The sequence below is a fragment of the Vibrio atypicus genome (assembly GCF_009811315.1).
GTDB classification, from domain to species: domain Bacteria; phylum Pseudomonadota; class Gammaproteobacteria; order Enterobacterales; family Vibrionaceae; genus Vibrio; species Vibrio atypicus.
Genome location: NZ_BLID01000001.1, coordinates 519,044 through 749,729, shown reverse-complemented (window position 1 = coordinate 749,729; position 230,686 = coordinate 519,044). Strand labels below are relative to the sequence as shown.

218 protein-coding genes, 2 pseudogenes and 1 riboswitch (2 of these 221 cut by a window edge) are annotated in these 230,686 nt (G+C 44.3%); of the genes and pseudogenes, 98 read left to right on the top strand and 122 right to left on the bottom strand.

Going from position 1 to position 230,686, the window contains the following annotated elements:
- From GVO60_RS03385 to GVO60_RS03375, 3 genes are all read right to left on the bottom strand, one after another.
- Positions 1–283: the 5' portion of a membrane dipeptidase gene (locus tag GVO60_RS03385; RefSeq protein WP_159651180.1), read on the bottom strand. Its footprint begins 707 nt before the window's first position; only the first 283 of its 990 coding nucleotides appear in the window; it begins with the start codon at positions 281–283; its stop codon lies off the left edge, out of view.
- A 69-nt stretch (positions 284–352) separates the two neighbouring features.
- Positions 353–1,813, bottom strand: coding sequence for an aldehyde dehydrogenase family protein (locus GVO60_RS03380; protein ID WP_159651179.1), 1,461 nt, complete (start codon positions 1,811–1,813; stop codon positions 353–355).
- Between the two features lie 71 nt (positions 1,814–1,884).
- Positions 1,885–2,283 carry a RidA family protein gene (locus tag GVO60_RS03375; RefSeq protein ID WP_159651178.1) on the bottom strand — a complete coding sequence of 133 codons (399 nt, stop codon included), beginning with the start codon at positions 2,281–2,283 and terminating at the stop codon, positions 1,885–1,887.
- 155 nt (positions 2,284–2,438) lie between these two features.
- On the opposite strand from GVO60_RS03375, the gene GVO60_RS03370 reads away from it, so the two are divergent.
- From GVO60_RS03370 to GVO60_RS03330, 9 genes are all read left to right on the top strand, one after another.
- Entirely contained in the window at positions 2,439–3,326 is an 888-nt protein-coding gene (locus tag GVO60_RS03370) for a LysR family transcriptional regulator (protein ID WP_159651177.1), read from the top strand.
- Between the two features lie 65 nt (positions 3,327–3,391).
- Complete coding sequence (locus GVO60_RS03365) at positions 3,392–3,736, top strand: rhodanese-like domain-containing protein (RefSeq protein ID WP_174855859.1); 345 nt, start codon at positions 3,392–3,394, stop codon at positions 3,734–3,736.
- Positions 3,737–3,982: 246 nt separating this feature from the next.
- Positions 3,983–6,130 carry a prolyl oligopeptidase family serine peptidase gene (locus GVO60_RS03360; RefSeq protein WP_159651176.1) on the top strand — a complete coding sequence of 716 codons (2,148 nt, stop codon included), beginning with the start codon at positions 3,983–3,985 and terminating at the stop codon, positions 6,128–6,130.
- Positions 6,131–6,308: 178 nt separating this feature from the next.
- Complete coding sequence (locus GVO60_RS03355) at positions 6,309–7,277, top strand: LysR family transcriptional regulator (protein WP_159651175.1); 969 nt, start codon at positions 6,309–6,311, stop codon at positions 7,275–7,277.
- A 170-nt stretch (positions 7,278–7,447) separates the two neighbouring features.
- Positions 7,448–8,512 (top strand): alanine/ornithine racemase family PLP-dependent enzyme, encoded by a 1,065-nt coding sequence (locus tag GVO60_RS03350; RefSeq protein ID WP_159651174.1) that lies wholly within the window; start codon positions 7,448–7,450, stop codon positions 8,510–8,512.
- Between the two features lie 46 nt (positions 8,513–8,558).
- On the top strand, positions 8,559–9,977 hold the full coding sequence (locus tag GVO60_RS03345; protein WP_159651173.1) for a YfcC family protein: 1,419 nt from the start codon (positions 8,559–8,561) through the stop codon (positions 9,975–9,977).
- Positions 9,978–10,441: 464 nt separating this feature from the next.
- Complete coding sequence (locus GVO60_RS03340) at positions 10,442–12,184, top strand: ABC-F family ATP-binding cassette domain-containing protein (RefSeq protein WP_159651172.1); 1,743 nt, start codon at positions 10,442–10,444, stop codon at positions 12,182–12,184.
- 163 nt (positions 12,185–12,347) lie between these two features.
- Positions 12,348–13,235 (top strand): LysR family transcriptional regulator, encoded by an 888-nt coding sequence (locus GVO60_RS03335; protein WP_159651171.1) that lies wholly within the window; start codon positions 12,348–12,350, stop codon positions 13,233–13,235.
- Between the two features lie 93 nt (positions 13,236–13,328).
- Positions 13,329–14,366, top strand: coding sequence for a linear amide C-N hydrolase (locus GVO60_RS03330; RefSeq protein ID WP_159651170.1), 1,038 nt, complete (start codon positions 13,329–13,331; stop codon positions 14,364–14,366).
- A 64-nt stretch (positions 14,367–14,430) separates the two neighbouring features.
- Here the strand turns inward: GVO60_RS03330 and GVO60_RS03325 are convergent.
- The 3 genes and pseudogenes from GVO60_RS03325 to GVO60_RS03315 all read right to left on the bottom strand — a co-directional run.
- Positions 14,431–15,141: pseudogene (locus tag GVO60_RS03325) on the bottom strand (ATP-binding cassette domain-containing protein); the annotation flags it as partial.
- 628 nt (positions 15,142–15,769) lie between these two features.
- Entirely contained in the window at positions 15,770–15,994 is a 225-nt protein-coding gene (locus tag GVO60_RS03320; protein ID WP_159651169.1) for a helix-turn-helix domain-containing protein, read from the bottom strand.
- A 10-nt stretch (positions 15,995–16,004) separates the two neighbouring features.
- Positions 16,005–16,532: a DUF2975 domain-containing protein gene (locus GVO60_RS03315; protein ID WP_159651168.1), complete on the bottom strand. Its 528-nt coding sequence runs from the start codon at positions 16,530–16,532 to the stop codon at positions 16,005–16,007.
- A 164-nt stretch (positions 16,533–16,696) separates the two neighbouring features.
- Here GVO60_RS03315 and GVO60_RS03310 point away from each other — a divergent pair, with 164 nt between their 5' ends.
- Entirely contained in the window at positions 16,697–17,035 is a 339-nt protein-coding gene (locus GVO60_RS03310) for a hypothetical protein (RefSeq protein WP_159651167.1), read from the top strand.
- 231 nt (positions 17,036–17,266) lie between these two features.
- A complete protein-coding gene (locus tag GVO60_RS03305; protein WP_159651430.1) occupies positions 17,267–17,746 on the top strand; it encodes a Dps family protein in 480 nt (159 codons plus the stop codon).
- 147 nt (positions 17,747–17,893) lie between these two features.
- Here GVO60_RS03305 and GVO60_RS03300 read toward each other — a convergent pair whose 3' ends face one another.
- Positions 17,894–19,510 (bottom strand): NAD(P)/FAD-dependent oxidoreductase, encoded by a 1,617-nt coding sequence (locus GVO60_RS03300; RefSeq protein WP_159651166.1) that lies wholly within the window; start codon positions 19,508–19,510, stop codon positions 17,894–17,896.
- 221 nt (positions 19,511–19,731) lie between these two features.
- Here GVO60_RS03300 and fdxA point away from each other — a divergent pair, with 221 nt between their 5' ends.
- The gene (fdxA, locus tag GVO60_RS03295) at positions 19,732–20,055 is read left to right on the top strand and encodes a ferredoxin FdxA (protein ID WP_005469114.1); all 324 of its coding nucleotides are present in this window, start codon (positions 19,732–19,734) and stop codon (positions 20,053–20,055) included.
- 191 nt (positions 20,056–20,246) lie between these two features.
- Here the strand turns inward: fdxA and GVO60_RS03290 are convergent, their stop codons facing one another.
- Positions 20,247–22,025, bottom strand: a complete 1,779-nt coding sequence (locus tag GVO60_RS03290) for a GGDEF domain-containing phosphodiesterase (RefSeq protein ID WP_159651165.1) — start codon at positions 22,023–22,025, stop codon at positions 20,247–20,249.
- 88 nt (positions 22,026–22,113) lie between these two features.
- Positions 22,114–24,063 (bottom strand): HAMP domain-containing methyl-accepting chemotaxis protein, encoded by a 1,950-nt coding sequence (locus GVO60_RS03285; protein ID WP_159651164.1) that lies wholly within the window; start codon positions 24,061–24,063, stop codon positions 22,114–22,116.
- A 280-nt stretch (positions 24,064–24,343) separates the two neighbouring features.
- Here GVO60_RS03285 and GVO60_RS03280 point away from each other — a divergent pair, with 280 nt between their 5' ends.
- Entirely contained in the window at positions 24,344–25,021 is a 678-nt protein-coding gene (locus GVO60_RS03280; protein WP_159651163.1) for a DUF4386 family protein, read from the top strand.
- Between the two features lie 140 nt (positions 25,022–25,161).
- Here the strand turns inward: GVO60_RS03280 and GVO60_RS03275 are convergent, their stop codons facing one another.
- The 3 genes from GVO60_RS03275 to GVO60_RS03265 form a co-directional block, all read right to left on the bottom strand.
- The gene (locus GVO60_RS03275; protein ID WP_159651162.1) at positions 25,162–25,896 is read right to left on the bottom strand and encodes an RNA methyltransferase; all 735 of its coding nucleotides are present in this window, start codon (positions 25,894–25,896) and stop codon (positions 25,162–25,164) included.
- 94 nt (positions 25,897–25,990) lie between these two features.
- Positions 25,991–27,532 (bottom strand): PAS domain-containing hybrid sensor histidine kinase/response regulator, encoded by a 1,542-nt coding sequence (locus GVO60_RS03270; RefSeq protein WP_159651161.1) that lies wholly within the window; start codon positions 27,530–27,532, stop codon positions 25,991–25,993.
- Between the two features lie 123 nt (positions 27,533–27,655).
- Complete coding sequence (locus tag GVO60_RS03265; protein ID WP_159651160.1) at positions 27,656–28,882, bottom strand: peptidoglycan DD-metalloendopeptidase family protein; 1,227 nt, start codon at positions 28,880–28,882, stop codon at positions 27,656–27,658.
- Between the two features lie 104 nt (positions 28,883–28,986).
- Between GVO60_RS03265 and GVO60_RS03260 the strand changes: the two genes are divergently transcribed.
- A complete protein-coding gene (locus tag GVO60_RS03260; protein WP_159651159.1) occupies positions 28,987–29,859 on the top strand; it encodes an aspartoacylase in 873 nt (290 codons plus the stop codon).
- A 43-nt stretch (positions 29,860–29,902) separates the two neighbouring features.
- Here the strand turns inward: GVO60_RS03260 and GVO60_RS03255 are convergent, their stop codons facing one another.
- The 7 genes from GVO60_RS03255 to GVO60_RS03225 form a co-directional block, all read right to left on the bottom strand.
- Positions 29,903–30,904 (bottom strand): CobW family GTP-binding protein, encoded by a 1,002-nt coding sequence (locus GVO60_RS03255; protein ID WP_159651158.1) that lies wholly within the window; start codon positions 30,902–30,904, stop codon positions 29,903–29,905.
- A gap of 82 nt (positions 30,905–30,986) precedes the next feature.
- Complete coding sequence (locus tag GVO60_RS03250; protein ID WP_159651157.1) at positions 30,987–32,321, bottom strand: dihydroorotase; 1,335 nt, start codon at positions 32,319–32,321, stop codon at positions 30,987–30,989.
- A 61-nt stretch (positions 32,322–32,382) separates the two neighbouring features.
- Entirely contained in the window at positions 32,383–32,838 is a 456-nt protein-coding gene (locus GVO60_RS03245; RefSeq protein ID WP_371862423.1) for a Fur family transcriptional regulator, read from the bottom strand.
- 148 nt (positions 32,839–32,986) lie between these two features.
- Positions 32,987–33,607, bottom strand: coding sequence for a LysE family translocator (locus GVO60_RS03240; protein WP_159651156.1), 621 nt, complete (start codon positions 33,605–33,607; stop codon positions 32,987–32,989).
- Positions 33,608–33,752: 145 nt separating this feature from the next.
- A complete protein-coding gene (locus GVO60_RS03235; protein WP_159651155.1) occupies positions 33,753–33,998 on the bottom strand; it encodes an HP1242/YdcH family protein in 246 nt (81 codons plus the stop codon).
- 135 nt (positions 33,999–34,133) lie between these two features.
- Entirely contained in the window at positions 34,134–34,631 is a 498-nt protein-coding gene (locus GVO60_RS03230) for a GNAT family N-acetyltransferase (RefSeq protein WP_159651154.1), read from the bottom strand.
- Positions 34,632–34,640: 9 nt separating this feature from the next.
- Positions 34,641–35,411 (bottom strand): GNAT family N-acetyltransferase, encoded by a 771-nt coding sequence (locus GVO60_RS03225; protein WP_159651153.1) that lies wholly within the window; start codon positions 35,409–35,411, stop codon positions 34,641–34,643.
- Positions 35,412–35,584: 173 nt separating this feature from the next.
- On the opposite strand from GVO60_RS03225, the gene yegD reads away from it, so the two are divergent.
- A complete protein-coding gene (yegD, locus tag GVO60_RS03220) occupies positions 35,585–36,937 on the top strand; it encodes a molecular chaperone (protein ID WP_159651152.1) in 1,353 nt (450 codons plus the stop codon).
- A 113-nt stretch (positions 36,938–37,050) separates the two neighbouring features.
- Here the strand turns inward: yegD and yidZ are convergent, their stop codons facing one another.
- Both yidZ and GVO60_RS03210 read right to left on the bottom strand, forming a co-directional pair.
- Entirely contained in the window at positions 37,051–38,004 is a 954-nt protein-coding gene (yidZ, locus tag GVO60_RS03215; RefSeq protein ID WP_159651151.1) for an HTH-type transcriptional regulator YidZ, read from the bottom strand.
- A complete protein-coding gene (locus GVO60_RS03210; RefSeq protein ID WP_225874891.1) occupies positions 37,979–39,199 on the bottom strand; it encodes an MFS transporter in 1,221 nt (406 codons plus the stop codon). Before GVO60_RS03210 ends, yidZ begins: the two co-directional genes overlap by 26 nt.
- 184 nt (positions 39,200–39,383) lie before the next feature.
- On the opposite strand from GVO60_RS03210, the gene GVO60_RS03205 reads away from it, so the two are divergent.
- The 5 genes from GVO60_RS03205 (at position 39,384) to GVO60_RS22400 (ending at position 43,884) form a co-directional block, all read left to right on the top strand.
- On the top strand, positions 39,384–40,169 hold the full coding sequence (locus tag GVO60_RS03205) for an HAD-IIB family hydrolase (protein WP_159651149.1): 786 nt from the start codon (positions 39,384–39,386) through the stop codon (positions 40,167–40,169).
- Positions 40,170–40,834: 665 nt separating this feature from the next.
- Positions 40,835–41,044 carry a hypothetical protein gene (locus tag GVO60_RS03200; RefSeq protein WP_159651148.1) on the top strand — a complete coding sequence of 70 codons (210 nt, stop codon included), beginning with the start codon at positions 40,835–40,837 and terminating at the stop codon, positions 41,042–41,044.
- Between the two features lie 38 nt (positions 41,045–41,082).
- Positions 41,083–42,249, top strand: coding sequence for a radical SAM protein (locus GVO60_RS03195; RefSeq protein WP_225874890.1), 1,167 nt, complete (start codon positions 41,083–41,085; stop codon positions 42,247–42,249).
- An 8-nt stretch (positions 42,250–42,257) separates the two neighbouring features.
- Positions 42,258–43,547 carry an aKG-HExxH-type peptide beta-hydroxylase gene (locus GVO60_RS03190; protein WP_159651146.1) on the top strand — a complete coding sequence of 430 codons (1,290 nt, stop codon included), beginning with the start codon at positions 42,258–42,260 and terminating at the stop codon, positions 43,545–43,547.
- A 163-nt stretch (positions 43,548–43,710) separates the two neighbouring features.
- A complete protein-coding gene (locus GVO60_RS22400) occupies positions 43,711–43,884 on the top strand; it encodes a hypothetical protein (protein ID WP_167522324.1) in 174 nt (57 codons plus the stop codon).
- A 121-nt stretch (positions 43,885–44,005) separates the two neighbouring features.
- On the opposite strand, the gene GVO60_RS03185 is transcribed toward GVO60_RS22400, so the two are convergent.
- Positions 44,006–44,194: a hypothetical protein gene (locus tag GVO60_RS03185; protein WP_159651145.1), complete on the bottom strand. Its 189-nt coding sequence runs from the start codon at positions 44,192–44,194 to the stop codon at positions 44,006–44,008.
- A gap of 159 nt (positions 44,195–44,353) precedes the next feature.
- On the opposite strand from GVO60_RS03185, the gene GVO60_RS03180 reads away from it, so the two are divergent.
- Positions 44,354–45,886: a phospholipase D family protein gene (locus GVO60_RS03180; protein ID WP_159651144.1), complete on the top strand. Its 1,533-nt coding sequence runs from the start codon at positions 44,354–44,356 to the stop codon at positions 45,884–45,886.
- 94 nt (positions 45,887–45,980) lie between these two features.
- On the opposite strand, the gene phnE (GVO60_RS03175) is transcribed toward GVO60_RS03180, so the two are convergent.
- The 9 genes from phnE (GVO60_RS03175) to GVO60_RS03135 all read right to left on the bottom strand — a co-directional run bounded on the left by phnE (GVO60_RS03175) (position 45,981) and on the right by GVO60_RS03135 (position 56,877).
- Positions 45,981–46,784, bottom strand: coding sequence for a phosphonate ABC transporter, permease protein PhnE (gene phnE / locus GVO60_RS03175; protein ID WP_159651143.1), 804 nt, complete (start codon positions 46,782–46,784; stop codon positions 45,981–45,983).
- Positions 46,784–47,587, bottom strand: coding sequence for a phosphonate ABC transporter, permease protein PhnE (gene phnE / locus GVO60_RS03170; protein WP_159651142.1), 804 nt, complete (start codon positions 47,585–47,587; stop codon positions 46,784–46,786). Before phnE (GVO60_RS03170) ends, phnE (GVO60_RS03175) begins: the two co-directional genes overlap by 1 nt.
- Positions 47,575–48,360 carry a phosphonate ABC transporter ATP-binding protein gene (phnC, locus tag GVO60_RS03165; RefSeq protein WP_159651141.1) on the bottom strand — a complete coding sequence of 262 codons (786 nt, stop codon included), beginning with the start codon at positions 48,358–48,360 and terminating at the stop codon, positions 47,575–47,577. The genes phnE (GVO60_RS03170) and phnC overlap by 13 nt, the downstream gene beginning before the upstream one ends.
- Positions 48,361–48,471: 111 nt before the next feature.
- The gene (gene phnD, locus GVO60_RS03160) at positions 48,472–49,512 is read right to left on the bottom strand and encodes a phosphate/phosphite/phosphonate ABC transporter substrate-binding protein (RefSeq protein WP_159651140.1); all 1,041 of its coding nucleotides are present in this window, start codon (positions 49,510–49,512) and stop codon (positions 48,472–48,474) included.
- A gap of 242 nt (positions 49,513–49,754) precedes the next feature.
- Positions 49,755–50,966, bottom strand: a complete 1,212-nt coding sequence (locus GVO60_RS03155) for a glycerophosphodiester phosphodiesterase family protein (RefSeq protein WP_159651139.1) — start codon at positions 50,964–50,966, stop codon at positions 49,755–49,757.
- A 198-nt stretch (positions 50,967–51,164) separates the two neighbouring features.
- A complete protein-coding gene (locus GVO60_RS03150; protein ID WP_159651138.1) occupies positions 51,165–52,523 on the bottom strand; it encodes a sigma-54-dependent transcriptional regulator in 1,359 nt (452 codons plus the stop codon).
- Positions 52,520–54,439, bottom strand: a complete 1,920-nt coding sequence (locus GVO60_RS03145) for an ATP-binding protein (RefSeq protein ID WP_167522328.1) — start codon at positions 54,437–54,439, stop codon at positions 52,520–52,522. The genes GVO60_RS03150 and GVO60_RS03145 overlap by 4 nt, the downstream gene beginning before the upstream one ends.
- A gap of 282 nt (positions 54,440–54,721) precedes the next feature.
- Complete coding sequence (locus tag GVO60_RS03140) at positions 54,722–55,510, bottom strand: MBL fold metallo-hydrolase (RefSeq protein WP_159651137.1); 789 nt, start codon at positions 55,508–55,510, stop codon at positions 54,722–54,724.
- Positions 55,511–55,614: 104 nt separating this feature from the next.
- Positions 55,615–56,877 carry an MFS transporter gene (locus tag GVO60_RS03135; protein ID WP_159651136.1) on the bottom strand — a complete coding sequence of 421 codons (1,263 nt, stop codon included), beginning with the start codon at positions 56,875–56,877 and terminating at the stop codon, positions 55,615–55,617.
- Between the two features lie 123 nt (positions 56,878–57,000).
- Here GVO60_RS03135 and GVO60_RS03130 point away from each other — a divergent pair, with 123 nt between their 5' ends.
- The gene (locus GVO60_RS03130; protein ID WP_159651135.1) at positions 57,001–57,765 is read left to right on the top strand and encodes a helix-turn-helix domain-containing protein; all 765 of its coding nucleotides are present in this window, start codon (positions 57,001–57,003) and stop codon (positions 57,763–57,765) included.
- A gap of 23 nt (positions 57,766–57,788) precedes the next feature.
- Here the strand turns inward: GVO60_RS03130 and GVO60_RS03125 are convergent, their stop codons facing one another.
- From GVO60_RS03125 to GVO60_RS03095, 7 genes are all read right to left on the bottom strand, one after another.
- Positions 57,789–58,814 carry a lactonase family protein gene (locus tag GVO60_RS03125; RefSeq protein ID WP_159651134.1) on the bottom strand — a complete coding sequence of 342 codons (1,026 nt, stop codon included), beginning with the start codon at positions 58,812–58,814 and terminating at the stop codon, positions 57,789–57,791.
- A gap of 74 nt (positions 58,815–58,888) precedes the next feature.
- Positions 58,889–61,339 carry a beta-N-acetylhexosaminidase gene (locus tag GVO60_RS03120; protein WP_159651133.1) on the bottom strand — a complete coding sequence of 817 codons (2,451 nt, stop codon included), beginning with the start codon at positions 61,337–61,339 and terminating at the stop codon, positions 58,889–58,891.
- A 35-nt stretch (positions 61,340–61,374) separates the two neighbouring features.
- Positions 61,375–62,004: a bifunctional 4-hydroxy-2-oxoglutarate aldolase/2-dehydro-3-deoxy-phosphogluconate aldolase gene (locus GVO60_RS03115; protein ID WP_159651132.1), complete on the bottom strand. Its 630-nt coding sequence runs from the start codon at positions 62,002–62,004 to the stop codon at positions 61,375–61,377.
- A gap of 23 nt (positions 62,005–62,027) precedes the next feature.
- A complete protein-coding gene (locus tag GVO60_RS03110; RefSeq protein WP_159651131.1) occupies positions 62,028–62,969 on the bottom strand; it encodes a sugar kinase in 942 nt (313 codons plus the stop codon).
- A gap of 78 nt (positions 62,970–63,047) precedes the next feature.
- Positions 63,048–64,568, bottom strand: a complete 1,521-nt coding sequence (locus GVO60_RS03105) for a sodium:solute symporter family protein (RefSeq protein ID WP_159651130.1) — start codon at positions 64,566–64,568, stop codon at positions 63,048–63,050.
- A 212-nt stretch (positions 64,569–64,780) separates the two neighbouring features.
- Positions 64,781–65,173 carry a RidA family protein gene (locus tag GVO60_RS03100; RefSeq protein WP_159651129.1) on the bottom strand — a complete coding sequence of 131 codons (393 nt, stop codon included), beginning with the start codon at positions 65,171–65,173 and terminating at the stop codon, positions 64,781–64,783.
- Positions 65,174–65,239: 66 nt separating this feature from the next.
- Positions 65,240–66,673, bottom strand: a complete 1,434-nt coding sequence (locus tag GVO60_RS03095) for an N-acyl-D-amino-acid deacylase family protein (RefSeq protein ID WP_159651128.1) — start codon at positions 66,671–66,673, stop codon at positions 65,240–65,242.
- A 180-nt stretch (positions 66,674–66,853) separates the two neighbouring features.
- On the opposite strand from GVO60_RS03095, the gene GVO60_RS03090 reads away from it, so the two are divergent.
- Both GVO60_RS03090 and GVO60_RS03085 read left to right on the top strand, forming a co-directional pair.
- Positions 66,854–68,125, top strand: a complete 1,272-nt coding sequence (locus tag GVO60_RS03090; protein WP_159651127.1) for an amino acid deaminase — start codon at positions 66,854–66,856, stop codon at positions 68,123–68,125.
- Between the two features lie 88 nt (positions 68,126–68,213).
- A complete protein-coding gene (locus GVO60_RS03085) occupies positions 68,214–69,077 on the top strand; it encodes a MurR/RpiR family transcriptional regulator (protein WP_159651126.1) in 864 nt (287 codons plus the stop codon).
- Between the two features lie 61 nt (positions 69,078–69,138).
- Here the strand turns inward: GVO60_RS03085 and ulaA are convergent, their stop codons facing one another.
- Genes ulaA through GVO60_RS03070 form a run of 3 tightly spaced genes read right to left on the bottom strand, consistent with a single transcriptional unit; the run spans position 69,139 to position 71,195 of the window.
- Positions 69,139–70,395, bottom strand: a complete 1,257-nt coding sequence (gene ulaA, locus GVO60_RS03080) for a PTS ascorbate transporter subunit IIC (protein WP_159651125.1) — start codon at positions 70,393–70,395, stop codon at positions 69,139–69,141.
- A 9-nt stretch (positions 70,396–70,404) separates the two neighbouring features.
- Positions 70,405–70,692 carry a PTS sugar transporter subunit IIB gene (locus GVO60_RS03075; protein WP_159651124.1) on the bottom strand — a complete coding sequence of 96 codons (288 nt, stop codon included), beginning with the start codon at positions 70,690–70,692 and terminating at the stop codon, positions 70,405–70,407.
- Between the two features lie 59 nt (positions 70,693–70,751).
- Positions 70,752–71,195 carry a PTS sugar transporter subunit IIA gene (locus GVO60_RS03070; protein ID WP_159651123.1) on the bottom strand — a complete coding sequence of 148 codons (444 nt, stop codon included), beginning with the start codon at positions 71,193–71,195 and terminating at the stop codon, positions 70,752–70,754.
- A gap of 248 nt (positions 71,196–71,443) precedes the next feature.
- Here GVO60_RS03070 and GVO60_RS03065 point away from each other — a divergent pair, with 248 nt between their 5' ends.
- Both GVO60_RS03065 and GVO60_RS03060 read left to right on the top strand, forming a co-directional pair.
- Entirely contained in the window at positions 71,444–72,472 is a 1,029-nt protein-coding gene (locus GVO60_RS03065; RefSeq protein ID WP_159651122.1) for a LacI family DNA-binding transcriptional regulator, read from the top strand.
- Between the two features lie 48 nt (positions 72,473–72,520).
- Positions 72,521–73,015 carry a peptidylprolyl isomerase gene (locus GVO60_RS03060; RefSeq protein ID WP_159651121.1) on the top strand — a complete coding sequence of 165 codons (495 nt, stop codon included), beginning with the start codon at positions 72,521–72,523 and terminating at the stop codon, positions 73,013–73,015.
- Positions 73,016–73,058: 43 nt separating this feature from the next.
- Here GVO60_RS03060 and GVO60_RS03055 read toward each other — a convergent pair whose 3' ends face one another.
- The gene (locus GVO60_RS03055; protein ID WP_159651120.1) at positions 73,059–74,729 is read right to left on the bottom strand and encodes an amidohydrolase; all 1,671 of its coding nucleotides are present in this window, start codon (positions 74,727–74,729) and stop codon (positions 73,059–73,061) included.
- 190 nt (positions 74,730–74,919) lie between these two features.
- Between GVO60_RS03055 and GVO60_RS03050 the strand changes: the two genes are divergently transcribed.
- A complete protein-coding gene (locus GVO60_RS03050; RefSeq protein ID WP_159651119.1) occupies positions 74,920–75,312 on the top strand; it encodes an NUDIX hydrolase in 393 nt (130 codons plus the stop codon).
- 391 nt (positions 75,313–75,703) lie between these two features.
- Positions 75,704–77,245, top strand: coding sequence for a purple acid phosphatase family protein (locus tag GVO60_RS03045; protein ID WP_159651118.1), 1,542 nt, complete (start codon positions 75,704–75,706; stop codon positions 77,243–77,245).
- 363 nt (positions 77,246–77,608) lie between these two features.
- On the opposite strand, the gene GVO60_RS03040 is transcribed toward GVO60_RS03045, so the two are convergent.
- From GVO60_RS03040 to GVO60_RS03010, 7 genes are all read right to left on the bottom strand, one after another.
- Positions 77,609–78,448: a DMT family transporter gene (locus GVO60_RS03040; protein WP_159651117.1), complete on the bottom strand. Its 840-nt coding sequence runs from the start codon at positions 78,446–78,448 to the stop codon at positions 77,609–77,611.
- A 161-nt stretch (positions 78,449–78,609) separates the two neighbouring features.
- On the bottom strand, positions 78,610–80,355 hold the full coding sequence (locus GVO60_RS03035; protein WP_159651116.1) for a bifunctional lysophospholipid acyltransferase family protein/GNAT family N-acetyltransferase: 1,746 nt from the start codon (positions 80,353–80,355) through the stop codon (positions 78,610–78,612).
- An 89-nt stretch (positions 80,356–80,444) separates the two neighbouring features.
- Positions 80,445–80,885: a YHS domain-containing (seleno)protein gene (locus GVO60_RS03030; protein WP_159651115.1), complete on the bottom strand. Its 441-nt coding sequence runs from the start codon at positions 80,883–80,885 to the stop codon at positions 80,445–80,447.
- On the bottom strand, positions 80,882–81,628 hold the full coding sequence (locus GVO60_RS03025) for an NRDE family protein (protein WP_159651114.1): 747 nt from the start codon (positions 81,626–81,628) through the stop codon (positions 80,882–80,884). The genes GVO60_RS03030 and GVO60_RS03025 overlap by 4 nt, the downstream gene beginning before the upstream one ends.
- 3 nt (positions 81,629–81,631) lie before the next feature.
- Entirely contained in the window at positions 81,632–82,180 is a 549-nt protein-coding gene (locus GVO60_RS03020; protein ID WP_159651113.1) for a protein kinase family protein, read from the bottom strand.
- A 24-nt stretch (positions 82,181–82,204) separates the two neighbouring features.
- Positions 82,205–83,335 (bottom strand): D-alanine--D-alanine ligase, encoded by a 1,131-nt coding sequence (locus GVO60_RS03015; protein ID WP_159651112.1) that lies wholly within the window; start codon positions 83,333–83,335, stop codon positions 82,205–82,207.
- Positions 83,319–83,921 carry a DedA family protein gene (locus tag GVO60_RS03010; protein WP_159651111.1) on the bottom strand — a complete coding sequence of 201 codons (603 nt, stop codon included), beginning with the start codon at positions 83,919–83,921 and terminating at the stop codon, positions 83,319–83,321. Before GVO60_RS03010 ends, GVO60_RS03015 begins: the two co-directional genes overlap by 17 nt.
- A 193-nt stretch (positions 83,922–84,114) precedes the next feature.
- Between GVO60_RS03010 and GVO60_RS03005 the strand changes: the two genes are divergently transcribed.
- The 5 genes from GVO60_RS03005 to GVO60_RS02985 all read left to right on the top strand — a co-directional run bounded on the left by GVO60_RS03005 (position 84,115) and on the right by GVO60_RS02985 (position 87,300).
- Positions 84,115–85,272, top strand: coding sequence for a winged helix-turn-helix domain-containing protein (locus GVO60_RS03005; protein WP_159651110.1), 1,158 nt, complete (start codon positions 84,115–84,117; stop codon positions 85,270–85,272).
- Positions 85,273–85,352: 80 nt separating this feature from the next.
- Entirely contained in the window at positions 85,353–85,937 is a 585-nt protein-coding gene (locus GVO60_RS03000) for a TetR/AcrR family transcriptional regulator (protein ID WP_159651109.1), read from the top strand.
- A gap of 25 nt (positions 85,938–85,962) precedes the next feature.
- Entirely contained in the window at positions 85,963–86,571 is a 609-nt protein-coding gene (locus tag GVO60_RS02995; protein ID WP_159651108.1) for a 3'-5' exonuclease, read from the top strand.
- Positions 86,572–86,578: 7 nt separating this feature from the next.
- Positions 86,579–87,022 (top strand): GNAT family N-acetyltransferase, encoded by a 444-nt coding sequence (locus GVO60_RS02990; RefSeq protein ID WP_159651107.1) that lies wholly within the window; start codon positions 86,579–86,581, stop codon positions 87,020–87,022.
- Positions 87,023–87,024: 2 nt separating this feature from the next.
- A complete protein-coding gene (locus tag GVO60_RS02985) occupies positions 87,025–87,300 on the top strand; it encodes a nitrogenase-stabilizing/protective protein NifW (RefSeq protein WP_159651106.1) in 276 nt (91 codons plus the stop codon).
- On the opposite strand, the gene GVO60_RS02980 is transcribed toward GVO60_RS02985, so the two are convergent.
- From GVO60_RS02980 to GVO60_RS02905, 16 genes are all read right to left on the bottom strand, one after another.
- Positions 87,297–88,970: a flagellar assembly protein A gene (locus GVO60_RS02980; RefSeq protein ID WP_159651105.1), complete on the bottom strand. Its 1,674-nt coding sequence runs from the start codon at positions 88,968–88,970 to the stop codon at positions 87,297–87,299. The two genes, GVO60_RS02985 and GVO60_RS02980, sit on opposite strands and share 4 nt — an antisense overlap.
- 123 nt (positions 88,971–89,093) lie before the next feature.
- Complete coding sequence (locus tag GVO60_RS02975; protein WP_159651104.1) at positions 89,094–90,791, bottom strand: ATP-binding SpoIIE family protein phosphatase; 1,698 nt, start codon at positions 90,789–90,791, stop codon at positions 89,094–89,096.
- Between the two features lie 16 nt (positions 90,792–90,807).
- A complete protein-coding gene (locus GVO60_RS02970) occupies positions 90,808–91,107 on the bottom strand; it encodes an STAS domain-containing protein (RefSeq protein WP_159651103.1) in 300 nt (99 codons plus the stop codon).
- A 29-nt stretch (positions 91,108–91,136) separates the two neighbouring features.
- Positions 91,137–92,321 (bottom strand): methyl-accepting chemotaxis protein, encoded by a 1,185-nt coding sequence (locus tag GVO60_RS02965; protein ID WP_159651102.1) that lies wholly within the window; start codon positions 92,319–92,321, stop codon positions 91,137–91,139.
- Between the two features lie 28 nt (positions 92,322–92,349).
- Complete coding sequence (locus tag GVO60_RS02960; RefSeq protein WP_159651101.1) at positions 92,350–93,396, bottom strand: protein-glutamate methylesterase/protein-glutamine glutaminase; 1,047 nt, start codon at positions 93,394–93,396, stop codon at positions 92,350–92,352.
- Positions 93,396–94,043 (bottom strand): chemotaxis protein CheD, encoded by a 648-nt coding sequence (locus tag GVO60_RS02955; RefSeq protein ID WP_159651100.1) that lies wholly within the window; start codon positions 94,041–94,043, stop codon positions 93,396–93,398. The genes GVO60_RS02960 and GVO60_RS02955 overlap by 1 nt, the downstream gene beginning before the upstream one ends.
- Before the next feature lie 7 nt (positions 94,044–94,050).
- Positions 94,051–94,908: a CheR family methyltransferase gene (locus GVO60_RS02950; protein ID WP_159651099.1), complete on the bottom strand. Its 858-nt coding sequence runs from the start codon at positions 94,906–94,908 to the stop codon at positions 94,051–94,053.
- Complete coding sequence (gene aer2, locus GVO60_RS02945) at positions 94,893–97,286, bottom strand: aerotaxis transducer Aer2 (protein ID WP_159651098.1); 2,394 nt, start codon at positions 97,284–97,286, stop codon at positions 94,893–94,895. The genes GVO60_RS02950 and aer2 overlap by 16 nt, the downstream gene beginning before the upstream one ends.
- 60 nt (positions 97,287–97,346) lie before the next feature.
- Positions 97,347–97,814, bottom strand: a complete 468-nt coding sequence (locus tag GVO60_RS02940) for a chemotaxis protein CheW (RefSeq protein ID WP_159651097.1) — start codon at positions 97,812–97,814, stop codon at positions 97,347–97,349.
- Positions 97,811–98,368 (bottom strand): chemotaxis protein CheW, encoded by a 558-nt coding sequence (locus tag GVO60_RS02935; RefSeq protein WP_159651096.1) that lies wholly within the window; start codon positions 98,366–98,368, stop codon positions 97,811–97,813. The genes GVO60_RS02940 and GVO60_RS02935 overlap by 4 nt, the downstream gene beginning before the upstream one ends.
- Positions 98,369–98,376: 8 nt before the next feature.
- Complete coding sequence (locus GVO60_RS02930; RefSeq protein ID WP_159651095.1) at positions 98,377–100,431, bottom strand: chemotaxis protein CheA; 2,055 nt, start codon at positions 100,429–100,431, stop codon at positions 98,377–98,379.
- Positions 100,432–100,524: 93 nt separating this feature from the next.
- Positions 100,525–100,884, bottom strand: a complete 360-nt coding sequence (locus tag GVO60_RS02925; RefSeq protein WP_159651094.1) for a response regulator — start codon at positions 100,882–100,884, stop codon at positions 100,525–100,527.
- Positions 100,859–101,170, bottom strand: a complete 312-nt coding sequence (locus GVO60_RS02920) for an STAS domain-containing protein (protein WP_159651093.1) — start codon at positions 101,168–101,170, stop codon at positions 100,859–100,861. Before GVO60_RS02920 ends, GVO60_RS02925 begins: the two co-directional genes overlap by 26 nt.
- 333 nt (positions 101,171–101,503) lie before the next feature.
- Positions 101,504–103,498 (bottom strand): GNAT family N-acetyltransferase, encoded by a 1,995-nt coding sequence (locus GVO60_RS02915; RefSeq protein ID WP_159651092.1) that lies wholly within the window; start codon positions 103,496–103,498, stop codon positions 101,504–101,506.
- An 86-nt stretch (positions 103,499–103,584) separates the two neighbouring features.
- Positions 103,585–104,556 carry a ParB/RepB/Spo0J family partition protein gene (locus GVO60_RS02910; RefSeq protein ID WP_159651091.1) on the bottom strand — a complete coding sequence of 324 codons (972 nt, stop codon included), beginning with the start codon at positions 104,554–104,556 and terminating at the stop codon, positions 103,585–103,587.
- 6 nt (positions 104,557–104,562) lie between these two features.
- Positions 104,563–105,780 carry a ParA family protein gene (locus GVO60_RS02905; RefSeq protein WP_159651090.1) on the bottom strand — a complete coding sequence of 406 codons (1,218 nt, stop codon included), beginning with the start codon at positions 105,778–105,780 and terminating at the stop codon, positions 104,563–104,565.
- A 1,260-nt stretch (positions 105,781–107,040) separates the two neighbouring features.
- Here GVO60_RS02905 and GVO60_RS02900 point away from each other — a divergent pair.
- A complete protein-coding gene (locus tag GVO60_RS02900) occupies positions 107,041–109,011 on the top strand; it encodes a replication initiator protein RctB domain-containing protein (RefSeq protein WP_159651089.1) in 1,971 nt (656 codons plus the stop codon).
- Between the two features lie 393 nt (positions 109,012–109,404).
- Here GVO60_RS02900 and GVO60_RS02895 read toward each other — a convergent pair whose 3' ends face one another.
- Genes GVO60_RS02895 through GVO60_RS02885 form a run of 3 tightly spaced genes read right to left on the bottom strand, consistent with a single transcriptional unit; the run spans position 109,405 to position 111,652 of the window.
- Positions 109,405–109,878, bottom strand: a complete 474-nt coding sequence (locus GVO60_RS02895; protein ID WP_159651088.1) for a transcriptional regulator — start codon at positions 109,876–109,878, stop codon at positions 109,405–109,407.
- Positions 109,875–110,807 carry an ATP-binding cassette domain-containing protein gene (locus tag GVO60_RS02890; RefSeq protein WP_159651087.1) on the bottom strand — a complete coding sequence of 311 codons (933 nt, stop codon included), beginning with the start codon at positions 110,805–110,807 and terminating at the stop codon, positions 109,875–109,877. The genes GVO60_RS02895 and GVO60_RS02890 overlap by 4 nt, the downstream gene beginning before the upstream one ends.
- The gene (locus GVO60_RS02885) at positions 110,804–111,652 is read right to left on the bottom strand and encodes an ABC transporter ATP-binding protein (RefSeq protein WP_159651086.1); all 849 of its coding nucleotides are present in this window, start codon (positions 111,650–111,652) and stop codon (positions 110,804–110,806) included. The genes GVO60_RS02890 and GVO60_RS02885 overlap by 4 nt, the downstream gene beginning before the upstream one ends.
- Positions 111,653–112,027: 375 nt before the next feature.
- On the opposite strand from GVO60_RS02885, the gene GVO60_RS02880 reads away from it, so the two are divergent.
- The 3 genes from GVO60_RS02880 to GVO60_RS02870 all read left to right on the top strand — a co-directional run bounded on the left by GVO60_RS02880 (position 112,028) and on the right by GVO60_RS02870 (position 113,409).
- Positions 112,028–112,225, top strand: coding sequence for a PA3496 family putative envelope integrity protein (locus tag GVO60_RS02880; protein ID WP_159651085.1), 198 nt, complete (start codon positions 112,028–112,030; stop codon positions 112,223–112,225).
- 164 nt (positions 112,226–112,389) lie between these two features.
- Positions 112,390–112,599 carry a DUF3283 family protein gene (locus GVO60_RS02875; protein ID WP_159651084.1) on the top strand — a complete coding sequence of 70 codons (210 nt, stop codon included), beginning with the start codon at positions 112,390–112,392 and terminating at the stop codon, positions 112,597–112,599.
- A gap of 93 nt (positions 112,600–112,692) precedes the next feature.
- On the top strand, positions 112,693–113,409 hold the full coding sequence (locus GVO60_RS02870) for a YebC/PmpR family DNA-binding transcriptional regulator (protein ID WP_159651083.1): 717 nt from the start codon (positions 112,693–112,695) through the stop codon (positions 113,407–113,409).
- A 43-nt stretch (positions 113,410–113,452) separates the two neighbouring features.
- Here GVO60_RS02870 and GVO60_RS02865 read toward each other — a convergent pair whose 3' ends face one another.
- A complete protein-coding gene (locus GVO60_RS02865) occupies positions 113,453–113,689 on the bottom strand; it encodes a DUF2798 domain-containing protein (RefSeq protein WP_159651082.1) in 237 nt (78 codons plus the stop codon).
- A gap of 82 nt (positions 113,690–113,771) precedes the next feature.
- On the opposite strand from GVO60_RS02865, the gene GVO60_RS02860 reads away from it, so the two are divergent.
- From GVO60_RS02860 to GVO60_RS02850, 3 genes are all read left to right on the top strand, one after another.
- Complete coding sequence (locus tag GVO60_RS02860; protein WP_159651081.1) at positions 113,772–114,665, top strand: LysR family transcriptional regulator; 894 nt, start codon at positions 113,772–113,774, stop codon at positions 114,663–114,665.
- Positions 114,666–114,712: 47 nt separating this feature from the next.
- Positions 114,713–115,456, top strand: a complete 744-nt coding sequence (locus tag GVO60_RS02855) for an SDR family oxidoreductase (protein WP_159651080.1) — start codon at positions 114,713–114,715, stop codon at positions 115,454–115,456.
- 244 nt (positions 115,457–115,700) lie between these two features.
- Positions 115,701–116,300, top strand: a complete 600-nt coding sequence (locus GVO60_RS02850; RefSeq protein ID WP_159651079.1) for a Fic/DOC family protein — start codon at positions 115,701–115,703, stop codon at positions 116,298–116,300.
- Here the strand turns inward: GVO60_RS02850 and GVO60_RS02845 are convergent.
- Positions 116,297–116,959, bottom strand: coding sequence for a cupin domain-containing protein (locus GVO60_RS02845; RefSeq protein WP_159651078.1), 663 nt, complete (start codon positions 116,957–116,959; stop codon positions 116,297–116,299). The genes GVO60_RS02850 and GVO60_RS02845 overlap by 4 nt on opposite strands.
- Before the next feature lie 71 nt (positions 116,960–117,030).
- The gene (locus tag GVO60_RS02840; protein WP_159651077.1) at positions 117,031–117,798 is read right to left on the bottom strand and encodes an SDR family NAD(P)-dependent oxidoreductase; all 768 of its coding nucleotides are present in this window, start codon (positions 117,796–117,798) and stop codon (positions 117,031–117,033) included.
- Positions 117,799–117,901: 103 nt separating this feature from the next.
- Between GVO60_RS02840 and GVO60_RS02835 the strand changes: the two genes are divergently transcribed.
- Positions 117,902–118,243, top strand: a complete 342-nt coding sequence (locus GVO60_RS02835; protein ID WP_159651076.1) for a winged helix-turn-helix transcriptional regulator — start codon at positions 117,902–117,904, stop codon at positions 118,241–118,243.
- A 34-nt stretch (positions 118,244–118,277) separates the two neighbouring features.
- Here GVO60_RS02835 and GVO60_RS02830 read toward each other — a convergent pair whose 3' ends face one another.
- From GVO60_RS02830 to GVO60_RS02820, 3 genes are all read right to left on the bottom strand, one after another.
- Positions 118,278–119,525 carry a leucine-rich repeat-containing protein kinase family protein gene (locus GVO60_RS02830; protein ID WP_159651075.1) on the bottom strand — a complete coding sequence of 416 codons (1,248 nt, stop codon included), beginning with the start codon at positions 119,523–119,525 and terminating at the stop codon, positions 118,278–118,280.
- Positions 119,526–119,655: 130 nt separating this feature from the next.
- Positions 119,656–120,027: a hypothetical protein gene (locus tag GVO60_RS02825; protein WP_159651074.1), complete on the bottom strand. Its 372-nt coding sequence runs from the start codon at positions 120,025–120,027 to the stop codon at positions 119,656–119,658.
- A gap of 2 nt (positions 120,028–120,029) precedes the next feature.
- Complete coding sequence (locus GVO60_RS02820; protein ID WP_159651427.1) at positions 120,030–120,344, bottom strand: monooxygenase; 315 nt, start codon at positions 120,342–120,344, stop codon at positions 120,030–120,032.
- A 129-nt stretch (positions 120,345–120,473) separates the two neighbouring features.
- On the opposite strand from GVO60_RS02820, the gene GVO60_RS02815 reads away from it, so the two are divergent.
- Both GVO60_RS02815 and GVO60_RS02810 read left to right on the top strand, forming a co-directional pair.
- Positions 120,474–121,352 carry a LysR family transcriptional regulator gene (locus tag GVO60_RS02815; RefSeq protein WP_159651073.1) on the top strand — a complete coding sequence of 293 codons (879 nt, stop codon included), beginning with the start codon at positions 120,474–120,476 and terminating at the stop codon, positions 121,350–121,352.
- A gap of 182 nt (positions 121,353–121,534) precedes the next feature.
- Complete coding sequence (locus tag GVO60_RS02810; protein WP_159651072.1) at positions 121,535–122,095, top strand: sugar O-acetyltransferase; 561 nt, start codon at positions 121,535–121,537, stop codon at positions 122,093–122,095.
- A 92-nt stretch (positions 122,096–122,187) separates the two neighbouring features.
- On the opposite strand, the gene cysS is transcribed toward GVO60_RS02810, so the two are convergent.
- Positions 122,188–123,558, bottom strand: coding sequence for a cysteine--tRNA ligase (cysS, locus tag GVO60_RS02805; protein ID WP_159651071.1), 1,371 nt, complete (start codon positions 123,556–123,558; stop codon positions 122,188–122,190).
- Positions 123,559–123,936: 378 nt separating this feature from the next.
- Between cysS and GVO60_RS02800 the strand changes: the two genes are divergently transcribed.
- Positions 123,937–125,268, top strand: a complete 1,332-nt coding sequence (locus tag GVO60_RS02800) for an MFS transporter (RefSeq protein ID WP_159651426.1) — start codon at positions 123,937–123,939, stop codon at positions 125,266–125,268.
- A 19-nt stretch (positions 125,269–125,287) separates the two neighbouring features.
- Here GVO60_RS02800 and GVO60_RS02795 read toward each other — a convergent pair whose 3' ends face one another.
- The 3 genes from GVO60_RS02795 to GVO60_RS02785 all read right to left on the bottom strand — a co-directional run bounded on the left by GVO60_RS02795 (position 125,288) and on the right by GVO60_RS02785 (position 127,629).
- Complete coding sequence (locus GVO60_RS02795) at positions 125,288–125,968, bottom strand: DNA alkylation repair protein (RefSeq protein WP_159651070.1); 681 nt, start codon at positions 125,966–125,968, stop codon at positions 125,288–125,290.
- A 63-nt stretch (positions 125,969–126,031) separates the two neighbouring features.
- Positions 126,032–126,589, bottom strand: a complete 558-nt coding sequence (locus tag GVO60_RS02790) for an SOS response-associated peptidase (protein WP_159651069.1) — start codon at positions 126,587–126,589, stop codon at positions 126,032–126,034.
- A gap of 143 nt (positions 126,590–126,732) precedes the next feature.
- On the bottom strand, positions 126,733–127,629 hold the full coding sequence (locus tag GVO60_RS02785; protein WP_159651068.1) for a DMT family transporter: 897 nt from the start codon (positions 127,627–127,629) through the stop codon (positions 126,733–126,735).
- Between the two features lie 119 nt (positions 127,630–127,748).
- On the opposite strand from GVO60_RS02785, the gene GVO60_RS02780 reads away from it, so the two are divergent.
- Positions 127,749–128,231, top strand: coding sequence for a MarR family winged helix-turn-helix transcriptional regulator (locus tag GVO60_RS02780; protein WP_159651067.1), 483 nt, complete (start codon positions 127,749–127,751; stop codon positions 128,229–128,231).
- 81 nt (positions 128,232–128,312) lie between these two features.
- On the opposite strand, the gene GVO60_RS02775 is transcribed toward GVO60_RS02780, so the two are convergent.
- Entirely contained in the window at positions 128,313–128,750 is a 438-nt protein-coding gene (locus GVO60_RS02775) for a GlcG/HbpS family heme-binding protein (protein WP_159651066.1), read from the bottom strand.
- Between the two features lie 58 nt (positions 128,751–128,808).
- Positions 128,809–130,437: a malate synthase A gene (aceB, locus tag GVO60_RS02770; protein ID WP_159651065.1), complete on the bottom strand. Its 1,629-nt coding sequence runs from the start codon at positions 130,435–130,437 to the stop codon at positions 128,809–128,811.
- Between the two features lie 313 nt (positions 130,438–130,750).
- Between aceB and gcl the strand changes: the two genes are divergently transcribed.
- The 6 genes from gcl (at position 130,751) to GVO60_RS02740 (ending at position 138,390) form a co-directional block, all read left to right on the top strand.
- Positions 130,751–132,529 (top strand): glyoxylate carboligase, encoded by a 1,779-nt coding sequence (gcl, locus tag GVO60_RS02765; protein ID WP_159651064.1) that lies wholly within the window; start codon positions 130,751–130,753, stop codon positions 132,527–132,529.
- Between the two features lie 15 nt (positions 132,530–132,544).
- On the top strand, positions 132,545–133,321 hold the full coding sequence (gene hyi, locus GVO60_RS02760; RefSeq protein ID WP_159651063.1) for a hydroxypyruvate isomerase: 777 nt from the start codon (positions 132,545–132,547) through the stop codon (positions 133,319–133,321).
- A gap of 26 nt (positions 133,322–133,347) precedes the next feature.
- Positions 133,348–134,247, top strand: a complete 900-nt coding sequence (locus GVO60_RS02755) for a 2-hydroxy-3-oxopropionate reductase (protein WP_167522323.1) — start codon at positions 133,348–133,350, stop codon at positions 134,245–134,247.
- A gap of 309 nt (positions 134,248–134,556) precedes the next feature.
- A complete protein-coding gene (locus GVO60_RS02750; RefSeq protein ID WP_159651062.1) occupies positions 134,557–135,699 on the top strand; it encodes a sugar diacid recognition domain-containing protein in 1,143 nt (380 codons plus the stop codon).
- 179 nt (positions 135,700–135,878) lie between these two features.
- Positions 135,879–137,231: a GntP family permease gene (locus GVO60_RS02745; RefSeq protein WP_159651061.1), complete on the top strand. Its 1,353-nt coding sequence runs from the start codon at positions 135,879–135,881 to the stop codon at positions 137,229–137,231.
- Between the two features lie 22 nt (positions 137,232–137,253).
- Positions 137,254–138,390, top strand: a complete 1,137-nt coding sequence (locus GVO60_RS02740) for a glycerate kinase (RefSeq protein WP_159651060.1) — start codon at positions 137,254–137,256, stop codon at positions 138,388–138,390.
- A gap of 67 nt (positions 138,391–138,457) precedes the next feature.
- Here GVO60_RS02740 and GVO60_RS02735 read toward each other — a convergent pair whose 3' ends face one another.
- The 5 genes from GVO60_RS02735 to GVO60_RS02715 form a co-directional block, all read right to left on the bottom strand.
- Positions 138,458–138,922: an ASCH domain-containing protein gene (locus GVO60_RS02735; RefSeq protein ID WP_159651059.1), complete on the bottom strand. Its 465-nt coding sequence runs from the start codon at positions 138,920–138,922 to the stop codon at positions 138,458–138,460.
- A 29-nt stretch (positions 138,923–138,951) separates the two neighbouring features.
- Complete coding sequence (locus GVO60_RS02730; RefSeq protein ID WP_159651058.1) at positions 138,952–139,320, bottom strand: VOC family protein; 369 nt, start codon at positions 139,318–139,320, stop codon at positions 138,952–138,954.
- Positions 139,317–139,796 (bottom strand): GNAT family N-acetyltransferase, encoded by a 480-nt coding sequence (locus GVO60_RS02725; RefSeq protein WP_159651057.1) that lies wholly within the window; start codon positions 139,794–139,796, stop codon positions 139,317–139,319. The genes GVO60_RS02730 and GVO60_RS02725 overlap by 4 nt, the downstream gene beginning before the upstream one ends.
- A gap of 102 nt (positions 139,797–139,898) precedes the next feature.
- Positions 139,899–141,746 (bottom strand): M3 family metallopeptidase, encoded by a 1,848-nt coding sequence (locus GVO60_RS02720; RefSeq protein WP_159651056.1) that lies wholly within the window; start codon positions 141,744–141,746, stop codon positions 139,899–139,901.
- A 181-nt stretch (positions 141,747–141,927) separates the two neighbouring features.
- The gene (locus GVO60_RS02715) at positions 141,928–142,779 is read right to left on the bottom strand and encodes an SMP-30/gluconolactonase/LRE family protein (RefSeq protein ID WP_159651055.1); all 852 of its coding nucleotides are present in this window, start codon (positions 142,777–142,779) and stop codon (positions 141,928–141,930) included.
- Between the two features lie 328 nt (positions 142,780–143,107).
- Here GVO60_RS02715 and GVO60_RS02710 point away from each other — a divergent pair, with 328 nt between their 5' ends.
- Positions 143,108–144,286: a lytic polysaccharide monooxygenase gene (locus GVO60_RS02710; RefSeq protein WP_159651054.1), complete on the top strand. Its 1,179-nt coding sequence runs from the start codon at positions 143,108–143,110 to the stop codon at positions 144,284–144,286.
- A 96-nt stretch (positions 144,287–144,382) separates the two neighbouring features.
- On the opposite strand, the gene GVO60_RS02705 is transcribed toward GVO60_RS02710, so the two are convergent.
- Both GVO60_RS02705 and GVO60_RS02700 read right to left on the bottom strand, forming a co-directional pair.
- Entirely contained in the window at positions 144,383–144,844 is a 462-nt protein-coding gene (locus GVO60_RS02705) for a hypothetical protein (protein ID WP_159651053.1), read from the bottom strand.
- An 8-nt stretch (positions 144,845–144,852) separates the two neighbouring features.
- Positions 144,853–146,811 (bottom strand): alkyl/aryl-sulfatase, encoded by a 1,959-nt coding sequence (locus GVO60_RS02700; protein ID WP_159651052.1) that lies wholly within the window; start codon positions 146,809–146,811, stop codon positions 144,853–144,855.
- Positions 146,812–147,167: 356 nt separating this feature from the next.
- On the opposite strand from GVO60_RS02700, the gene GVO60_RS02695 reads away from it, so the two are divergent.
- Positions 147,168–147,782, top strand: a complete 615-nt coding sequence (locus GVO60_RS02695; RefSeq protein WP_159651051.1) for a TetR/AcrR family transcriptional regulator — start codon at positions 147,168–147,170, stop codon at positions 147,780–147,782.
- Between the two features lie 24 nt (positions 147,783–147,806).
- On the opposite strand, the gene GVO60_RS02690 is transcribed toward GVO60_RS02695, so the two are convergent.
- Complete coding sequence (locus GVO60_RS02690; protein ID WP_159651050.1) at positions 147,807–148,439, bottom strand: bifunctional 4-hydroxy-2-oxoglutarate aldolase/2-dehydro-3-deoxy-phosphogluconate aldolase; 633 nt, start codon at positions 148,437–148,439, stop codon at positions 147,807–147,809.
- 210 nt (positions 148,440–148,649) lie between these two features.
- Here GVO60_RS02690 and GVO60_RS02685 point away from each other — a divergent pair, with 210 nt between their 5' ends.
- Complete coding sequence (locus tag GVO60_RS02685) at positions 148,650–149,180, top strand: peroxiredoxin-like family protein (RefSeq protein ID WP_159651049.1); 531 nt, start codon at positions 148,650–148,652, stop codon at positions 149,178–149,180.
- 26 nt (positions 149,181–149,206) lie between these two features.
- Here GVO60_RS02685 and GVO60_RS02680 read toward each other — a convergent pair whose 3' ends face one another.
- Positions 149,207–149,872: an SDR family NAD(P)-dependent oxidoreductase gene (locus GVO60_RS02680; RefSeq protein WP_159651048.1), complete on the bottom strand. Its 666-nt coding sequence runs from the start codon at positions 149,870–149,872 to the stop codon at positions 149,207–149,209.
- A gap of 124 nt (positions 149,873–149,996) precedes the next feature.
- Between GVO60_RS02680 and GVO60_RS02675 the strand changes: the two genes are divergently transcribed.
- The 5 genes from GVO60_RS02675 to GVO60_RS02655 all read left to right on the top strand — a co-directional run bounded on the left by GVO60_RS02675 (position 149,997) and on the right by GVO60_RS02655 (position 154,055).
- Complete coding sequence (locus GVO60_RS02675; RefSeq protein WP_159651047.1) at positions 149,997–151,253, top strand: DEAD/DEAH box helicase; 1,257 nt, start codon at positions 149,997–149,999, stop codon at positions 151,251–151,253.
- A 204-nt stretch (positions 151,254–151,457) separates the two neighbouring features.
- A complete protein-coding gene (locus GVO60_RS02670) occupies positions 151,458–152,036 on the top strand; it encodes a hypothetical protein (protein WP_159651046.1) in 579 nt (192 codons plus the stop codon).
- Between the two features lie 48 nt (positions 152,037–152,084).
- A complete protein-coding gene (locus GVO60_RS02665) occupies positions 152,085–152,663 on the top strand; it encodes a hypothetical protein (protein ID WP_159651045.1) in 579 nt (192 codons plus the stop codon).
- Between the two features lie 132 nt (positions 152,664–152,795).
- Positions 152,796–153,632, top strand: a complete 837-nt coding sequence (locus GVO60_RS02660) for a helix-turn-helix domain-containing protein (protein WP_159651044.1) — start codon at positions 152,796–152,798, stop codon at positions 153,630–153,632.
- A gap of 27 nt (positions 153,633–153,659) precedes the next feature.
- Positions 153,660–154,055: a VOC family protein gene (locus GVO60_RS02655; RefSeq protein WP_159651043.1), complete on the top strand. Its 396-nt coding sequence runs from the start codon at positions 153,660–153,662 to the stop codon at positions 154,053–154,055.
- Positions 154,056–154,137: 82 nt separating this feature from the next.
- Here GVO60_RS02655 and GVO60_RS02650 read toward each other — a convergent pair whose 3' ends face one another.
- Positions 154,138–154,830: an MOSC domain-containing protein gene (locus GVO60_RS02650; protein ID WP_159651042.1), complete on the bottom strand. Its 693-nt coding sequence runs from the start codon at positions 154,828–154,830 to the stop codon at positions 154,138–154,140.
- Between the two features lie 84 nt (positions 154,831–154,914).
- On the opposite strand from GVO60_RS02650, the gene GVO60_RS02645 reads away from it, so the two are divergent.
- Positions 154,915–155,724 (top strand): AraC family transcriptional regulator, encoded by an 810-nt coding sequence (locus tag GVO60_RS02645; protein ID WP_159651041.1) that lies wholly within the window; start codon positions 154,915–154,917, stop codon positions 155,722–155,724.
- 30 nt (positions 155,725–155,754) lie between these two features.
- Here the strand turns inward: GVO60_RS02645 and GVO60_RS02640 are convergent, their stop codons facing one another.
- The gene (locus tag GVO60_RS02640) at positions 155,755–156,237 is read right to left on the bottom strand and encodes an Lrp/AsnC family transcriptional regulator (RefSeq protein ID WP_159651040.1); all 483 of its coding nucleotides are present in this window, start codon (positions 156,235–156,237) and stop codon (positions 155,755–155,757) included.
- Between the two features lie 120 nt (positions 156,238–156,357).
- Here GVO60_RS02640 and GVO60_RS02635 point away from each other — a divergent pair, with 120 nt between their 5' ends.
- Entirely contained in the window at positions 156,358–156,957 is a 600-nt protein-coding gene (locus GVO60_RS02635) for a LysE family translocator (protein WP_159651039.1), read from the top strand.
- A 143-nt stretch (positions 156,958–157,100) separates the two neighbouring features.
- On the opposite strand, the gene GVO60_RS02630 is transcribed toward GVO60_RS02635, so the two are convergent.
- On the bottom strand, positions 157,101–158,186 hold the full coding sequence (locus GVO60_RS02630) for a methyl-accepting chemotaxis protein (RefSeq protein ID WP_159651038.1): 1,086 nt from the start codon (positions 158,184–158,186) through the stop codon (positions 157,101–157,103).
- A 328-nt stretch (positions 158,187–158,514) separates the two neighbouring features.
- Between GVO60_RS02630 and GVO60_RS02625 the strand changes: the two genes are divergently transcribed.
- From GVO60_RS02625 to GVO60_RS02615, 3 genes are all read left to right on the top strand, one after another.
- Positions 158,515–159,900, top strand: coding sequence for a TldD/PmbA family protein (locus GVO60_RS02625; protein ID WP_159651037.1), 1,386 nt, complete (start codon positions 158,515–158,517; stop codon positions 159,898–159,900).
- Positions 159,900–161,243 carry a TldD/PmbA family protein gene (locus GVO60_RS02620; protein ID WP_159651036.1) on the top strand — a complete coding sequence of 448 codons (1,344 nt, stop codon included), beginning with the start codon at positions 159,900–159,902 and terminating at the stop codon, positions 161,241–161,243. Before GVO60_RS02625 ends, GVO60_RS02620 begins: the two co-directional genes overlap by 1 nt.
- Before the next feature lie 163 nt (positions 161,244–161,406).
- Complete coding sequence (locus GVO60_RS02615) at positions 161,407–162,435, top strand: S66 family peptidase (protein ID WP_159651035.1); 1,029 nt, start codon at positions 161,407–161,409, stop codon at positions 162,433–162,435.
- Positions 162,436–162,517: 82 nt separating this feature from the next.
- Here the strand turns inward: GVO60_RS02615 and GVO60_RS02610 are convergent, their stop codons facing one another.
- Positions 162,518–163,303 (bottom strand): substrate-binding periplasmic protein, encoded by a 786-nt coding sequence (locus GVO60_RS02610; RefSeq protein WP_159651034.1) that lies wholly within the window; start codon positions 163,301–163,303, stop codon positions 162,518–162,520.
- A 510-nt stretch (positions 163,304–163,813) separates the two neighbouring features.
- On the opposite strand from GVO60_RS02610, the gene GVO60_RS02605 reads away from it, so the two are divergent.
- Positions 163,814–164,131 carry a hypothetical protein gene (locus tag GVO60_RS02605; RefSeq protein ID WP_225874889.1) on the top strand — a complete coding sequence of 106 codons (318 nt, stop codon included), beginning with the start codon at positions 163,814–163,816 and terminating at the stop codon, positions 164,129–164,131.
- 261 nt (positions 164,132–164,392) lie between these two features.
- Here GVO60_RS02605 and ahpF read toward each other — a convergent pair whose 3' ends face one another.
- The 13 genes from ahpF to GVO60_RS02540 form a co-directional block, all read right to left on the bottom strand.
- Entirely contained in the window at positions 164,393–165,961 is a 1,569-nt protein-coding gene (gene ahpF / locus GVO60_RS02600) for an alkyl hydroperoxide reductase subunit F (RefSeq protein ID WP_159651033.1), read from the bottom strand.
- A gap of 149 nt (positions 165,962–166,110) precedes the next feature.
- Positions 166,111–166,668: an alkyl hydroperoxide reductase subunit C gene (gene ahpC / locus GVO60_RS02595; protein ID WP_005374632.1), complete on the bottom strand. Its 558-nt coding sequence runs from the start codon at positions 166,666–166,668 to the stop codon at positions 166,111–166,113.
- A gap of 222 nt (positions 166,669–166,890) precedes the next feature.
- On the bottom strand, positions 166,891–167,943 hold the full coding sequence (locus tag GVO60_RS02590; protein WP_371862430.1) for an ElyC/SanA/YdcF family protein: 1,053 nt from the start codon (positions 167,941–167,943) through the stop codon (positions 166,891–166,893).
- Between the two features lie 281 nt (positions 167,944–168,224).
- Positions 168,225–169,124 (bottom strand): AraC family transcriptional regulator, encoded by a 900-nt coding sequence (locus GVO60_RS02585; RefSeq protein ID WP_159651031.1) that lies wholly within the window; start codon positions 169,122–169,124, stop codon positions 168,225–168,227.
- Positions 169,125–169,288: 164 nt separating this feature from the next.
- Positions 169,289–169,555 (bottom strand): DUF2999 family protein, encoded by a 267-nt coding sequence (locus GVO60_RS02580; RefSeq protein ID WP_159651030.1) that lies wholly within the window; start codon positions 169,553–169,555, stop codon positions 169,289–169,291.
- Between the two features lie 108 nt (positions 169,556–169,663).
- A complete protein-coding gene (locus tag GVO60_RS02575; protein ID WP_159651029.1) occupies positions 169,664–170,797 on the bottom strand; it encodes a lipocalin-like domain-containing protein in 1,134 nt (377 codons plus the stop codon).
- On the bottom strand, positions 170,797–173,298 hold the full coding sequence (locus GVO60_RS02570; protein ID WP_159651028.1) for an ABC transporter permease: 2,502 nt from the start codon (positions 173,296–173,298) through the stop codon (positions 170,797–170,799). The genes GVO60_RS02575 and GVO60_RS02570 overlap by 1 nt, the downstream gene beginning before the upstream one ends.
- Entirely contained in the window at positions 173,285–173,989 is a 705-nt protein-coding gene (locus GVO60_RS02565; RefSeq protein ID WP_159651027.1) for an ABC transporter ATP-binding protein, read from the bottom strand. Before GVO60_RS02565 ends, GVO60_RS02570 begins: the two co-directional genes overlap by 14 nt.
- Positions 173,990–174,072: 83 nt before the next feature.
- Complete coding sequence (locus GVO60_RS02560; RefSeq protein ID WP_159651026.1) at positions 174,073–174,705, bottom strand: HAD family hydrolase; 633 nt, start codon at positions 174,703–174,705, stop codon at positions 174,073–174,075.
- 37 nt (positions 174,706–174,742) lie between these two features.
- A complete protein-coding gene (locus tag GVO60_RS02555; protein WP_159651025.1) occupies positions 174,743–175,252 on the bottom strand; it encodes a GNAT family N-acetyltransferase in 510 nt (169 codons plus the stop codon).
- 33 nt (positions 175,253–175,285) lie between these two features.
- Positions 175,286–175,723, bottom strand: coding sequence for a GNAT family N-acetyltransferase (locus tag GVO60_RS02550; protein WP_159651024.1), 438 nt, complete (start codon positions 175,721–175,723; stop codon positions 175,286–175,288).
- Positions 175,724–176,135: 412 nt separating this feature from the next.
- Positions 176,136–180,581, bottom strand: coding sequence for an SslE/AcfD family lipoprotein zinc metalloprotease (locus tag GVO60_RS02545; RefSeq protein WP_159651023.1), 4,446 nt, complete (start codon positions 180,579–180,581; stop codon positions 176,136–176,138).
- A gap of 165 nt (positions 180,582–180,746) precedes the next feature.
- The gene (locus GVO60_RS02540; protein WP_159651019.1) at positions 180,747–180,992 is read right to left on the bottom strand and encodes a DUF3297 family protein; all 246 of its coding nucleotides are present in this window, start codon (positions 180,990–180,992) and stop codon (positions 180,747–180,749) included.
- A 908-nt stretch (positions 180,993–181,900) separates the two neighbouring features.
- Here GVO60_RS02540 and GVO60_RS02535 point away from each other — a divergent pair.
- The 5 genes from GVO60_RS02535 to GVO60_RS02515 are packed head-to-tail and all read left to right on the top strand — an operon-like array spanning position 181,901 to position 186,773.
- Positions 181,901–183,076 carry a glycosyltransferase gene (locus GVO60_RS02535; RefSeq protein ID WP_225874888.1) on the top strand — a complete coding sequence of 392 codons (1,176 nt, stop codon included), beginning with the start codon at positions 181,901–181,903 and terminating at the stop codon, positions 183,074–183,076.
- Between the two features lie 8 nt (positions 183,077–183,084).
- Positions 183,085–184,035 carry a glycosyltransferase family 2 protein gene (locus GVO60_RS02530; RefSeq protein WP_159651022.1) on the top strand — a complete coding sequence of 317 codons (951 nt, stop codon included), beginning with the start codon at positions 183,085–183,087 and terminating at the stop codon, positions 184,033–184,035.
- Entirely contained in the window at positions 184,022–184,399 is a 378-nt protein-coding gene (locus GVO60_RS02525; protein WP_159651021.1) for a GtrA family protein, read from the top strand. The genes GVO60_RS02530 and GVO60_RS02525 overlap by 14 nt, the downstream gene beginning before the upstream one ends.
- A gap of 12 nt (positions 184,400–184,411) precedes the next feature.
- On the top strand, positions 184,412–185,131 hold the full coding sequence (locus GVO60_RS02520) for a class I SAM-dependent methyltransferase (RefSeq protein WP_159651422.1): 720 nt from the start codon (positions 184,412–184,414) through the stop codon (positions 185,129–185,131).
- Positions 185,124–186,773, top strand: coding sequence for a glycosyltransferase family 39 protein (locus GVO60_RS02515; RefSeq protein ID WP_159651020.1), 1,650 nt, complete (start codon positions 185,124–185,126; stop codon positions 186,771–186,773). The genes GVO60_RS02520 and GVO60_RS02515 overlap by 8 nt, the downstream gene beginning before the upstream one ends.
- A 474-nt stretch (positions 186,774–187,247) precedes the next feature.
- On the opposite strand, the gene GVO60_RS02510 is transcribed toward GVO60_RS02515, so the two are convergent.
- Positions 187,248–187,493, bottom strand: coding sequence for a DUF3297 family protein (locus GVO60_RS02510; RefSeq protein WP_159651019.1), 246 nt, complete (start codon positions 187,491–187,493; stop codon positions 187,248–187,250).
- 107 nt (positions 187,494–187,600) lie between these two features.
- The gene (locus GVO60_RS02505; RefSeq protein ID WP_159651018.1) at positions 187,601–189,589 is read right to left on the bottom strand and encodes a U32 family peptidase; all 1,989 of its coding nucleotides are present in this window, start codon (positions 189,587–189,589) and stop codon (positions 187,601–187,603) included.
- A 235-nt stretch (positions 189,590–189,824) separates the two neighbouring features.
- On the opposite strand from GVO60_RS02505, the gene GVO60_RS02500 reads away from it, so the two are divergent.
- From GVO60_RS02500 to GVO60_RS02465, 8 genes and pseudogenes are all read left to right on the top strand, one after another.
- A complete protein-coding gene (locus GVO60_RS02500) occupies positions 189,825–190,661 on the top strand; it encodes a LysR family transcriptional regulator (RefSeq protein WP_159651017.1) in 837 nt (278 codons plus the stop codon).
- A gap of 188 nt (positions 190,662–190,849) precedes the next feature.
- The gene (locus GVO60_RS02495; protein WP_225874887.1) at positions 190,850–192,865 is read left to right on the top strand and encodes an alkyl sulfatase dimerization domain-containing protein; all 2,016 of its coding nucleotides are present in this window, start codon (positions 190,850–190,852) and stop codon (positions 192,863–192,865) included.
- Between the two features lie 74 nt (positions 192,866–192,939).
- The gene (locus GVO60_RS02490; RefSeq protein ID WP_159651016.1) at positions 192,940–193,677 is read left to right on the top strand and encodes a hypothetical protein; all 738 of its coding nucleotides are present in this window, start codon (positions 192,940–192,942) and stop codon (positions 193,675–193,677) included.
- A 155-nt stretch (positions 193,678–193,832) separates the two neighbouring features.
- Positions 193,833–194,122, top strand: a pseudogene (locus tag GVO60_RS02485) (putative quinol monooxygenase).
- Positions 194,123–194,157: 35 nt separating this feature from the next.
- Positions 194,158–194,817, top strand: coding sequence for a nitroreductase family protein (locus tag GVO60_RS02480; protein WP_159651015.1), 660 nt, complete (start codon positions 194,158–194,160; stop codon positions 194,815–194,817).
- Positions 194,818–195,168: 351 nt separating this feature from the next.
- Complete coding sequence (locus GVO60_RS02475; RefSeq protein WP_159651014.1) at positions 195,169–195,717, top strand: carboxymuconolactone decarboxylase family protein; 549 nt, start codon at positions 195,169–195,171, stop codon at positions 195,715–195,717.
- A 92-nt stretch (positions 195,718–195,809) separates the two neighbouring features.
- Positions 195,810–196,727, top strand: a complete 918-nt coding sequence (locus GVO60_RS02470; protein ID WP_159651013.1) for a LysR family transcriptional regulator — start codon at positions 195,810–195,812, stop codon at positions 196,725–196,727.
- A 119-nt stretch (positions 196,728–196,846) separates the two neighbouring features.
- Complete coding sequence (locus tag GVO60_RS02465; protein ID WP_159651012.1) at positions 196,847–198,913, top strand: alkyl sulfatase dimerization domain-containing protein; 2,067 nt, start codon at positions 196,847–196,849, stop codon at positions 198,911–198,913.
- Between the two features lie 71 nt (positions 198,914–198,984).
- Here the strand turns inward: GVO60_RS02465 and GVO60_RS02460 are convergent, their stop codons facing one another.
- A complete protein-coding gene (locus GVO60_RS02460) occupies positions 198,985–199,410 on the bottom strand; it encodes a universal stress protein (RefSeq protein WP_159651011.1) in 426 nt (141 codons plus the stop codon).
- A gap of 182 nt (positions 199,411–199,592) precedes the next feature.
- On the opposite strand from GVO60_RS02460, the gene GVO60_RS02455 reads away from it, so the two are divergent.
- The 3 genes from GVO60_RS02455 to GVO60_RS02445 all read left to right on the top strand — a co-directional run bounded on the left by GVO60_RS02455 (position 199,593) and on the right by GVO60_RS02445 (position 202,386).
- Complete coding sequence (locus GVO60_RS02455; protein ID WP_159651010.1) at positions 199,593–200,516, top strand: LysR family transcriptional regulator; 924 nt, start codon at positions 199,593–199,595, stop codon at positions 200,514–200,516.
- Positions 200,517–200,606: 90 nt separating this feature from the next.
- A complete protein-coding gene (locus tag GVO60_RS02450; protein ID WP_159651009.1) occupies positions 200,607–200,918 on the top strand; it encodes a PTS sugar transporter subunit IIB in 312 nt (103 codons plus the stop codon).
- 76 nt (positions 200,919–200,994) lie between these two features.
- On the top strand, positions 200,995–202,386 hold the full coding sequence (locus tag GVO60_RS02445) for a glycoside hydrolase family 1 protein (RefSeq protein ID WP_159651420.1): 1,392 nt from the start codon (positions 200,995–200,997) through the stop codon (positions 202,384–202,386).
- A 22-nt stretch (positions 202,387–202,408) separates the two neighbouring features.
- Here GVO60_RS02445 and GVO60_RS02440 read toward each other — a convergent pair whose 3' ends face one another.
- Together GVO60_RS02440 and GVO60_RS02435 are read right to left on the bottom strand one after the other, a co-directional pair.
- On the bottom strand, positions 202,409–203,014 hold the full coding sequence (locus GVO60_RS02440; RefSeq protein ID WP_159651008.1) for a TetR/AcrR family transcriptional regulator: 606 nt from the start codon (positions 203,012–203,014) through the stop codon (positions 202,409–202,411).
- A gap of 88 nt (positions 203,015–203,102) precedes the next feature.
- Positions 203,103–204,227: an efflux RND transporter periplasmic adaptor subunit gene (locus GVO60_RS02435; protein ID WP_159651007.1), complete on the bottom strand. Its 1,125-nt coding sequence runs from the start codon at positions 204,225–204,227 to the stop codon at positions 203,103–203,105.
- A gap of 276 nt (positions 204,228–204,503) precedes the next feature.
- Here GVO60_RS02435 and GVO60_RS02430 point away from each other — a divergent pair, with 276 nt between their 5' ends.
- From GVO60_RS02430 to GVO60_RS22390, 5 genes are all read left to right on the top strand, one after another.
- A complete protein-coding gene (locus GVO60_RS02430; protein ID WP_162596527.1) occupies positions 204,504–205,229 on the top strand; it encodes an IclR family transcriptional regulator in 726 nt (241 codons plus the stop codon).
- A gap of 4 nt (positions 205,230–205,233) precedes the next feature.
- Complete coding sequence (locus GVO60_RS02425) at positions 205,234–206,070, top strand: arginase family protein (protein WP_159651005.1); 837 nt, start codon at positions 205,234–205,236, stop codon at positions 206,068–206,070.
- 457 nt (positions 206,071–206,527) lie between these two features.
- A complete protein-coding gene (locus GVO60_RS02420; RefSeq protein ID WP_159651004.1) occupies positions 206,528–208,405 on the top strand; it encodes a PhoX family protein in 1,878 nt (625 codons plus the stop codon).
- 164 nt (positions 208,406–208,569) lie between these two features.
- Positions 208,570–210,471, top strand: coding sequence for a penicillin-binding protein 2 (mrdA, locus tag GVO60_RS02415; RefSeq protein WP_159651003.1), 1,902 nt, complete (start codon positions 208,570–208,572; stop codon positions 210,469–210,471).
- A 393-nt stretch (positions 210,472–210,864) separates the two neighbouring features.
- The gene (locus GVO60_RS22390; RefSeq protein WP_167522322.1) at positions 210,865–211,017 is read left to right on the top strand and encodes a hypothetical protein; all 153 of its coding nucleotides are present in this window, start codon (positions 210,865–210,867) and stop codon (positions 211,015–211,017) included.
- Positions 211,018–211,066: 49 nt separating this feature from the next.
- Here GVO60_RS22390 and GVO60_RS02410 read toward each other — a convergent pair whose 3' ends face one another.
- Positions 211,067–211,960 (bottom strand): LysR family transcriptional regulator, encoded by an 894-nt coding sequence (locus GVO60_RS02410; RefSeq protein ID WP_159651002.1) that lies wholly within the window; start codon positions 211,958–211,960, stop codon positions 211,067–211,069.
- Between the two features lie 95 nt (positions 211,961–212,055).
- Positions 212,056–212,886 carry an HDOD domain-containing protein gene (locus tag GVO60_RS02405; protein ID WP_159651001.1) on the bottom strand — a complete coding sequence of 277 codons (831 nt, stop codon included), beginning with the start codon at positions 212,884–212,886 and terminating at the stop codon, positions 212,056–212,058.
- Between the two features lie 156 nt (positions 212,887–213,042).
- Positions 213,043–213,156: riboswitch (TPP riboswitch) on the top strand.
- A 102-nt stretch (positions 213,157–213,258) separates the two neighbouring features.
- Here GVO60_RS02405 and thiD point away from each other — a divergent pair.
- Together thiD and GVO60_RS02395 are read left to right on the top strand one after the other, a co-directional pair.
- The gene (thiD, locus tag GVO60_RS02400) at positions 213,259–214,089 is read left to right on the top strand and encodes a bifunctional hydroxymethylpyrimidine kinase/phosphomethylpyrimidine kinase (protein ID WP_159651000.1); all 831 of its coding nucleotides are present in this window, start codon (positions 213,259–213,261) and stop codon (positions 214,087–214,089) included.
- 160 nt (positions 214,090–214,249) lie between these two features.
- Positions 214,250–214,996 carry a phosphatase PAP2 family protein gene (locus tag GVO60_RS02395; RefSeq protein WP_159650999.1) on the top strand — a complete coding sequence of 249 codons (747 nt, stop codon included), beginning with the start codon at positions 214,250–214,252 and terminating at the stop codon, positions 214,994–214,996.
- 54 nt (positions 214,997–215,050) lie between these two features.
- Here the strand turns inward: GVO60_RS02395 and GVO60_RS02390 are convergent, their stop codons facing one another.
- From GVO60_RS02390 to GVO60_RS02380, 3 genes are all read right to left on the bottom strand, one after another.
- The gene (locus tag GVO60_RS02390) at positions 215,051–215,341 is read right to left on the bottom strand and encodes a hypothetical protein (protein ID WP_159650998.1); all 291 of its coding nucleotides are present in this window, start codon (positions 215,339–215,341) and stop codon (positions 215,051–215,053) included.
- A 238-nt stretch (positions 215,342–215,579) separates the two neighbouring features.
- Positions 215,580–215,849: a DksA/TraR family C4-type zinc finger protein gene (locus GVO60_RS02385; RefSeq protein ID WP_159650997.1), complete on the bottom strand. Its 270-nt coding sequence runs from the start codon at positions 215,847–215,849 to the stop codon at positions 215,580–215,582.
- A 149-nt stretch (positions 215,850–215,998) separates the two neighbouring features.
- A complete protein-coding gene (locus GVO60_RS02380) occupies positions 215,999–217,084 on the bottom strand; it encodes a permease (protein WP_159650996.1) in 1,086 nt (361 codons plus the stop codon).
- A 205-nt stretch (positions 217,085–217,289) separates the two neighbouring features.
- On the opposite strand from GVO60_RS02380, the gene GVO60_RS02375 reads away from it, so the two are divergent.
- From GVO60_RS02375 to GVO60_RS02355, 6 genes are all read left to right on the top strand, one after another.
- Complete coding sequence (locus GVO60_RS02375) at positions 217,290–217,511, top strand: DUF1289 domain-containing protein (RefSeq protein WP_307761762.1); 222 nt, start codon at positions 217,290–217,292, stop codon at positions 217,509–217,511.
- Between the two features lie 108 nt (positions 217,512–217,619).
- Positions 217,620–217,769 (top strand): hypothetical protein, encoded by a 150-nt coding sequence (locus GVO60_RS22385; protein WP_167522321.1) that lies wholly within the window; start codon positions 217,620–217,622, stop codon positions 217,767–217,769.
- Between the two features lie 130 nt (positions 217,770–217,899).
- A complete protein-coding gene (locus tag GVO60_RS02370; RefSeq protein ID WP_159650994.1) occupies positions 217,900–218,193 on the top strand; it encodes an ArsR/SmtB family transcription factor in 294 nt (97 codons plus the stop codon).
- Positions 218,180–218,752 (top strand): RNA polymerase sigma factor SigZ, encoded by a 573-nt coding sequence (gene sigZ / locus GVO60_RS02365; RefSeq protein WP_159650993.1) that lies wholly within the window; start codon positions 218,180–218,182, stop codon positions 218,750–218,752. Before GVO60_RS02370 ends, sigZ begins: the two co-directional genes overlap by 14 nt.
- Before the next feature lie 107 nt (positions 218,753–218,859).
- Positions 218,860–219,549: a glutathione S-transferase family protein gene (locus tag GVO60_RS02360; protein WP_159650992.1), complete on the top strand. Its 690-nt coding sequence runs from the start codon at positions 218,860–218,862 to the stop codon at positions 219,547–219,549.
- A gap of 92 nt (positions 219,550–219,641) precedes the next feature.
- Positions 219,642–220,028, top strand: a complete 387-nt coding sequence (locus tag GVO60_RS02355; protein WP_159650991.1) for an MAPEG family protein — start codon at positions 219,642–219,644, stop codon at positions 220,026–220,028.
- Between the two features lie 47 nt (positions 220,029–220,075).
- Here the strand turns inward: GVO60_RS02355 and GVO60_RS02350 are convergent, their stop codons facing one another.
- The gene (locus GVO60_RS02350; protein WP_159650990.1) at positions 220,076–221,098 is read right to left on the bottom strand and encodes an acyltransferase; all 1,023 of its coding nucleotides are present in this window, start codon (positions 221,096–221,098) and stop codon (positions 220,076–220,078) included.
- Positions 221,099–221,424: 326 nt separating this feature from the next.
- Between GVO60_RS02350 and GVO60_RS02345 the strand changes: the two genes are divergently transcribed.
- The 3 genes from GVO60_RS02345 to GVO60_RS02335 all read left to right on the top strand — a co-directional run bounded on the left by GVO60_RS02345 (position 221,425) and on the right by GVO60_RS02335 (position 224,515).
- Positions 221,425–222,012: a TetR/AcrR family transcriptional regulator gene (locus GVO60_RS02345; RefSeq protein ID WP_159650989.1), complete on the top strand. Its 588-nt coding sequence runs from the start codon at positions 221,425–221,427 to the stop codon at positions 222,010–222,012.
- Between the two features lie 104 nt (positions 222,013–222,116).
- Positions 222,117–222,968, top strand: coding sequence for an alpha/beta hydrolase (locus GVO60_RS02340; protein ID WP_159650988.1), 852 nt, complete (start codon positions 222,117–222,119; stop codon positions 222,966–222,968).
- A 158-nt stretch (positions 222,969–223,126) separates the two neighbouring features.
- Complete coding sequence (locus tag GVO60_RS02335; protein WP_159650987.1) at positions 223,127–224,515, top strand: SLC13 family permease; 1,389 nt, start codon at positions 223,127–223,129, stop codon at positions 224,513–224,515.
- A 96-nt stretch (positions 224,516–224,611) separates the two neighbouring features.
- Here GVO60_RS02335 and speB read toward each other — a convergent pair whose 3' ends face one another.
- Positions 224,612–225,538 carry an agmatinase gene (gene speB / locus GVO60_RS02330; protein ID WP_159650986.1) on the bottom strand — a complete coding sequence of 309 codons (927 nt, stop codon included), beginning with the start codon at positions 225,536–225,538 and terminating at the stop codon, positions 224,612–224,614.
- Positions 225,539–227,449, bottom strand: a complete 1,911-nt coding sequence (speA, locus tag GVO60_RS02325; protein WP_162596526.1) for an arginine decarboxylase — start codon at positions 227,447–227,449, stop codon at positions 225,539–225,541.
- 289 nt (positions 227,450–227,738) lie between these two features.
- Here speA and GVO60_RS02320 point away from each other — a divergent pair, with 289 nt between their 5' ends.
- Positions 227,739–228,260: a DUF2058 domain-containing protein gene (locus tag GVO60_RS02320; RefSeq protein ID WP_159650985.1), complete on the top strand. Its 522-nt coding sequence runs from the start codon at positions 227,739–227,741 to the stop codon at positions 228,258–228,260.
- Between the two features lie 247 nt (positions 228,261–228,507).
- Here GVO60_RS02320 and cspE read toward each other — a convergent pair whose 3' ends face one another.
- The 3 genes from cspE to GVO60_RS02305 all read right to left on the bottom strand — a co-directional run.
- Complete coding sequence (gene cspE / locus GVO60_RS02315) at positions 228,508–228,720, bottom strand: transcription antiterminator/RNA stability regulator CspE (RefSeq protein ID WP_159650984.1); 213 nt, start codon at positions 228,718–228,720, stop codon at positions 228,508–228,510.
- A gap of 296 nt (positions 228,721–229,016) precedes the next feature.
- Positions 229,017–230,240 carry a beta-ketoacyl-ACP synthase gene (locus GVO60_RS02310; protein WP_159650983.1) on the bottom strand — a complete coding sequence of 408 codons (1,224 nt, stop codon included), beginning with the start codon at positions 230,238–230,240 and terminating at the stop codon, positions 229,017–229,019.
- Positions 230,237–230,686, bottom strand: partial view of a 3-ketoacyl-ACP reductase FabG2 gene (locus tag GVO60_RS02305; RefSeq protein ID WP_159650982.1) — the 3' portion only. Its footprint extends 276 nt past the window's final position; only the last 450 of its 726 coding nucleotides appear in the window; the start codon falls outside the window, past its right edge — the gene reads right to left on this strand; its stop codon occupies positions 230,237–230,239. The genes GVO60_RS02310 and GVO60_RS02305 overlap by 4 nt, the downstream gene beginning before the upstream one ends.

Sequence of the window (230,686 nt, the reverse complement as noted above, 5' to 3'; positions counted from 1 at the left end):
CATCAATTGGAGAGCAGTTTTGAGCCCCTAAAAAGACACCCACTTTGCCTTGAACTTTGGCGGTTTCTACATCCGCCATAGAATGGATAGGCATAATGAGATCCGCGTTTTGCTCAAAACGTAAATTCCATTCAGCGAAACGGGTTAAGGTTTCTCGAGCATTTTCGTGATATACGATCGTCGCGTGAACGGCGGTAATGCCGCTGGCTTTTAAGGTCTGAAAATACTCTCTGTCCCAGTTGCAGTACTGCAATCCATCAATCACAATCCGTTGTTGGTACATAACCACTCCTTCATTCAAACTGTCTCTGCTATTGCATGGGTGATGACACACATCGCCACCCCGCGCCCATTAGTAAGGACGTTGATAAGCAGTTTTCACCACGGTATAAAACTCTTTCGCATATTGGCCTTGCTCACGAGGCCCGAAGCTCGACTCTTTACGACCGCCAAATGGAACGTGGTAGTCTGTCCCCGCCGTTGGCAAGTTGACCATGACACAACCCGTTTGTGCTTGCTGTTTGAAGATGGCGCTGTTGCGTAGACTTTGCGTGACAATGCCGCCTGTTAGGCCAAAGCGCGTATCGTTAGCAACCGCAATGGCTTCATCGAGATCGGCAACTCGAATGACGCTTGCCATAGGAGCAAACACCTCTTCTTGGTTCACTTCCCAGCTGTTATCGGTATTCAAAAACAGGGTCGGTGACATGTAATAACCATCATGTTCTAGATTCAGACGCTCACCCCCGAAGGCAAGCTCAGCACCACTTTGACGTGCTTTTTCTATCCACTCGAAGTTCGCGTTCAGTTGGTTGCCATCAACCACTGGCCCCATAAAGATGCCCTCTTCCAATGCATGACCCACTTTAAGTTCACTCATGCGTTTGATCAGAGCTTCAACATAGGCATCATGAATCCCGTCCATGACGACTAGGCGAGAAGAAGCTGTACATTTTTGACCTGCGCCAGAGAAAGAACCGGCTATGGTTGCTTCAACGGCAATTTGAATGTCGGCATCATCGGCGACAACCAACGCGTTTTTACTGCCCATTTCTAGCTGGCAACGAACAAAGTTTGGTGCAGTCGCCGCCGCCACTTTGCGACCCGTATCGACTGAGCCAGTAAAGCTCACGCCATTTACATCGGTTGAATTAATTAGGGTATTACCCACTTGAGAGCCACTGCCCAATACAAGGTTAAAAGTGCCTGCTGGTAAGCCTTGGCGGTGAATAATTTCTGTCAACGCAACGGCACTCGCCGGCGTCAGGTTTGCTGGCTTCCACACAACGCTATTACCAAATGCAAGCGCAGGAGCAATCTTCCAAGCGGCCGTTGCTGTCGGGAAATTCCAAGGGGAAATAATAGCGATAACGCCCACTGCTTCACGAGTCACTTCAACAGAGACACCTGGACGAACTGAAGCGGCGTTATCGCCAATTTGACGCAGCACTTCTGCCGCAAAATATTGAAAGAATTGACCTGCGCGATAGATCTCACCGCGACCTTCTGCAAACGGCTTACCCTCTTCACGAGACAGCAAGGTTCCTAGTTCATCACAGCGCGCAATAAGCTCATCGCCAATCGCTTGCAGCACGGCTTGTTTACGCTCAATTGGGGTATGCTCCCATTCAGGTTGCGCTGTTTTTGCCGCTTGAATCGCTTGCTCAACTTGAGACTGACTCGCCTGGGCAAAATCACCAATATTTTCAGTGATATCCGACGGATTTACATTGGCAATCGTATCGATTCCCGCTTGCCATTCGCCACCGATATAAAGAGATTTTTCAGCTTGAACATTATTCATAAAAGTCATTGCTCGTTCCTTGTTCTTTTCGTGATCGACCTAGCCAATCACTTGTTAATCTGAATATGTGTGCGTCAATGTTATTGAGGTTGATTCGCTGCGGCGTATACCACAAACTCCACCAGCATCTCTTCCCGAGCTAAGCCAGCAACCACCATGGCAGCGCGATTTGGGTACGGTGCTGAAAAATATTCCGCGTAAACTTCGTTAACGGTTTTGAGGTATTCACGATCAGTGACATAAATCAGCACTTGTATGACAGAGTCGAGTGACTCTCCGGCACACTCTAAGGTATGGACAAGGTTGTTAAAGGTTTGGCGCGTCTGTGCTTCAATGCCGCCTTCAACTACAGCGCCAGTTTCATCAATTGGGATTTGAGCCGTATAAAGCGTACCGTTATTCACAATTGCCCATTCAAGCGGTGCTTTAGAAGCAAAAAGAGCAGTTTTTACTGGATGTTTTTGAGTTTGATTATTCACGAGCCTTTCAACCTTTGTAACAACTTTGTTTCAAGATGGTTAAATAGTGCACATTGACTTTCGATAAATCTAACGGTAAATTTTTTTCATTTGATAAGAAAAATTTATCACCCTAACTAAAATGAGGTGAATAAAGGGATTTGGAGAGTGGTCAGATGAGTATTAAGCTTCAACAATTAAAGCATTTTGTGATGGTAGTCGAAGAAGGTGGTTTTCGTGCAGCCTCCCACCGAGCCAATCGCTCTCAAGCTGCGCTATCCACTTCAATCAAAGAGCTAGAAAAAATCCTTGGCCAAGCACTGTTCGAACCGGGTAACAAAACCAAACTTACCCCTTTTGGCGAGATATGCTTACCTAAGATCATTCAGTTCTTAAATATCTATAATGCCTTAGACAACGACTTAAAAGCCGCTGCAGCCGGACAGCAAGGACGAGTACGCATTGCCAGTGTGCCCTCGGTTGCCGCAAAACTCATCCCGAGTGTGTTAGGCGCCTTTTGCGAACAGCACCCTAACGTCGAAGTCAGCTTAATTGATGACAACGCAGCAGGCGTAGAAGCGCGTCTTTTGTCAGGTGAAGTGGACTTGGCGTTAGGTAACCCCTCACACTTAGATGAAGGCGGATTAAACTTCACTCCGCTGCTTTCCGACCCGATTGGCGTCGTGTGTTTAAAAGACAATCCTATCGCTCAGCAACCCAATGGGATTGAGTGGCAAACATTGCTAGAACAACCTTTTATTCGCAACGGAACTTGTACTCTGCTCGACCCAACGCCAGCACGGGCTCTCAGTGAACAAGCCCTCTATTCTGTAGAAAACATTACCTCGCTGTTTTCAGTGCTAGAGCTCGGGATTGGAGTAACAACTTTACCTAAGCTCGCTTTCCCTACCAATGAAACTCGCTTAGTTTGGATTCCTCTTATTGATCCTCCTCTAGAGCGAGAGATCGGCATTTTCACCTTAAATGACCGCTCTATTTCACCGCAGGCTAAAGCCTTTCACGATTTGTGTATTGAGTACTTAAATTACGATGAGCCAATGTGAGTTTTATCGCAGTAGTAAAAATCAAAAACGCTATGCTTAAGCCTCTGTTCAAACAAGGAAGAGTTATGAAAAAATCACTGATTGCTTTGCTTGCCTCTCTCGCGTTCTTATCCTCCCCCCTGCTTGCTTCAGAACGTGCCGATATTGGTTGGGAATGGATAGAACAAGGTGCTATGGTCGTTGATGTTCGAACCCCTCAAGAGTTCGCGGATGGCCATTTAGAAAGCGCCATTAACTACCCACTTTCAGAGCTAGATAAACATTTCGCCAATATAGATAAAGAGACTCAAATCGTTCTCTATTGCCGCAGTGGGAATCGCTCGGGCAAAGCTTTTGATTACTTGCAATTAAAAGGCTTCACCAACCTACATAACGCGGGCGGCTTGGTAGAGATGCAACAAGCTAAATAACCTTAAATGTTTAGTAACCTTATGAATTAAAAGCAACGAGTTACGTAATCATCATAATGCTTATGCCGAATTGCTTCGCCTTTTCTTGTCGATACATTTCGATACGTATTCACCCAACTTATTAGTTATTTTTTCGGCATTTTTCACAGAGTCTAGCGTTCTCAACCAGAGAACTAGGCTCTAACTGGTTAAATGTAGTAGAGTCTCATTCTTATTTATAAATTCACGTAAGCACAAGGAAAGGCTATGTATGTAAAGGCCTTAGTTTTGGCAATCTCCGTCTCTCTCAGTGGGGGAATTCCAACTGCACTTGCAAATGAAACCACGCAACAACAGGTAAAACAGATGACATTAGACTATCCAAACACAAAAAAAGTGGATGTGGTGGACGACTACTTTGGCACCAAAATCAAAGACCCTTACCGTTGGCTTGAAGATGATCGCAGCGAAGAAACAGCGCAATGGGTAACGGAGCAAAACAAAGTCACATTCGATTACTTGTCACAGATTCCTTATCGAGAAAAAATCGAACAGCGACTGACTCAATTAATGGATTACGAGAAAGTCGGCAGCCCATTTAAAGAAGGCAAATACACATACTTCTACAAAAATGATGGCCTACAAAACCAAGATGTTCTTTATCGCCAAATCGGTGACGGCGAGCCAGAAGTATTCTTAGACCCAAACACCTTCAGTGAAGATGGTACCACCTCTTTAGACGGTATTAGCTTTACCAAAGATGGATCTCTGTTTGCTTACAGCATTTCAGAAGGTGGCAGTGACTGGCGTAAAGTGATTGTCATGGATGCAGAAACCAAACAGCGCATCGGCGATACCTTGGTAGATGTAAAATTCAGTGGCATCAGTTGGTTAAACAATGAAGGTTTCTACTACTCAAGCTACGACAAGCCAGAAGGCAGTGAGCTGTCGGCCAAAACAGATCAACACAAACTCTATTTCCATAAGCTCGGCACCAAACAGAGTGACGATACTTTAGTATTTGGTGGATCTGATGCCGAAAAGCATCGTTATGTTTCTGGCTACACCACCGAAGACGGCCGTTTCCTCGTGATTGGCGCGATGGAGTCAACGTCGGGCAACAAACTTTACGTGAAAGACTTATCCAAGCCAGATAGCCAATTGATCACCGTACTGGATAATACAGATTCAGACACTTGGATCATCGATTCGCAAGGCGATACGATCTATCTAGAAACAAACCTTAACGCACCGAACATGCGCGTCGCAAAGGTTAACTTTACCCGCCCTCAACCAGAAAACTGGGTTGATGTCATTGCCGAAACAGAGAACGTACTGAATGTCGCCACGGCCGGTGGCAGCCTGTTCGCGCAATACATGGTGGATGCGACGTCTCAAGTGAAACAGTACGACATGGACGGTAAGTTCATCCGTGATATTGCCCTGCCGGATCTGGGCACGGCGCACGGCTTTAGCGGTAAAGAAGCAGACAAAGAGCTCTACTACACATTCACCAACTACAAAACGCCAGGCACCACTTTCAAGCTTGATATTCAATCAGGCGAGAGCGATGTCTACCGTGAATCTGCAGCGCCCTTTGATTCAGAACAATTTGAATCAAAGCAGGTCTTCTACACCTCCAAAGATGGCACTAAAGTACCAATGATTTTGACCTATAAGAAAGGGACGCCTCTCTATGGTAAAGCGCCGACAATTCTTTATGGTTACGGTGGATTTAACGTCAGCTTAACCCCTGTGTTTAGCCCAAGTCGTGCAGCTTGGCTAGAGCTAGGCGGTATCTTTGCTGTCGCGAACTTACGCGGCGGTGGTGAGTATGGTAAGGAGTGGCACAATGCAGGTACACAAATGCGCAAACAGAACGTATTTGATGACTTCATTGCCGCAGCCGAGTACTTGATAGATAAAGGCTACACCTCATCAGACAAACTGGCGATCAATGGTGGCTCAAACGGCGGCTTACTGGTTGGTGCGGCTATGACTCAGCGTCCTGAACTCTTCCAAGTGGCACTACCTGCTGTTGGTGTACTAGATATGCTGCGTTACCACACCTTCACGGCAGGTGCAGGCTGGGCTTATGATTACGGCACCGCTGAGCAAAACAAAGAGATGTTCGAATACCTAAAGAACTACTCACCCGTACACAACGTAAAAGCAGGCACCGAATACCCAGCGACCATGGTCACCACAGGCGATCACGATGACCGCGTTGTACCTGCTCACTCATACAAATTTGCGGCTGAACTGCAGAAGAAACAAGCGGGCACTCAACCGACTTTAATTCGTATCGAAACCGATGCAGGTCACGGTGCAGGCACACCAACGAGCAAAATCATTGAACAATACGCCGATATCTACAGCTTCACGCTATTTAATATGGGTGTTGAGAAGATCTAACTCTTTGATGCTTAAAATGTAAATCCTCACTAGATAGGCTGTACTAATCCTATCTGGTGAGGGTATTTATAAGCTTGATGGCGGCAGCTTACATTGGCCCAGTGCGTTACCTCTCAGATAATCACTCGATTTTCTTTTACCATCCCTGAAAAGAGTTTCTTTCGAGATCTAAGGCGAAATGCGCAAAATAAATGACTTTGACTTAAAGCTATTGCACCTATTTCTAACCATTGCTGATTCAGGAGGTTTTTCCGCCGCGCAGTTTAAACTCAACATGCATCAGTCAACGATCAGTACAAGGATGAACGATCTAGAAACGCGCTTAGGAATGACGCTGTGTCATAGGGGACGGCGAGGCTTCCGGTTAACGCCAGATGGTATGAAGGTTTACCAACTTAGCAAGCAACTGTTCGACAATATTCATTCCTTTGAAAATCAACTCGATGACATCCGCAAGATTTCTCATGGACACGTCAAGCTCGCGCTCACCGACAATCTCGCCACCAATCCAAAATGTCGCATTCAGCACGCTATTGGTAGTTTTTGTCACGATCATCCCAAAGTTACCCTCGATACCGATATTTGGGATTCGTACAAAATAGAAATGAAGCTACTTGAGGGTGAAATCGACTTGGGAGTCACGTCATCGGAAGTTCAAAAAGATGGTCTCAATTACCGGTTGCTGTTCAACGAGAAACAATGCCTGTATTGCACACCCGAGCACCCTATCTTGAGCATAAAGCATGAAATCACGACTCGCGATCTGATTCGATTTCCCATTGTCGATCGAGGATTACCTCACAAGATCACCCCGTTCAGTGACACAAAAAACCTATCTCACCTTGCGAGTAGCACCAATATGGAAGCCACAGCGCATTTGATTCTCTCTGGCACCTTCGTCGGTTACTTACCCGATCACTATGCAGAAATTTGGGAACTGAGGGGGAAAATGGTCAAGATCAACGCGCCATCACTTGAGTATCTCGCATCGTTTCATCTCACCACCTTAGATTCAAGAGAGCTCTCTCTCGCAGCCACAGAGTTGATGAATAAAATCGCCGTTGTTCATTCATCAGGCCGCGACCCCATCACCGAAAACTCAATTTTAGACTCGGCAAACACAACGCCAATCACTAAGCCACACTAGCCCTAAAGCACAAACGTTAGCAAAGTGCATCCATCCGCTTTGCTAACAAATATGCGCATAATATCTAACATCGAAAACTGGCAAAGTATCTATAAATAACTCGTTATTTATCTTACCCATCAAAAAGCGCCAAATGCATATAAATATCACCATTCATCATAGGTATTTATATGGACCACTATCCATGCATTAATATTCACTTAGATACAATTACCCACAATGCACACAATTTGGTTAGTGCGTGCGAGCGCTTCGGGGTCAAACCTGCGGGCGTTACGAAACTGGCCTGCGCCTACCCAGAGGTTGGGGAGGCAATCCTCGCTGGGGGCATTGGCATCCTCGCAGACTCTAGAATTCAAAACCTGAAGAAGCTGCGCCATCTTGATGGTGAAACTATGCTGCTAAGAATCCCAGCCATTAGCCAAGCAAGAGAAGTGGTGCAGTATGCCGATATCTCGCTCAACTCGGAACTTGAGACTCTTCAAGCTTTAGCCGTTGAAGCGGTCAAACAGCACAAGCTGCATCAAGTCATTATCATGCATGATATGGGAGATCTTCGTGAAGGTTCGTTCTACCAAGAGGAAACCTTACAGCTTGCGCGAGAGGTAATGAAACTCGAAGGCCTCAAACTGGTTGGGCTTGGTACCAACCTAGCCTGCTACGGTGGCGTTGAGCCTTCGGTCGATAACCAAACCCTGCTGATTGCGCTTGCGCAACAAATTGAGTCTGAACACAACATCACACTCAGTTACCTCTCTGGTGCGAGCTCAGCGGGGCTACCTCTTATGCTGCGCGGCGATCTACCCAAAGGTATTAATCAGCTTAGACTTGGCGCTTCTGTGCTAATGGGTATTGGATTAAACGATGACCCTGTTCCTAACACTCGCCAAGACACGTTTGATTTAACGGCTGAAATTGTCGAAATCAAAGTAAAGCCCTCCGTTCCAACAGAGTCGACCGCGTTAGATGCCTTTGGACACAAACCTATTTTCACCGATCGCGGTCTTCGCAAGCGCGCCATTTGCGCCATCGGCAAACAAGATATCGATATCAGCCAAATGACCCCGAAAGATCGAAACATCATTGTGATTGGTGGCAGTAGTGATCACCTCATTCTTGATATCAACGACAGCGATATGCCTTACCACGTGGGCAGCCTAATTGAATTTGAGCTCTCCTACGGCGGCGTATTGCAATGTATGACCTCCGAATACATTACCAAACGATTTATCTAGTACTTCATTGAGCAGTACGAGCACAAACGCTCGTTAAGGACACGCTATGTTCAAAATAAAGAAATTTCCCAATACCTTTACCATTCTTTTCCTGTTGATCACCTTTTTCGCCACCCTCACTTATATATTACCTGCAGGAAAATATACGCGTGAAATGAATGAGAACTTAGGCAGAGAAGTTCCGGTGCCTGGTTCCTACCATGTGATTGAGTCATCTCCTCAAGGTTTCTTTGACACTCTAATGGCACCGATTTCCGGCTTCTATGATCCCGCGTCAGGGCTGATTGGTGCCATTGACGTGAGTTTGTTTGTCCTAATGGTTGGCGGCTTTCTTGGCATCGTGACGCAAACAGGTGCGATCGATACTGGCATCGCACGGATTATGGTGCGCTTAAAGGGCAGAGAAATTTATATGATCCCTATCTTGATGGTGCTGTTTGCGTTGGGCGGAACTTCATATGGCATGGCGGAAGAGTCCCTCGCATTTTACGGTTTATTGATTCCAATTTTTATGACCGCTCGCTTTGACCCAATGGTCGCAGTCGCCGTTATTTTCGTCGGAACTGGGGTGGGAACATTGGGCTCAACCATCAATCCATTTGGGACTGTGATTGCCTCCAATGCGGCGAGCGTCGATTTCATTAGTGGTATCGAGCTAAGATTTGCCATCCTCGCCATTGCCTTAGTAGTTTCAATCGCTTACGTGATGCGGTATGCCAAGAAAGTTCAAAACAACCCAGAACTTTCTTTGCTAGCTAATCTGCGTAAAGAGAATGAAAAACACTTTCTTGGTGATAAAGACCCAAGCGCGCAATTGCCAGAACTGACTGGCTCGCAAAAAGCGGTATTGGTTCTGTTCATTCTCACCTTTGCCATCATGATTTATGGCGTTTCAGCGCTTGGGTGGTGGATGGCTGAGATGGCTACCCTGTTTATCTTTATGGGCATTCTATGTGGCATTGTTGGCCGTTTAGGTGAAGAGAAGCTGATTAACGCGTTCGTTGCTGGTGCGGCAGATTTAATCGGCGTTGCACTGATTGTTGGCGTGGCTCGCGGTATTGTGGTGGTAATGGAAGCGGGTAACATCACTGATACCATTCTTCACTACGCAGAAGGTTTGGTTGCGGGTAAAAGCTCTGTACTGTTTATTAATACCGTTTACGTGATAGAAATGATGCTGTCGTTCATCGTCCCATCGACCTCGGGACTCGCGGTCATGAGCATGCCAATCTTGGCGCCGCTGAGTGATTTTGCTAACACAGGCCGAGAGCTTGTCGTGACTGCGTTTATGAGTGGTATTGGTACAATTCTATTTATCACACCGACCTACGGAGTATTGATGGGCGGCTTGGCGATTGCACGTATTCCTTACATTACTTGGCTTAAGTTCATTGCGCCTCTGGTAGCTTTCTTTGTCGTCCTTAACAGCGTTGTGCTCTCGCTTGGTGTTTCAATGGCAGGCTAATAAGTCAATAGCGCTCCAGTAAAACAGATTTTATGCACTAATGAGATTCGTCGCCAATATGGGAAGGGGGCAGCAATGCCTCCTTTCCATTCATAAACCAAGTATGAATCCACAAGTGATAGACCAATATTTGATCTACAACTCGCTTCTTAAGCTTTTTCAGTTGTCATCAGTGCGCAAATAGAGCCTACTCGCTACAATGCCCGCTATGGACAATCGAAAATGTTCGCATTTTCACAACGAAACCAAGGAGGAACCTATGTCTAAGTGGTGTTTAATCAACCCACGTTTTTATGGTATGACAGCTCGCTCAAGAGTTTTAGATTTCGCGCTGCGATAATCTCGACTTGAGCGAATAATCATCGTCGACTGAAAACGTCAACCCGAGTACCTTCCCTCAAGCTCGAAGAATTATTTGTCAGCCCTGACAAAGGCCTTCTGCGCCCCAAATTCTTGAGAATATTATGAGTACTTTTTTAACCGCACAATCCTTAACACTTAACTACACTTCAACCGCTCTATTTAATGAGCTTACTTTTACCATTAACCGTGGTGACAAAATTGGACTGATCGGCCATAACGGTTGTGGCAAAAGCTCACTGCTAAAATTGCTCGATGGCCAGTTTGAACCAAGTAGTGGCCAAATAGCCAAAGCAAACCACTGTTTAATGCGTTACGTTGAACAGCATATTCCACCAGCTTTACATGACCAATCCGTATTGTCGGCATTAGCGGAATCTTTGCCAGATGATGAAGTTTGGCGCGCAGAGCTGCTACTCGGTGAATTAGGCTTTAACGAAGATGAATGGCAAATGCCTGTCGCCAATTGCAGCGGCGGTCAACAAATGCGCTTACTTCTTGCACGAGCGATTATTCACCAACCTGATCTACTGCTGCTTGATGAACCAAGTAACCACCTAGACCTGCCTTCATTAATGTGGCTAGAGCAATTTCTCTCTGACTGGAAAGGCTCGTTTGTTCTGGTCTCACATGACCAAACCTTGTTGGATCGGGTCACTAACACCACCTGGGTGATGCGTGATCACGCGTTACACCATTTTTCGCTTCCTTGCTCACAAGCGAGAATGGCGTTAAGTGAAAAAGACCAACAAGATAAACAGCGCCATTTGAGCGAGCAGAAAGAAATAGACCGCATTGAGAAAAGCGCTAAACGCCTTGCAACCTGGGGTAAAGTTTACGACAACGAAGACTTAGCTCGGAAAGCAAAAACCATGTTTGCCCGCAAAGAGCGATTGGAAGAGGAGCAAACAGAGCTAACCGATGGCACACCTTGGGCGTTAGAACTCAAAGGTGACGCGCTGCCAGCTAACCGACTTCTCGAAGTGACACCTTTTAGTGTGACGCCGCCTCAAAGCGATCACTACCTGTTTGAGATGGTAGAAAAGCGCGTCAAAAGCGGTGATCGAATCGCCGTACTTGGCAGTAATGGCTGTGGTAAATCAACCTTGCTCAATTTACTTCACCATAGTTACCAAGCTCAAATAGAGGCAGAACTAACGGGAGCTTTGAGCCCAGCGATCACCTTCCATGATCGCTGCCGATTGGGCTACTACGATCAATCGCTCAATCAGCTTAATGACCATGACACTATTCGCGATGCGCTACTCAATTTCGCCGCCATTAGCGAAGAGTACGCCAAGCGCGCCTTGATAAGCGCAGGATTCGAATACGCCAGACATGGGCAAACCGTCTCTTGCTTAAGTGGTGGTGAACGAGCGCGATTGCTGTTTGTTGGTTTAACGTTGGCCCGGTATCACCTTCTGTTCTTAGATGAGCCAACCAACCATTTAGATATGGAAGGTAAAGAAGAGCTGATTGAAACCTTGAATCAGTTTGAAGGGGCTGCGTTATTGGTCAGCCACGATCGCAGCTTAATCGAACAAAGTTGCAATCGATTCTGGTTTATTCAGGATGGTGAGCTTACCGAATATCTCTCTGTTGAAGAGATTTACGATCGTATTGCCGATTCAGCGCCAAAATCAGCAGCTTCAACCTCTGCAGCGAGTTCGCCTTCGAATCCAGTATCTCCAACTGTAGAGGCTGAGTCAGAGGAAAAGCTGCTTGAAAGGTTGTTGGAGTTGGAGAGTTTGCTTGAAGCAGATAGGCAACGTAAACCTAAACACCAAAAGCCAGCCATGCAGCAAGAGTGGCAGCAGCAGATTGAAAAAATAACTGCGCAACTATAACGACAAAAGGCACCGATAATTGGTGCCTTTTTCACCCCTAAATAATGGAAATTGTCGATTCAAGTCATATTTCCGACACATTAAATGAAGAAAACACCATCATAAAAGACACATATGTGAGATAAATTCAATCAACACTAAGTCAAAGATTGAGTATTTGGATATGTTTTCTTACGAACACCTTATCGCTTTTTGCACCACGTACGAACAACAGGGCTACAGCGCAGCAGCGAAAAAGCTCAACAAAGATCGAACTACGATCCGTGACCAAGTTAAGGCTATTGAAGATCTCTATGACGTCACTCTCTTTGAGATCGTTGGTAAGAAAGCCTGCCCGACCAATGCGGCAAAACATATTTACCAACGCTCTAAAGTCATCATTAGTAATACCGAAAAACTCAACGCTTCCTTTGGCAACATATACCGCCAAGATTTACTGCATATTAATGTCTATCACGATATCTCTTTGCCTTTGAACTTGGCTTTAAAAATAGAGCATGCACTCGCACAACATTACCCAGAGCTCACGATTCATTGGCTGCATAGAAACCGGGAAGAAGCCTTTGATTGTCTCGAATCAGACCCTAACAGTATTGCGTTAATGCAGCATAGAAACATGCAAAGCGCCGAGAAAAATATCGCTTACTATTCTCTTGGGTATGGGAAACTTGGGGTCTATTCGGGAAAACGCAGTAAGCTACGTCACCTAGTCAACCTTTCTACAGAAGATCTAAAGCTAGAAAAACAGTACATCAGCGAAAATCATTTCAATACCCTGCCAGAACTCTACGCTATTTCACCGCAGTATCATTTGGTCAGCAACAACGACCTGCTTTTAGAATTGGTTAAACATGACGGGTGGGCCATCATGAGCACTGAACTTTCCACCCCATTGGTACGCAGCGGAGATCTGCACCAACTAAACATTGGAGAGGTAGCCAATCAGTTTACTTTTGGACTGACACTCTACTATTCCCTATCACTAGAAAATGAGCCTGCTCTAACACTCATTAAGAAAATAACAAAAGAGCATTTCTCCACTTTCGACTAGAAAACTGATGGATTTTATCCCGCATACTGTAGTTTTTGGTTTGAAAACTTAATGCCATCATGACCCCGTTCCGAAGCAAATAGGTCCTTAGTCATGAATAAAAAACTTATCTCTACCGTTATCGCTGCTACTTTTTCCATTGGCATTGTCAGTGCTGCTGAAGCCTGTACTCGAATCGTATGGGATACCAAAGATAATGGTACATTCGTCACCCGCACACTTGATTGGTCAGAGCAAACCAATCCACACTTGGTCAATATCCCCAAAAATAGCTCTTACTTAACCCATCTCGATGGTAATAACCAGGTCACTTCACTATTTGATGTTACGGGCCTCACCACCTACGGCAAGATTACTGACGGCATTAATAGCGCAGGGTTAAGTGGCAACGTTCTCTATGATAGAGGAATGGATACCCAAGATTTCAACAACGCTGACGACATTGGCGCATTGCACTATCTACAGCATCTACTTTCGCAGTTCTCAACCGTTGATGAAGCAGTTAAATTTGTCCAAGAAAATCCCGCAAAAACAGAGTTTATTCCGGGAGTACCAATCCGTATTGCATTGCACATTAGCCTACAGGACGTAACTGGGGACTCTGCCATCATCGAGTTCCGTGCTGATGGCGCTAACGTATGGCATGGACCAGAGTATACGGTTATGACCAACCAGCCTGATTATGACCAACACCTTGCCAATGTTGAACGTTCTAAACGAGGTTGGGGACCACAAGAGCAACAATACTCACAAACAAACTTGGGTACTGGGGGGAACGCAAATCCTGAAGACCGCTTTATTCACTCAACATACTATTTGGGGCACCTAACCGAGCCAACGAGCGTAATTAATGGCATGCTCAAGCTCGACTCCATCACTTACAAGATTCCACATGACGCGCCAAATATGCCAATTGACGGAGTCATGGCAGGCTACGCGACAGAATACGCAGTTAACTACCATTTGCAGTCAGGAGAAACCCTTATCCGTTATCAGTGGGGAGATGACTACACGCAACTGCAATACAACATGCAAGAGATCCAAGCCTCAGAGAAAAGCATCAACTTCCCAATTGTACAGACAGGCATGATTGGTGAGATTACCGACAAGATCATCGCATCAGGTCAGTAAGTTTGTAAGACTTGTTAAATAGAAAAAAGGTAGCATTGAATTGCTACCTTTTTTCGGATGACAACTAAGCCGCTTGGGGAGCTTTATAGTTACTTAAAAGCGCATTATAAAACTCGCTGTCATTAAGTACGCCAACTAACTCACCATTCTCAACCAGCAAGATGGGTTGTCCACTACGCTTTTTCAGCTCGATGGCTTCACGCATGCCGATGTCAGGGCTTGTGACCACAATCGAACCTTGTTTGACTTTCTCGATGTCCCCACTTTCGCTATCCCACTCAATCAAGGTAAGATCACCGCCTTTGACTAGCGATAGTTCATTGCTTGATTGATTGATCGACCCACACTGACTGAGCCGAACATACCTGCAGGCGATTTTGTTCTTGTTTTAGCTCATCAACCGACTGCATCAGGGAGCGCCCTTTGAGCACGTTTAACGGAGTTCATCTTGCAGCTGAGTACGAATGAGCGGGTCAAGGGCAGAAAACGGTTCATCTATTAACAAAATATCCGTATCCATCACGAAGGTTCTCGCTAGACCAACACGCTGCTGCATACCACCAGATAACTCATGAGGAAACTTAGATTCCCACTCTGACAAACCAACCACCTCAAGCTGCTCACGTGCTTTTTTACGGCGCTCTGATTTACCTACACCTTGCAGCTCCAACCCAAACGCCACATTATCAAGTACCGTTAGCCAAGGCATTAAAGCAGACTTCTGGAACACCATAGAAACGCGGTGGGTATGCAAGCGGCGCAGAGTTTCGTCGTCAATAGAAAAACAACAAAAAACAACAAAAAACAACAAAAAACAAATAAAACAAATAAAACAAATAAAACAAATAAAACAAATAAAACAAATAAAACATTTAATATCAATCATCTAATGACGAACAATCAACAAATGCCGACCTCAGCTCCACCAACAAATCATCTTAGATAACCCACTCAAAATCATCTGCAAATAAATATTTAGAACACGAAACATTTTTCTAGTTAAACAACTCTCCCTCTCTAAATGACCATCAAGGTATGAACAATAGTGAGGGCAATTCTTCACACCAATGGACAATCTCGTCGCACAAAAAAATGCCCCAGAATGAGCTGATCAAACTGGGGCAAATCTATGTTCGAACTATTGAATTAGTGTGGGGAATGACACGCGGTAAGATTGAACTCTAACGCAGGCTTAAGCAACTAATTGTCCCAGAGCTGGGATGGAAGAAATGTTGAATATTCTGAGATGCCATTTTGCCCCCTCAGGAAACGCTTCCTTACTTAATAACAAGACTCTCAACAATATTCAGTGTAGTGGCTCATTCGAAAGTTGAGAGAGCTCTATAAAAATAATAAAGCCAGAACAAAACTCTGGCTTTATTAAGTCAAGGCATCTGAAACCTTTAACATTCAACGTCCTCAGGGCTTGGCACAAACTCCAATATATCCCCAGGTTGGCAATCTAAATGCTTACAGATAGCTTCGAGCGTTGCCAACTTAATCGCTTTGGCACGGCCATTTTTTAATATCGACAAATTTTGCTCTGTAATGCCAATAAGCTTAGCCAGCTCATTCGAACGCATCTTCCGTTTTGCCAGCATTACATCAAGATTGATTACAATCGCCATACCCTACTCGTTATATTGTTAGTTCACTTTCTTCTCGAAGTTCCACCGCGCGCTCCATCACCACGGCAATCACACGAACAATGAATCCGATCACCATCATGGTGACATCCACATCATCGATTTCGACAGATAAGTACCAAGAGTCGCCATTGTACGATAAAGCGAGGCTTAGAAGTAAGTCACTGATTCCGCCGATGAAAGGAGTTGCGATCAATAAATAGCTTAGCTTCTTATAGCAACTGACATTTTTCTGCTCAAAAATCTGCCCCTTTTCATACAAACGGAACAAAGCAATCAATTGCCACAACATCGCCATGGTCAAAAAGGCGGAAAACATACTTGGAAGATAACCGACCAATGAGCGAGTTACGGATAGTGGCAATTCGACTTCAACCGGGAAGCTAGCATCGAACCACTGAGAATTAAACATCGTTGCGCTAAACCAAAGAGTGGTATCCAAAGCCGCGACAAATACAAACGAAAACCAAAATAAAATAAGTAACTTACGGCTAAAAGTACTTATTGATTGCTGTGACATAGCAAACCTCATTCTTTATTAATTTCACTATATATTAGTCGTAGTTATGGTTATTAACAATAAAAACTTATCGTAATTCGATAAGTTTTTATTGCACTGCAAAGAAAATAGATTTACCTTACCAATAAAATCGCAAAGACACATTGATAATATCGAGGTTTGCCATGCCAACTAAACGCTCATTGATTAGCGCACTATTACTTCTCTCTTCTTACTCTGCTGCTGCCAATGCACTGTTTCTGGATAACCTGGATGAGGAGTTCAACTTAACCGACTCTTTAAGCTCTTCTTATGCACAGAGCTTAAAACCTCAACAGCAATACTTAACGGGCGATGACTGCAACGCTGCTCCTAGCCGCCCATTGACTGATAATGGTCTATCGAGTGGTCACCGAAATACGCAATGCTACATGACAGAGTTTAAAGGCGGGAATGTAGAAACCTACTACCAAACGAGCCCGGACGGCAGCTACAGCACTGGTTTTTCTTGGACATTCGAATAGAAAATGATTCGATGAATTTTTTGTTGGATGATACGCCGACACTTACCCGTTTTCTCATTGGATTTAACTATTTAAATCATAGACAAAACCAAATTTTCTTCTCTGAAGATGAATCGTAATATGACTCCATCGGCAGCAAATACTGCAAAATGAATTTCAAAACTTTATATCAATCACAGCGAACAATCTGTCCATTGCTGTAATTGGTATTAATCTCCGAGGAGCAAAATGATGAACAAACAGGTAAGCCTAATTGGTCTAGATCACGAACAATCAGCACAGCTAGCTCAACAGCTCAATCAACTACTCGCGCATTATCAAGTATTGTACATGAATTCACGTGGTTACCACTGGAACATCAAAGGTCAGCAATTCTTCGAACTCCATGTGAAATTTGAAGAGATCTACACTGATCTACAAACGAAAATTGATGAGCTTGCAGAGCGTATCCTGACGTTAGGCCACACTCCAGCACATGCCTTCAGTAATTACTTGGAAGCAAGCGAAATTAAAGAGCATCAAAACGCGACTTCTGGTGAGGAGTGCATACAAGGCCTGGTTCACGGCTTTAGTGTCTTACTTCTAAAACAGCGCGAAATCCTACTTAACGCTGGTGACGCAGAAGATGAAGGTACGGCGGCCTTAATGGGCGACTACATCCGCGAGCAAGAGAAACTCATGTGGATGCTTAACGCCTATCTGCAACACTAAGTTTGAGGTTGAATAGGGCGAGATTAGAGAAGATGGCGAAAATTTCTTGTTGAAGTTAAAACAGCTTTATCCATACGGCTCGAATAATCACAAACAAAAAGGCCCACCAGTATTCGCTGGTGGGCCTTTTAATGTGTCTAAATGTGATTAAGCGTTAGCGGCGTCTTCAACCATCGCTTTCGATAGCGCTTCTGCAACCTTGATGCCGTCGATACCTGCCGACAAGATACCGCCAGCGTAACCCGCGCCCTCACCCGCTGGGTAGAAGCCTTTTAGGTTAACGCTCTGGAAGTCTTTACCACGCTTGATACACACTGGAGACGATGTACGAGTCTCTACGCCTGTTAGTAGACCATCATCTGATGCAAAGCCTTTGATCTTCTTATCGAACGCTGGAATCGCTTCACGAATCGCTTCAATCGCGAAATCCGGTAGCGCTTTAGAGATGTCCGTTAGGTGGATACCCGGAGTGAATGACGGCTGAACATCACCAATCTCACTAGGATCGCGACCTTTCAGGAAGTCACCAATCTTCTGCGCTGGCGCATCGTAGTTCTCGCCACCAAGTACATAAGCACCTGACTCTAGCTCACGCTGGAAACGAATACCTGCAAGTGGGTCACCTGGGTAATCACGCTCTGGATCAATACCCACAACAATAGCGCTGTTAGCGTTACGCTCTGAACGAGAGTATTGACTCATACCGTTCGTTACTACGCGGCCTTCTTCAGAGGTTGCCGCAACAACAGTACCACCTGGACACATACAGAAGCTGTACACAGTACGACCATTCTTACAGTGGTGAACCAGTTTGTAGTCAGCTGCGCCAAGAATTGGGTGACCTGCGTTTTTACCAAAGCGCGCTTCGTCGATCATCGACTGTTTGTGTTCAATTCGGAAGCCGACAGAGAAAGGCTTCGCTTCCATGTACACGCCACGATCGTGCAGCATTTCGAACGTATCACGCGCACTGTGGCCAACAGCGAGAACAACGTAGCGAGATTTGATCTCTTCACCGTTAGACAGCGTTAGACCTGTGATTTGATCACCATCCATGTGGATATCGTCCACACGAGTACTAAAGCGGATTTCACCACCCAGTTCGATGATTTTCGCACGCATTTTCTCAATCATCGTAACCAGTTTGAAAGTACCGATGTGCGGCTTACTCACGTACATGATCTCTTCTGGTGCGCCTGCGGCTACAAATTCAGTCGTCACCTTACGGCCGTAGAAGTTTGGATCTTTGATTTGGCTGTATAGCTTACCGTCAGAGAATGTACCAGCGCCACCTTCACCAAACTGTACGTTTGATTCAGTGTTCAGTGTGCGCTTACGCCAGAAGCCAAAGGTATCTTTAGTACGTTCACGCACTTCTTTACCACGCTCAACCACGATAGGTTTGAAACCTGATTGCGCAAGAATCAACGCTGCAAATAAACCACATGGGCCAAAGCCGATAACAACTGGGCGCTCTGTTAGGTTCTCTGGCGCTTTCGCCACGAACTTGTACTCCATATCAGGAGTTGCTTTTACGTGCGGGTCACTAACAAATTGCTCTAACAGCTCAGCTTCGTTTTCTACGATAACGTCTAACGTGTAGATAAGTAGGATGTTGGCTTTTTTACGAGCATCGTAGCCACGTTTAAATACATTGTAAGAGATGACTTGGTCTTCAGTGATGCCAAGTTTCTTGGTGATGGCAGCAGTCAGTGCCTCTTCCTCATGATCAAGAGGAAGCTTGATTTCATTTAAACGTATCATGTTGATGTCTCGTATCGATAGGTGTCTTAGCCAAAACCGTTTGACGAACGGTCAGCTCACAATGGCGCGCATTTTACGAGAAATTGGTTTGTCTGTCATACTAATTCATAGCTAGAAAATAACATTCCCAATTTAGGATATTGAATTTTAGCTTGGGATGAGTATTATCCCCTATCTTCAAATTCACTAGGTCACTGGCCTTAAACTTAAGAGCACTCATCATGGCGTTTGTCGTAACTGATAACTGTATCCAATGTAAATACACTGACTGTGTCGCTGTATGTCCGGCAGATGCGTTTCATGAGGGGCCAAACTTTATGGTCATCAACCCTATCGAGTGTATCGATTGTGGTCTGTGTGTTGATGAATGTGATGCTCACGCGATCTTCCAAGAAGATGAAGTTCCAGAAGATCAAAAAATCTATGTTGAACTCAACGCAGAACTTGCCGAGCTATGGCCAGTACAAACCGAAGTGAAACCAGCAATGGACGAAGCAGAAAAGTGGAATGGTGTGCCTGATAAGCTGGGCATGCTAGAGAAGTAGCGAGAAGCGAGAAGCGAGAAGCGAGAAGCGAGAAGCGAGAAGCGAGAAGCGAGAAGCGAGAAGCGAGAAGCGAGAATTTTTAAGGGTTGGCGTATTACGTCAACCCTTTATTTTATGGAGTCCCCCCTCAAGAGCGATAAACAAATGAATTGGGAATCTCTGTCATTATTAATCCTCTAGCAGAACGAAAATTAAATTGTCTGAATAAGTTCGTCTGCTATAACAGGCTTAAAATAGTAGTATCCCTGTGCCATGTCACAGCCGACTTCTTCTAAGTAACGCTTTTGCTGTTCAGTTTCTACACCTTCTGCCACAACGGATAAGCCCAAGTTATGTGCTAAGTCCACCACAGATTTCACAATCATCTCGTCATGTCTACTCGTTGCCAAATTATCAATAAATGACTTATCAATTTTCAGGATCTGGGCATTAATCCTTTTCAGATATGATAATGATGAAAACCCGGTACCAAAGTCATCGATCGAGAGACAAAAACCAACTTGCTCTAACTCTTTCAGCACAAGCATTGTTTTATCGGGATTACTCATCAAAACCGATTCCGTCACTTCTAGTTCAAAAAGGTTTGGGGACAACCCCTCTTCAGCAATTATGTTTGTAATATCGTCAAAGAAGTCAGGATGCTCTAATTGTTGAACAGAAATATTTACAGCCACTCTACTAGGTATCACCCTGCCTTCTGACTGCCACTGACATAGTTGCTTGCACACCGCTTTGATAACCCACTTCCCGATCGGACACATTAGTTTGTGCTTTTCAGCAATAGGAATAAACTCCGCGGGGCTAATGCTACCAAGTTCAGGTTCCTTCCACCGAAGTAATGCTTCAACACCTGCAACTTCGGCAGTAGCTATATAGAGTTTGGGTTGATAAACCAGATAGAACTGATCTTGGTAGTATATTGCTTGATTTAGCCTGCGGGATAACTCTAATTCACGGTGGAAACGTGTACCTATGCTCTCTGTATAGGTGACAAAGTTCAGCTCTGTCGACTTTGCTTTGTACATGGCTAAGTCAGCATGAGAGAGGATTTCATTAAGTGTGGTTCCATCTATGGGCCATGTCGACGCGCCAATACTGACTCCAAGAATAGCTTCTTGACCCGCATTAATCGAAATTGGTCGATTCATTGCCGCAACCAATCGCGCCCCCAGTTGCGCTGTACTTTGTGGTGTTGCTCGTCGATGGATAACAACAAACTCATCACCTCCGATTCTAGCGGCTAAGTCACCCTCAGGAAGGGCTTGCTCAATTCGTCTCGACACTTCTCTTAGTGCAATATCACCAGCAAGGTGACCACTACTATCATTAAGATCTTTGAATCGGTCTAAGTCTGCAAATAATATCGCAAAGTTATTCTCTTCGTTAGGCTCAACACCAATAAGCTTGCTGGCTTCTTCGATAAAGTATGCACGATTAGGTAATTCAGTTAGACCATCATAGTGAGTCAACTTCCGTACATAATCCTCCGCCGCTCTCTGAGCTGTAATATCCTTCTTTTCAGCTAGGTAGCATATAACTTCACCAGTCTCACACGTTATAGGTGAAATCACCGCTTCTTCTATATATTCTGTCCCATCTCTATGTACATTTAAAAACACCCCCTTCCAAGAGTTTCCTGTATTTAATGTGCTATACATATCGCGGTAGGTATCAACGGGGGTATTGTTCGATTTTAATACTCTTGGGTTTTTCCCTAGAACTTCACAGAGGGTGTAACCACTCAACTCTTCAAATTTTTTGTTAGCGTAGATAATGTCCTTATCCGCGTTCGTAATAACAACTGCGTTTGCACTTTGGTTAACTATAGAGAAGAAAAAAGACCGCTTCTCTTCTTCAGTGATCCCTGAAACCTTATTATCTATAATCAGTGGAAGTTTAGGGAAGCCTTTCACAAGTGTATCTACCAAAGGATAGTCACCTAGCATTTTAATGATTTTCTCTGTTTTCATGCTTATTTCTTTGATAAGAAAGAGCGAGTAACTTCCTCTTAGTCATTACTCGCTATCTTAGAATCCTATTTAGTAACAGCCTGACTAGCTAAACTTTAAACTCTGCAACAAGTCGTCCTAAAGCGTCGGCGAGCCTTGCTATCTCAGTACTCGAACTGCTTGTTTGATTGGCTGCTACTGCGTTTTCTTCCGCAATAGTCTTAACGTTTACCACATTCTCACTAATATCTTCGGCTACAGAACTCTGCTGCTCGGATGCACTAGCGATTTGCATATTCATATCATTAATGATGCCAATAGCATCCGTAATAGCCGCTAGCGCCATGTTTGCTTCATTGGCCTGATCAACACAGTTGTCAGCCTCAACTTGTCCCTGTTTCATTGCATCTACCGTACCTTGAATCCCTGCCTGCAATTGCTCGATGATGACTTGAATTTCTGACGTAGAGCCCTGTGTACGTGCCGCCAAAGATCGAACTTCGTCAGCAACTACTGCAAAGCCTCGCCCTTGCTCACCCGCACGAGCAGCTTCAATTGCGGCATTCAATGCAAGCAAATTAGTTTGTTCTGATATTTCTCTAATCACATGCAAAATCTTGCCAATATTGACTGCTTCTTGCTCGACTTTATGGAGCTTTTCTGAAGAGACATTCACCCGCTCAGATAGAGCGTTTATTGAAGTAATCGTTCGTTGAACAACTTGAGCCCCAGACACAGCCTCATTATTGGCTTCATTAGCCGCTTCAGAAGCCTTAGCTGCATTGTCAGCAACATCATAAACCGTGGTGGCCATCTCATTCATAGCGGTTGCTACCATTTCGGTCTCTGTTTCCTGCTGACTAATCCCTTTAGATGTCTGCACAGTCACAACAGCTAATTCTTCCGAAGCAGAAGCCAGCTCACTACTCGCATTTGAGATAGTTGAAATCATCTGCTTTAGATGATTAGCAGTGTTTTGCACCGCATCTAGAAGCTTGCCTGTCTCATCTTTGCTCGTCCTTCCTACATCGACAGTTAAATCACCTCGGGCAAGTTGATTGGCTGTCTCAACAGCTTTTTGGATCGGCACAGTAATCGCAGTCGTTAGTAGATACGCGGAAAAAATGCCAACCACTATCGCTATTACAGACAAAATTAGAGACAGTATTACACTTTCATCAGTACTCGCTTCAAGTTCAGGTCCAAGAGTGTCTTGCTCCTTCATAACTGATAACTTCACATCCTCGACGTTTTTCGCTACCTGTGGGCCAATAGCATCGAGAGTGTTTTGAATAATGTCATTCCTTTTGACGATAAGCTCATAGATGGTACGCATGTCTTGAACATAACCTTTCTGCGCATCGACAAATTCTTGGAGTAGTGCCCGGCGCTTTGGGTTTTGCAGATTGTCATCTAGATCTTCAATTTCCTCAGAAAGCGATGCTTCCATATTTTTTAACGCTATATCAAAATCGCTAGCAAGGTTGGATTGAAGAAATTTCACAACAAACAAGCGACCTGCCAACATTTTTCCCTGTATGTGTCCGGCATGGAAAACGGCTTCATAATCATTGTCTTGATAAGCAGACTCTATGATCTCGTCAATGACGGCCCGCATTTTTTCACCATTCGGCACAAGACTAGAATCGTGAACCATATTGCGTTGTGTAATTAGATCGACCACTTTATCAAAAGCATTTTGATAGACCATTACCGCCCTATCGACTTCAGCGATTAGCACTGCCCGCTCTGGTTTCTGGATTTCTTGTTTTGCCTCGTCAAGAAGCTTCTGCATCTTTGAAAGGTAACCACTGTATTGTTGTAAGTCCTTATCGCTCTTAGTGATAAGATAATCTTTAACATTCATACGAACCATAAGCATATTCGCTTGCAGCCTTCCTGATAGGTTTGTGTCTCTTGCTAAGCCCCTATACTCTGATATGCCCTCGTCTGCTCGCTGTAGTGCAAGAAGGCTGACCCCCAACACAATGGAAAGCAACGTAAGTACCGCGCCAAATCCCAACCCCATCTTTGTTTTTATTCTTAAATTCTTAAACATAACCACCAAGCCCTGACCACATACTGCACCGTTGATAACTCAATCACACTCGCGCATTGAAAAAAGATATATAAGCACATCCTCATATTAAAATAACAAATAACATTGATATCAATTTGATGCACATCAATTAAGAAAGCGCTTTCTTTTAATATTAAAACCAGCTAAACCCTTAAAACATTCACAGGATCAATGATTCTTGTGTTTAAAGCACATTGGTTTAATATGGAATTAACATCATGCAAAGTAATTGACTCAAGCAAAACGAGATAAGCCATCAATGAATAAACTACAAAAATTTGCAGGCGCTTCAGCTATTATTGAAGCGTTAATTTATATTGTTGCCTTTGTATACTTTGGTACTTTCTGGGCATATCCCTCCGAAGGTAGTGCGTCAGAAAAAATGATTTATTTGGCAGAAAACCAACATGCTTTTTCAATGATTTATTTTCTGATGTATGTCGTGTTTGGAGTTTTTCTATCTGTTCTTGTTGTTGGCTTAAATGAAGCCCTAAAATCAGCAAACAACCCGCTTGTAAAGGTGGGTTCTGTCTTCGGCTTTGTTTGGATTGTTCTAGTCATTGCAAGTGGCATGCTGGCGAACATTGGGCTTTCACATGCAATTGATCTCATGGACATTTCCGCCGAGAAAGCTTCCGATATGTGGAGAATAATTTCGGTGTTAATTGAAAGTCTTGGGGGAGGAAACGAACTAGTTGGTGGGCTTTGGGTGCTTTTAATTAGCCTAGCAGCTTTAAAGGCGGCAAGATTTCCACGAGGGCTCAATTACCTTGGTATAACAGTAGGAATTGCCGGAGTTGCAACAATATACCCCGCCGAAATCCTAACCGAAATTTTTGGTATCACTCAGATTTTATGGTTTATCTGGCTGGGTATAACCATGTTAGGTCAAAGTAGTGCTACTACTAAGTCCATTCAGCCGTCGGCTAACTTCTAGTAGGGAAAACGCTTGCGCTTATCGGAGTGTGAAGCCTCGGCTGTTATGACGCCCGACTCGACACTCAATAACGTTGACTCAAGACGAAAAAAGCGCAGTGATTATCCATCACTGCGCATTTTTGTGTTCTGTACTAGTTGTTAGCTATGCTGACGACGCAAGTTATCCAAGATAATGCCCGTTGCCATCGCTACATTGAGGGACTCTGCACCACCAAAGGCTGGAATGGTGATCTTATCGGTTACAAACTTCGCGGCTTGTTCACGGATACCATGAGATTCACTGCCCATTAGCAAGATACCTTCTGCGGCAAATTCTGTTTTATGGACACTTTCACCTTCTAAAAATGCGCCATAAACTGGCAAGTTAGCGTTTTCTAGGTAGTTCGGCAGATCCAGTTGGCTGACGGTTACGCGACCAAAGCTGCCCATAGTGGCGCTAATGGTTTTAGGGTTGTAGGGATCGGCGCAATCCGTGCTCGCTACAATGTGTTTGATGCCATACCAGTCAGCAACACGGATAATCGTGCCTAAGTTACCTGGGTCAGAGACGCCATCTAACGCAATCATCAAGCCTTGCGCTTTAGGTTTTTCTACCTGTGGGATCTGAACAACCGCAATAGCAGCGTTATTGCTCACTAAGGTGCTGGCTTTGGTTAAATCGTCCAAAGATGCTTCAATGCACTCGAAATTGGCCAGTTCAGTACCATGCTCCGCTAAGAACTCTTCGGTTGCAAAAACATGCTCGACATTCAAATCACTGTTTGCCAACTCAAGTACGTTCTTCTCACCTTGGACCAAGAATAAGCCGTGCGCTTTGCGCTGTTTCTTTTGGCCTAAAGCTCGAAGTAATTTAAGTTGGTTTTTTGAAATCATAATCTATCCAAAGTGAGAGGGCTTAACCCAAATAAAAGCGCGGCAATTATAGAGTAAAGCACCTCTGAGCTAAAGAGGTAGACAGAGCATTATCTTACAAGTAGCGTTGTAACATGCCCAAAAGCTGATTGGCAGTAAACGGCTTTTCCAGGAAATCTGTCGCTTGAACCTCTTTACACTTGGGCCACGCGTCTTGCTTTATGTCAGCGGAAGAGACAATGATGGGCACATCTTTCGTTTCAGGGTTTAAACGTAGCTGTTGAGAGAGCTCTAATCCCCCTAGCTCAGGCATATGGAGATCGCTAATCACTACGTCGACTCGTTTGGTTCGTAAAATTTCTAGTGCATGTTTGCCATTTTTCGCTTTTATGAGTTCAAGAGGTGTTGACGCTAACATGGCTTGCAGTAAAACCAGGTTCATCGGAGTGTCATCAACGGCTAATACCACCTTTCCAGACCAATTGGTCATCGAGCTAGGCGACTCAATAAAATCTTGCATCGACACATTAGGTCGAGCGTCACTTAGACTCCTCTCTAATGAACTCGGAATAACGATCGAGAACGTTGAGCCCTTTCCTAGCTGTGAATGGACCCGTAATTCACACTCCAAAGAAGTGACGATTTCTTTGGATATGTTAAGCCCAAGCCCGGTTGAACCCGCATCATCATAGTCACCGCTGACTTCTTTAGAAAAGAAAGGTTTAAAGATTTTCGACGTGTCTTCTATCCCCACCCCAGTATCCGTGACATCAAGCAAAATTGAGTGATCTAGTTTGCTCAATGACAAGGTGATAGAACCGTTTTCAGTAAACTTAATCGCATTGGAGATAAGATTGATCAGCACTTGGAAAAAACGCGAACGATCAGATAACAAATAACAGGCTTCAGAATCGAGGTTATTAATCACGTCTAACGTGATGCCTTTCTCTTGCCCTCGATAAGCAAATAGATCACGGATATTGTAGAGAAGTGCAACAACATCAAACTCCGCTTTTTTGATGTTAAGTGTTGTGTGCTGAAGTCGGCTGGCATCAAGTAGGTTATTCACCATATTAAGAAGGTGTTGACCCGATTCATTAATGATCTGCAGCTTTTCAGGCACATCACTGGCAGTGTGGTCGTTTTGAACCAATTCAAGAAGCCCCAACATGGCATGCAAAGGTGCCCTAAGCTCATGAGACATATTCGCAAAAAAGCGTTCTTTTGCTTTGGTCGCGAGTAGAGCATCAAACTCAGCACTTTTTAACGCTGTCATGTCTGCATGAGTACCTGTAAAACGCAGCGCATTGCCTTCGCTATCGCGTTCGACCACTCTACCCCTATCTAGGATATACACCCAACTCCCATCAGCATGCTTCATTCTGTGCATGTTCTCGTAAAAATCGGTTTTACCTTCTAAGTGAGCCTGAATATCGGTTAAGCAGCTGTCCATGTCATCTGGATGCACTCTAGAAGACCAGTCATCTAACGTCATGCTCAGTTCATCTAAACTTAACCCCAACATGCTTGCCCAGTTGCTATCAAACACGACTTCATTCGTCGCTGGAGACCAATCCCACATGCCAAGTCTTGTACTGTCTAATACAAGCTTCAAACGCTCCGGGGTATTTGCAGTGTTAAGTAGAGATGTTTGCATACACAGATGACCCTCACTGTTAACCGTGTTTTCTCACAATGTTTACAGTGTAGACAATAATGAACCAAGGCAATGTAATGCTAAAGGGGTAGTAGGATGGAATAGTGCTTCGCTCCCCTGCAATTACCCTTGAGACTTATCTGGCCCCACTTTCGCGTCAAAGTCAGCAATGCGAGAAATAAAAGCAGGCTTGTCTTCGCCAGTTATCGAGGTTGCAAGCGGAAGATTGGCTTTCATTGGGTCAACGGCTCGATTGCGAACTAACACTTCAAAGTGCAGATGTGGCCCCGTCAAACGTCCTGTGGCACCTGATAGCGCAATCTTCTGTCCGCGCTTCACTCGCTGGCCTTTTTCCACCAAAAACTTACTCAAGTGTAAGTAGCGAGTGGTGTAAACGCTGTTGTGTTCAATCACCAGATATTTACCGGCGTAGGGATGGTTTCTCACACCAACCACCTTACCATCACCGGTTGAATAGATTGGCGCTCCCACTGGCGTAGCGAAGTCTGTACCGTTATGAGGGGCTATTCGGCCTGTCACCGGATGCTTACGTCTTGGGTTGAACGAAGAGGTAATACGACGATATTTTGGGTCAATTGGGTAACGATTAAAGGCCCGCTCTAAGCTATTGCCGTCTCGGTCATAGAATCGGCCATCATTGGCCAAAAATGCAGAGACTTCTTTACCTGATAGCTTGAACGAAATAGCTTGGATTTCACTCTTTCCCGTTGGGTGCTCCCCCAAAAACTGACGATTGACCAATACATCAAACCGATCGCCAGCTCGAAGGGCTCTGGCAAAATTGACTTTGTCACTCAAGATTCGGGTAATGTTCGCAATCTGATTGGATGACAAACCCATTCGGTGGGCAGACAAAGAAAAGCTGCCATCAATCGTGCCACTGTAAAGCACTTCTCGCCACTCACCTGGCTCCTCTTGAAATTCATAGACAAACTTTCCCTCACCGTCTTTAAGGTAGTGGGCGTGTTCGAGCAAACTAACATGGTAAGTCAGTGATTTGAGTTCATGGCTGTCGCTGTCAAAGACAAACTCTAAGTGATCACCCGGCGTAATGGTGTCAAGCTGCAGGTGCGCCGAATCAGCCGATAAAATATCTTGAAGTGTTTGATAAGGGATATCCCAAGCCGCAAAGATACCGCTCAGCGTGTCACCCACTTTAACAAAATAGTGTGCACGAATATTTGAGCGTTGAGGCGGCACTTCTACAGCGGGTGTAATCACAACAGAAGGCTGAGACGGCTGCTCTGGGGTTTCCGCCATTGGAATAAAAAAAGCGGCGATAAACGCAAATGCCGCAACAGCTAAGGCATAAATTTTAAAGTGTTTCATTGAGAGGGGTTAACCGATTTGCAATTGTTATGTTATAACATAACCATAGAATAAAATCAGCCTTCAATTTTGCTATCTAAACTTGACGAGGAACGCTAAACACCATGGAAAAATTGAATCACGTTCTACTTGTCGCAGGAACACACGGTAATGAACTGTCAGGCATCTATCTGCAAAAACTGATCAAAGAGCGGCTTTATAGTGCCAGTCGCACAACCTTCACTACATCTTGTGCAATTGGTAACCCCGAAGCCGTTCAGAATAACAGCCGCTACCTAGACAGTGATTTAAATCGAGCCTTTTCAGCACTCAATCAATCGCAAGATTCGACAGGACACGAGCAGCAACTAGCCAAAGAATGGATCACAAAACATGCCCATAAAAAACACCAACTGGTTATCGATCTGCACAACACGACCAGCAATATGGGCGCGACGCTGATTCTTCTCGCAACAGATCCTTTCTATACCAAGATGGGTGCCTACATCAAACAGCGTATGCCTGAAGCAAACATCTTATTTGAAGACCAAAAAACCTGGCAAGAACAGCCTTATTTATGCACGGCTGGGGATTTCGGCATCATCATCGAGGTCGGATCGCAAGCACACGGCTCACTCAAATTTGAAACGCTAGAGCTAATGAAAAAGATGCTCAGCTATGTATTGGATTATGTCGAAAAACAGAATCTAAATGAGATTGAAAAAATGAGCAGCTACGAGGCTTATTTCTACACTGAAGATGTCAGAGTTCCGCTCTCAGAAGATGGTTTAAGGGTGGCAACGGTTCATCCAATGATTTGTGGGAGAGATTTTGAAGTCGTAAAACCGGGGGAGCCCTTACTCGCAACCTTGTTTGGTTACGATATATTTTGGGAAAAAGACCATGACATCTACCCACACTTTATCAATGAGAGCTCCTACTGCACCTCTCATATTGCGATGGCACTAGCGGAGAAAAAAATCATTCAAAGCCAATAAATGAAAAATAAATCGCCCGAACTTTTTAAGTCCGGGCGGAAAGTTAGTCAACTAAGCATTGCAGTAGCTCTCGCTCTAATCCCACAATCTTTCGTTCTGAGATCACTTCAACCCGACTCTCACTACAATCATCAAGTTCAACTTCCGTTAAGCCATCCAGTGTCAGGTTATAACCAAATACCCCATCCTGAGTAATGAACACGCCCTTGATTCGCTCAGCTTGAATCGCTAATAACATTGGCACTAGCTTGGCACGTTCAAAAACTTTATCCACCGCGAAACGCCAACCAATACTGTGAAAACCTTCCCCTTTATTGATCGCTTTCATTACCCCACTCTCGGGGAGGGGTAACTCTGAAGCCAGTGGTTTTCTTTGATGGTGATGGTGGTGGTGCTCATGCTGCTCATACATTACCGTCTCACCCTCAAACAGCTCAAAAGGAATCTCACCATACTGTGCGAAGCTGACTGCAGTATCAGGCCGAGCATATTTCCCTACATAACTAAGTAGCAAGCTCTCATCACCTTCGTGATAGAGATCGACTTTGTTTCCAACCACTCTATCAGCAATAGCAATCTGTTGAACAAACGTTTCGTGCTCACTGTATCTACTCTCTGACAGCATACGGGCATCCACAAGCGTGATGGTTTTCTGCAGTTTAAGCACTTTGCGATAATGCTCTGAAGAGAGCACTTGCAGCACCTCTTTGGGATGTCCAAGCCCCGTTGGCTCTATTAGTAATCGATCCGGTTTTGCTTCCGTGAGTAGCTGATTCAGCGCAATCTGCATTGGTAAGCCAGCACTGCAGCACATACAACCACCAGGCACCTCACGAATAAAGACTTTCCTTTCCCCTGAGTGTTGACCTCCCATAAGGCTTCCATCAATACCGATCTCGCCAAATTCGTTCACTAATATGGCCCAACGCTCATTGTTAGGTTTATTTTTCATTAGATTTAAAATAGCGGATGTTTTTCCAACACCGAGAAAACCAGTCACAATATTGGTCGGCACACCCAGAATTGGGCTTTCGTTTGAATGCATGTGTACTCCTACGCCGCCAACCCTGATGCACGACGACATCATCATATGTTTGAGTTGGCAAAAAACTTAAATAGAAAAAAGGCTAACGAGAAAAGGTCAGGCGCATCGCAGGTTGAGGACAAGAGGGGAACTCACCTCTTTCGAAAACCTGTTGGCCATTCACCCAAGTACGCTCGATCGCTGAATGAAATTGATGGCCGTTAAATGGTGACCACTTGCAATGATAAAGGCTATTTTCATTTGTGACGTCTGTGGTTGAATCGCAATTAACAAGCACAAGATCAGCATAGTAGCCTTCACGAATAAAGCCTCGCTCTTCAATGGCATAACGAATTGCAGGGTTGTGTGCCACTTTCAAGACCACTTGCTCTATTGTCATTCGGCCATGATAAACATGGTCGAGCAAGGTTAACAATGCGTGCTGTACCAAGGGTAAACCTGCAGGTGCTTGTTCGTAATCAACCTGCTTCTCTTCTAAGGTATGAGGCGCGTGATCGGTGGCAATAATGTCGATTTTCCCCGAATCAAGTGCTTGAATTAATGCCTCTCGATCACTGGCTTTTTTTATCGCAGGATTGCACTTGATGAGGTTTCCGTACTCTGCATAATCTTCATCACTAAACCATAAATGATGCACACACGCTTCAGCGGTGATCTGCTTACCTTCGATAGAACCTGGTTCAAACAGCGAAAGCTCTTTCTCGGTAGTGATGTGTAGCACATGAAGCTGGCTACCATGTTTTTTAGCCAGTTCCACAGCGTAAGATGAGGAAGCGAAACAAGCCTGGTCATCCCTTAACAAAGGATGATCGTGAATCTTCAGCTGAGCCTTATTAGCGAGCAATTCTGAGCGATTTTTAGCAATCACAGCGCCGCTTTCACAATGAGTAACAATCAGCACAGGTGAATCACGGAAGATGCTTTCTAACGCATCATGGTTTTCAACCAGCAAATTACCTGTCGACGCTCCCATAAAGACTTTAACGCCACAGTGCTTTTTTGGATCCAATCGTTTGATTTCCTGAAGGTTGTCTTCTGTTGCACCTAGGTAGAAAGAGTAATTGGCGAAAGAGCTTTCAAAGGCAATGGCAAATTTACGTTCTAATGCTTCGATGGTCGTCGTTGCGGGATCCACATTCGGCATTTCCATAAAACTGGTGATGCCTCCAGCCACAGCTGCGCGGGACTCGGATGCAATCGTGCCTTTGTGGGTTAAGCCCGGCTCACGAAAATGGACCTGATCATCAATCATCCCTGGCAGTAAATATGCACCATCAGCTTGAATGACAATATCATCCGGCTGCCTCTCGATGTTCACATGGATCTTTTCAATCCGCTTTCCCACAATGCGCACATCGGCATTCACAACGTGCCCTTCATTAACGACTCGGGCATTTTTGATAAGTGTGGATGACATGATCTCAGTCACTCTCCTTGTTTAATTGGATATTTATCGGGGGGTTGTCGAGTAGAAGCATTCAGGACGGTTTTAAGCAATCATCACAAACGCAATTGATTTCGAGTTGAGGTTGAACAACCGTAAATCCCTCCTGACGAGCATTGGTTTGCAAGCCTGACACCATTGTAGGATCAACGGTCTGCTCACTGATTTTGTTGCATTTGGTGCAAATCAGAAACTGGGGAATCCCATGTTCGTGGTCACATTCTATGTGTGAGCAGACAATAAACTTATTCGATACTTTGAGCTTATGAACCAAATGTTCCGCTTCAAGAAACTCAAGCGCTCGATAGACAGACATGGCTTGAACCGTTTGAGCAAGCTCTTGCTGACAATAATCGACAATCTCGTAAGCAGACATGGCCTTTTCGGCTCGAAGCAATGCATGCAATACCAGCTTTCGTTTCTCCGTTAGTTGTTTTCCCCTCTGCTTACAATTCACTTGTATGCGCTCAATTAAGCCTTCTATGCTCACAATGCTCTCTCCTTGTTATTATGGATACGTTATAACATAACAACATGGAAAGATTATAGTTTAATCAAACCTAAGATCAAAAAGGGCCATAAGTCGCTATTCGCATCACTTATGGCCCCTCCCCGTGGAAATTAAACACGCTTAATCGCTAACTCACCAACAACCAAACGCCTACCCCCATCATTAAACTACCGGCGATACGATTCATCAATCGAACGTTTTGTGATTGACCTAGTAGACGCTTTAATCCTTTGCCACCCGTGGCGTAGAGCGTCATACAAACGAATTCGAACAATAAAATGATCGAAACAAGAACAACCAGTTGAGGTGTCAGATCGCTGCTTTGATCGATAAAAGGGGGCAAGAGTGAAATCATAAAAGCCCAACCTTTGGGGTTAGCTATAGCAGTAACAAAGCCTTGTACGACCAAGTCCCAATCACTTTGCGGCGCGCTGTTCTGCTCATCCATATTGATCGCAAGCTTGCCTCGTGAACGCCACATCTGCACACCGAGATAAAACAGGTAGCCTCCGCCAATCAGCTTAAGTGCGACAAATAACCAAGGATAGTTGAGCATCACGGCAGCTATACCCAAAACGGCAGCAATCGCCACTAGGCCTACGCCAACCAGCTCTCCCGCCATCATCCAAAGCGTTCGCTTGTAACCAATACTCATCCCGAGCGTCAGCGCCAGTGTCATACACATCCCCGGCGTTATTGAGACAAAGAAGAAGGTTGGAATAAACATTCCCAGCAAAGCAGTATTCATTGTTGTGTCTTATTGATATTGGAATTATTTGGCGAGAGTAGCACGGAATAAAAGTTACGGAAGTTGAAATAAGCTTTAGGAGAGAAAATGGACGAAAAAGCGCAATAAAAAAGAGCGACGAATCGCTCTTTTTTCAATCATTTCGCTACTGATGAGCTTCGACAATACGCTTATGAAGATTATCTTTTTTAACGGCTCTATCATGTTTCATTTGATGCATTTGTTCATCACTGATAGGGGAGTCTTTCAACTCCAGCGTTCTAATCTCCTTATCTAACAAATCATACGCCTTCATGTCGGTAAGAAACGCTTCATTCGCTTTAGACAAAGCGACAATCGTTTCTTTGTACTCTGGAAACTCACTGAGTAATGAATGATCTTCACCTAACATAGTTACCTCTTCCGTTGTGATAGCAAAATGGACATTGAAATTGAACAAATTGGTTACTATGTGTACTACCCTACCACCATAAAAAACAGCTAACTGAGACAAAGATCGACTCTTTACTCTTCTATTTCATCAGTCTCAAATTGGATAAAAACAGTACCGATAAACGTGACCTTCACCCTCATCAACATGCTCGCCTAAGTACTCTCCACCACACGCTTCAATCACTTTGCGTGATGGAAGATTTTCAACGTTACAAGTAACAATGACGCGCTCGTCTATCGCATTATTCACCACCCAAGAGAGTAAGTGCTTAGCAACGCCTTTCCCTCGTGCAGATGGACGCGTTTCATAGCCGATATGACCAATCACATTTTCAACCCAATCGTTAGTACCGTTACGAACTCGAATCGCACCTAAAATTACTCCATCTTCCAAGCAATAATAGGTGGTACTTGGCAACCAACCTTCCGGCAGTTGACTAGAATCAGCCTTAGAGCGATCTACCAAGTTCTCTAGGTAAACGACAGGATCGTTAGTGGCGGCGCGATACATTTCAATTCCAGAATGATGGCACTCTTTTGCGTAATCAAGTACCGCAGGCGCTAAGTCCACATGAGCTGCTTTCACTTCCATAACTTTCACCTACTCTTCAGCGTTAAATTCATACCCTGTGGTATGGGTGATAAATTGGAAACCATACTTCTCAACAATTGGGCGACTCATATCAGAGGCATCAATGGTTAAATATTTCTTACCACGAGCTTTGGCTTCGGCGATACGTTTATTGAGCAATAGTGAGTAAAACCCTTTCCCTCGGTATTGTTCAACTGTACTTCCTCCCCAAATCCCCGCGAACGGGCTTTCACCATTAAACATGATCCAAGCTGAGGTGACGGGCTGCCCATCGTGATACACGACATAAATCGATACATCGTCAGGCGCTTGTTGTTTAAGACTTAACAAGTGCTGATATTGCCACTCGAAATCGCCGCCCCACACTTGCTCTTGAACTTTAATGGCGTCACGAATCCCTTGTTCGTCATCAACAGTGGTGATCGCCGATTCTGGCGTATGCTTAGCAATGACAGAGTCTAGGTCCAACACCATAAAGGATTCCGTCTCTGCTTTTTCGAAGCCATGCTCTAACAGCAGTTTATCAATGTGTATGGGTAAGTCGGTCTCATAGACTTTCCACTCAAAATGTCGCCCCAAATGTTTAAAGTACGCTTTTTCTCGCTCAATAATGGCGGGCGCATTCTCAGGGGTTAAAGAGAAATAGGCGATGTAGCTGCCATGCTGCTCAGGAGAAACTACTCGAACCAACTCTGGGGTATCGACTTTCTCTGCACCGTGGGCAACAAATTGCTGACGCTCTTGCTGGTTATACTCCAGCATCAATTGTTGGGTATCCATACCACCTCTTATTCATTCTTCTATTAAGCCAATATAATCAATGCATTATCTACTTCATACTCACCCAGACTACTATATTCATAGGTAAATAGACATGCTTAACAATTCACCAGTGGCATTCGATGACACATTAGGGTAGCATTGCCGACCTTTTTTCAATGGTAGGAGGTTTTATGTTTATTGGCTTTGACTACGGGACGGCAAATTGCTCAGTTGCGAAGATGGAACAAGGAGAGCCAAAGCTACTCAAACTGGAAGGGGATAGTGTTTATATTCCTTCTACCTTATCAGCACCAACTCGAGAAGCAGTTGCTGAGTACCTGTTTAAATTCCGAGATATTAAGCCACTCGATCAAGTAGGTGAGCAGGTGCTACGCCGCGCGATCAACTTGAACCGCGAAGAGGGTGTTGAGTTCATCGCTGAAGAAGTGGCGTTTGGCCAAGCCGCGTTAGATCACTACCTTCAAGATCCCAGCGAAAGTTACTACGTGAAGTCACCAAAATCTTTCTTAGGAGCCTCCGGCTTACGAGACGTACAAGTCAGCTTTTTTGAAGATCTGGTCTGCGCCATGATGGACAACATCAAGCGCAATGCGGAGCAAGACGCAGAGCAAATCATTACAGATACCGTGATTGGTCGCCCAGTCAACTTCCACGGCCGTGACAGTGAAGCAGCCAATCGCCAAGCGGAAAGTATTTTGCTAAAAGCCGCGACTCGAGCAGGTTTTAAGAACGTTGAGTTCCAGTTTGAACCCGTTGCGGCTGGCCTAGAATATGAAGCGACGTTAACGGAAAACAAAACCGTGCTTGTGGTTGATATTGGTGGCGGTACCACTGACTGTTCATTAATTGAAATGGGACCAAACTGGCGAGGTCAAGCGGACAGAACGCAAAGCCTTTTGGCCCACAGCGGTCAACGAGTGGGTGGTAACGATCTCGATATTGCTCTGGCATTCAAACAACTGATGACGCCATTTGGCCTTGGCAGTAAAACCACCGCCAACATTGTGATGCCAACGATTCAGTTCTGGAACCCGATTGCGATCAACAGCGTCGATGCCCAAGCAGACTTTTACTCTCGCTCTAACCTAGCCACATTAAAGCAGTTGAAAAAGGATGCTCAAGAGCCAGAAAAGCTCGCGCGTTTATTGGAAGTCTTCCACGAGACAATAGGCTACCGTTTGGTTCGCCAAGCAGAAGAAGCCAAAATTGCCTTGTCTGATCACGCTCACTACCGAGCCACAATGCAGCTGCTTTCAGAGCAACTAGAAGTTGATATTAGCTTTGAAGACATGATTGATTCGATTGAGACGCCAAAACAAAAAATGGCCGAGCTAGTCAAAGAAGCGGTCGAACAAGGTGGCGTTCAGCCTGATGCTATTTTCATGACTGGCGGTTCAGCTCGCTCACCGATACTGCGTGGCGCTGTGCAAGAGATCTTGCCTAACATTCAAGTCGTTAGCGGGAACTACTTTGGCTCTGTTACCGCTGGCTTAGCTCGCTGGGCAGAAGTCTGCTTTAAATAAAACAAGCCATAAAAACAAAATCGCCTCAAACACTTGAGGCGATTTACATTGTAAACTTAGGCGCTATATCCAATCTAAAGCCTTCTGATTCAACACCTCACCTTCGAAAAACACTAATCGCAATACAACTCTTTGAGTGTATCTCGCAGCCATTTAATCTTTGGATTTTGGTTATTACGCTTGTGCCAAATCATCGTGAATGGAATCTTTAGCTTGTCTTCCTGTTCGGGATCAACAGGAATCGGCAAAGCGACCAAGTTAGGGTGCAACTGTTGGCAATAGTGCTGGCAATACCTAGGCGCAGTGGTGATCATGTCATGCCCCTCTTTCTCTGCAACAAATAAGGCTTGCTCAAAACTGGCCATAGTCAGATTTACGTTTCTGGTTCTACCTTGCTCTATCAAAATCTCATCTAACGCCCAACTTTCACTTTTTTCCCATACCACATTGATGTGCGGGTAACTCAGAAAGGTCTCCAGGTTCCATTCTTGCTCGAGAGCCGGATGATCTTTACGCACGTAAACCAAAGGTAAATCCGTAAATAACACCTCAAAGTTAATGAAATACGGTAATAAATCTAACGACTCTTTCGATCGAGGATGACTTTCTCGGCCAGTGAAACCAATATCCACTTCCCCACGAGTAATTGCATCAATTGAGTCGTAATCCCAATTATGAAATTTCACTTTTGAGTCGGGATAGGTTTGGTGAATCCTTGATGTCAGTTCATCTATCATTATCAAAGAGAGAGGAGATTCTATCCCCAGATTAAACCGAACCCCACTTGGTGCTTCATCCCCTCGCCGAGAGACAATTTGACTGCCAATTTGCAACCAATCAGACAAACTCTCTTCCATACTATTAGCCAAAGTGGTTGGCCTTAAACCTTGAGGCGTGTTGACGAACAAAGGGTCATCAAACCAATCACGTAACTTAGCCAGTGACTTACTCACCGTCGACGGAGTCACGTTCAATTTCTTTGCCGTTTTCGTTACGCTCCGTTCTTGCAGCAGCAACTGCATGGTCAGTAACAAATTGAGATCAAGACGCGCAAGTGATTTCTTCATTCAGTTCGCTATGTGGTTGATTTGAAGTTAATAATATAAGTGTCATGCCAATAACAGTAGCGGTTGTTAATGCAATCAGCAACATGTAGATCGCCGACACGCCGAGCCAAGCCATCAACCAAATATAAAGCGCAGAGCAGCAAATCTGGGCGATACCAAGTACTGAGCTCGCTAACCCAGCCTTGCGAGAAAACGGCCCCAAAGCTTGGCTCATTGCAACCCCAAAGCCCATAGAAAACCCCATACTAACTAAGGCGAAACCCATCATGTATAGAGTCGAGCTCTCACCATTCAAGTGAGCCGCGAGAATGATGAGAGCCGACGCCATAGTTAATATTTGTGAGCCGAACAGTAGAGTACTCTGACGAAAATAGGCAAGAGCAACTGGAGCTGAGAAAGAAGTCAACATCCCCACAACAGCCAACAAAGCCATCGCCGTTGAGTATTCTCCTCGAGTAAAGCCAAGAACCTCCATAAAGATCATTGGTGACGTATTAACGTAAGTAAGAATCGCGGTCACTCCCATAGAGGTAAACACAACGCGTGAGATAAAAAAGCGATCAAACAATGATTCGCTAGTCGTACTCACTGACGAGGAAAAAGGGTTAGAGCGAGCCAATGTCTCCTTGAGAATAAAAGTGGAGATCAAAAGTACCAAAGCTCCCATCCCCGCCATCGCCATGAACAGCACCGGCCAAGGAAACTTAAGCATAATAAGGTGACCAAACACAGGAGCAAGCACTGGAATCATGCAAGTAATCCCATTCAACATAGACAACACCTTGGCACGCTTTTGGTCATCTAACGTATCTCGCAAAATAGCAAACGCCACCACGTAGCAGCAGCCAGCCCCAACACCTTGGAAAAAGCGCATTTGAAGGAAAGCTTCGCTCGTTTGCGCAGCGCCACCAAACCAAGACGCGATCGCAAAAATCGAAGCCCCCATTATCGCAACAGGTTTTCGGCCAAAGCGATCGGCTAAGCGGCCAACAAAAAACATGGTCATCGCCATGCCCGACAAATAAATCGAGAACGCCATGTGAAGCTGAGATTCCGTCGCAGCTAAATCAGCGGCTATTTGCGGTAAGCCAACCAAATACAAATCAATAGCGGTCGGATAAAGAAGAACCAGTGCAAAACCGCACATTAGAAAACGAGACATACTCACCTCACTCTTATAGTAATCGTTTGCCAAGATGATATGTCACACTCATATATTTAGCGTGTTGCCATTATGACAACAGGTATTTCCAATCACGACATCGCTATGTTTCCCTGTACTCAACAGCTTAGAAATAGATTAACCCCATCCACTTCACTGAATTCCTTGCCACTCTTTTATAAACTCGTGCTACAAACCAACCAGAATAAGAAATTAAATGGACAATACGCTTTCAAAGGAATGGAAAAACATTGAGTGGGTCCTCACCGACGTCGATGACACGCTCACTTGGCAAGGTCAACTGCCTCCAGAGACCTTAGTGGCACTGCAATCCCTACAGCATAGGGGAATTAAAGTCGTCGCTGTAACGGGAGCATGCGCTGGATGGTGCGACCACATTGCACAGCTTTGGCCCGTCAATGCAGTGCTGGGTGAGAATGGCGCATTTGTGTTGGAAAAAGGGGCGAAAGGGGTATCTTTATCGAGCTCTGTGCCACTACAAGAAATGCGAGCAAGACAAGCTGAATTAAAAGCTCAAATTGAACAAATCCTATTGAACTACCCTGATATCAATCTCACGTTAGATCAAGCCTATCGATTGTGTGAGGTCGCCATTGATATTGGCCAGAATAGAGAACCTCTCGATAGTGCTCTTGTAGAAGAAATTCTAACTAAAATCCACCAGCTAGATGTCCACGCCACTGCAAGTTCAATCCACATCAACGCTTGGTACGGCGAGCACTCTAAACGCAACAGCAGCTTTGCTTTTCTACAATCGAAAGGATTAACGGAGAAAGATATTCTCGAGAGGTGTTGCTACGTTGGTGACTCCCTCAATGACCAACAGATGTTTGAGACACTCCCCTTAACCGTTGGCGTCAAAAACATCGAGCATTACTGGGATAAACTCACACACAAACCGTCCAAAGTGATGAGTCAACCCGGCGGGTTTGGCTTTGCAGAGTTTACTCATCAGCTGCTTGAGATTACGGACAAAGAATAGCGCTCACGCTTTCAAACAATGGATGATTCCATTTAGCTTAAACAGTGAGACCCCAATATTCATTGTGACATTTGGGGCTCCTGTTGATGAGAACAAGCTAACTAGAAGCGATATCAACACCACGCTCGTCATTAAACTTTCTGGGGAGGAATTTTGTTTTATTTATAATACTATTCCTTGAATAAAGAAAAAACTTCTCATAAACTAATATTATATTTAGTGATTATTTTTATACAAAACGGGACTTGAGAAATAAACTTAATAATTAAAATAAAAGTAAAAAATCCGGTCTAAAAGAAACACTATCAAAAATAGCTTAATTGAAAAATAAATATAAGAATCAAAAATAAGGTGTTTCATATCTATCAGCGAAACACAAAAAACCTAGATATCACAGCATTCCAATAAATAAAATAAATCCTAATCAATTGAAATAAAACAATTTTAATTACAACCCCGAAGAAAATTTCATAATCTCACTATTGTTACACGCACTATATATAAAACTAGTCAATCATTTTAAGGGGCAAAGACTGCATTAATCCGTTCTTAGAAACTGGGTAACACAAACGACACTATAGAAATATAGTGAACGGGTCCCAATTTCACCTAACAGAGCAATATTTGCCTACCATAAACCGGAAAACTAATTAAGGAAAATTAAGATGCCAATTGAAAAAATTGAATCCATCGGGAAGTTAGAAATCAGTCCCGAAGCATTTAGAAATCTTGATATGAAAATTAAGTCAAACGTTAGTGATATCGAAAGAGAAGTCGCTAAATCAAGGATTATGGAGTCGGCTTTAAAGGAGCTCAAGGGTAAAGAAGGATTTAACCCTGCAGCCCTTAGTATTTCTTTTGGACTACGTTGGTAAAGGAGTTAAGCCACAGTTTTCTGTGGCTTATTATCGATATGAGCTTTGAAAGTTGTATAGTCAAACTGACCTCTTACTGCAATTTGAATTGTACGTATTGCTATATGTTCAACTTAGAGGACAACAGCTACGAAGAAAATCACAAAAATATGCCCGAAGAAACAGCCTCCATGCTTCTTCAACGACTGGCTGAATATATAGAACAAGAAGGTCTGACACAATTTGATATAACACTTCATGGAGGCGAGCCTACATTGTGGCCGCTCAAAAGATTCGAGTCTTTTTTTCACAATATCAAAAACAACCCGATTTTATATAAAGCCATTACATTGGGCCTGCAGTCCAATCTATACAAATTACCATCAACGCAACTTCTGGATCTGCTTTTAGAGAATAATGTATCACTCAGCCTAAGCCTTGATGGCCCAAAAAAGGTGAATGATATCTTTCGGGTCACACCGTCAGGAAAAGGATCTTATGAGTCTATATCCCATAATTTGTCTTTTATACTCGATAGCAAATACTGTTCATTGGTTAAAGGTATTTTAAGTGTTCCACAAACAGATACCACTCCACAAGATTATTTCCAATGGGTAAAATCTCTACCGATAAAGAATGTGGATGTATTGTTTCCCATTCACTATCACTATGGGTACAAACCTTGGGATAACATTGGAAAATCTGAACAGGAATATGCGTGCTCTCCTAATTTAGGAATATGGTACGCCCAGCTCTTCGACTGTTGGTGGTTCCATAATGATCCCTCTATTAATATTCGTCTTTTCAACCACGTTATATCGTTAATGTTAGGTAGTCATCATCATGTTGACGCACTAGTAAACGATACACTCAATATGTTTGTCGTCAGTTCCAGCGGGAATATTGAATACCCCGACTACTATAGAGTTGCAAAAAATAGGAATGCAGAAACACCCTATAATATCGTCGACCATTCAATAAAAAGACTTCACTCTGATTCGGGGTTTCAAAACCTACTTAACCTTCACCGCTTCACACCTAAAGAGTGCAACTCTTGTGACCATCAAACATTGTGTGGTGGTGGCTTTTTAGCTGGGAGGAACGGCCCTGACGGTATGGTTCTAAATAGACGATCCGTTTTATGTTATGACGAGATGTACCTCTTTCAACACATAAAAAAACGCGTGCTGCCCACACTAGAAGTGACGCCCAATCGCACGGCATAGGAATAGATATGAATTTAGTAAACGAAGTAGCAAAGAATCCAGCTCAAGTACTTCTGGATTTACTTAATAACACCTCTCCTGATTATGCTATGCAACTAAAACAACACTCTTGTTCCTTTCAAGCGCAATTGCTAACTCACGTAGGCCATATCCTATTAATGAAAGAAGAGGTACGTGCTTGGCATGAGGATATCAATCAAAGCCTCAATACATTGAGTCGCAGCCCAAGTGATGTCAGTCAAAACCTCTATTCCTCTCCTTTATTTCGTTCTTGGCTTAATCAATTAGCGACGAGTTTAGTCTCTGAAAATCAGAACAACGCTTTACAGGATTTAATGGGCCTTTGGAATAGCATGACATATCTATCAGAGGATACCGCAGAGAAAAACATCAGGTTAGTCGACGGCTACTTAGTCACATGGGATGTACAAAATGTGTTTAAACTCGACGGCGATACAAAGCTTGAAACATGTAAGTGCTCGCTACGTTACGACAGAGAAAACACGACACTACATGTCTCAAAAGTCGATGCCCCAGTTCACAAACTCAATCAGTATCAAATTACACACTCAAAAATCACCCTATCCAATGCTAACCCTCTGCTAAGAATGAAATTTAATGAAAACATGGTTCCGGAGCGTACCGGAACAACTTACTTTGCGCAGCCCGATAAGTCAGTCATTAACTTTCCAGCTAATTACAATACTAGCGCCTATGAAATTCCCTATCTGTTAATTAAGCAACATTGCCCTAGTATTGCGAACGATATCGATCAGTACATATCCATCATCATACCCAGGGGAGAGCCAAAAGGTTGGACAATTCATGGGTATACCATCTCCTCTTACCAAGGCGCGTGTTGGATTACCGATCATTCAATTATTAAGAACATCGAGACTCTTGCTCATGAAATGGGTCACATCAAACTGCGTTATCTGGAAGAGCTGATCCCCATTTTCGAATCCAACAACAATGATATTAGATTCCCGGTCCCTTGGCGGTCAGATGAAAGGCCGCTAATCGGAATATTTGAGGGTGTCTACGTTCACACTATCGCGGCGACTGCACTATATTTTGTTAGCCAATCTCCTTCACTCGACACTGCAACGCTCCAAAAGTCCCACATTAGGACATTGGAGCTTATCTCTGATGTTCGCTACGGCCTCGATATACTTTTGAAACACTCAAAAGTGACCAGCATAGGAGCGATTTTTTATCAGTGGATTGAACAACAATGCTCAGAATTAGAACTCGAAGTTCATAAGCATAGTCCATCGTATAAATACCGTTGCGGGTAGTTGATGCCGTAGATGCGTTTACTTAAAAATGAATCGCTATTTAGGACGAATGACTAAGCCTACTGACCTCTCAATTTGATAATTCTAATCGTAGATACTCAGCCTCTTGGTGCCCTGCCAACTATACTTATAGTACGTAGATGGGATTCCAAGGAGGCAACTCATGGACTTTACGGAAAAACTCAGATTACGCGGTAAAGCAGAAGAAGATTTGTATTTTGCTAAGGTCGATCGTGAACTCATTGAAGCGATGCATGAAAAGCTCAAAGGCGAAGAAGGTTTTCATCGTAACGAGTCAGAGCGCGATACCCCAATATTCGCTACTTTAAGCAAGTAATACCCTTTGCGAACAGTTTGAAGTTATTGCAAATGAAGTAGTGATAAAAGTACAGCAGGAGAGTCATGCTCTCCTGCCCAATTCGTTCGCTTTCAAATCCTCACCTCCTCACTAAAAACGATCACTTCTCTAACAAGCTAAGACGTCTATCTTCATCTTTGAGATAGAGATGAGCCTGAGCTTGATCAATCAAAACAATTGCCGACAAAGGGCTCACCGAATGAACTTCGCCTTTATTATAGGGGACGGGAAGATCCCACGGGTAATTCTGGTACATCCCTTTCTCATCAAACTGAATCAAAACGTCCATGCTTACCTCCAAACGACATTGGACACTACTCAAGTTTAGCTGGAAATTGACATTTTTATTAGTAACAAAGGATAAACATAATAAGTGGTGGCTTTGTTATACTAGTGCTAATACTCTCAATTCTTATCAACAACCCCTAGCATCAAGGAATTACCATTAATGCCTAAGTTTCGTCGGCTCAGTTCTAGCTTACTCCTTATTTCTGTTCTCACAGGTTGTGGTTCACTGCCTAGCGAAGTAACACATACAAACCAAGCGCCGACGACACAGCAAAGCAGTACTCTGTCTAAACTGAGCGATAGCTATTGGCCAAATCAAATTCATTCCGAATACAGCGCAGTTACGCTTCAAGAGACAGGTTGGGATGCACTAGCCCAGCGTTTAGCACTCATCGAAGCCGCAGAGCACACGATTGATATTCAATATTACATTTGGAATTCCGATCTCTCAGGCACCTATTTAGCGAGTCGCCTAATCGCGGCAGCCAATCGAGGCGTTCACGTTCGAGTCATGCTTGATGACATTAACCTGAACGAGAGAGAAGAGCTGCTGATTGCACTGAATTCTCATCCAAATGCCGAGATTCGAGTATTTAACCCGATACCAACTCGTCGTGGCGTAGCCAAATGGCTCAATGTGCTTGGTGATTTTTCGCGTTTAAACCGCCGAATGCACAACAAATCTTTTACCGTTGATGGCGTCTTCTCTGTGGTTGGTGGCCGTAACATTGGTGATGAGTATTTTGATTTGTCTGAAGAGATTAATTTCCGCGACCGAGATGTATTGGCAATAGGCGCAGTCGTGAATGACATCCAAGCGAGCTTTAACCAATATTGGGACAGCCGTTGGTCATACCCTGTGGATTTATTAGGTGATGAAACAGAAGTCGATCTGACGATGCTCAACAATGCAGCTATACCACAATACAAACACTACCCCGAGCTGCCACAAGGCCAATCAAACGCGAAGCAATTCTTAACAAATCTAACAGCAAACATGAATCAAGTACGCGCTAAATTCATTTACGATCAGCCGACGCCTCTTGATGAAAAAGACACTAGTGAGCCGAAAGCGACCGCTAAATACCTTAATCAATTAGCCAGCGAATCAAATCAAGAGATTCTTTTGGAGTCAGCGTATCTCGTGTTTGACGATCGCCAACTCGATGATTGGCAAGAGTTAAATGAAAACGGAGTACAGATTAAGGCGTTAACCAACTCAATGTCATCCAATGATCTCGTCACTAACCACTCAGCTTACGCGGGCCGACGCAAAGAGATGCTTGAACATGGCATACAGCTTTTTGAGTTAAAGCCACAAGCACCAGTCTGCGAGAAATCGACTAAAGATGAAACCAAATGCGCGCCTGAAACGGGCTACGGACTGCACGCGAAATCCGCTGTATTTGATTACAAGGTTGCCGCCATTGGTTCGTTCAACTTTAACTTGCGATCTACCTACCTCAACACAGAGTCATTGCTCATCATCGATGATGTGAAAGTAGCACAGAGCCTTGCAAAGGATATCAATGAGGCGATGGATATAGAGAACAGTTGGTACTTAGATTTACAAGACGGTGACGTGCGTTGGCATTCCACACAGCAAACCTTTAAGCGCGAGCCAGAAACAGGCAAATGGCAGCGCTTTCAATCCTCATTTTTACAGTTACTGCCAATCGAAAAATATTTGTAACCAAGGTCGTTACTGGGCTTATCGATATCGCCCAGCTGAACAAAAAAGGCAGGAAACCCTGCCTTTTTTATTTTATTGAAACCCACCAAACGCGTTAAATGAGCTTCTTACGAACATGAACCACAAGCGCCTCAGCTAGTACCACTACAGCGAATATACTTACCAGTACCATAGACACTTTCTGCCATTCAAATAGGTTTTGCGCATCATTAAGTACCACACCTATACCACCAGCCCCCACTAAACCTAATACTGCAGATTCACGCACATTGATGTCCCAACGGAACAGCACAATAGAGAAAAACGCTGGCATAACTTGCGGCCAGTAGCCTTTCAGCAGAACGCTCATCCAAGAAGCGCCCGTTGCTTTCAGTGCCTCAATGGTGCCCATATTCACTTCAGCAATCGCTTCAGCCAGCAACTTACCGACAAAGCCAACACTTCGCACTGCAATCGCCATAATGCCCGCCAACACGCCAGGGCCAAATAACGCGATAAACAGCAAAGCCCAAACCAGAGAGTTAACCGAACGTGACGATACCAAGAAGAACTGCGCCACCCAGTTAAGTGTTTTACTAGGCGTAATATTAGGTGCATTCAGTAACGCTAAAGGGATCGCCAAAATAAGCGTAAACAATGTTCCTAGTGTGGCGATATGAAGCGTCTCTACCAGCGCGGCATGTATAGTTTCAGGGTAAAACGCGTAATCCATTGGCACCATACGACCAAACATGTCTGCAAATTGCGCAGGCGCGTCGTATAAAAACTCAGGAATCACTTCCACCGTTTGCCAAGACCAGACAATAGCAGACACAAAACATAGGTAAGCAGCGAAGCGAGCCAAGCGTTGATTAAACGTAAAGCGTTGCCATTCTTTATCAATAGAAGCAGTCATCATTAAAAGATTCTCCTTACCACATTAGACAGAAACTCACCGACAAGGATCAGCGCGATAATGGTGATCAAAATCGCTGCGACAAAATCGTAATCGAAACGTTGGAAAGCAGAGAAAAGCGTGCCGCCCAACCCGCCTGCGCCGACAATACCGACCATAGTTGAGTTACGTAAATTAGAATCCAATTGGTAACTTGCAAAGCCAATAAAACGAGTAAACACCTGTGGCATTACCGCAAACAGAATCACGCTGACAAAGCTCGCGCCCGTGGCTCGAATCGCTTCCACTTGTTTAAAAGAGATCTCTTCAATCGCTTCTGCAAACAGCTTTGCAATGAAGCCAATTGACGCAAAGACCAAGGTTAAAATACCTGCCAATGCGCCAAAGCCCACCGCTTTTACAAACAAAATCGCAATGATTACTGGGTGGAATGAACGACACAATGCGATAAAACCGCGCACTGGCGTCGAGATGATAGACGGCATCATATTACGAGCAGCCAACAAGCCAAGAAACAGCGATATCACGATGCCAAAAAAGCTCGAAATAATCGCGATTTGTAAGCTCTCCGCAAGGCCACTTAATAGCAAGCTAGAGCGCGAAAAATCCGGCGGAAACATTCGAGCAAGTAGGCGCTCACTTTCACCAAAACCGATAATAAGTCGGTCAAGTGTGAGGTCGAGTGTCGAAAAGCTATAAAACAGATAAGCAATGACGGCGACGACACCAACACGGCTTGCCCAAGATGCTTTAAATGGATTCTCAACATTCACAGAAGAAGCGGAAGAGGAGCTTAATCCAGCCATGATTCACCTCCGTAGATGATCTTAAGATCTTCTTCGCTGATGCCTTCTGGGCTACCGTCATAATGCACTTTGCCGTTACACATACCGATGATTCGATTCGCAAACCGCTTTGCAAGGTTCACATCATGAATGTTAACCAATACGGGGATCTGCTTTTCACGAGCGAACGTTTCCATTAGCTCCATGATCTCTACAGCTGTCTTTGGGTCGAGTGAAGAGGTTGGCTCATCCGCCAACAAAATATAAGGGTCTTGCATCACCGCTCGGGCAATACCAACACGTTGACGCTGACCGCCAGAAAGACTATCTGCACGTTGATTAGCGAAATCTTGCAAGCCAACAAACTCAAGCAGTTCAAACGCTTTTTTCAGATCATCTTTTGAGTAATTACGACGCCATGCATTCCAAGATGACATGTAGCCTAATCGACCACTCAGTACATTTTCAATAACCGTTAGACGCTCAACTAAATTGTATTCTTGGAAAACCATACCGATATGACGGCGCTGCTTGCGTAAGGCTTGGCCATTAAGCTTAGTCAGGTCTTCGCCTTCAAACAGAATTTCTCCGCTTGTCGGATCGTTCAAACGGTTAATGCAGCGCAATAAGGTACTTTTACCAGTACCAGACGGACCAATAATCGCGATGATACCTGGTTGATCGATATCGATATCAATGCCTTTAAGGATTGGCTTACCAGCCACGTATTCGTGAAAAAGGTTATTGATCTTTATTCCGTCATACTTAGTTCCGTCACAGTTTGCTACGGCCATACTACTATTCCTTGTTATTGTTTTTATTACATATTCTTAAGGTGTACGATGCCCTGCGCCCTACACACATTGGGCACCGTACTTTTGTAAACGAGGTTTATTGAGAGAGGGTTACTGGTTAGTTGCTTGCTTTGCTAATGCCGCCGCTTTCTTCTTCGCGCGTTTTGCTGCATCTTTCTCAGCCAGCTTCTTCAGACCTGTTTTGGTGTAAGCCGTACCTGTCGCATGAGCAATATCACGGATCACAGACCACTCTTCTTGATAAGTAATTGGCGAGAAACGGTCAGCCCCTTTGAACGAGTCGCTCATCTCTTTGGTAAAGCGGTAGCTGAAGAAGGCTTCGTTGATTTTTTCAACTAACTCAGGCTTTAGGTTGTACGCATAACCAAATGCAGAGGTTGGGAAACGAGGACTGCGGTAGATGATTTTAAGTTCAGAGTCATCAACACGGCCAGCGGCAACCATACGATCGTACACATCAGATGCAACAGGTGCTGCGTCGTAGTCTCCGTTGTAAACGCCTAGAATCGACTGGTCATGCTTGCCTGAGTAAAGCACTTTGTAATCTTGGTCTGGGACCAAACCTTGTGCTGGGAAAAGTGCGCGTGGTGCCAAGTTGCCAGAGTTTGAAGACGCAGAAGTATGGGCAACTTTCTTACCTTTCAGATCAGCCATTTCGTTAATGCCGCTGTCTTTACGAACGATGGTGATAAGGTTGTAGCCTTGGAAGCCAGACTCATCACCTTTTACCGCGATTGGCACATAGCCCGCTAGGTTAACGGCGTAGCCTGTAGGGCCGGTAGAGAAACCCGCAACGTGTAGACGACCAGAGCGCATCGCTTCTACTTGAGCCGAGTTCGAGTGAACCGTGTAGTAGATAACCTTTTTGCCCGTAATCTTACTTAGGTGTGCTTGGAAATCAGCGAAAGCGTCTTTGTACAGTGCTGGATCTTCTACAGGGGTGTAAGTAAAGACAAGTGTGCTTGGGTCAATCCATTCACTCGCATCTTTTGGCGCATCCGCCACTAGATCTTGGTTTTCATCACAGTATCTATCATCCAGCACGCCGCGGTTAGTACATTCACTGGCCATCGCCATTGAAGGAAGCAGCAAAGAGCCAGCGATTAACAATCCTTTTACACTGTTTTTCATATTAGAACCTTACATTCACGTTATTGTTGATGTTCACTCCCTCTATTGCAGGTGATGTGCCAATTTTATTTTTATTATTTTTCAACAAGTTAAACAAATCTTCATTGTGCTAATTTCTATTTGGGTCATTGATGTCCTATCTATTTTCAACACTTTGGGTCATTTCTGTCCTGCTAATTTTATAGGCTAAAAAAGGGCCCGAAGACCCTTTTTATAATCAGTAAAATCTCAATGAGACTGAATTAAATATCCATACAGTTTGCGTAGTACGTCACCGTTGATGGCCAATCACTGAATACCCCAAGTACACCGACATCTTTTGCCAACACATCCAGTACCTTCATCATGTCACCATCTTGGTTAATCTGCTCAGTGACTGTTTGATAGTACCAGCCGCCACCTTGAGCCAGCGGGCCTGAACGCTCTAACGTCCATGCGATAATATCGAGATCAGCTTGCTTCGCTAACTTCGCGTACTCTGATTCGACAATCGCATTTTTCTCATCAAGCTGAACCAGCGCATAAAGTGGCGGAGCAATAATGTTTACGCCTTCAGAAGAGAGAGCTTTCATGTTCTCCAGTGTCGCCGTAAACCCTTCTAAGTTGTATACGCGATCATCAAGGTATACCGCTTGCTCACCAAATTTCGGCTCATTCTTAATCCAGTATTTCACATCGTCTAGATTAAATGATTGAACGTATGCGTCTTTCGCAGAGAAGCCTGCTGCCTTTAGCTCATCAACCAACTTTTGGGCATAATCTTCTTGGCTAAAGCCTTTATATGGCATTTCTACGGCTGCTGATTTCAGTTCAGGTGTCACTTTCACACCATGTTTTTTAAATAGCGCTGCACTTTCTGCATGCGTCATCAAAGTCCCGGTTTGAGAGTACAAATCGGTACGCCAACCAGGTGTGCCATTCATGTACTCTTCTACTGTGGTTGCTTTTGGATTTGCGCCATCCATCTTGCCCTTAAGGGTTTTGAACTCAGCAAGCGTGAAATCAGAGGTGCGACATTCTACTTGCGCATCTTCACCCGTTGCTGGATTCGCAGGTTTAAATGGCACGGTACACTTCTTCGCAAGCTCTGGGTGCGCCAAGACATCTGTCGTAGTATGTAAATCACTCTGTGAATGTCGACAAACTAACTCTTTGTCTTTGGTAAAGGTGACATCACACTCTAATACCCCTGCTCCCATCGCAATCGCCGCCAAGTACGACTCTTTCGTGTGCTCAGGGAACTGCATCGCTGCACCTCGGTGACCAATTGAGAAGTCTGTACGATGGAACGGGCCCGCTTCACAGCTCTCCAGCTTGGTTTTCAATGGACCATCTTCCATGTCACTCACCAAATATAACGGGCGAGGACCCAATTGAGCCGGCTCATTACCCGCTACCGCTATCGAGCTAACGCCTAACAATAGAGCGATACCACTGGTTAAGATTTGCTTCATCTGTTGTTCTCCTTGCAGCAAATAGTTATTTGTCGTTTTATATGCTCTGATTTTGTGGTGTTTTATTCGCATTCATTTGCGCTAACTCCCTGACTTCAAACCAGAACAATTGGTTAAATTGCACGCAACGTGCCAAAAACTTTTCGCTTATAATTCAAACAGATAAATATAACGGTTTTATTAAGTTTCTATGATGGGTCAATTATGTCTTGTGGTATGAGGTTTAAAACTCTCTTTATCTAACTGATGCTTTTTCATCTTACGGTAGAGGGTTTTTCTTGGCAGATTTAACCGCAAAGATACTTCATTAATATTACCAGCCGTCTCAATCAGCGCCTCCGTCAGGACATTTCGCTCGTACTGCTCCATTTGCTGCTCAAACGCAAAAGCTTCACTGCCTTGTGTGGTGGGAGCTTGCAGATCAAATCCTTCGCCAACAATGCCAAGCACAAATCGGTCTGCCACGTTTCTAAGCTCGCGGACATTGCCCGGCCAATCGTGGCGGCATAGTTGCTGAATTTGCTCAGTATAGAGAGTTGAGGCGCGGGTTTTATACTTCTGGCTAGCTTGCACAACAAAATGGCGGAATAGAGCCTGAATGTCCTCTTTGCGTTGGCGTAGAGGCGGTAAGTTTAGGCTGGCGATATTGAGACGATAAAAAAGATCGGCTCTGAATTCACCGCGCTGACTCAACTCAGCCAGATCTGCTTTACTCGCGGCGACGACGACAATATCGACAGGGATCAGCGTATTGCCCCCAACTCGTTCAATCACCCGCTCCTGAATCACGCGCAACAATTTAATTTGCACAGCAATCGGCATGCTTTCGATTTCATCCAGAAACAGAGTTCCTCCATGGGCTTGCTCAATTTTACCAATACGTTTTTTATTGGCACTGGTAAACGAACCCGCTTCATGACCAAACAGTTCACTTTCAATGATGCTTTCCGTCATACCACCACAGTTAATCGCAACAAACGGCTTGTCGCGGCGAACAGAGTACCGATGTAACGCCCGTGCGATCACCTCTTTGCCTGTGCCGGTTTCACCATTGATGATGGTATCAACTCCAGTACGCGCGAGTGCCAACACTTGAGTTCGTACCATTTCCATCTGACTCGACACACCAATCACCACGCTTTCAATCGGTAGCTCTGGAGACGCTTGGGCTGGCTTGGGCTGATTTTGAATATGAAGCGCTGCAAGGTTGAGCTTTTCTATCAACTCGTCGCTTTGTAGCGGTTTTTCAATAAAGTCGAACGCCCCCAACTTCATCGCTTCAATCGCCATTGGAATATCACCATGACCACTCATCAAAATCACTTCACAAGATGGGGCGCGGCTTTGAATCGCATCAAGCATGGTTAACCCATCTAATTGCGGCATTCGAACATCACACAAGATCACTTGTCGACTGTCTGGCGCTAACGATTTCAAGCCCAATTTAGGATCAGTAAATCCCGTAACGGAAAAGCCTTCCAGTTCGAGCATTTCACTCACGGCTTCGACAACATCCAGTTCGTCATCAATAAGGGTGATCTGTTTTTCCATCGTCATGATGTTTCGCCTTGTTCTAGATGTACAACAAACTCACTGCCAAGATCTGGCTGAGAGTAAACCCGAATAGAACCACCAAAGTCTTTGATGATGTTAAAAGCAATAGAGAGGCCTAGTCCTAAGCCCTTACCCACCTCTTTTCGGGTATAAAACGGGTCAAAGAGATGAGGAATATCTTCAGCTCGGATCCCTTTACCATTGTCTTTGACTGAAACGGTCACCGTACGATCGACTCGTTTTACCGAAACCAAAATCAATGGCTCTGGCTTACTCTCGACCGCATCAATCGCATTACTGATAAGGTTCACTAACACTTGCTCTAATCGAATCGGATTCGCGGTTACACTTTCATCTGGGGCTAAATCGCAATCCAATACGATGGGCACTTGTTTATTTGCAAATAGCTCAATGGCATCATTGACCACAGGCATGACAGGGACGGAAGAAATCTTCCCATCGCTCTTACGCGAGAAAGCTTTAAGGTGATGTGTTAATGCTGCCACTTTACCAAGCAGGGTTTCAATTTTATGTAGATTTTGAGTCGCTTTGTCTGAACGCTGTTGCTCTAGCCATTTTTTTGCGCTGCGTGTGTGGCTACTGATCGCTGTTAGTGGCTGATTGATTTCATGAGTGATACCGACACTTAACTGACCGAGCGCGGCCAATTTCCCTGCTTGAACTAACTCATCCTGAGTCACTCGTAATTTTTCTTCCGCGAGTCGACGCTCTTCAACTTCGGCTTCCAGCTTATGATTGGTCTTTTTCACCACTTTCGCTGTCGCTTGGAAAACCTGCAATGACTTCGCCATCTGGGTAATTTCATCCTGCCCTTTCAGTTCAATTTCGGTATCCAAATGACCGGTTGAGATAGCAAACATATCGTCGCGAAGGTTGAGTAATCTTTCCAAAATGTTTTTCCGTACATAGAACCAAGCGATCCCCGCTGCAGCAAACAAACTGAATACCGATAAGGCCAATGAAAACGTTCGATTGGATGCGAGCGAATGCTGAACTTGAGCAATGGAAGAATCGATTTCCAAGTTAACGGTGGAAGTGTTGCGCTCTATTTGCACCGACAACTGATGCAGGTACTTTCGGCTGTTTTCTAACAAAAACTCCTGCTGATAGTAGTGCTCCAAAGCTTGGTTTTTCAGCTTCACCAACCGGCTAGATCGGGAGGCTAAGGTGTAGATCACCGATAACTTTTCATCCAAAGATGGTAGTGATTCCGCTAAGCCACTTGCAAGCCATAAACTGAACCACTCTTGTCCTAGTTGCTCTAGTCTATAAGTGGTGTAATCCAGCTCATTGAAGCTGCCATCGTTATACAGCTTTTCCACCAAACCGAGCTGATAAAAGAGCAGAGCTTTGAGCTGGCTGTATTGCAACCGTGATTTCTGCTCAATCGGCAAGCTGTCGAGCTCTTCGCTGACTTGCTGCAACAAGGGATAGAAACCTTCCAGCAAATGGCGGAGTTCTTTGTTTAGATCTCGAGACTCCACACCACTTTGATACAGCAAACTCAAGCTGTTGCTGACTTGCATGATCAGGTCTTTAAAATAAGCGTGATATTCAGGAAAATTGGCCAGCACTTGATTCATTTCAGCGATACTGCTTTCGACACGAATCATGGCGTTTTGTCTTTCTAGATTAGAATCGGCCGCCACTAACTGGGAAGAGTCACTGATCACCAAACGAACCATATCGTTCAATCTAGCGGCTTGTTCTAAAGCGGGGATTTCTTTCTCTTTCAATTCAACCAAGGCCAGTTCGAGCTTGTCATAGGTTGTCGAACTAAACAGAGCCAAGAGCAGTGTTGTCATGGATAACATCGCAAGAGCAAGACCTAGGCGCACTTCTATTCCGCGCCAACGAAATTTTCCACGTGGTCGCTTTTTAGGTTCCGGCTCAGCCATAAAAGCATCGCCTTTTTTGTCAACTACCTGATCCACAAACAAATTCCTAAAAAAGTCGAAAACTATTCTCTCTATTGAGAAAGTAGCATTAACAATCCATATAAAACATCACTACATTTTATTAATAAAGAGGTCTGTATCAGTTTTGTGGATTAGGTAGTTAGAAATTCTATAAATTCATCAATTAGGTGAGAAAATGGTGTTATCTGGTCAATTATGGAGCAGAAAAACAAGCCCATCGAGACCACATACGTGTTAACAATGAGCTTGGAATAAAATGGTTTAGTGATGAGTCGCCGTTAAGTTGAACTCCAGAGCAGGTTTTATCAACTTTGGTGGCGGTAGTTGGTGATCGCGCAGCTCCCTATGGTCGACGAACTGCTCACATGTTGTCTCTTCGGTCATTAAAGTATTGTGGTGTTTCTCTTCCCCAATCGTAGTTTTATAGACCAACTCTTCTTTTTTGTCTGGGTAGTTATGACACAAATAAACTTCTGTTTCGTCTTTGAGCCCATAGAGTTTGGAGATAGATTCAAACAGCTTTTCGGCACTGCCACCTGGGAAATCCGCACGCCCAGTACCATGGTAAAACAGTGAGTCTCCGACAAACAAAGCATCACCAATTTTGAAAGTGAGATCGGATGGCGTATGCCCGGGTGTGCTGATCACTTCTAGATGAGAGTGACCAAAATCAAATTGCTCGTCTTCCAGAAGAAAATGTTCAAAGTGGTAGAGCTCGCTTAAGCAAAGTTCGTCTTTCCAGCTCGAATACACTTCTTTCACCCCTTCAGAAACATAAATCGGCGCATCTAACTGCTTACTTAAGTAGAACGATCCCGACAAATGATCGGCATGAATATGGGTCTCAAGGATGGCTACGATATGCAGTTTTGATTGCTCTACATGATCGATAATCTCTTGCGCCGATTCATAACTGACTTTGTCATTTTCAACATCGTAATCGGCGACGGGATCAATAATAATTGCTTCGTTGGTGTCTGAATCCGCGACGACATAACTGATGGTGCCTGAATGCGGATGGAAAAAATGCTGTACCTGCTGAGATGTCATTTTGCCCCCTGTGGAAACACTGGTTCTCAGTTGCTAATAATCAAATCATCAACAATCAGTATAGTCTCTCATGCGAAAGTTGAGAGGGCATTAATCTAAAGTCATTACGCCACTCCTTTACTTGAAGCCTCCGATATTTCGATTTCAGGAATCCGCAAAAACAGCAATGACGAAAGCAATAAAAGAAGTGCCCCTAGCCACCAGCTGACCGCAATACCATAAAGATCAGCAATGTAGCCAAAACTAACAGAGGCAACGACACCTCCAACAGTCACGACTAATGAACTTATCGACAGCATGGTTGAACGATATTGCGCTTGAGTATGATCGTTAAGCAAGACACTTTGTGAATTGCCGCCAAGAGTAAACAGGAAGAAAAACAGCAGATAGCCAGCGGCGAACGCAAGTAGGCTCGCACTAAAGGCCAGCAACACCAAGATTGTCCCTGCAGCAATATAACTAACAAACAATAACTTTCGATGTGAGCCTTTCAACCAGCTAAGTAACCGTACCGAAAACAGAGATGAGCAAGTCGCCATTAAAAAGTAGAGGGCAGATAGAATGCCAAATACCTCTGTCCCATAGCCTGAGTCTTTGATTATATCCGCCAGATAGGGCTGCCATAGATTCTCGACAGCACTCAATACCATGCCGAAAACCAAGGTTGTTTGTAGAACACGCAGTAAGACCGTATGACTGATGGAAGCGTTAAATGCCTGCTGACACCTTTTTAGAACACCGATCGCAGGTTCTGCTTCCCCTTCCGCAGACTCACCGTCCTCTGCCGGAATCAGTAAAAACGTCAACGCGAATAACGCGCCATTCATCGCTATCACCACCAACATATTCAGATCGTACATTGATTGGGTTGATAAGCTAAATTGCACGGCTAAATCTGGTAAGTAACCACCCGATAACGCGCCAAATGCCAGCCCGAGTGTCACCACTACATTAACCAAAGCCAAAGCAGAGTGAAATGAGTGCGAGCCAGAAACGGTTTGAAACTTGTCATAAAACCAAGCGTCCAACGTTCCAGAATAGATAGCACGAGAAGCACCAAATAATGCCGCACTGAGCAACATAAAGCTCAGATTTGACGCGAGCAAGAGTACAACAGCCGCGATCGCATTGATGACCAGAGAAAGCAGATAAATGCGCCGACGACCAAACTGATCTGCAATCCCACCCAATGGCACTTCAAGTAACATGGTGGTGATGCCCCAAGTCCCCATCACTAGGCCCACTTCTGTTAAGCTCAAACCTCTTGATTGAAAAACCAAAACCAGCACAGGAATCATGACACCAGTAATCGACCAGTGAATCCCTTGGTGGAAGGCAAATCGGGCAATTAAGTTTCCTTGCGTCATTCTAGCTCTCTCACAATTAGATATGAGAAAAGAATCTCATAACGACCTTTTATCTCAATCAATACTCGTAAAGATCACTATTATGATACCCATTGTATCGAACGGTGTTTATTCGGAGAGTTCATGGATCAGAAACTGGCTCAAGAAGTGTGCGTAATTCTCAAGCAACAACTAAAAAGTCGAGGAATCGCCTATCAAGACTTAGCAAAAGACTTGGAAATTTCCGAAGTGAGTGTGAAACGTCTACTCAATAATACTCAGCCGATGACCATGCAGCGCCTGATTCATATTAGCCATCTCATTGGTTTTCCTCTGTCGAAAATTCTGCAACAAGCTGAAGAAAAACTTAATAGCATCCCTCTGTTCACTCAGGAGCAAGATGCTGCTTTTTATGACTGCCCAGCTTTGTTTACTTTTTGGAGTGAGCTTGCGGAGCACAAAACGGTAGAAGATATTGCTGAGCGGTATCAACTCGACCCTGCATCCATTCATCTCTATTTGAGAAGACTAGAGAAAGTGGGCTTAGTCTCCCTTGGGGTTCACAATCAATGCAAACTGCTAGTACCTGGGCACACAGCCTTTGAACAAGGTGCGAAATACCCAGAGTTTTTCACCACACGAGTGCTTAACGGATTGCAAAAACGAGTCGTCAACATTCCGGTTGAAGATGACCAAGCATTTTTGATCAGTTTAAAAGCCGAATTGACGCATGAAGAATTCAAGCAAATCACTAAAAAGTTAGAAGACTGGATGTTTAATTTACTACGAGAAAGCCAAGATTTACGGCTGAGAGAAGGGTTAAAAGTGGCTCACTACACATTTGGTTTTATGGGAGCCAAAGGGGCATTTCACGATACGCTGCCCACCATTGTCAGGTTAACCGAGTAACCTAAAGCCAATGATGGCGCGCACTACAGCGGCTCTACAACGCACACAGGCGCATCCACTGAACATCGATAGCCTGTCGCTTCAAGCGAGCCAGTTGTCGGGTCACGGCGAAAACTCGTTAAGTCATTAGAGTGCTGATTCGCGGCAATCAGCCACTCACCACACTTAGAAACGGTAAAATCACGAGGGAACTGGCCCCCACTTGATGTTGCGCGTAGCCACTGCACTTGTGGACCAGAGACATCAAAGCAGCTCAGACGATTTTGATGACGACAAGAAACGTAAATAAAACGTTCATCAGCAGAGAGTTTAATCGCGGATGCTGCCTCGCCCTTTTCACTCTCTGGCAATAAATCCACTTGCTGCGTCACTTGCCATTCACCGTTCAATAGACTTAATACCACTAAGGTTTCACTCAGCTCGCACACTACGTAAGCGGTATCTTCTGCTCGGTTAAAAACAAGGTGACGAGGCCCCGAACCTGCGGGTATTGCCACGGTTTGAACTCGATTGAATTCACCCTCAACAATGTCATAGAAACGAACAGCATCACTGCCTAAATCGACACTCACTAATCTCGGCTGGGTCGTTTGAAACACCACCTGATGGGCGTGAGGGGATTGCTGTCTGTTTTGATTTGGCCCTTTTCCCTCTTCAACCAAGTTAGCGACCTGACTCACAGGTACACCTTGGTTATCCAGCGAGTAAACACTTACATTACCCGAGCCATAATTCGCCACCGCAAGATAGTTACCATCTGGTGAGACATCCAAATGACACGGGTAGTCGCCCGCTATTGGCAAGGAAAAAGCCGATTGGTTTTGCAAACAAACTAGCTGAGCGCCCTCTTGTTGCGCAACTTCTGAAAAGCTATAAATCGCTTGCGAAGTTAGGGTGAGATAAGAAGGGTTTCGCAGAGGGTAAACATCGTCAAGGCGAATCAGCTCACCTGTTTGTTGATTGAGGCTGACTTTCACAATGCCTCTACTTTGGCTTGGTGAATCCGTGTATGTGCCAACATAAAAATGTAAGTGACCACTTGCTTGCATTGTTACACTCCAAATAAAACGTCTTTACCAAACACAATGCCGCCAGCGTGAACTGGCGGCAATTGGTTTCAATACTACTTAGTTAAAGTATGGAGTAAGTTCTCAGTTGGCTTCACTATCGCGACAATCGTTTCATCAAGGATGATGGCATTCTCATCAATCACTCGTTGATACTCGGCCGCATCAGCTTTGCGAATAGACTCACCTTTGCTCGCGATATCAATCAAGGTATTGGCAAGCTCCGCCACTTTCACAGTTGCATCGGCCACTTTCACGGTATCAACCGATGCTACGTTGTTGGCAAAAATAGGCTTGGCTTGCTGCGCCGCTAACATGACCACTTGATAATGCATTTTCAGCTTATCTAGCGCAGTTTTATCCCCATTTTCAAACTCAGCAACCAGATCGTTCATCTCATAAACCGCTAAGCTCTCAACAGGTAGCGCATCGGCAAATCGGTTTAAGCGCTCATATTGGTTGTACAAATCACCTTTGTTTGGCGTTGAGATCCACTTCTCCCAATGGCGTGCGTAGTACTGCGCAGGTTCAATGTATTTCGCTAAGGTTTGTAGTGGTGTGACATCGGCACCATTAGCCAAACGCTTAAGCATCATGGTGGCATCCGCATGGTGACGAAGACCCAATGAAATCTCAGACCAAGTGTCCATCACGCTCATACGTTGGTACATACTGCGCTCATCGGTGAGCTCTTGGCTCGACCATAGACGCTCCGCAATGGCATAGCTGCGTGGCCATAAACGCTGCTCAATCGTCATCGAATCAAGGTTTTCTCCCCAAATGGTAATTTCACCACCGAGGATGAGATCTTTCTCCTTACCTTTAAGCTCAGCAGGGTAGCCTCCGTTTGGCGCTGGAATCACACTGCCTTTGGTTGCGCTACTTGCCACCAATTCACCCGTTGCTGGCCAGCGAACATTACCAATAATCTGGTAACTGCCTTCCTTCAGCTTGCCACCTGCAAATTCATAGTTGAACTCGGTGTACGACATGAAGTTGTCGAAATGGCCACGGAATTTAACGCCCGGTACGTATTCTAGAATATGCACTTCTTCACGAGATTTGCCGTTGTAGTCAGTAAATGCGCGGAAAGAGCCGTCTTTTGCTTCGATAATAGTGATATTACCTTTACGTGGGCCGCCCTTGTTACGTGGTTTCACCCAATCGTACGTTTCAAATTTTTCACCGCTGTGTAGCATGTCATCCACCGTGATCCCTTTTGGCATTGGGTCATTGCGGTAGTGGTAGCTCGTTGGCTGCGGTTGATCTAAGTAGTACCCCGTCGACAGTACGCCTTGGTAACCTTCTTTAGCAGCACGGCCAATGCTGTCATGCCCGCGCCAGCTTTGGATCACAATCGATGTTGGCAGGTCTTTATGCCAGATCTCATCCCAGCCGGACATCTTCTTGCCACGCTCTTCAAGCATCTTCTCAACTTTGGTGTTGAGGTAAGATTGCAGGCCGCGTTCGCCATCTAAATCGTTGTCAGCAATGAACTGTTGGATATTAGGGTTCTCTTTCCACTGGGTGTAATCTGGCTCATCACCACCAATGTGGAAATATTCATCTGGGAACAGCTCAACCACTTCATCAAATACGCTTGCAAGCATGGTGTAAAGCTCAGGATTGGTAGGGTCCATGAGCGGCTTAAACACGCCCCAACCACGTTGCTGCGAGTAAGCTTGCTCACCTAATCCAGACATGAGTTCAGGGTAAGCGTGGGCAACCGCGGATGCGTGGCCCGGCAGTGAAATTTCAGGGATAACGCGAATACCAAGGTTGCGCGCGTAGTTCACCACATAACGGATTTCATCTTTGGTGTAGTAGTCACCGTCTGCAGTTTCAGACCACAACTTAGTGTAGTTATCCAACTGAATACGAATGCCTTGGTCATCCCAAATATGCCAATGGAAAACGTTCATTTTCGCTGAAGCCATGGCATCCAATTGACGCAAAATCACATCGAGTTCGATAAAGTGACGAGAGGTATCATAAGAAACACCACGCCATTTAAAACGAGGCTCATCGTCAATAGAAACAACAGGTACTGAGTAACCAGACGCATCGGTTGTCACGAGCTGAAGAAACGTTTCAAGGCCGTGGAAAGCACCATACGGACGATCAGACGAGATACGGATCTGACCATTTTTTACGTCAAGCTGATAAGACTCATCACTATCAATGTTTTGTACATCATCTTTTGGCGCTTTACGAATATCGATCACCAAAGTCGCCTCTTTTTCAGACTCAGCTTGCCAGTGGAGCATTGGCAAGCCAGTCTGACGGTATAAACGATCCATGGTGCGCTTAGCGTTAAACTGAACGCGCTCAGAATCGTAACCCTTGATGAAAATACTAAATTCCTTGTCGATGCTAACCGTGCCAGAGCCGAGCTCCACTTCTTGTGGGTAAGGCATGAGGTTTAAGTCAGTATTGGGTGCCATAGCCATTATTGTCGGTGCCGCCATTAAGCCAGAAATCAATAAAGCCAACGTCGCTTTTTTCATTGTGTTTGTCCTTTCATTATTTTTATTGTTCAGAGCTACGCCACATGCTCAACCGCTTCACGAACCAACTTTGCGATCTCGTCCCATTGTTCGTTTTCGATTAGGCTTGGCGCGACCATCCAAGTACCACCGCAGCACACCACTCGGTCAATCGCTAGGTAATCATTGACGTTTCCTTTGCCAATACCGCCTGTTGGCATCAAGCTCACATCGACATACGGAGCAAGCAGTGATTTCACCATTGCCACACCGCCTGATGCTTCGGCAGGGAAGAATTTGAGGAAGTTAAGGCCAAGCTCTAACGCTTGCTCAACTTGGCTAGGATTATTAACGCCCGGTACAATTGGCATACCGATTTCTTGACAGTAACGTACTGTGTTTGGGTTTAGACCCGGAGCCACAACAAACTCTGAACCCGCTGCTTTTGCTTGATCCACTTGCTCGGCATTTAGCACCGTACCAGCGCCCACACACATTTCTGGGTAAGCATCGCTCATTGCTTTAATCGCATCGGCGGCGGCGACTGTTCGGAACGTCACTTCTGCGACAGGCAGGCCGTTTTCAACCAAGACTTTTGCCAGCGGAATTGCGTGCTCGACTTTGTTGATTTGAATAACAGGGATAACTTTGAATTGTTTTAGTTTGTTGATCATTTCGTTGTTCATTTTTATTAAGTACCAATCAAAATTTAAGAAAGAGTCAGATGCGCCATCTCCGCTTTTGGGATGATCGCACCTGAAAACTGAATGACTGTTGAGGCCAGTTGATGCCCTAATGTCGCTGCCGCTTCAGCACTTTGGCCGTTTAAGCGCGCCGCTAAATACCCTGCTGCAAAGGAATCACCGGCCGCGCAGGTATCGACGACATTCGCTACTCGCTCAGCGCTGACATAAGCGTGGTGAGTGTTGCCCTCTTGCTGCCAAATGACTTTACACGGCTCACAACCGCGTTTAATCACGGTCTCTTTGCAGCCAAAACGTTGACTGCGCTCTTCTACGCTCTCATCCTTTCCCCAGACGAGCTGGTCGTCATCTTCCGTAATGAGCGCAATATCAACGATAGAAAGAAGCTCGCTATACCAATGCTTGGCTTGCTCTGCTGTCCATAGCTGGGGGCGGAAGTTATTGTCAAAAATAACCAGGCCACCAGCCTGAGAGAAATTGCTTAACGCACTAATAAGCCGTTCTTTACTGGAATCCGATAGAATCGCTAAGCTGATGCCACTCAGATAAACCGCATCCACCGAACCTTGCTGCATTGATTGTTCAAGCAGGCTTAACTCATAACCTGAAAAGTAGCTTTTCACTGCAGCGCTATCTCGCCAGTACATGAAGCTGCGTTCGCCCTGCTGGTCTGTTTCTACCATGTATAAGCCCGGCAACTTATCGCTGTAGCGCTGGACCAGAGAAGTGTTAATACCTTCATCTTGCCATGCTGACACTAGCTGCTCTGATAAAGCATCTTCACCTAAGCCTGTCGCGTAGCTAACCGATACTGGCGTGTTTTCAGTCAGCCTAGAAAGATAAAGCGCCGTGTTAAGCGTATCGCCGCCAAAACCTTTTTTCAGAGGAAGGCCGCTAAGTTCGATCATGCACTCGCCAAAGAATGCGATGTGAAGTGGATTTGTCATTGTGGGGCTAACCTTTTCAAAATGGGTGGCTCATAACAGTGAGCCACCTGATTTAATCGCTATTGCTTTTACCCGTCACTAAGACGCATTTTCTGCTGCTTTGCGGTTTTGAAGTGACACATCTTCATCAAGTTGACCTTTATCTGATAACTCCATCTCCATCAGTGCACGCTCATCGTCTAAGATTGCACGAGCCATTTCTGGTGAAACTTGGTTCGCTGGTGTCAGCAAGCTCACAACAATACCTGCCGTTAGCGCAAACAAGCATGAAGGGATAACAGGGTTGCCCCATAGAGCAGTGAGGTCTGAGCTCATCATCACGGTGACTGAGGCGATAGAAGCACCTGCCAATGTTGCTAGTGCACCCTGCCAGTTATAACGTTTCCAGAAACGACCTAGCATGCCGCAGACAAACATGCCTGACATAACTGTAGAGATCATCTTGGTGATGTAGCTAATGATGTCGTTTGACGTAAGAGCAAACAGTAGTGCCAAACCAATCACGACAATCAAAGCAAGACGAGAGTAGTTCAGCATTGACTCTTTATTGGGTACGCGACCTGTGAACATCACATAAACATCGCGCAGAAGAATCGATACACCCGCAATAGCGTCAGAGCTTGCACTCGACATTGTCGCAGAAAGGCCAGCAATCAAAACAATCAGACCGATACCCACAGGCAGAATGGTTGCTGCTACGTAAGGGAACGAGAAGTTCGGGTTCGTCAGTGTCGGATCAATCGCATGCGCAGCCATACCAATGATTGCAGGGATGATTGAGAAGAATAAGTAAAGGACGCCCGATGCTACAAATGAACGGCGAATCGTAGACACGTCTTTACCTGAGTAGATTCGCTGACGAAAAGATGGCGTTGCAAGGACACCGACACCGATAACCACAGCCAATGAGATAGCAGGTAATAGCCCTAATTTTTCAATCGCTAAGAAGCTGGTTGCCGCAGGATCCATTGCTGCATATAGGTTTTCAAAGCCACCAATATGCTGCACAGACAATACAGCCATTAAAATGAAGCCAACGAATAGGATGATAGCTTGAATTGTGTCTGTCCAAACAACTGCGGTGTAACCACCAATGACCACATAGATAGTAAAGGCCGCCGCAATGATCATTTTCGCCGTGCTTAGCTCAATATCAGCAATCCAAGCGAGGTACATACCACCACCAAGGATGTGTGCTCCTAACCAACCGATTGATGCGATAAAGATAAGCAGACCAACCACGTTTTTAACGATTCGATTGGCGCCAACATAGTATGCTAACTCCTCACTCATGGTCATAAAGTTGAGCTTGCGTACCGGCGCAAACCACAAGGCGAGCAGTAAGATACCAATCGCGCCACCAATACCATAAAGTGCACCAGCCCAGCCATTAGCGTAGCCAAAGCCCACCGCGCCCATACTCGAGCCCGTACCAACCATGGTAGCAACGGTTGTACCTAAAACTAAAAACAGAGGTAAGCCACGACCACCCAGTAAGAAATCTTCACCCGATTTTTGGTTACGAGAAACGAACCAACCAAGCCAGATTAAAAACAAGACATAAGCGCCAAAACCAGTGAGGAACAGTGTACTATTCATTGAACACCTCTTAATTAAAATCCATATTTAATTATTTGCAACAAACGATTATTATTTATTCCTAGATATAAATAACCCTCTTAATTATTTGAATTAAGATCACTATTTATATGCGCTGTTGCTTTTAATTTATTTTGTAGGGTAAGAGCGCCGAAGTAATATTAACAGGGATAGAATCACCCCGGCACTTTATATAATTTATTCTGTGATATTTATCGACGATCTTCTCGATAACAAGTCACATCAACTTCAACCTTAACGTCTACCACTAGGTCACACACCATGCAGATACGCGCTGGTGGGTGCTCGCCGAAGAACTCTTTGAATACTTTGTTGAACGATTGAAAGTAACGAGAATCGGTTAGAACCACCTTTACATGAACGACGTCTTCAAGTGTGTAGCCCGCTTCTTCCATAATGTCTACGCAGTTTTGAATCGCTAGGCGAGATTGATCAACAATACCTCCTTCAACGACTTCACCATCTGTCATAGGAGTTTGACCAGACACATAAAGGAAGCCACCCGCTTCAGTTGCACGAGCAAACGGAAGATGCTGACCACCAGTACCTGTACCACCTTCAACACCGTAACGTTTAATAGACATAATATTCTCCAGTATTTCTAAAACTTAATAATAAAGTGAGTAATTGATATTTATTGTTTGTGCTATTTATTTTCTATAAATAAATGAGCCATTTCTTTCATTGCTAACATTGCCTTCAAAATAAGACAACTCGCCATTAACAAATACATATTCAATACCTTGTGCCATTGAGATAGGATTCTCAAAAGTTGCGGTATCTTTAATTGTATTTGGATTAAATAAAACTAAATCTGCAAATGCTCCGACTCGAATTTCACCACGGTTTTCCAAGTTATATCGTTTCGCTGACATTCCCGTCATTTTGTGAATAGCTTCAGCAAGTGGAAATAACTTCTCTTCTCGGCTGTAATGGCCCAGTACCTTAGGGAAGGTTCCCCATAAACGTGGATGAGGATGCGGGTCGTTGGGCAAACCATCTGATCCCACCATGGTCAACTTGTACTTGAGTACACGTTTCACATCATTTTCATCCATACAATGGTAAACAGCGCCTGCTGGTTGGAGTGCTTTCGCCGCATCCATCAGAGACATATCCAACTCATCTGCAATTTGCTTAAGCATCTTGCCTGCCTGTTCAGGGCGCGATTCAGACCAAGTGATGAAGATGTCGAAATCCTCTGTCACTTGCTTTAGATCGAGTGTTGATGAACTCGCCGAATATGGATAACAATCACAGGAGACATCTTGATGCTCTGAGACTTTGTCCATCAAGTTAAGCACTTCAACCGTTCTGCCCCAGTTACCTGCACCGGCACATTTCAGGTGAGAAATCACCACAGGGACTTTAGCAAATTGACCCGTTTCAAATGCCTCTTCCATCGCAGAAAGAATCTCTTCAAATTCTGTACGCATGTGCGTGGTATAGATGCCGCCATGCTCGCCCAGAACTTGTGCTAAACGCATCACTTCATTGGTGGTAGCTTGTTTCGCGCTGGCGTATGCAAGCCCTGAACTCAGCCCGAGTGCACCTTCTTCCATCGCTTGATTAAGTGCTGCGCGCATTTGCGCAACCTCTTCATCCGTTGCAGTGCGTTGAAGATCATCCATCACGTTGTTACGCAGCGCTGTGTGCCCAACTAAAGCGGCAACATTGACTGCCGGTTGTGCTTGTTCAACCGCTTTTGCGTAGCTTGCAAAGGTTGGGTATTTAAAATCACTTTGTAGGCCAAGTAAGTTCATTGGATCCGGTGGGTCACCCGCCAATACAACTGGGCTTGCGCTGATTCCGCAGTTCCCCACGATGACAGTTGTGACACCTTGACTGATCTTCGGCAAACACTCAGGAAAGCGAATAACGTTGGTATCATCATGGGTATGTACATCAATAAAGCCTGGTGCGATAGCAAGCCCTTGTCCATCAATGACCTGCTTTGCTTGTGCGTCTCCTAACTGACCAATTTGCTCAATTCGATCGTGACGAATAGCGATATCCGCTATAAATGGCTTCGCGCCCGTACCGTCAAAGACTTCTGCACTTTTGATAATGGTATCGAACAACATTGTTTACTCTCTTCGTCCGTCGTTTCTATGTTTTACATATTAATAATTCCCACAATGAAATCAGTGACAAAACACACATTGAAGATCGATTTGTTTGATAGTTTCTAACATTAAATGTAATGTAGATAACAACAAACATTCAAAATCAGCAACTTAAAGCATGTTAGAAGTGAGTGCACGATGAAAAAATTAAGTGAGAAACGTGATACAAACTATCACAAAGACACCCAAACCTACCCAGGCTTCGGTGAAAAAGCTCAGCCGATATCTGGTCAGCAGCAACCAAGGTTTAGTCTAATACATGAAGAAATCAGCCTACCCGCAGCTGTGGTCAAAGCGTCCTCCTTAGCCAACAATTTGGTTTGGATGAATCGATTCGCGCAGGCTCATAACGTGAAGCTGTGCCCTCATGGAAAGACCTCCATGACACCAAATTTTTTCAAACAACAACTGGAACATGGCGCTTGGGGAATAACTGTCGCCACACCTGCGCAAGCTGAAATTGCGGCATTAGCAGGTGCTAAAAAAATCATCATGGCCAATCAATTAGTTGGAAAGACCAATATGGCCATCGTAGCGAACTTGATTGAAAGCCATGACATTGAGTTTTATTGCTGCGTTGATTCAGAGCGAAACGTTCAAGCACTGCAAAACTTCTTCAGTACTCAAGATTGCCAACTCAATGTCTTGATCGAGTTTGGTGTTGAAGGGGGACGATGCGGATGCCGAACCGACAATCAAGCCTTCAAACTCGCGGAACTCATTCAACAACAATCCCATTTACACCTAACAGGTATTGAGGTTTATGAAGGCGTCATTCATGGCGACAACGCAGAACAATCGATTCGTGACTTTCTCGCTCTTACGTTGGCAATCACCCAACAAATGGCCGATGACAAGTTGATTATTGGCAAACCTATGATCACTGGTGCGGGATCGGCATGGTATGACGTTGTCGCAGAATGTTTTGCTCACCTCGATGCATTCGAGGCCATCATTCGTCCTGGTTGCTACGCCATTCATGATACGGGTATCTACTTGGAAGCGCAGAGCCACGTGATGACGCGCGCTCAGAACAACCAAGGTTTTGCTTGCCAGCTTGGTGGGGACTTGGAGTCTGCACTTGAGGTTTGGGCATACGTTATTTCTCGCCCCGAACCCAATAAGCTTGTGATTGGTTTGGGCAAACGCGATGTCGCATTTGATGCCGGGTTACCCATCGCGCAGCGTGCGTATCGAGCAGGTAAACCAATCTCAGTTTCTGGTGCCACCACTACAGCCGTGATGGACCAACACGTTTTCATGGAAGTGGATGTAGAGTCCGAGTTAAATGTCGGAGATATCATCGCCTTTTCGACCTCTCATCCATGTTTAACCTTCGACAAATGGCGCGCTATTGCCATCTGCAACGACAGTTATGACGTGACTCATTGGGTGGAAACCCGTTTCTAAGCAAGCCTTTAGCAAACAAGCAATTAAGGTATACTGTAGACAAAAATGGAGGTGCTCATAACCTCCATCTAAAGAGTAGGAAAACAGTTTGAGTTTAGAAGTCGATATTATTTCTCAAATCACTGAACGCTTCAGTGCTTTGCGTGACGCTGAAAAGAAAGTCGCTAAACTGATCATGGATGATATCCAAACCGCTGCGAACGCGAGCATTACTGAGTTGGCCGAAAGTGCCGAAGTGAGTGAAGCGACCATTACGCGCTTTGCCAAAGCCATTGGGTGTAAGAACGTTCGTGATATGAAGATCAAACTGGCGCAAACCTTAACGGTCGGCCAACGATTTATCTTAGAGCCACCCGATCAAGGGGGCTATCAAGGCATTTACGAGTCGATCAAACAATCACTCGATATCAATCGTAGCCTAATCAATGAACAAGATGTCGATCAAGCTGTCGAATGGCTCCATCATGCGCGCCAGATTATTACCGTCGGCATGGGCGGAGGTTCAACCATCGCAGCGCAAGAGATGCAGCACCGCCTATTTCGCTTAGGCTACCCGATTGTAGCCTACAACGATGGACTACTTTCTCGCATGGTCGCCGCAACAGCAGACAACAACGATGTGTTAGTCATGCTTTCCGCTACAGGCTATACACCCGCAATAGTTGAAACCGCAGAGCTGGCAAAAGAATACGGCATAAAAGTGATCGCAATTACGCCCAAATCGACCCCGCTATCAAACGTGGCAGATTTAACGCTACCGATTGAACACCAAGAGACAGACTTCATCTACAAGCCTTCTGCCTCTCGTTATGCAATGCTCGCCTTAGTTGACGTGATTTCGATGGCTCTCGCCGTCAACCACAAACGCAAATCTCGAGACAAGCTCCGCCGATTGAAACTGGCACTCGACTCTTATCGCGGCGGACTAGAACGTCAACCGTTGGGAGATTGATGACCAAGCATCCACAAAAAAGCCTCCAACAATGGAGGCTTTTATCTATTGAGCAATCATCTTAACGGACAATCAATCCAAGTAAGATACCAACTGCACCAAAGTCTGCATCACTGAAGGTAGTATTTGCAAAACCCAAGTCGCCAAGTACTGGCATTAGGAATACAGGTAAGAAAGTAATCAATAAGCCCTGAGCAAATGCACCAAGCATCGCACCGCGACGACCACCCGTCGCATTCCCGAATACACCAGCAGCTGCGCCCACGAAGAAGTGAGGAACCACGCCAGGAATAATGACAGTTAAACCCATCACGTAAAGAAGGAACATACCTAACAGACCCGCAGCAAAGCTTGATAAAAAGCCCACTAATACAGCATTAGGTGCGTATGGGAATACAACAGGACAATCTAGAGCAGGCTTAGCATTGGGTACTAATTTGTCAGAAATACCTTTGAACGCGGGTACGATCTCAGCAATCACCATGCGTACACCTTGCAAGATAACGTAAACACCACCAGCAAAAGTAATAGATTGCATTAAGGCGAACATGAACCAGTGCTTACCGCCACTCACTTCACGTACAAAATCTCCACCTGCAAAGATACAAGTCACCATAAAGATGATGCCCATTGTAAATGAGATTGCGACAGGCGTATCACGCAAGAATAGTAGGCTTTTAGGTACGTTCATCTCTTCAGTAGAGTGCTCTTTGTTACCAAATTTACTACCAATGAAGCCCGCTAAAACGTATGAAAGCGTAGAGAAGTGACCCAATGCCACATCATCTGAGCCTGTTACTTTCTTCATGTATGGGTGAACAATCGCTGGGAAGAACACCATTACTGAGCCCACAACAAGCGAGCCTACTGCAATTAGAGTAACGCCACTCATACCGCTAGAAGAAAGAATTGCCGCCACCATCATCGACATAAATAGTGTGTGGTGACCTGTCAAAAAGATAAACTTCCATGGTGTTAAACGAGCAATGACGATATTAACCAACATAGCAAAGAACATGATCATCGCCATCTCTTTACCAAACGCTTCTTGCGCTATCGACACAATCGCTTCGTTATTCGGTACGACACCAGTAATGCCAAATGCTTGCTGGAAAATCGTCGCAAAGTCACCCAGTGAACTCACCACTAAACCAGCACCAGCGCCTAGAATAATAAAACCTAAGATAGTTTTTACTGTCCCTTTAATGCACTCTGTTACTGGCTTCTTCTGCGCAATCAAACCGATAAGCGCGATTAAACCCACCAATACGGCTGGCTCTGATAACACATCATTCATTAAGAAATTAAAGAATTCCATAACGCCTCCTTACATCGCGCCAAGCTCTTGCAGAGCAACAGATAAACGATCTTTCATTGCCACTTTATCAACCATATTGTCTAAGCTAACGATCTTAGGCTCGACACTCAGAGCTTTCAGTTGATCAGTAATATCATTGGTACCAATAAAGATGTCACATTCTGTCCCTTTTGCACTGCCTAGATCGATGTGATCGACCGCCGCCTCAATTTCCAATTCCTTAACGATGCCTTTGATGCTCATTTCCATCATTAAGCTAGTCCCAAGACCATGACCGCAAACAACCATAATTTTCATATTTGTTACCTTTTGTTTTTATGTATATAGGGGGTAATACACAGGAGTAATATTTTTAGTTAGTAGTGACTGATAATTGCGAGTACATCATCAGCAGTCTGAGCATTGCAGATCGCTTCTACATGCTCGTCATTCATAAATAATTCAGCCAGTTTGGAGATAGCACCGACATGACTATCACTGTCTGTCGCCGCTAGAGTGACCAACATTTTCACAGGGTCATTACCATCCGAGTTAAAGTTCACGCCGCTTTGAATCACAGTAATCGCCAATGACAAACGATTCACGCCATCTTCTGGTCTTGCGTGTGGCATCGCCATACCCGGCCCAATCACGTAGTAAGGACCTAACTCTTCATGAGAGCGAAAAATAGCCTCGACATAACTTGGCTCCACCGAGCCATTTTCAATCAGAGCTTCGCAAGATAGGGTGACCGCTTCTTTCCAATCTGTTGCAGTAGAATGGATACGGATGACGTCAGAAGTAATGAGTTCGCTTAGCATTGGATCATTCCAGTTAGTTTGTTGATGGCGCTACTCTATCGGTGATCCTGTCAGAAAAATCGGATTGAGATCACAAATGATAGCGCTACCTGATAGCGCTATCATAAAGTGTGATAGCGCTACCATTTATCTATCAACCATAGGTTTCATATGCTTGTGATCAAACTCAAATACGCTAATATCATTTCCATCCTTTGGCTGTGCTAGAATGTCGCGGCTAAATTCAATAAAAGAATGACATAGAGAAGATGAGCGAACCGCGTAAACGCAGAAGTACTGGAAGTGTGACCTTAGCCGATGTCGCGAAAAAGGCAGGCGTTGGAACCATGACCGTTTCGCGAGCATTAAGAACACCTGATTTAGTCTCAGACAAACTGCGAGAAAAGATTCAACAAGTTGTTGATGAGCTTGGTTATATCCCCAATAAAGCCGCAGGTGCGCTAGCTTCTGCAGAGAGCTACTCGATCGCTCTGATCATTCCGTCTCTTATCGAAAAATCATGCGCTCTCTTTTTACCTAGCTTTCAACACGCTTTAAATAAAGCGGGCTACCAACTGCTGCTCGGCTACAGTGACTATTCCGTAGAGCAAGAAGAAAAACTTCTCTCAACCTTTCTAGAAAGCCGTCCTGCTGGGATCGTTTTATTTGGTGGGGAACACAGTGCGCGTACCCATCAACTATTGGAAACAGCAAACACTCCGGTACTTGAGATAGCTGAACTGAGCAACACGCCGAAATACCTCAATATTGGTGTCGACCATTTTGATATTGGCAAAACCTGTACTAAACATGTTATTGATCAAGGGTTTAAAAACGTCGGTTTTATCGGTGCTAGAGGTGAGCATTCAACCTTGCAACGTAAGCTTCACGGTTGGCAAACCGCAATGATCGAAAACTACCTGACTCCGGATCACTTTCTAACCACTCATGAAGCGCCTTCATCACAACTTGGGGCTGAAGGCTTAGCGAAATTATTACTCCGCGACTCGACTCTAAATGCCTTGGTCTGCAGCCATGAAGAGATCGCTATCGGTGCACTCTTTGAATGCCACCGACGAGTATTAAAAGTACCAACAGATATCGCGATTATTTGTCTTGATGGCTCGACCATGGGTGAACACGCCTACCCAAGTTTGACCTGTGCTGAGATTGATTATGAATTAATGGGTACGAAAGCCGCAGAGAAGTTATTGCATCAGCTTAAAGGTGATCGCATTGATGAAGTGACAGATATAGGCTTTAAATTGGTCAGACGCGCAAGTACTGCAATTAACTAACGGCGACTGCTATACTCTGCGCAAATCTATCCTATTTGAGCAAACCCAATGATTACTCTGTCTACTACCTATGGCGATATTGAAATTGAACTGAACATGGAAAAAGCGCCTGTCAGTTCAAAAAACTTCCTGAGATATTGTAAGGAAGGCTTTTACGAAGGCACGATTTTCCACCGCGTTATTGATGGTTTCATGATCCAAGCGGGTGGTCATACTGAAGATATGACAGAAAAAGAAACCCATGAGCCAATCGCCAATGAAGCGAACCGTGGCCTTAAAAACCTCACAGGCACCATTGCCTTCGCTCGCACAGACGCGCCACACTCAGCCACTGCTCAGTTCTTTATCAACCTTGATGACAATAACTTTTTAGACCACACAGCTAAGACCAATAATGGTTGGGGCTATGCGGTATTTGGTAAAGTCACGGCGGGTATGGAAGTGGTCAACAATATCGGTAAAGCGATGACCGGATCTAAAAAGGGTCATGATGATGTACCACTAGATGCGATCAAAATCGAGAAAGTGACCATTACTGAATAAGCCGCTATCCATTTAAAAACCGCCTTCTCTGGCGGTTTTTAAGTTATTCAGCTTGATAAACAACTTGGCCTTCCAATACCGTCATCCAGACTTGCGCCTTCTTAATCGCTTCAGCTGAGAGCTGAGTTATATCCCTGTCCAAAATAACAAAATCCGCTGATTTTCCGACTTCAATCGATCCGGTCATATCTTCGATCCCTAAGCTAGTGGCTGCATTGATGGTGTACGCATCTATCGCTGAATAAATATCCGGCAACCCGCTATTGCCCATAATCAAACTATTCGCAATACCAACCAGAGGATTGATGTCATGGACATTCCAGTCACTGCTTAAGGTTACGTTAGCCCCTGTATCAAATACCTTTTTTAGATTCATTAATGCGTGGGCACGCTGCGCTCCAATTAAGGCTTCCGCCCATTGGTGATCCTGATACGCCACATAATCAGACCCGACTTGAAAATCTGCCGTAACATTGAGCGGATAAAAACGTGCCGTATCTTTACTATCGATAAGTTCTACATGGGTCAATGTGTATTCACGCTCAGAGCCTTGCTGACGAGCAACTTGTATTGCATTCAAAGACTCATGGATGGCTCCGTCTCCAATCGCATGGATGTGTGCGCCATAGCCAATCTTGTCGAGCTCAATCAACCACGTTTTCATCGACTCAGGTGCGATGTAGTTTAGGCCATAAGGAGATTCAGGAATGTAGGTTCGTAGGTATGGTGCGAGCGTTTTCGCCGTTCCATTGATTAGTATCCCATCACTATACATTTTCACTTGATCGATCAAGATACGCTTAGATCTGTCTGTTCGCAGCATAGCTTCAAGCGCTGGCAATTGCGATTCGATAGAGTCTGTTGGATAAATCCAAGGACGAAGCGACACTCGTGCTGACAAATCTCCGCGCTTCTCCACTTCTTTCCAGACTTGAAACCAACCACGCTTCCAGTACAAACGCCCGTCCCCTATGGTAGTGATACCGTGACGTTTTGCTTCGTAGAGCCCATTCATCAAGCCTTCGTAGCTCTTATCAAACTGCTCTTCCAAGCTGTTCCATGCCAGCTCCATAACGATATCACCCGCATTATCAAGAAGGATCCCTGTAAGCTGACCGGTACCATCATCTCTAAGTATTTTTCCACCAACTGGATCAGGGCTCTTAGAAGTAAACTTGGCGAGCTGCAAGGCTTGAGAGTTCACCCACATCGCGTGGGAAGTCTGCTCCATGAAAATCACGGGTTGATCAGGGAAAGCCTCATCTAACACCTCTAACGGACTACGCTGGTTTGACTCACTCAAAATGGCATCAATTGAGAAGCCGTACCCCATGACCCAACCTTCTCTAGATGTTAGTTGTTTGCACTGTTGCAAATAAGGTAACTGCTGCTCTAACCCAGCATCCATACTCAACTCGCACTGTCCCCCAGCCTCTGATGCTGCTTCGAACACATGATTGTGGTTGTCGATAAAACCGGGCAGTAAGTAACCTCCCTCAAGATCGATAACTTGCGTGCCATTAGCCGCCAATCTACTCAGTTGCTGTCGAGTGCCAATAGACGCGATACGACCGTCAGAAACCGCAACAGCATCCGCTTGCTCAACTTGATGGACCTGAGCATTGATAAACAAGGTATCAACATCCAGAGGAACAGAAGAAAAAGCAGAACCACTGCTGATAGCAAGCAGCGGAAGTATAAAAGAAAAACGCATAGAGGAATTGTCCTAACAGAAGACTCGAACTGAGTATAAATACAACCGGATAAGTTTACTAACTCAGCATAGTGAATAGTTCATCACCACAAAAACCATGAGCTATCGATTTACTTATGTATATAATCACAACACATTGATAAAAATAAATTTACCTAATTTGCAGGTCTGAGTTCGACAGGGAGTTTGAATGAAACAACATGAATGCGTCTCTTTTATCCTACTTAAGGACAAGCAGGTTTTATTAGAAAAACGGGCCATTGATAAAGCCACCGATCCCGGACTAATCACCATTCCTGGTGGGCATATCGAGCAAGGTGAAACTCAACTCCAAGCATTAGTTCGAGAGCTTGATGAAGAGCTCACCATTGCACCTATCCAGTATCACTACCTCTGCTCACTCTACCATCCAATCTGCGAGCTACAGCTCATTCATTACTATGTGATTAGCAAATGGCAAGGAGAGCTAACCGCACTGGAAGCAGAAACAGTGCAGTGGTACCCGGTTGATTCTGCCCCAGTGGGAATTGAAGCCGATAGCATCGCGTTACAGGAAATAAAACGCGTTCTCCACTGCTTGTAAAAACCTCAAAGACTAAATAGGGATAACCATAATCAAAAGAAAACGCAGCATGGGCCAAAAGTGGTGATTCACACCATACATTATGTCTCTCACTAGCGCGTATTGCCTTCACTGGTACCAAATCGACAAAAATACTTATTACTGACAAATAACTTAATACACAAAGGAAAAAAAGTTTGATTGTGAGATCTCATACAGTTATCTACAAAGCACCTCAAAAAAAGAAAATCCAATAAAATCAACAATATAACTACTGACCATCGCTAAAATCTCTCCTAATTCGCGGCTAAAATTAAACATCCTGAATGTGACCTTCCTATCGGTTTTATAAAATCAAAATGAGTTAACTATAAGTGAGGCTTTTACCTCACTCAAAAAACCGGGGAAAATTATGAAAAAAAAATGGATATTGTGCGGCCTACTCAGTAGCTTTGCCGCAAGTGCAACTGTTGACAATAGTCAAGCATTTAGAGTTCAACCTTATTTGCAAAATCCGGCCAATGACGCTATGACCATAATGTGGTTATCAAACGACAATGAGCCTGGTGAACTGACAGTATGGAAAAACAACACCACCAAAGAATATATTTCAGCACCTACGGAAGTTAAAGAACTCAGTTACTTTCCAACAGAAATTGAAAAGTATCGCGATCAACTGCCAAATATCAACGCGCCGTATATTCACAATGTTCGACTACTGAACTTAGATTCAGGAACAAAATACCAATACTCAGTCACTCAAAATGGTACCGTTTTTACCTCAACTTTTACCACACCGAGTAAAGAGGATAACGTACGATTTATTGTCTACTCAGATTCAGAGACAGAACCTGAATCAACGGGTAAAACACGTCGTTGGTCAGAACCGTTTGGTGATTTCAATAGGCAATATATCGTCGATCAAACAGTTGGATACCAGCAAAACCTTAAAGTCATTGCAGAGCGAAATCCCAATTTTATTGCCATTGCCGGTGACTTAGTTGAGTCAGGAAACGAGCAGCGAGACTGGGACGAGTTCTGGCGACATAACGCTGGAGAGCTGGGCAATGTTGCCTCTCAAGCACCACTGTTACCAGCCCTAGGTAACCATGAAAATTATCCGGGCCCTGACGGCGGTAAAAAAGAATATGTTGAAGAGTTTTCTGCTCAAGCCATTGCTCGTTACCAAGCCTATTTTGACGTACCTGATAACGGCAGCAAGCGAGCCGTATTTAAAGATCGTTACTATCGTGTTGATTACGGACCAATCACTTACATTTCTATTGATACTTCAGATGGTAAGAAAGATAAATCAGCTCAAGATACAAACTGGCGTCTAACTGGTATTAACGCACCTGATTTCAATCCAGGCTCCGAGCAATATCAATGGTTAGAAAAGCAACTAGCTGATGCTCAGAAACAAAGTCAATTTACCTTTGTTCAATTTCACCATATTCCATACTCAGTTGGCCCTCATGGCTTCCCAACTGGTAGCGGTGGTTTTGAAAATGGTCAAGATAATCAATCTGGTGTACCTGTTCGTATCCTAACTCCTTTGTTCAAGAAATATGACGTGAAAGCTGTCTTTGCCGGACATGATGAAATGTACGAGCACTCTGTGGTCGACGGCATCAACTTTTACGATATCGGCATTGGTGGTGATGGATTACGCGGGCCTTACTTTGGTAAAGACGGCAAGTATGATGTCAAGCTAGACAACCCTCATCAAGTCTTTCTTGCTCATTTAGATTCACCTGAAGTTTGGAAAGGAAAACAATTAGTTAGTGGTGGTAAACACTATGGTCACCTTGAAGTCAATGTCACTAAAAATTCCGCTGGTGATTGGACCGCAGAGATCTCGCCAGTTTATGTCTTCCCACTGATGGACAAGTCAGGCAACATAACTGGTTGGGAGAGACGAGTCTACGATGACGTTGTAAAACTGAAAAGATAACTCGTTGACTACTATATATATTAATTGCCAATAATAGATAGTGGCTCCCTCTTTTGGAAGCCACTTTTTACTCAATAAGCAACTTAATAATTGCTGATAAATTATACCATTCAATAATGAGAAACCTTCATTGACTTAATTGTTCAATAGAAAAAAGAGTTTCCAATACGAGTCAATGCTGCTCGATCGACGCTTCCTTAAGAAGAAACTTTAAGACCTAGTTTACGTACTTTGTTAGTACAAACGGGCTTGATATTGCATCCCCACCAATTACAAAGGTCAAAGAACCAAGATTAAATCACTGGAACAATCACGAACGGCTGTTCTAGTAACAATACACAAGCGCATTAAAAAGAGACTATCCTATGATTTCGCCACAAAAATCACCCCAATCCCCCCCAATACTAGAAGAGATGAAACCACAGCAGTGAGGGTGATTGGCTCGCCTAGTCCAATACTGCCTGCGGCAAACGCAATCACAGGCACCGCTAGTTGAGCCACAGAGGCCTGCAGGACGGAAATGTGCTTCATCACCTGATACCAAAGAACATAACCGAACCCCGAAGCAAAAATACCGGATAACAGCGCCCATATTGTTCCTTTAAGCGTAATACTATCGATACTCATCAACCATGGGCTTACCGCCAAAGCCAATACACTCGCAAGGACAAAACCGTGGGTAATCGCGACAGAAGCCACACCACTTTTTCTGCCGAGTAAGGTAAATACCGCCCAAAATACACCAGAAATAATCATCAATGCTGCAGAGCTTAGACTTGGCGCTTGCGCTGATGGCAGCATCAAAATCACAAAGCCTGATATCGCAATCGCAATACCAAACCACTCCGCTGATTTGAGACGGTTACCTGACCAAACATGGAATGCGACGAGAGTGAGCTGAACCATACCAAACAATATCAGCGCCCCTGTCCCGGTGCTGAGTTGGGTATAAGCGAAAGAAAAGCTCACTGCGTAACCAAATAAGGCTATTCCCGACCACCAGCTCAATCTGCTTTTGAAAAAAGAGGATTCCAGCTGACGTCGAAACAGTAAAATAATCGACAGAGTTATCGCCCCTGACACGAGTCTAATCAATGTAAACGAGCCAGGATCAATCGAGCCTTCCGCTAAGGCAAAACGGCAAAAAAAAGAATTGGCAGCAAACGCTATCAACGCGATAGGCAGAGTAAGTGAAGTCGGCATAAAAATCCTTGTAGTCTAGGCGATGAGTATAGCTAAGCCATACCATTCGGATAGCTCGAATGCTTCTGATTGATTCGAAATAAATCTATGAAAGATAACGTTGGATTAAAAAACTCAAAGCCGCCTAAATCAGCGGCTTTGATTAGCGTTAAGTCACGTTGTCAGAGGTGAGAATCTAGATAGCGCTGCGCTTCTTCACGCCCCATGTATTTACCCAAAGTTCGCGCAGGCACAGAGGTGAGATCAACCACAATCAACCCATCTAGCGCGAAGTTAAATGCAGGATCAACGTTAAAACAGACCAGTTTACCGTTCATGCCTAGGTATTGTCTTAGCAACACGGGGAGCCCCATACCTTGCTCTAAGCGACTAAGCACTTTGGACAGCAAAGGGAGTTTTGATAATGAGCTAAGCATATCCGGTCGCCAAAATTCTTGGCCGCTTTTCTCTAACGGCGTAGTGGGTGTGACCAGCTTGGCTTTCTCATCATCGTAGTAATGAACAGACATCACTGACGCAATCAGCTGCCGAGCTACTGGGCTGTAGTCATTGCTGATGCTAACGGGGCCAAACAAATGAGTATATTTAGGGTTACTTTCAACAAAGCGAGCAATCCCTTTCCACAATAACAATAGAGAATGCATGTTACGTTGATATGCAGGCGCGACCACCGAGCGTCCTAGTTCTATAGACTGGCCTAAGGTGCCGATAAACGCTTCATCATAATTGAATAAGCTCGTGGAATAGAGCGCATCCAATCCGCCTTTTGCTATCAACTCATCGACAAGCCCAAGCCTATAAGCGCCGACTAAGTCACGGTTAGTTCGATTCCAAACAAACAGCTGATGATAATGAGGATCGAACTTATCAAGATCGCAACTTAGACCGCTGCCCTCACCCACTTCTCGAAAACTAACTTCACGAACGCGGCCAATTTCTCGCATCATGTTCGGCATTGCTGGCGTTGGTACGCAGTAAACCTCAAAATCACCTTGTTGCAATAACTGGTACTCACCCAAGCCAGCCAACTCACGTTCCAAAACATCAACCGCAACAGGATCAATGATCGGTGCGAGTGTATCGCTCTGTTCGATCACGGCTTGCTCACTTGCCACACTGCCCATTAAGTAGGTATTGAGGCGGAAATATTGGGTGATCTCTTGCTCGCTACTGAAGTCTTTTATCTCGTTATAAGGAATCGGATTACCAACGGAAACAGAAATAGTCTCACCCGATTTATTCAGTAGCTCTCTACCCAATAACGCCGTTCTAAGCAGTGGATGAATACGACCTGCCTGATAGAACAATTTGCTGTTCATACCGTTAATGAAAATCGGTACTGTGGTGGCTTCTGCCTGTTTAACAAACTTCGCCACCGACTGACTCCAGACATTATCAGTGATCTTATTCTCGTGAGCTTGCCAGGTAGATACTTCACCAGCCGGGAAGATGATCAACACGCCGCCTTCTTTAAGATGCTGATTGGCCTGTTTGATGGCGCGGCGATTGGTGCGCCTAGCTTGCTCTCCACCAAACACATTCACACCTATAAACAGCTCATCGAGCTCTGGAATACGCTTAAGTAGTTCATTTGCCAGCACTTTGACATCTTTGCGCACTTTAGAAACCAATGAGGCGAGAATAATCCCTTCAATACCGCCAAATGGATGGTTAGCCACAATTAACGTCGAGCCTTCGCTCGGTACATTATCAATCGAACCATGATCCACTTGATACTGAGTACCAATGCGAGCGAGCGTCTCCTGCATGAATTCGAAACTATCTTCGGGAAGCGCATCTTGTCGATAAAGGCTATCAAGAGTGGATAGGCCTGTCGCCCATTCAACAATCGACTCACCAATACCAAACGGGGTTTTACGAGGTAAACGAAAAGGGCTATCAATCATACTGAACTCCTTTGATAAATGCGCAGAAGAGCAGGTTATTACCCCCCTGTATCAAGTTTGAAAGGCGACACTTCATCAGTGATTCCTTGTTATTTGATCAGATTTGGCCAGTTTTTATCCGCAGCAGAAATATGCCCTGTGCGGTCTTGATCCCACCACTCTTTCACCTCAGCGTTGTAGTTGAGGTAGAGCTTGCCATCGACGATTGCCCACTGTTTTGGATCTGCAGAAGCAAAGTCATTCTTCTCTGAGATTGCCCAAGCGCAGTAGCCGCCATATTGCGGAGCGTAACGGTTAGGATCGGCATTAAACTTATCTAGGTTTTCTTGCGACGAGAAATACCAATCCGCGCCTTTGTATTTCACCTGCCACTGGCTATCGCCTTCAACTGGCTTTCCTTGTGTAAAGTAGGCAACCGTATCGTAGCCATCCAAAGCCTTGTTGCTGAAAAAGCCGGTATAGATTTCATCTTCAGCAAAAACGGGCAAGCTCATTAGCAAGGTAATAAATAGGGCAAATAACTTTTTCATTTAAAAACTCCTTGTTCCACGACATCTGTTCTCATGCAGCTCACCGTGGTTTGAAAATCAACGTTACGTTGGTCATCGATAGACTTGTAATTCATCTCTTGTTTAGTAGGAGACACGATGACTGAGGTAAAACTTACCGTTCGCGCGTCATTTCTCACCATTAAAGGCGAAAGATTAGGGTGCGCTTCGTCGAAGCTTTGATGGAATCGATGGCCAATCTCGTGGTTCGGTATGCTTGTCACCAGCTGATTGAACAGACCCAATCGATATTGACGAGCTTGCTCAAAATGAAGCGCCGCAGAAACCAAAGGTGCACTGGCATGAGAGCGATTGAGCTGGTTGCCATCCCAAGTCCATAGCACCGTCTCATTGGCAGAGCGTCGGGTATCAAACGACACCACAGTAAACGGCGCGAAGACACTTAGATCCATGGCTAACAATCGACTATCAACAGCCTGACTAGAACGGCTGCTCGCTAGGCGCTTGATGATTTGGCCTCGGCTAACCAAATCCCCACTTGGCACCTTTCCTTGATAGAAGTTCAGCAAGCAGACGGTCACGCCAAACTCATTGGTTACCAACCAACTGCCACCACCCACAGGGTCGATGGGCATGACACAATGCACTTCATCAATCAGTAAGCTTTGCGGCTCAATCGCAGGTAAACGCGAGCGCTGCTCATCACGGTTGAAATAGACTTCATAGTGACTATTGCCGTGATAAACCCAAGATAATGTACACATACGCTACTGAGCCCTTTGATAAGTCGCGGTCGTAGGTGCAACGCCAAAACGACTGTCCGATTCCACGCCTCGAATTGATGCCACCACTTTCGCCATCGCAAAGTGGTGCGTCGCGTGTAGTGCAGCAAAAGTCAGCTCTCGTACAAATGTCGATGAAACCTCTTCAACATGAGTTTGTGAAAGCATCACTTCCGTTTCCACCGCCACCACTTGGTGAAGTTCACTGTTGGGCAGTTCAAACAACCATTCAATCAGCTCGGTAATTTCTTGCTTTGCCACTTCTAAGCTGCGCTCGACCTGATGGCCGCGACGACGAACGTTGTAGTCAATTCGGCTTGGATCGAGTCGAATGGCATGAAACAGATCAAGCCAATGGCGAAAGTGCTCACCAATCGAGCTACTGACATGTGGTTGAGCAATATAGACGTAATCCTCTGGCTGTAAATTATCTAAAAATTCATAACCTTGGTTTAAGGTTTCAATACAACCAACCACCGCTTGTGAAGTTTGAGTTTGCGCTGTGGGTACAACACGAGTAAGAGTTTTTGTCATTTTAACGTCTTCCTAATTAGCGCATTAATCGGTCATCGGATATTGCTGTGTCAGTAATTTTTCTTCTCGCCATGCACTTAGCAGTGAGCCTAAGGTTGGCGAGTTATGACCTTGCTTTTTATGCTTGGCTCCAATTTGGTACAGCAAACGATATTGCTTAAGCAGCGTAGAAAAGATATGGCTTAACGGAGTATCACTATCCCAGATATGGGCGGCTTCACTGCTGGCACCATTAATCTCCAAAATATCGAAATGCTCCCCTGTCATCAGAGATTGAATATCGCGAAACTTGATATCTAAGCGACCATAGTGAAAGCCTGAAAACTCACCCAGTACTTCATCTAACTTTTGCTCAAGCTGCTGAGTGATAAATTGGTTACCATCACGGAAAATCGCGCCACGGGAATGACTCCCCGCAAACGCCAATTGGAACTCATCCTGAGCTGGGATCACCGCATCTAGCTGATCGATATGACGAGGAAGGTACAAATGCTGCAATTTGCCTGCGCGAGGGCAGTTTTCTATTAACTGTCGTAACGTCGACTTGCCATCGCCAATAACACGAGGCGAGTATTTCAATGTGATGGAGATGATTTTTCCGCGCGCCTCACCCGGTTGCCTGACATAAAACACACCAGCTTCTGCGCTATACGGCGACTTTTCTTGCAGCAAAAAACGGCCCGATGATGGAAACGTTTCAATGTAGTCGTGCAATTGCAGCTCCGATTGAATTAATTTCACCCCGACGCCACGACAACCTAAATCAGGTTTCGCCACCAGCGGATAGCCAAGACCAGCATCTTGCAAACGCACTTTCACCGACTCAAAGCTCATTTCTGTCCCATCGCTGGGCTTAGTGAGCGTGATGAAGGGTAAGATCCAACCATTAGTATGCGGACCAGCAGAGGTGAAAATATCATGCTTAGATTCACCCACCATGCCACTCAGTTTAATGGCTGGATTGGCGATCAAAGGCAATGCCCAATCCCGATGAAACAGACTCAATGCTGCGCTTTGAACAACGACTGGCGTATAAAAAAACCAAGCAGGTAAAAATTCAAACGGCGAGATAACTCGTTTAGGTTCACGAAGCACTGGCATTCCAGCATTCACTTTTCCTTGTGGGATCATCTCAACGTTAGCGAGCTGCGTCATACGCTCCCCTTAACACTGTTTTTGTAATGAATTTATTCAGCAACCACATCAGGCATAAACCCACCGGAATGAGTAACCAACCGTGTTGGGTTTGTTGAAGCCACTGCGCACTGCCAATTTGAAAAAATGAGCCAAAGACCAACGCAGTCCACAGGCCTGTTGCGGTCAATACGGCAATAAAAAATTGAGTTTTGGCGACATCAAGAAACCCGCTGAGCGTAAAACCCACCGTTCTGAGCCCCGGAATAAAGCGGACGATAAAAAGAGTGGCAAATGCTCTTCGGTGCAGTTGGCGTTTCATTTGTCTTGCTCGTTGATAGCGGAACAAGCGATAACGCAAAAAACGAAATCGCTGCGCCGCTTTACCAAGGAAATACAAACCAAAATCACCACTACTAATACCGATAAAAATCGCCATTAAAGCTAGGCTTGTCGGCATAACCTGTTCGACAGCCAAGGTAGCCGCCGTAACAATAGCCAAATCTTCAAGCAAGTAAGAAAGCAGGATAACGCCAATAAATAACATTGCGATGGAGACATCACCTTGAAACAACCAAGTTTCAACTGTCACCGCTAGTTCCATCATAAATCGTCCTTTACCACCCTAAAAAGCCCCATACACTGCTTGTGTAATTCGCCGCACTTTCATACATCGTGAATATAGAGATAGAGAAAAAACGATAAAAATTTCACCAATGAGAATATTTGTTTGTCACTTGAACCTAACCAATTGCCGTGTAAGGATAAAAATTAACGTTAACAAGGAAGTTAAGAGCACCATGCAATCTCTGACATTAGCTCAAGCACAAAAGCTGGCACTACTCTCACAAGCTCTACCTAGCGGAATCACCAAAGGCACTGCTTACGACAAAGCCCTAGCCACCTTTGAGCAATTGGGTTATATCCAGATTGATACGATATCTGTGGTGCAGCGGGCCCATCATCATACCTTGTGGAGTCGCAACCCAAGTTATCGCCCGGAACTATTAGATAAGTTGGTTGCAGATAAAAAAGTGTTCGAATACTGGTCTCACGCAGCTGCCTATTTACCGATGAGTAATTACCGCTTTAGCTTGCCAAGAAAGGCAGCAATTAAATCGGGAACACAGCGCCATTGGTACTGCCAAGATAAAGCATTGATGGCCAGCGTTTTACAGCGAATTGATGATGAAGGGCCGCTAATGGCCAAAGACTTTGAATCGGCCAACCATAAAACGGATGGCTGGCACAGCAAACCAACCAAACGCGCTCTTGAAAACCTCTACATGCAGGGTGATTTGATGATCTCTGAGCGACGGGGCTTTCATAAAGTCTATGACCTGACTTCTCGCGTCTTACCCTCTGATGTTGATCGCTCAATGCCTTGTGAACAAGAGCTGGGCCAGTTTTTGGTTATGAACTACCTTAAAGCACACGGCTTTGGCACCGTCAGCGAGATCATATATCAACTCAAAGATGTCAAAGCCCATGTTCAACAAGCGATAGCTGAATTGCTCGCTATAGGTAGGATTGAAAATGTCACGATTGGCGGTGAACAATACATCGCCTCTTGCCAAGCTTTGCAACAGTTAGAAAAACGCCTCAACCGCAAGCAAGTCAAAATCCTCTCTCCTTTCGATAACCTACTCATTCAACGAAAGCGAACCAACGCCATCTTCAAGTTTAATTATCTTATTGAGTGCTATGTACCAGAAGCAAAACGCCAGTATGGTTATTTCTCTTTGCCGATTATTTGGGGTGGGAAACTGGTCGCTCGCGCAGACTGTAAAGTCGATAAAAATGCCTCAATCCTCAATGTATTGCACTTATGCTTAGAGTCTTCACTAACAGAGCGAAGTGCATTCTTAACGGCTCTGGAAGAAGAATTACACGCTTTTAGCCAATTTAATGGATGTGAGAAATTTGCGATCCAGCGTATATCAGACAATCCAAACTAATCACATTTACCTCTTTACCCTACAACGAACCACTTCTATAATTTGAACTGACGTTCAAGAGATATTTAGAGTGATTCAAAGTGGGAAAAGCAGCAAAATTCGACCGCGAACAGGTCATCAATAAAGCCACTAATTTATATTGGCAAAAAGGGTTTCACGGTACATCAATGCGTAATTTGCAAGATGTGATCGACATGCGACCAGGCAGTATTTACGCGGCGTTTGGTAGTAAAGATGGGCTATTTAAAGAGAGCCTACATAACTATACTCGCAGCGGCATTGAGCATTTAGCAAACTGCCAAGCTGAAACAAATTCACCACTCAGCGCTTTAAAACTGTTTATGAAGCAAGTTGTGATCACCTCTCAAGTCGACGCTCCTAACGGCATGTGTATGCTAGCGAAAAGCATTGCAGAGTTAACAGACGAACAAGCAGAGTTGCTTGCCGAGGCAAAACGTTGTTTTCAGAGAATGGAACAAGAGTTTGCTCGCGTCATCGCAGAGGCTCAAGCGGAAGGCGAAGTGAGCAAAGAGAAAGATCCCGCGATTTTAGCAAGGTATGTGCAAGTTCAGATTTCTGGCTTACGAACCTACGCAAAAGCAAATAATAGTGACACACCACTTGAAGAAATGATCGAAGACGTATTTAATCACCACCCGTTTTAGCCTCTAGCCACTTCTAGGAACATAAATGCCTTCTGCGAACTCTGTGATCGTACTCGACTTCGAGACGACAGGCTTATCACCAAACATGGGTGATCGAGCAATCGAAATTGGTGCAGTCAAACTCGTCGACGGCGAAGTCGTTGATACCTTTCAACAGCTCATGAATCCCGGCTTTCGAGTCAGTTCATTCATTGAAAGCTACACCGGTATCACAAATAATATGCTCACCCACGCTCCTTGCTGTGAAGAAGTGATGGCCGAGTTCGCCGAGTTTATTCAAGGCGAAAACCTCGTCGCACATAACGCTTCTTTCGATAAACGTTTCCTTGATGACGAGCTTGAGCGTATCAATGCCAATTACAGTGGCGAGTTCGCCTGCTCATTATTAGTCTCTCGACGTCTTAACCAACAAGCGCCAAGCCATAAGCTAGGTGATTTGGTTCGTCACATGAACATAGATAATGATGGTGTGTTTCACCGAGCGTTGGCCGATGCACAAATGACGGCAAAACTATGGATGCTTATGGTGAGCGACTTAGAGCAGCGAGGCATAGATTTACCAAGCTTTGCTCTTATGCAAAAAATCGGCAAAACCAGCAAAGCCGCAGTCGAAAAGCTACTTGCTTCTCAGTGAGGTAGAAATGCCAAATCACTATACTACGCGACCAGCCAATCAAGCCGATTTTGATTTTCTTTACCAGCTAAAGAAAGCCGCAGAATTCGACGCGATTAAAGCTGTTTTTGGTTGGGATGAGAGCATTCAAAAACAGATCCATCAAGAAGAGTGGCAGCAGGATCAACCCACTATCATTGAGCTAGATGGCAAGGCGGTTGGCAGCTATTTGATTCAACACCATTGCGATCACCTCTACTTTGGCCGATTTTTCTTGCTGCCGGAATTCCACGGTCAAGGGATTGGTAGCCAAGTGATGAACGCAGTGGTGCAACAAGCTGAGCAATTGAATCTGCCCATTAAACTCTGTTACTTGCAAGGTAACCGCGTCGGTTCGCTCTATCAACGATTTGGCTTTTCGATAACCTCTCAAGATACTCAATTTATCCATATGATCAGAAAGGCTCGTTGAGTATGAGCCAAACAGATATCCTACAAAAAATCGCTAGCTTCACCTCGATAGAGCAGGCATTGGATTACTTTGAGATAGGCTTCGATAGTAAATTTATTAATAAGCATCGAACCGAATTGGTCAAACGGTTCAATGGCTATCTAATTTTGGAAAAACCGGAAGATTGGTTTGCGGCAAGACGGGCACTGAAAAATGCCTACTGTAAGATTCAGCGCAGCCAGTTAGACAAACATACGCGCTCGGCATGTCGCGGCTGTACGACATGCCAACGCCGTTAAGCTTCTTGTTCTAAATCCTCATCTTCAAACATTGAGGTTAGCTTTATCTCATACTGATTGAATGTGAATATGCTTGGGCCATGAGTCCGCTTTGTCGTCACTTTTTCATCTCCGTATTGGACCGTAACGTGCGTGTACAATTTACCTTTTACTTCAACCGTGCTCTCTTCAAGCCCGACCGCCAACTCTTGTTCATTAGTTTCTTTGGCTAGCTTGGCTTTCTCAAGTTGTGCATTGGACTCTTGTTTAAGCTTTTCCAGCTCTATCTCTTGTTCTGGCGTACGTTCTGCTTTCGGCGTTTTCTTAAACTCCAGCTCTTTACGCACCACATTCATGGTCCCTTCTTGAGCTTGGGTGTATTGCTCTTTTAACTTTGTTTGGCGATCTCGATACATTTGGAAGCGAGCAAACGCTTCAACCATAGTAATCGTGTCCCCTTCAACACCGAGCTCAACGCAGGTAATCTTGCCACCCACTTTAGTGTGCCCACCACTTAATGTGCCGTGCTTTTCTGCTGCATCGACAATCACGAGATCGTGAGCGCAACGAACTTCGCTATTCATGCAGTGAACATTGAGATGAATATCGCCACCAGCTTGAAGTTCGCAGAACTGAGCATAGTTGGCGCTGATAGTACCGCCTGACTTAACGATACAACTGCGCGGCTCACCTTCCGAAACGTTATGTCCGATAATGCCTTTTGCTACTTGGATGTCACCTTGCGCTTGAACATCTGCCGATTCAATAAAGCCTCCAACGGTCACACTGCCAGTCGCTCTCACCACCATATCAGATTCAATATCACCAAGAACGACAACATTGCCTTTAAACTTAACGTGACCAGTTGCGACACCGATTGTCGGCAAACAAAGCGCGTCCGTCACTTCAACGCCACGCTCCTTAATGACCGGCATGCCCGACACAGTCGCGATCAATAAATTGGGATTCTGAGGGGAAACGGCAGAGCCTGTCCCTTCTTTTAAGACAGCATCTTTACCAGGCTTCGGCGGAATAATACGGCCTTGAACCGTCATGCCAGGTTCACCTTTAGTAGCCGGTACACGTTTCATTAAAGGGTCATTTTCAGAGACATTAATGGTTTCGCCCAAATTGAGCATATCCACTTTGCCATTCTCTTCTTTTGGCGCTAAAACTTGCTTCGATGGGTCTTCGACCAGAGCAATAAACTTAGCATCTTGGCCTTGAATGGGATCTTTGCCTTTTGCGACTGGTTGAGAATAGGTTTCACCAGCTTTAAGTTGATGGCTCATAATCAACACTTTTTTAAGTGCCAATTTATTGATGCCCTTAGTGACGCGAGATTGGGCCAACGCTTGAACAATCTGCGGCCCCTTGAGTGGCTTTCCTTTGTAGGCACCGGTAACGACCATGCTGGCTAACATGTCATGTTCGGAAAGAACTACTTCGACTGTCGCATCACGAACTTCAGCGATTACAACACCGGAATAGGCCTCTCCGCTGCTCTCTTTAGCTAAGTTAATAAAGCGCGTGACACTTTCATCTAACAAACAAAATTCCGCAGCACCGATTGCCGCCAGCGCTTCATCCAGCCCACGAGTTTCAAAATTTTTATCAACCGTAATCTCCGGTGACAGCTTAGCAATCACCGCTCGATTATCTTCAGATAAAGCAACAAATTTATCCCACATGTACAATCAGCCTACAAAACTACCTACCTTTGAGTGTATGCAATTTACTCGCCTAGCTGTATCACAAGTGTGACAAATTAGAGCGTAGGTCACTTTATACAAGCTTTTTACACTGTAAATCTTTTAAGCCGACGATGGAAAGTGATGCTCATCATTTAGTGCATAAACGGCCGTTACGCAGCAGCCTTTTTTTGAATACTCTAATGAACGACAGAGCTCACGTGTTAGAAGGATCCCGCGCCCATAACTAAGAGATTCATCATCAACATTGACTGAGTGCTGATAGTCAAAACCTTTACCATTGTGCTCCAACACCATGATCAATTGTTCTTCATCTGGGTGATAATCTATCGTTAGTTTTATCCAAGCTTTCTCATCGAGCTGTTTCAGCCGCTCTTCACGCATTTGATAGAATAAAAAGAACCCATCTGACTGCTCTTTTATCGACGAATCTAAATCCAGTAATCCATGCTCAATTGCATTGGCAAATAACTCAGATAAAACAGAGCAAACGAGATCAAGATGAGCACCATTGAATAAAATGCCCGTCAAAAACTGCCTAATCTCTATCATGATATTGATGTTTTTCAATACGCTAGCAGGAAAGTTCAACGTTGAACTCATTGGCATTTTGCTTAGATTAGTCTGGTTCATCCCGTAAATAGGATCATGAGAGTTAGAAATTGGAAACTTCATCGACAAAATGGAAAGGTCATCGCCCACGGTTTTATGAGCAAACTTTCTGACCGATTCATATAAAATTGGAATGATTGGCTTTTTACTGGCCAGCGCTTCTTCTAAACGCTCAGGGCCAAACTGTTCACCATCTCGATTACACGCCTCTATAACTCCGTCGGTATAGCAAATGATTTGCTGATCGGGTTCGAGCTTCATGTGTACTAAATCAGTCTCAAATTCCCGCTGCTTCAACACACCTAAAGGCATATGACGAGAAACTAAACGGCGCTCTATCGTTCCATCCGGATTCATTAAGTAACCGTCAGGTAACCCACCTCCCCACCAAGAAACTTCAAATCCATTAGCTCGAATTTCAAATACGCTAGCAGCCAGCATCATTCCCATAGGCAAGAAACGTACTAATGCGTCATTTACTTCTGTGACAATTTCTCCAAGCGACATCCCTTTCGCTGCCATAGAAAAAAACGCCCTTGTCGCGGGAATAGCCGAAATGGCGGCGGGTAATCCATGCCCTGTGGCGTCTGCAATCATGACATAAACACCACCATGAGGGCGATTTGCCACAACAATCAGATCACCATTAAAGACCGTCGAGGGTGTAGAAATGTAATTGATACCATAGATATTTTTAACCTGAGAGCTCATCTCTTCCATTAAGTTGGAAAAAATGGACTCGGCAATCGCATAGTCATAACGCACTTGTTCGTGAAACTGACGCAATTCGTCTCGTTGAGTGGTCACTTCATTGTGCATACGAACAATACGGTAGTGCGCTTGTACCTTTGCTAATAAGATACTGCGCTCTACCGGTTTGAGAATAAAATCGTCACCGTAATTCAAACAACGCTCAAACGAGGCGTGATCATCTAAAACCGTCAGGAATATGATAGGAATATGAAGCTTAGGAAACGCTTCACGGATCTCTTTTGCTGTTGTAAAACCATCTTTAATCGGCATCATCACATCAAGCAGGATAATATCGGGCAACGACTCCATACGCTCCATTGCCTGAACCACACCTTGACCGTTTTCAAACACCGTAACTTGCTGCGCAAGGTGACCAAGCATGAATCGACACAACTCGCGATTCGTCGCATGATCATCCACTATCATTACATGCATAGCCGCTCCTTGAGTTCTACTCTATCGAGAACTTCTTATCGAACCTGGAGATAGTTAATATCTTACGAACCTGTGGCAAGGTATTCGTTATGCGAATCATGCCATCGTCTTGCTCTAAATAACTGTGCATATTGAGCAGCATTCCCAAGCCCGCACTATCGATATAGTCCACCTTCCTTAAATCAATTGTGTATCGGTAATCTCTTTTATCGGAGTAACAGCGACGAAAGTCCTGTACCAAATTAAAGCCAAATGCTCCTTCTATTAAGATAGTGATGTGTCGAGAACCCGAGTCAACTTGTGCTTCTACTGTCATATTTGATTCCTTAGCCATGCGTTAAGTCGTTAGAAAAGCTCCACTTCTCCTTCCTCTATACTGGATTGAGAAGCTGCCGGGCCTTCGCGGTCATGAATCTGTTGTGATAAGTCGGCAATAGTTTGTATAAAGCTCGCATTATCTAAACCATCATCAACCCATTGTTCACACGCCCTAGAGATTTCATTCAAATAAGCCACTGTCTGCTTAGCGTAATCCCCTTGCTGAACAATGATGTCTGCAAATTGCAGTGCTCGAATACCGTTATCCACTTGGACATGAAGTTTCTCGCCACTCTCACTGATTTTCTGCACTTCATGTTCAATTGAGATATTGACGCGTTGAACACCTCTAAGCATGTCATCGACTTTTTCTTTTGACTCGATCGCCTCTGTCATATCAATCGATGCCATTTCACCAACGGTTTTATTGGCTTCACGTACCGTTCTTTGCGCGATGTTGATCTCTTGCTCTATTTGGCTGTTCAAATCCGATGCTTTCACCGATAAGTTACGCACCTCTTGTGCCACCACGGCAAATCCTCGGCCGGCATCACCAGCACGCGCCGCTTCTATCGCCGCATTTAGAGCAAGTAAATTGGTCTGTTCCGATAGGCCTCTCACTTGCTCCAACAATTTAAATACCGCATCCAACTTATCTGACATATCGTGAATACTATGAACCGCAGAAATACTCTTCTCTGAGACGTTAACTAAGGTATCAACAAAGTTTCGGATGATAGCTTCTGTTTTTGGCAAGACTTGACTGATGTCAGTCTCGCTATCATTTTGGCCCAATAAGTTATCGACCAATTCAGTGGTGATCTGACTTTGCCCTTGCGCGAGTTTCTGTAATTCAAAATAGCTTTCATTCAGTGTCTCAACAGACTCATCCACCACACTTCGTTGATGATCCAACGGTTCGTGTAATTGAGTCGCGATTTTTTGCAACAGTGGGCCTATCTCATGAGAGGCGGATTGAAACGACTCGCTCTCGACTGGTTTATCATGCACCTTCGGCTCTTCAAGTTCCGGCTCTATATCAATCGGGACAACGCCACGAGGAAAGACAAACCAAGGGATTGCAGCAGCCGTAATCATCGAGATCACCATCATTACGGTGGATGCTTGGCTAACGGCGTAACTAAGCAGTATCACTTGAAAGACAACGGCGACAAAGTATCTAGGTTTGATGGAAATACGTTTTTTATTCATAGTGCATTCCTTGCTCATCCGCCATCCGTTATTTACTGGCACTTAAATAATGACAAATCTGTTCTGGGACTTTATTCAATGACACCACCGACTGAGCGGCGTTAAGCTCGACTGCGACACGAGGCATCCCCCAGACCACCGACGAAGCTTGATCTTGGGCGATAGTGTTCGCGCCTTTCTCTTTCATTCCGAGCATTCCACGTGCACCATCCTGACCCATACCGGTAAGAAGAACGCCAATCGCTTTACTACCAACGGTTTCTGATACCGTATCAAACATGACATCCACCGATGGTTTATGTCGATTTACAGCTGGTCTATCATCCAATTGGCAGTAAAGATGAGCCCCTCTTTTTACCACCACTAAATGTTTATCTCCGGGTGCTAAATAAGCGCAGCCATTGACCAAAGGCGCACGATTTACACCCAGTTCTTTAACGGTAATCGCTGAGCTATCATCTAGGCGCTGAGCAAATGAACCAGAGAACATGGCACTGATATGCTGGGTGATAATGATCGGCGGCAATCCCGCGGGTAAAGCCGACAGCACTTGCTTGACGGCTTCCGTTCCGCCCGTTGATGCACCTATCGCGATCAATTCAACATGGGTTTTCTCAGGAACGGAAATCGCTCCGACTTTCTCTTCACTTTTTGATGTCCTCGACTGATTGACGTTTGCGCCTGCGGCTATCTTAATTTTCTCGTTGATCTGAGACTTATAGTTCACCATCTCTGCGGTACAATCGACCGAGGGTTTGGGGAAATAGTCGATAGCACCATACTCTAATGCCGCAAGTGTCGCGTCCGTCCCGTGCTGAGTTAACGTCGAAATCATGATCACTGGCATTGGGCGTAAACGCATTAGATTCTTAAGAAACTGAACCCCATTCATTTTTGGCATTTCAACATCTAGCGTGATCACGTCAGGATTATGTAATTTGATCATCTCTCGTGCTTGATAAGGATCTTCAGCAGTGGCGATCACTTCAAGATCCGGATCTGAGCTGATCAACTGTTCTAGCAATGCCCTAAAGACAGGAGAATCATCGACAACAAGTACTTTGATCTTTTTCATTAGAATAGCTCCACATCATCATCATGTTTCCGATGACTCTCTTTATCCAACTGACTGGCGTATTTTTCTTCTTGGTGCTGTAAGTGATGAACTTCGGTAAATGGAATTCGCTTAAGCCACGCTTTTCCAGTTAATGGGTCAAACATCACTTTCCTTGGCTCTAAGCCCCCAAGGTCTTGGGCAACAATCTTTAAGTGTTCTTGCTCTGCGTAATTCAGAACAAAAACCACGTTCTTTTCACCAATCATTGAGCTACGCCCCAACATTTGAGCTCCACCAAACAATTTAAATTGAAGGTTTTCTCGACTTGCACCGCGGTCAATCAAGGAGTTCAGCAACATTTCCATGGCATGTGTCCCGTAACGTGATGCGGTTGAAACAAGTGAATTGGGTTGCCAACTCTTTACTTGATTAGGGTTATCAAACGGCAGTAAAAAATGGTTCATCCCACCCACACCTACATCATCATCCCATGCGCAAGCGGCAATGCATGAGCCTAAACCGGTTGCAATGATTTCATCTTTGTTTTGGGTGCAATAGAGCCCACCAGGAAGAACTTTAATGATGTGTTTTTCCTTTTGAGGATGATAAAAACGATTAAAGTGGCTGTTTTTATGCCTTGGTTGGTGCTCTCTTACCGCAATCATAATGAACCTATTTTTTTACATATATGGTGTGACCTAAATGATGAAAGAGGTTTAAGTGCCCTGGCATACTTTCAGAGTGGCCAATAAACAACACTCCATTAGGTTTTAACTGCTGATAGAAACGCTCTATCAACTCTGTTTGGGTCTTTTTATCAAAATAAATCATGACATTACGGCAAGAGATCAAATCAAATTCATGTTCAAAAGGCCAAGCTTGAAGCAAGTTCAATTGCTGAAACTGGATTTGGTTTTGCAATCCATGGCGTATTTTGATCTTTCCTTGTTGAGCCCCGACCCCTTTCACAAAACAAGGTTTTAGATATTTAACTGGAATCGCATCAATCGCTTCATCGCTATATATCCCTTGCTTTGCCGTCTCCAATACCTTGGTATCAAGATCTGTCGCGGTTATATTCACATAATCAAATAGCTCAAACGCATGCGCATGATGCAAAGAAGACGCAAAACTGTATGGCTCTTCTCCCGTCGAGCAGCCCGCGGACCAAATATTGATCCGGCGGTTCTTTTGCTGTTGCCACTCTGAAATAAGGACTTTTTCCAAAAATTCGAAGTGGTGATACTCGCGGAAGAACTGAGTCTTGTTCGTCGTTAAGCAGTTAATAAAACGCGCTTGTTCATGGCTGTCTTGCTCAATACACTGCCGATACTCAGAAAACCGCTGTAAACCTAGTCTCCTCAGTTGACGACTAATGCGCCCGTAGACCATGGTTCTCTTACGATCTGAGAAATAAATGCCAGCATGCTTGTGCATAAACCATTGAATAAATTTGAAATCTTTATCTGTTAGTTCAAATTCCTGGTTGTCTGGCATTACGGGCTCAGCTTGAGCTAGAACTCTTCCCATTCGTCTCCATCCCCATCAAGCTTAAAACTTGAGTTCGCAACTTTTGGCGCTCGAATATCTCGGACTACGCCCTTTGATGGTGCTTGCTGCCCTTTAGAACTAAACGTCGTGACATTACTGTCCGTCGCAAAGAAGTTCATAAGATTCAGTAGTTCTTTGCCTTCATCCCTCAGAGATTGGCTTGCAGCCGACGTTTCTTCCACCAATGAAGCGTTTTGCTGCGTCATTTCGTCCATGGTTGCTACTGCTCGATTGATTTCATCGATGCCCGTTGATTGCTCTAGACTTGAAGAAGCAATTTGAGCAATCAAATCACTCACTTTCGCTACAGCCTCAACAATTTCATTCAAGGTTTCCCCTGATTCATCGACCAGTCTTGAACCTTCGTCGACTTTCTCAACACTGTCTTTAATAAGACCTTTGATTTCTTTAGCCGCGGCGGCACTACGTTGAGCAAGATTGCGAACCTCACCCGCGACCACAGCAAATCCTCGCCCTTGTTCTCCCGCCCTTGCAGCTTCTACGGCTGCGTTGAGTGCAAGCAAATTAGTTTGGAATGCAATTTCATCAATCACACCGATAATGTCAGCAATTTTCTTACTTGCGGAGTTGATTTCAGACATCGCAGAAACGACATGACCAACAACCTCTCCACCTTTGCTGGCTTTCTTACTCGCATCATCCGCTAAATCATTTGCACCTTTAGCATTGTCGGCGTTAAGACGAACGGTCGCTGTCATTTGCTCCATACTTGCAGCGGTTTCTTCAAGGTTCGACGCTTGTGCCTCGACACGCTGGCTTAGATCATTGTTCCCTTCAGCAATTTCTGTCGATGCTGTAGCAACCCGAGCAGATGAGTGAGTGATCTTCTCGACCATATTGCGTAGATTTACAATCGAGGTATTCACCGCATCCGATAGACGACCAAATTCACCTTGGTTGTCATCAGACATCGTACTGTTCAAATCGCCATCTGCGACTTGGCTCATCACATCGATACATTGGCCTAGTGGCGTTACCATGGTATCTAGCAAGTTGTTGATCCCATCCCCAAGCTCTTTCATAAATCCATTGTAGGCGCTGGTATCAATACGCTCACTAAGCTCACCATTAATGGCTCGTTGAATGAGTGCTTCGACTTGTCGCTGACCATCTTGTTGCTCGGTAATATCAACCCATTGAAGTGCAGGACCAATGTAGTTTCCTTGGCTGTCACGCATCGCAATACAGGTTAAGTTAAACTCAAGCGAGCCGACGGCAATGTTATTGGAAAATGGCAGCCTATCTGGATTTGCGATGATGTTACGCTGGTGGCTTGGATTCTTATGGAATACATCTATATTCTTGCCGATCAAATTACTCGCATCGAATCCTGGTAAAACATCTTGAAGATCCCGTTCTCGGCTTTTCAGTAGCGTGCTCAAAGAGGGATTGAGATAGGTAATAATGCCGTCTTTATTTGCCATCATCAGATTGGTTGTCATGCCTTCCACGGCAGAAGCCAGTCGACCAATTTCTTCTTCTTTCGCGCGTTCATGGGTCACATCTCGCCACTCAAGGGTATTGCCGATGTAATTACCTTGAGCATCATTGATAGCCGCGACATTCAGTTCGATCTTCAGATCGCCAATCGTAATATCGGTGCTGTAAGGCAAATTCGATTGATCCGCCAGTAGCTTACGTTGATGGGCAGGATTTCGGTGGAACTCATCAATACATCGCCCTATCAGCCACTCTTCGCTCGCAGAAAAACCCGACCAAACAGAGCGCAGTGTCGCTTCATGTTTTGCGAATAACGAAACGGTTTCTTTGTTGACGTAAGTAATCAAGAAATCACGATCAATCATCACCATTGCAGTCTGCGCTTGATCAACGGCAGCCTGAAGCCGAGTAATATTATTCTCGGTCTTGATCGCTTCAGTCACGTCTTTCCACTCAAGGGTATTGCCGACGTATTGCCCTTGAGCATCAATAATGGCACCGACATTCAGCTCTATCTTGACATCTTTAACGGTAATATTAGTGGTATAAGGTAGATTCGCGGGGGTTGATAACAACTGGCGTTGATGAGCCGGATTGACATGAAAACCATCAATGCAGTACCCCATTAGAAATTCTTCCGTTGCTCGAAAGTTTGGCCATACGGACTGAAATAGCGCTTCATGCTGTTTCAGCAACTCAATCGATTTTTTGTTGATGTAAGTAATATTGAAATCACGATCAATCATCATCAATGCTGTTTGCGCTGCATTCAAAGCCGAAAGGAGCTGCTCTTTTGATATTCCTTCATCTTCTTGTTCAAATTCTTGTGTCAACGTGTCCTGTGTTGGCGCTTCAAATGCCGTGACCGTCTCTGATTTCCTATTCCAAAATGCCATGAGCTACCTCTCATTGGTTCCGTACTGACGTGTAATAACAAGCGAATAAATTTTTTGGTGCTATACCCAACTTTCTTCTTGATTGGGTGCGACGAGCTGCGATACATCAAACAGCGCTTCTAAATGAATGAGGATTAGATGCCCGGCAGGCACCGAAGCAATACCTCGAACATAACTATGGTCGATATCTGCTGATACATGAGGTGGCGGTTTAATTTGCTCCTCACTCAATGGATACACTTCGGATACACCATCAACAATAATGCCTAATGGTTGTTTTTCTGCGTCGTTAAGAACAATAACAACCGTAGTCGCACCAACAACTGCAGGTGCCAAACCAAAACGCATTCTCAGATCGACGATGGGTACATATTCTCCTCGAATTTCTAATACGCCCTTCATGTAGTCTGGCGAATTAGGGATTTCTCGAACCGGGCTCCAGCCTCTTACTTCGCGAACATCAAGGATTGGGACTCCGTATTCATCGTCTGCAATGACAAAGCTTAGAAACTCTTCCGTTAGCATCATGCTGCTGTCCTTAAAATTCGTTCTATATTGAGAAGCTCTTCGGTGTCGAGCAGCGACATCACATGCTCACCCACATTGATCAAACCTTGTAAATAAGAGGTAACCTCGGAGTCACCGACGGGAGGATAAAGCTCATTGTCTCCTTGGCTTATCACATCACTGACCGCATCTACTACAAGCCCCATAAGCCTTTCACTTTCCTCCCCTGAAAAACGCAGCACAATTACGACTGTGGTAGGTAAGTATTCGCAACGCCCCACGTTGAAACGCGCGCGAAGATCAATCACAGGAACAATCATTCCTCTTAGATTGATGACACCCAATACATACTTAGGAGCGCGAGGAATTGGAGTCGGTTTTTCCCATACTCGAATCTCTTCAACATCTTTGATTTCGACGCCATATAATTCGCTAGCAAGTTCAAAACTTAAAAAGTCGGCACTCTCACTCACTTCTTCATTCACGTTTTGCAGCAAACTCTGAGCTTGTAGCTCAATATTTTTTTTCGATGAGTCGCTAAAATTGCCGTTGACCACTTCCGATTGCTGTTCCATTTGCCCCCCTAAGCCGCCAATCCTTTATGCGTGCTATCAGGCGCACGACTTAAAAATCCTGTAATTAGCCCCTGAATATCAAGAATGAGTGATACCGAACCATCTCCTAAAATAGTGGCACCAGAAATACCCGTGACTTTGCTGTAGTTAGATTCAAGGCTCTTAATCACGACCTGTTGTTGATCAAGTAACTCATCAATCAACAATCCAACTCGATTTCCGGCCGCTTCGACAAAACATAAAATTCGGCCATCTAACGAACCACTGCGGCCCATTTCAAGTTCTTCTTGTAGACGTAAGATCGGGATGTTTTCATCTCTTAGGCGATAGAGCTCAATGCCGCCTGAAGCAATTTTGATGCAACTGGAATCTATTTGAATCGATTCCACAATCGTCAGCAAAGGAATGACATACACTTCACCAGCAACTTTAACTAGCTGCCCATCAAGAATCGCTAATGTGAGTGGTAGGCTGATGGTAAACCGGCTTCCTTCCCCTAACTTAGAGTCGACTTCGATGTGCCCGCCCAACTCTTCAATGTTTCTGCGTACCACATCCATCCCTACCCCTCGCCCAGAAATATCTGAGACTTCTTCGGCGGTGGAAAAACCCGGAGCAAAGATAAGGTTCATGATCTGCTTTTCAGCGTACTCTTCCCTGCGCACATCCGATTCAAGTACCCCCTTTTCAACAGCTTTATTCCATAGCTTGTCGCAATTTAACCCTGCGCCGTCGTCACTGATTTCAATGACTATCGAACCACCTTGATGGTACGCATTGAGTTCAATGACCCCCATTTCAGGTTTTCCACTTTCTAACCGCTGAGCGGGGCTTTCAATACCATGGTCGATGCCATTTCTAACCAAGTGAACGAGCGGGTCAACAATACGTTCTAGCACTGTTTTATCGAGTTCGGTTTGTTCGCCTTGTATTTGCAGATCAACTTGTTTCTCTAAGCGACCAGATAAATCTCGAACTAAACGAGGGAAGCGGCTAAAGGCAAAACTCATCGGTAGCATGCGAATATTAAGTACGTTTTCTTGAAGGTCTTTACTGTTTTGAAGAAGTTGGTCTAACCCTGCTTTCAGTTTTTCCAACTTATCTATGGTGAAGTCATGGCCGATTTCCGTCAGCATAGATTGGGTGATGACCAGCTCACCAACCAAATTAATGAGACTATCGACTTTATCGATATCAACCCGAATAGAGCTAACGCTAGATTCCGCTTTAGCGACCTTATTGAATTTTGCTGGTGGATGTTTATCTACGGTTGTTAGTGTTTGAGACGTGGTTGACTCAGCTTCTACTGCCTCATCAATACGATCTATCTGGTTTGCATTTGAAGCCTGTTCGACGAACAAATCACACTCATCTTCAACCCATTCAAATATTTCACGAATCGCCTTTTCTGAAATATCCCCACTAAGGGTCGCATGCCAACTGATGTAGCAAAGCTCCGCTTCTATGTCATCAATATCAGGTAGCTTAGTCAGTTGTGCGGTAATCTTACTGTTGAGGTCGAGCTCTTTGAGTTCACGTAGAATTCTCAGAGGGTCATTACCACTAAAAAATATTTCTTGATGAGGAATAAACGAGACAGACCAATCTGATGGTTGTTCTGCGATAGGCTCAGCCTGTGATGGCTCTGTTGTGTTAGATTCACTATCCGTAGGCGCAACGCCAAGTAATTGATGAAGAGCTTCAACAACCTCAGCTAACAGTGACTTATTCACTTCACTATCTGACTCGTAACTTTCTAGCATGCTAGTGATGCAATCACCGCTTTTCAGTAGCAGGTCGATAGTTTCAGCTGTTAAGGTTCGTTCTCCATTTCTAACCAAATCTAAGTAAGCTTCGACGTGATGGGTAAACTCACTGATGTCGAGCAAGTTGAACGTGGCGGCACCACCTTTAATCGAATGCGCAGCGCGAAAAATCGTATTAATCGATTCTTCATCTATTTGGTTAGGATCTAAGTTGAGTAGAACATCTTCAAGCACTTCAAGGTTTTCACGACACTCCTCGTAAAACATTTTACGCAACTGTTCCATGTCTAAAGCCATAACTCTTCCTTACCAGTGACGTTGTTAGCGAATAGCAAATTGTTTTTATTATCCGGTATCAGTTAGCACTGATCCGAGCCGCTATTGCTTAATTCATACTACGCGTTTCAATGTTTTTAGTAGCGTATCTGGATTGAACGGTTTAACTAGCCACCCCGTTGCTCCAGCCGATTTACCTTGTTGTTTTTTGTCTGTGCTTGTCTCAGTCGTTAGCATGAGTATTGGAATAAACTTATATTGTGGTTTTTCACGTAGAGCTTTAACCAATTCAAACCCACCCATATTTGGCATATTGACGTCAGAAATAACGACATCAAACTTTGTTCCGGTAATCTTGCTCAATGCGTCTCTTCCATCATTGGCCGTTTCTACGTCATAACCTGCATCACGTAAGGTGTGGCTCACCATTTGGCGGATTGAAACGGAATCATCCACAGCTAGAATTTTTGTCATAGCACTCTTCTCCAAAGTCACAATTCCATTCGATCTGCTCTCTTAGCCCTAAGGTTGTTATGGCTTCAAGTAGCACTTGAGTCGGTTGAACTAATTGAATATTGATCTGATGTTTTTTGGCTGAAAGAAAAAGAGAGGCAAGAACTTGCAAGCCAGCGGCATCCACTCTCGACACCGATGTTGCATCAATTTGAATGCGGTCTTCTTGTGCTAACCATTGTTTGTAATGTGTAGCGGAATCAAGGACAGTCGATATATCAAGCGATTCAGGTAATGAACATTCCATGTTAGACCTTCACTTCTTATTATTTCTAGCCAATATAAATCTTGTTGCTTAAAAATGAGTGTAGGAAGAAATGACTATTTAGCAAACCGTGAACTACAAAAATAGAATGAGATATAGTGACAAGGTTGTAGTTTAAGAAGAGATATCTACGTGTTATTAATGGCTTAGAGCCGCTGAACAATTTAAAAATGCGGCTCAATAATAATTGAAATGACAGATTAGTGATTAAAGCAATTAGTTTAATTTACAGTGTAAACTGCTAGCTCGCTTTACACTGTAAATTGGTAAGCTCGGAAGCTGTAGATTTCACAATAGCTATTTACACTGTAAATTCTATTGAAGATTCAGTAATAGAGATAAGTCCTGCTTAAATTGTGCCTCTACTTGTTTCTTTCCTGGAAGGTGGAACTGATGAGCACACTCAACCCAGCTATGTTGTTGAATGATTTTATAGACAAGGAGATCATTCATTTTCCCAATCAAGCTTGGTGAATGCTTCCAATAATTATCTAATAGTGGAGCGATGCTATCGAAGCTTGCCCCTCCTTTCACATAGTGTTCAACAATCGGCGCAAAGCTAGATAGAACAATGGAAACATCCTTTTCTACCAACAAACTACGGACTACGTCTATTTCAAGTTGTTTGAACAGGCAGGCAACGGAATAGTGCATAAACTGCTGATAAGTTTGCTTTGCTTGTGTTAGCCACTCTACCTTGCCAGAGACCATGATCAAAGAGTGAGTCCCGCTTGCTTGCTCACGGCTACTTCCCAATTTAACGGCCTCAAAGCCAGCTTTTCTCCAGAACTCAACTAACTCGCTGGTCGCACCAAAACTGGTAGAGTAAAAATCATATTCTGTCTGTGCTTGTAACTGAGCCAACATAGCTTGGCCAATGCCACTTCTTTGCTGCTGAGGATGAACCGCAATTCGCATAACTCGTAGGCTAGATTGCGCAGCTGCCTCACCGAGCCCAAGTTGGTTCGCTAAAGTAGTCGCAACTAAATGCCCTTTCGGTCGACGCTTTCCTTGTTGAATTTGTTCAATCAATGCTTGTTCAATGTTGCCCTCTTCGACAGCAAGAATACAACCAATACAGGTATCCCCTTGGAATGAGGCATAGAGCCGAATGGCGTCATCTTCTAGCAACAACATCAAATCGCTAGGCGCGGTTTGATAATGTGCGTTGACCAACAAAGCAAAGCAAGCTCTCAGCAATTCTGGACGATTGAATAATTCATTCTTCTCTACATAAGACAGTTGAACATTTGTAACTTGCCCTGAAACATCAGCGAGTTCAGCATCGAGTAAAAAAGTAGTAAATAGCCAGTTTTCTAGTGGATCCCCTTCATTCCAACGAATAGGCTGATCCAGCTGACAATGAACCATACCGGGGCGCTGCTCTTTAAGCCAGGTTTGGAACTTCAACGTAAATCCTCGTCCACACCCTTCATAACCATGCACCGTTGTCGAAAAAACTGTCCGGTGATAACTCTCGACGATTTGTTTAAGCATAGGAATGGGCAATGCCGAAGCTTCATCGACATATAAACAATCGCATTGAGGTTTCTTTCTTAGCAACTCATCAGGAGCGACGAATTCAAGAGAAGATACTCCCACAACAAGTTTTCCTTTACTTGTAATGGCATTAGGGAGGAGACGTGCAGCATGTTCAAAAATAGGTTGAACCGTAGCTAAAGATGGGGCCGTTACGATAATATTGAGCGTCCGATCTTGCATCAGCTGCGCAGCAGCAATTCCAAGAGCACTACTTTTTCCTCTACCTCGGTCAGCGGTCACAACCAAAGGGCGCTTGCGGTGCCCTTCTACTACTTTTCGAATTTTATCGACGGCCAGCTTTTGTTGTTCGTAAAGAGTAACATCATGCGCTTGTACAGATACAACCTTTGGCAACGGAGAATTCTGCTCAATACAAATTAAATCCTCTAGTGCCCTTTCCACCCAATGTTGGTCCAATGAAACGGATGATGTTTGAGAAGGTAAGATGACTAGCAGCCCTCCTCCTTTAAGACAACCCAATGCGGCAGTGAAACTATTCGCATCAAAGCCACTAGAGAAATCACAAACCAGCAATCGGCACTCTTGACCAAGTAGCATCTGGCCTTGCTTATAACCCACATACTTACTGGCCGACGCGCGAGCTTCTCCCCCCAATTGGAAAACATCGGTATTCGCAATTAAAGTTTCTAACTGTTCTAGTACCGTCACTTGCCAGTTTTGCTCACCGCGTAACACGACACCATAGCGATGGAAACTACGTTGAGCATTAGAAAGTAATTGGGAGAAGTATTGCAGGGTCGCGTTCATGGTTCACTCGAGAAGAAAACTAACTGCCCGCATTATGGCATAAAAAAAGCCGCTCTCGGCGGCTTTTCATTTTAAGGAGTTAAAATCTACTTCAGCTTTTCTTCTACAAAGCTGAGGATTTCTTGCATCAAAGCATCGTCTACTTTCTTAAGGTTCAATGCTAAATTCGACCCTTTACGCGTATAACTAGCACGGCCTTTGATTAAATCCGTTTTTGCACTGGCCATTGGCTTAGACGGCGCTAACTCTTCAATCCACGCTTCGATTGTCTCAGTCACGTCTTTCGTAATTCGTGTTACGCCTTGTGCTTCGCTGCGTTGCCAAACAAAAACGCCTTTTTCACTGCATTTTGCCAATAGTGCATTACGTTGCTCGTCACCTAAACCATTAAACTGCTTATGTAGTTTGACGATAGTTGGACGACCAAGATCTGCGACATTAGGGTACGCTTGTAGTAGCTCTAGTGGTAAATCAGCGGCTTTCAATGCTCCACTGACTAACGCTTCACTGCACTGGAACATCTTAGCCAATGCTTTTTGATCTTCTGCTTCGCCACTTTCAAGTTTCGCTAACATCTCTTTCCCTTTCTCAAACAGAGAAAGCGGTTTATGAGCATTCGCGACATCAGAAAGGAACTTAGCATGCTCACCACTGATGTTTTCACCGACATAAACAAGAAACTCTTTGTCAGCCAAAATACACGACATGCGACGACGGCTACCATCAAGAACTTCAATCTTGCCGTCTTCACGCTTACGACCCACTGCTGGGTATTGCTGACCACGTTCACGCAGTGTTACTAATACGTCTGAAAGTGCATGTTCATTAAGAAAAGACTGTTCACGAGCATTTTCAGCAAACACAACGGTTTTACTTTTCACTTGATCCGCAGGAATACGAACCAACTCAAATTGGACTTTTTCTTCGCCAGCAACAGCCAGTTCAATAACCTGAGCTTGCTCTTTCGCAGCTTGCTGAGCTTGCTGCGGAGTCGTAACGTGTCGTTTATTTGCTTTGCCAAACAGTCGGGCATTCAAATCTGAAGTTTTAATCGCCATTTATAATTACCCCTGATTTAGTGATGACCAGTGACTATGAAGCACGCGCTCCACCTCGAGTGCACTCTTTTGCACCGCATCTTGAGCTGTTGCTAAGGTCTTTTTACCGCCTTCAAAATCACCTGTGGTTAGGTCAAATACGGTACTGTAAGTATCAGCACAAGTCTCAAATGCACGGCTACGAGGAATCGTTGCCATTGTCACTTGATCACCCAACAAGTAATTCATCTCAGTAAGAACCGCAACTTGCTTCTTGTTATCATCTTCAAACATTGTCGGCATTAGGCGCACAAACTCAAGGCCTCGCCAATCGTCTGGGAACATTTCATAAACCGTAGGCAAGTGCTGGAAGAAGTTAACAGTTGAAGCCCAGTCTAAACGCTTTGCTGCACATGGAATCAGTAATGCGTTAGATGCGTACATTGCATTCCAAACCAGCGGATCAACGTGCGGGCCTGTATCAATCATGATGACATCAAAATCATCGGCAATCTGATCAATCAGTTTTTCTTTAAGCAGTTTTACGATATCTAAAGACTGATTTTGCGACAGATTTTGCCACGCTTCCGCGTTAAACATTGCGTCTTCAGGGAATGCAGATACTGTTTTCAAGTTCGGGTACTGAGTAGGAAGTAGTACGTTTTTATGTAAAAACGCATTATCAATTTCAACACCATCTGGCACATTATCAAGCATCACATCGACAGCAGAATAAATACTGTCGTGATCGTTGATGCTAATTTGCGGGTTCAAAAACAGACGTAAAGAGCCTTGAGGGTCTAAATCGATAAGGCAAATGCGGTAACGTTTATCAAGGTTTAGAGCAAGACACGCCGCAAGATGAACGGCTGTCATCGATTTACCTGTACCACCCTTCTGGTTTTGTACGTTGATAATCCATGGCTTATTGTCACCATTCTTTTTGCGCTCATGGAATTTAGGTACGCCAGCGGCATCCATTAGCATGTGTGCTTCTTGTAGAGAAATCGAATAATGGTTTGCGTTATTCTTTGTGAATTGGTGCCCAGTTGCTTCCAACTTACTGATTGCGTCATCAAGCTTACGTCGGGTTAAACCTGAGCGAGTTTCCATCAATGCTTTTGACATCGGCGGAAAGTGATCATCACTACGCTCTTCCAAAACAATCTCAATACGGTCAGCTTGAACTTGTGCAGTCTGTTCAGCTAAGCGATTGAGATTTTCAATTGTTTGTTCTCTTTTCATTGCCAAATTCCGTGATTAATTGACTTGCTTTGATTGTACAGCATTTATAACCATACACAATAAAAAGGTGAACATTCACTTATGGACAAAAATCACATTAAATAGAAAATTTACACTATTTTTAATGTATCCAGACAAAAAGCATTAAAAATCGTCATTTTTATTTGAGCATAATGCATCATAAACCGAAGTAGATTTAAAATGTTACATCGTCACATATTTACAATGTAAAGAGAGAATTTCAGAACAAGGTAGCTAATCTATCGGAACGATTAAGATTGCAGCGTATTTTACGGCTGGTGTCATTTCGATTTCAAAAAGAGAGGTCTTCTACCTGCCAATACTTAAGAAATGAGTCAAGAACGAAAGAAAAGACAATATTCTCACGTGAGATAGAAAAAGAACCAAAGCAGCGATCATCGAAAGCATGATCAAGGAGAATGTCATGATCATGCTTTCGAAGCGATTTGGCCTAACAGGAAGAATGATCAAGGTAAAATAGACCGCAATACATGATCGACATTGAATCACTCGAATGTAAAAAGGATCGGAACAATGATCAAGTAATCTATTCTTCCGGAAGCATGTAAAATCACAACCAAATTACGGACAAATGTAGATAGACTCTGGGATGAGAGCAATTAGAGCCAAATTCAGTCAGTTCACAAGCTTAACTCCATCCAACAAGCGATTATCCAATCATTTCATGATCATGCTTTCGTGGATATTAGAAGCTTGAGATATAAATCAATATTTTCATATCACTGTCATTTTGATTTAACTCACGCCTTGTTTCCCCCACATATCATAGATAAAATGATTTACCTTGATCATCGTTTCAAGAAAGAAGGGCGTAATTTGTTGCCGTTTGCACAGAAAATCAAGATCACATCATTTCTGGTTGTGGATAAGTTGTGTAAAGCCAATGATCATGCTTCTGAGAGCACATTGATCATGCGTTCAATACTTTAATGATCATCGTTTCGATGGTTTTTGATCATGCTTTCCTTAAAGTAATGATCATGCTTTCGTGTTTGTTATGATCATGCTTTCAGAGCGTTAAAAAATAACACCTTACTTTACATACACTTACGAGCCTTCTTAGGCCCAGATCATTAGATCATATTATCAATTAAGATCATCTTTATCAGAAAGATCAGTTATTTAAAAACAACAAGTTTTTACTTTATTTATGATCTTTTTTTCTTTATTCTTCAGGAACCATAGCGATATTACGGCTAGTGTGATACGGATCTAATAATGAGTTCAGAAGAAAAAATACTGATCAAAGCCCCTAGAAGCCACAAAGATGGACATCTATTCGAGGTTTCAGAAACAGCAGTCAATTGGATAGAGCAATACCAGCATTTCAAAGGGGTAACGAAAAGTATCGTTGAACTTCTGAATTTAATTTCATTGCGTGGCTTTAGTAGCAAGGACGGTTTAGTTTCAACGACAGAGTTGATTGAAGCGACAGATGGCCAAGTTACGCGTGCAGCAATCCAACAACGTCTCCGAGCAGCTGTTAATATCGGCCTATTCCACCAAATCCCTGTTCGCTTTGAAGAAGGTTTGGCAGGAAAAACCATGTTACACCGCTTCGTAAATCCGAATCAGTTGATTTCAGTGTTAGGTGCCACCAGCCTGGTGACGGAATCGGTGAAACAGAGCGAGAAACAAAAACGCTCCAAAGCACTGGCTCAAACGCAAGTTAATAAACGTTTACTTAATGAGCATGGGCTTAATACCCCACCAGTGATGAAAGATGAAGCGGATCAGTTCATTGTTTCCCCGACCAATTGGGCTGGGATCATCGATCAAGCACTCGCACCGCCTAGAACACGTAAACAGTACCAAAAGAGTATGGTTTCGATCTCTGGCACACGAGCTGTGATCGAAACTCGATCTTCTAAAAATATTATGACTGTCGATGATCTCATGACGTTGTTTGCGTTGTTTACGTTAACAGTGCAATACCATGAGCATCACCAACATCAATATCAGTTAGACGGTACGCAAGTCCCGAATAAAACGCCGCTCTACATCACGGATATTTTGTCATTGCGTGGCAAGAAAGACAGCGGTCCTGCACGGGACTCTATTCGTGACAGTATCGACCGAATTGAATTTACCGATTTTCAATTGCATGAGCTAACAGGACGCTGGCTTAGCGAGAACATGCCAGAAGGCTTTAAGAGCGATCGTTTCCGATTCTTAGCCCGTACCATTACCGCATCGGAAGAAGCCCCTACAGAGAACGCTGACGGCGAAATACGCATTAAACCAAACCTATACATCCTTGTTTGGGAGCCGTCTTTCTATGAAGAGCTACTTACACGCGATTATTTCTTCTTGTTCCCGCCTGAAATTTTGAAGCAGCACACCCTTGTGTTCCAACTGTACAGTTACTTCCGTAGTCGTATGGTACGTCGTCATACCGATGACATGTTGCTTAGTGAGTTGAACCAAAAGTTAGCACGTAACATTGAGTGGCGTCGCTTCTCGATGGATCTGATCCGAGAATTAAAACGATTGTCTGATGATGAAGTGACCGATGCTCTTTTCTCAGTCAATTTATGGGGCTATCACTTAACGATCTCGACCATCATGGACAAAGACAAAGTGAAAGATTATCACTTTGATATTAAGTGTGATGCGGAAGAGGTGCTTCGTTACTCGCGTGCTCGTACTACCAATGCGGGTAAGCGTAATATGGCTCCTACGTTACCAAACCCACTTCGTAATGAGATGGTGACTAAGAAACAACTGGATGAGATGTCTCAAATCATTGATGGGGAATTTGAACCTATTCAGCGTAAAGAGCGCTCTCCAAAAGGTAAATTGGGTCGTCGAGTTAAGCAGCGTAAACACTTAGTTGAGATTAACGCTGATGAAATTACCATTACTCTATCCAAATATACCTCTTCAGAGGCTCTAGAACGCTCTATAACGGCTTTAGCGGCGATGACAGGGCATTCACACAACTCGATTCAAGAAGAGTGTACAGAGCTCATTGACAAGCTTGACTACTTGCGTGTCGGTGATGATGTTATTCCTTATCAAACATTGAGTAAGATGGTTGAGCTTTACAATAGTCAAAGTGAAAACAAGCATCTATCGATTGAGCGACTTATTGCCGGCTTGGCTGTTCGTCGTAAAGTCTGTAAGCAAGTTTACGAAGGTCATTTGGATGAAACAGTTTTCCGCGCGTTAGATGAAGTTGCGGTATAGAGAATAAATGTCTAAAAACCAGCGGTAAAACGCTGGTTTTTTTGTGTCTGATAATACTTATTCACACCCTGTTACATCCTATAGAGTGATAGACAAATCTACTACATTCCCCTGACAGTCAACTGACATTGGGGGGAGGGGAGTTGGATAATATTTATCCCGAATAGACAACCTTTTGTCCTTTCTGATGAATGAGGGATAGGATTATCCCTAGATAGATTGGCTCATATTGTTACATTCATTCTGAATATTTTGCGAGTTCTCTGAACTCGCTTTTTTTTGTCTAAAATTCAGAATCTTACGTATTAAATTTCTATTTCAAGATACCGAGTTTCCGGATCAATGATCAAGGTTAATACCATGATCATCGATCCGGGATTTCGTGTTTTATGATCAATGTACGGCCGAATGACCTTGATCATCTTTCCGAGCTTCGTTCCAACACTGTGCAGCCATAAAGTGAACGTGGGATTCGATCATTTGGTGGGACGCTTCTTGCCAACGCTCATTTGTCTGTTGGTTGCAAAACTCTAAGGTTAATACGGCAAGATGCTGTAGCCGCTTCATACACCAATCTTTCAGTTCTATGTCGCTTTCAGGTGAGCTGGCAACAAGCTGAAGTTTGCTGTAGGCGTATTGGAGAAACTGATACGCTTTGTTAGGTTGCTGAAAGTGCTGATGTTGATAGATACGCAGGCAGCCGTCTAACCAGCATGCAATGGCCTTGCTTTGTAGCTCAGTGATCTCTGGTCCCCAAACGCTATCTGGTACATTGAGAAGCAATGATTCCAGCGTTTGTTCTTGATCATGCTTTCGGGTTTCGTACCAACCCGACATTTGCTCTACCCAGGTATCTAATCTCATCATGCAGCTTTAACCCAATGTTTTACAAAATGATTTGGCCCAACTTGTCTGAACTCTTCTTGCACAAGAGCACTGGATGCTCGTATTTGATCTGCATCCACAGAATAGTTTGGTTCACTTTCAACTAACTTGCCAAATGGGAGATCGGGATCCGGAACCGCAGAGATCAACAACTGGGTATAGGGATGTTGCGGATCGGTTAAGATCGCTTGGGTATCTCCCCATTCGACAATTTGCCCCTTGTACATCACAGCCGTCTCTTCTGCGATGTAGTGCGCGGTGGCAAGATCGTGCGTAATGTAAAGAAAACCAATGCCTAGCTCTTTTTTCATTCGCTGCATGAGGTTGAGCACACCCAATCGTATAGAAACATCCAGCATTGATGTTGGCTCGTCAGCAAGAATCACTTCAGCACCCACTGCAAGCGCACGTGCTAAGTTAACACGTTGCCTTTGACCACCACTCAATTCATGGGGGAACTTTTGCAACGTATCTGGTGCCAGTTCGACTAACTCTATCAGTTCTTGCAATCGTGCTGGTATGTCAGCGTTGTTCGCGACTTGCTTATGAATTTTTAACGGTCGAGTGAGGTGGTGTTCAATGGTATGAGTGGGGTTTAGTGATCCAAACGGGTCTTGAAAAACCATCTGCACTTTACTGCGGTAATCGAGAAGATCTTTACGGCTTTGGATCTCATTGATATTTCGGCCATGAAATAGGATCTCGCCAGAGGTTGCGGGGTAGACCTTTGTCATTAAACGAGCGCACGTGCTTTTGCCACAACCCGATTCGCCCACCAGCGCTAAAGTTCGTCCTTTGTGGAGATCGAAGCTGACGCCTTGCAGTGCTTTGAATCGCTCTTCAGAGGCAAAACCGCCACCAATCGTGAACTCTTTAACCACATTGTTTAGACTTAGAATTGGTTCACTCATACTGTCGCTCCTTGCGTCGTGTGCTTACCTTCATGGATATTCGGGAAAGATGCCCATAGCTTTTGTGTATATGGGTGTAATGGGTTATTGCGTACTTGTTTGGATTGGTTTACTTCAACGATCTCACCGTGACGCATAATGGCGATGCGATCGCACAACTGGCTCATGAGGGCTAAATCATGAGTGATGAATAATACTGAGAATCCGAACTCTTCTCGTAACTGGTAGATCTGCTGCAATATTTCTCGTTGTACAACTACGTCTAATGCCGTTGTTGGTTCGTCCATGACAATCAATTTAGGATTGAGAGAAAGGGCGATCGCTATGACTAAGCGTTGGCGCATACCACCACTAAATTGATGAGGATATTCGGTTAAACGTTCGCGGGGAATGTTGACTAGATCGAGTAGCTTTTCAGCGCGATCTTTGGCCTGCTCGTTGTTTAAGCCTTGATGGTGACGTAGTACATCAGCGAACTGTTCTAGAATTGGCAAGACGGGATTGAGTGAGTTCATGGCACTTTGGAACACCATTGCGATTTCACTCCAACGGATGGTATTTATTTCATCGTCAGATAGCCTCAGTAAGTCGCGGCCCTGGAAGTGAATCTCACCACCCGAAATAAACGCAGGCGGCTTATGAAGTCGATTGATGGCGAAAGCAATGGTGCTCTTTCCACAGCCAGATTCTCCGGCTAACCCGAAAATCTCACCTTTACCAATATCGAAACTCACCGATTTAACGGCGTTAAAGTCGCCATTGTCGGTAATATAATCTACGCATAAATCTCGGATCTGAATAATGGGATCAGGGTGATACGCATGCTGAAGATAAGAGTGACTCATAGTTCTACCTACCAAAAAGAGTAAAAGATAATGATTATCATTAACTCTTATTTTATGGCTGAAAAGAACCGTCAACAAAAAGGGTGAAGTGCCTCGAAAAAGTTCCGCTGAGAAAATGTAATTGGGCGCCATAAAGCGCGAAAACTTGTGGGAAGTGAGTGATAAAAATGAGACTCAGATCGGTTTCATTTCGTTAGGGGGAATCCTTTAAATGTACTGTCAGAAATTCCGCCGCGCAAAGCCTATTTATAGAAAAATCGATAACTCTTTCTGAACTATTAGCAGTATCACATTCTGGAGCTAAAATTCTTAACAAGGGCCTGTAGATTTTGCTACAGATTAGCTGTCCCTTGCATGGTTTGTTCGGAGGTTACGATGTCCATTAATTCTATTGACCATGATGAAATGACTAAAATTGCAGACAAGTGGGACTTCACGGAAGAAGTCGAGTCACAGAAACCAGTAAAAACGGTAAAATCCGCGGAAGCTCGTCGTCGTATTGAAGCTTTGAGAGAGATTCGCGAAAGTGGCTTAACACTAGATGAAGCAAAGGAACTGGGCTTACTGCACTAGTTATCTTCATTGATGATACATACTTGAGGGTGGCCAACAGAGCCGCCCTTTGTTTTTCCACTTTTTTTGATCTAATCGGCTACACATTTTCTCGATAGATAGTCAACTTTCTCTTCTTGTGTGGTATATTCCCTCCCCATATTTTTACAGATTAGAGCGTTCTCATGTCGATTAACCTTTCGAACCTTCCTGCTGAAGAGAAAAATAAGGTTGAGCTTGATAAACAAGCATCGTTTTTTGTGTGGAAACTTCGCGAAGCGAAAGCCGGCCCTGAAGAAATTGACCAGGCAGCTGCCAAAATCCGAGACGACAACGAAAGAGCGGTCTTTTTAGAATCTGTCGATAAATATAAGCGAGTAATGGGCGTCGCGTAATACGCCTTTTTCTCTGCAAGCGTCAGAAATTGAAAAGCTCACACGTTTTGCTAAAATCCTTCGCAATAAAATTGAATTAGAGAGAACATCCCGATGGGAAGAAGTTTTGAAGTGCGCAAAGCCTCTATGGCGAAAACTGCAGGCGCAAAAATTAAAGTTTATTCCAAATACGGTAAAGAAATTTACATGTGCGCTAAGAACGGTGGCGGTGATCCAGACATGAACTTGTCTCTGAAACACCTGATCACTAAAGCGAAAAAAGACCAAGTTCCAGCTCACGTTATCGACAAAGCGATCGATAAAGCGAATGGCGGCGGTGGTGAAGACTACGCTCCAGCTCGTTACGAAGGTTTTGGCCCTGGTGGCACAAGCGTTATCGTTGACTGTCTAACAGACAACGGCAACCGTACTTTCCAAGATGTTCGCCAATGTTTCGTTAAATGTGGTGCGAAGATCGGTGTTGAAGGTGCAGTTTCTCACATGTTCGATCACCAAGCGGTATTCCAGTTCAAAGGCGAAGACGACGAAGCAATTCTAGAAGCGCTAATGATGGATGACGTTGACGTGACTGACGTTGAGCTTGAAGATGGCGTGATCACTGTATTCGCACCTCACACTGAGTTCTTCAAAACGAAGACAGCACTAAACGCTGCATACCCAGACTTAGTAATGGATGTGGAAGAGATTACGTTTGTACCTCAAACGCATACTCCAGTAGCAGGCGAAGACGCTGAGAAGTTCCAGAAGTTCTTAGATATGCTTGATGATTGTGATGACGTTCAGCAGGTTTACCACAACGCTGAGCTGTAATCGCACATAGATCTGAAAAACCGAGCCAATGAGCTCGGTTTTTTTATGTCTGAGAAACAGACTTGGGCGCAGCTAACCAGGCCGCCAATTTACGAACCTGAGGCAACACTGTGAGGTTTAACGCCAATGCGCATGGCCAAGCTAGACTAAAGCTTTGTAACCATACTGAAGGCCACTCAGCGCTAAATCCCAACTTATATCCTGATAAGAGTCCCGACATGATCACCGCCATGGTGAATGAAGAGAGTAGGGCAGATATCCAAAACTGTTTACGGCTCATATTTTATCCTCATAACTTGCTGTTGTGTTGTTATTAAGGATATAACCATCCAATATTGAGAAAAACAGTCAGGTTAAGAAGTATGGATTCCATATTTGGAAATGTTGATGATCTCTATTTGTTTTGCTGTGTGGTGGAAGAGGGCTCGTTACTGGCGGCGGCGAGAAAGTTACAGCTCCCCGTATCCACCATGTCTCGGCGTTTATCTGCATTAGAGTCTCGTCTGAATACCCGTCTGCTTGAAAAGCAGGGTAGGGAGTTGGTTGCAACGCAAACTGGCCAGCAGGCATTTGAATTATTGCGCAGTGGCATGGAGTCGATTGAATCTGGCTTTGATCAATTGCTTTCGGACAACCAGCAAGTCTCAGGTTCGATTAAACTTGCTCTGCCGCATAATTTTTATCGTGGTTTTGTAGGGGATGTGATCGAACAGTTTTTGATGAACTATCCGCAGGTAAACATTGATCTGGTGCTTAGCCAAGAGCAAGTGATCCCGCAATCCGATCGTGATTTACTCATGACGTTTGATCTCGCCAATATGCAGGAGATGATTGCAAGGCCACTGTTTCAGGCAAAACATGCTTTTTTTGCCAGTCCGGAATATCTGGCTGAGATAAGTCAGATCGATACGTTAGAACAATTAACTCAACTTGATTGGATAAGTGTTGATCACATTGTTGATTTACCTGTTTATGAGGGAGAAGAGTTAGTTGAAGTCATTCATATCAAACCCAGAATGGTCGTCAATGACATTCTTTCCGTCTGCCGCGCGGTAGAAAAAGGGCTGGGTATTGCATCTTTGCCACTTCGTCATGTTCATGATGGTATGAATCTACATCGCGTATTACCTCAGTATCATCGTAGCGCAAGGCAAGCCTATTTGGTGTACAAACAAAGGCGTTATCAACCTAAGGCTTTGACTCTATTGGTAGATGCTTTGCTCGAAGGGGTTAAAAAAATCAATCAATTGGGTTAGTTTACAGTGTAAAGCGTCAGCATATTAGAACGGACATGGAGAGAAGAATGAACAAGGTTGTTATTGTTACAGGCGGAAGCCGCGGGATTGGTGCGGCAACATCGAAGTTATTGGCGAAGCAAGGTTATGCGGTATGTATTAACTACCACCAGCGCCCTGAGCCAGCAGAGGCTTTAGTCGAGGAGATTACTGCATCAGGTGGCAAAGCTTTTGCCTATCAAGCAGACGCAGCCTGTGAGAAGCAAGTTCAAGCTATGTTTGTTGCTACTCGCCAACGCTTTGGAACGGTGACTCATCTTGTGAACAATGCTGGCATTCTATTTACTCAGTCAGAACTGCGTAATATTGATGCTGATCGTTTTCGAAAAGTACTTGATACCAATGTGATGAGCTGTTTTGTGTGCAGCAAGAGTTACATCAATCAGATCGATGCGGATTCAGAGATGAAAGGCGCTATCGTGAATGTTTCTTCCGCCGCTTCCCGTATTGGTGCCCCGTTTGAATATATTGATTATGCGGCTTCCAAAGGGGCGATGGATTCGATCACGATTGGCTTATCGTTGGAACTTGCTGGTCAGGGGATCCGTGTTAATGGCGTGAGACCGGGGTGTATCTATACAGAGATGCATGCCGATGGGGGAGAGCCGGGGCGAGTGGATCGATTAGGGCCTAACCTTCCATTGAAACGTGGTGGGACACCAGAAGAAGTCGCTAACTCGATCGCTTGGCTGCTTTCAGAGGAAGCCTCTTTTGTGACCGGGACTTTTATTGATATTGCTGGTGGGCGCTAACAATGTGAGATTTGTGATCGGGTTTAAAGCTCTTGGTAGATGAGCTCAATATTGTAGGTTAAACTTGATCACATATCTTAAGCAGAGGTAACTATGTCCAATCCATCTTCTGATGCAACTCCGACTCGAACGAAAAAAACGTTCGCGCCTAAACCAGAAAATTTCAAAGTTAGCCTAAAATATGAAGGTATGTCGCTGAAGGAAGAAAGTGAAAACCGCACTATAGCGGAACTGAAAAGGAAATATGCGCGATAAGTATGGTGTTTATCATGATAAATACTGCTATCCAGGGTGCGATGTTTTAATCAATCTACTTAACCTACGAGATGCAGACGAACTGGCCGAAGCGGAAGTGGCGTTTACGGCAGAACGTTATCGCACTTATCAAAGCTCTCTATCTTCAATAGAAGAATGTACTTTCTCTCATCTTAAACATCTTCATTTTTATCTGTTTCAGGACTTGTTTGCTTGGGCTGGAGATATCCGAGAGGTGGATATCTCTAAAGGTGATACCCGTTTCTGCACCGTTCCTCGTATTGAGGTCGAAGGGGAGAAATTGTTCAAGCTAGTACCCGATCTGGCTTTGATTACTCATCGAGATGAATTGATTGATGAAGTTGCTTCGCTATTTTGTGAAATGAACTTATTGCACCCATTTCGAGAAGGAAATGGGCGCGTGCAGCGTTTTTTCTTTGAAGAGATGCTGTTTTTGCTGGGTTACGATCTCAATTGGCCTGTCATTTCGCAGCAGCAGTGGATTGATGCCAATATTGCTGGTGTGTATCTTGATTTAGAACCTCTCAAATCTATTTTTCGTCAGGCTATTTCAGAACTGCCTGCTTAGTTCGCTGTTGTTAAAGGTAAGTGCCCTGTCTTAACCAAAATGATGGTTTCTTGCTCTACAAACGGGTAGTGTTCGCTCATATGTGGGCTGCGCATCCAAGCCCTTTGAGAGTATTGTCCATGCTCATCAGCAAACTGACCGGACAACACTAGTATCTCTTCACCACCGAAATGTCGATGGGGTTGAAAGCGCTCACCTGCTGGCCATTTTACAAGAGCAACATGTTCATGTTCGAAATCGTGCAATGGCATCACTTCTAATCCACCGATACCTGGCAACCAAGTTTCTTTAGTGGTATTTAGCCTGACTGATGCATTGTCTCGCTGATCAAACTGATTGAGTTTTACAAAGATCACGCAGCCTTGCTCACTAAACGGTGCATGTGAACTGCCCGGAGGATTACGAATATAAGTGCCTGCAGGGTAGTCACCATGCTCATCTGAGAAGATACCTTCTAGGACAAAGATTTCTTCGCCCATAGGATGCGAGTGAGTGTTAAAGCGTGAGCCGGCATCATAGCGGACAATGCTGGTGGTATGGCCGGATTCAGCCTCTTCACGCTCTAGGGGTTTACGCCAAACCCCTTTCGCAGGGCTTGCTACCCAAGGTTCATCGCGTGTGTGAATCACAACTCGCTCGGTAAAATTCATGTTGAGCATATTCTTTTCCTTTGTTCTATTTGACGTTGCCGCCAGCAGATCACGGTGACGATTTACGCCACCGTCATCGATTAGTTTCGGCCTGCAATCACACCGCCGTCAACATCCCAGATAGCTCCAGTTACCCAACTTGCTTGATCTGAAAGCAAGAAGCAAATGCTGCTCGCAACATCGGATGCGGTTCCAACACGCCCGATTGGATGGAAGTCGTTAAAGCCATCGAGTGCTTGATCCACCTCTTTAGGGTCAATAAAGGCTTCATAGATAGGCGTTTTAACTACGGCCGGAGAGACAGCATTAACACGGATATTGTTGTCAGCTAACTCCATTGCTAAATGTTGCGTCATGGCATGTAAGCCTGCTTTCGCCATCGAATAGGCTGATGACGGTGTCGCTTTGATGGCTTGTTTTGCCCACATGGAACCAATATTAACAATGCTACCAAATTGGTTGGCTATCATGTTTTTCGCGATGGCTTGGGTGACTTTAAAAATCGCTTTGTTGATTTCATGATAGCGGTCGTAATCTTGCTCTGTGTGCTCAATAAAGGCTTTCGGATTGAAATACCCAGCAGCATTGACCAGGTAGCTGATGGGTTGAGCCATTGAATCAATTTTGCTGATTAGGTGCGAGACAGAATCAGAATCATACAAATCAGCTTGATACGTATCGACCGAGCCAAACTGCGCAAGCTGAGTGCGTGCTTTTTCCAACTTCTCTTGGTTATTACCGACAATGATGACAGGGACTTTGTTTTCTAATAGTTGTTTAGCGGTTTCAAACCCCATGCCACTTGAACCACCAATGATGAGTGCAGTACCTTGATTGTTGTATTTCATTTTCTTGCTCCTGACTGATTGGGACGTGCTAATATTAGGAACAATCTAAATACCTGAATAGTAAGTACAAATCGGTAGGGTAGGTACTTTTTGGTACATCTTTATGAATAACAACGAAAAACTTTTTTCTCGCAAAGCCGCACCACAAAGCAGTGCTCGTATGGTCGAGGCCATTTATGGATGCAAATGGTCATTGACGGTATATCAGTTGCTTTCTTCTGGAGTCAATCGTCCGGGAGAAATGGTTCGTAATGTCGAAGGGCTGTCGACCAAGGTGCTAAACCAATGTTTGAAGCGCAATGTCGAATTTGGAATCTTAGATAAAGTGGTTTTTAACGAACTGCCGCCAAGAGTGGAGTATCAAGTCACTGAATTTGGTGAGAAGTTTTTAGCGATTCTTGAGCAATTGGAAGCGTTGCAAGAAGAGATTGATGGAAAAGCATGAGCGTGCTGACGGCACACTCATGCAAAGAGTCAGTTTATCCAGCGATTAGAGCAAGGTTGCGCAGTGACTGGTAACTAGCGGTTTGGATCTCTCTTGGCTTACAAACCGACAGCAAGTCATCAATAAAGTGAGAGAGCGCACGAGCTTCGACTTTACGCACCCCACGTTGCTGTGATTCATCCAGATAGCCATACACTGACGCCGCACCAAAATCGCCGAAAATCATTTCACCTTGATCATTGATCAGTACATTGTGCGCGTAAAGATCACCATGGCAGACCTTATTGGAGTGCAGGTGGTTAAACACATCCATCATCTGATCGACGATCTTTTCTATTTGTTTTACAGAAAGCGTAAAGTCGGGTTTGAACACATCGCGGGTACAAGTCTCTAACGTTGGTGGTAAGCCAAGGTTAAAGTAATCATTTGGGATCAACTCCATCACTAACGCAAGTGTATCGTCTTCACTTACTTGACCAATCGACTTAACTAAGTTTGTATGGTGCCCCGTCTGTAGGCAAGCTTGCAGTTCATCACAAGGGTAGCCATCACTGGTGACTTCGCCTTTGAAGACCTTAACCGCAACTTCTTCTGGAAATCCATCATCACTATTGAGCCAGTTGGCATGCGAGATAACACCGGATGCACCTTGACCTAGCACCTGATTAAGCTGATAGCTAGTCGAAGAGACGCTTGGTACGCTTTCGACATGGTTTAAACGCTCGCAGAACGGGTTGCCAGCAAATGCCATCCAAGCCAGTTTAGGCAGTTCTAGCAATACATCTGGAAATAACTCGAGTTGGTTAGCAGACAAACGCACCAGCTCTAGATTGATAAGTTTTGAAAAGCTTTTTGGCAGTGCTTTTAGTTTGTTGCCCGCTAAGGCTAGTTTTTGTAGGCGAGGGCGGTGTCCAAGCGCTTCAGGTAGCTGTTCAACTTGGTTGTCGGTTAGGATTAACCAGCGAAGTGGCTGCGGCAGTGCATCACCAGAGACTCGAACAATCTGGTTACTCTTAAAACCGACCATCTCAAGTTTTTCACAGCGGCCTAAAACCAAGGGTAGATGCGTAAAACGGTTATTGGAAGCAAATACAATCTTAAGCTTAGGCAGCTCTGTCAGCCATTCTGGCAAATCAGTAAGCAAGTTATCTGAAAGATCTAAGATCTCTAATGAATCAGCCAAGGTTAAAATTTCACGAGGTAATTCTGTTAGTTGCTCAGCCAGTTTAAGTCGCTGAATACCCTGTAACTCACCGTTTTTAAGTTGTTCTACTGTGTGCAAACCGTCTGCCTATTTTGCTCTATGAATGATTAAAGAGCGCGTATTCTACGCAGATAGAATCGTAAAAGCGAGCCAAGGGAGACATGGCTCAACTCTGACATTAAGCCATTAGAGTGTGAGCCTTAATCGATTAATGTTTTTTCAGTTGCAGCCCACTTAATACGGTGAGCAACAAAAAGAATGCAGGATCGCTCCAACCAAAGCCGACGAAAATCCCTGTCACACCAGCATAACCTGTGATGATGACACCAAGTAAGTTGGTGATGACTAAGGCTTTCATCAGTTGTTTCATCGTCGCCTGGTGGTCAATGTTACGCAGTAATAGAGTGACCGCCGCAACACCACCTAAGAAGATGCTCGTGTGCTGTGATAAGAACAGCGCATATTGATCGTTGATTTCAACGCCATACATTGGCCACATTAAAGTCGGGACAAAGAACAACGCCAAGGCAAAGATCGTGTAGATAACGCCATGAAGAGTGAGAAACGTTTTGTTGTTCATATTTATGCTCCTCTCACTTTTAACGGTGCTTGGTTGATAGTAGAAAGTGGTTGGTTGATATCAAAAATGATGCCTCTTACTTCTGATACGCCCATTTGTTTTAGCCTTGCTGAGTGCATGTCTAGATAGTCTTGGGCTGTTTGCTCTGTTTCAAAGAGATAGATGCCACCACCCAGCTTTTCTTTTTCATTCTCTGTCCATATTTTCCAGATCAATCCTGGCTCTTGGTTAATTGATTCGGCTAAGCCCACCAGTGCTTGAGACATTGCTTCTCCCATTGGGCCGTGATAATCGAAGTCGACTTGAAGTAATTTCATCATTCTTTCCTGCTTAATAAGAGAGCGACCATCGTTCTCTTGGCTGATGGGTCTATTCTTATCTATATAAATTGAACAGAAAAGTTCATAATATTGCGCATATTTGTCTAAAAAATTGACAGGTTTTCTATGAGGCTAAAAAGCACGTTAGAGCAGTGGGTGACGCTGCAGGAAATAGAGAAAGCGGGCAGCATTCAAGCGGCAGCCAGTTCGCTAAATAAAAGCCATACAACGCTGATTTACTCAATTAAGAAGCTCGAAGACCAGCTCAGTGTAAAGCTGGTGGAAGTCAAAGGAAGGCGCGCGGCATTAACCCAACAAGGGAAAGCGTTACTTAGGCGAGCAACAGGTATGCTTGAGCAAGCTAGGGCATTAGAAGAGTTGAGCCAGCAGATCTCGGCGGGGCTTGAATCCGAAATTACTGTTGCTATGGACCATCTCTGCGATCCTTCGTTACTTTATGGCGTGATGGCAGATTATTTGACAGAAAACAGTGCTACATCGATTCAAGTGATTGAAACGTCGTTGTCGAAAACGACGGAAATGGTCACTAGTGAGCAGGCAGATATAGCAATCATCACTTTGCCAGTGACTAACTACCCGGCTGAAGCGTTTTCTATCACTCGCATGTTGCCAGTGATCGCAAGCCACCATCCACTGGCGAGCCAAGAATCGGTCTGTATGTCTGATTTTTCTACCCTTTGCCAAGTCGTGGTTCGTGATTTAGGAGCCAAAGAAAGCAGCCAAAATGTTGGTTGGCTAAAGGGCAATCAGCGCATTACTGTCGATAATTTTGATCATGCATTTCGGGCGATCGAACAGGGTGTGGGTTTTTGTCGCTTGCCAGAACACATAATTCTGAAACGAAACCATGGTCAGCTTAAAGTGCTCAAAGTTGAGCAAAGTGAGCAGTACCAAGTACCGCTGCACATTACTTTGCCAAAGGGAGTTAAAACTGGTCCGGCAGCAAAGTGTTTTTATCAACGGTTGTTAGCGATAAGAGATTAGAAAGCGTTAAGTTTTTCACCGCACTTATATGGTTTAGTAATGGTTGTTTACCGGCATTTTACGTTGTACCCGCGCAATCTGTGATACAAGACTCGAACCGCTAAGATCGCGAATTTATGCTCTAATCATAGTGTCATTGATGTGCGATATTGGCGTCAGTTTGGTATGAGTGATAACAGAAAATGAAAACAGAAAAACAAAAAATGCTAGCTGGCGAACCTTACGATGCATGGGATTCTCAGTTATATAGCGAGCGAATTGAGTGTCGAAAGGTGCTGAAAACACTCAATAACAGCATCCCCGATACTCAAGAATGGCGCAGTGCGATTGATTCTCTAATCCCAGATTCGAATGGTGCGTATTTGGAGCCGCCATTTCGCTGTGATTACGGCTCGAATATCAAGCTAGGTAAAAACTTCTATGCCAACTTCAATTGCGTGGTGCTTGATGTCGCGGAAGTGCACATCGGAGACAACGTACTCTTCGCACCGAACGTGCAGATCTACACGGCTGGTCACCCACTCGATGTGAAAGGTCGCGTCGAAGAGGGGGTTGAGTTTGGTACGCCAATAACGATTGGTGATAATGTCTGGCTTGGTGGTGGCGTGATTGTTTGTCCTGGTATCACCATTGGTGAAAACAGCGTCATTGGTGCGGGAAGTGTCGTGACCAAAGATATTCCTGCTAACGTGGTTGCGGCTGGAAACCCTTGTCGAGTGATTAAACCAATTGAGCAAGCTTAGTTTTAAAAACGTATAGCTTCCTATACGAAGCTATACGTTTACTATGGCGTTGCAGGTTAAAAAGAGCGTGCAACGACGCCTGACGCGGTGAGTTAAATCGGGTGCACCTCAAATGTGTTACCCATATCCGCAACCTGATAACCCAGTTCAGTAATTTGATCGCGCAGCCGGTCCGCTTCTTCAAACTTCTTTTTCTGTTTCATCTCTAATCTTTGCTGTGCCAACAATAAAACATCTCGTGGAATGTCTACCTCCTCAAGGTGGTCGATTTTTAGGCCAAAAATTTGGTCAAAAAACTGAGCTGTCGCCTTTTTATCTGCGGGAGAAAAGTCACTGTCTAATAACTCCCACAGCAAGGCAATTGCCTTTGGCATGTTCAGATCTTGATTGATATGGCGGATAAAGCGCGTTTTATATTCCTCTATTATTTGGCCACTATCGGCTAGGGCGCAGACTTTATTTCTCAAGCGCTTGAGTGCCGTTTGCGCGCTTTCTAGGCTCTGCCAAGTAAAGCTCAAATGGCTACGGTAATGGCTAGTCAGGGTAAGGTAGCGGTAAGCGAGCGGCTCATACCCACGTTCGATTAATGCATCCAAGCGAAGTGACGTACCTGATTTGGAAATCTTCTCTTTGTTAAGCTGCAAAAAGTAACCATGCAACCAATAGTTGGCTTGGACATGTCCGTTCTTAGCTTGGCATTGAGCAATTTCATTAGTGTGATGGATAGGAATATGATCTTCGCCGCCAACGTGAATATCGAACTGCTCACCAAGGTATTTCTCTGCCATAGCTGAGCACTCAATGTGCCATCCGGGAAAGCCAACGCCCCAAGGACTTGGCCATTCCATCTGGCGCGCCTGCTCGCCGGACAGTTTCCAAAGGGCAAAGTCCGTAGGGGATTTTTTCTCTGCCATATTAACTCGTATCCCTGCCTCTAAACCGGTTTTATCGAGCTTGGCCAATTGACCATAATCCGCCAGTTTATTGGTATCAAAATAGACACCGTCACTGGTTTGGTAAGTAAAACCTTTCTGTTCAAGCTGCAAAATGAAGTCGATTTGTTCTTGTATATGCTGAGTCGCTCGGCAAATGGTGGTTGGAGTGTGGATATTGAGCTGCGCTAAGTCTGCTAAGAAAGCGTCTTCAAAATAGAGTGCAATCTCCCATGCAGATTTGTTTTGTTTCCTAGACCCTTTCTCCATCTTATCTTCACCACTATCAGCGTCTGAAGTGAGGTGGCCGACATCGGTAATGTTCATGACGTGGTTAACTTGATAGCCATTGAGCGTCAAAGTTCGTCTTAGAATATCGACAAATAGATAAGTACGTAAATTGCCAGCATGTGCATAGTCATAGACCGTTGGGCCACAAGCATAAAGCCCGACCTGATTGGGCTCGATTGAAGTGAAAGGCCTAAGTTGACGCGTCATTGTGTCAAATAATGAGAGTTCAGCATTAATCATTTAGTGTTCCTTCAAATGCAAAAAGGCCGCGGATGAAAACATCAGCGGCCTATCAATGGGATAATAAATTTTGCTAATTAATAGCTACACGAAAGCCGCCGTAGATCGAAACGATCGCAGCAGCAACAAATTGATGGAGTGTAACTAGCAATATAAGTCATGATTTTTACCCTAAAGAACATAAGGAAAAAATGCAACCTTTGCTTAACAAATGTTGAGTTTACAGTGTAAAAAGGGGGGCTAAAAACGATGGCTATTACTCCAGCTTCGAAGTGCTGTTATCTCTTTTTGAAAGATGGGGAATGCTTTCTATTCTTTGCCTGTCAGCCTAAAAAGAATTATACATAGTCATACATTATTTAAAGTGCGGAAATGATTATGACGGCAAAAGAAGTCCTTCAAGTTCGAAACATCCGTTATTTTTTAATGTTTCGCAGTAGTTATTTCGCTCGATTTTATTATCCAGTCTTCACCTTACTTTACTTAGACTACGGCCTAACGCTTTCCCAGTTTGCCATGCTGAATGTGGTTTGGGCGGCAACGATTGTGCTTGCGGAAGTACCTTCGGGAGCTTTTGCTGACACGCTGGGGCGAAAAAAGCTGGTGGTCTTGTCCTCGATAGTCATGTTCATCGAAATTGCGATGATCGCTTTTGTCCCTACGGGTAATCCTACTTTTGTCTTTATGGTGTTTTTAGTCAATCGAGTCTTGAGTGGCTTAGCGATGGCTTTAGCAAGTGGCGCAGATGAAGCTTTAGCTTACGACACATTAAAAGAACAGGGTAAAGAAGAGATGTGGCCGCGGGTGTTGCAGATTCAGCTTCGTATTGCTTCCAGTGTCGGCATTTTTGTCACCCTTGTTGGTGCGGCGATGTATGACGTTAACTTTATGGCTCAGGTTTATCACCTGTTGGGATTTGTTGAGCCGGAAAGTACCCAAGATATTATGCGCATTCCCGTCTATGCAACGCTTTTGGTTGCCTTGCTCGCTATTTATGCCGCCGTGAATATGAGAGAGGAGAAGAAAGCCTTACCGAGCGATAGCAGTAAATGGTCTACCACAGTGGCAAGCATGAAGTTGACACTCAATACAGGTAAATGGGTGCTTTCCACGCCATACGTGCTGTTTATCTTGCTTTATTACAGTCTGTTTGAGCATACATCACGCATGTTTTTAACTATGAACAGCCAGTACTATCGAGCCATTGATATCCCGATCATCTATTTCGGTTTTATCGGGGCTGGGATCAGCTTGCTACAGATTGTATTAGCGGGACAAAGTCGTCGATTAGCCGAGAGCATGGCTCCTAAAACATTTATTGCGGTTATGGGGCTTGCGACCATGGCAACTTACTATTGGATTAGCCTCGGATGGTCTATTTATGGAGTGATTCCTGCGCTTATCTTAATTTTTATCATTATGACGATGAACATTTTCATCAGTTATCACCTTAACAAACAGACGGAATCCCATAACAGAGCAACGGTACTGAGCTTTAAGGGGCTCATGTTTAATCTAGGCTACGGGGGGATTGGTATCTTGTATGCATATTACTACAAACTCGTTTCTCAGAACTACACGGAAGCGCAGATCGAGCAACACATCGACTTCATCGCTTCGCTTTCTTCGTTCTTCTACTATTTTACGTTTTTGTTTGTTGCGATAAGCGTGTTCTTTTATGTAAAGGATCGCGAAAAGGCGATTTTCTAAAGGGCTTTTCGCGATCATGCTAGCGGCTGTTTTTGTTCAGCCATTTTAAACCTTCTCGCTTTGCTAGCTCTTGGATACCTTGCGCCTCAATAAATGCTACAACAGCACCAGCGTGTGTTTTTGAATACTCTCTTAAGGCCCAACCAATCGCTTTCTGGATAAAAAACTCGTTATCAGATTGATTTTCTTTGATGATCTTAAAGAGTAACTTTTCGTCGGTTTGCTGTTTAAATTTGAGTTGGTAAAGAATCGTTGTACGTCTTAACCATATGTTGTCTGAGTGACGCCAGCGTCGTATGTACGTTTGAGTTTCTTCAGGATGATTGATAAAGAGATTCGCAGCAATGTGTGTGGCGAGCATATCGACTGTGTCCCACCAAGATTTGGTTGTGATAAGCCACTCCAGTTCGGCGAGAAAAGTTGCAGGTAGCTCCTTTTTGAGCTTTATCAGTAAATCTATGGCGACCAGTTGAAACTCACGCTCTGGTTGCGCCCAAAGCTCTTTTACAACGGCGGGTAATTCTTCAAGAGACGGCAGAGCTTGCTTAGAGAAATAGGGCTTTAAGGCCTCTCTCCTTGGCACTGATTGAATACCATAGAATTGGTATTGGTTGCGCATATAGGCTTTCATTTGTTGCGCGTTATCGTGATTGGCCAAAGGGATAAGCGCCGTTTTTACCGATGTAATCCATGGGTGCATACAAGAGGGCCTCTAGTTAAATGAGCCTAATCCTAAAATAACTAGGAAACCATTTGGGACAGCTTAACTTATCGTCAGTGGTAGACGATAAGTAAGGTTGAGTATAGAGAGTGCTTGCTCTGCTGTTCCTGTTACCCACTGTACTACATTGTCTGCCGTAACCAGTAGTGGCATTCGGTGATGATAGGCAGCACATTGTGGATTGGGCTTAGTGGTCAACGTGACGACACGAGAACGGTTTTCTAGGGCAATCCCCGCCATATATAAAGCCTCTTTTTGAGGCTCTTCAAATAGATATTTTACTTTTAGGTTTTGTTCGGTTCGCCATTCATACCAGCCACTGCAAGGGACGATAATCCTATTGAATTGAAAGGCCTTAGCAAAGGTTGGTTTTTGAGAGACAGTTTCTGCTTGAGCATTAATGATAAGTTTTTTGGCCCAATCTGGTTTGATCCCCCAAGCTAAGTCGCATTGCTGTAGCTGCCCGTGGTGATTGCCAATGCAAGCAATGTGCTCTGTCGGTCGTAAGTCGTTATTGCTTGTTGTATTGAAGTCGAGGCCAAGCTGTTCACAGACAATATTGCACAGCGGGTCATCGATAACATTTAATCTGCCACACATTATTTTTGCCCAGTTGAAATGGTTGTTTGAGTATAGCAATTGTGGCTATTTACCAATTGGCAGATGTAAAAAAGCCGCGAATAATACGCGGCTGTCTAGGGTCTGTTGCTCTTTCGCGGTTAAATTTTAGCCGAACCTATTTTCTAATTTTTACATTCGATAGGTGCTGGTCGGTTTTGTCTGATGGCGAGTATCACCTGCGGCAGCAGTGACATGATGATCATTCCCGCCATTAAGCTGTACTGGAATGAGGTAAAGGATTCACCAAGTAATACCAAACCAGCCAAAATACCTGCGATAGGGTTAGCAATGCCTCCGAAGGTAAAATCCACAACGGTCATACGTTGAAGTAGCCAAACATACATACCGTAACCAAGCGCAGTATTTAAACCCACCACCCATAGTAAGCCAGACAGATTTGTCATCGAGAAGTGTTCGATGATAGCGGCGTACTTCACCGGTTCTAGTATGGCCTGTACACCAGCGGCTACCGACAAGATCACGCCGCCAAGTATCAGCTGCCAAGTCAGTACTGTCCACCAATGCATGCGGTTGCCAAGTGATTTAGTGATTGAGCTGCCAACGACAATACACATGATCGCGGCAAGCATCGCCCCAAGTCCGATTGGGTTTAAGCTGATTGAGCTTGGATCAAACAACATCCACGCAAGCATGATCAAGGCAGAACCACTTATGACTTGAATAATTCCAGGTCTATGTTTGTTGATTAACCAATTATAAAGCATGGCAAACACAGGGACAGAGATCATGCCTACGCCAGAAATGGCTGAAGGTAGCGTCAAGGCCATCACGAAGATCAAGCCAAAGAATGTCGCGATATTAATCAATCCTAGGCTAAACAAGATTTGCCAATCGCCTTTTTTCGGCAAGCTCGGCTTAAACGCCAACAAAAGCAGCCCGGCCGGGAGCGCTCGAATAGCCCCCAGTAGTAGGGGAGGCCAGTCTGCAAGTGTGTACTGGGTAACGGCATACGTGGTACCCCAAAAGAACGCCGGAATCATGGCTAATAATATATTCATAATAACTATCTTTACGTTAAGATACTTTTGTGATGAATGTACGCGCAAAATCGCTGTTTGTAAAGTATCTCTATGTTAAGATATTTTAAACACCATTTTGTTACTGGAGACAAACATTCATGGACGCTATTGATAGAGTAGTTGAGCAGTGGGCTAAGGAAAAGCCAGAGTTAGATACCGAGCCGATGGCGATCATGGGCCGTTTAATGCGTATTGCTAAATATATGGAAACGGAAGTTGCTCAGTTACACAAGCGTTATGACTTAAAGTTAGGGGAGTTCGACGTACTAGCGACATTGCGTCGCAGTGGCGAACCATTCCGCCTAACTCCGTCAGAGCTGATTAACTCGATGATGTTGACCTCAGGAGCGATGACGAATCGACTTGATAAGCTGGAATCTAAAGGGCTAATAAGCCGAGAGCACAGTAAAGAAGATCGCCGCAGCGTAACGGTTGAACTGACACAAGATGGCTTTGGTTTAATCGACCAAATCATTGAAGAGCATGCAGCAGTGCAAGCGAAATTAGTGAAAGGTATGAATGCGAATCAGAAAAAGCAGATCAACACAATTTTGAAAGGCTGGTTGACGCAATACGAGTAAGTTTATCGCATCTCTTATTGATACAAAAACGCCCGATAATTTTATGATTGTCGGGCGTTTTTTTCTGCTTAAATGTTTGTTCTAGGAAGGAAGCTCATCACTATAAAGCTGTGCGAAATCTATGCCTCCAAGCGCGCAGTTTTCATCGACATCAGATTGGTCGCCACTCACGCCAACTGCACCAAGGATATTTTGTTCAGCGTCTCGGATGAGAAGGCCGCCAGGAACAGGGACCATGTTCCCATGAGCGAGAACATTGACCGCGGAGATAAATGCAGGGCGGCTATCTGCATCTTGAGCTAGCTTTCTAGACGAACAGCCAAGAGCCAGTGCACCCCAAGCTTTGGCAATTGCGATGTCTGGTCGCATCATGCTCGAGCCATCTTGACGTTGCAGTGAGATGAGTTTACCCCCACTGTCGAGTACGGCGACCGTGAGTGGAGCACTTTGACTCTTTGTCCCTGCTTGAAATGTACCGTCAGTAACGGATAGTGCTTGTTCTAGAGTTAAACTTCCCATGTTATCTCCTGTTGATCGTAAACCAACCTGATCTCTTTAAGGATGAGCCAGAGTGGTGTTACTCAGTCTGATTTAAAAGCTGATAGCTTGGTAAGGTCAGGAAGCTGGCGAACTCTTTTGCTGTTGATAGCTTGAAGAAAAGGTCAGCAGTTTGTTCAAAGCGACCTTCAGCATACCGAGTGTCACCGACTTCCTGTTTTACGGTGTCTAGCTCTTGGTAGAGCCAGCTGTGAAATAGTTCTTTGGTGAAAACCTGTCCGTCATCTAGGGCGACACTGTGATGGATCCATTGCCAAATGTTGGCGCGGGAGATCTCGGCGGTTGCGGCATCTTCCATCAATCCATATATAGGTACACAGCCTTGGCCTTGTATCCAAGCCTCAATGTAATAGAGCGCAATGCGTATATTTTTACGGACTCCGGCTTCATCTCGGCTGCCTTCACAAGGCTTGAGGAGCAATGAACCATCGATGGTGTGTGTTGGGCTAACGAAGTCGAGTTGGTTTATTTTACCTTTGAGGTTTTTATCGAAGATGGACATTGCAAGGTCAACTAAAGCGGGGTGGGCGACCCAAGTACCATCATGGCCGTTAAGCGATTCTCGCTCTTTGTCTTCGATTACTTTGTTTGTTACACGTTCCATTTCTGCAGGGTCTTTAACCGGAATAAAGGCCGACATACCGCCCATCGCGAGAGCACCACGCTGATGGCAAGTCCTTACTAACAGTTGGCTATAAGCGTTGAGAAACTCTTTGTCCATGCCTACAACATGACGATCGGGCAGAATACGGTCTGCATGATTCTTAAGCGTTTTGATGTAGCTAAAAATGTAATCCCAGCGGCCACAGTTCATTGCGACGATATGATCTTTCATGGCATACAGCATTTCGTCCATTTGGAAAACGGCTGGCAGGGTTTCGATCAGCACCGTAGCTCGAATCGTTCCTCGTTGAACACCAAAGTAGTCTTCAGTAAATGAGAAAACATCAGCCCACCACTGGGACTCTTCCATGCTTTCAAGCTTAGGTATGTAGTAATAAACGCCCAGACCTTGTTCGGCTCGGGTTAAGTAGTTGTGATAGAAGTAGAGTGCAAAGTCCATCAAGCAACCCGGGATAGGCTGCCCTTTATATTGAATAGATTGCTCCGGTAGGTGCAGGCCTCTCGGACGGGCAATCAGTAACGCTGGGTTCTCACACAGCTGATAGTCTTTATTTTTATTTTCGTCGTGATAACTGATGGTACGTGCATTCGCATCACGAAGGTTCACTTGTCCTTGGATCATGTTTTCCCATGTTGGCGAAGAGGCATCTTCAAAACAGCACATGAATACCTTTGCACCAGAATTAAGTGCGTTGATCACCATTTTTCGATCAATCGGTCCGGTGATCTCGACGCGGCGATCCAATAGCTCTGGTGGAGGGGGCGCGACTTTCCAACTTTTATTCTCTCGGATTGATTGGGTGTCGTTGCGAAAGTTTGGTAGCGCACCTGCGTCATAGCGTTGTTGTTGTTCTTCGCGGGCTTGTAATAGTGCATCTCGTCGAGGGGTAAATTTCTTTACTAGTTTATTTAGGAAAGAAAGTGCCTCGCTTGAAAGGATCGCAGGGTATTCCGGGCTGTCCATATTACCGATTACGTGCAGGCAAGCTGTCTCTTCTTTTTCTGCTACATCGTTCAGACTCATTGTTCGTCTCCTTTAAACAATATCGAATGATTTTGTGTACAAAATAAAACTGTCACGAATACTTATATTTTAATTTATGTAAACAATCAAAGGGTATTTAACAATTATTTTTCATTTGAAGGTTTTTGAAATTATTTTCATGTAAAGATAGTTTATATAAAGTAATGATTCCTAGGCTTTTCGGGGTTAGTAGTCGCTTGGAGTTATTGCTCTATGTTGGAAAAATGTTGCATTTGGGGGTTGCCAAATTCTGATTATGATTCATAGTACACAAAGTATCTTTGAATTGTATACAATTGAAATGGAGGTTCGCATGGCAAAGATGAAGGCAATTGAAGCAGCAGTTGAGGTGATGAAGAAAGAAGGTGTCGATATTGCCTTCGGTGTCCCTGGCGCAGCCATCAACCCTATGTACGCGGCAATGAAAAAGCTCGGCGGGATCAATCATGTGTTGGCGCGGCACGTAGAAGGTGCGTCACACATGGCTGAAGGTTATACGCGCACTCATCAAGGAAATATTGGTGTGTGTATTGGTACTTCTGGCCCGGCAGGTACGGATATGATCACGGGATTGTACTCAGCATCGGCGGATTCTATCCCTATTTTATGTATAACAGGCCAAGCGCCGCGAGCTCGTCTTCACAAAGAGGATTTCCAAGCCGTTGATATTGAATCTATCGCCAAGCCTGTCACTAAATGGGCGACAACAGTTTTAGAGCCAGCGCAGGTGCCACGCGCATTCCAGCAAGCGTTTCACTTGATGCGATCTGGTCGTCCGGGCCCTGTACTCATCGACCTTCCTCTTGATGTTCAGCTAACGGAAATCGAGTTTGATATCGATACCTATCAGCCATTAGAAGCGTATCAACCAAAAGCGACTCGTGCTCAGGTCGAGAAGGCTCTTGAAATGATGTGTGAATCAGCTAACCCCTTGATTGTTTCGGGTGGTGGTGTAATTAACGCTGGTGCAGAAGATTTGCTGCAACAATTCGCCGAGATTACCGGCGTACCTGTTGTACCAACTTTGATGGGTTGGGGTTCTATCGCTGATGATCATGAGCTGATGGCGGGCATGGTTGGTCTACAAACGGCTCATCGCTATGGTAACGCAACTATGCTGGAATCTGATTTTGTGTTTGGTATCGGTAACCGCTGGGCAAACCGTCATACAGGTTCATTGGATGTCTATACCAAAGGGCGTAAGTTTGTTCACGTCGATATTGAACCAACGCAAATTGGCCGCGTGTTCTGCCCAGATTTAGGTATTGTGTCTGATGCTAAAGCGGCGCTAGAGCTAATGGTTGAAGTGGCGCGTGAATGGCATGATGCAGGCAAGCTACCAAACCGAAGTGCTTGGGTGGATGAATGTCAGCAGCGCAAAGCTACCATGCTGCGTAAAACGCATTATACCGATGCGCCAATCAAACCAATGCGTGTATATGAAGAGATGAACAAGGCGTTTGATCGCGATACGTGTTACGTCAGTACCATTGGTCTTTCACAAATCGCTGCCGCGCAGTTCCTGCACGTATACAAACCTCGTCACTGGATTAATTGTGGTCAGGCGGGTCCATTAGGTTGGACAACACCAGCCGCATTGGGTGTACGTGCCGCGGATCCAAATCGCGATATCGTAGCGATCTCCGGTGACTACGACTTCCAGTTCATGATTGAAGAACTCGCCGTTGGTGCGCAATTCAACTTGCCTTATATCCACGTACTGGTGAACAACTCCTATCTAGGTCTGATCCGCCAAGCGCAGCGACAGTTCGATATCGATTACTGTGTTCAGTTGGCCTTCGAAAACCAAAACGCCCCAGAGCTAAACGGCTACGGTGTCGACCATGTCACTGTGGTTGAAGGCTTAGGTTGTAAGGCGATTCGTGTCACTGACCCTGAACAGATGCAAGCGGCGTTTACCGAGGCGAAAGAGTTGATGAACAAGCACAAAGTACCTGTGGTGGTTGAAGTCATTTTAGAGCGAGTTACCAATATTGCTATGGGTGTAGAAATCAATGCTATCAACGAGTTTGAAGCTTTTGCTGAGAGTATTGATGACGCACCAACCGCACTAATTCATCGCGACAAATAAGAGAAGGAAATCATAATGGCAAAGTTTGCAGCCAATTTATCCATGTTATTTACCGAACTGGAATTTGAAGATCGCTTTGAAGCTGCGGCAAAAGCGGGCTTCCAAGGTGTGGAATATCTTTTCCCTTATGCGCTAGAAGCCAAACAAATTAAGGCGAAACTGGATGAAAACCAACTTACCCAAGTGTTGTTCAACCTTCCGGCCGGCGATTGGGAAGCGGGCGAGCGCGGTATCGCGGTGGACCCAAAGCGAATTGAAGAGTTCCAAGCAGGGGTCGCCAAGGCCATTGAATACGCCAAAGTATTGGGGAATACCCAAATCAACTGCCTTGCCGGTATTGTTCCACAAGGGGTAAGTGAGCACGATGCGCATGCGACCTTTATTATCAACCTTCGCTATGCCGCTGAAGCACTAAAGCAGCAAGGTATTCGACTGGTCATCGAAGCGATCAATACCCGCGATATCCCCGGATTTTTCTTAACTACCACTGAGCAAGCTAAATCAGTTATCAACGAGGTCGGCAGTGATAATTTATTTATCCAATACGACATCTACCACATGCAGATTATGGAAGGGGATCTAGCTCCGACATTGTCTGCCAATATCCATCAAATCGCTCACGTTCAGTTGGCGGATAACCCAGGTCGACATGAGCCTGGGACGGGAGAGATTAATTACCCCTTCTTACTTAATCATATAGATGAGCTTGGTTATGACGGTTGGATTGGGTGCGAATACAAACCCCGAGCCACCACCTATGAAGGCTTAGATTGGATCAACCTATACCGCTAATTGCGGGGAAATGTTATGGAGAACAGATGATGAGAATTGCATTTATTGGTACGGGAATCATGGGCAGACCAATGGCTGCCAATTTACAAAAAGCGGGCTATGAACTGGTGGTATCTGATCACTTTAACTCACCGCCAAAAGATTTGGTGGAGTCGGGCGCGCTTGTTTGTCACTCACCAGAAGAAGCGACTCGTATTTCTGATGTGGTGATTCTAATGGTGCCAAATACACCACAAGTGGAAGAGGTGCTGTTTGGCGATAAAGGCGTTGAAGCTGGGCTAAACGCTGGTGGCGCTGAAGGTAAATTGGTGATCGACATGAGCTCGATCTCACCAATGGCTACCAAATCCATTGCGGCACGCGTTAATGAAAGTGGCGCGCAATACCTAGATGCGCCGGTATCGGGCGGTGAGGTAGGAGCGATTAACGCCGCGTTAAGCATTATGGTTGGCGGTGCACAAGATGCGTTTGATAAGGCTCGCCCTCTGTTTGAAGTGATGGGTAAAAACATCACTCTTGTGGGTGAAAATGGCGCAGGGCAAACCTGTAAAGTGGCCAATCAGATCATTGTTGCTTTGAATATCGAAGCCGTATCTGAAGCCTTGGTATTTGCTTCGAAGGCTGGAGCTGATCCGGCGCGCGTACGTCAGGCGCTTTTGGGTGGCTTTGCGAGTTCGAAAATCCTTGAAGTGCATGGCGAGCGTATGATCGAAGGTACTTTTGATCCCGGCTTTAGAATCTCTCTACATCAGAAAGATCTCGACTTGGCCTTAACAGGTGCAAAAGAGCTTGAAGTGGCACTGCCAAATACTGCGAACGCTCAGGAGCTGTTTGAAGACTGCGCCGCGTTGGGTGGTCAAGATTGGGATCACTCAGCGCTAATCAAGGCTATCGAGAAACGTTCGAATCATTCGATTCGTGACTAGAGCCTTGAGATTGGTTTCTGTCTAGGGCGTGGTGGATTCCTCTCCCTCCGCGTTCCTTGGGTTGGTGACAGCCCTAAATTTTTAAACTAAATCGCGTAGATTTTTGTCTCCTTTTAATACGCGTTCCCGTTGTAAGACAAAGGGTAGGGGTACTTCTCGGGCTCCGTCTTTGCAGGCACCTAGAGTACTTGCTTCGGGATTTTTTCTTCTCTCTGTGAGCTGGTCGAATCTGGAGTTCAGCCATCTTAGTGAGGCTTGTGATATGTTATTTGAGAATGCCGAGAGGCTGACATCACAAGGCAAAAATAGATGCAGTTAAATACCTTAATCGCTCGTCAAATTGTTGAGCGTGCGACAAAAATTATTCAGTTTCCCGTCAATGTGATGGATGAGAATGGCCAGATAATTGGCTCTAGCGATCCTTCGCGTTTGCATCGCACGCATGAAGGAGCCTTGTTAGCGATTCATGACAATCGCACCGTCGAAATTAATCAGACTGTCGCGAGCACGCTCATCGGCGTTAAAGAGGGAATTAACCTGCCGATTCTTTATCAAGATCAGGTGATCGGCGTGGTTGGGATTTCTGGGTTGCCCGATGATGTTAGAAGTTATGGCGAATTGGTCAAGATGACTGCTGAGCTGATTGTCGAGCAAGAAGCTTTAATGGCTCAGATCCAATGGAACAAGCGTCATCGTGAAGAATTATTACTGCAGCTCATTCAAGGTTCGACGCTCAACGAGAATCAATTGATATCGATTGCTCAGCGGTTAGATCTAAATCTATCTCAGCCGAGAATTGCCGCTGCGGTAAAAGTGATTCCCAAACACGGCCAGCCTCTTACATTGGAGCATTTGCAAAAGTTGGTTCATTTGTTGGAGTACCCAGAGCGAGACAACATTGTGGGAATCGTATCGGTCTCAATGAATGAGGTGGTGGTACTTAAACCCGTCACACTTATTGATGGCTGCTGGAATCATAAGGAAGAAAAAGCCAGGGTCAAAAGATTGCTTAAGCGAGTGGCTCAAGAAGCGGACTTTACGATTAAGATAGCGATAGGACAGTATTTTTCGGGCTTGGCTGGATTAGCCCGCTCTTATGAGACGGCTAAAGCAACGCTTGCCAACTCGAGCCATAGTAAAGAGGCGATTCTGTTTTATCACGAACACAAGCTGTCGGTCTTAGTTGAAGGGCTAAAACAGGATCAATGGCGACGTGATCAATTAACCGAACCGTTAGAGAAATTGCGACAACAAGATACCAAAGGAGTCTTGATAAAAACGCTCAGAGTGTTTTTTGAACAAGATTGCGATCTAGCTCAAGCTTGTGCAGCACTACATATTCATCGAAATACGCTTCGCTATCGGTTAGATAAGATTGAAGAGGTTACTGATTTAAAAATCAATAATTTAGATCATAAGGTACAGTTATATCTCGCCTTAAAATGTGCGTAACTTAAAACTAATTTTTGTGCAAAATGACAATTATATAAGATTTTAAATTGATAAATTTGTCACTTTGCATAAAGGAATAGGGTTCGTTTCACTGAATAATAACACCGTCCCTACAGACACCCAGAATGTTTGCATACAGCCAAACATTCAGTACGAATACTATAATAAACGGAGTTATCATGAGTCTTATTCTAATCTTGCTGGGGGTGATAGCCTTTATCGTCCTCGCAACCACAAAATTTAAGTTACACCCCTTTTTAGCACTCATTGTTGCGGCATTTCTAGCGGCCTTTGCTTACGGTCTACCAGCGGGAAGCATCGCTAAAACTATTGCTTCTGGTTTCGGCGGCATTCTCGGATACATCGGCTTGGTCATTGTACTAGGTACTATTATTGGTGTGATTCTAGAGAAAAGTGGCGCAGCGATTACGATGGCGGATACCGTGATTAAAGTGCTAGGAGAACGCTCACCGACCTTAACCATGAGCATCATCGGCTACATTGTTTCAGTACCTGTGTTCTGTGATTCTGGTTTCGTTATTTTGAACTCACTGAAAGAGTCTTTAGCAAACCGACTCAAAACCTCTAGCGTTGCCATGAGTGTGGCTTTGGCGACTGGTCTTTACGCGACTCACACATTTGTCCCACCAACGCCAGGCCCAATTGCGGCTGCGGGTAACTTAGGCTTGGAATCAAACTTAGGTTTAGTCATTGGTGTGGGTATCTTTGTCGCAGCAACAGCCGCTATCGCCGGTATGTTGTGGGCAAATCGTTTTAAAGATATCGAGCCAGATGGCATTGAACAGGCTGAAGAGATCAAGCAAGACTGGAAAGCATTGAAAGCTTCTTATGGTGAACTGCCATCAGCGAGCCAAGCGTTTTCTCCTATTTTTGTTCCTATCATTCTTATCTGTTTGGGCTCGATTGCTAAGTTCCCAAGTTTACCTCTAGGTGATGGGACTGTATTTGAAGTGCTGTCGTTTTTAGGCCAACCACTAACCGCGCTAATCATTGGTTTGTTCTTGTCAGTTCGTCTTTTGAAAAGTGACAATAAAGTGGAAGAGTTTGGTGAGCGCATCAGCCAAGGTATTACCGCTGCAGCGCCTATCCTACTTATCACTGGTGCTGGCGGTGCATTTGGTGCGGTATTAAAAGCGACACCACTGGGTGAATATTTGGGTACCACTTTGTCAGCACTTGGCGTGGGTATCTTTATGCCATTTATCGTCGCAGCGGCGCTGAAATCCGCGCAGGGCTCGTCAACGGTTGCTCTTGTAACAACCTCAGCCCTCGTTGCTCCAATGCTGGCTCAATTGGGACTGGACTCAGAAATGGGACGCGTACTAACCGTTATGGCGATTGGTGCAGGTGCGATGACGGTATCGCATGCCAATGACAGTTTCTTCTGGGTGGTTTCGCAGTTTAGTCGTATGTCGGTTGGCTTAGCGTATCGCGCTCAAACAATGGCAACTCTGGTGCAAGGCGTGACGGCAATGACGCTAGTTTACATTCTAAGTCTTGTTCTGCTGTAACAAGCTAATATAGGAAACATATATGAAAGTAGTTATCGCTCCAGATTCTTACAAAGAAAGTTTAACCGCTATGGAAGTGGCAACTGCGATTGAAAAAGGCTTTAAAGAGATCATGCCAGAGGCAGAATACATCAAACTGCCGATGGCTGATGGAGGCGAAGGCACAGTGCAATCCTTGGTTGATGCGACAGGTGGCAGCATCGTAACAGTCGATGTTACTGGGCCACTTGGTCAACCTGTGGAAGGGTTTTATGGATTATTGGGTGATGGGTCGACAGCGGTGATCGAAATGGCCGCTGCATCTGGGCTTCATTTAGTGGAGCCGAGTGAAAGGAACCCATTGCTCACTTCTACCTATGGAACCGGTCAGTTGATCAAGGCCGCACTGGATGAAGGCGTGAATCATATCATTATCGGTATCGGAGGAAGCTCAACCAACGATGGCGGAGTGGGTATGGCTCAAGCGCTAGGTGCAAAATTAGTGAATGCTCAAGGTGTTGACTTACCGTTTGGTGGTGGTGCACTTGCTGGCTTAGCTGAAATTGACCTATCAGGCTTAGATCCTCGTTTAGCAAAGATTCAACTCGAAGTCGCTTGTGATGTTGATAATCCTTTGTGTGGCCCGAAAGGTGCCTCTCATGTGTTTGGTCCGCAAAAGGGCGCAACCCCAGAGATGATTGAGCAGCTAGATAAAAACCTCGCCCATTATGCTGAAGTGATCCGCCAAACCAATGGTAAAGATGTGATTAATCAGGCGGGTGCAGGCGCTGCGGGTGGTCTTGGCGCTGCTTTATTGGGCCTATTTGATGCAACACTTCGCCCCGGCATTAGCATAGTCATGGATGCGGTTAACCTTGCTGAAGTTGTGAAAGATGCCGACTTAGTTATTACGGGCGAAGGGCGGATTGATAGCCAAACCATTCATGGTAAAACGCCAATTGGTGTGGCACGTACCGCGAAACTCTATAACTTACCTGTGATTGGTATTGCCGGCAGTACGGCTCAAGATTGTCGTGTGGTACACGATCACGGTATTGATGCTGTCTACAGTGTGGTTTTAGGGGCAACAGACCTGCCCACTGCGCTGAAAGAAGCGGCATTTAATGTGGAGATGACCTCGCGCAACGTAGCAGCAGCGTTGGCGATGAGTTTTAGCTAGCTGTCTTGAAGTAGACAAAATAAACGAAATTGGCCGCATCATGCGGCCATTTTATTTGAGGAGATGCTTATTTGTGGACGACTTTAAATCGCTCCAGAACCAGTAACATATCTTGTTTTGGTTCAATGCCCAGCTCTTCACATTCTAACGAGAAGAACTTCCAATGAGCGTTGCGCCACCATTCTAAACTTTTGTCACCTTCCCCTTCTGCTGCGGCAAACTCCGCTGTCACTTGATCGTATGGACATGTTGAAACAGACATTATTTCCACAATGCAAACGGGCTCGCCTTGCCAGTTAGTTACAACTTGAAGATGGCCAACGACTGGCATTGTCTCGCCTTCATGGCTGTACCAATACTCCATGCTACAAGAGGCTTGTTTTTCACCTTGTAGGATGAGCTCTGCACAAAGGTTGGCATTGTACTCATCTGCACAATAGTAATCAGCACTGAAAGAGGTGTACTGCTCTGCGACGCTTTTCGGTAATGATTGAAGGTATTGATTTAAATAGTCTTGGCTTTTTGCATCCATGATTTCTAACTCTTCCTATTCGTGCTTGTTCAAGAGTAAACGCTAATCTCAATCAGATTGGAGTCTGGATCTAAAAAGTAGACAGACTGAATGGAGCCTTGCGCGCCAGATTTCTCAACCGGCCCTTCGACAATTTGAATCTGTTCTTTAGTTAAGTGAGTAATCACTTCTTCAAGTGGCCAATGTGTAATTAGGCAAAGATCTCCTGAGCCAACTTGCGCTCGGTTTCTAGGTTCTTGTCCCAATAGTTGTAAGTTGATCTTTTGGTTACCAAATTTGAGCGCTTTGCGTCCGTTAGCGAAGGTGATCTCTTCCATCAGCAAGGCTCGTTGATAAAAGGCAACTGAGGTAGATATATTCGAAACCGTCAGGACAACATGGTCGATATGGCTAATCATGCTCTCTCCTTTTGAAGCTGCTTTTCCATCCAAATACAGTCGAGGCTAACACCTCTTGGTGAATGATAAGTGGAGTGTTCTTCTCCTTGAAAGCCGAATGAACGATAGAATGGAGCGGCGTTGAGGGTTGATTCTAAAACCATCTTTTCCAGTTTATGCTCGTTAGCCATCTCTTCTAAAAAAGAGAGCATCAGCTTTGCGGCACCTAATCCAAAATAGGGTGGATCGACGAAAATTGCATCAACCATGCCGCTTTCAGTGTTCAATTTACCGCAGCCAATCACTTGATCATTCAGCTCAGAGACATAGAAGGTCGCAACGATATCTTGCAAAAGTTTGTCGGAGATACCCCCTTGCGTCCAAAGTGCCAGTTGTTCTGGTTGATAGTGGTCAGCACATTGGTTAAGGATGGCGCGTTTTCTCAAGTCATAAATGGGTTGAACGTCTGCTGCGTTGGCTTTGCGAATTGTAATCATACCTTCCTCCTTGAATGGCGACGGATGTCAGATAAGTCTATTTCTAGTAGTAAAAAGGCCGCAAAGAGAGCGGCCTTTTAGTGGCAATAGACCTAAAGCTTATTAACAGCCGTAAGTTTGCTTAATGTAGTGCTCAAATTGATCACACATCTGCTCGTCAGAATCTTGGTTATTGGCCAACTCTTTACTGCCGTCTACCACTTTAATCGTTGCGTTCAGTGAAGCCACCTCAGCTCTTTGACGCGTAGCAAGCCCAGCAATTTTCTCTTGTTGCGCAGCCCAAGCTTGTTGTGGTGATTGGTTACAGGCATCAGCAAGATACTTAGCGTTAAATCCTTCACCCGTTAAACTAATGATTGTCTCGTTGTGAGAGAGCTTATTGCCCGCATGCCAGTAATGTTTTGCGAGCAATGGGCCGATTTCTGGGTTATCGGTTAGATAGCCAAATTTATCTAAGAAGTAAGCTCGGGTTTGATAAACCGCCATGTGTGCGAGTAAGTAACCGTGGTATGCACAGGCTGCTTCATCAGAGATTAGATGTGGAATCGCCATCAATGGGCGAGGGCTACATTCGATACCTAAAATGTTTTTCTCACATTCGCGAGCCAATGCGGTGATGCGCTCTGGAGTGAGTTCTTCATCGCTCAACTGATAGAGAGCTCGTTCAAAGTACGGCACCACTAGAATGCTACGTTCTTCGTAAGCGGCAAAAGGTTGGCTGCTGTTGATCATTGTTTTGATCACGTCATCAGGAACTGGGTTTCCATCGGCATCTAGCGCGTATTGTTTTAGCCAGTCCGCATCATTTAGCAAGCTATCACAGAACATCGATTGTGTTTCAGCGTAGGCCATTGACGTTGGCGCAAACTCTTGAGAGAAGCATGGCGCGTTCATTTTAACGTTAGCAAAATGCGCGGCGTGGCCACCTTCATGGAACAGAGTGTTGATGCCTGAATAGCCGCTGCCGACTTGGTCTGGTTTTGCGTTGCTCGTAAAGTTAACTTGCGCTGCAACCCACTCATTCTGATCATAGAAAGACGGCACTGGACCATGGCAGAAACCGTTTTGGTACTTACCTTTTCGGTCAAGCAAATCCAGCGTTAGCTCTGCCTGTGAGTATTCAATATTCAGGCGGCCAAAGGATTCTACCCAGCGGCGTAGTGATTTGGAGAATGGGACATACGGGTCAAGATCACGCATCGCGTCGCCAGAGTACGAATAGACCAAGTTATGCCCTGTTAACGCGTTTTGGCCTTTCTCTTTTGCAAGGTTTGCCAAACTTATTAGGTTGGCTTCGCGCGTACGTACTTCGAAATCATCCAGAATCGCAAACAACTTGGTTGATGACATCATCTCTTTTTTGGTGACGGAATAATCAAAGAAGCTATCGTAACCAAGTGAACGGGCAAATTGGTTACGCAGTTTAATCAGTTCGACAAAACCGTTTTCAAGTAACCATTGCTCTAGGCCAAGTAAAGCTTGATGCGCTGACTGGCGAGCCTGTTCATTGTCATTGGTGCGAATAGTGGCGGCTAAAACTGGCAATGAGCCTTCGACTTGGTTACCGTTTTCATCTTGATAGTAGAGCGTATGTTTTTGTTTTTTCTCAAACAGCGAGGCTTCAAAAGCGATCAACTCATTTTTTAAAGACTGAGCGTCACTACCTTCAATCGCATGAGATTGAAAAGTCGCTAACCAACCTTGTAAGCCAATAAGTGTTTGCTGTTTTTCAGTGGTATCGGCAATCGATTCTGCCGCTTCTAGCTGCTGTTTGATGGCGGTGATTTGCTCTGCATCACTTAAGAAATTGGTCCATGCAGTTTGCGCTTTGGTTGAGCCATCATGGTCATCACTGATCCCCATGTACGTTTCCCAGAAGAAGTCTTCTTTACTGCGGTGGATAGCAAGGTAACGTCGATTTAGGTCATTGAGATATTCGGTAGCAGTCATTTGGATCCTTCAAATGTTAACTTGGTGTAGAAAAAGGATTATGACACGCTTTATAAGTGATTAGGAAATGAGAAGCATATTCAAGCAACCTATCAGTGTAAAATCTTATACACGTATGCTATTTCCATTTACAGCAAAGACAGCAAGCCCCAACAATCACTGTGATTGTGGGGCTTTCGGTTTAAAGGATGATATTGCGGAAGACGAGCACTTCACCTTCTAACGCCATTGGCACAAAGAGTTGGTAGGTGTTTGGTGAGTAGTAGATGTCGCCTGCCCCTCTTGGTAGGTCGAGCAGTATTCGAGACTGGCCTTGTTTTGACACGGAATACACTACTCCTTGCTTCCAATCGGAGACGATTAAATCATCACGATTGTCGACTTGAATACCGTCCAAATTCCCGAGTGGTTTTTCAGTGATGGCTGAAATCTGTTTGGTTGTTGGATCAACTTTCAAAACGCGGCCATATGGCGCTTCAATTGGGTTGCCATCGTTAAAGTAACCCCAAGCTGCGACATAAAGTTGACCATCAATGAAGGTTAGCCCGTTAGGATTTTCCAGCTTAGGTGAATCTATCCATGTGGTGACTTTGTTATCTGACAGCTTGTAAATAACAGAGGTGAACATGTCTGATACATACACATCGCCTTTATCATCGATTGCTACATCGTTCAGGAACTGGGCATTTTTCGCTTCATGTTTTACAACGGCGCCTGAAGATAAGTCGATCTCAATTAAGTGCTCCATATCTCCAACGAAAAGAGTATCACCATTCATCGCAATCCCTTTCGGGTTCTCTAGGCCACTGGCTACGGTCGCGATGAACTGGAAATCTTTGTTTAGTGCAACAACAGATCCGTCCCCAGCTTTATCGCCAGCTTGAAGAGAGACGAAATAGGTTTGTTTCGATGAATCAAAAACAATCGACTCCGCGCCAGGTAAGTTTGGGATGGTTTGCGTTAATAATGGTTCAGCCATCGCAGAGGCACTGATCGCGACTGATGCAGTTATTGTGAGAGCAAGGTTTCTCATCGTATTTCCTTATGTCTTTGGTGGTTAATTATTCGACAGGGATATTAAGGAAATGTTTATTGTTGATAAATCCGTTATTAGTCAAAAAACTGTTGCTATATATCAACAATAAATAATGAGGGCTGCATTATGTGGCGCTATTTGAAGTGGCTCGAAAGAGTAGAACGACATAAAGGGGAGCCGACAAAAATATTGGAAAGCAGTTTGAAGTCTAACAATTGATCTCCTGAATATGACCGAACAAGCATATTCATCCTGCTAGTTTTGTTTGGCAAACAAAAGGTTACTCATAGGTAGAGTAATCTGTCGCTAACTTTAAGGATGAATAATGAGATTGAATACTACGCTTCCTTTGTTGAGCTTAAGCGCCGTTGCTGCGCTGAGTTCATTTAATGTCAGTGCCCACGGTTGGGTCGAGTTCCCCAACGCGCGCCAGAATATCTGTTATGAAGATGGTGGTTTTTGGACTAACGAAATTCCAAACCAAGCATGCCAAGCCGCATTTGAACTGTCGGGGGCTTATCCATTTGTACAACGAAGTGAAGTGGCGGCAAACGTGCCTAACTATCGCGATATGGCTCATGTGAAAGCGATAGTGCCGAATGGCGAGCTATGTTCTGCAGGCGATTCCGCTAAGAAAGGCCTCAGTATTGCTTCTCCTCACTGGCAGCGTACTGATGTTGCTTTGGATGAAAATAATCAAATTGATTTGGTCTTCTTTGGTAAAGCGCCTCACAACCCTTCTTATTGGGAGTTCTACCTTACCAAGCCAACTTATGACCCAACTCAACCATTAACTTGGGATGACTTGGAGCTCATCGATACCGCTGGTGATATTGCAGTTGATGAGCAAAAACGTTATCGAATGAAGGTGACATTTCCGGCGGATCGTACGGGCGACGCGACTCTTTACACGCGTTGGCAGCGCATAGATGTCGCAGGTGAAGGTTTCTACAACTGTAGTGATATCACGTTACGTGGCTCAGGCACTAATCCTCCAACGGATCCGGTAGACCCGACCGAACCGGGTAATAACCTCACTTCACTGGGGTATTATGTGCCGCAAGGATTTGGGCCAGTTGAGCAGGGAGATACTGTTCGTCTTCGTACCTTTGATGCGAGTGGTAGCGAAGTGGTCGATGTCTCTTTGCCTATTTCGGCTAACAACACTGCTAATTGGTCAGCCGAATTGGCCGATCAGTTTAACGCTCAGCAAACCGGTGATTGGTACATTGGTATTTGGCATCAAGAAATGAACCACTATATGTTTGATACTAAGAACATCTATGCCAATAAAGTGTTCGCGCCAAACAATACCTTTAGCTACGCATTGTCTCTGATTAAAGCTGACACAACACCGCCAGTGGAACCAACCAACTTTTGGAGTAAAGACGCGACCTATACGGCTGGTGATATTGTGACGCACAATGGAAAAGAGTGGACGGCTCAATGGTGGACAACGAATGAGGAGCCTGGCACGACAGGCCAGTGGGGTGTTTGGCGCTAGTCTGCAATCGGTAAATGCTAATCGGTTAACACACATCGACCCTATTTATTCTGGATAGGGTCGATGTGTTGATAAAAGAGATCATTAAGATTGCCATTAACCTGAGAACTGTACGATTCCTAAATCAATTGCTTGCTCAAAGCTCACTTGCTCATGAATCAGTGCACTCAACGCAGCTTCACTCAGCAGTATTACTGAGTGAGAAGCGTCACTTACTGGAGCTGAATGAACTGCAATACGCTTTTCTTCATCTATTTGTGACCATAAGTGACTATCGATGAGATACACGTAAGAGACTGGTTTTATCTTATTCGAATGTTTCTCTGTTAGTACTTGTAACCACCAACTGGCACGCCTCAATCCTTGCGTGCCCTCTAATGTCGATATGGTTTTGATTTCATGGTTATCTAGCGCCTCATAGGTGGCAATAGCAACATCCAATGCTCCGGGATAGCTTTCGGAGAATGGGTTGCGAAACTGGCCATCATAAGTACATGCGTGAGCAGCCATTGTTAGACTGCTCAAGCCGATAGCAACCATAGGGTAGAGTTGCTTCATATTTACTCCTACGGGGTGACTATGTTGAACCAGAAATTAAAGGTATCGAGCATACCTACAAAATCTTTGAACACTTTCTTATCACCTTTCAGTTTGATATCTCCGCTCGCAATGGCTTGTTCAAGCGTGACCGACCCTAGCTGAACATCATCGAGCGCTTCTTTAGTCAAGGTTAGTGACACATCGGGTTTCTCACTGAGCATTGTCGTGTGGTTGAGCACCGAGTTTTCAATGTAAAGCGTGTACTGTTCATCAAGGTCGGTAAAGTTAATGTTGATGGCATAATCTTTACCTGCGGCTTTTTCTGGCAATAAGCGAACAGCTAGGTAGTCAAATAGCATTTCAGGCGGCATGTTTTTGATAATGTCTGGAGAAGCCGTGTTGGTACCGCCAGCTGATGGGGTGCCATTTCTCAGCTCGTAAGCCCCCTGGAGGTAGACAGAACGCCATGGCCCAGACTCTGCTTGATAACCCAATTGTTCATAGGCGTCTGCGAGCAGTGCTTTGCCTTTTTTACTTTGCGGGTTAGCGAAGACAATATGCTTTAGGACTTCTGCTACCCAGCGATATTTACCGTTATCAAAGTCTGCTTGAGCTCTAGAAAGGACCGCGCTTTCTCCTCCCATGTACTCGACATATTTCACCGCAGCATTAGTTGGTGGTAAGTTATTCAGATCTGATGGGTTACCGCTATACCAACCCATATAACGTTGATAAACGGCGCGGCTATTATGTCTGAGTGTGCCGTAGTAACCGCGAGTGTTCCAATTTTGGTCAATCTCTTTGGGGAATTGGATGATCTCTGAGATCTCTGAGCCAATATAACCTTGGTTCATCAAACGAACGGTTTGATCGTGAGTGTATTTGTACATATCACGCTGTAGTTTGAAGTAATCGACAATCTCTTCTTGTCCCCACATTGGCCAGTGGTGGCTTTGGAATTTGACTTCCACGTCATCGCCCCACATTTCGATGGTTTCATTTAAGTAAGAGGACCATTTCAACGCGTCGCGTACTTGGGCGCCACGAAGTGTGAGAATGTTGTGCATAGTGTTAGTGCTGTTTTCTGCCATCCATAGCGCTTTCTTTTCTGGAATCCATGTATTGATCTCAGTCGGAGCTTCTGAACCAGGCGTGTATTGGAAGACCATTTTTATGCCATCTACAATATGCTCTTCTCCGGTTTTTTCTATGATCAAGGTTGGGCGAATAAGAGTTGGGAGACCGGTCGAAGTTGTTTGGCCTAAACCGCCATTGACACCACCTTGTGCGTTTCGCGGGAGCAATGCGCCATACATGTAGATAGCGCGCCTTCCCATCGCATTACCTGCGATAACGTTTTCAGATACGGCATGCTCAGTAAAACCATGTGAGGCAATAATTTGGACTTTGCCCGCGTTAACATCAGCTTCATCTACGATGCCGCGAACACCACCAAAGTGGTCAATGTGGCTGTGGCTATAAATGACCGCTGTAACGGGGCGTTCACCGAGCTCTGTATTTATAAAATCAAGTGCTGCTTTAGCCGTTTCTTGAGAGATCAAAGGGTCAAAAACAATCCAACCTTTCTCGCCTTCGATAAAAGTGATGTTAGTTAGGTCGTAGCCTCTTATTTGGTAGATGCCATCGGTGACTTTGAATAAACCGTTAATGACATTCAACTGGGCGTTGCGCCAAAGGCTAGGGTTAACACTATCGGGGGCTTTTGCGTCTAGCGTGATAAATTTTTTGTATTCTTCTAAATCCCAGACAACATCTCCCTGCTCGTTTTTAATTGTGACTACATCTTGTTTAGCGATAAAACCTTTTTGAGCTCGTTCAAAGTCCTTTTGGTTGTTAAAAGGAAGCGTTTTGTAGAGATCTTGGTTAGCGTCAATGGTTGCTTGAGTTGCTGGTTTTGAGTCTACCGCAGCCAAGCACCCTGTTGAGATCGCTAAAGCGAGAAGGGTAAGAGCAGTACGTTTCATATAGAGTCCTTTAAATATGAGTGTTGTTTCACGATCTAAAGGTAGTTTAGCTTTCTAATTTTTCAATGATTTAGCGAGTTATTTGAATTGCTGGGTGATTGGCCATTTGAGAAGGGGGAAGCTAAGGGAGTAATTAATTATATTTAATCAATAACGCTTTTACGCGCCTAATTTATTAGCCAAGCCTTCTTTGCTGAATTCAGCGGCTTTTTTAAAGGTATGCGTTTTGTTTTTAGCAACAAATTACACTGTAAATCGCCGCTCACCCCAAGGTTTAATTATATTTTCGAACCATTGTTTTGTGTTCGCTAACAGTTTGTTTACTATGGAGCGAGAGTAAAACCAAAGGAAAGAAGATGTCACGGATTAGGCAAAAAAATCAGGATCTGATCATTGAGGTTGCGAGTGAGCAATTTGCTACCCATGGTTACGCTGCGACTAAAATCGTCGATATAGCAAAAGCGGCCGAGATCCCGAAAGCTAACGTGTTCTACTATTTTAGTTCGAAAGATAAACTTTATTACGCAGTGCTGCAGACGGTAACTCAACCCTTACTTGAAGCTTCTCGTCCAATAGAAGAGTTGAGCGATCCGGTTGAAGCTTTGAGTCAGTATATAGAAACGAAATTACGTATCTCTCAAGAACATCCTCATGCATCCAAAGTCTTTGCCAATGAAGTCATGTCTGGTGCGAAAGCATTACCCGATGATATTGGCACGGAGCTGTTTAAACAGTCGCAAATGATGATAGACAAGTTTGCGACATGGTCACAGCAAGGTTTGATGGATGAGGTCCCACCGCAACACCTAATGTTTACCATTTGGGCCGCGACCCAAACCTATGCTGATTTTGGTTGGCAGATCTGTAATGTGATGCAAAAAGATGAACTCGACGCGCAAGATTATCGCCAAGCGGCCGAGTTTTTAACTCAGTTGGTCATAAAAGGGTGTGGCGTAAAAAGTAACGCTTAACCCTATAGCAAGATCTCTGAAAATTTACTCTTCGCTTACTAATGCAACAGCTTCACGAGTTAGTCGGGCTAACTCGTCCCAATTTCCCGCTTCAATCAGCTTTTTATCCACCATCCAAGTACCACCACAAGCTAAAACGCGAGGAATAGCGAGGTACTCTTTGATGTTATTTTGATTCACGCCTCCCGTTGGCATTAAAGAAACATCGGTGTATGGCGCAAGCAGAGCTTTAACCATATTCACGCCGCCTGATGCCTCTGCTGGGAAGAACTTCAATGTTGTGAGCCCGATTTCCAATGCCGCTTCAATGGTGCTTGGATTATTTACCCCTGGGACAATATCAATGCCGATCTCTTGGCATGCTTTCACGGTATTAGGATTAAAGCCCGGTGACACGATAAACGTTGCCCCGGCTTCTTTAGCTGCAATGGCTTGCTCGCGATTGAGCACAGTGCCTGCGCCAATAAGCATGTCTGGTTGCGTTTCTCGTAGGAGGCGAATCGCTTCGACAGCCGCGTTCGAACGGAATGTTATTTCTGCAGCAGGTAGTCCGTTTTCTGCTAGGACTTTACCCAAAGGAACGATGTCTTCAGCCTTATCGATGGCGATGACAGGAATAACTTTTAGCGCTTGGAGTTGTTGTTTGATGCTAGGCATAGATGTTCTCAATTGTTTTTTATATCACCAAGATACTCACCTTTGGGACCTTTGCCCAGTCTTGTAAATGAGCCAAATAGATTAATTGAAACGGTTTGCGAATACATTCAACGTTAACGTCGGTCTCATTGAAGTGGGCATGGTTAGAGGGGGCAACTTTTCATTTTTACCATGTTTATCCCATCAGTATCTAAAACTTAGGATAAGAAAATGACAATAAAATTCAAAGCAGGTGGCTTATTTCCGACTTTAACCTTACCAACCTATCAAGGGGAGGTGATTGATTTGGGTAAGCCATCAGAAGACGCAAGTTGGCGATTAGTTGTTGTATATCGTGGTAAGCATTGCCCATTGTGTACTCGTTACTTGAATGAGCTTGAGGCGATGAAAGCTCGATTTCTTCAACAAGGGGTAGATATTGTCGCGGTGTCGGCAGATAGCGAAGCGCAAGTGGCACAACATATGGAGCAATTATCGGTGAGTTTCCCTGTTGCTTATGGATTAACTATTGAGCAAATGCAGACGCTCGGTGTGTATATTTCCCATCCGCGTTCTGAGCAAGAAACCGATCACCCATTTTCCGAACCAGGCTTATTTGTCGTCAATGATCAGGGGCAGGTACAAATCATTGATATCTCTAATGGTCCATTTGTTCGCCCTGATCTCAATGTACTACTTTCTGGTATTGCTTTTATCCGCAACCCGACGAATAACTACCCTATTCGCGGTACTTATGAGTAATTAATAGGAGTCGGGCGCGCAGAGCATTAGCTTCTATTCACGGTAATATCGGACACAAATCCGTTACCAACCGATGACAGCGCGCCGGCTATCATAGTGGCGGCATCTTCAGCCATCATAAAGCCACTGGTATCGAGTTCTTTGCCACTTGTAGACCAGAAATCTGTCGACATTCCTCCCGGATAAACGGCGATGATTTTCATTGGTTTGCCTTTTAGTTCTAGCCTGACAGATTCGACCAATCCTTTTACAGCCCATTTGACGGCACAGTAGGTTGATTCTTGGGCTTTTGGTTGCTGGGCCGCTGTCGACATCACGATAACTAAGTTTAGCGGTTGATTTTGATAGCGCTTGATCGATTCTTGTATCAAGTGAATAGCAGAGGTGAGGTTATTTTGAATCAGCTGCTGGATCTCTTCTGGGTCTTGGTCTTCAAGTAAACCAAAATAGCCACTTCCCGCACAGTGGATGATTGTTTCAGGCGCTGAGGTAAGCTCTTCGAATAATGACTTCACTTCGAGAGGGTTAGCCAAGTCGCACGCTTTATATTGAGCGTTACTGGAAAGTTGTTCAACGATATGTGAAAGCTTAGATTCGCTTCTACCAGTTAAGCATACCTTTTCTTCACGCCCGTCGTAGAGCTTCGCCAGCGCAGCACCAAGACCACTACTTGCACCTGTAATTACTATCATATTATTCTCCGCAGCAAATTCTTTGTCGGTTTCAGGTTAATGTTCGATGATATACTCTTGATGACGATATGCCTGTGAGCTCCGACCGCTTGCGTTTAATTTTCTATTTGTAAGGTTCCAATTGATGTCTTTCTCTTCTCTATCTTTGAGTTCAGAGCTCGTTCAAGCTCTGCCCAATGAGTTCAACAAGCCAACCGATATTCAGACTTTAGTTATTCCTGAACTGGTGGCTCAGAAAGATATCTTAGCGTTGGCCAATACAGGCAGTGGCAAAACTTTAGCCTATGCACTTCCAATACTTGAGCAGATTAACAATGACCCTTCGCAGCAAGCGTTAGTACTGGTTCCGACTCGAGAGCTCGCGACGCAAGTGTGTAAGGCTATAGATCAAATTGCTCCGTCACTAGGCTTGCGCTCAGTGGTTCTGTGCGGTGGTGTAGAGAAAGAGCAGCAGCTTGAAGTATTAACACAACATCCTAATATTCTTATCGCGACGACAGGACGATTGCTTGATCTGGTTAAAAATAAAGAGCTAAACCTGGACTGCGTGAAAACTTTGATACTTGATGAAGCTGACCGCCTATTGGATATGGGTTTTTGGCCCGACGTTCAGAACATAGTGAAAAACCTCACCGATAAGCGCCAAACCGCCATGTTTTCGGCCACTTTTTCTGAAGAGCTGAAACAGAAAGCATCATCTTTAATGGACTCGCCGAAACAGATTTTTGCTCATCAAGAAAACAGCACCAACAAAGATATAGCTGAAACCCTCTATTTGGTGAACAAGGGCAGTAAAACCAAAGCGTTGATTGAATTAATTAGTCAGCATCAGTGGTCGCAAGTACTGGTTTTTATCGGTGCGAAAGAGAATGCAGATGGTTTGACAAAGAAACTCAATAAAGCCGGACTTTCAACTAGTGCGCTGCACGGCAACAAGAGCCAAGCAGAGCGTGAAGAAGCGCTGGCGCAGTTTAAATCTGGGCAAACACAAGTGTTGATTGCGACCGATCTTTTAGCGCGCGGTATTCATATCGAACAATTGCCAGTGGTGATTAACTTTGAGTTGCCAATGCACGCAGAAACTTATGTGCATCGCGTAGGGCGAACCGCTCGTGCTGGTCAACAAGGCGTGGCGATGTCATTGGTCTGCCATGGGGAAGCAGAAGCGCTTGCAGCGATCCGTAACCTGACTCAGCGTGAGCTACCCGTTCAAGAGCTAGAAGGCTTCCCCGTGACCGATAAACCATCAACAGGCGAGAGCAAACGTGCACCGCGTGATAAAAAAGCCAACCGCCGAACCAACAGCAAAAAGAGCATTAAGCAGTTTCAGGGTAAGGCGAAAAGCTCAAATACCAGTACCAAGAAACAATCAAGGTCGTGACCTTAAATAAAGGCAGTTTTAATGAAACCACCGTTTTGGTGGTTTTTTTTTGCCTCCTATTCAGTTATTGAGACATTTCCACTTGCTCTTACTCACACTTTGTCAATCAAGTTGTTTCAACTACCCCCTGTCTAAATTGAGAGAACCAAAATAGGTTATATTTTCAATCTAATACGTTGATTCAATTAAACTAGGAATAGCCAAATGAACAAAACTGTTGCTGCACTAGTTGGGTGTGTATTACTGGTTGGATGTGTCCCTGAGGGCAACGCGAGAAACAAAGAAGATAAAATTGTGCTTTCAGAGCAAGACCGCCAAGCCCTAGAGAGCGCATCAACCACCAAGGAGCAATTGACGTATCTGTATCAGAATTTTGAGCCTGTGCTAAATCGGGATGACACGCTGAAAGGCGTTGATGCCGATGAAAATGGGATCCGAGATGATATTGATGAGTTTATTAATGCGTTGATGATCCCAGAAGATGAGCGTGGTTTTTATCAGCAAAGTGCAAGATTTTTACAAACGGTATTTGACCACGACTACTCTGGGGCGATGGAAATAGATACGGAGACTGCACATGCACACGCAATGACGTTTGAACCTGTCATTCACTGCATGGTGCAACTTAATCTAGTTTGGGATGATGCTAGTGACTCTCAGGACATGGTCTTTGCATTGACTTTAAATACAGAGTTAAGAAGCCAGCATTATGCATACTACAGCAAAGCGTTAGATGGAACTGGAATTGAAGGTACAGAGCCTACAGGAGATGACTGTAAATAAAGGTATCTTGATCTAATACGTTAACTCAATGGAATTTGGAATTACTAAATGGACAAAACTGTTGCTGCACTAGTTGGGTGTGTATTGTTGGTTGGGTGTGTCCCTGAGGGCAACGCGAGAAACAAGGAAGATAAAATTGTGCTTTCAGAACAAGATCGCCAAGCCCTAGAGAGCGCATCAACCACCAAGGCGCAATTAACGTACCTTTATCAGAATTTTGAGCCTATCCTTAATCGCGATGATACGTTAAAAGGTGTCGATGCCAATGAAAATGGCATCAGAGATGATATCGATGAATTTATTAACGCATTGGTGATCCCAGAAAATGAGCGTGGCTTTTATCAGCAAAGTGCAAGGCATTTACAAACGGTATTTGACTATGATTACTCAGCAGGTACAGAAGTAGATACTGAAGTTGCCGAGTTACATTCTGAGAAATTACTTCCAATCATTCATTGTCTTGAACAATTGGGGCTTGACTGGGATGACGCAGTTGGCACTAAAGATACTGTGCATGCATTAACACTAAATACTAAGTTGAGAAGCCAACATTATGCCTCTTATAACAAAGCGTTAGATGGAACTGGAGTCGAGTTTTCGGAGCCTACAGGAGATGACTGTGAATAAAGGCATCTGGAGCACTTTACCTATTGTGTTTTTGTTTATCACCTCCGAGTTAACGTAATACTTAAAGATTCATCAAGCTACCTAATCAGAGTGCGTATAGCGAAGCCAGGCTAATCTCCTATACTGAAGCTTATGCTGATACCCGAACTTCAACCTCTTCAAGGTCAAGTACATAACAATCTCTACCAAACGTGGACGCCTCCACCGCCTTTGAGCCACTGGGTGCATTACTTTTGGCAGTTAGATGTGCCAGTGGGAGAGTTCTTTTATCGAAGCGTGCCGGATAATTGCGTAGACCTCATTATCAGCCTGAATAACCTAGATGAGGCGATATTAGTGTCGCCATTTACCGAACCTATCGTCTACCCGATTGCTGGCCCGACGCGTTATTTCGGTATTCGGTTTCGGTTACTTGGCCAATATTCTCTATTTTCAGAGACGGTCGAGGAGTGGAGCCCAACCGATCATCAATTGCCGATAAGAGAGTTATTATCACCTTTGTTCATCGAGCGGTTACAGGAATCGCTCTCGGGCAGTAAAGGGTTTCACCAAAGCTGTGTGCGCTTAGCGCGAGTCATGTTGGATCATATCGACAGGCCAGTGATTGACCCTAGGGTGCTAAAGTTTGTTCGCTACTGCTATCAATCTCCTCGTCATTTTTCCTTAAAAGAATTAGCCGCCGATCAACTTGGGATTACTGACAGGCAACTTAGGCGTTTGACGCAACAATACTTAGGGGTAAGCCCGAAAGCGTTTTGTCAGGTCGCGCGCTTTCAACATGTGTTAAGAGCGTGGCAAGTTGAACAAGATAAAACGGCTTGGGCAGATTGGTATTTTGATCAGTCCCATTTTTCTCGCGAATTTAGTCGTTTAGCTGGGATTTCACCGAATAAGTTTTCCGCTATGTCCGTTTTGTACAATAGAACCTCTTCGCAATCACGCATCATTCTCCCTAGCGATAACGTGTAACTCAACATTGTCAGCAAGGAGAATACTATGATCGAGTTTAATGCGATGTTTCCCGTTATGGTGACGGAAAATCTAGTCCAAGCGAAAGCCTTCTATGAAACGTTTTTTGGCTTTGAGTCGGTATACTATCAGGAAGGCTTCTATTTGCATTTGGTCTCAATGGAAAATGGTGTGCAACTGGGGTTCTTAGTGCCTAACCACCCCTCTCAACCAGAGTTTTTGCATCGAATTATGGACCCGAATGGCTATGTGATCAGCTTAGAGGTCAAAGATGCCGCGAAAGCCTATGTACAGGCGCAAGAGTTTAATATGACTATCTCTATGCCTTTAAAAGAAGAGGCATGGGGGCAGATTCATTTTATGGTTGAAGACCCATCAGGCATCAACATTGATATTGTTCAGCATCAGGCGGTTGTTGAGTAGTTATTTAACGGCGGATTTGCTCACTAATGAAAGCTCGGTAAGGTTCGAGCTTTCATTATCTATCTTTACGATTAAGTTGAATTTACTCGGCAGTAGGGCCAACCAAGCGCATTTCCCAATCTTCCACTTTGCCTGTTTCTAGGCGACGCTCAATCAGTGCTCCCCACGATTCGACTAGTGGCAGTTCAGCCAGTTGACTCAGTTCTTGTTTGTCTAGACTACCTGTAAATACGGCACCCATGATGCGAGATATCGGCCATTCTGGATAAGGCCTCTCACACAGAAGAATCTCGTCACCTGCACCGATATCACCTTCTTCTAACACTCGGAAATACCAACCTGTTCGAAGTGTGTCTTGCACTCTTTTTGCCATATCGTTTTGATCAAAGCGCACGTTGAGCTTCCAGCAAGGCATGCGCCCTTGGGAGACTTCCAGCAGGGTTGAGCCAATGCGAATCTTATCTTTCAAGCAAATGGATTCTTCAGTAACACCGCTGGAGCTTAGGTTCTCTCCAAACGCCCCAGCAGATTGGAAAATTGCTTTTTCGCCGAGCTCTTGCTGCCAAACAGGGTAGTGTTCACTTGGGTAAATATGAAGGGCTTTTTGAATGCCGCCATGAAAGCGAGGATCGCCTTGCTCGTCATTGGTAAACCCAAGTTCTGTCGTGTGCTGACGTTCATCTACGATTAGCTTGTTGATGGCACTTTTCGCACCATGGGCAAAGGCCACCGTTTTTCCGGTCAATACGCTATTGATGACACCAATCTTGTTCATATTCCTTCCTTTTCGGCTCAACCTAATCTGTAAATCATGATAGCCTAGCTAATCTTTGTCAGAGTAGGGATGTAAGGACAGTTAATGATGCTAACCCGCCAAATCGATTCTCACTCCGGTGTCTTAACGTCAAATGAGATGATGGCTGCCAATCCTCACTCACCGGCACTGGTTAAGACCATCGACATGCCTAAAGGTTACATTGATGCGATGCACCAACATACTTGGCATCAAGTCATTTTCCCGATCAAAGGGCTATTGCAAACTAAAACCGATCACTACCAACACCTTGTGCCCCATACGTCTGCGTTGTTTGTGCCTGCCGGTATTCAACATGAATCCATTGCGCTAAGCCATACGACATTTGTAGGTATCTATCTGAACCCTGAGTTTGGTACTGAGTATGAACATCAAGTGCGAACCATCACTCTCACGCCGTTTTTGAACGAGCTGCTACAGGAAATACGCCGCCAATGTGAAGGAGTGGTGGGCGATGAGGAAGTATCGCGCTTGCTTGGCGTACTACACGATCAAATCATGAAAGATAACGTGCAGACCTTTCAGTTACTGCTGCCAGAAGATAGGCGCTTAAAGTTGATATTCGAAGCGTTGACCGACACGCCAGCATTAGATTGGTCACTCAAAGAGTGGGGAGAAAAAGTGGGAGCATCCGAGCGAACTTTGTCGCGCTTGTTCTCCAAAGAATTCAACACATCGTTTCAGTTGTGGCGGCAGCAAATTCGGCTGATTTATTCACTGTCTTTACTCGACGAAGAATTCTCTATCCAAAGCATTGCCGACCAAGTGGGGTATCAAAACGACTCTTCTTACATCAAAGCGTTTAAAGCGTATTTTGATGTCACCCCACAGCAGTTTCGCGTTAATGGTCGATGAGGAGAATGAGAGTTGCCGAACCTTCAGAGGCTACTCCAATGGTAATTGAAAGGTGCTTTTTATCTCTTTCACCGAGACATTGGATTGAATGGCGCTGACGCCTTTGACGCGCCTCATCGAGCTGATGCGTTCAAAATATTCATCGAGATCATGGGCAACCACTTGAACGATATAGTCTGCGCCGCCCGCAATGCAGTGGCACATTAGAATCCAATCGGCCTCAGCGACAAAGTCTTCAAAGGGCTCGGTGTTTTCGACTTCGTGGCTGCCGAGGGTCACAAGCGTAAAACCAGAGACTTGAAAACCGAGTTTTTTACGGTTTAGCTTCGCGGCGTACCCTTCAATGTAACCTTCTTCTTCCATTTTCTTCCAGCGACGCCAGCACGGGGTCTCACTCAAGTTCACTGTTTCGGCGAGTTTGGAATTGCTCATACGGCCATCTTTCTGAATATGTTCAAGAATGGCGAAATCGGTACTATCTAATTCAAAATTGGTGGATTCTTTCTTTTTCATGGTTAAATTGGAAATATTTTGCTCAAATTCATTTCTATCGTAGCGTAGATAGCAATTTTCTTTCTACCCAAATCGTTAAACTGTTTCCCATATCAAATATTTTCTAATGGGAGAGAGTCAATGGACGCTCATTTGTTGGCTGCATTTCTGTTGTTTGCCGTTTCTATTTCTTTGACGCCGGGGGCAGGCAACGTCGCGCTGCTAGGCATTTCAAGCCGACACGGTTTTTCTGCAACAGTGCCGTTTGTATTGGGCAATGCCGTGGGAGTTATTCTGATGTTGATTGGTGCCAGTGTCGGACTCGTCAGTTTGTTTACCCTTTATCCTGGCTTATACATGGTTCTGAAATGGATAGGTGCGGCTTACTTGCTCTATTTGGCGTGGTCGATTGCTACAATGGAACTTGATGATAATTCCAATGCGAAAAAGTCCGGCTTTTTATCCGGGGTTTGGGTGCAAATTCTTAACCCAAAAAGCTGGGTTGCGTCTCTAACCGTTTTTTCTCAATTTATCTCACCGAACGATGACTACTTGGTTCAAGTGGTGATTATTATTAGCGTGATGGTGATAACGGGCGTGCTTGGAATGTTTGTTTGGGCTTATTTTGGCACTATGTTGAATCGCTTTATACAGTCGCCACAAAAGGTGATATGGGTAAATAGAGGTATGGGGAGTTGTCTCGCGTTGGTGGTGGTGTTTATGCTTAGTCAGCCCGTTTAGGTGGTATTGTAAAGGGATGACATTAGTCATCCCTTTAGGTTTAGTTAGGACTCACCCAACTGCGGCATGCAATTGAGGCGATTTAACGATGAACGAGGCGCCTTCTCTTCACTATCTGAATGGAGGAATAATAGCTATCGTGTTTAACTTGCGACAATCTCATCCATCAATCGGTCGATTTGCCTTACAACTTGCTCACTGGCTTCTTCCATCGAATTGATCGAAGCCGCCATTGCAGGCATGTTGCCGGATTTCGCTTGATTCATTGCGTCACGGCCATTGTCATGTACGTTTTTGTGGGGCTCTTCAAGTAATGCATAGCTCCGTAGCCCACTGTAAGCTTTGCCGTCACCACGGTAGTACCATTGACCTAAGCGACACTCAGAGTAGCTATTGACGGTTTCTCCGAACGCGCCTTTTTGTAGTAGGCGGTAGATGTTGTTCTTCCAGATTGCATGGTCGAGCTTGACTGTATCTAAGAATGCACGAGTTGAGGCAATATGTATGACTTGCTGCATGTGCTCTGACTTCACCACGACTTCGTTGACGATGGAGCCAATTTGAGCCGAAGAGGTTGAAACTTCTTCTGCACAAGTCTGGTTTTCATCAATAGAGGCCTTTATTGCATTAACTTGAGTGAGCACTTGGTTCACTAACGAGTCAATCTGTTCACTTGCCTCACTGGCTTTACCTGCTAGGTTTCTAACTTCGTCGGCGACGACGGCAAATCCTCGACCTGCTTCGCCAGCCCGTGCGGCTTCAATTGCTGCATTCAGAGCAAGTAAGTTGGTTTGGTCTGAGATTTCTTGAATAGTAGAGACTAGGTGGGAGATAGAAGTGGCAGTGTTATCCAGTATTTGCACAGACTCTATACTTTGTGATGCTTGGGAGCTGATTTTTATCGCTCGGTTATCCAATCGCGATAGTGCCTGATGTGTTTGCTTAAACATCTCGTCTAGTTGTTTAAGCTCTTGGTTTTCGTGTGCCATAGATTGTGCACTTTCTACCATCTCATCGCGGATTGCCTGAATCATACTGCCGCCTTTTAGGCTGCTCGACATCAGATCATCACTACTGCCGTGGTCACTCTGAGCGGTTTCAAGACGGTTGTTAGCTTCACCAAGTTGCCTGCGAAGATCTTCGATATCGCTTTGGTGCTGCTTATTTAACGCGACTAACTCTTCCTTCAGCGCTTCATTTTCTGCTTTTACTTTACCCAATCCAAACATAAAACCTACAAATGTAACGAGATATTATAAAATTAATACTAATTTAGTTGAGTATCTTATTCACAATAAAGTTTAAATGTTGCGCGCTTAAATCACATTTTTTATAGGGAAATAGCGATGGTGTTGTCTTGAGGGGAACCTACTTTGGTGAATATGGCGTAGATCGCAACTCATTGCTTTTAAGAATTAATAGAAGGGTTCTGCATTTAAAAAATGTTAAAATCCTGCGCATTGCCTTTCCTCTAAAGTGAATTCAATCTTTGTGGGCTTTTTTAAGAAAGCTCTCAGGAGTGACAAGGTTAGGACGTTCTACAAGCAAGGAGATTTCATGCTTAATTCTGCAACAGCGAAATCGGTGATCGACCATGCCCTATTTTTAGGCGCTGACTTCGCTGAATTATTCGTTGAACACCATCAAACCAATACGGTTCAAATTGCTTCTGGAGAAGTGGATAAGGTTAACTCAGGTATCGATTTTGGTATTGGTATTCGTCTTTTCTTCGGCCTAAAAGTGCTTTACGGCTATACCAATAGTACTGATGAAGCGGAGCTAAAACGTGTTACATCGCTATTAGCAGCGAAGGACAAGCGCGATCAGATAGCGAGTGCAGGTGCTCTAAATCTAAACCGCTATCCTGTTCAACACGCTTGCCGTATGCCATTGAGTCGTGATGCCAATCTAGATTCTAAAATTGCTTTCTTGCTTAAAGCTGATGAAGCAGCCCGCGCTGAAAGTGAACATATTAGCCAATTTATTGGTAGTGTGCTTCAGCGAGAGCAGCAGGTGACGATTTTTAACTCAGAAGGCTTGCACGTTGATGACACGCGTCATTACATTCGCATTGCAGGTAATACGGTCGCGCAAAAAGGTACGGAGCAATCTTCCGGTTCAGAAGGCCCGGGTGCGCTGTCTGGTTGGGAGTTTAGTGAGCAATTAGACGCACGCGAGCTAGGCCAAGTGATTGCTCAGCAAGCGCTGGTTAAGCTCGGCGCAGATGTGTGTCCGTCTGGTGAGATGCCTGTCGTGATTGGTAACGGTTTTGGCGGCGTTATCTTCCATGAGGCGTGTGGTCATTTGTTAGAAACGACTTCTGTTGCGAAGAAAGCGTCTGTATTCCACGACAAGATGGGCGAAGTGATCGCACATAGCGCTGTGAGTGCTGTTGATGACGGCACCATGACTAACGAGTGGGGCTCTATCCATGTGGATGATGAGGGGATGCCAACTCAAAGAACTCAATTGATCAAAGATGGCAAACTTACCAGCTTTATGGTCGATAGAATGGGCGGCAACAAAACCGGTTATGAACCAACGGGTTCTGGTCGTCGTCAAAACTATAAGTTTGCACCAACATCCCGTATGCGTAACACCTTTATCGAAGAGGGCGAACATTCATTAGATGACATGCTGGCCGGCATTGAGCGTGGTGTCTATGCCAAGAAGCTGGGCGGTGGTTCTGTACAACCGGGTACAGGGGAATTTAACTTTGCTGTGCGAGAAGCTTATCTAATTGAAAACGGCAAAATCACTAAGCCGCTAAAAACAGCCACTTTGATCAGTACTGGGCCGAAAGTCCTCAAAGAGATCAGCATGGTGGGTAAAGATATGGCGCTTGCTCCAGGTATGTGTGGATCGGTAAGTGGTTCAGTGCCTACAACAGTCGGTCAGCCAACGCTGAAAGTTGATAATATTTTGGTCGGAGGCGGTAACTAATGAGCCAAGAACAACAACTTCTTAATGCCGTTGATTACGTCCTATCCGAAGCAAAACGCCAAGGGGCAGAAGCGGATGTGATCGTAAATGGTAGCAACAGTTTTTCTTTAAAAGCGAACCAAGGCCAATTAGACGAGTACAAGGTCAGCTCCAGCCAAGTGCTTGGTGTTCGCGTGGTCAAAGATGCTCGCGTTGCAACGAGCTACTCTGAATCATTAGAGCATCCAAGCTTAGATTTGATGCTGACTAACGCCCTGCAAAGCGCGCGATTCTCTAAGCAAGATGAGCACCAAACAATCCGTTGTGCAGAGAGCAAAATCACCACTGAGGTTGCAGAAATCGCGCAGCAAGATTCCGCTTCGGTAGATGAGAAAATCGAACTTTCTTTGGCCTTAGAGCAGGGCGTCGTTTCTAGACCTCACGCTTCTAGCTCACCGTACAATGGTTATGGCGATAGTGAGACTCTTTCTATTATCGCTAATACCCAAGGAACCTTGTGTCAGCACTTTGAGCGCGCTTTCCACTGTTATGCGTATACCTTGTTTGAGAAAGGTGGCAAACAATCGATGGCAGGCAAAATGTCGTTAGGGCGTCGTTTTGATGAGTTAGATTCGACTTACTGTATCGAAGAAGGTTACAACCTAGCTCGTGATTTGATTGATGGCGCGCCAGTTGCAACGGATAACTACCCAGCCATTTTCCACATCAATGCGCTTAGCAGTCTATTTGGCGCGTTTGGTAGTGCATTTTCGGGTGTCAGCGCAATGAAAGGCATCACGCCACTGGGTGACAAGTTTGGTCAACGTGTTGCGAGCGAGTTGATTACCTTGACTGACGCTGCGTTTATGCCAAATGGTATGGCTATCGCTAGCTTTGACAGTGAAGGTTTTGCTTCGCAAGACAATATTCTTATCGCCAATGGTCAGTTGAATACCTTACTTCACAACAGTCAGACGGCAAGCTACTTAGGCGCGGTTTCTACCGCTAGTGCTTCTCGCGGCGCGAAATCGAGTCTTGATGTTGCGGCAAACCATAGAGTGATTGCAACTGGTCAAAGCAGCGCGTCAGATGTAAAAGCAGGTGAGTACCTAGAGCTTGTTGAACTACAGGGTGTTCACTCTGGTGCGGATGCGGTAAGCGGTGATTTCTCATTTGGTGCGAGTGGTTTCTTGTGCCGAGATGGACAGCGTGTTCAACCAGTACGTGGCATCACGGTGGCGGGTAACTTCTACAAGATGCTGCAAGAGGTAGAGGCGGTGGGTGATACTCAGCTTATCAACGATAGCCGAACTTTCTTTGCGCCAGATGTTCGTTTTGCTCGTTTGAGCATAGGCGGCAAGTAAACCTGCTCTTAGTTATTTGTGCATTTAACGCGGATTTAAGCCCTAATAAGAAAGCCAGTATGATCGCTCATACTGGCTTTTGTTTTGATGCCTATACACAGCATTGCAATCTTTATTGGAAGTGGGTACTTTCAAAGCTAGCTTGAATTAATGAGGAAAAACAATGAAGTATCCTAATCCCTTGTGTCAAGGAAGCACCATCGCTGTCACAGCGTTTTCGTCGGGTATAGCTAAGGAACATCAACCAAGGTTTGACCTCATTAAGCAACACCTAGAATCCCAAGGTTTCAACGTGGTTGTAGGAGGCTGTTTGTACGGCCAACTTAAACATGTCAGCGCACCTATAGAGCAACGCCTAGAAGAGCTAATGGCGTTTTTGTTAGATGATGAAATTGACGCCATTTATCCACCTTGGGGTGGGGAGTTGGCGATGGAACTACTTCCCCTCATTGATTTTGCCAAACTAGAACATGTAAGGCCGAAGTGGATCTTAGGCTTCTCTGACATCAGTACCATCGCTGCTGTATTTGCCAGTAAGCTTCGTTGGGCTACGGGTCATTGTTCTAACTATATGGATCTAGCACCCGAAGCGACTGATCCTCTTACTTCCAATACGCTCAACTACCTAATGACACCAACTGGCGAGAGCTTCTCTCAACGGGCTTCCGGTTCCTACGCAAGTCAGTGGCCAGATATCGCTAATTATCCTGCATCCGGAATATCAACTGATACATCATCAAACTGGAAATGGCTTGTTAAGCCAGAGTCTGGTTTAGCTGTTGAGGGGCGTCTTATCGGTGGTTGTTGGGATACGTTGCTGCACCTGTTTGAGACTGAGTATTTGGATCTTAAAGCGTTGTCCCGAGATTACCCTGAAGGCGTGCTGCTCTATTTGGAAAACGCGGAGATGTCACCTACTGACGTCGCACGTACGCTGCTTAGCATGAAGTTTAAAGGCGTGTTCAAGCATATAAACGGGCTACTGCTTGGCCGTAGTGCAGTGCCTGAACCAACCGATGAAGAGGCGCTGACTTACCATGACGCGATTCAAAATGGTCTGGCAAACATGGGTATTCCGGTTGTTTATGATATGGATATTGGCCATCTTCCTCCAAATCTAACTCTGATCAATGGCTCGCTTGCGAGAGTGAAATTAGATAAAACGGGGACGATTTGTCAGGCACTGAGTTAAGTGAGGCAGACCAAGGTAAGAAGGTGTCAGTGTTTAGCGAAATAGAGATAAACACTGACAGTTAAACAAAGGGTCTTACTAATCATTTCTCTTCCGCTAAGTACTTTGTCATGTTGTTAGCGATAACCTTATCTCGGATCTCGCCTATGACTCTCCATATCTCTTTTACTAATGCTGGATTATCTTCAGCCATTTTAGGGCTAAAAATCAGATAGTAATCTTTGGTAGATATAGGAAGGGTAACTTTTTCGATGTTGTCCAAATTATTTTCATCAATATAACTATTGGCAATGTTACTTTGGACGGCAACAGCGGTTAATCGCCGTTTGCTTAACATCTCGAATAATTTTTCTGTACTCTCTTTTTCAAGAGTATTTATTTTATTCTGCTTCAATTTCTTAATGATTGAAAAGCCAGTATGAGCTCCAACTAAGGTTTCTTCGGTCGATTCCAGTTTTGCCCCGTCCCACTTTAGTGACTGGTCTTTCAGTTTGTAAAAAAAGTAGTCTAATGTTGCGATACGTAATGCGCTGTCGGCTTTTTGTTCTTTCATTGGGTATTTTGCATATTGGGCACGTTCTTGGTTGTAAGAAAAAATAAAACCGCCGTCCACTTGGTTGGTTTTAATTTGGTTTAGAACTCTTTTTCCAGGCAATCTTACATAGTTGATTCTTAGATTTAGCATGCTCGCGGCTTGTTCTATGACATCAAGCGATAAGCCGGGAGGTTCAGCGACAGAGGTTCCATTACCCATTTGAAAGGGGAAAGATTCCACATCAGAGTATGCAAGAGTGATTGTCTTGGTTGTTGCAGCAAGTGAACTAGTGGAGCCTAGCAGTATTACTAATATTAAGAGTAGAAAGCGCATTAGGCGTGTCCTAGATTAGGTTCTTCTTATATATATCAGTATAGAGTGAGGACTATCGTATGAGTATTAATTAGCGATGAAATATCGATGTTCATTGTGAATGGTTTTCAAAAATTAGCCGATGAAAAAACAGAGTATTCTTTCGCGGTGAGTAATAAATGAAGGCCTGATTTGGATCATTGTAAGTGATTAATTTAAATTAGCCTGGCTAAATATCTACCACTTCAATGGAGGGTGAAAATTTCACTTACCGATTGAAAATAAAAACAAAATTCATTAGTTAGAGTGAATACTTCGAAAATACCGAGTAAAAATGCAACTTTAAATTACTTTTTCAGTAAATGCTCTCAAGATAGCTTGAATGGGACACAACAAAATAATCAGTATAAATATGAATAATTTGAATGTTCCTTCTGCTGCCGTTGCTTTTTCAGAGTTGTCTACGTCTAGTCGCGGTTGCAAGCACTGCGCCCAAGCTTATCCGTTGGGTTCTACGATTGATTGGAGGCAATGATGATTTTAACCGGTGAATTAAAAAAAGTCGGCTCTATTGTTAGCAGCTTAGTGGATATCGTTAAGAAGCATGGCGTAGAGCTAAACAGTGAGTCAATGTATTACATCAGCAAAACCTTTAAAGAAAAAGTAATCCCTTGCAGCCGCAATGTGCATTACTACCTCACTCTTAGCAATGATGTAGGCGATATCTTAATCACTAAAATTGTCCATGCGAGCAACTCCATCGACATCGGCTTCAAAGACATTTATGGCAACAAACTCGCCTATGCCACGATCACTGATAAAGGCGAACTTAAAGAGTATCGCTTGTAATTGAGTCAAACCCTGCAAATGTACAGCTATTCATTTGCAGGCGTTTTTTGCTCATTCCTGAATTACAGATACAGCAATGTAGTCATTCAGTTGTTATGGATGCCAATCACTTGCCCCAAAACCAAAAAAGCCAGCAGTGAATACCTGCTGGCAATACTTTGGGCTTCCAGTTTTTGTTTTATTTCTTATCATCAATTTCTACGGTGCCCCGATGGATTTTGTTCAAACCCACACCGTATGTTTTGCGACAAATTGTTAAGATTAACCTTGCTTACGGATTAGGTAGTCAAATGCGCCTAAGCTTGCTTTTGCACCTTCACCCATCGCAATGATGATCTGTTTGTAAGGAACGGTTGTTGCGTCACCGGCTGCGAAGACACCTTCTAGGCTAGTATCGCCACGGCTACCGACTTCAATCTCACCGCGCTCAGATAACGCGACTTCTGAATCTTTTAGCCATTCTGTGTTTGGTACTAGACCGATTTGAACAAAGATACCTGACAGTTCAATCTCTTTGATTTCATCTGTGTTGCGGTCTTTGTACTTCAAGCTTGTTACGCGAGTACCATCACCCACAACTTCAGTAGTTTGCGCCATCGTGATGATGTCTACGTTTGGTAGTGAGTTCGCTTTGTCGATAAGCACTTGGTCTGCGCGAAGTACGTCAGCAAATTCAAGAACCGTTACGTGTTCTACGATACCAGCAAGGTCGATAGCGGCTTCGATGCCTGAGTTACCACCACCGATAACCGCAGTTTTCTTGCCTTTGAACAGTGGACCATCACAGTGTGGGCAGTACGCGACCCCTTTGTTGCGGTACTCTTGCTCACCCGGAACGTTCATTTCACGCCAGCGTGCACCCGGGCTAAGGATGACACTCTTACTCTTCAGCGTTGCGCCGCTTTCAAGTTGGATGTGAATCAAACCGTCTTCTGTGTGTGCTGCGCCCATTAGCTTCTCAGCTTGCTGCTCAGTCACAACGTCTACGTCGTATTCTTTTAAGTGCTCTGCTAGGTCAGTTGCCAGTTTTGGACCTTCAGTACGTTTTACCGAAATGAAGTTCTCAATTGCCATGGTGTCCATCACCTGACCACCAAAGCGCTTGGCGACAACGCCAGTGCGAATACCTTTACGAGCAGCGTATAGAGCTGCCGCGCTACCACCAGGGCCACCGCCGACTACAAGTACATCGTATGGGTCTTTTTCACTTAGTGCTTTCGCTGCTTTCTCGCTCGCGCCATCATCCACTTTGTTTAGGATTTCGGTTAGAGACATACGGCCTTGACCAAATAGTTCACCGTTCACGAATACACTTGGTACGGCCATGATGTCGCGCTTTTTCACTTCATCTTGGAACAAACCACCGTCGATCATGGTTGCTGTTATTTTCGGGTTGATCGCCGCCATCATGTTGAACGCTTGAACCACGTCCGGACAGTTTTGACACGACAGTGAAATGAAGATTTCTACGTCGAGATCTTTGTCTAGTGCTGCGATTTGCTCAATCACTTCTGGTTCTAGTTTGATTGGGTGACCGCCAGAGTGAAGCAGTGCCAATACTAGAGAGGTAAATTCGTGACCCATTGGTAAGCCAGCAAAGCGCAGTGATGTGCCTTTCGCTGGGTTCGTTACCGCCATCACTGGTTTACGTGCACTTGCGTTGTCGTCACGTTCAACGGTGATTAGGTCGCTCATCTCTGCGATTTGGTTTGCTAGAGAGAGAATGTCATTCGATGCCTTGCTTTCATCTAGGCTAACCACTAAACGTACTTCTTGTTTTACGTTAGCCAGATATTGTTTGAGTTGTTGTTGGATCGCTTGGTCTAACATAGTTGTTAATGCCTTAATTCAATGGTTACTCTGGATAAAATCGGAGGGAGAGAGCAAACCAGGCCGAAGGTCGTCAAAGTATCTAACCCGGAATGCTCTCTTTATTTAGCTCCCATCAGCATGTCAGATAGGAGCTTAAATTCAGTGGCTTAGATTTTGCCAACTAGGTCTAGAGATGGTGCTAGTGTCTCTTCACCTTCTTTCCATTTAGCTGGGCAAACTTCGCCTGGGTGCGCTGCTACGTACTGAGCCGCTTTCACTTTGCGTAGTAGGTCTTCTGCGTCACGACCGATACCTTCAGCAGTGATTTCCATTGCTTGGATAGTACCTTCTGGGTCGATTAGGAAAGTAGCGCGGTCTGCTAGGCCTTGACCTTCACGCATCACACCGAAGTTGTTTGTGATGTTGCCTGTTTGGTCACCAAGCATGTAGTACTGGATCTTGCCGATTGTGTCAGAGCTATCGTGCCACGCTTTGTGAGTGAAGTGTGTGTCAGTTGATACTGAGTAAACTTCAACGCCACGTTTTTGTAGCTCTTCGTAGTGGTCTGCTAGGTCGCCCAGTTCTGTTGGACATACAAACGTGAAGTCTGCTGGGTAGAAGAAGAATACTGCCCATTTACCTAGAACGTCTTGTTCTGTTACTTCAACGAATTCGCCGTTTTTGTACGCTGTAGCTGCAAATGGTTTGATTTGAGTATTAATCATAATTTACTTTCCTTTGAATGTTTTAAGCTGAGCTGTTGTTGCTTTCGGAAAGTATATTCGCATCGGAGTGTGTTTAAGGAAAATCGCTTGTAACTATCCTATTGATAGCCATTTCCTATTTCACTTGATAGGTAATTTCGATGTATAGGCTGTTTTGATAGGTTTGGTTAAACAAATGATGGTGAAAAGCCTGCGATTGCAGGCTTCTGATTCAACGTGTTTCTATCGAGATTCTAACGGGTAAGAGCGATAACTCCACATGCCATAAGTACGTAGGGCATCACGGTAGATACCGAGCAGCTCGCCATCACTGGCCTTGGCTAAGTCTTTCAGTGGCTTGTCTGGGTAGCTTACTGTATCAAAGGTGATGCCTTGCGGGCCGGTTTGCCAACTGGCTACTTCAAACAGTGTTTGACCTCGGCGAACGTGGCTTGCTGAACTAATGATCGTGGCGTGTTTGATATTATGACGAGCCAAGGCATAGCTGCTAAACAGAGCGTTACCGACGGTGCTGGTGGCATAGTTTTCCTCGATGATACGATCTTTATTGATACCTTTTTGAATCAACCAATCAGCCATCAATTTGCCTTCGGTTTTGTAATTTTTAGGCACACCACCAGTCAAAATGATTAAGGCATTTGGATTCGCTTTTGCCATTGCCAGAGTCGTTTCTAGGCGTTCGACCAAGATTTGATGCATAGAACCGTCTGGGTTGAGAGCGTAGCCTAACGTGATGATTGCGCCTTTTTCATCCAAGTAGCCTTTGTCTGCAGTTTCTTTTAGAGGTGTGGCTAGTACACGATCCACGGTATCAAAGATGCGTTGGATGTCAGCCGCTTTACCATTGTTGAGTTTGGATAGGGTCATCATGTGCTTGTCTGATTCCGCCTGATTACCTTTGAATCGCTGCCAAACGGCTAGATAAGCGTGGAGATCGACGTCATCAGGAGCGGTAGAAAGAGCTTGCTGAAATAGCTCAACCGCTCTATCAACATTTTTGTTGTAGATTTGCGCGTTCGCAGCTGAGATCAATAAATCTGTTCTGTAAGGTTCAAGTTGATACGCCTGCAACAATCGCTCGGTGACAATCTCCATATTGCTCGGCATCTTCGCCGTAAAACCAGCGTGAGAAATCCGAGAAGGGGATTTGAAGGCGACAACTGCATCACTTAACAATTGGTCGACAATTTGGCGCTTGGTAACGAGCTGAGAATAGTCAACCGGGGCTTGAATGACGGCAGTTTCATTGGCATAGGTAGGGAATGTTGCAGACATCGCAACTAAGCTGCTAAGAGCAATGACAACGAAGTTCTTTTTCATATTGTGACCTCCAGATCCTAGGCATGATTTCAGAAGTAGAAGGAGGCTCAGTGTATGCTTACTTGGGGAGGAAACCGTGAATTGAATCGCAACTCAATTTTACTTAGTTACATGAAAATGAAATTTACGAAGTAGGATCACGATAAGGTTCGCAAAATGAATGGGAATCTAAGTTATTGGATTTTGTAATTGAGAAAGAAGAAAGCCTGCAACTGGGCAGGCTTTATATTTAGGTTTTATTTAATCGCAGTACAGAAGCTCACATCAGCGTGCTGAGTTTGAGGATCGTAGCTGTGGTAAAGCTCGAAGCAGGGGCGGCAATCATTTTCGATGCCTGACTCAATCACATTGCTCATGAGATCATCCCACGCTTGCGAATATTGGTTATGTTCGGTGATGTTTTTGCGCATCACAGCATATTGCCCACCAGGAAAGTCTTGCAGCTCAATGCCAGCAGGGACTTGGGTATCTTCAGGAACCATCAAGCAAATATCTGTACGACATTTCTCGTTTGGCGTGATTTCTGGGTTGTCATGGTAAATGAATATGTTGGTATTCCCGGCCAACCCCTTCATCCCTGCCCATTGGAATAAGCGACCAGCGGGCTCTTCATAGCCTTCACCGTAAGGACCTGTGACTCGAACGTATGCCAGTTTTGCAGCTTCAAAGTTTTGAGTTTCCATTGTATGACTCCATGTTGTTGGTGTAGAGCCAGTATAGGGAGTCGTAGGATCAACTTCGTTTCCATTCTTGCGCAAGGTGTGTCCAATCTTGCTGTTTCGCGCTAAGGCGGAAAAGGCTTGGTAATTGTCACAATCGCGAAATGCTGTAGGCGTCACGCCATAATGCTGTTTGAAGGCTTTTGCGAGACTCTGCGAGCTTGAAAACCCATACTCTAATGCCACGTTAAGCACCGGTTGTTTCGATTTGAATAGCTCGTCGGCAGCGGCTTCGAGGCGCAGTCTACGGATATAGTCGGCCAAAGTTTCACCCTGCACTGCTTTAAAAGTTCGGTGAAAGTGGTATGGAGAGAGGTTTGCCAAGGACGCTACTTCAGGTAGGTTTAAAGGCTCATTAAAGTTTTGCTCTAAGTAGCGAATGACAGGCAACAATCTTTTTCGGTAATCAACGCGCATTGGTCAGCTCATCCTTGCTTGATTTGCTCAAAGCCTACCGAATTGCAGCAATGTTTCAAGGTAATAGGGGTAGAAATGCGTAGCGAGAAAGGCGAATTCGAGATAATAAAAAAGGCCGTCAAATCCAATTGCTTGGGTTTAACGGCCTGTTTGGAATATAGGTATTAGTTGCCTTGGTTTTGGCTCTGAAGTTTCTCTTTCGCTTCTTCAACTTTAGAGAAATCTAACCCCAATTCTTCAACTGCATCTTTGATGAGTGCAGGGTTTTGCATTACTTGGCCCATTAGAGCTTGTAGCTTGTCTTGTGGTAAACCAAGTTGGCTAATGGTCGCCATTGCTGCAAGAGGGTTCTGAGTCAGTGTTTGGAAGATCTCATTGATCTGTTCATCGCTGATGTTGTTCTCTTTCAGCAAGGCAATAATAGGGTTCATCGTATTTCCTTTTCAATCAATTGATGAGATAGCCACGCAGTTTATCACTTGCCTGTTGGGGAGAGAACTCCCTAGTTGGGTTGTGAGTGATAAATATGATGCTTCGCCTTAATAACCCGTTAGCTCCATATATCCCGTTCCAGAATGTGAGCCATCAATAGTGACGGGCCCTTCCCAGTAAGGCACTGAGAGGGGCATTTGGGCTTTTGGATTTAGCGCCGAGATAGTCAACTCGATTTGCTGAGTCGGGATAGATATTTGCCACACTGTTGGATAATTGTGGCCTTTAATTTGTGTTTGCTTAATGGCAGATAAGCGAATGTCACTCTGCGAAATCGCGGTTCCTGTGCCATCTCGCTGCATTAGCCGGGCGCTGGAATAGCTCGCTTCTCCCGTTTTGGAGTCACGTAACTGGAAGAGCACTAAGCTGGTTTCATAATCCAACCTGAGGGCAAACCAATCCCAGCCTTGTTGTGAGTCTAGCAAGAACTGCGAGCTCCACTCTCTGTCTATCCAACCTTTTCCGGTCACTTTTTGCGTTTTACCATCCATGGTGATTTGTCCGGAAACGTCAATAAAGGGTTGGCTGTAGTAATAGGAAGCCACTTGGCCGTCTGCACTCTTGATACTGTAGCCTTGTTCACCTTGCTTTTGATAAGGAGCGGTACTGGTTAAGGTTAGCGAGTAGCCAAATTGCTTTGAGTGAGCATTTAAGGTGGCTGGGAATAGGTTGTCAGTTGAAGAGACCCATTGCCAATCGTCAAGATACACTCGAAATGGGGAAGTACTTACCCCAGCAAGTTTGGTTTGGCCACGAGACCATTTTTCGTCGGCATAGTGTTTGTTTTTCGTCGTCACGGCACTGTGCGCCATATAGATTTGTTGGCTTTGCCATGGAGTTTTCGTCGCCTTTTTGTTTTTACTATCTATGCTGTCCCTAGTTTCAGGAGCGGCGGCGAAGCGAAACTGTGTCCACTGCATACCCAGTGGCTCACCGTTTTCATTGGTTAAGTTAGCGGTGAAGTACCACCACTCGTGACGAAAGTTTGGATGAGCTTGATGGTCGGCTGGGAAGGTTAACTCCGCTCCTTTAATGACAGGTGAAAATTTCCGGTTACCGGCTTCAGATTTGTTTTCACTCAGTAGCAAACCCATACTTTGTTGTTGCGATTGGGGATCTTTGCAGCTAAAGATAATGGCAACACAACAGATGAGAGCAGAGCTTCTAATAAGTCGTTTCATCACAGCACCTCGCTTTGCAAACTGGATACGACAGGTTTACTTACTAAGCGCCATAGAGGGATTAAAGTCGCTATCACGGCCACAAAAATGGTGATTGCGGCGACGCTTAACGCATCACTCCAGCTCCATAGATAGTTGAGGCTCCAACCAAAGGCTCGTAGGGTAACGACGTCTGTCAATACATAGCCAACCAAGGCGGCTAAAGGTAGTGCGATAATTAACGTAAAAGCCACCAAAGCAGCAATTTGACCTATCACTATCGTCATCAATTTCCGGCGATTGACGCCCAGTGCGTAAAGCCTTGCGACTGCCGCTTTGCGCGCATCGAGTAACATGAAGCAGGCACTGAACAAGCCAATTACAGCGACCATAAGTGTGACACCATTGAGCGCGCGAGTGATGGCAAAGGTTTGCGAGAAAATATCCAAAGCGATGGATTTGATTTGTGCTTGGTCATAGAGCTGACTTGGGTGCAGATTCAGTTGCTCGCGCAGTTGGTCGTATACGTTTTGTGGGTCGCCCGAGACTTGAATGCCAAGGCTTGTCGGTAGGTTGGTAAAGCCGCTTTCTTCCCATAGTTTTGGCGCTAACAAAATCTCGCCATTCGGAGAACCGTAGTCGTGGAAAATCGCCCCGACAATGAGTGTTTTGTCTGGAATTGCATTAAGCATAAGTTTGCTGTCGAGCGATAATCCTAGTTTCACTGCTGTTGGTTCACTAATAGCGACCCATTCCCCTTGGTAAAAGCGCGGCCAGAAGTTATCCAAATGCGATTTGAACACCATGGTTTGCTCTAAAGTCTTTTTATCTTTAGTACCGAGAAGCGTCGGTAAACCTTGTACATTGTCCTCGACATAGTATTGCTTGTAGACAGTTTCAACATTCTCGAACTCCTCCAATGCTTGCTCTACATTGGCGATGTCTCCTTGCGCAGGGCTGACGTAAATATCCGCATGCAATCGCTGCTCAAGCCATTGTTTTAAGGTGGATTCAAAACTGCCAACTAAGGTATTCATTCCAATGTTGGCAGTCACCGCGAGCAGTAATGCCATCATGGCGAGAGAAAGCGGAGAAATCAGCTCGCGTAACTCCGCAAACAGATAGTGCATTAAACCAAGGGAGCTACGTTTTTCACACTCGTGCGCTAATACGCTTAGGGTTTTGGGAAGGTATAAAGGAATGGAAATGACCAATAACCCCAGCCACCCCATAGTGAATCGATGGTGTTCACTGAGCCATAAGCCGATTAAAGCTAAAACCGTAAGAGTGACACCAATGACGAATAACTGGTTTTCGTTGGAACTGTCCGGCGCTTGATAAAAGCCCCCGTGAGAAGAAAGAGGCTGGCGGATACGTTGTTTAAAGTGCTGCCAACAAGCAAGCGTTGTTGCTGCGAGGGTTAACAGTAGAGCTTGTGTCCACCATTGCCATTGCCAAGTTCCGGGGAGTAGCGTTGCGCCGTAAAGTTGCTCAAGAGTGAGTGCGACAGTGGGGTGAAGCCAATGACTGAGCTGGATACCCAGAATAAAACCAAGCGAAGCACCGATTGAAACCAATATCGTTAACTCGATAAGTAGCGCCGAAAAGACGATTTTAGGTGCAATACCGGCTTGTTGAATTTGTACTAACAGCCGATTACGTTTTAGTAGGCTGTACTTCACGCCGTTGTAAGCGATAAACAGGCCAACTAAAAACGCCAGTAAACTCATGGCGGTGAGGTTTAAGTGGAAGCTATCAGTGAGTGAGCCAAGATCGGTGCTTTGGGTATTGCCAATCCACTGACCGTGATCTCCGACGAGGTTTTGCCACGTAGATTGGCTATCATTGATTGTATCGAAGATAGCGATGTAACTGAGCTGCCCTTGTTTATTCAGTAGCTGCTGGGCAAAACTAATATCCATCAACATCCGACTACCCAATTGCCACTCATCAGGTAACACCTCGATTTTGGTTTCGATGTCATCCAGAGTCAGCGTCTCCACTGATCCAATATTGTGGTGCTGCGACTGGCTCATCATCACAATCGGTTTTCCGGCCAATAGCTCAGGCAGTGGCAATACGTTGTCGAATAGAGAGACATTCTGTTCGCTATCGGATGATTTTTCATTATGTACGGAATAACGAGAGCGTGAAGTGAGTGCAGCTATTAACTCACTGCCTTGAACTGACCATCGGCGTCCATTTTCATCTCTGACTCGCCCTTCAATCACGGGTAATGCGGCACTGAGCCCGTTTTGCCTTAGGGTAAAGTAGAGCGATTCGGTTAGATAGTTTTGCCCTGCTGGTGGAATAATAAGGTTTTGCGCTTGGGCGCTAAGCTGCTCTGTGGATTCGGCGTAGCTACGCTTGGCATTGAGGTTGATGGCTTGCACAGCGACAAACAAAGTAACGGCGAGCACTATGCCAATCAATATCGCTGCGGCTTGCAAAGGGGCTTGCTTATAATGCGCGCCAAAAAGGCTTAGCGTGATCTTGGTATGCGACAGCTTAGTTTGCTTCATCGTAAAGCTCGCGTTTATTCTGATCGCGTTTGAGATGTCCGTTTTGCAAATGCAGTTGAGTCTGCATAAAGCCTGCACATTCGGGGCTGTGAGTCACCAAGAGCACCGCGGTATTACCTTGTGTGGTGATTTCACTTAACAGCTTCATCACTTCTAAACCGGCATATTGGTCAAGGTTGCCCGTCGGTTCATCAGCAAGTAACAGTTTGGGTTTATGGGCTAACGCGCGAGCGATTGCCACTCTTTGTTGCTGCCCTCCAGACAGTGCCGAAACATGTCGATTAAGCAGGGGAGTGATGCCTAATGCTTCTACTAAATAGTCGCACCAATCATTCCATTTTTGCTGATTCAAATGCAGTGGAAAGGCGATGTTCTGTTTGACATTAAGTGGCGTCAATAGATTGAATTGTTGGAAGATAACGCCGAGCTTTTGGTGACGAAAACGGCTCCATTGTGGGTCTTTCCAATCAGATGAATGGTCACCATCTAGGTAAAGCTCACCACTCGTAAGCGGTTCGAAACCAGCAATCACATTCAATAAGGTACTCTTGCCACTACCACTGGCGCCCGTTAATGCCACACTACAACCACGGGATAAGGTAAAGTCGACGTCACTCAATACGTGGTGTGTCTCTTTGCCATCAATGAAGCTTTTGCTGGCCGATTTTAGTGCAACAAGTGGGCTGGTCATCTCTTCTCCTTGGCGAATTAATCTCGTTTTTACATGCTCTTATACTGGTTTAACGAAGGTTTGAATCACCTTTAATCGGTTAGTTATAGATAGCGTAGAATGGTTTCTAGGCAAGAGAAATCATCCACTTGTTGGTGGTGCTTGGCACGATTGCCAACAATGACGAGGTTGACGCCCAAGTCTTGGCACGCTTTTACGTCCCAAATGGCATCGCCAAAATAGGTGACGGGCAGTTGTGCTGTTTGATCGACTTTGGCTTGTGCCAAGCGCATTATTTGAGTCCGGGAATAATGGTCATTGGAAGAGGCGATGGCGAGTTCATCAGGATTAAAGCCGGCAGACTCGAGTTTGAGTTTGGCTGTTTCTCCCCAACCACCGGTCGCAACGGAGACTAAGTAGTGTTCGCTATTAAGGAGATAGGAGACAAACTCTTTAGCGCCTTGAACCTCTTTAGCTGGCGTGTCTTTTAGGGTGTCGGTGATATTTTGGATAAAAACAGGCTTAACTAATCGTTCTAGGGTTTCAAGCGAGTAGTGAGGAGCTTGGCGCTCAATAAAGGTTTGAAGAATGCCTTTGTCAGTGGCGTGGGGGTAAGCTTCCCAATCACTTGATAGTGTTAATCCTGTTACTTCCTCTACAGCCGCAACAAAGCACTGCTCATCCAGTTCGTAAGACTGAATCAGTGTTCCATCTATGTCTAACATCACGTGATTCATTCGCTTTCCTTGCGTGTTGTGGTTTGATTAATCAGGGTTAGGGATTGGTGCTCTCGATAGAGTAAGTTTCTAAATCTTCGACATCACCGTAAAGCTCATCGGTTGGGTCAGGAGTCATCCCTAGCTTCCTTATGATCGCCAATGAGGCATAGTTTGACTTCAAAGCGACGCCATAAATCTTCTTAAAATTCTGGCTTTTGAAGGTTTGCGCGAGTACTGATTGTGCGGCTTCAAACACGTACCCCTTACCCTGATAGTCTGGCAATATTGCGTAGCGGATATCGCTGAGTTGAGATTCTTGGCAATACTCTACGCCGGCATAGCCTATTTTTTGCAGTGGTTGTTGCTTTAGGTAAACAACATAAGAGCCGAAGCCGTGTTCCCAATGTAGGACTCGATTGGTGACATACTGCTCGATTTCTTCTTTTGAGTATGCTGAACCTTTGGGTAGATACTTAGTCAGCTCATCTGAACCTAAAATTTGCAGGTAAATATCCAAGTCGAGCGGTGTCGTTGGCTTGAGTATTAGATTTTCTGTTGTCAGCATTCGAGTCCCTTATGATGAATGAAGTTATAGAGTTCAAGCCTTTAGCTCTAATTCATATTCATACTGATTTTCAGCGATTTTTTCAAAACCAAGGCTTTGGTAGAGCTTATAAGCGGGGTTGGTTTTAATGACACTGAGGCCGACACTTGCACTTGATTGTTTGGCTTTTTCAATCAATGAGTGAATTAAGTGCGTGCCAATTTTGGCATTTTGGTAGCCCGGGTGAATCTGAATTTGGATCAGATACCAAAGGTTATTCTCTGGTTGAAACTCAGCCTTGAATAAACCAATTGGGACATCATCAAGCGTGACGATTTGTGCGCAGTCAAACCGGTATTGAATGCGATCGAGATAGTCTTCCAGCGAGATAGGCATTCCGATTTCTTCGAGATAATCGCGCATGGTGGAGTTGCGCAGTTCGACTAAAAAATCAATGTCTGACTCGACAGCTTGCCTAAGAGCAATGTTCATTTTCTTTTCCTTGAAATGGTCATATTTATTTAGGGTCTGTTGACCTTTCGAGCTGATTTTTGCAGCGGTTTGTGGAAAATTTCTACAAGGCAGAGGCTTTGATGTGTAGCTAGCCTACATGAGAAGCCGATAACACAGTAGAAATGAAGCACAAACGCTGCCCGAAGGGTTCGGCTAAAATCGTTTTATGCTTTGTTAAGGAATATTGACTTAGAATGACTAGGCTACACATCCCTTGCCGCGCCTAAAACGATTTTATCTCGAACAAAATTTAACCGCGAAAGATCAACAGACCCTAGTATCAGCATGCCATTATTGGAGAAGAGAGACAAATTTAAGCGAAGGTAGTGGAATAAAAAAAGCGCGAACAGATTGGCCTGAGCGCGCTTTAGAATTAAGTTGATAGTTTATATTATGGCTGCTTGCCGAAACCTAAATGGTCAACCACCAATGGGCTTTGTGCTGGTTTCGGTAAGTTCAGTTCTGCTAGCTTGCTTAGCCCTGCTTCACTAATACCGCCTTGATAGACTTTGCTGCCGTCTGGGTTGGTCATTGAGGTCTCGCCGACGTTCCACGCATTAAAGAAGTCACTCAAATCAAAGTCAGACACATATGAGCTACACACCATCATCAAGTCGCCACCGGAAAGCCCTGTTTCAGCGGCGCTACAGTAGTTATGGCTTTCATCGCCCTGTGTGTCACCGCGAGCTTTGCGGTGCATTAGTTTAAACATGTTCCAGCCTTCATCTTCACCGTAGATATCAGGTTTCGCTGAACCTGAGTACCAGTCGTCAATTTTAAAGTGAGACTTCGCCCAGATCTTTAGCTGACCAAACATCACGAGTCGCATACCCGCATCACCATGAGACCAAGCGTGTCCGTCATTTGAACTTAGCCAAATAGGTGCTTTTTTGATGTCTGTGCGAATTCGATCCATCTCTGGATTGTCGTTGCGACCTTCAAGCTCCTGCATGTAAAGGGCTAGCACATTGTTTGTTACCTCTGTGCTGCCTGGTGCAGTAAAAGGTGCTGCTGCTAGATTGTGTCCAACTTCATGCCACAATAGCCAATCGTCAATTGCGTTGGTTGGGACGTTATTGCTGTTGGCATTGAAGCTGGAGTTCATTACCGGATAACCAGAGTGAGCGGCACCCACAGAGATTTGAACGTCATTGACGAATCGATGGCGAAACTCTTTTAGCTCTGGATAGGTGAAACGGCGATGTAAGCCGTCTGCTGTGGCCTCATCGCGGCCATAGAAATCGCTTGCCGCATCGGCGAAGCGGTTCATGTCTTTCGCAAACTTAACCAGATCGATATTTTCCACGTTTTTAATCGGAGTGGTGTAGATGAACGAGCCAGTATCCACTTCGGCAATTGGTGCTGCTGCGGATTCTGGAGTATTCATCCACATGCCTTCTTTCCACCACGCCGCCTTTTCTACACCGGTGAAGTTAAAAGTCACTTCGCCAAGTTCAGGACCTTTTGGTTGTACATAGATTAAGCCACCGTAAGGCACCTTGAAGGTCAAACTGGAGCCATCGTATTGATAACTGGTTTGCATTCTCGGTGGGCGCTTTAAGCTGACTTCATGCAGTGGTTTACCGGTTAAGTCGTCGGCCATCATGACGGTAATGGTCGCTTCTACGCCGCCACTTACGGATACGTCTTGCAGTTGAGGAGCCCATAGACCTGTCGATTGTCGGTTTCCTGCCGAGTAAGAGACAGCGTGCCCATCGGTTTGAATGTTGACTGATTCACTGCCACCAAAACCCGATGTTTTACCTGGGTAGTGAGTGGTATCTACCGTGATGTCATGATCCCAGAATGAGCGCCCTAACATGATACGGGTTAGCGGTTTTTCCATGTAGTTAAGCGGGTAGCTCGGGTTCATTTGGCCAACAAGTTCACCGTCACCGTGGAGCATATTGTTAGCAACCAGTGACGCTTTAAGGTCAACAGGGCAGGCTGCTTCTTGCGTATCTGGTTGATGCTTGCCGTCTGTGTAACAGTTAAGGAATTGTACCGCTTGCTTAAAGCCAAGTTCGTCTTGAATGTGACTCTCAAAGCGGTATGGGTTGTCGTTCCACATCCAAATAGAGAGGTTATCGTAGGTTTGGTTTAGTTCAGTGCTTGATAGACGTTGACCTTGTTTCCCTTTCGTTCGGTAATAGATCTCGTGATTGTACAGAGCGGTAAAGTTTGCGCCTAAATTGGCAGCTTTTACCATACTATCGATGACAGATTGGCTTACTTCATAGCGATCGAAGTCGGCGCGATAGTAGTTGCCCCGAACGGTAATGCCATCACCTTGGCGTGTTTCTATACAGTTAAACTCGTACTGATAGTCGTTGCTACAAACGGGCGTTCCCTCAAAAATGGTTTGTAGCTTTTCAATGGCCGCTAAGCGTTCCTGTTCGTTATTAACGAAAATACGAGCATATTTAGTGACTTTAACTTGTTGGCCTTTGTCATTAAGTTCGAAAACCTCGTAGGTTGGGATTCCAAACTTGATCTTGGTTTCGTCTTTGATCCACTCGACACTGCCATCTTGGTTGACAGAAAACGGTGGCTTACCGTCTACATCTTCGAACCGCTCAAGTACCACCATGTCCTGCTGGCTTTTCACATGCAGGTTTGGGTACATCGTCTGGCAGTAGTATGAAGAGCCACAGAATGCTTGATTGGTTGGCGTGACATTTTCGCCCCCCACAGAGATCCCTGCGGCATCGGCTAAGCGGCCAATCGGCTCTGGGTTTGCGGTTTGTAGTGCTTCCATAAACAGCACGTTACCACCATCGTTGATGTAGTTAATCAACGCCGTGATGTCTTCTTGGCTTAGATTTGGATTGTCTAAATCTGCAACAAACTGATGTGTCATACCGTCGCTGATAATGCGCTTCGGATATGCCTGCAATAACAGGATTGGAGTTTGTTTAGCATCAAGGCCGCTGAATCCATCTTTAGACAAAGTGATGACTTCACCAAAGCCAAACTCTGGGTTAACAAAGAAGTCGTACTCTAAACCCGACTGTGAGTTGTGATGTGCAGCGTGAGCCTTGGTAATGTTGGTTGCAATGCTCAAACCCGCTGTCGATTCGCCCTTGTTAAACCATTGAAACAGGTTGGAAAAGAATAGCTTCATTGCACCGTTGTCGTCATGCAACGTGTTCACAGCTCCGTTGACTAAACACGCTTTTTCTTTGCCATCGATTTTCAGGGCGCGATCTGCCCAATAATTCTCTGGACATGACAATATACTCGGGTACAAGCCATTACCCATGAAGACGACTTTACCTTTGCCAATTTCACCCGCTGTCACGAATGGGAATCCGTAGGTCGCGTTGTCTTCAGATACGGTTGGGATCGCTGGCATATCAATGGTTGGGTGCTGGGCAATATAGGGTCTACCCTCACGTGTCCAAGCTTGTGGTTCGCCAAAGTTGAGCTCTCGGTTTTTGTCTGCGCGAGGCATCATGATTGGGAAAGCGCGGTTAGACAGATTGAGCGCGCGCATGCCTCGGGTGTAGCCTGTCGCTCCATAAAAACTGCCATTGTCATTAAAAACATGGAAGGTATTCACGTTGCGGAAAATCGCGTTCAAGGATTCAGTAACGTATTTGCCACTGTCCATGGAAAGCACGACAGGCTGGTGGAAAGCCCTGCTAAATGGGGTTGTTTGATTCAGTTCACTATCAATGTCCGCGGTTAAACCTTGGTCAAACTGAGCAACAAACTCGTTTGGCAGTTTGAAGTCAGATCCTTCAAGAATGCCGCCATTTGGTAGGTTCAAGTTGATCAGTTCATTAATCACGTTAGGGTAGCGAGCAAAGGTTTGCTGTACTTTTTCACTGATCTCTAGATTGGTATCACTCGATGTTGCGTAACGTTCAAGTAGTGACTGAATGTTCGCTTTGACAACGTCATTCTCAGTCACATCTGTCAGTTTGTAGCTAACCTGATTGCCGGTTACTTTACCAAATTCAAAGGTGTCGATGCCAAAGGTAATGGTATCTCCCCACAGATATTCAAATTCACCATCTTGGTTGGTAAGGCCAACGGAGTTTGCAGAAAAGTAGCTCACACCTGTTATTGGTGTACCGTGACTATCTGTCAGTACACTGCGTGTTAATACTTTTCCTTCAGAGCTTGGCTTATAGGTATAGCTCTTTTCTGCCGCTGCGGAGACAAAGCTGGAGTTCAAATTGTCGTTGGCATCAGGGTCTACCGCTGGCACGACTTCTTTATCAACGTGGGAGCTTGGTGCTTTATCCACTTCGTCAGTCGATTCTTGTTCTTTGACGTTCAGGAAAGCCTCAACAGCTTCATTGCTGCCGAGTTGTTGATAGATGTCTTCGATGTCAAAGGCATCGAGTGATTGTAAACACAGCTCTTTTTCATTCTCACAATGGTCAATCGACTGGAGCACTTTCGCGGCGTTATCACCGTGTTGTTTGTTCAAATCAAACGAGGTGCTGATAGTGTCGTTGGCAATGGCGTTTCGCGGTACTGGAGGAAATGGTGCGGTAAATTCACCAAGCACAACGTGACCTAATGAACAGTTAAACGGGGTGCCTTGTTTAACTTCAAACATTCCATTGGTGAGTAGGGTGCCATTACACTCAACCTCGCCAGTAATCTTTTGGCCAGAGGTGAGCAAAGAGCCGATGTAAGTCGCTGGAGGATTAACTACAGTTGGTGGAATTACCTCAGGAGGAGGAATGATATCCGTCGGAGGAATCGTTTCTGTGGGTGGCTTTGTATCAGTTGATATATTCAGATCATCTTCTGTGATTTTATCGTGACAGCCTGTCATTGTTATTGCGGCTATCGACAATGCGAGCAAGGTTCTTTTCATAATTTTCTGACTTCATAAAATGAACCTGTATTCTAAGTGGTTATTTTTCTTGTATTTATCAATTGTTTTTATCATCACAAACAATGAGATTTGTCGATGCCGCGTGAGCACACATACAAAAAAGCCACTTTCAAAAGTGGCTTTTCGATGTTGTTCGCTGAAGACTTAAACGTAGTACGCTTCAACTTCACCTTTCAGTTGGATAAGCATTGGGTTGCCGAAACGGTCTTTTGCTTTTGGAGAAGCAATTTTTACCCAACCTTCGCTAATGCAGTACTCTTCAACGTCAGTACGCTCTTTACCTTTGAAACGAATACCGATCTGGTGGTCGAAGCACTCTTTTACAAAGAATGGGCTACGAGGGTTACCCGCAAGGCGGTCTGGTAGAGCTGGTTTTGCTGTATCTGTCATTTTGTGTGACCTTGAAGTCCGTAAAAAAAGTGCGCCATTGTAGTCAGTGGCAAATCTGGGTTCAAGGTATGTTGGACGATTAGGTAGGACAACTTGCAAGAAAGTACCAATATTTAGGCAACAATATTCAATGCGGTTTTGTTAGTCATTGCTATTCTTGTTTGCAAGCCGTCCGAGATTCCTCGGAACGTTTAAAGTAGGATTTGCTACTGAAGTCTGCGGTGCAAATTATTCGGGAAGAGCGATCTCAAAGAGTAACTTTACAACAATCAAATAAATTGGCTATGGCACAATGAGTCTTGAAGGTTACTACGGTGAAAGTGATGATATCGTGGACGCGTACGGGCAGTAACTTGATACTGTGAAGGTATTTTTTGCGGACCATCAATGGAAATAATGCGTATGCGGTTCGAGCGATTGACAATCATTTGGTGCACTTAGGTGTTGGGTAAATCAATCTGTTATTACGTACACTAATTGGATCCAAATATAGCGCTTGAAGAGGCAGTGTAAGCGATGGCTGAGTTGGTAAAAGCAGGTAAAGAGAAGCGAGTAAGAAGGTCTCTACAGAGTACGATATTCCCCCTGCGTAGTTGGCTCGCGCTTGGTTGGTCGTGCAAGGCGACAATATTATCTCCTCCAGATAGTCGCAAAATGTCGCGTATCGATGAGAATCTAGCCGCGTTGAAAGTCACTTTGAGTTAAGAAACATTGGCTAACCTAAATGAAGTTACACACATCGGTGCGTTTAAAGGCGCGACCTTGGCTTAATTGAAGCAAATTTGTCTTTTAATTCATCCATTACTAACGGTTTTTAGTAGTGGATTTTTGTTTGCTTTGTCTCAAAGGGTTCTGCTACCATTTTTAAATCATATTTACAGTCTTTCAGGCCAGTGTTAGGAAAATAAATGGAGTTTTTGATCTTAGCTATAGCTAGATTTAGAAATGATAAAAAAGAGGCTATGAGTAAAAATTTTGTTAATTTAGCTCACAACTTAAGTTTGAATGGTCACCCTATTATCACAGTGTCACCAACCAGTTTCGAATCTAACAATATGTTTGAACAATGTACTTTTCGTGAAAAAAGTACGTATGAGTCGTTGCGTGAAGGGGTAGTTAATATTATCCGGATGTGTGACGAAATTAATAAACTTCTAAAATTACACCCTGAGTCAAAAATTAATATTCATATTGCAACGCCAATTGAGCTGCTGATAGTGTTTGTCTTTCTAAATTCTAATTATCGTAAAAACACGACACTCTCAATTTGGCAATCATTTCTTACCGCTCAAGAAGTAGTAAGTAATAAATCATTTTTTGCTCGTCGCCTTCCACAATACTTACATTTACTACTTTTTAATTCGTTTTTATCTTCTCCTTTATATCGTATTTTCCTTCGCTACTTTAAGCAGGTTATAGTACACAGCCAGTTTCAAAAGGAGCAACTGTCTTTATTAACAAATATACCTATTCATTTTGTGCAAAATGGTGTTTTTTCTGAAAAAAAAACTTTTCCTTCTTTGACTTCAACGTTATGTAGTCAGGCTTCTCTTCTTTATATAGGACACGCTAAGCCTTCGAAAGGTGTTGATGCTTTAATACATATAGTCGCGACTCTGAAAAAACGTGGAATTCTGGATTTTCATCTTACGCTCTGCTTGAGTGGATTTGGAAGTCAAAATGAAATTGATAAACTAATTTCTGATTATGGTCTTGAATCACATATTAGTTTTAAAGGAAGCATAGATATTGAAGTCGAGATGTCTCAAGCAGATTTGTTGATCTTGCCGCTACGTACTTGTGTAGGGACCAGCTTAACACCGAACTTAGTAGTAGAAGCTTTTTCATGTGGACTTCCTATTGCTATACCTGAGTTTGAACAACTATCAGGCATCATTCAGTATGGAATAAATGCAATTCGTTTAGACCTAAATAATCTAAACGAAAGTGCTAAAGAAATAGAGAAAATCTTTCAGTTTGAGCATTTGAACCATTTGTCTAAAAATATAAATGAACAATTTTTGGACAAATACACATTAGAAAAATTCGTTTCTGGTTATACTCAAAACTTAGTTTCCCAATAGGATTTTATATGAAGAAAGTCAGCATCATTGCTCCATGCTTTAATGAGGAAGCTGTAATTGAAGAGTATTACACTCGATTAATTCAAATGGCCTCAGAGAATGCGCACTATGAGTTTGAATTTGTCGTTGTCAATGACGCTAGCGTAGATAAAAGTGCGGTATTATTGGATGCGATCGCTACTAGAGACAGCAGATGGGTGGTTCTTCACCTCGCTGCAAATGTTGGACAGCAGATGGCTTTATTTGCTGGCATAGAGGCCGCTGAAGGTGAGATTAACGTTACAATAGATATTGACCTTCAGGACCCGCCTGAAGTTATTTCACAACTCATTGAACAGATAGAAAACGGCTTTGATATTGTTCATGCTCAGCGGATTTCTAGAAGCAATGAGTCTATTTTTAAACTGGCTAGTGCAAAAATGTTCTATCGGTTTCTGTCTCTTACTTCTCCAGCAAATCTCATTGAAGATTGCGGTGACTTCCGAGCGTTTACTAAGCCTGTAAAAAAAGCCATATCTGGATTCAAAGAGAAGCATAAGTATTTGAGAGGATTATTTGCAATTATAGGCTTTAACCAAACAATTGTTAGATATAATCGAGATGCGCGATATGCGGGTAAGACTAAATACTCAATATCTAAAATGATGAATTTGGCATCAGATGCTATCTTAAACTTTTCTAGAATACCTATACAGCTAATGTTTGTTGTTTCAACAATCATGTGGTCATTAGGTCTTATTTACCTGACTAAAGCCATGGTCAGCAAATTTATCTTTGGTACAACCGTTGATGGTTGGACATCAATTATATTCTTTCAAGTTTTCTTTTCTGGATTATTACTGTTTTTTATAGCTTTGATTGGGTCTTATGTAGGAAGAATATTTGAGCAGGGTCAGTCTAGACCAGATTACATTATAAGGTATACAAAGAATATGAAAGATTCTGATGAGAATTGTTAAATATGGGTCGGTAGGCCTCATTAATACTATTATTAGCTATCTTATTTTTTACACTTTAGTTAGTTTAGGTATACATTATCTATTAGCGTCTACAGTGTCATTTATTTTGGGGACTGTTTTTAGCTACATAATGAACTCTAATTATACATTTTCGATGTATAAGAGTTTTAGAAAGTTCACTAAATTTTTTATCATAACACTAATATCGTTATCCTGTAGCTTAATATTACTATATTTTTTGAAAAATTTAGTTGGATTTGATGTATTGCTCGCTCAAGTAATAGTGGTTATTGTTCGTTTTCCTATTGTATATCTATTGATGAAGCGTATCGTTTTTAGTCGAGCACAACAGATAATTCGTTAAAGGAGATTAAGTATCAAAAGTAATAAGCAAGAAAAAAAAGACTTTTATAGTGATGCTAACACTGTTAAGCAGTATGAAGAGCTGAGGTTTTCTAACATTGGTGGCAAGTTTGTTCACCGTACGGAGGAGCAGTTATTTAATGAATTTTTAAATAGGTGTAAGCTGAAAAACTCGATCCTTGATATACCTTGTGGCACAGGAAGAATGCTCCCGATAATTATTTCTGTGAACGCTGACAAGGTTTACGCTTCCGACTATTCTGAGGAGATGCTATCTGTATGTAGAGAGAACTACGAATGTGAGAATATAGAGTTCTCAAAGCAGGATATATACTCTACGCACTTTAAAGATAATGAATTATCGATAGTGCTATCCAGTAGGTTTTTGTTCCATTGTGACGATCAGAAGCGTTTGTTTTCAGAGTTTAAGCGCATAGTTGAACCCGGTGGGTGTTTGATCATGGATAGCTTACGTTGGTCTCCGCGTACATGGACAAGTATGTTTAAGAATGAACTAGGTGGTGAGATATATACTAATAGTAGTACGAGCATTAGAGAGCTCGCGCGATTGCATGGCTTTGAAGTTGTTGACTCTAGGTCAATCCTTGCACTTCCAAGTTTTTTTTATAATTTTATTCCAAGATTCTTAATATCTTTTTTAACTACCTTGGAATCAATTTGGCCAGATTGTTTAAAAACCAAACAAGTCTGGATGCTTAGAAAGTATGAATAGTGGAGGCTTTAAATATTTAATTAGTTTATCTTTTTTACTATTGGTATTTGTCTACTTTTATGTGGCATTTAATGCCATTCTAATTAATGATGACTATATGGCGATTTACACGTCTTGGCTACTAAGTATTGGAAGAGTACCAGAAATCGACTTTAACATTGATAGCTATACATTGTTATTTGAATGGATGCAGTTACCATTTTTGTTTTTTTTCAATAAGTTTGAAATTGTTTACTTTTTTCGGACAGTATTTATTGCAATTACAGGGTTGGTAAGTTGGCAAGTATATAATCTTCTTAGATTGTTTTTTTCGAAACGTGTTTCTCTCGTAACAATTCTTCTTTGGCTTTCAACTTCAGCGATGGTTGTTCGCGGATTAGATATTCGTCCAGATTTAGTTATTCTCTCTCTTTGGTTACAGATATTGATAGTGCTTTACCTGAGGACCTACAGTCATACGCGAAAGATGTTGTATGTTGGAGTTCTACTTTGCCTAGCAATGCTTTTTAAATTTAAAGCAATTGTTATATGTACAGTTATTGGCTTTTACATGATTGTTCATCTAATATCAATGAGAAGTATCAGTTCTCTTGTTCGTGGTATTTTTTCTGGTTTATTGGGTGTTGTAGTTTGTATTTCCTTGTTTGTTTTTACAACAGGCACTCACTCCTTAGAACTTTTCTATCAGACGACCCGCGATCTCATGTTGTACTCCGCTCAGTCAAGCTCTGGGAATAGCTTATTAAAGTATAAAGTTCTATCTCGTTACTTAGTTCAAGATTTTATTTATTGGGGACTGGCTTTCATTGGCGGAGCTTTAGGAGTATTACAGTGGAAAAAGTTTAATTCTAATCAGAAACAATGCGCCTTAGCATTGGTATTTCTCGCTATCCTATCAGTAATAGCAAATCCACACTACCATGCATATAATCTGATAACTCTATATCCACTAGTTGCACTTTTAGTTGGCTTCGCTGTTAAGTATTCTACCGAAATTCCAAACTTCTGGACTAAGAGTAGGATATATCTTTGCATACTTTTTATTGCAATGATGGCATTTCGAAGTATCAGGTATGCGACAGAGTTTAATAATGATCATCAAGTCGCCCTACATAATTTTATCGATAAACAAGTTTCGAAAGATCAGGCTGTTTTCGCGTTTGAAGGTATAGGTTTGTTTCGGCCTTCTACATTTAATTGGCGTACATCTGGTATCAAAGTCGATCGCTACCATAGCGGTGAATATAATGTCTGGTCTCAAATACTTTACGTCAAGCCCGTGTTAGTCATTGAAAGCTATCGTATTCCCGACTGGTTGATAGAGAAAGACCGTCACCTCTTAAAGCAAAATTACGTGACTATCGCTCCATCTGTTTTGGCACTTGGATGGGAGACGGAATCAAAGGTCGATAGAGCGATATTGCGTTCCGGTTGGTATACAGTCAGCTCTGATGGAGTTAACTCTTGTTCGATTGACGGGGTTGCTACCGCCGATGAAGCAAAGATTTGGCTAAACCAAGGTCGTCACGTGTTAGAAAGTAGCCATAGTGTTTGTACTCTTCGTTGGTATTTTTCACCAGAAGATATAGATATGCTTAAAGCAAGTAATCTGACAAGTAAGCCTTACCTTTATGTCCCGTAACCTTAATTTGTTCTACAAGCTTTTTAAGTATTGGCTTTGCCGTAAGGGCAGATTGTTTGGTTGATAATTGCCATATTGTGGTCATTATTCACCTTTAGTAGTTCTAGGAAAATGCCGGTTAACTTTGTTTTACTTGCCGATACTTGGGTTTCGGTTTGAAGATCTCGTGGGTCAATAAACACATAGGGGAACAGCCGTGGTAAGTCTTACAAGATCTCTAAGTTCAATACGTAGTATTTACTGTAGACAGAGTTATGGCTAGCCTTGTGTTTCTGAACCACATAAGGGTTGTCTTTAACGTTTATGATTGAAGTACGCTTTCACAACTACACCAATATGCCAAAATAAAAATACCCTCAAACACTAATACTTGAGGGTATTTTCAAACAGCCATCGGATCGTTCAATTGATCATTTACTTAACTTATCGGAGTTAACTTTCAAAAGTGGCTTTTCGATGTTGTTCGCTGAAGACTTAAACGTAGTACGCTTCAACTTCACCTTTCAGTTGGATAAGCATTGGGTTGCCGAAACGGTCTTTTGCTTTTGGAGAAGCAATTTTTACCCAACCTTCGCTAATGCAGTACTCTTCAACGTCAGTACGCTCTTTACCTTTGAAACGAATACCGATCTGGTGGTCGAAGCACTCTTTTACAAAGAATGGGCTACGAGGGTTACCCGCAAGGCGGTCTGGTAGAGCTGGTTTTGCTGTATCTGTCATTTTGTGTGACCTTGAAGTCCGTAAAAAAAGTGCGCCATTGTAGTCACAGCGCGTTCAGTGTTCAAGAATTGTAATCGTAGTCGACGATTCGCGCTACATTAGCGTGACTACAACCCTTTCATATATTGTGCATTAGCCGTAGGTTGGATAAGGCTATGCAGTTGCTCAGCACCTATCTCGTCATGTCTATTCAATATTGCTAAAAACGTATCAATCAATTCAGACTTACTTACTGATACCTTGGTTTCTGTCTGAATATCACGTAGGTCAATCAACACATCTGTCAGTAGCTGCGGTAAGTCTTGCAAAAGTTCTAAGTTCAATACGTTGTGTTCACTGTAGATAGAGTTATGGCTACCTCTATGTTTCTGCACGACATATGGATTATCTTTTAGGTTGATGATTGAAGTGCGTTTTTCACAACGTTTTAGACACCCTTTGTTGACCTTAATTTTCTTACAGCCTTCAGTCTGTTGGAACAAACATTGACGGCTAGTAAGCAAGGTATTTGGGTGGTAGATACTGTAAAATAAGCGCATAGATTCAGGGCGCTTAATATGACGCATCTGTTTCATGTTCAGTTCATTAGAAATAAACGCACCACTTGCAGCAAACTCTTCGTTCAAACACTTAAGAGAATATGAGTTGGTCGTATTCATCTGCGGTCCTGCTACCCAGTTTAAGCCGAGTGCCTGCGCCAAAATGCCTACACCTGAGTTATTGGTGATGAGATTATCAGGCTTAATTGCTGCTAAAAATGTGCGTGCCGCTTGGTAATCTTCTCCAATTAAAATCGCAGGAAACCAAGGCTTTAATTTAGGATGAGCTTGGAATAGTGCAATTAAAGCGTCGCACTCAGATTTAAGCCCCATCGGCATTTGGTAGTAGAGGTCAATATCGGCTTGCTCAACTAAATCGATATCTCTCTCTGATGAGATCAATACCGATAAGCGGGTTTGCTCCGAGGGTGCAGCTGGTGTTAAAGGGGGCAATGTAGGTACATCAATCGCGCCCTTTAAGCTGCGACTAGAGTCTTGATTTGACGAGATATCAAAGTCTTGCGTTTTTTCCGCTACGGTTTCAATGATGGCTGTTTTGTCGTCATAAAGCTTCTTCTTGACGACTTGTACATCTTCCACCGACTCGCACTTGTATACTTTTGAGAAGTGTTTTACGGCGTGATCTCGAGGATTATCAATGTACATCGCTTTACCAAAATCACCCTGTAAAAAGGCGTTGGAAAAATCACGATTAAATACCGTATACAGCTCACGCGTATCAGATGAAAGTTCAACACCGTCACATAAGCGGTCAATTTGTTTGCGCCAGTTATCAACCACAGTATAAACGTAGTGGGATTTCTTGATCCGTCCTTCTACTTTCAGTGAGTAAACGCCAGCGTCAGCCAAAACTTCCAAATCACCAAACGCAGAATTATCTTTCATGTTTAGTGGGTAGCTATTGCCTGTTTTGGTGGTCTCATATTCCTCACGACAAGGCTGACTGCAGCGGCCGCGGTTGCCTGATGCGCCATTGCGAGCCGAGCTGATATAACAGATCCCTGAAAAACCAATGCAGTAAGAACCGTGAACGAACACTTCCATCATCACATCATGCTCGCGGCCAAACTCTGCGAGATGCTTTATCTCGTTGATATTGAGCTCTCGAGATAAATTCACTCGGCTTGCCGTCAGTTGATTAAGAAATAGGATTTGCCCTTCATTATGGGTATTCAACTGGGTAGATGCGTGGACATCAAGATCAGGGAAGTGGTGTTTTAAGATATAAGCTAAGCCAAGATCTTGCACGATGACGCCGTCAATCTGAGTGGTGTTTAACTGGCTCAGCAGGCGCACGATCGCTGGGATTTCACTTTCTAATATTAAAACATTCAGCGTAAGAAAAATTTTGCAGTTGTGCTCATGAGCCAAGCGTAAAACGCCATTTAAGTTATCTAACGTAAGGTTGGTGGCTCGGTTACGTGCATTAAAGCGGTCTAAGCCACAGTATATGGCGTCTGCACCCGCTGCAATGGCCGCTTTTATAGAATCTAAATCACCACCGGGAGCCAATAACTCAAATTGATCGCGTGTCACTATTTATCTCTTCACTCAGTCGAAAACAGGCACGCAGTTTACGGGTTTCACACAAGTGATGTTTGATTAGTTAACCTTTTATTAATCTGAGTCAAAAACAAATAACGTCATGAGTGCGATTTGTCGACTTGATAGCATAGACAACAACTTTAATTGACCACGATTTTGGCTTAAGTGTATGTTAAAAGACCTATTTTATAGCTAGCGGCTTGATGCTAATACAGTGATGACATCGATGAATTTGAATTTTATCAAACACTTTCTTGCTGTGTATGATTTTGGCAGCGTCACTAAGGCGGCGGAACATTTAGATATGACGCAGCCATCTATGAGCAGTGCCATCAAAAAGTTTGAAGAGAGCTATGGTCAGCCTTTATTTATGAAGGTAGGGCGTTCCATTCAACCGACTGAAGCTGCAGATGCTCTGGCTCAACAAATGCGACCGATAATGGGGCAGCTTGAACAGGCACTATACTCGCAACGTCGATTGGTCGTGTGTGGGCCTGAAGTTATTTTACAGTCTCTGCCGAACATGGAGGGCGTTTTACTCTCTGAGAGCCCGGCGGTTGAATACGGTGTTCTCGATAAAATTCGTTCCGGTGAAGTGGATATGCTGTTTGATGATATAACCGTGAATGATCATACTTTTGTTACTGAGCCTATCTGTGAATTGAAGATTGGCTTTGCTTGTCGAAACGAACACCCATTCATAGATAATACCCTTAGTATTGAACAATTCGAGCAAGCGGAACACGTTCGATTGAGGTTACAAGATAGAAACCTAAGCGCCTTAGAAACTCGTACTGAAGAATCGTTTAAGCGTAACATTGTGCGTGAGGTGAGTGGGCCATCAAACTTACTTCTTAGCGTAAGAAATACCGATGCTATCTGTATTGTTGCAGAGAGCATGTTCGGCTTGGCAAAAGAGCTCGGCTTAAAGATATTAGATTCCCCTTTCCCAATTCGCCCATACGAATTAAAGCTGATCTACCATCGACGGTATATCAAGAATACGGCACATAAAGAAGTACGTGAACGTATCAAAACACTATTGCAAAAGTCACTCGATTGAGTGGCTTTTTATTTACCCTCCAAAACACAACCCATAGATATTAACTATGATTTGAATAGTCGCTGGTCAATGGTTAACCAAGCGACGTCAACTTAATATTACCCCATCAACAACGCAGACGGATTTGTTCATTGGTGGGTAGGAAGCCTGAAACGCTTAATCTGAATTTAATGCTACAGGGTAATATTATGAAAAAGTCTTTCGTTGCTTTATCGGTTTTGGTTGCTTTTGGTGCCTCTGCTCACTCTCATGATGCTTCTGAACGTTTAACACATGGTGACCATAGCCATGCTTTCGATATCAGTGAATACAACATTGTTTTGTCTGAAAACTACGACCCAGTAAAAAATGGCATTAAGTTCTTAGACCCAAATCGCTCTGCTGAACAAGATAGCTATGTACAACTTTCTGGGAAGGATCTCACCGGCCAGTTCCCAGAAATCATTTGGCGTGGCGAACCTCTTTTTACACCAGAGTATTCTGACGAAAACATGGAAGCGGCACTAAAAGAGGGAAAAATCCATCCTGAGTTGGCTGAGATGGAGAGGCACCTTACGCAGCCGGTTATCTTCAAACTTAGCGATCGCATGTACAACGCTTACGGGTTTGAAGGCGCTTCCATTACCTTTATTCAAGGGGACGAAGGGCTGATTATTGCGGACGCAGGTTCTGCGAAAGAGACGGCAGAGGCAATGCTTGCGGCGTACCGTGAGGCAACAGGAGACAAGCGCGAAGTCCACACTATTTTCTACACTCACCATCACCCTGATCAGTGGGCCGGTAGCGAAGGATTAACGACTCGTGAACGATTTGAAGCGGGTGAAGTGAATGTGATTGCCCACGCAGAATTCCAACGCAAAATGAATGAAGAGTCTGGTATTTACCTTAATCAGCAATCAATCCGTACGGGTTATGCGTTCGGTGCCTTTTTAGCTCACGATAATGAATATGATAAAGGTGTTAATCAAGGCGTGGGTTACCCATCGAAGATTGTTATGCAGTCTCAAAATAAGAACTTCTTCGCGCCAAACATTTTAGTCGATGATCTATTGATCCTTGAAGTCGATGGTTTAACGCTCGAGTTCTTCCACACGCCGGGTGAAGCGCCAGATGGCGTTGGCCTGTATATCCATGAAACTGGCGATATGGTGGGTGGCGATACCATTCAGGGCGAAACCTTGCCGAATCTCTACACCATCCGCGGAGCCGAGTATCGTGACGGGTTAGAGTGGGCAGAGTCTATTGATCGCATGCGACGTTATCAACCGAAAGCGATTTCGCTTCATCACGGCCGTTCAGCTGTTGGGGTAGAGCGTGTAGAAGATGTGATGAAGGCGTACGCAGATAGTCTGCGCTACATGCAAGATCAGACGGTTCGTTACATCAACAAAGGCTACACCATGCATGAGCTGTCAGACTCAATCCGTTTGCCAGAAGAACTGAAAGATCACGACTATTTGCGTCCACTTCGTGGCTCAGAATATCAAAATGTTGCCAATATCTATGCCGGTAATGTCGGCTGGTTTAATGGTGATGCGTCAGAGTTTGCAAAACCAGCCCATAAAGATATGGCGCAAATGTATGTCGATATGATGGGCGGTGACGCGAAGATCAAGAAAGCGGCAGAGCAGTTCATCAAAGAGCAAAAGTTTGGTGAAGCAATGCAAGTGCTTACTCACGTTATCCGCGTTGATCACCAAGATATGGATGCGCGTGAACTGAAAGCGCAAGCGATGGAAAGCTGGGCATGGGAACAGTCGGTACCAGGCTGGAGACACTGGGGCCTGACAGGTGCTGCGGAGCTTCGTGGTCAACTCGATGGCGTGTTGGATACCATGAATTTCTTTGGTGACGCGAGTAAGTTTGTCGATGCACCCACCGATGATGTGCTTAGCCTTATGCCGACACGTCTGAAAGCAGAAGAACTTAAGCCAAATGAGACCATCGCGATCAACATCGATATCGAGGGTGAAAACTACTTAATCAACGTTTCAAACCGCACGATGGCGATTGATAAGATGCAGTCAAACGAAGCTGATTTGACGGTAAAAGTATCTAAATCGGACTTTGTTCATCTGTTCTTAGTCAAAGATATGAGTGTAGAAGAGTCATCCGCAAAAGTGGTGCAAGGGGACATCACTAAGCTGCAACGTTTGGCTGATGTGACCGATACATTCTCACCGTTCTACCTACACGTTCGATAACTCAATAATCGAATGACTGATGGGGCAGGGATGTCCCATTGTTCTTTTATCGGGAATTTGGATGAGATAGAACTATGAAATTTGAGAAAAACACATTCATTCCTCGCGCTGCATTTTTGGCTATATTCGCGACTTTAATTATTGCTCCTCAAGTCAACGCTGAGGAAGTTCAAGATATGAGCGACCCACTTGCGGTATACACTCAAGCCGGAGCTGGCTGGACGACGAAGGGCGTCAATATTAAGTTAGGCCAAGCTTATGATACTGGCCATGATGAAACGATGGCTCAGCATGTATTGGAGCTTAAAGGTCTTGGTGGTGATTTACTTGGTACGTCGAATCAGGCGAATGATTCGGTAGACTCTGTCCGCTATCGTCACTTTCACGTTGATACAACCAATGGTCGTGGCAACCAAATTGATTTGAATTGGAATTTTGATGCCGGTGTTGGTAATGCATCTTATAGCTTAATTCAAGCGTTACCTAAGTTAGGAGCGGTACAGCTTTACCCTTTAGCGGGCCTTGGTCTTACTATCGATGAAAATGACAGTGGTTATTCTGTCCCGGCTTCTTTCGGTTTGGTGGGTATGTACGGAAAAGTCGAGATCACCGATTCCGTTTGGCTCAATTACAATCCAATGTACACCACTCAACTTGGTGGCAATGATGCTTATCAAGAGAGCTACGGCTTCGCTCATGAGGCTGCTATCGGGTATCAGATTAATCCGCGACACAATATTCGTGCATTTTGGAATTGGGGTGAAACCTACGATGGAACCGATTTTCGCATAGAGATGAACTATCAGTTCTAGCCTGAGGTAAATAAAACAATTATCAAAAAATAATTGATAATAATTCAAAAACTAAGCGCTTTATCCGATGTTTAAGCTGGCCTAATATCAGCTTCAGACACGGATAACAGCGCTTTTTTTAGTTGCGCAGAATATGGTTAATGAAAGGTAAGTCCATGAGTAATCTAACGATTGTTGCGAACATCATCGCTGAAAATGAGCATGTTGAATTGGTGAGGTTAGAACTGACTAAGCTGATTAAACCTACGCGCAAAGAAGAAGGGTGTATCCAGTACGATTTACATCAAGATAATCAAACCCAGCGCATTTTGTGTTTTTTGAAAAATGGACTTCGAAGCAGCATTTAGAAGCACATTTGAAAAGCAATCATATCGCGCAGTATGCGCAAGCTATTGAAGGTGCGATTGCTCAATTTACCTTAAATGAAATGATGCACATCGCTTAATTCGTATTGATTTCTCATTTATCGAGGCATAAAACATGACACATCCAATTATCAAAGATCTAAATACTCGTTACACAGCAAAAAAATACGATGCAAGCAAACGTATCTCTGCGGAAGATATGCAGGTCATCAAAGAGGCATTGCGTCTTTCTGCATCTTCGATTAACTCCCAACCTTGGAAGTTTGTTGTGTTAGAAAGTGATGATGCGAAGCAGCGTTTCCACGACTCTTTTGCTAACAAGCACCAGTTTAACCAGCCCCATGCAAAAGAAGCGTCTCATACGATTTTATTCTCCTATGACCCTAAATTCACAAAAGAGAAATACGCAAAACGTGTGGATGCAGAAGTGACTTCGGGTCATTTACCTGAGGACCGCTACAACATGATGCTGGATGGTGCGTATGGATTTGCGCAGGCGAATACGGATGAAAATGGTTTTAACGGTCATTGGACGAAAGCACAGGTTTACATCGCGTTAGGTAACTTACTTCACACACTTGCACGATTAGGTATCGACTCAACACCGATGGAAGGTGTGGATTCAGAGTTGATTGGCCAAATCTTTGAAGCGGAGTTAAACGGCAACGTTTGCGAACTGGCGCTGGCGATCGGTTATCATCAAGATATCGAAGATTACAATCATGGTTTACCGAAAGCGCGCCTAAACCTAGATGACGTAGTTGAAGTACTCTAATTTTGTGATTTTCTAGACAACCATGCTTGGCTGAATTGCCGAGCATGGTTGCTTTTCTTTATCGTTTGAGCCAAACAGAAACTCAACACTCTCTGATTGCTACCTATAGTTCAAGATAGCCAGGGTTCTGACCGACACTAACTGTATAAATGTCGGTGAGATACACCGGCCAAAACAAAATTATTATACTCATAGAATCAATGCTTTAGTTTTTACTCGCCATTAAATTGAACAATTGTTCAAATTAATGCTTGAACGATCGTTCAAGTGGATCTATATTATTCACACACTAGCGAAGTCGATGAAGTTTGACTTCGAAATTGAATAGATAAGTCGAGTAAGGAAAAAGAAATGAGTGAATTTAAACGTCATACCATCGAGTCAGCTCCAGAAGAATCACGTGCGATTTTGCAAGGCGCAAAGCAAAGCATGGGCGCGGTACCAAACCTACTTGCGACACTGGCTGAATCGCCACAAACTCTAAAAGCGTACAATCACCTGCATGAGCAATTTGCCAATAGCTCATTCAATGCAGAAGAGCTCACTGTCGTGTGGCAAACAATCAACGTTGAACATGAATGTCGTTACTGTGTACCAGCGCATACGCTGATTGCGAATTCAATGAAGGTTGATGCAAAAGTGACAGATGCACTGCGTACAGGCCAACCACTACCGACCGAAAAACTGCAAGCATTGCATGAATTTACGCTGAGCATGGTACGAGCTCGTGGCAATGTTTCTAACGTGGATCTAGAGGCATTTTATGCAGCGGGTTATGGTCAACAGCAAGTGCTAGAGGTGATTCTAGGTTTATCGCAGAAAGTGATCAGTAACTACGTTAACCACGTAGCGAAAACACCACTCGATGAGATGTTCCAACCGTTTGCTTGGAGCAAGTAAACAGAGTTTTGAATCCGTTGGGATAACACTTGCCAAATCGCACTGTTTTCGCCTTAATAGAATGATTTTAAGAAGAAAACAGTGCGGTAAAAATGGGCAAGCAGATTGGGCAAATGGATTTAAATGCGCTAAGAATATTTTTTGTTCTCTATCAAGAGCGCAATATGAGGCTCGCAGCGGGGCGACTCATCAGTTCTCAGCCTGCGATGAGCCAGCATCTTTCAAAGCTCAGAGCCTATTTTGATGATGAGCTGTTTGTCAAAGTCCCTACTGGTTTAGAACCTACCTCTTTTGCTGATAATCTGTATCAAAGCTCCTATGAACTGTTTACCGAGTTAGAAAACTCGATTGTCGCTAGCCAAGCGTTTGACCCTTCGAATATTGACCGTAAAGTTGTCTTGGCAGTTTCTCCGTTATTAGCGCCGATTATCGGTCATCAGTTTTTTAAGCGTGTTCATGAATTGGCGCCAAAGCTGAAGATTTTAATCCACCAATGGTCAAAGCAAACGCTAGAACAGCTTAAATCTGATCAGGTTTTACTTGGTGTGCACTACCAAATTATCAGTGAAGATAAACAGATCCGTGAAAAACGAATCCTCCAAGATAGTTTTCACTGTTTAGTTCGAAAAGATCACCCCCATACAGCATCAATAATCACTATGGAGCAAGCCGCTCAATATCCATTTACGACCATCATTGCCAATGATTGGAACTCCCAAGAGTCATACGCTGAACAGGCATTTGCCGCGAAAGGTTTGGATGTTGATGTCCTTTATCGCTCAGAGTTTCCTGCCAGTATCCTAGATGTTGTGCAGAACACTGATACTATTTTTCCTTGTTCTCAACTTTTTCGATTCACCAATCCAGAAGTCTTTCGAACCATTGAGTTTGAGGGCAACCCTGAGGTGCTGAATCCGAGTATTTGCTTCTATCATCACTATAAAAATGACAAAGATCCGTTAACTCAGTGGTTGATGGATATTTTGAGGGAAGTACTCATATCACCATAAGGTCATAATGAATTTGCATGATCGAGATAATATATAATTAATATATTTTATCACTCTCAAACCATAAGATTTACCCATCAGTTAGCACAGCAGTGCCTAAAACCGAAAAGGTAAATATTATGAAAAAGAGATTTTTAGCAGTAGCAATCAGTGTCGCGGCATTTGGTGTAAATGCTCATGAGCATAATCATTTTACGGTTGGTGACACCGTTGATTTAAATGGCACTGCACACATTGAACTGAAAGACAGCGAAGATAGTATCGCTGGTTATGTGGCTGCTGCCCAAGTTCATACCCACGATACTCGTCCTTATCCTCAAGATTTAGAAGTCTTCAAAGCGGGTTCTCCAGAGAATGCTTTAGTGAAGGTGAAGTACAAATCAGGCACACATGCACAAGAAAACTTCCGTGCGTTAGAGGAGCTAAAAAGCAATATCAACCTCCCTGAAGTGATTTGGAGTGCTGACTACAACATTTTCGAATCTAAGCAAGAAGCGCAGCCACGCAACCAAGCGATTCAAGACAGCGAGCATGTTCATCCTGAGCTAAAACGCATGCATGACATCATGAAGCCGACCATCTACAAGCTGTCTGACCGCGTTTATCAAATCTATGGTTTCGAGATGACCAACTCGACTATTGTTGTGGGCGATACCGGCTTGATTGCGTTTGATACTCACTACTCGAACGAGATTGCAGAAGTGGCGATTGCGAAGTTCCGTGAAGCAACGGGAATCGACTTACCTTTCCACACCGTTATCTACTCTCACCACCACCCAGATCAGCTTTCAGGCACCGGTGCTTATGTGACGCCTGAACAAGTAACAAAGGGTGAAATTAATGTCATTGCTCACGACAAGCTGTTTGAAATGTTTGCGTTGGAATCTGGTTTCTTGTCGCCATTAATGGCACACCGAGGTGTGTACGCGTTTGGTGCAGCTCTTGATGTTGGCCCAGAAGGTTACGTAGGACAGGGTATTGGCTATGTGCCAAAAGAAGTCTACAACCCAAGAACAACATTCACAGCCAAGCCGAATATTACCATTGATGATCAACAAATTATGGTCATTGATGGGGTCGAAATGGAGTTCTTCCACGTACCAGGTGAATCTTCTGACCATATTGCTATCTACATGCCTGAAAATGGCGAAATGCTGTTAGGTGATTCTATCCAAGGCGAGACGATTCCAAATGTGTACACCATTCGCGGTGCAAAATACCGTGACATGGAAGAGTGGAAAGACAGTGTTGATCGCATGCGTTCGTACCATGCGAAAGGCTTTACGAACCACCACGGCCGCCCTGTTATTGGTGAGGATTACGTTGAGTCAGTATTCAGCGTTTGGCGTGACTCACTACAATACCAATACGATGAAACGATTCGTTTGATGAACAAAGGGCTAACCCGTGATGAGTTAGAAGAGCATATTACTTTGCCAGCACATATCAGTAACCATGAATATCATCGCCCTCTACGAGGTTCGGTTGAGCAGAACGTGCGAAATATCTATAACGGCTATATGGGCTGGTTTGAAGGTGACCCTACAGAATTTGCTCGTCCTGATCATATTGAGCGCGCTGAGTTGTACGTTGATGCGCTTGGTGGCCGAGATAATATCTACAAAATCGCCGAAAAAGCAGTAAAAGAGGGCAATTTTGGTTGGGCAATGGATATTACCACTTGGGCGGTTCGGGCCGATTCTGATGACCAAGAGATGCGTAACCTAAAAGCCGAAGCAATGCGCGAGTGGGGGTACACTCAGTCAACACCAGGGTGGCGTAACTGGGCATTGACGGGAGCGGTTGAACTTGAAAACGGTGCTTTCACGATGTCGGATATGATGATCAATCTGTCTGAGAATACGATGAATGAAATGGAGATGGATGATCTGTTCAAAATCTTAAGAACACGTTTGAACTCTGAGAAAGTAGGCACATCGCCAGCGGATACTAAGCTAACCAATGTGGTGATTGATGGTGTGGATTATACTTTTGGTATCCGCTCAGGTGTGATGGTTCATGAGCTCGGTCACAGCGCAAACAATAAGCCAGTGAACATGAGCCGAGATGAGTTTTACGACCTGTTCTTCTTCAATCAGAGTAAGACGAAAGACCCTGTTCTTAAGCTACTTATCGAAAATATTGAATCACCATACGGTCACAAAGTACCGGTTGTTTCTCGCTAAATAGATTGGAGCATGAAAACAGAGCCCACTAGATAAAGTGGGCTTTTTTCGTTGGATTAAATGCGTTTTAGTTACGACTCAATTGGCACTACCAAAATATCTACAGGTGACTTATTGATGAGATGCTGTGAATAGGAAATGATGCGGCTCCAGAAGTCTTGATGATGTCCGCAGATCAGCAAATCAATACTGCTTTCATTGATGACTTCGTGAAGTTTTTCACTGAGATCCCCAGTACCGACAATGAAGCGAGAAATTGGGAAGTCAGTATTGGTATCAAAGGCGCGAAGCTGCTCCATAATATGTTCGTTCAATGGCCTGAAGTCTGGGTTTTCCTTGATGTCGACTAAATCAGGGTAGATCTCACCGTGAGTACCATCAATATGGATAAAGGATATTCGTGAATTGAGTTGATTCGCGAGAAAAACGGCGCGCTCGATAAGAACGTTACTTTCTTCCGAGAGCTCTAGTGCGACAAGGATATGTTTGTATTGCATAACCAGCCTCCTACTGAAAACACTAAAATAAGCATAGTCTTTGTGTTGAGAAAAGGATGCTTATTCGATCGCGTATTCTCAACATACTCAATCTATTTCACTACTTGTTGATCCTAGTCAGCTTGAGAAGTGACGTTAGAACAGTGTAATCTTGCCAAGATTAACAAAAAGGTATTGATAATATGATGCTCGAAGACCTCCAAGTTGTACTTAAAGTGGCGGAAGTAAAAAGTATTACTGGCGCAGCAACTGCATTAGATATGCGTACCGCGACGGCGAGTGCTGCGGTTAAAAGAGTGGAGGCTTCATTAGGAGCAGAATTGTTTGTGCGAACCACTCGTCAGCTGAGGCTTTCGAGTGCTGGTGAACGTTATCTACCTGAATGCGAAAAAGCACTCGAACTGCTTGCGCAGGCAAAACAAAGTATGCGCGAAGAGTTGGGAGAGATTGATGGCGAAGTTCGAATTTCACTCTCCTCTGATTTAGGTCGAAACGTGGTAATGCCTTGGCTTGATGAGTTTTTAGATACGCACCCTAAGCTAACGTTACGTACTCATTTGAGTGACAGCAATGTCGACTTTTATCGGGACAGTGTGGATATGGCTTTGCGCTATGGTTCTCCAACAGATTCAAATCTTTATGGGTTTAAAATCTGCGATATCAAAAAAATCTTATGTGCTAGTCCTGAGTATTTGGCAACATATGGTGAGCCAAAGAATCCAGAAGAATTGAAGCAGCACAACGGGCTTTTCTACCAACTTCGTGATGTTCTCAAAGATGAATGGGAGTTGGTGAAGGATGGACAAGAGTTCAAGGTGAAGATGTCGGGCAACCGAGCCTCCAATGATGCGGACCTGGTTCGCCGTTGGTGTGTCTCTGGAAAAGGAATCGCCATCAAATCTTACTTAGATATGTCGAACGACTTACTCGCGGGGAATGTCGTTGAAATTATGCCAGATTACCAGCCCACGATAAGTGAGCTTTGGTTGGTCTGCCCTAGTCGCCGTTCAATCACACCCACAGTACGTTTGTTGAGGGATATGTTTCGCGAGAAGACTGCCGAGGTATGCCAAGAGCTAAACCAGCGAGGCATTCTACGCCTCTAGTTGAGCAAATTGTCATAGTTTGCTTTAGGTCAGAAAACGAATAAACAAAATCTGCTAAATAGGTGGTTTGTTTCCTTATAAGACTTGCTTATGAATACCTTCAGTAAGTTGCTCCAGTTCTGTAAGAGTTTACTTTCTACTTCCAATAATTATGAACAAGAAATCGATGTGATTATTGAGGCGATAGGAGGCCTTGATAATATTTTGGAACCAGGTGCATGTGCTACCCGCTTAAGATTAACGCTTCGCAAGACTTCGTTAGTGGATAAAAAACGTCTGACGGATAGCGGCGCGTTTGGTGTTGTTATTCTTGATGAGCAACATATCCAGATAATTTATGGAGTGAAGGCAAACAGCTATTCACAAATCATCGAAGAAAGAATGAAAAATAGGGAAGGTTAACCCAAAAATCTGGACCTATTTTACAGACTGCTAATCAGAGTAGACTCATAACAAATCATCCAAAGAGCGTACATTCATTATGTCATTTCCAAATCATTTTTTGTGGGGTGGAGCCATTGCTGCCAACCAAGTCGAAGGTGCATTCAATCAAGACGGTAAAGGTCTTTCCACTTCAGACATGTTGCCAAGTGGTATTCTTAGCCCTCATCAGACGAGGGAAGATCGCACCGATGGCATCAAAGACCTCGCTATCGATTTTTACAATCGTTACCCAGAAGATATCCAGCTTTTCAACGAGATGGGATTCAATTGTTTACGTCTATCTATTGCATGGACGCGCATCTTCCCCAATGGCGATGAGTTAGAGCCGAATGAGGCGGGTCTTGCTTACTACGACAAGATTTTCGATGAGCTTGCAAAGCACAACATGCAGCCATTTGTGACGCTTTCTCACTATGAAATGCCTTATGCCTTGGTTGAAAACTATGGCGGTTGGGGCAGCCGAAAACTGATCACATTTTTCGAGCGTTATGCTCGTACTGTGTTTGAACGTTACCAGCATAAAGTGAAGCTTTGGCTGACATTTAATGAGATTAACATGTCGTTGCATGCGCCTTTTACTGGTGTTGGATTACCAGAAGAGGCTAGTGAGCAGGCCATTTACCAAGCAATTCACCATCAATTACTAGCCAATGCAAAGGCCGTGAATCTGTGTCATGAAATTATACCAGACGCAAAAATTGGCAATATGTTATTGGGTGCGCTTTATTACCCTCATACCTGTAATCCTGATGACGTCATCACAGCGATGCATGAGAACAATCAATGGCTGTTTTTTGGTGATGTTCAAACTCGTGGTAAGTATCCTGGCTATATGCTGCGTTATTTCCGTGAGCAAGGGATCGACATCGCGATGGAACCTGGAGATATTGAGTTACTGGCTAGCGCGAGCGTTGATTTTATTTCTTTCAGCTACTACGCAAGTGGGTGTGCAAGTGCTGATCCCAAAGAGAAAGAGGTCGGTAATATTGTTTCTGGTGTTCCAAACCCCTATTTAAAGAAAAGTCAGTGGGGTTGGTTGATTGATCCTAAAGGTCTACGAATCTTGCTGAATTTCTTGCACGATCGTTACCAAAAGCCACTCTTTATTGTTGAGAACGGCTTAGGTGCTCGAGATGAAGTGACACCAGAAGGTGAGATTGTGGATGACTATCGTATTGCCTACCTTAACGATCACCTAGTACAAGCTAGAGAAGCGATCTTAGATGGTGTTGAATTGATGGGGTTCACTAGCTGGGGACCAATAGATCTTGTCGCAAATTCGACGGCAGAAATGAGCAAGCGTTACGGTTATATTTATGTTGACCGCCACAATGATGGTAGCGGTACACTTGAGCGTAAACGCAAAAAGAGCTTTTATTGGTATCAGGGTGTCATTCGTAGCAATGGTGGAACGTTGCAAGCATGAAAATAGGAGCCTTTGGGCTCCTTTATTTTTTCCCTTGGCAATCAAGGAAGAAGTCGATGGCGGATTCTAAGCTCTTTCGTCGCTCGACAGGGTCGTTGGGAGCCATACCTAAGAAGACAGGAAAGAAAGTGCGCCCTTTTACTAGTGCCCATAAATTCACAGCGAGTTCAGCCGTTTGCTGCTTTGGTAGCGCGCCATGACTGATCGCTGAATCAAGCCAAGCTTCCATAGGACAAGCCTTGATACTTTCAACCTGATCAAGATGGCATTTTCCGTGACACATAGCTTCAATCGTTATCGCCACTAATAAGCGGCGTTTTTCACACTGCATTACTTGATCAAGCTGCTGGGTAAATATTGCTATCAGCTGTTGTCGAACACTGACTTCAGGATCGAAAGGAGGCAAAGCATGGCTTAGCTTCTCTTCTTCCATGATGTATTCGACAACCGCTTGATATAGCTTCTCTTTCGAACCGAAATGAGAATAGACCGTTGGTTTCGTCGTGCTGGCTTTTTTAGCAATGAGATCTAATGATGCTCCTTGCACGCCCATTTCCTTATAGCACTCTATTGTCGCCAATATGATGTTGAGCTTTGTTCTTTCGCTACGTTGGCTTCGTTTGTCCATACCGTTATCCGTACAGGATGGGGAAAAGTGCAAAGCTACCATATTTCATGACCTCTTTTATAACTTCCATGTCTTTTTGAGAGTTTTTTCATCTTTTCTCAGCTTGTTTGCTGCTTTTGCCATCAAAGTTACGTCCTAAGATTTCATTGAGTTGATGAACCAAATTCACCATAGGGTCGATTTTTTTACCCACTAATTTAGGCGCATCAGGTGTAGATAATACAAAATCATTCGATGCCAACCCAGATTCAATAGGTACGTAACCAGTGTAAGTCTCTTTGATGGTTGCTAACGTCACTTGCTTCGGGCGCACAATGCGTTTCTCATCAAGAACGAATAAAGTGGGGGTTCCGTCTTGAGTATGAATTGCTGAAGCTAACACAAATAGCTGTGGTTCTTTTTTCGGGCTATTTAAGTAGAAAGTGGTTTTAGAGCCGATCAGGTGTTCGCCATTCTTATTTTCGAATACGGCGTAAGCACTCAGGTTTTCTTCATTATTAGAGAGCTTTGAATCAACATAGCTCAATTTGCCATCAATATAATTACCATCGCTATTGATGATCGAAGCTTGAAGACTATCAGGGTACTGATTTAGCACTTGGCGAAAAACATCTAGCACCTTTGGTGAAGCGGTAAAGTGCAACTCAATTGAATCTGTCGCCACGAGATCAGTGATCAATGCATCTTTATTAATGTAGTTCCCAACATCAAAGCGGATTTGCCCTAACTTGCCTGAAAAAGGCGCGTACATAGTGGTCGAACTATACTCTTTCTGAGCTTGAACTAGATTCTCTCTTGTTTTTTCAACTGCTAAGGCTGCTGCTTTTAGTCTCGGGTTGTTTTCCTGAGTCGTACGTGTGAGTTCAATGACATTTCTTGTTGCTTGTCGATATTCACTTTCTGCCGCTTTGACCGTAAGCGCCGCTAAAGTCGAATCAAAGGCGAATAGAGGCTCCCCTTTTTCTACATTACTGCCGTCTTCGACATAAATATCAGCGATTTTGCCACTGTGTTCTGACAAGATTTTTGTGTACTTTGATGGTTTGAATTCACCTTCTAATGCGATGAGTTTGGTTACGTTACGTTCTATAGGAAACTGAACCACGTAGGTTGATGAGTTTTCAGCTGTTTTCGCTTGTGAAAGTGGGCAACTGAAAAATAGAGTCGGAGCAAGGGCTAAAGTAAGGCCAATAGAGAGGGCGAGTTTTTTCATTGCAGTCCCTAGTTTGTTGTTTTATTTGCTTGGCTTATTGAATCTTTATGAATCTTCTTGTTTTTGTATGGGTGTGAAGAATATTTTAACTTTACCGTTAAGTAAAGTTATGTCTAGGTTCATGATTGAGACTTAGCGTAATTAGTGAAAATGTCAAAAGACTTAAATTCTCTTCTGATGAGAAAGTGACAAGAATTATGCTTACTAATTCCTATCTAATAAGAATAGAATTTGATCATCAACTAGATATAGCGATACAACAAGAGCGTGAACTCTATGAAACAGAGCAGTGGACAAGTCAACGAAAAGGTCTTGCAGTTGTTAATGCAAGTTGCAGTTAACGATGAACCCGTAACAGCAAAGCAGCTAAGTGAGCAAGTCGGTACACCAATCAGTAGTTTATATCGTCACCTTAAATTACTAAAAGAGTGGAACCTTATTGAAGAAAGTCCATCTGACAAAACCTTGATCATAGGTCCGGCAGCATTGATGCTTATGCGCAGTTACCAAACCAGTCAACATGATTTAGATGCGGTGGATATCGTGTTGAATCGTTTGCAGAAACAGACAGGTGAGATGGCCGCGTACATGGTGCCTGTAGGGTACCGCGCACTATGTGTAAGCAGAAAAGAGAGCATGCAGGCGCTTCGTTGCAGCTACGTCCAGGGTCAAAGTCAACCCCTGCTGCGAGGCGCCTCATCTAAAGTGATGTTGGCTTATATGCCGACTCAGCGTTGTGAAAAGATTCTGCGTTATTTCGGTGAGTACAACCAGATAACTCAGTGGCAACAAGAGTTAGAGCAGATTCGCAATCAAGGTTACGCCATTAGTACATCAGAAATTGATCCGGGCGTATCGGGGATCAGTGCCCCAGTGATGAAAGGCACGAAACTCGTGGGTGCGATTTCAGTGATGGCTCCAGCTCATAGAGTGGAACAGAATCAGCAAAAAATTATTTTGCATGTTCTTCAGGCAGCGAGGGCATTGCCCCCAGAAAGGTAACACTATGTTTGGGCTATTTCGACGCAATATAAAAACGCAAAGTATCACAGGAATCTCATCGCAAAAATTAGCACTGCTTACGGTAAGTGAGCATCTAAAACCGATGACGCAAGTGGACTTCGAAATAGCCGACCAAAGCCTAGAAGAGTTTTTTGATTGGCTTTCAACACTAGACAAATCAAGCTGGTTGAATGGCGGTCATTTCTCATTCAATGAGAATGTCTCGGGCAAATTTCAACTTCACCTTAGCCAGTTTCTTGGCTCTGACGTGTTACCTGTTGTAATGAGCAATAACTGTGAGAGCATTCTCTATAGTTTGCCGCTACTTCATTCTCCTCGTAAAGATCTTGGTATTGTTCACATTGGCCGTCAGTTTGAATTGAAAGCGTCGTTGGAGCCAGACAAAGGTTCAGCATTTCACTTCGCACTTTCTCGATATAATGAGTGCCGTTTGTTCTGCTTAGGTATCGATAGTGCATCGGTTGAAGATAGAGCCGTTGAATACGCCGAAGATATGGGTTGCGATTGGATGACACTGGAAGAGTGTGGGTTTAGTCATCGCTTTCAAGTGAAGCAGCAATTAGCTTCTTACTTAGCCCATTGTGAAGACGTAATTGTGAATATTGACCTAGCGTGTCTATACCCAGTCTCTCGATTAGAACAGGGAAGCGCACTTGATGTTCAAATGGTGAGCCGGATGCTAAGGCAGATGCTAGTGTCAGGAAAGGTTCGTCAGATTCAATTGGTGGGTTATAAGGATAAGCATCTTTACTCTAAACAGACGCAAACCATTTTGCATGAATTAGCGCAAATGTTTCCGTCTTCCACGCGAGCTGCGTAATTTTACTTATCCCTAAAAACACAAAAGCTGGCATTCTAGCCAGCTTAGTTTTTTGGGTTTGCACTTTATGATTCTTTGCTCGCGCTTTTGTTCGACTCTTTCCAGTACTGAATGCGAACGCGATGCAATTGTGCTTTTCTCATTTTTTTCATGATATTCCCTCACGTAATATAGAAATGCTCTTCTCTGAGCTTATGTGAATCAAGTTCCTCATGAACAAGAGTTAATTTAGCCACCATTTGAGAAAAAGGCTAGGGTTTTGATCACATTTTTTTGTATGTACGGCATACCTTGTTTACTAAAATTGAACTGTAGCTCACTTTCATGAGCCCGTCATGTAAGTGAAGTGAAAATGCCATCTGGCCTTAACTCAATAGAAATAATAAGTTAATTCATCTGTCATTTTCACTTTCTATCATCTGCCCGCTACTAACAAAAAACCAAATAGGAGTTAGCAATGTGGAAGCGTGATGAGCAAGATTCACAGTTTAGTCAAATGATTGAAGCGCGACTGTCTCGTCGTCGTTTCTTGGTTGGAACCGCAGCAATCAGCGCGAGTTCTTTTTTATCGCTTAACCCTATCGCAAAAGCGTTCGCTGCAGATAACAGCAGTTCGCTACTTAATTTTGAAGCGGTGCCAATATCAACCGAAGACGCGTTTATCGTACCAAAAGGATATAAAGCTTCACCTCTGCTTTCTTGGGGTGATCCAATCTTTAATGATGCGCCAGAATTTGACCAAAGTGGCAAGCAAGGCTCAGCCGCGCAACTCCGCCAATTTGGTGACAATACCGATGGCATGAGTTTGTTTGAGATTAGCCAAGATCGCGCTGTGATTGCGGTGAATAATGAGTACACCAATTACGAATACCTGTTCGATCACGGCGGAAAATCGATGACCGCTGATGATGTTCTGAAAGCTCAAGCTGCGCACGGTGTAACAGTGTTTGAAGTCGTTAAGAAAAATGGCGAGTGGACATTAGATAAAAGTGGCCAACGCAATCGTCGTATAACAGCAAATACGCCAATGCAAATGACTGGCCCAGCGGCTGGCCACGAACTACTGAAAACCAAACTTGATCCATCTGGTATGAAGCCACTGGGTACATTTAATAACTGTGCAAATGGTCAAACACCATGGGGCACTTATCTAACTTGTGAAGAGAACTTCAACGGTTACTTTGGCACAAGTGGTAGCGCAGATTTAAGTGACGACCATGCTCGCTACGGCGTGAAGGCGAAAACGAGTAAGTATCAATGGCATGATACTGACGAACGTTTTGATGTGGCGAAACATCCTAATGAGCCACACCGTTTTGGTTGGGTGGTCGAAATTGACCCGAATGATCCGACTTCGACACCTCTTAAACGCACTGCTTTGGGAAGGTTCAAGCATGAGAATGCTGCATTGCTGATTAATGATGACGGCCACGTTGTTGTTTACCTCGGCGATGATGAACGCGGTGAGCATCTATATAAATTTGTGTCTAAGAATAAGTACCAGCCAAATAACGACGCTGCAAACCGCAACCTATTGGCAGAGGGCACACTTTATGTCGCCAAATTCAACATGGATGACAAAGAGCTCAAAGGCAGCGGTGAGTGGCTAGAACTCACGTATGGTAAAAATGGATTAACGAAGGAAAATGGCTTTAAAGATCAGGCTGAGGTGATGATCTTTGCTCGCCGCGCTGCGACTCAAGTGGGCGCGACAACGATGGATCGCCCTGAGTGGGTTGCTGTACATCCAGACAATCAACATGTCTTCTGTACACTAACGAATAATAAAAATCGCGGCGTCAAAGAAGGCCAGCCTGTAGGCGGACCAAATCCAAGAGCGAAGAACAACTATGGTCAGATTGTTCGTTGGTTACCGAAGGCAGGTGATCATACTAAAGCTGAGTTCGAGTGGGATCTTTACCTAATCGCAGGCAACCCAGTGGTACATAAAGGCACACCGTACGCGGGAAGCGATAACATCACGCCAGACAACATGTTCAATAGCCCAGATGGCATTGGCTTTGATAAAGCAGGGCGTCTATGGATTCAAACCGATGGCAAGTACTCAAACAGTGGTGACTTCGCTGGCCAAGGTAACAACCAGATGTTGTGTGGTGACCCAATGACGGGCGAAGTTCGTCGCTTCTTAACGGGGCCTATCGCGTGTGAGATCACTGGCCTAACGTTCTCACCTGACTACAAGACTATGTTTGTTGGTGTTCAGCACCCAGGAGAAAGAGGTGCCCCTTCACACTTCCCGGCAGGAGGGAGCAGCAAACCTCGTTCAACCATCATGGCGATTACTCGTGAAGATGGCGGAGTGATTGGCGCTTAGCAAGACGTTGCTATTTAGCCTCAAGGAGTATTTCTTGGGGCTTTTTTTCGTTGTTAACATTGCTCGCACATAAAACCAAAGCGATATTGTTACTGTGACGGTAATTGTAACCAAATGTAACTATCGTCAAAGGTTGCCTATCCTATCGGCGATACCTTTGTCCCATGAAACTAAGTCAACAAACCAAAGAATTTAGAAATCACCAACACGAAAGCAAACTGTTCCGCAATCGAGCGATTGCCGCCTTTATCGGTATGATCATTTTGTTTGGTGCACTCATTGCAAACCTCTATAAGCTTGAAGTTCAAGAGTTCGATTACTATAAAACTCGTGCGAATGGCAATCGGATTCAAGTCCTTCCTATCGCCCCTACACGTGGCTTAATTTACGATCGCAACGGCGTACTCTTGGCGAATAATATTCCAGTTTATGTTTTGCAGATGATCCCGGAGAAGGTGACAGATCTTTCCGGTGCAATAGAAAAGCTAGAGCATGCTTTTCCATTGTCTGACGCTGATAAGAAAAAGATATTAGCTCACCAGGCTAAGCGCTTTAAGCCAGTGGTGGTCAAGAGCGGACTCACAGAGCGACAAGTCGCGCGATTCTCTGTTCATCAATACGAGCTTCCTGGCTTCTCAATTGATGTGGAATTAAAGCGGGATTATCCATTTGGTGAAGTGTTAACTCACGTTTTAGGCTACGTTTCTCATATTAACGATAGAGATGTTCGACAGTTAAAGGAGAGCGGAGAGCTGGCTAACTATCGCGCTACTCGCAATATCGGCAAGTTGGGTATTGAGCGATACTACGAGAAAACGCTCCACGGTACTCAAGGCTATGAAGAAGTTGAAGTTAATAGTCGTGGACGCGTAATTCGTACCTTGGAATATGTTCCCCCAGTTGCGGGCAAAGATTTGATATTAAATATTGATATTAAGTTGCAGCAATTTGTCTACCAACAACTCAATCAACGAGAGGGCAGTGCGGTCGTTCTCGATCCAAAAGACAACAGTATACTTGCCATTGCATCGAGCCCTAGCTACGACCCGAACCCGTTTGTCGAGGGGATTTCGAGTAAGGCGTACAAGAAGTTATTAAATGATCCGTCTCATCCGTTGGTCAATCGAGCGACTTTAGGCGTTTATCCTCCCGCCTCTACGGTGAAGCCTTTTGTTGCCGTCGCTGGGTTAAGTGAAGGGGTTATTTCAAAGAACACTGTTCGAGACGATCATGGTCGATGGCAGATCCCTGGTTCCGCAGCGAATTCTAAAGCGTGGCGAGATTGGAAGCGCTGGGGACATGGGCCTGTTGATGTATCAATTGCGATTGAAGAGTCTGTCGATTCGTTCTTCTATCAAATTGCCTATGACTTAGGCATTGATCGCTTATCTAGTTGGATGCGAATGTTTGGATTTGGTCACTTAACCGGTATCGATATTCCCGAAGAGACCAGTGCGAATATGCCGACTCGTGAGTGGAAAGAATCTCGCTATCGACAACCTTGGTACAAAGGTGACACAGTGCCAATCGGTATAGGCCAAGGCTACTGGACGGCAACTCCCTTGCAAATCGCTAAAGCGACTTCGGTTCTGGTGAATCACGGTCATGTTATTGCACCACATTTACTTAAAGCGACACTGCCTCATGGACAAGCATTTGAGAGCGCAACGTCAGTCGCTCCTGAGGTCGAGCAAGAGATTGAAGGGGTTTCAAAAGCAAACTGGGATATCGCTAACAATGCAATGCAATTAGTCAATACTGGACGTCGAGGTTCAGGACGCCGTGCATTTCGCGGTGCTGATTATTGCAGTGGTGGTAAATCAGGTACAGCTCAAGTTTTTGGTTTGAAAAAAGACCAAGTCTACAATTCGAAAGAGCTTAGCCGACATTTGTTGGATCACGGGCTTTTTACAGCGTTTGCGCCTTGTAAAGACCCAAAATATGTTGCGACGGTTGTGATTGAGCATGGTAATGGCGGCTCAAAAGTTGGTGCGCCGTTTATACGCAAGGTGTTTGATTATTTAGAGATTGGTAAGGAAAACAATTTGAAACCGCAGCATAGCTAGACAGGGAAAAGTCAGCATGGAAAGAATGGGGCGTTGTGCCCCATTTTTTTAGTTCTACAGATTGTTTGAGGATAATTATGCGCTCAAAGGCATAAAATTTGTGATCTTTAGACAATTAAGCACTAAATATAGTTGCTTCATATGTACGGTATAACTATATTAAAAGGGTATCCCACATAACTTGAAGGTGTAGAGACTGAGTAAACTCCCAGAGTGAATACGAACAAACTGAACGCAGAGAGACACAGGGCTTAGCGTCCAAACCGCTAAGAGTGCCATCAAAAACGTATAAGAATTAAGTATTTTCAAAGGCCTTTTGCTTTTCCCCTCTTTAAATAGTCGCATCTTTTCGTTATCGATACTTTGTCTGATAACCATGGAGGAGGTTTGGCTATGTTACCACTAGGTTTATTTGCATTAGGTGTATTCTTATTTTTAGGCTGCTGGGTTGTTCAACACGGTTTACCAGTTTTAGGTATGAAGCTCGATGAAGCTGATCTACTACTCATCTCAGAAATGTCTGGTGAAGATGTTCTAGAAGCATAAAAGTGCAAAAACAGAGAAAAAGGAGCCTAATTTGGCTCCTTTTTGCTTTCTAGCTTACGTTGAGTTGCTGATTCAATAATTGCTTAATGGTTTTAAATCGCGCCGGAATTTGTCTGTAGCGTTTTGTGAGTAAATAGAGAGTTTCAATCACTTCATTTTGAGGTTGGTACATTGCAATTTGGTCTTTGTGTGCAAAAGTATCCAAAGCACTTTTGGGTAAAACAGTGAAACCAAGCCCTTGTGCAACAGGCAATAGGATTTGACTTAATTGGTTGACGTAGCCACTCACCGGTAACTGATGGATACTAATCCCTGCTAATGGTTTTTCTCCACACTGTGATAGGTAAATTGATAAGTAATGTTCGACGTCTGGATGGGCAATCAAACCAATTTGCTTTAACTTTTCTAGATTCAATGCCGTGCCTGCTTCTTGTTTAGGCAACATTAAGCAGAGTGGCTCATAACCCAGCTTCTCCGACTCTACTCGTGGGTCCGTGATGGCTTGAGTCACAATACCTAAATCGGTTTCCCCAGAAATAATATCCGCAAGAATTTTATGATGTGGTGCGGCTTCGACATGAGGGACCAAAGTTGGATATTTACATTGTAAATTAAGCAGGTTTGGGTACAAAAGTAAGGCTAGAGAGCCAGAGCAAGAGAGCGATATTTTGCCAGAGTGCGGATCATCTTGATTGAGTGATTCAAGCATTTCAGATTGGCGTATATCCAGTTGCTTAGCGTAGTCATAAACGGTTTTCCCCGCTTCTGTAATTTCAAAACTCTTGTTGTGCCTTTCTATCAATGCATGCCCACAAGCTTGCTCTAACTTTTTTATATGTTGGCTCACACCAGGCTGTGTCATAAAAAGGCGATCAGCGGTTTTAGTAAAATGTTTGGTGTCGATCAGAGTGATGAACGTTTTCATCCAGGCAGGGTTGAGCATACAAAAATCGCATAACAATTAATAATGATGTTTAGTTTATGTGATAACTGCGAGTTTTGATAGTGATGGGCGTATGGGGTGTTATCCCCATAAATTTAGGCCGCGTGAAGCTGGTGCGCGAGCTGTTTGCCTTCACCTCTATATCGATTAACCGTCGTAAAAAAGGTGCTAGAGATGTGGAGTAAACGCGCGTCTGGGTGTTCTGCGATATAACGCCCTTTAGATTCATCACTCTGTAGCTTGTCCCAGTCTCTGTGAATAGAGCGAGCAAAGTGGAGTGCAGTGGCCATTTTCGGTGAAAGCTCTGCATCACGAGGTTCATCAAAATTGGCAATCGCATCGACCATCTCATCTGGAAACTTCCAGCTTTTCGCCAGCTTAGCACCCAAAGTTGGGGCTGTGATATCCAAAATCTCTTCCTGGACTGCGATTGGGTTTTCCCCCGCTTCTGCTCGCTGAGCAATGATTTTGGCCTCATCCGGTACCAATGCGTGAATCATTAGTTCGCCAATATTATGCAACACGCCTGTGGTGAAGGTTTCATTTTGGTCCATGTCTGTTTCGTCAGCAATTTTGCTTGCGATAATAGAAACCTCGAACGTTTCTTCCCAATAAGCGCTCATATTGAGCGTTTTGATTTTTGGGAAAGCACTCGACAATACGGAAGCTACGACAAGAGTTCGAACGGGCGCTGTCCCGACACGAATTAACGCTTCGTTCACGGAAGAGATGGTTCTGTTTCCGCCAAAATATGCAGAGTTAGCCATTCTAAGTAGTCGGGCGCTGAGAACCTGATCGGTCGCTATTTTCTTCGAGAGCTCATCGAAGTTCACATCGTCTTGAGTCACCATATCAAGTAACTCTTGCAATAATTGTTGTATTCGGGGTAGCTCGTTTAGGCGAGAGAGCAATTCCTCCTGGCTCATTAGATCGCTCCTGCGTTTTAGATGAACTTATTTACTATAGGTTATGGTCGTAATTTGGTAAATACGCGAGGAAATTGGGATATTCAATGAGTGGCAGGGTATAGAAGAGAAAGAAAATGTAGATGTATTGAACTGAGTAATACTGCTATCATTTGCGGGAAATAGTCGGGGAGCCAGACCACGGATTGTGGAAATGGCTGAGATCGCAGTGCGAGACCCGTTGAACCTGATTCAGTTAACACTGACGTAGGGAACTATTTGCGCCAGCCTTCGTAATGTTCGCTTTATAATGAATCAGGCTTTGCGCACTTGCCTTCGATAGATAACCTTTCGTGGTCGAGAGTTCCTGTACGTCTTGTAATAGGAGCATCTATGCCACATTCACAAGACACAACTCCCATCGTTCTTACCATTGCCGGCTCTGATAGTGGTGGAGGGGCAGGTATCCAAGCGGATATTAAAACCATTTCAGCAACGGGCAGTTACGCTTGCTCAGTCATTACCGCGATAACTTCGCAAAACACGCTCGGTGTGTCTGCTATTCATCCAATTCCGGTTGAGCATGTTGAAACTCAATTAGATGCTGTTTTTTCAGATCTCAATGTCGCGGCTGTCAAAGTCGGTATGCTTGCCGATGTTGAGATCATCAATATGGTCGCGAAGAAGATTCGTCAATATCGTCCTGAATATCTCGTGGTTGACCCGGTTATGATCGCGACTAGTGGTGATTTACTCCTCAAGCATCGCGCAATTGATGTATTAAAACGTGAGCTGTTACCTCTGGCTGATTTAATTACTCCTAACTTGCCTGAGGCGGCTGCCTTGATTTCATGTTCAGTACCAAAAACAGAAGAGGAAATGGGTTCCATGATCGAACCGCTTCGCGCTTTAGGAGCGCAAGCTGTATTGTTAAAAGGCGGCCACTTAGAGAGTGACACTAGCAGCAATGATCTTCTTATTGAGCGTGACAGGAGTGAATTGCTTCGAGCAAAACGCATTGATACCCCAAATACGCACGGAACTGGTTGTACACTTTCATCGGCGATTGCTTCTTATCTTGCTCAGGGTAATCGTCTTCATAAAGCGGTGTATTTAGGGAAGCAATACATTGCTCAAGCGATATCGCATGCCGATGAGCTCAGTATTGGCCAAGGCTATGGTCCTGTTAATCACTTCTTTTCTGGGCATGTAAATGTAAGATAGTTTTAGGATGTATTAGTAATTTATTCCAAACGATACCTTGGAGATGATTTGTACAAAATGTGTCGAGGAACTTTCACCGAATTGACATGAAGTTGATAAAAAAGCCAATCTTTGAGCGTCTAATAAGCCTTATGTTGAAACAGGCTGTAGTGAAGCAAACGTGAAAGAATATCTATCGAATAAGCAATATGGCTTAGGTTTATTGGTCATCTTTTTATTAGTGGTTGCGCCAATGTCATTGTTGGTGAGTCACATTGATTTATTGAGTGACGTCTCTTTCACTACCGGTTTATTTATTACAGCGTTGACCGATTCTGCGGGATCTAAAGGCTTCCTTATCACTTTAGCTATTTTGCTAGCGGTAAGCTGGAAGTTGGTGGATTCTCCGAAAACGTTCTTTGCGAAGCTTGTTCAATTGGGCGTGATTTTAGTGATTGGTTTTGCCGCCAAAACGGGTTTGAAGCATATGACGGAGAGCCCACGCCCGTATACAGAATTGCTTTCTCATCAACTGCTGATCCCTCAGCCAGATCATTTTTATAAGCTAAATGCAGTTCAACAAGCCGATGTGATCGATCAGATTTCAGAGCAAGTGAGCAACTGGCGAACTCGTCATTGGCAGGGGGAAAAAGATTATTCATTCCCTTCAGGCCACACGATCTTTGCAGCGATTTGCCTAGCATTTTTTGGTGGTTTGTTTGTTCAGGAAAAGCAATATGGCTTAGCGGCATTAGTGGGGATCTGGGCGCTTGGCGTGGCATACAGTCGCTTGTGGCTAGGTATGCATCGACCAATCGATTTGGTGGGTTCGATTCTGTTTATCTGCGCTGTTTATTTATTAGTGCCTAAGTTCGATAAAATTAGCGATCGCGTTTTTACTATGCTGCCAGTACCAGCACATAAATAATCATCTGAAAGTTCAGAGTGCGTAGAATTTATCTACACACTCTGATGTTTTGACTTATAGGTCGCGCATAAGCGTTTCAAATTCTTCATTCGCTTCTCTAATAAGACGGTCTAATTCTTTCGCATCTTTATCATCGAGTGCGACCTGCCAACGCTGTTTGCCATGAGTCGCACATAGACGAGTATGCTTGCTTGTTTTCTCAAATTTTAGCTCTTCAAACTCTGCTTGATGGTGCTGTTTATTCTCAATGATATCCACGTCTAATTGGCCTATCGGGTTTATTTCTACGTGGGCGTGGAAGTGATTGGCATCTTGTAATTGATAGTTGCGGTGGACAGTAATCATGAGCAGCTCCTTGCTTTCGCTAACGACGTTTTAAACAAGTGTAGGCCACCTAATTACCTCGATGAGTGAAATAAATAGCAAGATTGATTTTGGTTAACTTTTGTTTGAGTTTTTCCGAGTGAGATGACTTAGTTTCTCCTCAATGGCTTTGATTGCCATCGTTACACCAATAGGTGTGTACGAGGGTATGGGTGGGGTGAATAGAAATGGCGAAGCGATTGAACTTCGCCATCTTTGGTTATCGTAGCTGACTATCTTTACTGGCTCGGCGATTATAGGCACTAAACTTTCTTTCTCGCGCATCTTCCTTCTCTTGGCACTCGATACAAAGCTCTACGCCAGGAAGGATGGTTCGACGAGCTAGGGGAATCGGCTCGCCACATTCCAAACAGTATTCAGTGTCGTTATGCTCATGGATAAGGTTTGCACGAGCGCGGTTAATTGCATCAATAACAGTGGCATCGATTTGATCTTGAACGCCACCATCTCTTGTAAATCCATTCGCCATAATGGTCTCCAAATGTAATGAATGACTAGGAGAGCATTATCGATTATTCACCTCTATTTGATAATATTTGGAATCGTGAATCACTATTACGGTACGGTAATAAATTGCAATGCAAAGCCCTTGGGACAAGAACTTTGCATTCAGTATGTTTAGCCAAAGATAAAGCTATACAAGAAGCCTGCACCAATGGCCATCCCTAAGATGACAGTCAAGAAGGCGGCAATCATTTGATTTTTGAAAATCGACTTAAGTAAGATTACTTCCGTTAAGCTTGCACCGGCGCTACCAATAATTAACGCCATCACCGAACCTAGCGCCATTCCTTTTTGGACCAGTGCCGCGCTAAGTGGAATCACAGCTTCCGCTCGAATGTAGAGAGGAATACCGATCACGGCAGCAACAGGAATTGCGTACCACTTGCCCGCACCGGCATTCTCAGCAATAAGCTCTGTGGGGATGAAGCCGTAAATAAACGAACCGATTGCGATACCCAACATCAGATAAGGGAATACTTGTTTAAAGTCTTTCCATGTTGAGTGCCAAATTTTTACCCAGCGGCTTGGCTCTGTCGTTTCAACAAGAGTGGCAGTGGCAGCGCCGTTTGAACCGCAGCAGCTAACTTCTACTTTTGGCTCTTCTTTTGTATTGCAGCAAGAGCTCTGTGTTGTCATTACAGGCGTAGGCTCGCTACATCCTGCTTTTGTTCCACATGAGTTAGCTTTTTTAGGCTCAGGCTTGCTGTCCCCACAACTCGTTTTGCAACTCGCGCTGTCAGCGGCTTGATAGGCTTCTGGTTTTACGTATTTTTCAAATCCAAGTTTTTCTAGCGCATAACCAGCAACAACCGATACTGTCATGGCGATCAAGAAGTAAAACAGCGCAACTTTCCAGCCAAATGTGACGATGAATAAGCCGATAATCACAGGGTTTAGCAGTGGGCTACCAAATAGGAACACCATCATCGGACCAAATCCAGCTCTAGCTCTTAGTAGGCCCTTTAAAAAAGGGATTGTTGAGCAAGAACAAAATGGAGTGATCGCACCCAATAGAGCGGCAACAACATAACCTTTTCCATTGCGAGAGCTAAGGATCGATTGGATCTTTTCGGGTGTTAGGAATTCCTGCAATACGCCAACAATATAGCTGATGGCCAGAAACAAGATGATTAGCTCAGTGGCTAAAAAAGCGAACATGTTGATTGCTTCGCTAGCCATATTCATGAGTTCATTGCTCATAGTGTTAGACTCCAAATTCATTTCTACTTTTCTCGAATTATAGAATTAAAACAGTTGAGATCAATAAATATTTCGATAAATCTCGAAATAAATAAGAGAGCTTATACTTTTCAATTAGATAGAAAGTTCGGATTGTTGCTAGTGGGAGGTGTTAGGTACTTATCCTTCACTCAATGCGAGCAGAGTCTAAACTCATTGATAAGAAGTGAACTGCGTGGAGCACGTATTGAGTTTTGAGAACAATAGTGACGTTATAAAGTGTCCGTGCGTACGAAACTGCTGCCTAGATGAGAACGATGTCTGTCTGGGATGTCATCGGACATTAGAAGAAATACTAAGCTGGACGAAGTTAACTAAGCAGCAAAAACAAGAAGTATTGAGTCGATGCAATGAGCGAAGCAAAGCTCGGGGGCGTCGACTATTTTGATGATATTCATTCCTTATTATTTATTTTGTAAAAACATCACTTTATCTTTGACCTCAATCATACTTGAGGTTTTATGCTTATCCTGAATTAACGCAAGGAGAGCAAATTATGCAAAATGGATATGTAAAAGACTTAGCAACGAAAACTTATCAAGAAGAGTTAACTAGAGAGTACTACAAGGGAAATGCGCGTCGTTTTCATTCACCAAGTTTTATTGTAGGCATTTTCTTAACCCTTGTGGTGAATGGCTTGTTTTAGTTTTGTCGCGCTATTCCTTTCGTGGATGAAAGGTTAACGCGCTCTAGAAAGTCGACGGGTTCTTCGGTTATGTTGCATGTGATATATATTTCCATTACTCTGGAAATATATCATTTGTAGTGAGATCAGCATGGAACTAGAAGTTGTCGCCAAAGCGTTAAAAGAGTTGGGTCATCCGACACGCTTATCTATTTATAAGAGTGTGGTTAAAGCGGGTTATCAAGGCATTGCAGTCGGTTCGATTCAAGAGCAGCTAGCTATTCCAGGTTCAACGCTTTCACATCACATCTCGAGTTTGGCGTCGGCGGGGCTTCTTAGTCAACGCCGCGAAGGTCGCACTTTGTTTTGTGTTGCTGAATATCAATGCTTAGCGGGTGTAATTGAATTCTTGCAAGCCGAATGTTGTAGCGATGAACGTTGTTAATCCTCCTTTAACTCTAGAGTCGGTTTGGGCTAAATATCAGCAGGCACTTAAGGCTTTTCTCCAATCTAAGGTCAGTAACCCTGACGATGTGGATGATTTGCTGCAAGAGATATTGATTAAAACTTATCAAAGTCTCTCAACAGTAAAAGAAGCAGAGAGCATCAAATCTTGGTTATTTCAGTTAGCAAATCGCACTATTATTGATTTTTACCGTAAACGGGCAAAACAGCAGCGCGATGGTGCTCTGCAAGCTGACGAATTATGGTTTGCAGAAGAAGAGGCTTCGCTAGAGCAACAAATGGCAACATGTATTCAGCCTTTTGTTGAAGCGTTACCTAGTGAGCAGGCGCAGTTGCTAGATGCCGTAGATCTAAAAGGTGAAAGCCAAAAGCTGTTGGCCCAAAAGGTTGGCGTGAGTTATTCAACATTGAAATCTCGAGTCCAAAAAGGTCGTATGGAACTTCGTAAACTGTTCGAAGGGTGCTGTACTTTAGAGCTTGATCAATATGGCAACCCTATTGATTGTGAAATAAAATCAGACAGTTGCACTCGTTGTTAAAATTAATCAAAAAAATTTTCACTCATTGGTCGTCTTTTTTATGACTCTCTCGTCTTAAGGGTGTAAGCGATGCAAAAAGGCATCCTCCTAAATGAGAAGAGTCGAAAATGATCAAGATTGTTAGTTTTAAAATTTGCCCATTCGTTCAACGCGTCACCGCTGCTCTAGAAGCAAACAAGATCCCGTATGAGATTGAATACATCAGTTTGAGTAACAAGCCTCAGTGGTTCTTAGAAGTTTCACCTAACGGACAAGTGCCATTGCTGATTACTGAGAGTGGAACGGCATTGTTTGAGTCTGATGCGATTGTTGAGTACATCGAAGATGAGTTTGGTCCGCTTGAGCAAGGTATTAGCAATGAGCAACGCGCTTTAGATAGAGCATGGAGTTACTTAGGATCAAAGCATTACTTGCCTCAATGTGGCGCGATGAGCAGCAGCACTCAGGATACCCTAGAAGAGAGAGTGGAGAAGCTAGCGAAAGCGTTCGACAAAGTGGAGCGTAAGCTGGTGGGCCCTTTATTTAAAGGCGAGCAATTGAGTAACGTCGATATTGCTTGGCTACCTCTCCTGCACCGTGCAAGTATTATTAAATCGCGTATCTGTTTCGATATGCTTAAAGGTTTTCCAAAAGTTCAAATGTGGCAGACACATTTGATGGATTCGGGATTGGTGGCGAAGACTGTATCAGGGGATTTTGAACAAGCATTCTCAGACTTTTATCTATCTGATAAGACCTTTCTAGGAAAAGGAGAAGACTGTAAAACGTCGTCTGGTTGCAGCACGAATTGTTGCTAATGGCACATCCTGTATTTTTATTGCCTCGCTGTTCAGCGGGGCTTTTTTATGTTTAATTGAACATTCAATAACAGCGAACAAGGAGTAGTTTGATGGTCACAGCGCTTTATGCAGCGATTTTAGCAGGGATAATGATTTGGTTGTCTGTTGAAGTCATTAAGCAGCGACGCAAAGCCCAAGTCAAATACGCTGATGGTGGAGTAGACGCATTACAAATGGCAAGAAGTGCGCATAGCAATGCGGTTGATTACGTTCCCATTACTCTCATCTTAATGGCTTTACTTGAATACAATGGGGCGGGTTTGTGGTTGATACACCTTTGTGGGATAGCGTTCGTTGTTGGGCGGGTACTTCATGCGAGAAGTATTTTGGCCGATAAGCTCAAAGGTCGAATTACCGGAATGAAGCTGACGTTTGTGGTTATCGTCACGCTCATCGCTCTGAATTTGTTTTATCTCCCATTTGAAAGGCTTTGGTAGTTGTCGAGTGTCATTAAAAAAGCGATGGCTTGACCATCGCTTTTTTTCTACCTGAATAACCAGCGATAAAGCGGCGTTTTAGACAACCCTAACACCAGTAGTAACGTGATGATGAGTGTCCCGGAGAGTACCACTGCGTCTTTGGTTAAATCGGTTAATTCATTAAAGCGCACGAAGTTCATCATGAGAATGATAATAGGCAAGTGCGCAACGTAGATTGGTAACACATATTTTGAAAGTGAAGTGAGCCGTAACCCTTCTCCAAGCTCTGGCTTTGTTAGCAACCATAGAAACAAGCCACTTCCCCACAAGCAAGTACCAAGCAAGAAGTCATTACCATTAAATGGCTGTTCAAAATTGGAAAGCATGTAGGCTTCACTAAAGTGCATTGCCATTCCTATCGCCGCAATGGTTAGGGCTTGCTTACTTGTGGTTTGAATATTTCTTTCTCGAATAGCAAAACCTATAGCAAATAATAGTGTACTGAAGAAAGGTCCGTTGCGGGTGAAAAAGGGTGATCCGATCCCTGTTAACACTTCATAACTGCCTGCCAATACGCCATAGCCATACAGAATAAATCCGATCGGCACAAATAGGCTTAGCTTGTTAAGTTTAGCGAGTATCGCAGCAATGATTGCAGCCGACATTAATGCGGGAATAAACCATAAATGAACTAAGCCGCCTTCCAATATCGTGTTGAGTGGTGTTTGAGCGAGAAAATCCCAGTAACCTTGTCGTTCTGTTAAATATCCTTGTTCTATAACCGTTTGCAAATTGAAAGGCATCAACAGGCAAATAATGCTCCATACAACAAAAATACGAATTAGCGGCGAAAGATACTGTTTCAAAGTTGAGATGGGGTCTACGATTAATTTGGGTTGTATTAAATAACCGGAGATGAGGAAAAACAGAGGCACTGCGAACCGTGTAGTTTGGTTAAAAACGTAACCAAACCAAGGCGTACCTTCATACTGCCAGTAAGAAAGAAACATCTGGCAATGCATGGCAACAATCGCAAGGATCGCCACAACACGACCTAGCTCAATACTGGAAATTTTTTTGTGACTCATAACGTGTATTAAAAAGGAAAATAAACGGCGACACTAGCAGTTATCTATTCATCAAAAAATGATTTTGATGCATGTTTTGCTCGTGATATGAGCACCGTATACCGAGACTGAGAGAGATATCTCTCTTTCCTGTTTATCAAGTATTTTATTTTCTTATCAATAGCTTTGCTTGTATTTGTTTGGGCAATTGACTTATCGCTTTCTTCTCATCTCACAGAGGGACATAAGGTAAAACTACCCAAAGCTGTTATCGTTCTTCGAGATAAAAATTTGCAAAAAAGAACGAGTGTGCTAAAAATAGTTTTAAGTACTTTAGAGAGTGTTGTATGAGTAAAGGCAAAATTACCCGGGATAATATTCTAAGTAATGCGTTTAAGCTTGCCAGTGAGAATGGTTTAGAAAGCTTAACCATTGGGGAATTAGCTAAGCAGTGCGGTATGTCAAAGAGCGGACTATTTGCTCACTTTAACTCCAAGGACAATTTGCAAACCTCGGTGTTGGAGTATGCCAATCTTATCTTTACTCAACGGGTTATAGCACCTGCGCGTGAACAAACATCACTATCCATTGAACAAAAGCTAACCACGCTACTGGATAATTGGTTAGGTTGGAATCATTCGTTTCAGGGCAGTTGTATGTTTCTCGATGCTTGGAAAGAAACAGGGTCCGATGCTCCACCGACTCAACAAGTACTGAAAAAAACCATCGCAACTTGGATTGAGTATTTACGTATTCAAATTGCGAAAGGGGTAGAGAACGGTGAATTTCGCCAAGACCTCGACCCTAAACAGGCAACATTTGAGCTGTATGGCCTGTATTTAAGTGCTCACCTGTTCTACTCCCTACACGGGGAAGAGGCGAGCTACCAGCATTTTTGGCAAGGTGTGAAGCGCCTGATAGCTAGCTGGAAATAGAATCGATATAAGCTGAGTGTCTCACTTGGCTTATTATTTAAATTAAAATAGCACGGTCGTTCGCTTTTGGTGGGTGTCGATAGTGAACGAAAAGGACAAAGACCATGAGTGAGAAGATCTACTTTAATACTTCCAATAAATTCAGTGTGAAGAAGAGTTTAGTAAACATCACGACACGTCTTCATCATACGGTGGCACCGAAGCACGCAGAGAAAACAGCTCGTAAGTTACTGCTGACTCCGGTAAGGACGAAACCTAAAAATACAGAGCCAGAGGGCTTGGTTCGAGGGGAGGTGGTCTCTAAAGAGGGGACATTGCAGACTTACCAGTTGGGGAGTGGACCTGTTTGGATCTTAACTCATGGTTGGTCTGGTAGTGCGAGTCAGTTTTTCCCGCTGATGGAGCATATTGCAAGCCGCGGTTTCACTGCTTTGGCTTATGATCATCCAGCACATGGTCAGAGTGAGGGTATGTACGGTCATATCCCGGCATTTGTACATGGGCTTGAAGCTATTTTAGATAGTGTGGACGAGGTTGCTGGGCTTGTTGGCCATAGCATGGGTACTGCGTCCTCAATAGAGTGTCATCACCAAAAGTTGGCTGATAAACCTTTCTTATTGATTGCACCGGTACTGGATTATTTAGAAAACTTATTTGGTAGTGTGGCGCGTTCTGGGTACTCGATGCGTCTATTTAATGCTGTGGTATCTGAGATTGAAGAGCAATATCGTTATCCAATTCAATCGGTTGATCCATACAATAAACTTAAACTTCGCACTGCAGCGACTATTATTGTCCATGATGAGGGGGATAAATTCACTAAGTTCTCGGTATCACAACGAGCAGCGGATGAGATGAGTAATGTTTCATTGGTGGCGACTCAGGGTCAAGGGCATGGCCGCGTTATGAAGTGTAAAGAGGTTATGCAAAGTTTCGATGAGTTGAGTGGTAACTAGTTAAAAGCTGTATGGGAACTTATTTAATTTATTCATGTGGTTAACAATTATAACCATGATGTTGATGTGGTTAACAAATTCGCAATGAAAAATATTTCCTAGTGAGCTTGTGTGGGATCATTTGCTATGCCACAAGGCCCTCATAAGGAAATATAATAATGAATAGAAATGATAGTGTCCCTTTGCCCAACAATACTCGAGAATGGTTCTTCAACCGCAACAGTATGATTATCCTTGCTGATATCGCTCTGTTTGCGGTTTTGTACTTTACTCTTCCTTTTGATCCTCAAGTCGTATTGGGGATCTGTATGCTGTTGTTCGTCGCGATTTTATGGCTGACAGAGGCACTTCACGTGACAGTTACCGCCATTTTAGTGCCAATAATGGCGGTATTGTTTGGTGTGTTTGATACTCAAACCGCATTGAATAACTTTGCTAACTCAATCATCTTTCTTTTCCTCGGTGGCTTTGCATTAGCCGCAGCCATGCACCGTCAAGGGTTAGATAAAGTAATTGCCGACAAGGTGCTGATCTTAGCCAAGGGTAAAATGAGCGTCGCAGTTTTTATGCTGTTCGGCGTGACTGCTGCATTGTCAATGTGGATCAGTAATACTGCGACCACGGCAATGATGTTGCCTCTCGTTCTGGGTGTTTTAAGTAAAGTAAATTCAGAAAGTGGTCACAAGACCTATGTTTTCGTTCTTCTTGGTATTGCCTACAGTGCAAGTATTGGTGGTATCGCGACAATTGTTGGTAGCCCACCGAATGCGATAGCAGCGGCAGAAGTAGGGCTGACATTTACTGAATGGATGAGCTTTGGTGTACCGACAACCCTGATTTTACTGCCTGTTGCGATAGCGGTTCTTTATGCTGTATTGAAGCCAAAGCTAGATGGTCAGTTTGAGTTAAACCATGACGCAGTGAACTGGGACAAGGGCAAAGTTGTGACATTGGCTATTTTTGCTGCGACAGTTTGCTTGTGGATCTTCAGTAAGCCTATCAACGCAATGATTGGCGGATACGCTAAGTTTGATACTGTTGTGGCGCTGGGTGCGATTGTCGCGGTGAACTTTGCGCGCGTTGTGCATTGGAAAGATATTGAGAAGACGGCGGACTGGGGCGTTTTGCTGCTCTTTGGTGGCGGTATCTGTTTGAGTAATGTTCTTAAAGCAACAGGAACCAGTGTCTTCTTAGCGAACGGCTTGAGCGAGATGATTGCTCATCTAGGAATTTTCTTCATTATCGCTGTGATTGCTGTGTTTGTGGTTTTCCTGACTGAGTTTGCTAGTAATACGGCGAGTGCGGCTCTATTGATTCCTATTTTTGCGAGTGTGGCAGAAGCGTTTGGTATGTCTCCAGTGATTCTGTCCGTATTGATCGCTGTTGCGGCTTCTTGTGCATTTATGCTGCCTGTAGCTACGCCACCGAATGCTATTGTGTTTGGCTCAGGCCATGTGAAGCAAAGCGAGATGATGAAGGTTGGTATTTTACTTAATATCGCTTGTATTGGTGCTCTTACTCTTATTGCGATGACTTTCTGGACTTAGAGTGAATCAGCGTTAATCTTAGGACAATAAAAAGGGTCAGCGTATGGGAATACGCTGACCCTTATTCTATTTAGCCGTGTTTAGACAGTTATTACGTCATTCGCTCTCGCGATTGAATGCCCAAGCGTACATCAGCTCAAGAGCGACAGTTGCGCCTGCTAGAGCAGTTAAATCACTGTGGTCATAAGGTGGAGATACTTCAACCACATCCATACCAACAATGTTTACGCCCGCCAAGCCACGTAGAATCTTCAACACCTTATCGGAGTTAAGGCCACCACATACAGGCGTACCTGTGCCCGGTGCAAACGCTGGATCCAAACAGTCAATGTCAAACGTCACGTAAACTGGTTTGTTGCCGATAATGTCACGAACGCGTGCGACGATGTCTTCGGCGCTTAAGTCGTTCGCTTCCATCGCGTTAATTACGTTGAAGCCGTGATCTTGCTGATCATACTCAGTACGAATACCAATTTGTACCGAGTGTTTAGGCGAGATCAGGCCTTCATTTGGCGCATGGTAGAACATGGTGCCATGGTCGTAGCTGCTTCCGTTTGCGTAAGTATCGGTGTGCGCATCGAAGTGAATCAATGCCATTTCACCGTGATGCTTCGCATACGCGCGCAGAATTGGCAGGGTGATGAAGTGATCACCACCTAATGCCAGCATAGTTTTACCACTCTTTAGAATCTCGCTTGTAGCAGCTTCTAAGCGGTATGTGAAATCTTCTGCATCACCACAGTCAAAGACCAAGTCACCTGCATCAATCACCTTAGCACGGTCAAAAACGTTAAAGTTCCATGGGAATTTATTGCCTTCCCATGCCAAGTTCACTGATGCGCGGCGAATCGCGTCTGGGCCCATACGAGCACCAGGGCGACCTGATGTTGCCATATCAAGTGGCACACCTAACACAACCAAATCTGCATCTGATGAGACCGGGTTGCGTAGATAAGGTCTACGCATGAAACTCATCGAGTTTGAATACAGTGAATAATCAGTTTTTGTGAACAAATCATTCATTTAGAAATCCTCTAAATAGGTGTAACCCGTTAGGCCACCTTCTAATTCTTGTAGTACCGTTTGTTGCTCGCTAGCTTCAACGCGCTCTGCAACAAGTTCACGGTAATTGTGACGAATCTTATCAACGTCAATGTGTACGTAGCGCATCATATCTTCAACGCTGTCACCTTCATCAATACGCTCAATGATGGCTTCGCCGTTTTCGTCGACGGTAACAACAGCACTATGTGTATCACCAAATAGGTTATGCATGTCACCAAGGATCTCTTGGTACGCGCCCACTAGGAAAAAGCCCATTAGGTACGGCTTGTCTGTTGTCCATGCAGGAACTGGCAGTGTAGTCTCAATGCCTTGCCCTTCAACGTATTGCTCAATTGCACCATCTGAGTCGCAGGTGATGTCGAGCATAACTGCGCGGCGATCTTCCACGTTTTCTAGTCCAGAAAGTGGTAGAACAGGGAACACCTGATCAATACCCCATGCATCTGGCAGTGACTGGAATAGCGAGAAGTTGACGAAGAACTTATCGGCTAATCGCTCGTTCAACTCGTCCAAAATAGGGCGGTGGAAGCGGTTTTTAGTGCTCATTTGGCGGCTTAGCTCGAAGTAAATTCTTAGCGAAAGCTGCTCAGCCCAAGCGCGTTGATGCAAGTTCAGTAGACCCATCGCGAATTGTGAGTGAACCTCAGACAAGTCACTTTGCGTGTCATTGTAAATTTCAATCAATGCACGAGCGTCACTTCCATCTTGCAGGTTCTCCCAGTTGCGCCACATGTTTTGCAGTAGCGTTGGGTCTTCCACACTTGGTGCACTTACCGCTTCTGGATGGTACGCCTCTGTGCCGATTACGTTTGTGATTAACACAGCGTGGTGCGCCGTTAATGAACGACCAGACTCTGAAATAATCACAGGCTCTGGCTGACCATATTGCTGACACACGTCACCCACAGTGCTGACAATGTTGCGAGCATACTCAATCAAGCCATAGTTCATTGAGTTGGAAGATTGGCTACGAGTACCGTCGTAATCGACCGCTAAGCCACCGCCAATATCAAAGAACTGGATGTCTGCACCCATTGCGCGCAATTCGCAGTAGAAGCGCGCAGATTCGTTCACACCGTTGCGAATGTCGCGAATGTTGGCCATTTGTGAGCCAAGGTGGAAGTGAACCAGTTGCATCGCATCGAGTTGGTCTTCTTTCTTAAGGCGTTCAATCACCGTCAAGACTTGAGAAGCCGCCAAACCAAACTTAGATTTCTCGCCGCCGCTTGATTGCCATTTGCCTGCGCCTTGAGAAGCCAGACGAATACGTAGACCTAAACGAGGTTTTACGCCTAAGCTTTTTGCTTCTTTTAGCACTAAATCAAGCTCTGACAGCTTCTCTAGTACGATGAATACTTTGTGGCCTAGCTTTTCACCAATTAGCGCTAGGCGAATGTATTCACGGTCTTTGTAGCCATTACAAACAATTACTGAGCTCGCTTTTTGTGCCAGAGCTAGAACTGCAAGTAGTTCAGGTTTACTGCCTGCTTCAAGGCCAAGCTGCTTAGTTTCTAGCTGCGCTTGGCTTTCCAAAATCTCATCAACCACTTCTTTTTGCTGGTTTACTTTAATCGGGTAAACCAACAAATAGTTATTCTTGTATTGGTATTCTTCAATTGCCTGGTTAAAGGCTTGGCAAATACCGTGCACGCGTTGGTGCAAAATTTGTGGGAATCGAACTAATACCGGCAGGTTTAGCTGCTTCTGTTCGAGTTGAGAAACAATGTTACTAAGTGGGACCTGATGCGCTTGGTCACTGCGAGGTGAAACATAAACTTCACCTTGGTTGTCGATACCGTAGAAGCCTTGGCTCCAGTAATGAACGTTGTAATCGGCGCGAACACGATCGAGTTTGGAAATGTTTTCCACATCTAATCTCACAAAGACAGAGAGAGTAAAACATGAATCAGAAGGACCTGAAATCATACCTGACACGGCGTGAATATAAGGCTCATGATGCTGCCGTGTGGAGCGCATTAACGGACAAAAAGCCATCAGAGTCTAACAAATTAAATTTGTCGAAAAGATAAGCAATTCTTCATATTCATTTTAGGTTTAATAGCCAGTTTTTTAATGCTCAGATTATTGTTTATCACTGGCTTTATTTGCTTTCCGTGAACCGTTAAAATGACGCTAAATTGAATCATTTGGATAGACCATGGCAAAACTAACACTTCAAGAGCAAATGCTAAAAGCAGGCTTAGTAAACGAAAAGAAACTTAAGAAAGCAAAGAAAGGCTCGAAGAAATCGCGTGTTCAAGCACGTGAAGTGAAAGCTGCCGTGGAAGAGAATAAACGCCTACAACAAAAGCGTGACAAAGCGTTGAGCTCTGAGCAGAAAGAGCAACGCCTAACGAAAGAGATTCAAGCGCAGATTAAACAGTTGATTGAGATGAACAAGCTTGATCAGAAAGATGGCGATATTAAATACAACTTTACTGACGGCACATTGGTTAAATCTCTTTACGTTGAGCCGTTAATCCGTGAGCAGTTGATTAAAGGTATTGTGGCGATTGCGCGTTATGAAGAGACCTACGTTGTGATTCCAAGCAGTGTAGCGAACAAGATTGCATTGCGTGATGAAAATACGGTTATTGAACAGCAAGCGCCAGCGGAAGATGTGCCAGCAGAAGACGATCCGTATGCAGATTTCGTCGTACCAGATGATCTGATGTGGTAATCAATTAAGCTCGAAAACTTAAGAATAATAAGCACCAATGTTGTCATGCGCGCGTTGGTGTTTTTTTATGTGTGTGCAAACTAGGTATGCGTGCAAAAAATAGGGCGCGAGCGAACAGGTAACGAGTTTATAGCAGAGTGGATTAAAAAGTGCGTAAGAGTAAGAGAGTTGTAGCTGTAGGGGGAAGTGTTTTGAGTGAAGCAGAAAAAATTAAGGGCAAGCTTTTCAGCTTGCCCTTAATAGGAAATTAAAGCACTACTACGTTAGCAGCTTGTGGGCCTTTTTGGCCTTGCTCAACTTCGAAAGAAACTTTTTGGCCTTCAGATAGAGTTTTGAAACCATCTGTAGCGATTGCACGGAAGTGAACGAATACGTCAGCGCCGCCGTTCTCTTGAGTGATGAAGCCGAAGCCTTTCTCTTCGTTAAACCATTTTACGATGCCGTTAGTTTTGTTAGACATAATGTGTCCCTTGTATAAATTTAATTAACTATTTGATATTGCACTGAAAACTTGAACTATTAAATGTAACTTGAAGCTAAGGGAAAATCTGAACATAACAACGGAATCGTATCAATTCTGAGGATTTACTTTTACTTAACGTTTCACTAATAACCCTGAATAACAGAGCGTGGTTATATTACGCCGAGACCTTAGCCGTGTAAAGCATTATTTGCCATTTAAGTTACAATCGTATGTCAGTGCTCCTTACTGCCTTTAATCAAGGCTGGCCGTGGTTTCCGTAGTGTCTACGAAAACTACAACTTCTTGAAGATAATAGAAGTATTGATACCACCAAAGGCAAAATTATTGCTCATCAGGTACTCCACTTCTAACTCTCGTCCACTACCAGTAATGTAGTCTAAGTTGCCGCATTGTTCATCTAGACTTTCAAGGTTTAATGTTGGGCTAAACCATCCGGTGTGCATCATTTCCAAGCTCAACCACGCTTCTATTGCGCCACAAGCGCCTAAAGTATGACCAAAATAGCTCTTTAGTGAACTGATTGGCACTTTACCTAAGGCATTCGCTGTTGCGTTACTTTCTGCGATATCGCCGCGATCAGTTGCTGTACCGTGTGCTGAAACATAATCGATTTTATCCGCTTCAATCCCTGCGTTTTGCAGCGCCATTTCCATACAGATTTGCATGGTTTCCATTTGTGGCTGGGTGACGTGGGCAGCATCACAGTTGCTCGCAAAGCCAATGATTTCAGCATAGATTTTAGCGCCGCGAGCTACTGCGTGTTCGTATTCTTCCAGTACAAGAGTACCGGCACCTTCACCGATCACTAAGCCATCACGACCTGCGTCATAAGGGCGAGGCGTCGACTTTGGTGACTCGTTTTTCAAACTGGTGGCAAATAAGGTATCGAAAACGGCTGATTCAGTTGGGCAAAGTTCTTCACCACCGCCTGCAACCATGACCGTTTGGTAGCCATGTTTAATCGCTTCATAAGCGTAACCAATCGCTTGGCTGCCAGATGTACATGCGCTGCTGGTTGGGATAACTCGACCTTTTAGGCCAAAGAACAAGCCAACGTTGACAGCCGTCGTGTGCGGCATCATCTGAACGTAGGTTGTCGCCGTAATCGCTTTGGTGGTTTTGTCATTCAGCATCACGCCAAATGCACCAATCGCATCGGTACTGCCTGTTGATGAACCGTAAGCAATGCCTGTTTGACCGTTAGTCAGCACATCGTTACCAATTAAACCTGCTTGATTCAGTGCGTTCTCAGTCGCAACGGTAGCGAGTTTAGAAACACGCCCCATACCACGGACTTGCTTGCGCTTATAATGTTTTGGAAGCTCAAAGTGTTCGACGGGCGCTGCAAGTTTGGTATTCAAGCCTTCGTATTGCTCGTACGAAGGCATGTATTGGGTTGCGTTCTCACAGGCTCGTAATTTGGGTTCAACAGCTTGCCAGTCATTACCAAATGCAGTAACACCGGACATACCTGTGACGACGACTCGGCGACTCATACTAGGCCTCCATTGACAGAAATGACTTGGCGAGTGACATACGAGGCAATATCAGACATCAAATAGCTGACAAGACCAGCAACTTCTTCTGGTTCACCCATACGACGCAGCGGAATTTGTGGCATTGCATGCTCTTTAACATGCTCATCGACCATACCGGTGTCGATCAAACCTGGCGCTACACAGTTAACGGTGATTTTTCTTTTAGCTAACTCAAGCGCGAGAGATTTCGTCGCACCAATCACACCCGCTTTCGCTGCGCTGTAGTTGGTTTGTCCGCGGTTACCCATTAGGCCTGAAACAGAGGCTAGCGTAACGATTCGTCCGCCTTTGCGCTTTTGCACCATTGGCATTACACAAGGATGAAGAACGTTGTAGAAGCTATCTAAATTAGTGTGAATGACACCATCCCACTCTTCTTCAGTCATGGCTGGGAAAGCCGTATC

Excerpts from the sequence above, each read along its gene's own strand:
- GVO60_RS03320 (WP_159651169.1), bottom strand. The coding sequence starts at position 15,994 with ATGGCGATTGTAATCAATCTTGATGTAATGCTGGCAAAACGGAAGATG.
- GVO60_RS03355 (WP_159651175.1), top strand. The coding sequence starts at position 6,309 with ATGCGCAAAATAAATGACTTTGACTTAAAGCTATTGCACCTATTTCTA.
- GVO60_RS02545 (WP_159651023.1), bottom strand. The coding sequence starts at position 180,581 with ATGAAAAGAACCTTGCTCGCATTGTCGATAGCCGCAATAACAATGACA.
- GVO60_RS03045 (WP_159651118.1), top strand. The coding sequence starts at position 75,704 with ATGAAAAAAAAATGGATATTGTGCGGCCTACTCAGTAGCTTTGCCGCA.
- GVO60_RS02750 (WP_159651062.1), top strand. The coding sequence starts at position 134,557 with ATGCAGTTAAATACCTTAATCGCTCGTCAAATTGTTGAGCGTGCGACA.
- GVO60_RS02755 (WP_167522323.1), top strand. The coding sequence starts at position 133,348 with ATGATGAGAATTGCATTTATTGGTACGGGAATCATGGGCAGACCAATG.
- GVO60_RS03015 (WP_159651112.1), bottom strand. The coding sequence starts at position 83,335 with ATGACGCAGCTCGCTAACGTTGAGATGATCCCACAAGGAAAAGTGAAT.
- GVO60_RS02590 (WP_371862430.1), bottom strand. The coding sequence starts at position 167,943 with ATGTCTGCAACATTCCCTACCTATGCCAATGAAACTGCCGTCATTCAA.
- GVO60_RS02935 (WP_159651096.1), bottom strand. The coding sequence starts at position 98,368 with ATGGAACAGCAATCGGAAGTGGTCAACGGCAATTTTAGCGACTCATCG.
- GVO60_RS02625 (WP_159651037.1), top strand. The coding sequence starts at position 158,515 with ATGCTTAATTCTGCAACAGCGAAATCGGTGATCGACCATGCCCTATTT.
- GVO60_RS02645 (WP_159651041.1), top strand. The coding sequence starts at position 154,915 with ATGATGCTAACCCGCCAAATCGATTCTCACTCCGGTGTCTTAACGTCA.
- GVO60_RS02890 (WP_159651087.1), bottom strand. The coding sequence starts at position 110,807 with ATGAGTGAACCAATTCTAAGTCTAAACAATGTGGTTAAAGAGTTCACG.
- GVO60_RS03115 (WP_159651132.1), bottom strand. The coding sequence starts at position 62,004 with ATGAACAACGAAATGATCAACAAACTAAAACAATTCAAAGTTATCCCT.
- GVO60_RS02630 (WP_159651038.1), bottom strand. The coding sequence starts at position 158,186 with ATGTTTGGATTGGGTAAAGTAAAAGCAGAAAATGAAGCGCTGAAGGAA.
- ulaA (WP_159651125.1), bottom strand. The coding sequence starts at position 70,395 with ATGGAATTCTTTAATTTCTTAATGAATGATGTGTTATCAGAGCCAGCC.
- GVO60_RS02455 (WP_159651010.1), top strand. The coding sequence starts at position 199,593 with ATGATGCTCGAAGACCTCCAAGTTGTACTTAAAGTGGCGGAAGTAAAA.
- GVO60_RS02650 (WP_159651042.1), bottom strand. The coding sequence starts at position 154,830 with ATGAACAAGATTGGTGTCATCAATAGCGTATTGACCGGAAAAACGGTG.
- GVO60_RS02715 (WP_159651055.1), bottom strand. The coding sequence starts at position 142,779 with ATGAGAAACCTTGCTCTCACAATAACTGCATCAGTCGCGATCAGTGCC.
- GVO60_RS02480 (WP_159651015.1), top strand. The coding sequence starts at position 194,158 with ATGACACATCCAATTATCAAAGATCTAAATACTCGTTACACAGCAAAA.
- GVO60_RS02815 (WP_159651073.1), top strand. The coding sequence starts at position 120,474 with ATGAGGCTAAAAAGCACGTTAGAGCAGTGGGTGACGCTGCAGGAAATA.
- GVO60_RS02865 (WP_159651082.1), bottom strand. The coding sequence starts at position 113,689 with ATGAGCCGTAAACAGTTTTGGATATCTGCCCTACTCTCTTCATTCACC.
- GVO60_RS02880 (WP_159651085.1), top strand. The coding sequence starts at position 112,028 with ATGTCCATTAATTCTATTGACCATGATGAAATGACTAAAATTGCAGAC.
- phnC (WP_159651141.1), bottom strand. The coding sequence starts at position 48,360 with ATGGCCGTAGCAAACTGTGACGGAACTAAGTATGACGGAATAAAGATC.
- GVO60_RS02310 (WP_159650983.1), bottom strand. The coding sequence starts at position 230,240 with ATGAGTCGCCGAGTCGTCGTCACAGGTATGTCCGGTGTTACTGCATTT.
- GVO60_RS02405 (WP_159651001.1), bottom strand. The coding sequence starts at position 212,886 with ATGAGCCAGGAGGAATTGCTCTCTCGCCTAAACGAGCTACCCCGAATA.
- hyi (WP_159651063.1), top strand. The coding sequence starts at position 132,545 with ATGGCAAAGTTTGCAGCCAATTTATCCATGTTATTTACCGAACTGGAA.
- GVO60_RS03250 (WP_159651157.1), bottom strand. The coding sequence starts at position 32,321 with ATGTCATCCACACTTATCAAAAATGCCCGAGTCGTTAATGAAGGGCAC.
- GVO60_RS03190 (WP_159651146.1), top strand. The coding sequence starts at position 42,258 with ATGAATTTAGTAAACGAAGTAGCAAAGAATCCAGCTCAAGTACTTCTG.
- GVO60_RS02460 (WP_159651011.1), bottom strand. The coding sequence starts at position 199,410 with ATGCAATACAAACATATCCTTGTCGCACTAGAGCTCTCGGAAGAAAGT.
- GVO60_RS03020 (WP_159651113.1), bottom strand. The coding sequence starts at position 82,180 with ATGACAAAAACTCTTACTCGTGTTGTACCCACAGCGCAAACTCAAACT.
- GVO60_RS03285 (WP_159651164.1), bottom strand. The coding sequence starts at position 24,063 with ATGTTTAAGAATTTAAGAATAAAAACAAAGATGGGGTTGGGATTTGGC.
- GVO60_RS03030 (WP_159651115.1), bottom strand. The coding sequence starts at position 80,885 with ATGAAAAAGTTATTTGCCCTATTTATTACCTTGCTAATGAGCTTGCCC.
- GVO60_RS22390 (WP_167522322.1), top strand. The coding sequence starts at position 210,865 with ATGTTACCACTAGGTTTATTTGCATTAGGTGTATTCTTATTTTTAGGC.
- GVO60_RS02450 (WP_159651009.1), top strand. The coding sequence starts at position 200,607 with ATGAATACCTTCAGTAAGTTGCTCCAGTTCTGTAAGAGTTTACTTTCT.
- GVO60_RS02855 (WP_159651080.1), top strand. The coding sequence starts at position 114,713 with ATGAACAAGGTTGTTATTGTTACAGGCGGAAGCCGCGGGATTGGTGCG.
- GVO60_RS02490 (WP_159651016.1), top strand. The coding sequence starts at position 192,940 with ATGAAATTTGAGAAAAACACATTCATTCCTCGCGCTGCATTTTTGGCT.
- GVO60_RS03280 (WP_159651163.1), top strand. The coding sequence starts at position 24,344 with ATGAATAAACTACAAAAATTTGCAGGCGCTTCAGCTATTATTGAAGCG.
- GVO60_RS02795 (WP_159651070.1), bottom strand. The coding sequence starts at position 125,968 with ATGCACCCATGGATTACATCGGTAAAAACGGCGCTTATCCCTTTGGCC.
- GVO60_RS02980 (WP_159651105.1), bottom strand. The coding sequence starts at position 88,970 with ATGTGGGATAAATTTGTTGCTTTATCTGAAGATAATCGAGCGGTGATT.
- GVO60_RS02775 (WP_159651066.1), bottom strand. The coding sequence starts at position 128,750 with ATGGGAAGTTTAACTCTAGAACAAGCACTATCCGTTACTGACGGTACA.
- GVO60_RS03005 (WP_159651110.1), top strand. The coding sequence starts at position 84,115 with ATGCAATCTCTGACATTAGCTCAAGCACAAAAGCTGGCACTACTCTCA.
- GVO60_RS02500 (WP_159651017.1), top strand. The coding sequence starts at position 189,825 with ATGAATTTGAATTTTATCAAACACTTTCTTGCTGTGTATGATTTTGGC.
- GVO60_RS02620 (WP_159651036.1), top strand. The coding sequence starts at position 159,900 with ATGAGCCAAGAACAACAACTTCTTAATGCCGTTGATTACGTCCTATCC.
- GVO60_RS02985 (WP_159651106.1), top strand. The coding sequence starts at position 87,025 with ATGAGCCAAACAGATATCCTACAAAAAATCGCTAGCTTCACCTCGATA.
- GVO60_RS02565 (WP_159651027.1), bottom strand. The coding sequence starts at position 173,989 with ATGACCAGCCCACTTGTTGCACTAAAATCGGCCAGCAAAAGCTTCATT.
- GVO60_RS02425 (WP_159651005.1), top strand. The coding sequence starts at position 205,234 with ATGTTTGGGCTATTTCGACGCAATATAAAAACGCAAAGTATCACAGGA.
- GVO60_RS02955 (WP_159651100.1), bottom strand. The coding sequence starts at position 94,043 with ATGATTGCGGTAAGAGAGCACCAACCAAGGCATAAAAACAGCCACTTT.
- GVO60_RS02920 (WP_159651093.1), bottom strand. The coding sequence starts at position 101,170 with ATGGAATGTTCATTACCTGAATCGCTTGATATATCGACTGTCCTTGAT.
- GVO60_RS02870 (WP_159651083.1), top strand. The coding sequence starts at position 112,693 with ATGGGAAGAAGTTTTGAAGTGCGCAAAGCCTCTATGGCGAAAACTGCA.
- GVO60_RS02655 (WP_159651043.1), top strand. The coding sequence starts at position 153,660 with ATGATCGAGTTTAATGCGATGTTTCCCGTTATGGTGACGGAAAATCTA.
- aceB (WP_159651065.1), bottom strand. The coding sequence starts at position 130,437 with ATGAGTCTGAACGATGTAGCAGAAAAAGAAGAGACAGCTTGCCTGCAC.
- GVO60_RS02535 (WP_225874888.1), top strand. The coding sequence starts at position 181,901 with ATGGAGTTTTTGATCTTAGCTATAGCTAGATTTAGAAATGATAAAAAA.
- yegD (WP_159651152.1), top strand. The coding sequence starts at position 35,585 with ATGTTTATTGGCTTTGACTACGGGACGGCAAATTGCTCAGTTGCGAAG.
- GVO60_RS03100 (WP_159651129.1), bottom strand. The coding sequence starts at position 65,173 with ATGTCTATTAAACGTTACGGTGTTGAAGGTGGTACAGGTACTGGTGGT.
- GVO60_RS03300 (WP_159651166.1), bottom strand. The coding sequence starts at position 19,510 with ATGATACGTTTAAATGAAATCAAGCTTCCTCTTGATCATGAGGAAGAG.
- GVO60_RS02675 (WP_159651047.1), top strand. The coding sequence starts at position 149,997 with ATGTCTTTCTCTTCTCTATCTTTGAGTTCAGAGCTCGTTCAAGCTCTG.
- GVO60_RS02515 (WP_159651020.1), top strand. The coding sequence starts at position 185,124 with ATGAATAGTGGAGGCTTTAAATATTTAATTAGTTTATCTTTTTTACTA.
- GVO60_RS02585 (WP_159651031.1), bottom strand. The coding sequence starts at position 169,124 with ATGCGCGTTGATTACCGAAAAAGATTGTTGCCTGTCATTCGCTACTTA.
- GVO60_RS02730 (WP_159651058.1), bottom strand. The coding sequence starts at position 139,320 with ATGATTAGCCATATCGACCATGTTGTCCTGACGGTTTCGAATATATCT.
- GVO60_RS02610 (WP_159651034.1), bottom strand. The coding sequence starts at position 163,303 with ATGCGCTTTCTACTCTTAATATTAGTAATACTGCTAGGCTCCACTAGT.
- GVO60_RS02430 (WP_162596527.1), top strand. The coding sequence starts at position 204,504 with ATGAAACAGAGCAGTGGACAAGTCAACGAAAAGGTCTTGCAGTTGTTA.
- GVO60_RS03025 (WP_159651114.1), bottom strand. The coding sequence starts at position 81,628 with ATGTGTACATTATCTTGGGTTTATCACGGCAATAGTCACTATGAAGTC.
- GVO60_RS03010 (WP_159651111.1), bottom strand. The coding sequence starts at position 83,921 with ATGATGGAACTAGCGGTGACAGTTGAAACTTGGTTGTTTCAAGGTGAT.
- GVO60_RS02665 (WP_159651045.1), top strand. The coding sequence starts at position 152,085 with ATGGACAAAACTGTTGCTGCACTAGTTGGGTGTGTATTGTTGGTTGGG.
- GVO60_RS02925 (WP_159651094.1), bottom strand. The coding sequence starts at position 100,884 with ATGACAAAAATTCTAGCTGTGGATGATTCCGTTTCAATCCGCCAAATG.
- GVO60_RS03145 (WP_167522328.1), bottom strand. The coding sequence starts at position 54,439 with ATGGCTGAGCCGGAACCTAAAAAGCGACCACGTGGAAAATTTCGTTGG.
- aer2 (WP_159651098.1), bottom strand. The coding sequence starts at position 97,286 with ATGGCATTTTGGAATAGGAAATCAGAGACGGTCACGGCATTTGAAGCG.
- GVO60_RS03235 (WP_159651155.1), bottom strand. The coding sequence starts at position 33,998 with ATGTTAGGTGAAGATCATTCATTACTCAGTGAGTTTCCAGAGTACAAA.
- GVO60_RS02995 (WP_159651108.1), top strand. The coding sequence starts at position 85,963 with ATGCCTTCTGCGAACTCTGTGATCGTACTCGACTTCGAGACGACAGGC.
- GVO60_RS02370 (WP_159650994.1), top strand. The coding sequence starts at position 217,900 with ATGGAACTAGAAGTTGTCGCCAAAGCGTTAAAAGAGTTGGGTCATCCG.
- thiD (WP_159651000.1), top strand. The coding sequence starts at position 213,259 with ATGCCACATTCACAAGACACAACTCCCATCGTTCTTACCATTGCCGGC.
- GVO60_RS03260 (WP_159651159.1), top strand. The coding sequence starts at position 28,987 with ATGGAAAAATTGAATCACGTTCTACTTGTCGCAGGAACACACGGTAAT.
- GVO60_RS03090 (WP_159651127.1), top strand. The coding sequence starts at position 66,854 with ATGAAAAAATTAAGTGAGAAACGTGATACAAACTATCACAAAGACACC.
- GVO60_RS02690 (WP_159651050.1), bottom strand. The coding sequence starts at position 148,439 with ATGCCTAGCATCAAACAACAACTCCAAGCGCTAAAAGTTATTCCTGTC.
- GVO60_RS02970 (WP_159651103.1), bottom strand. The coding sequence starts at position 91,107 with ATGACAGTAGAAGCACAAGTTGACTCGGGTTCTCGACACATCACTATC.
- GVO60_RS03315 (WP_159651168.1), bottom strand. The coding sequence starts at position 16,532 with ATGTCACAGCAATCAATAAGTACTTTTAGCCGTAAGTTACTTATTTTA.
- GVO60_RS02685 (WP_159651049.1), top strand. The coding sequence starts at position 148,650 with ATGACAATAAAATTCAAAGCAGGTGGCTTATTTCCGACTTTAACCTTA.
- GVO60_RS02735 (WP_159651059.1), bottom strand. The coding sequence starts at position 138,922 with ATGGATGCAAAAAGCCAAGACTATTTAAATCAATACCTTCAATCATTA.
- GVO60_RS02435 (WP_159651007.1), bottom strand. The coding sequence starts at position 204,227 with ATGAAAAAACTCGCCCTCTCTATTGGCCTTACTTTAGCCCTTGCTCCG.
- GVO60_RS02615 (WP_159651035.1), top strand. The coding sequence starts at position 161,407 with ATGAAGTATCCTAATCCCTTGTGTCAAGGAAGCACCATCGCTGTCACA.
- GVO60_RS02570 (WP_159651028.1), bottom strand. The coding sequence starts at position 173,298 with ATGAAGCAAACTAAGCTGTCGCATACCAAGATCACGCTAAGCCTTTTT.
- GVO60_RS03230 (WP_159651154.1), bottom strand. The coding sequence starts at position 34,631 with ATGGAAGTGAAAGCAGCTCATGTGGACTTAGCGCCTGCGGTACTTGAT.
- GVO60_RS03225 (WP_159651153.1), bottom strand. The coding sequence starts at position 35,411 with ATGGATACCCAACAATTGATGCTGGAGTATAACCAGCAAGAGCGTCAG.
- GVO60_RS03365 (WP_174855859.1), top strand. The coding sequence starts at position 3,392 with ATGAAAAAATCACTGATTGCTTTGCTTGCCTCTCTCGCGTTCTTATCC.
- GVO60_RS02555 (WP_159651025.1), bottom strand. The coding sequence starts at position 175,252 with ATGCTGACAACAGAAAATCTAATACTCAAGCCAACGACACCGCTCGAC.
- GVO60_RS02355 (WP_159650991.1), top strand. The coding sequence starts at position 219,642 with ATGGTCACAGCGCTTTATGCAGCGATTTTAGCAGGGATAATGATTTGG.
- GVO60_RS02345 (WP_159650989.1), top strand. The coding sequence starts at position 221,425 with ATGAGTAAAGGCAAAATTACCCGGGATAATATTCTAAGTAATGCGTTT.
- GVO60_RS03055 (WP_159651120.1), bottom strand. The coding sequence starts at position 74,729 with ATGCGTTTTTCTTTTATACTTCCGCTGCTTGCTATCAGCAGTGGTTCT.
- GVO60_RS02905 (WP_159651090.1), bottom strand. The coding sequence starts at position 105,780 with ATGAAAAGAGAACAAACAATTGAAAATCTCAATCGCTTAGCTGAACAG.
- GVO60_RS03240 (WP_159651156.1), bottom strand. The coding sequence starts at position 33,607 with ATGAATACTGCTTTGCTGGGAATGTTTATTCCAACCTTCTTCTTTGTC.
- GVO60_RS02990 (WP_159651107.1), top strand. The coding sequence starts at position 86,579 with ATGCCAAATCACTATACTACGCGACCAGCCAATCAAGCCGATTTTGAT.
- GVO60_RS02475 (WP_159651014.1), top strand. The coding sequence starts at position 195,169 with ATGAGTGAATTTAAACGTCATACCATCGAGTCAGCTCCAGAAGAATCA.
- GVO60_RS03110 (WP_159651131.1), bottom strand. The coding sequence starts at position 62,969 with ATGACAAATCCACTTCACATCGCATTCTTTGGCGAGTGCATGATCGAA.
- GVO60_RS02495 (WP_225874887.1), top strand. The coding sequence starts at position 190,850 with ATGAAAAAGTCTTTCGTTGCTTTATCGGTTTTGGTTGCTTTTGGTGCC.
- GVO60_RS02825 (WP_159651074.1), bottom strand. The coding sequence starts at position 120,027 with ATGAACAACAAAACGTTTCTCACTCTTCATGGCGTTATCTACACGATC.
- GVO60_RS03310 (WP_159651167.1), top strand. The coding sequence starts at position 16,697 with ATGCCAACTAAACGCTCATTGATTAGCGCACTATTACTTCTCTCTTCT.
- GVO60_RS02640 (WP_159651040.1), bottom strand. The coding sequence starts at position 156,237 with ATGAAAAAGAAAGAATCCACCAATTTTGAATTAGATAGTACCGATTTC.
- GVO60_RS03305 (WP_159651430.1), top strand. The coding sequence starts at position 17,267 with ATGAACAAACAGGTAAGCCTAATTGGTCTAGATCACGAACAATCAGCA.
- GVO60_RS03120 (WP_159651133.1), bottom strand. The coding sequence starts at position 61,339 with ATGAAAAAAGCGACGTTGGCTTTATTGATTTCTGGCTTAATGGCGGCA.
- GVO60_RS03065 (WP_159651122.1), top strand. The coding sequence starts at position 71,444 with ATGAGCGAACCGCGTAAACGCAGAAGTACTGGAAGTGTGACCTTAGCC.
- GVO60_RS02550 (WP_159651024.1), bottom strand. The coding sequence starts at position 175,723 with ATGAACATTGCTCTTAGGCAAGCTGTCGAGTCAGACATTGATTTTTTA.
- GVO60_RS02975 (WP_159651104.1), bottom strand. The coding sequence starts at position 90,791 with ATGCATGTAATGATAGTGGATGATCATGCGACGAATCGCGAGTTGTGT.
- GVO60_RS22400 (WP_167522324.1), top strand. The coding sequence starts at position 43,711 with ATGGACTTTACGGAAAAACTCAGATTACGCGGTAAAGCAGAAGAAGAT.
- GVO60_RS03345 (WP_159651173.1), top strand. The coding sequence starts at position 8,559 with ATGTTCAAAATAAAGAAATTTCCCAATACCTTTACCATTCTTTTCCTG.
- GVO60_RS03255 (WP_159651158.1), bottom strand. The coding sequence starts at position 30,904 with ATGCATTCAAACGAAAGCCCAATTCTGGGTGTGCCGACCAATATTGTG.
- GVO60_RS02800 (WP_159651426.1), top strand. The coding sequence starts at position 123,937 with ATGACGGCAAAAGAAGTCCTTCAAGTTCGAAACATCCGTTATTTTTTA.
- GVO60_RS02835 (WP_159651076.1), top strand. The coding sequence starts at position 117,902 with ATGAATAACAACGAAAAACTTTTTTCTCGCAAAGCCGCACCACAAAGC.
- GVO60_RS03125 (WP_159651134.1), bottom strand. The coding sequence starts at position 58,814 with ATGCAAGCAAGTGGTCACTTACATTTTTATGTTGGCACATACACGGAT.
- GVO60_RS03095 (WP_159651128.1), bottom strand. The coding sequence starts at position 66,673 with ATGTTGTTCGATACCATTATCAAAAGTGCAGAAGTCTTTGACGGTACG.
- GVO60_RS02335 (WP_159650987.1), top strand. The coding sequence starts at position 223,127 with ATGAATAGAAATGATAGTGTCCCTTTGCCCAACAATACTCGAGAATGG.
- GVO60_RS02700 (WP_159651052.1), bottom strand. The coding sequence starts at position 146,811 with ATGAAACGTACTGCTCTTACCCTTCTCGCTTTAGCGATCTCAACAGGG.
- speB (WP_159650986.1), bottom strand. The coding sequence starts at position 225,538 with ATGAATGATTTGTTCACAAAAACTGATTATTCACTGTATTCAAACTCG.
- GVO60_RS02385 (WP_159650997.1), bottom strand. The coding sequence starts at position 215,849 with ATGGCGAATGGATTTACAAGAGATGGTGGCGTTCAAGATCAAATCGAT.
- mrdA (WP_159651003.1), top strand. The coding sequence starts at position 208,570 with ATGAAACTAAGTCAACAAACCAAAGAATTTAGAAATCACCAACACGAA.
- GVO60_RS02540 (WP_159651019.1), bottom strand. The coding sequence starts at position 180,992 with ATGACAGATACAGCAAAACCAGCTCTACCAGACCGCCTTGCGGGTAAC.
- cspE (WP_159650984.1), bottom strand. The coding sequence starts at position 228,720 with ATGTCTAACAAAACTAACGGCATCGTAAAATGGTTTAACGAAGAGAAA.
- GVO60_RS02930 (WP_159651095.1), bottom strand. The coding sequence starts at position 100,431 with ATGGCTTTAGACATGGAACAGTTGCGTAAAATGTTTTACGAGGAGTGT.
- GVO60_RS02950 (WP_159651099.1), bottom strand. The coding sequence starts at position 94,908 with ATGGGAAGAGTTCTAGCTCAAGCTGAGCCCGTAATGCCAGACAACCAG.
- GVO60_RS02560 (WP_159651026.1), bottom strand. The coding sequence starts at position 174,705 with ATGAATCACGTGATGTTAGACATAGATGGAACACTGATTCAGTCTTAC.
- GVO60_RS02790 (WP_159651069.1), bottom strand. The coding sequence starts at position 126,589 with ATGTGTGGCAGATTAAATGTTATCGATGACCCGCTGTGCAATATTGTC.
- GVO60_RS03140 (WP_159651137.1), bottom strand. The coding sequence starts at position 55,510 with ATGACATCTCAGCAGGTACAGCATTTTTTCCATCCGCATTCAGGCACC.
- GVO60_RS02360 (WP_159650992.1), top strand. The coding sequence starts at position 218,860 with ATGATCAAGATTGTTAGTTTTAAAATTTGCCCATTCGTTCAACGCGTC.
- sigZ (WP_159650993.1), top strand. The coding sequence starts at position 218,180 with ATGAACGTTGTTAATCCTCCTTTAACTCTAGAGTCGGTTTGGGCTAAA.
- GVO60_RS02785 (WP_159651068.1), bottom strand. The coding sequence starts at position 127,629 with ATGAATATATTATTAGCCATGATTCCGGCGTTCTTTTGGGGTACCACG.
- GVO60_RS03265 (WP_159651160.1), bottom strand. The coding sequence starts at position 28,882 with ATGAAACACTTTAAAATTTATGCCTTAGCTGTTGCGGCATTTGCGTTT.
- GVO60_RS03135 (WP_159651136.1), bottom strand. The coding sequence starts at position 56,877 with ATGACGCAAGGAAACTTAATTGCCCGATTTGCCTTCCACCAAGGGATT.
- GVO60_RS02635 (WP_159651039.1), top strand. The coding sequence starts at position 156,358 with ATGGACGCTCATTTGTTGGCTGCATTTCTGTTGTTTGCCGTTTCTATT.
- GVO60_RS03035 (WP_159651116.1), bottom strand. The coding sequence starts at position 80,355 with ATGATTGATAGCCCTTTTCGTTTACCTCGTAAAACCCCGTTTGGTATT.
- GVO60_RS03290 (WP_159651165.1), bottom strand. The coding sequence starts at position 22,025 with ATGAAAACAGAGAAAATCATTAAAATGCTAGGTGACTATCCTTTGGTA.
- GVO60_RS03275 (WP_159651162.1), bottom strand. The coding sequence starts at position 25,896 with ATGATTTCAAAAAACCAACTTAAATTACTTCGAGCTTTAGGCCAAAAG.
- GVO60_RS02810 (WP_159651072.1), top strand. The coding sequence starts at position 121,535 with ATGAAAACAGAAAAACAAAAAATGCTAGCTGGCGAACCTTACGATGCA.
- phnE (WP_159651143.1), bottom strand. The coding sequence starts at position 46,784 with ATGATGACTGCTTCTATTGATAAAGAATGGCAACGCTTTACGTTTAAT.
- GVO60_RS03060 (WP_159651121.1), top strand. The coding sequence starts at position 72,521 with ATGATTACTCTGTCTACTACCTATGGCGATATTGAAATTGAACTGAAC.
- GVO60_RS03180 (WP_159651144.1), top strand. The coding sequence starts at position 44,354 with ATGCCTAAGTTTCGTCGGCTCAGTTCTAGCTTACTCCTTATTTCTGTT.
- GVO60_RS02940 (WP_159651097.1), bottom strand. The coding sequence starts at position 97,814 with ATGATGCTAACGGAAGAGTTTCTAAGCTTTGTCATTGCAGACGATGAA.
- GVO60_RS03360 (WP_159651176.1), top strand. The coding sequence starts at position 3,983 with ATGTATGTAAAGGCCTTAGTTTTGGCAATCTCCGTCTCTCTCAGTGGG.
- GVO60_RS02840 (WP_159651077.1), bottom strand. The coding sequence starts at position 117,798 with ATGAAATACAACAATCAAGGTACTGCACTCATCATTGGTGGTTCAAGT.
- GVO60_RS02845 (WP_159651078.1), bottom strand. The coding sequence starts at position 116,959 with ATGCTCAACATGAATTTTACCGAGCGAGTTGTGATTCACACACGCGAT.
- ahpC (WP_005374632.1), bottom strand. The coding sequence starts at position 166,668 with ATGATTAATACTCAAATCAAACCATTTGCAGCTACAGCGTACAAAAAC.
- GVO60_RS22385 (WP_167522321.1), top strand. The coding sequence starts at position 217,620 with ATGCAAAATGGATATGTAAAAGACTTAGCAACGAAAACTTATCAAGAA.
- GVO60_RS03205 (WP_159651149.1), top strand. The coding sequence starts at position 39,384 with ATGGACAATACGCTTTCAAAGGAATGGAAAAACATTGAGTGGGTCCTC.
- GVO60_RS02875 (WP_159651084.1), top strand. The coding sequence starts at position 112,390 with ATGTCGATTAACCTTTCGAACCTTCCTGCTGAAGAGAAAAATAAGGTT.
- GVO60_RS02705 (WP_159651053.1), bottom strand. The coding sequence starts at position 144,844 with ATGAAGCAACTCTACCCTATGGTTGCTATCGGCTTGAGCAGTCTAACA.
- GVO60_RS02465 (WP_159651012.1), top strand. The coding sequence starts at position 196,847 with ATGAAAAAGAGATTTTTAGCAGTAGCAATCAGTGTCGCGGCATTTGGT.
- GVO60_RS03070 (WP_159651123.1), bottom strand. The coding sequence starts at position 71,195 with ATGCTAAGCGAACTCATTACTTCTGACGTCATCCGTATCCATTCTACT.
- yidZ (WP_159651151.1), bottom strand. The coding sequence starts at position 38,004 with ATGAAGAAATCACTTGCGCGTCTTGATCTCAATTTGTTACTGACCATG.
- GVO60_RS02680 (WP_159651048.1), bottom strand. The coding sequence starts at position 149,872 with ATGATAGTAATTACAGGTGCAAGTAGTGGTCTTGGTGCTGCGCTGGCG.
- GVO60_RS02350 (WP_159650990.1), bottom strand. The coding sequence starts at position 221,098 with ATGAGTCACAAAAAAATTTCCAGTATTGAGCTAGGTCGTGTTGTGGCG.
- GVO60_RS03050 (WP_159651119.1), top strand. The coding sequence starts at position 74,920 with ATGAAACAACATGAATGCGTCTCTTTTATCCTACTTAAGGACAAGCAG.
- GVO60_RS03040 (WP_159651117.1), bottom strand. The coding sequence starts at position 78,448 with ATGCCGACTTCACTTACTCTGCCTATCGCGTTGATAGCGTTTGCTGCC.
- GVO60_RS02525 (WP_159651021.1), top strand. The coding sequence starts at position 184,022 with ATGAGAATTGTTAAATATGGGTCGGTAGGCCTCATTAATACTATTATT.
- GVO60_RS03130 (WP_159651135.1), top strand. The coding sequence starts at position 57,001 with ATGGATCAGAAACTGGCTCAAGAAGTGTGCGTAATTCTCAAGCAACAA.
- GVO60_RS03200 (WP_159651148.1), top strand. The coding sequence starts at position 40,835 with ATGCCAATTGAAAAAATTGAATCCATCGGGAAGTTAGAAATCAGTCCC.
- GVO60_RS03335 (WP_159651171.1), top strand. The coding sequence starts at position 12,348 with ATGTTTTCTTACGAACACCTTATCGCTTTTTGCACCACGTACGAACAA.
- gcl (WP_159651064.1), top strand. The coding sequence starts at position 130,751 with ATGGCAAAGATGAAGGCAATTGAAGCAGCAGTTGAGGTGATGAAGAAA.
- GVO60_RS02860 (WP_159651081.1), top strand. The coding sequence starts at position 113,772 with ATGGATTCCATATTTGGAAATGTTGATGATCTCTATTTGTTTTGCTGT.
- GVO60_RS02910 (WP_159651091.1), bottom strand. The coding sequence starts at position 104,556 with ATGGCGATTAAAACTTCAGATTTGAATGCCCGACTGTTTGGCAAAGCA.
- GVO60_RS03150 (WP_159651138.1), bottom strand. The coding sequence starts at position 52,523 with ATGACGATGGAAAAACAGATCACCCTTATTGATGACGAACTGGATGTT.
- GVO60_RS02575 (WP_159651029.1), bottom strand. The coding sequence starts at position 170,797 with ATGAAACGACTTATTAGAAGCTCTGCTCTCATCTGTTGTGTTGCCATT.
- GVO60_RS02695 (WP_159651051.1), top strand. The coding sequence starts at position 147,168 with ATGTCACGGATTAGGCAAAAAAATCAGGATCTGATCATTGAGGTTGCG.
- GVO60_RS02420 (WP_159651004.1), top strand. The coding sequence starts at position 206,528 with ATGTGGAAGCGTGATGAGCAAGATTCACAGTTTAGTCAAATGATTGAA.
- GVO60_RS03370 (WP_159651177.1), top strand. The coding sequence starts at position 2,439 with ATGAGTATTAAGCTTCAACAATTAAAGCATTTTGTGATGGTAGTCGAA.
- GVO60_RS02580 (WP_159651030.1), bottom strand. The coding sequence starts at position 169,555 with ATGAACCCTATTATTGCCTTGCTGAAAGAGAACAACATCAGCGATGAA.
- ahpF (WP_159651033.1), bottom strand. The coding sequence starts at position 165,961 with ATGTTAGACCAAGCGATCCAACAACAACTCAAACAATATCTGGCTAAC.
- GVO60_RS02895 (WP_159651088.1), bottom strand. The coding sequence starts at position 109,878 with ATGATGAGATTAGATACCTGGGTAGAGCAAATGTCGGGTTGGTACGAA.
- GVO60_RS03075 (WP_159651124.1), bottom strand. The coding sequence starts at position 70,692 with ATGAAAATTATGGTTGTTTGCGGTCATGGTCTTGGGACTAGCTTAATG.
- GVO60_RS03340 (WP_159651172.1), top strand. The coding sequence starts at position 10,442 with ATGAGTACTTTTTTAACCGCACAATCCTTAACACTTAACTACACTTCA.
- GVO60_RS03380 (WP_159651179.1), bottom strand. The coding sequence starts at position 1,813 with ATGACTTTTATGAATAATGTTCAAGCTGAAAAATCTCTTTATATCGGT.
- GVO60_RS02320 (WP_159650985.1), top strand. The coding sequence starts at position 227,739 with ATGGCAAAACTAACACTTCAAGAGCAAATGCTAAAAGCAGGCTTAGTA.
- GVO60_RS02340 (WP_159650988.1), top strand. The coding sequence starts at position 222,117 with ATGAGTGAGAAGATCTACTTTAATACTTCCAATAAATTCAGTGTGAAG.
- phnD (WP_159651140.1), bottom strand. The coding sequence starts at position 49,512 with ATGAAAAACAGTGTAAAAGGATTGTTAATCGCTGGCTCTTTGCTGCTT.
- GVO60_RS03185 (WP_159651145.1), bottom strand. The coding sequence starts at position 44,194 with ATGGACGTTTTGATTCAGTTTGATGAGAAAGGGATGTACCAGAATTAC.
- GVO60_RS02530 (WP_159651022.1), top strand. The coding sequence starts at position 183,085 with ATGAAGAAAGTCAGCATCATTGCTCCATGCTTTAATGAGGAAGCTGTA.
- phnE (WP_159651142.1), bottom strand. The coding sequence starts at position 47,587 with ATGGCTGGATTAAGCTCCTCTTCCGCTTCTTCTGTGAATGTTGAGAAT.
- GVO60_RS02915 (WP_159651092.1), bottom strand. The coding sequence starts at position 103,498 with ATGAACGCGACCCTGCAATACTTCTCCCAATTACTTTCTAATGCTCAA.
- GVO60_RS02820 (WP_159651427.1), bottom strand. The coding sequence starts at position 120,344 with ATGAAATTACTTCAAGTCGACTTCGATTATCACGGCCCAATGGGAGAA.
- GVO60_RS02660 (WP_159651044.1), top strand. The coding sequence starts at position 152,796 with ATGCTGATACCCGAACTTCAACCTCTTCAAGGTCAAGTACATAACAAT.
- GVO60_RS03270 (WP_159651161.1), bottom strand. The coding sequence starts at position 27,532 with ATGCAAACATCTCTACTTAACACTGCAAATACCCCGGAGCGTTTGAAG.
- GVO60_RS02710 (WP_159651054.1), top strand. The coding sequence starts at position 143,108 with ATGAGATTGAATACTACGCTTCCTTTGTTGAGCTTAAGCGCCGTTGCT.
- GVO60_RS02410 (WP_159651002.1), bottom strand. The coding sequence starts at position 211,960 with ATGCTCAACCCTGCCTGGATGAAAACGTTCATCACTCTGATCGACACC.
- fdxA (WP_005469114.1), top strand. The coding sequence starts at position 19,732 with ATGGCGTTTGTCGTAACTGATAACTGTATCCAATGTAAATACACTGAC.
- GVO60_RS03105 (WP_159651130.1), bottom strand. The coding sequence starts at position 64,568 with ATGAATAGTACACTGTTCCTCACTGGTTTTGGCGCTTATGTCTTGTTT.
- GVO60_RS03155 (WP_159651139.1), bottom strand. The coding sequence starts at position 50,966 with ATGAAGCAAATCTTAACCAGTGGTATCGCTCTATTGTTAGGCGTTAGC.
- GVO60_RS02605 (WP_225874889.1), top strand. The coding sequence starts at position 163,814 with ATGATGATTTTAACCGGTGAATTAAAAAAAGTCGGCTCTATTGTTAGC.
- GVO60_RS03350 (WP_159651174.1), top strand. The coding sequence starts at position 7,448 with ATGGACCACTATCCATGCATTAATATTCACTTAGATACAATTACCCAC.
- GVO60_RS02900 (WP_159651089.1), top strand. The coding sequence starts at position 107,041 with ATGAGTTCAGAAGAAAAAATACTGATCAAAGCCCCTAGAAGCCACAAA.
- GVO60_RS02960 (WP_159651101.1), bottom strand. The coding sequence starts at position 93,396 with ATGAAAAAGATCAAAGTACTTGTTGTCGATGATTCTCCTGTCTTTAGG.
- GVO60_RS03195 (WP_225874890.1), top strand. The coding sequence starts at position 41,083 with ATGAGCTTTGAAAGTTGTATAGTCAAACTGACCTCTTACTGCAATTTG.
- GVO60_RS02380 (WP_159650996.1), bottom strand. The coding sequence starts at position 217,084 with ATGAGCAATGAACTCATGAATATGGCTAGCGAAGCAATCAACATGTTC.
- GVO60_RS02745 (WP_159651061.1), top strand. The coding sequence starts at position 135,879 with ATGAGTCTTATTCTAATCTTGCTGGGGGTGATAGCCTTTATCGTCCTC.
- GVO60_RS02440 (WP_159651008.1), bottom strand. The coding sequence starts at position 203,014 with ATGGACAAACGAAGCCAACGTAGCGAAAGAACAAAGCTCAACATCATA.
- GVO60_RS02725 (WP_159651057.1), bottom strand. The coding sequence starts at position 139,796 with ATGATTACAATTCGCAAAGCCAACGCAGCAGACGTTCAACCCATTTAT.
- GVO60_RS03330 (WP_159651170.1), top strand. The coding sequence starts at position 13,329 with ATGAATAAAAAACTTATCTCTACCGTTATCGCTGCTACTTTTTCCATT.
- GVO60_RS02850 (WP_159651079.1), top strand. The coding sequence starts at position 115,701 with ATGCGCGATAAGTATGGTGTTTATCATGATAAATACTGCTATCCAGGG.
- GVO60_RS02740 (WP_159651060.1), top strand. The coding sequence starts at position 137,254 with ATGAAAGTAGTTATCGCTCCAGATTCTTACAAAGAAAGTTTAACCGCT.
- GVO60_RS02510 (WP_159651019.1), bottom strand. The coding sequence starts at position 187,493 with ATGACAGATACAGCAAAACCAGCTCTACCAGACCGCCTTGCGGGTAAC.
- GVO60_RS02965 (WP_159651102.1), bottom strand. The coding sequence starts at position 92,321 with ATGAATAAAAAACGTATTTCCATCAAACCTAGATACTTTGTCGCCGTT.
- GVO60_RS02670 (WP_159651046.1), top strand. The coding sequence starts at position 151,458 with ATGAACAAAACTGTTGCTGCACTAGTTGGGTGTGTATTACTGGTTGGA.
- GVO60_RS02470 (WP_159651013.1), top strand. The coding sequence starts at position 195,810 with ATGGGCAAGCAGATTGGGCAAATGGATTTAAATGCGCTAAGAATATTT.
- GVO60_RS02720 (WP_159651056.1), bottom strand. The coding sequence starts at position 141,746 with ATGACTGCTACCGAATATCTCAATGACCTAAATCGACGTTACCTTGCT.
- GVO60_RS02390 (WP_159650998.1), bottom strand. The coding sequence starts at position 215,341 with ATGATTACTGTCCACCGCAACTATCAATTACAAGATGCCAATCACTTC.
- cysS (WP_159651071.1), bottom strand. The coding sequence starts at position 123,558 with ATGATTAATGCTGAACTCTCATTATTTGACACAATGACGCGTCAACTT.
- GVO60_RS02885 (WP_159651086.1), bottom strand. The coding sequence starts at position 111,652 with ATGAGTCACTCTTATCTTCAGCATGCGTATCACCCTGATCCCATTATT.
- GVO60_RS02780 (WP_159651067.1), top strand. The coding sequence starts at position 127,749 with ATGGACGCTATTGATAGAGTAGTTGAGCAGTGGGCTAAGGAAAAGCCA.